The following is a 225,263-nucleotide window of genomic DNA, read 5'->3' as shown; positions in this document are numbered from 1 at the left end:
TCACCGTGGGGCTGCTCCTCGTGGCGCTCGCGGCCGGTGTCTTCCTGTTCGCGGACGCCCGCACCGCCACCGGCTACGAGATCCGCATGACGGGGCTCAATCCGCGCTTCGCCGTCTACGCGGGTGTCGACAAGCCGCGGCTCACGCTGCGGCTGATGGCGCTCTCCGGCGCCGTCGCGGGCCTGGTCGGCGCCATCGGCGTACTCAGCTTCCCGTACCGCTTCATCGACGGTTCGCTCACCGCGGCCGGGCACACCTGGACCGGCCTCACTGCCGCGCTCCTCGCCGCCGCCGCGCCCATCGGGACGGCCGTCGCCGCCCTGTTCTTCGCCGCGCTCGAGGTGGGCGGGCTCGCCATGGAGCGGACCACCGAGGTGCCGCGTGAGCTGACGCAGGTCTTGCAGGCCGTCGTCATCGTGTTCCTCGCGGCCCGGCTCAACCTGACGTGGCGGCGGGCCAGGAAGAAGCCCAGCGACGCGCGGGTGCCCGCTGACACCGACACGAAGGAAGTGAGCGTGCGATGAGCATCGACTCCGCGCTGTTCCACTCGGCGCTCCTCGCCCTCACCCCGATCCTCCTCGCCGCACTCGGCGGCGCGATCTGCGAGCGCGCGGGCGTCTTCAACATCGGCCTCGAAGGCATGATGCTGATCGGCTGCTTCAGCGGCGTCGCGGGCAGCTGGTTCACCGGGAGCGCCTGGCTCGGAGTGCTGTTCGCCGCCCTCGCTTCGGCGGCGTACTCGATGATCCTGGCCGTCGGGACGATCTCGCTGCGGGGCGACGCCGTCGTGCTCGGCGTCGCGCTCAATCTCCTCGCCGTCGGTCTGACCGGGTTCCTCCTCCGTACGGTCTTCGGCGTGCAGGGCACCTTCTCCGATCCGGAGTTGGCGGGGCTCGGCGGCATCGACATCCCGTTCGCCGGGGCGGTCCTCTCCGGGCACTCCGCTCTCGTGTACCTCTCGTGGGCCGCCGTCGCCGTGGCGGCGCTCTTCCTCGCCCGCCACCCCTGGGGCCTTCGCCTGCGCGGCGTGGGCGAGGCGCCGGACGCGGCGGCGACGCTGGGCGTGAGTCCGGCGAAGTACCAGTACGCCGCCGTCCTGACGTCAGGCGGCCTGTGCGGTCTCGCGGGGGCCCAACTCGCCCTCGGCAATGTCACGTTGTTCTCCGAGAACATGACGGCGGGGCGTGGTTGGATCGCCGTGGTGGCCGTGATGCTGGGCCGCGCCCTGCCGCTCGGCGTCCTGCTCGCCGGGCTGCTCTTCGGCATCGCGGAGGCCGTCGGATTCCGCCTCCAGGGGCTCGGTATGCCGCAGCAGGCGACCGACGCCGCCCCGTACGTGGTGACCCTGGCCGCACTCTTCCTGTCCACGGCGCGCAGACGCCGCCGCAAGACGACGCCTCTGGTAGGAGCACCTTCATGACGATCGACACGAACGACTCCCGTACGGCCACCGACGCGCTGCCCATCACTCGCGTCCCCCGCACCGGCCTGCCCACCCGCGCGATCGTCGTCGGGGACCCGGCGCGCGCCTCCGCCGTCGCCGACCTCCTGGACGACGCGAAGGAGGTGTCGTACCACCGCGAGTACCGCACCTTCACCGGCACCTGGCAGGGCACCCCCGTCGTCGTCGCCTCGCACGGCGTCGGCGCCCCCGGCGCCATCCTGCTCTTCCAGGAGCTGGCGGATGCGGGCGTCACCACCATCCTGCGGCTCGGCACGGCGGGCGCGATCCGCCCCGGCATCCGCGACGGCGACCTGGTCATCGCGGACGCGGCGGTGCGCGACGACGGCGTGACGCAGCAGCTGATCCCCGCCGAGTACCCGGCGTTCGCGACTCCGGAGGCGGTCATCGCGCTCCAGCGTGCGGCCCGCGCGGCCGACGCCCCCTACCACCGTGGCGTGGTGTGGACGCGGGCCGCGTTCCAGCCGGGCTTCCTGCCGCTGCCGGGCGAGGCGTACGCGGCCGCCGGGATCGCGGCCATCGAGATGGAGCTCTCGGCGTTGTACGTCTTCGCGTCCACGCACGGCCTCACGGCGGGCGGCGCGCTCGTCGTGGACGGCGCGAATGCCGATGAACTCGTCGACGAGGACGCACCTTTCTCGACAGGTGGCTACGACCCGCACCGGAACGTGGTGGCCGAAGGAGTCGACCGTGGCGCCCGGATAGCCTTGGACGCGCTCCGTCTCCTTGCCGCCACGGAGCGCTGAGCGGACACCGGCACGACCTTGTGGAGAACGGAACCGATGCACCCCATTGACCTGCCGGCCCAGGACCGGGGCGGCGCCATAGATCTCCTGGTCCACGGCGGCGACGTCCTCACTGTCGACGCGTCGGGCACGGTCGTGAAGGACGGCGCCGTCGCCGTGCGCGACGGCCGGATCGTGGACGTCGGCCCCGCCGAGCGGCTGCGCGCCGCCTACGAGGCGGCCGACGAGTTGGACGCCCGCGGCTGTCTCGTCCTGCCCGGCCTCATCAACACGCACACGCATCTGGCGATGACCCTGTTCCGCGGCATCGCCGACGACGTCACCCTTCAGGGCTTCCTGGCCCGCGTGATTCCGGCCGAGGCGGAGCTGCTCTCGCCTCAGACGGTGACGGCGGGCATCCAGGGCGCGATCGCCGAGTCCGTACGCGGCGGGGTCACCACCGCGCTCGACATGTACTGGTTCCACGAAGCCGCAGAGGCCGTGGCCCGCGACGCCGGGTGGCGCCTCCTGACGGGCCCCACGTTCATGGACGTACCGGGCCCGCCGGACGGCCGCGCCTACGCCGACCGGATCGGCTGGGCGGCGGCGGACCTGGCCGCCCGCACCCCGGCGCCGGGTACCCGCCCGGTGGTCTTCGCACACTCCGCGTACACCTTGGGACCCGAACAGCTGAGGGCGATCAGCGCGCTCGCCCGCGAACACGGTGCCCTGCTGCACATCCACGCTGCCGAGAACGCGGGTGAGGTGGAGATGGTCACCGAGCAGCACGGTATGCGTCCCGTGGAGCTGCTCGACTCACTGGGCGTGCTCGGCCCCGACACGCTGCTCGCGCACGCGGTCGACCTCACGGACACCGAAATCGAGACCATCGCCCGCACCGGCACGGCCGTGGCGCACTGCCCGGTGTCGAACCTGAAGCTGGGCTGCGGCATCGCCCGCGTCCCCGACCTGCTCGAAGCGGGCGTCACGGTGGGCCTCGGCACGGACGGCGCTGTGAGCTCCAACACCCTCGACCTGCTCGGCGCGGTGAAGGTCGCCGCGCTCGTGCACAAGGCGGGCGGCGACCCGACGGCGGTGGGCGCCGAGCAGGCGGTGCGGATGGCGACCATCGAGTCGGCGCGGGCACTCGGCCTCGGCGAGGATCTTGGCTCCCTCGAGCCCGGCAAGCGCGCGGACCTGATCGTCCTCGACCTCTCCCGGCCGCACCTCACTCCGCGGCATGACCCGTGGTCGATGCTGGCGTACGCGGCGGCGTCCGGTGACGTACGGGACACGATCGTCGACGGTCGTGTCCTGATGCGCGACCGTACGCTGGAGACACTGGACGAGCAGCGCGCGCTGCGAGCCCTGCGGGACGCGGCGGCCTCCGCCGCGCCCGGCCCCACGAGCACGACAAGCACCTCCGAAGTGGCAAGCACCGTATGACCATCGAACCCACCCGCGGCTTCACCGGCCGCGCCCGCGCCGCCGACCGCGATCCGCGGCTGCCTCCCGGGCAGTACGACGCGGCCGACGGCTGGCCCGTCCTGTCCGCCGAGGTGACGCCCACGCTCACCGCCACGGACTGGACGTTCCGCGTGGACGGTCTCGTCACGTCCCCGCACACCTGGACATGGGACGAGGCGCACACGCTGCCCGCGTCCGAGTACCGCGGGGACATCCACTGCGTGACCAGCTGGTCCAAGTTCGGGGTGCGCTTCGGCGGGGTGAGCCTGGACGCGTTCCTGGCCGCCGCGGGGCCGCGCCCGGAGGCCACGCACGTCGTCGCGTACTCGTACACGGGGTACACGACGAGCCTCCCCCTCTCCGATGTGACGGACGGGAAGGCGTGGATCGCCTGGGAGTACGGGGACGGCCTGCTGCCGTCCGAGCACGGCGGCCCCGCCCGCCTGATCGTCCCCCACCTCTACTTCTGGAAGAGCGCGAAGTGGGTCGCGGGGCTGCGGCTCCTGGACCACGACGAGCCGGGTTTCTGGGAGCAGAACGGCTATCACCACCGGGGCAATCCCTGGCGCGAGGAGCGGTACGCCGGTGACTGAGACTTTCGTGCCCCCGACCCGGTTCGCCGTGCCCGGACGGATCGCGGTGAGCAATCGCGCGGCGGCCGTCTGGCAGCGGGCGACGGTGGTGGACATCCGGCGCGAGACGCCCCTCGTCTCGACCTTCCGTCTGAAGGTGCCCGACTGGCAGGGGCATCTGCCGGGCCAGCATCTGATGCTGCGCCTTACGGCACGGGACGGCTACGTCGCCCAGCGGCACTACTCGATCGCCTCGGCGCCACAGGAGAATGCCTCCGGGGGCGCTGAGATCGAGCTGACCCTGGACCACGTGCCGGGGGGCGAGGTGTCCGGGCATCTGCACACGGTCGCCCGCGTCGGCGATGTGGTGGAGGTGCGGGGCCCTCTCTCCGGCTTCTTCGCATGGCCCGGTGACCGTCCCGCGCTGCTTCTGGGGGCCGGGTCCGGTGTGGTCCCCCTGATGTCGATGCTGCGGCATTGGCGGCAGGCCGGGTGTGCGGTGCCGCTGCGGCTCCTGGTGTCGGCGCGGACGTCCACGGATCTCATCTACGCGGATGAGTACGGGGACGAGACGAGGGTGATCCTCACGGGCACGGAGGGGCGCCTCAATGCGGGGCAGCTGGCTCCGCTGCTTTCGGAGGAGAGCTGGGAGGCGTACGTCTGCGGGTCGAACGGGTTCGCTGAGCATGCGTCGCGGCTGCTGGTGGCTGGGGGCCAGCCGGTGGATCGCATCCGCATCGAGCGGTTCGGGTAGGGGCGGTCCCTGCGGGGCTTTCCCCGATCCCGCCCCTTTCTGCCCCGTCCGGCGTTTGAGGACGCGCCGGCGCAGCCGCCCGCGGCGGAGCCGCACATGTCACAGCCGGGAAGGGGCGGGATGGGGGAAAAACCGCCGGAGGCAACCCCACCCCCACCTACGGCGAAACCTCCTCAAGACGCCGCCCCGCAGTCTCCTCCGCCCCCACCGCAGCCACCACACACCCGACCACAGCGACCGCCCCCAACATCACGAACACCGTCGACACATTCCCGCCCGCATACACAACCCCCACCACAATCGGCCCGAGGATGACACCGAGCCGATTCATGGCCCCGCCCACACTGCTCCCCAGCGCCCGCATCCTCGTCGGGAACAGCTCCGGCGTGTACAGGTACAGGCAGATGTTCGAGCCGAAGAAGAAGACGGCGGCGAGCGAGGTCCACACCAGGACCTGCAGCGGCGTCCCCGCGCCGACCGCCGCCAGCGCCACCAGCATCACCGCCGCACCACCCAGGCACCCGGTGATGACCTTCCTCCGCCCCACCCGGTCGACCGTCAGCGCGGCGACCAGACAGCCGATGAGGCCCGCACAGGACGTGACCGTCGAGTAGAGGAGCGCGTCCGAGAGCGAGAGGTCGTAGCGGTTCTGGTAGATCGTCGGGAGCCAGGACGTGATGCCGTAGTTGACGAAGTAGCCGGTGAACCAGAGCACACCGATCACCAGCGTCCGGCGCCGGTAGCGCCCGGTGAACAAGCCGCGCAGTCCGGAGGCCGCTTCCCCGGGAGCCACGACGGGGAGCGCCTCGGGGACGGGCGGCAGCGGTTTGCCCGTGATCCGCTCGACCTCCGCCTCGATACCGGACATCACATCGGCCGCCTCCTCGGTCCTGCCGTGATCCGCGAGCCACCGCGGCGACTCGGGGACCTTCCGCTGTACGAGGATGCAGAGCAGGCCGGGCACCGCCGCGAGGGCGTACATCCAGCGCCAGCCGAGGACCGGCACCACCCAGGCCGCGACCAGCGCGCCCAGCGTCAGGCCTGCCGGGAACACCAGCTCGTAGAGCAGGACGAAGCGGCCACGCTGATGGCTGCGGGTGATCTCGGCGATGAAGGTCGCCGCCACCGGCACCTCGCCCCCGATCGCCAGGCCCTGGACGAACCGCAGAGCCATGAAGGAGTCGGGGGACGTGGCCACGGACAGGGCCAGGTTGGCGACGCTGGACACCGCCACGCACAGCGCGATGACCTTCACGCGGCCGATCCGGTCCGCGAGGCGCCCGGAGAGGAGCGCTCCGATCAACATGCCGATGGAGCCCACGGTGAGCAGCAGCGTCGCGGCGGACGTGCTGAGGTCCCACTCGTGGCGCAGCTCCGGCAGGGCGTAGGCGATCAGGAGCTGGTCGAAGGCTTCGAAGAAGGTGACCGCGCCCACGATGAGCCGGACGGTGACGTGCCAGCGGCACAGGGGCAGCCGTTCGAAGCGGGCGGCTATGGCTGCCCGGACCGTATGGTCCGGGGAGGCGTCGATCGTCATGCGGGTACTCCGCTGCTGAGGGGGCGGGGACGGGAGGAGCGGGGGAACGCGCCGGACCACGGAGTCTGGGGGAAACCCGAGCCGAAGAGCACGTAAGCGCAAAGTTTCTAAGTGCTTAAGTTGTACCGCCCGTACACCGGAGCCCGTCAAGAGCTTCCACGAGGGAAATCATCGAAGACCACCCAGCCGCAGGGTCTTGCGCTTCAGATATTTAAGCCCTTAGATTTCTAGCACCTACTCAAGTTCGTGAGTCGACAAGCACCCGCAAGCCCCAATCCGCCAGGAGGCCCCCATGCCCCGCATCCCAGCCGACGAAGCACTCATCGCGGGCGAGTGGCGTCGTGGCGCGGGCGCTCCGGCGGACACCGTCGACCCGGCGACGGGCCGCGTGCTCGCCACCGTGCACGCGGTCTCCCTCGACGAGGTCGCCGAGGCCGCACAGGGCGCCGCGGCGGCCGCAGCCGACCCGCGCTGGCAGGGCCTCCTGCCCCACCAGCGCGCCCGACTCCTGTACCGCACCGCCGAGTTGATCGATGAAGCGGCCGACGACCTCGCCGCCCTACAGACCGCCGACACCGGCAAGGCGCTCACCGAGACCCGCGCCCTCGCGGGCAGCGCCGCGGCCACCTTCCGCTACACGGCCGCCGCCCTGGAGACCGCCGAGGAGGCCATCACGCCCCCGCGCGGCGACTACGTGACGATGAGCGTGTACGAGCCGATCGGCGTCGTCGGCGCGATCAACCCCTGGAACTCCCCCATCGCCAGCGACGCCCAGAAGCTCGCCCCGGCACTGGCGGGCGGCAACGCGGTCCTGCTCAAGCCCGCCGAATGGACGCCGCTCGTCTCCCTCGCACTCGGCCGCATCATCTGCCGCGCGCTCGACGAACTCGACCTGCCCGCTGGGCTGTTGTCCGTACTCACCGGCCGCGGCAGCCTCGTCGGCGACGCCATCGTCCGCGATCCGCGCGTCGGCAAGGTCACCTTCACCGGCGGCACGAGCACGGGCCGTACGCTCGCCCACGCGGCCGCCGAGAAGCTGATGCCACTCTCGCTCGAACTGGGCGGCAAGTCGCCGACGGTCGTCCTCGCCGACGCCGACGTCGAACAGGCCCTGGCCGGTGTGATGTTCGGGGTCTTCTCCTCCAGCGGACAGTCCTGCATCGCGGGGTCGCGGCTCTTCGTCGCCCGTGAGCTGTACGAGGAGTTCGTCGGCGAACTCGTCCAGCGCGTGGGCAAGTTGCGCGTCGGGCCCGGTACCGGACCCGACACCCAGGTCGCACCGCTCGTCCATCACAAGCACCGGGACTCCGTCGCCTCGTACGTCGATCTCGCACGTGCGGAGGGCGCGCGAGTGCTGTGCGGCGGGCGTGCACCGGAAGGGCCCGAGTTCCAGGACGGGGCGTACTACCGGCCCACCGTCATCGACGGGCTCCCCAACTCCTCGCGGACCTGCCAGGAAGAGATCTTCGGGCCCGTCCTCGTCGCGCTGCCCTTCGACGACGAGGACGACTTCGTCCGGCAGGCCAACTCCAGTGTCTATGGCCTCGCTTGCGGCATCTGGACCCGCGATCACCGGGCTGCCTGGCGCATCGCGCGGCGCGTCGAAGCGGGCACGGTCTGGATCAACACCTACAAGCAGTTCAGCATCGCCGCACCCTTCGGCGGCATGAAGGAGAGCGGACTCGGCCGGGAGAAGGGCCGCGACGGCATCCGCGCCTATCAGCGCCAGAAGTCCCTCTACTGGGGCGTCTCGGACGCGCCGCTCCCTTGGGCCGACTGACCCTGCTCATCCAACCGACCCTTCTGATCCTCGTACCTCTGGAGAAGGTCATGTCTCACCCCCCCATCGCACGCCTGCGCGCCCTGCGCTCCGTCGAACTGCTCACCCCCTCCTTCACCGAGGCAGCCGACTTCTACCAGGAGGTCTGGGGTCTGGAGACCGTCGAGTCCGAGCGCGGCGCCGCCGCCTGGCTGCGCGGCACCGGTGCCGAGCACCACGCCCTCCAGCTCACCCGCGCCGACCGCACAGGCCTCGGCCGCCTCTCCTTCGCCGTGGCCACGCCCGGCGAGGTCGACGAAGCGGCGCGGCGGCTGCGCGCCCGTGGCATCACACCGGTCGCTGGCCCCGGCCCCCTCGACCAGGTCGGCGGCGGCTACGGCCTGCGCTTCACCGACCCCGAGCACCGCCTGATCGAGATCAGCGCCGAGGTCCACGCGGTCGCGCCGCGCGGCCTGGACGGCGCGGTACCGGTCGGCGTCACGCACGCCGTGCTCAACACGGCGGACATCGACGCCTCCGTCGCCTTCTACCGCGAAGTCCTCGGTCTGCGCGTCTCCGACTGGTCCGAGCACCAGATGGCGTTCCTGCGCTGCAACGCCGATCACCACTGCATCGCCTTCAACCAGGCGGAATGGGCCTCGCTCAACCACGTGGCGTACGAAATGAGTTCGGTCGACCACTTCATGCGGGGCCTCGGCCGGCTCAGGCACCACGGCATCGACCCGCAGTGGGGCCCCGGACGCCACGGCCCCGGCAACAACACCTTCTCCTACTTCACCGATCCCTCCGGGCTCGTCTGCGAGTACACGTCCGAGGTCGCACAGATCGTCGAGGACGCGTGGATCGCGCGGGTCTGGCGGCGGGTGCCCGAGCTGTCCGACCTGTGGGGGACGGCGGGGCCGCCGTCGAAGAAGATCCGCTGCCACATGGCGGGGTCGCCCGACCCAGGGCCCCTGTCCCCCCAGAATCAGATGGAGGTAAAGGCATGAGGCCCGTACGCAAAGTCGGCATCGTCGGCTGGGGGGCAATCGGCCGAGTTGTCGGTACCGCGCTCGCCGAACAGTGCGTCACCGGCGCCGAGTTGACGTGCCTCGTCGACAACCGTCCGCTCGGCGAGAGCGCCCCCGCCCCGCAGGTCTCCTTCGACGAGGCCATGGAGCGTTGCGATCTCATCGTGGAGGCGGCGGGCCAAGGGGTCGTACGCGAATGGGGCGAGCGCGTCCTGGCCTCCGGGACCGATCTCCTTGTCGCGTCGACCGGCGCGCTCACCGACGAGGAGCTGTCCAAGCGGCTCCTGTCCGCGGGACCCGGCCGAGTGTACTTCACCGGAGGCGCCGTCGGCGGGCTCGATCTGCTCCAGGCCGTGCGTTCCCTCGGGCCGCTCGACGAGGTCAGGCTCACCACCACCAAGCTCCCCTCCACCCTCGAACAGCCTTGGATGGACGAGGAGTTGCTTGATCGGATGCGGACTGCGACCGGACCGGTCGAGGTGATGTCCGGGACCGCGCGCGACGTCCCGGTGAAGTTCCCCAAGTCGACGAACGTCGCGGCGTCGGTCGCCCTCGCCGTCGGCGACCTGGACGCTGTGCGGGTCCAGGTCGTCGCCGATCCCGGCGCCCACCACACGCGGCACGTCGTCGAGGCGTCCGGCGCGCACGGGACGTACCGCTTCGAGGTCGCGCATCTCCCGGACCCCGGCAACCCGGCGACCAGCCAGGTCGTGCCGTACGCGGTCCTGCGCAGCCTCGCCGCTCTCGCGGGACGGACGGGGCAGATCCTGTGACGGCCGTCCGTGCCATCCATGTGGCGGAGGCGGGCTCCGTGGGCCCGCTCCTGCTCTGCCTGCACGGCATCGGCTCCTCGTCGGCCGCCTTCGCGCCGCAGCTCGCCGAGCTGTCCCCGTACCTGAGGGTGGCGGCCTGGGACGCCCCGGGATGCGCCAAGTCGGCTGATCCGGAAGGGCCGTTGGACCTCGACGGATACGCGGACGCGGCGGCGGCCCTCATCCGGGAGCGTGGCGCGAGCGCCCATGTGCTCGGCGTCTCCTGGGGCGGGGTGATCGCACTGCGGCTCGCGTCCCGGCATCCCGGGCTCGTCGACTCGCTGATCATCGCGGACTCCAGTGCCGGGTCCGGTACCGATCCGGCGAAGGCCGACGCCATGCGGAAGCGGGCCGCCGAGCTCGCGGAACTCGGGCCGCGGGCGTTCGCCGAGCGGCGCGGGCCCCGGCTCGTATCGCCGGACGCGCTCCCTCAGCTCGTCCAGCGGGTCGTCGACACGATGGCCGCTTCCGTACGCCTGCCCGGCTACGCGTACGCCGCCGAGTCCATGGCCGCCGCCGATCTGCGCCCCGAACTCCCCGGCATCACCGCCGCCACCCTCGTCCTCTGCGGCGACCAGGACCGGGTCACCGGCGTCGGGGCCTCGCAGGCCATCGCCGGCGCCCTGCACAAAACCGCCTACGTGATCGTCAAGGACGCCGGTCACCTGGCCAACCAGGAGCGGCCCGAAGCCTTCAACGCCTGGGTCCTCTCCCACCTCCGCATCACCGCCCGTATCCCTGAACGTCCCTGAACGTCCCTGAACAGGAGCCTTCCTCATGCCTCTGACCACCACCGCGTACGACAACGGCGACGACCTCGGCAAGTACACCGACTCCCTGATCGCCACCAAGGAGTCCCGCGTCGCGGACTTCAGCACGCTGTCCTTCCAGGAGAAGGCGGGCCCGCAGTACCGGCGCGGTCAGATCCGCTACGTCGGTTCCGGCGCCACCGGCAACCACGAGAACGACAGCCGCATCCTGCCCTCCGGCGGCTTCACCTTCTCCAACATGCTGCTGCCGCCCGGCGCCGAGGGCCCCGAGCACACCCACCACGACGTCGAGGAGGCCTTCTTCGTCCTGGAGGGGCAGGTCAAGGTGGGTATCCACCGGGGCGCCGACGAGGTCGAGTACCGCACGCTCGGCTACCGCGACATGATCGTCGTCCCGGCGGGCGTGGCGCGCTCCCTGAAGAACGAGGGCGACACCGACGCACTCTTCTGCGTCGTCATCGGCACCCAGAAGCCGCAGGTCCCGACGTACCCCGAGCACTCGCCGATGCACGGCGTCACCCGTGACTGACGTCCATGCCGACGTCCGCACGGTCGTCATCACCGGCGCGGGCCGTGGCCTGGGACTCGCCATGGCCCGCCGGGTGGGCGAGGACGGCTTCCGGGTCGTCGTCGCCGAGGTGGACGCGGCGCGAGGCGCTGAAGCCGTCACGGAGCTGCGTACGGAGGGCTTGGACGCTCACTTCGTACGGTGCGATGTGGCGGACCCGGCGTCGGTCGCCGACCTTGCCGCCTCCGTACGGGACTTGGGACAGCTGTACGGCCTGGTCAACAATGCCGCTCTCGCCAACGGCGTCGGCGGCAAGCAGTTCCAGGACATCGACGTCGAGGCGTGGGACCGCCTGATGGCGGTCAACGCCCGCAGTCCGTGGCTGGTCGCCAAGGCTCTCCATCCGCTCTTCGACTCCCCCGGACGGATCGTCAACCTCGCATCGGACGCGGCCCTTTACGGGTCGCCCCGCCTCGCGCACTACATCGCCTCCAAGGGCGCGGTCATCGCGCTGACCCGCGCGATGGCGCGAGAGCTCGGCGACCAGGGGATCACCGTGAACGCGGTGGCGCCGGGGCTCACCGAGGTCGAGGCCACCGAGACGGTGCCGGCCGAGCGGCACGAGCTGTACCGCGCCGGGCGGGCGATCTCGCGCCCGCAGCAGCCGGACGATCTCGTCGGGCTCGTCTCCTTCCTCCTCTCCGAGGAGTCCCGCTATCTGACCGGACAGGTGATCGCCGTAAACGGCGGCTTCACCATGAACTGAAGTAACGGAGCCACCACTTATGGATCTGGGCCTCTCCGACCGGACCGTCCTGGTCACCGGCGGCAGCTCGGGCGTCGGCCTGGCCACGGTCCGCGCCCTGCTCGACGAGGGCGCGCGCGTCGCCACCTGTGGGCGTGACGCCGACCGCCTCGCGAAAGCTGCGGCCCGCGTCGGTGGCGGCGACCGCCTCTTCACCGGCGTGTGCGACGTACGCGACGCGGACGCCGTGGACCGGTTCACGCGGCGCGCGGCGGACACCTTCGGCTCGGTCGACGGTCTCGTCAACAACGCGGGGCAGTCCCGCATGAAGGGCCTCGACGACTCGACCGCCGATGACTGGCGCGACGAGCTGGAGCTGAAGTTCGCCGGTGTCCTGAATCCCCTGCACGCGGCCCGCCCGTACCTGGCGGCATCGGACGCGGCGAGCGTCGTCAACGTCAACGCGGTCCTCGCCAAGCAGCCCGAGCCGCGCCTCATCACCACCAGCGCGGCCCGCGCGGGCATCCTCAACCTCTCCAAGTCCCTCGCCACGGAGCTCGCCCCCGAAGGCATCCGCGTCAACTCGGTCTGCCTCGGCCTCATCGACACCGGCCAGTGGACCCGCCGCCACGCGGCAGCCGACTCCGGCCTCTCGTACGAGGACTGGCAGGCGGAACTCGCCGCGGACCGCGGCATCGCGCTCGGCCGGCTCGGCCGCGCCGATGAGGTCGCGTACGCGATCGTCGCGCTGCTCTCGCCCCGCGCCTCGTACACCACCGGTACCAGCATCGACGTCTGCGGCGGCGTCGGCCGCGGCATCCTCTGAGGAGCTCACCCCATGCCACCCATGCCCCCCATGCCATCCACGCACTACGCCACCGGAGGCGATCTCCTCGTCGCCGTCCTGCGTGAACTCGGCATCGACACGGTCTTCGGGATCGTGAGTGTGCACAATCTGCCGCTCGTGGAGGCGGTCGACCGCGAGCTCCGCTTCGTGCCTGTCCGCCACGAGGCGACCGCCGTGAACGCGGCCGACGCCTACGGCAGGGCTCGCGGCTCGCTCGGCTGTGCGCTCACCTCGACGGGCACGGGCGCGGGCAACGCGGCGGGTTCCCTGGTCGAGGCGCTGAGCGCGGGCACCTCCGTCCTGCACATCACCGGCCAGGTGGAGAGTGAGTTCCTGGGCAGTGGCAGGGGCTTCATCCACGAGACCAAGGACCAGCTCGGCATGTTGCGCGCGGTCTCCAAGTACGCCGCGACAGTTCCCTCGGCACACGAGGCGGGCCGGATCCTGCGCGAGGCGGCACGGTCGGCCCTGACCGATCCGGGCGGCCCGGCGAGCGTGGAGTGGCCGGTGGATCTGCAGTACGCGGCGCAGACGGACCCCGTCGCCGAGGTCACCGATGCGGTGCGCACCGCACCGGCAGGGGCCGAACTCCTGGCGGCCAAAGCCCTGCTGGCGTCCGCCGAGCGCCCCCTCGTCTGGGCGGGCGGCGGTGCCACCCGCGCCGGTGCCCAGCTGGCCGAGTTGCTGCACGCCACCGGCGCGGGGCTGCTCACCTCCAACTCCGGCCGGGGCTCCGTACCCGAGGACCACCCGCAGGTGATCGGCAACTTCGCCACCACCCCGGCGGCCCGCGCCCTCCTCGCCGATGCCGACGTACTACTGACCATCGGCACGCACTTCCGCTCCAACGAGACCGCCGACTACGGGCTCACCCTGCCCGACGCGCACATCCAGGTCGACATCGACGCCGACGCCCTCGGCCGCGTGTACCCGGCCAGGCACGCCCTGCACGGCCACGCACCCGACGTGCTCGCGGCCCTGCTGCCGCACACCCGCAGGGCCGAGGCCGGCTGGACGCGACGTATCGCCACCGTCCGCGAGGACGTCCGCGCCACCCTGCACGACAACATCGGCCCCCAGGCCGCCATCTGCGACGCCATCCGTGCCGCGCTGCCCCGCGAGGCGGTCGTCGCCCGCGATGTGACCATTCCGTCCAGCAGCTGGGGCAACCGGCTCCTGGAGATGTACGACCCCCGCGACAACGTCTTCCCGCGCGGCGGCGGCATCGGGCAGGGCCTCGGCATGGGCATCGGCGCGGCGCTCGCGCGCCCCGACGCGCCCACCGTCGTCCTCGCGGGGGACGGCGGGCTCGCCGTCCATCTGGGGGAAATCCTCACGCTCGCCCAGGAGCGCCCCCGGCTGACGCTCATCGTCTTCAACGACGGCGGGTACGGCGTACTGCGCAACATGCAGGACCGCTACAGCGAGCGCCGCTCCGGCGTCGACCTCGCCACGCCCGACTTCGAACTCCTCGCGCGGGCCTGCGGATTGCCGTACGCCAGGATCGCCGCCGAGGAGCACGCGCAGCCCGTGATCAGCCACGCCGTCGCCTCCGACGGGCCGACCCTCGTCGAGGTCGACCTGGCCCGCCTCGGACCGATGAAGAACCCGTTCACCCCGCCTGTCAAGATCCCCGGCCAGTGAGGAGGACCGACCCCACATGAGCGAGCACATGAGCGAGCACGAGAGTGAGCACGAGAGTGAGCACGAGGGTGAACTCACCCTGCTGGTGCGCCGCATGACCTGGGAGGCGGACGGAGTCCTCTCCGTCGAACTCGCCCACCCGGACGGCAAGCCACTGCCCGCCTGGAGCCCCGGGGCGCACCTCGACCTCCACACCGGTGGGCACGTACGCCAGTACAGCCTCTGCGGCGACCCGCGGAACGTATCGGCGTATCGCATCGGCGTACTCAACGAGCCGGCCTCACGCGGCGGTTCGCGCCACGTGCACACCGGTCTGCGACCCGGCCAGACGGTCACCGCGTCCGAGCCACGTAACCACTTCGCGCTCGAAGACGCGCTGGGCTACCTCTTCATCGCGGGCGGTATCGGCATCACACCGCTCCTCGCGATGGCCCGCGAGGCGGCACGGCGCGGGGCCGACTGGCGCATGGTGTACGGCGGGCGCAGCCGCGACTCGATGGCGTTCACCGATGAACTGGCGGCACTGGACGGGGATCTGACCGTCGTACCGCAGGACGAGCACGGTCACATCGATCTGGCGGCCGCACTCGAAGGACTACCCGACGGCACCCTCGTGTACTGCTGCGGCCCGGAGCCGCTGCTCGCCGCCGTGGAGACCAGCTGCCCGGCCGACCGGCTGCGGGTGGAGCGGTTCGCCGCGCCCGTCGTCGAGCGCACCGAGGACGACGACGCGTTCGAGGTGGAGTGCCGCCGCTCCGGAGTGACCCTCTCCGTCGGCGCTGACACCTCGGTCCTCGCCGCCGCGGAGGCGGCCGGAATCACCGTCAACAGCTCCTGCCAGGAAGGCATCTGCGGCAGCTGCGAGACCCGCGTGCTCGGCGGCACACCCGACCACCGCGACTTCCTGCTCAGCGACGCCGAGCACGCAACCGGCGCCTCGATGATGATCTGCGTCTCGCGGTGCGCGTCCGGCTCTCTCGTCCTCGACCTGTAATTCCTCACCGGAGGCAATAGTGACCACCACCTGGCCGTACCTGGACATCCACCAGTCCCGTGCCCATGAGCCGACCCCCTACGAATACAAGCTGGCCGCCACCCTCGAAGAGGTCTTCACCAGCGACGGCCATGAACTGCCCGATGTCGTACGTGGCTTGAACGCCCGTCAGGTCCACGCGCCGGACGGCGGTCAGTGGACCGAAGAGTCCTTCCGTGCCGAGATGAACCGACTGGGAGCGTGACCCCGATGACCACCCTGCCCCCCCGAGGCGGCCTCACCGCTTCCGCCGACCACATCTACGCCACAGGCCTCCGCAACCAGTGGCACCCCGTCGTCCCCTCGGACTTCGTCGCCCCCGGCGCCATGCGCAAGGTCACCGCGCTCGGCGAGCAGTGGCTCCTCTTCCGTCGCTCCGACGGCACCCTGTCGATGCTCGCCGACCGCTGCCCGCACCGCGGCGCACCCCTCTCCCTCGGGAAACACCTCGGTGACCGGGTGGCCTGCTGGTACCACGGTGTGGAGGTCGAGACCGACGGCACCGTCTCCTCCGTACCCGGCCTGCCCGGCTGCAATCTGGAGGGCAAGAAGCTCGTCACGTCGCTCCCCGTCCGGGAGATCGGCGGCGCGATCCTCGCGTACTTCGGCGACGATGCGCACCCGGAACCGGCCGAACTGACCCTGCCGGAGCCGCTCACCGACCCCGACGTCGACGCGATCCTCTGCTACGCGGAGTGGAACGGCCCGTGGCGGTACGCGGTGGAGAACCTCCTCGACCCGATGCACGGCGCGTTCCTGCACCACGAGTCGCACACGATGTACGACGGCGACACCACCGCCAAGTTCCGCATCCGGGAGACGGACCGCGGCTACTTCTTCGAGAAGACCGACCAGCGGGGCGTCAACTTCGACTGGGTCGAGCTGTGCCGCACCGGCGTGGACTGGGTGGACCTGACCATTCCGTATCCGCCGTCGGCAGGGCCCGGCGGCCCGTTCGGGATCGTCGGCATGGTCTGCCCGGTCGACGAGAACCGCACCGGGGTCTTCTTCTGGCGCTACCGCCGCGTACAGGGCTGGCAGCGCGACACCTGGCGCTTCCTCTACAAGACCCTCATCGAGGAGCGCCACTGGCAGGTTCTCGAACAGGACCGGGTGATGCTGGAGGCGATGCCCGCCGACGCCGACCAGCACGAGAACCTCTACCAGCACGACCTGGGCGTGGTCCGGCTCCGCCGGATGTACCGCGCGGAGGCTCAGGCTCAGGCTTCCGCGTCCTGAGGTTCGTCGGAATCGGTGATCGACTGTTCCAGCTTGGACATCAGGCGGGCCAGCTGGCGGCATTCGGCCGGGGTGAGTCCGTCAAGCATCCGGCGTTCGTTGTCGAGGTGCTCGACGAACACCTCGTCGATCTTGGCGAGTCCGGTCTCGGTGAGACGTGAGTAGACGACGCGGCGATCGTCCGCGTCGCGCTCGCGCACGATCAGACCGTCCTTCTCGAGACGGTCGATCCGCAGCGTCACCCCGGCCGACGAGACCAGTCCGGAATCGGCCAACTGGCCCGCCGTGAGCCGGTAGGGCGCCCCGGCCCTGCGCAGTGCGGTCAGTACGTCGAATCCGGCGACTGCGAGGCCGTGCCGCTCGATCGCCGTGGTGAGCCTGGTGTTGTACCGCAGGAAAGTGCGGTGCAGCCTGGCGAGGACCTCCAGGGGCGAGGTGTCGAGCTCCGGCCGTTCCCTCGCCCAGTCCTCGATGATCGATGCGACCGCGTCCCGATGAGCCCCCGTCGAATTCTTCCCGGCCATGTGCCGTAGCCTCCCTCTCGCCCGTACCGCGGTCAGTTTGGTCCGTACGGCCAGTACGGTCAGTACAGCCAGTGCGGAAATCTTAGCCCTGAGAGAAGTACGTATTCGCCGGACCCCCGTGCGCGACAGCCCAGGGACAGGACATAATCGTCCGATACATCGGATGTCTTTTGTCTTGTGAGGCGAGGTCCCCATGGCTGTCACCGACGAAGCCATCGAAAAGATCAAAGGCATGATCGTCTCCGGGGCACTGCGCCCCGGAGACCGCCTGCCCAAAGAGAGTGAACTCGCCGCCGACCTGGGGCTTTCACGCAACTCGCTGCGCGAGGCGGTGCGCGCGCTCTCGCTCATCCGCATCCTCGACGTACGACAGGGCGACGGCACGTACGTCACGAGCCTGGACCCGCAGCTGCTTCTCGAAGCCCTGAGCTTCGTCGTCGACTTCCACCGTGACGACACGGTCCTCGAGTTCCTCGCGGTGCGCCGCATCCTGGAACCGGCGGCCACGGCGATGGCGAGCACGCACATCACCGAGGCCGAACTGGACGTGCTCACCTCACAGTTGGACGCCCTGGGCGCCGCACCCTCGGTGGAGGAGCTGGTCGCCTGCGACCTGGAGTTCCACCGAGGCATCGTGCAGTCGTCGGGCAACTCGGTGCTCTGCTCACTCCTGGACGGCCTCTCCGGCCCCACCACGCGGGCCCGCATCTGGCGCGGCCTCACGCAGGAGGACGCCGTCAGCCGCACCCTGCACGAGCACCGCGCGATCCTCACGGCTCTGCGGGACCGTGACGCGGAGGCCGCCAGGTCCTGGGCGACGGTGCACATCGCGAGCGTGGAGCAGTGGCTGCGCTCGACGCTCTGACAGCACCCGGCGCGGCGGGAGTGCGCGGGCCCCCGGCGGGGCAGTGATCCGTCACTCCGACCACGCAAGGGGGCTGCGGAGGGCCCCGCCGGACGCCGTAAGGTTGGGGCGTACGTAAAGGACATCGGAAGGAGGCCTGGGTGATCGAGCTCGAGGGAGTTCCCGAGCTGGTCGACCCGGTCATGGTGGCCGCGTTCGAGGGCTGGAACGACGCCGGCGACGCCGCCTCCACCGCGGTCGCGCATCTCGACAAGGAGTGGAAGGGCGAGGTCTTCGCGGCGCTGGACGCCGAGGACTACTACGACTTCCAGGTCAACCGCCCCACGGTCTTCCTGGAAGGCGGCGTGCGCAAGATCACCTGGCCGACGACCCGGCTCTCGGTGATCCGCGTGGGCGGCGACAAGCCGCGTGACCTCGTCCTCGTCCGCGGGATCGAGCCGTCGATGCGCTGGCGCTCGTTCTGCAACGAGATCCTGGGCTTCGCGCACGAACTGGGCGTGGAGCTCGTGGTGATCCTGGGCGCGCTGCTCGGTGACACCCCGCACACCCGCCCCGTCCCGGTCAGCGGCGTCACGTCCGACGCGGATCTGGCCCGCACCATGGACCTGGAGGAGACGAAGTACGAGGGACCTACGGGCATCGTCGGCATCCTCCAGGAGGCGTGCACGCACGCGGGCGTTCCCGCGGTCAGCCTCTGGGCGGCAGTCCCGCACTACGTATCGCAGCCGCCGAACCCGAAGGCCACCCTGGCCCTCCTGAACCGCCTGGAGGACCTCATCGGCCTCCGGATCCCGCTGGGCGACCTCGCGGAGGACGCGCGCGCCTGGCAGGTGGGTGTGGACCAGCTCGCGGCCGAGGACAGCGAGGTCGCGGAGTACGTCCAGTCCCTCGAGGAGGCCCGGGACACGGCCGAGCTGCCGGAGGCGACCGGCGAAGCCATCGCCCGTGAGTTCGAGCGCTATCTGCGGCGGCGCGACGGCGGCGGCCCTCCGCAGCCCGGCGGCCATGCCACGGAGGGCGGCGACGCGTCCCCGTACCTGCGCGACAGCCCTGGCGAGCGCACGCGCCCGCCGAAGCCTCAGCCGCGGCCGGAGTCCCCCGAGGCCCCCGAGACCCCCGAGACCCCGGACGCCGACGACGAGAACAGCGGCGAGAACAGCGGCGAATCCGGACCGGCTGATTCCTCCGAGGACTGACCAGTACGTAGCTGAGCATGGGGCGGCATCCGAAAGGGTGCCGCCCCACTTCGTTGCCGTATAGGGCCTCGTTGCCGTAAAGGGCCTCAAGCCTGGCCGGAATGAGGCGTGACATCGCCTTCCAGACGAATTGCACGGGCTTCCCCGATCCCCTTGATTTCAAACGCAGTTGGGGCAAAGGGGGTGGACGACCGCGCCCGGCGGTAGCAGGGTGTGCCCCGGAATGCGCGGCCACAGCGCGCAGCACGGCACCCGAAGGAACGAACCGAAGGGAGCGGTGAAGCGATGACCGACCAGGTAGAGCCGGCGGGAGGCCCGGGAGCCAGTGGCCCCGGACCCGACGGGGCGGGATTCACTTACCGGGCGGCCGAGCAGGAGCTGATCGTCGTGGCACGGCCCGAGGCCCGGCTGCGTGCCGGGACGGCCGACGTCCGCTCGGCGGCGGGCTCCGACGTGTCGGCCCTGAACATGTTCCTCACCGATGAACAGCTCGCCCTTGAACCGCTGTTCGGCAACGAGGAGCGGTTGCGGTCCGCCGTCCACGAGAACGCCGGTGCCGACGGCTCCGTGCCGGACCTGGCGCTCTTCTACCGGGTACGCGGCGGCGAGAGCAGGGCCCAGGAGCTGCGCTCGCGGATGGCGGCGCTGCCGGGGATCGACACGGCGTACGTCAAGCCGGGCGCCGTACCGGCTTCGATCGGCGCTACGGGCCGCCCGCAGGCCCCCTCCCAGCGCGGACCCGACGCCCAGGCCACCCGGCCGGGGGCTCCCGACATCGGCGATTCCACGCGCCGCAAGGAAGGCGCCCCCGTCACCCCCGACTTCACCGGCCGCCAGGGCTATCTGCGCCCGGCGCCCGAGGGCGTCGACGCGCACTGGGCGTGGCAGCGGCTCGGCGGTTCGGGCGAGGGCGTCACGGTGATCGACATCGAGGGCGCCTGGCAGCTGGGGCACGAGGACCTGACCGGCAAGCTCGCCGGTGTGGTCATCGGCACCCCCATCCAGGACCTGGCCTGGCGCAACCACGGCACGGCGGTGATCGGCGTGATCGGCGGCGACCGCAACTACGTGGGCATCAACGGCATAGCGCCCGAGTCCATGACCGCGACCGCCTCCTTCCAGCCCCTCGGCACCGCGGCCACGATCCACGCGGCGGCGGAGCGGCTCGGCCCCGGCGACATCGTGCTGATCGAACTGCACCGGCCAGGACCGCGGTTCGACTTCGAGTCGCGCGACGACCAGAAGGGCTACATCGCCCTGGAGTGGTGGCCGGACGACTATGCGGCGATCCGGCACGCCACCGCGAAGGGCGTCATCGTCGTCGGCGCTGCGGGCAACGGAGCGGAGTCCCTGGACGACGCCGTGTACGAGCGCAGGCCCGATGAGTTCCCCGAGTCGTGGCGCAACCCCTTCAACCCCTCCAACCAGCCGTCGGGCGCCGTCCTGGTCGGCGCGGGCGCACCGCCGCCCGGCACGCACGGCCGCGACCACGGCCCTGACCGCTCGCGCCTGGCGTTCTCCAACTACGGCGCCCGCCTGGACGCGCAGGGCTGGGGCCGCGAGACCACCACGACCGGCGGCTCCTGGAACCAGCCAGGGGATCTGCAGGGCGGCTCCGACGAGATCGCCTGGTACACGGACACGTTCTCCGGCACCTCGTCCGCCTCACCGGTCGTCGTCGGCGCCCTGGCCTGTCTCCAGGGAATGCTGAAGGCCGCGGGCCAGCAGCCGATGACTCCGGAGCGCGCGCGGGCGATGCTGCGCTCGACGGGCTCGCCGCAGCAGGACGCGCCCGGCCGCCCCGCGACGCAGCGGATCGGCAACCGCCCCGACATCAAATCGGCGGTCACGAACCTGCTGCCGTCGGCGGTGGGCTCGGGCCGCGCCGAACGCTACTGGGACGAGCTGCTCCCGTATCCCCCCGAACTCCCGCCGCGGCTCCGCCTGTTCGTCGCCGGAGAGTGGCGCAACCTGAACAACCCGTCCCCCGACATCCGCCAGGCGGTGCACGCCGCCTTCGCGGGAGGGCACCCCGACGTACGCGTCTGGTTCTCGGACGACGAGGTCGTCGGCCTGGTCGTCACCGGCTGAAGCGACATGCGTAACAACCATTGACGGAAGGTGGCACCCGCATGAGCACCACCCCGCAAATGAGTCCGGTTCAGCAGCAAGGCCAGCAGTACGGGCCGCAGCAGTTCGGCCCCCAGCAAAGCCAGCAAGGACAGCAGGGACAGCAGGGACAGCAGGGACAGCAGCAGGGCCCGAGCACCTCGCCTCCGCAGCAGTTCGGCTCGCAGCAGTACGGGCAGCAGCAGTACGGTCCGCAGCAGCCGTTCCAGCAGCAGCCGTTCGGCCAGCAGTTCTCCGGCCAGCGTCCGTTCGGCCCGCAGGGCATGCGCGGCATACAGGGCACCCAGCAGCACGTCCCGCCGCACCTCCAGCAGCAACTCCAGCAGCTCGGCCAGCAGCAGCCGTACCAGCAGCTGCTCCAGCAGCTCGGCCAGGAAAGCGTTCCGCAGGCGCAGGCACCGGAGATCTCCACCCAGGCGGTCTCGTCGGGCATCGCCGCGTCGTTCTGGGACGTCATCCAGCCCCTGCCGGGCCAGTCGTCGGTCCTCTACCTGTTGATCGACAACGCCTGGAAGGCGTTCATCAACCCGAGTCAGCAGACCCACGACGCGGTGCAGGAAGCCTTCTTCTACGGCCAGCAGGTGATCGGCTACTTCGACACCACCAACCCGTCCTATCTCGTGGCCATCGTGATCACGACGAAGTGACACAGGTCTGGTGACGGACCGCGGCGCCGGGCGGAGTCCTTCCCGCCCGGCGCCGCTCCCTGCCTCAGAGACTCAGGCGCAGCTGAACTCAGCCGCCGCCCAGTCCCCGTGGTCCCCGCTCTTGGAGCCGTTGGTGTCGGTCACCTTCAGCTCCACGTGCCGGGCCCCGCTCACATCGACGTCCACCGGCACGGTCGCCGACGCGCCCGTCACCTTGGGCGAGGTCCACAGCACCTTGCCGTCGGCCTCGACCGAGAAGGCCACCTCTCCGTAGCCGTTGATCTCGTCGTCGATGCCCGCGTCCGCGGTGAACTTGGCGCACTGCCCACCCGTGTAGACCTCGATGACGGAGTCGGCGTGGGTGCCGATCCCCTTCTCGTACGTCTTGCCCGCGAGGGTCAGCGGGTGGCCGTCATCGGCTCCCGACTCGCCGTTGCTGCGGTCGCGTTCGGCGGGGCCGTAGCCGTTGGTGTTCTTCAGCCACACCAGATCGCTCGCCCAGGCGTCGGTCTTCGGGGCCGGTGGCATGACGGCGACCGCGATCCGCTGGGTCGCGGTGCGGTCCTGGCCCGCCGAGCGGTAGCGGGCCGTCGCGGTCAGCGGCTGCTCGCCGGGGTCCGCGTCCTTGGCCGGGGTGACCGCGACCTCGACGCGTCGCGTGGTGCCGGCGGGGACGCGGTCGGCATGGGCGGCCTCTGCCGTCCAGCCCTTCGGCACGTCCAGGGTGACGTCGACACCGGTGGCGTCCTTCGTGCCCGCCGTGATGTCGACGGCGACCTTGCCCGCCGCTCCCGCGCCGATCTCCTGGCCCGCGGGGGCGCCGACCGCGGCGGTCGCGCCGGGCACAGCGCCACCGACGGCGCTGGTGTCGTCGAGTTCGAGCTCGAAGGCCCGGTCGGCGCGGATCGCTGCCGTCTTCACCTTGACGACACCGCCCCGGTCGTCCCGGTCGTAGAACCAGCCCTGTGCCGCCTTCTCGTACGCGTCCTTGGAAGCGAGCCGCGGCAGCTTGTCGCCGCCGAGCTGTACGCGGCTCGGCGCGTCACCGGTGTGCACAGTGAAGGCGTAGGGCCGCTCGGTCTGCTTGCCGCTGAACTCCCCCTCGCTCGCGCCGATCCGTACTCGCACGTCGCCCGCGCCCGCCCGGGGCGCCTCGACCTCGGCGCGCTGGGTGGCGTACTTGCCGTCGCGGTGCTGCCTGCTCTCGCCGTCGTCCTCGTACAGCTCGAAGGAGGACTTGCCCTGCGGGTAGATGTCCCAGGCGAGCGGCGATCCGGCGGTGCGGTCCTTGTAGGACCTGATGCCGCCGGGCCACATCGGTACGGTGGCGCCGCCCTTGACGAAGAGCGGCAGGGTGTCGAGCGGCGCGCTGTAGCCGTCGACGGTCGTCGGCCCTTGATACGTACGTCCGCTCCAGTAGTCGGTCCACGTGCCCTTCGGCAGGTAGATGCCGTCGCGGACGGTCGTGTCCTTGTAGACGGGCGCTACAAGGAAGTCGTCGCCCGTCAGGAACTCGTACTTGGCGGCGTCGGTGGCGGCCTTCGGGTCGTCCGGATATTCGAGGGCCAGCGGCCGTACGGCGCCGACGCCCGTCTGGGTCGCCTCGTGGCCGTACGAGTAGAGGTAGGGCAGCAGCGATTCGTGCAGCTTGAGGTACTTGCGGTTGATGGAGGTGTAGGGCTCTCCGTAGCGGAAGGGCTGCTTGTCGTTGGCGGCCCAGCCGTCCATCGTCATCGTGACGGGCAGGAACGACTTCCACTGAAGGTCACGCGCGTACGTCTTGGCGCTGCCGCCGAAGATGCCGTCCACGTCACCGGTCGTGTAGGCCATGCCGGACATGGTCGCGCCCGCGTAGGTGGGGATCTGCCAGCGGATGTACTCCCAGCTGCCGCTCTGGTCGCCGGACCACTGCACTCCGCAGCGCTGCGCGCCCGACCAGCTCTCGGGGGCCCAGGTGAAGCCGCGGGCGTCGCTGTTGTCCTCGATGCCCTTGTAGGCGTCCTTACAGCCGTCGAGCGCCTTCTTGTAGCCGTCGCCGACCCAGGCGACATCGAGCTTGGCGACGCGCTGGCCCGCCTTGACCTGGTCGGCGATCTTGTCGATGCCGTCCTCGGTCCACAGGCCCATCTGCATGTCGCGGTCCTGGAGGCCCTTGGCGGTCTCGGCGAGGTCTTCGTAGCCGCAGCCGTAGCCGTCGTTGACGAGCATCCAGCCGTTGGGCATGTCGTGCTTCTTGTACTCGTCGGCGATCTTCAGGGAGTCCAGGGTGTGCCGTTCACCCTGGTTGGCGTTGTGGAGATAGCAGTCCGCGTCACCGATCTCCATCCCGTAGACGGGCGGCAGGAACGGCTTACCGGTGAGCTTCGTGTACTGCCCGATGACTCCCTTGACGTCCTTTTCGCCGCGTCCCGCGAAGTAGTAGGCGTCGAAGCGCTGTTCCTTGGCGGTGGCCGTCACCGGCTCGGCGAAGTCGTAGGTGTTGGGGGCGTACGTGTTCCGGAAGACTCCGTAGCCCTCCGACGACAGGTAGAAGGGCACGGAGTTGGGGTGGCCGCCGTCGTCCCAGTTGTAGTCGACGCTCACCTCGACCTTCTTGCCGCGGTGCGAGGTGTTGCCGCGCCCGTTCTGCATCCCGGCGCCGTAGTACTGCTCATCGGCGCCGCGGGCCAGGCTCTGTGTGGTGGCGTCCTTCGTCCAGCTGAGCCCCTTCGACTCGGCCCAGACCTGGCTGCCGTCGGCGCGGTACAGGGCGAAGCGGAGGGGGGACTTGTAGGCGCGCAGCGTCACCTCGGAGGTGCTCAGTTCGTAGCGGTCGCCCTTGTCGGCCCATGTGGTCCGGGGCGCCGCGCCCTGGGGCAGGACGATGTCCTTGCCCGTCGGATCGGTGAAGTCGCCATCGGGGGCGAGTTCGAGCCGGAATGTCTCGGTCGATACGAAGCTGACGCGGGCCACGGCCTTGCCCGCGGTGAGGCGGTACGCGGAGCCGTCGGCGGCGAAGTCCGTGACGTCCCCGACCGTGGTCGCGGGTTCGTCGGCGGCCTGTGCGGCGCCGCCGCCGGGCCCCGCGAACACCGCGAGCAGGCCGAGCAGGGCGGCGGCCAGGGCCGCCCGTCTGGAGCGGGTGGGAGATCTCATGGCCGGTGTCTAGCGCCTCAACGGGCTCCGGGGCCATGGACTTTGATGGGCCGCTCCTGGATTTCTGGAGCGGCCCATCGGATGAAACGTCGACTTCGGTGAACCGGTGGCTACAGGGCGACGCCGAGCAACGCGTCGACGGCACGCGATACGACGCCGGGGGCGCCCTCGTCCGTGCCGCCTTCGGCGTCCTGGCGTGCGGCCCAGGCATCGACCGCGGCGAGCGCGGCCGGTGCGTCCAGGTCGTTGGCCAGGGCTTCGCGGATCTCCTCCACGAGGACGTCGGCCGCGGGTCCGTCGGGACGCGAGACGGCGGCACGCCACCGTGCGAGACGCTCCACTGCCTCAGTCAGGACGGCGTCCGTCCACTCCCAGTCCGCACGGTAGTGGTGCGAGAGGAGCGCGAGGCGGATGGCGGCCGGGTCGGTCCCGTCCCGCCGCAGCTTCGAGACGAAGACGAGGTTGCCCTTGGACTTGGACATCTTCGCGCCGTCCAGGGCGACCATCCCGGCGTGTACGTACGCCTTGGCGAACGGGTGCTCGCCGGTGAGGGCCTGAGCGTGCGAGGCGCCCATCTCGTGGTGCGGGAAGGCGAGATCCGATCCGCCGCCCTGCACGTCGAAGCCCATCCCCAGGTGGTCCAGGGCGATGGCCACACACTCGATGTGCCAGCCGGGGCGGCCACGACCGAGAGAGGCCCCGTCCCAGCTCGGCTCGCCCTCGCGGGCGGCCATCCACAGCATCGGGTCGAGCGGGTTCTTCTTGCCCGGACGCTCCGGGTCGCCGCCGCGCTCGGCGGAGAGCAGCTTCATCGCGTCGGCGTCGAGACCGGACACCTCACCGAAGTGGGCGTCGGACTCGACGGAGAAGTACACATCGCCCTCGAGGTCATAGGCGGCGCCCATGTCCCGGAGGCGTTCGACGAGCGGCACGATGCCGGGTATCGCCTCGACGGCTCCGATGTAGTGCTGCGGCGGGAGCAGTCGCAGGGCGGTCATGTCCTCGCGGAACAGGGCGGTCTCGCCCTCGGCGAGCTCCACCCAGTCCTTGCCGTCGCGGATGGCACGTTCCAGGAGCGGGTCGTCCACGTCGGTCACGTTCTGGACGTAATGAACCTGCCGCTTGTTGTCGAGCCACACGCGCTGCACGAGGTCGAACGCGTTGTAGGTCGCCGCGTGACCGATGTGGGTCGCGTCGTACGGAGTGATACCGCAGACGTAGATACGGGCGACGGGACCGGGGTCAAGGGTCACTAGACCATCGGTCGCGGTGTCGTGGATCCGGAGGTCGCGGCCCTTGCCAGGAAGGGCGGGGACCTCAGAAGCGGGCCAGGCATGCATGACACGAGCCTAACCGGACGGAGCGTCCGTATACGAGCGGGGATCAAGGTTTATCCGGGCGGGGTCACCTTCTGCGGGCGTGGGCGCCTCCTGCCGGGAGCAGATACGCAAGGCGGCAAGCACCGCCAAGGCACAGGGCCCCCTAAACCGGCGGCCACGGAATGGCCGGCCAGTCCCCGCTGGGCACGGGATGCTTTCCGGAGGACAGCAAAGCCTCGACCCGCGCGCGCAGCGCATCGACCTCGGCCCCAGTAATCAGCTTCCCCAGCCGAAGGGCCAGCGGCGCCCCCCGCACAAGCCCGTCCCGCAGGGCTTCCAGAACCCCGACCGCCTCGGCGGTCAGCGACTCCCCCGCCCACCCCCACAACAGCGTCCGCAGCTTGTCCTCGGCGTTGAAGGTAACGCCGTGGTCGATTCCATACAGTCGACCGTCGTCGGTCAGCAGATGCCCACCCTTGCGGTCCGCGTTGTTGATCACCGCGTCAAGGACGGAGAGTCGTCGAAGCCGCTCATCGTCCGCGTGCACGAGGAGCGCGGTCCGCCCCTCCCCCACATCGGCGAACCCGATCGCCTTCCAGCCCTCGCCGGGCTCCGCGCCCTCGACCAGCGCGAGGAGCTCCTCGCCGCCCTCAGACCCCGACCCCGGCTCCGGCCCGCCCCCGATCCACAGCTGGCACATGCCCTCGCCATGCGGCCCGTCCCGCAGCACGGTCGGCGGGACCAGGCCCCACCCGAGCGCCTCGGAGACCTCGTACGCGGCCACCTCCCGCTGCGCCAGCGTCCCGTCGGGGAAATCCCACAGGGGCCGCTCCCCGGCGACGGGCTTGTAGACACAGGCCGCCGCACGCCCCTCGTAGGAGACGGAGCAGTAGAGCACCGCGTTCGAGGCCTCACGAATCCGCCCGCGCACGGTCAGCTCACCCCGGGTGAGCAGCTCCATGACATCGGAGACGGCGTCCACGCCGGTGGAACTCACGCGCCCCGCCTGTATCCGTTCTGCCGCGGGCATACATGTCCTTCCGGATCGAGCGGGAGGCTGCACAGCGGACACGGCGGGCGCCCCGCGTTCACGACGTCCAGAGCCCGCCTGGCGAAGGCCCGCGCCTGCGCCCCGGTGAGCAGGACCCGCAGCATCGGCGGACCGTTCTCCTCGTCCTGCAGAAGCCTTTCCTCGGCTTCGGCGAGATCCTCGTCGGACTCGGCGTCCAGCTCGACCAGAGCCTGCGCCTCGACGACCATCCGCTCCTCGTCGCCGTCCCAGGCGAGCGCCATCGTGCCGACGCGGAACTCCTCCTCGACGGGTGAGTCGAGGGGCGCGCTGTCACTGACGTCGGGGGCCGCGACGGCGGGCACGGGGGCGTTGCCGCCACTACGGCGTACGACCTCGTCGAGCAGCTCTTCCATACGTTCGGCGAGCGCGGCCACCTGGGTCTTCTCCAGGGCCACGCTGGTCACCCGGACACCGGCGGACGCCTGGAGGAAGAAGGTACGCCGTCCGGGGAGTCCGACCGTTCCGGCCACGAAGCGTTCCGGCGGGTCGTAGAGGAACACCTGACGCGACACGTCCTGTCTCCATTGGGATCGACTGCGATTGATCATTTGCGTCTGTCCGACGCGACGATTGCACCCTACTGCGGGCGACGATCACGGTGCTCCCGCGTCGCCGCCCACCGCCGCGTCGCCACCGGACGGCTCCTCACGGGGCGCGAGGGACCCGAAGTCGCCGGTGTCCCCGAGGCGTACGAGGAAGGGCCGCAGGCGCGTGAAGCGGATGGCGGTGACGGAACAGGGCTCTACGGAGATGCGCTGGAAGAGGTCCAGGTGCAGCCCGATGGCGTCCGCGACAAGGGACTTGATGATGTCGCCGTGCGAGCACATCAGGTACACGGCGTCCGGGCCGTGGTCGCGTTCCACTCGCGCGTTCCACTCGCGTACCGCCTCTGCCGCCCGTGTCTGCATCGCCCGCATGGACTCACCGCCGGGGAAGGCGGCTGCGGACGGATGCGCCTGTACGACCTCCATCAGCGGGTCTCCGGACAGCTCGGCGAGCTTGCGGCCCGACCAGTCTCCGTAGTCGCACTCCCCGATGCGGTCGTCGGTGTGCACGCGAAGGCCAGGCCGCGCGGCGAGCAGCGGCGCGAGGGTCTCCTGGCAGCGCTGGAGCGGGCTCGTGACGACTTCGGCGAGCGGCAGGTCCGCGAGGCGTCCGGGGAGCGCGGCGGCCTGTACGGCGCCGCGCTCGTCCAGGGCCACGCCGGGGGTCCACCCGGCGAGCAGGCCCGCGGTGTTGGCGGTGGATCGTCCGTGCCGGACGAGGATCAGCGTGGGCATACGGGCCAGCCTAAGCCGACGCGGGGGTGCGCCCCGAGCAGAGGTTCGGAAGAATGCGCTCCGTGATCGTGGACTGCGCGATGTACCGGGGCGGCCGCCGGACCGAGTGCCAGGCGGACTTCTCCGACGCCCTCGACGAGGCGCGTGCCGCGGGTGACGCGTTCGTCTGGGTGGGCCTCCACGAACCGACGGAGTCGGAGTTCGACGAGGTCAGTAGGGAGTTCGGGCTGCATCCGCTGGCGGTGGAGGACGCCTTGAAGGCGCATCAGCGGCCCAAGCTCGAGGTGTTCGACGACTCGCTGTTCGTGGTCCTGAAGCCGGTCGTGTACGAGCCGGACAGCGACGCCGTCTCGTCCGGCGAGGTCATGGTCTTCATCGGCGACGCCTTCGTGGTGACGGTCCGGCACGGCGAGGGCTCACCTCTCGGTGTCGTACGCCATCGGCTGGAGGCGGAGCCCGAGATGCTCAAGCACGGCCCGACATCCGTCCTGTACGCGATCGCCGACGCCACGGTCGACCACTACCTGGACGTCGCGGGCGAGCTGCAGACGGACCTGGAGGAGCTGGAGGCGGAGGTCTTCTCGCCCGACGGCGGGGGCTCACGCAACACGGCGTCCCGGATCTACACGTTCAAGCGCCAGATCGTCGAGTTCCGCCGGTCGACGGGACCGTTGGCGATGCCCCTGATGCGCCTCTCCGGAGCGGGCCCCTTCGCACCCGACGTGCCCTTCGTGAAGGACACGTCACAGCCGTTCTTCCGGGACGTCAGCGACCATCTGACGCGCGTGAACGACTGGGTGGACAGCCTCGACCGGCTGGTGTCCGACATCCTCTCCGCGCACCTGGCGCAGATGAGCGTGCGGCAGAACGACGACATGCGGAAGATCTCGGCGTGGGCCGCCATGGCCGCGGTCCCCACGATGATCGCGGGCGTCTACGGAATGAACTTCGACCACATGCCCGAGCTGCACTGGGTGTGGTCCTACCCGGCGGTGATCCTGCTGATGGCCGCGCTCGAGTTCTTCCTGTACCGGCAGTTCAAGCGCCGCGGCTGGCTCTAGGGGCCTTCTGACGGATCTGCGTGGGAGAAGGAGCGGCGTTCGGTGCGTGCGCTGGGGGTCCCCCCTGCTCGAAGAGCTTGGGGAAGTGCGGTGCGAAGGGTCATGTGGCGGAGCCACCTGTCCCTTCGCACCGTGCGTCATGGGGGCACCCCCTGCTCGAGCGAAGCCGAGAGCTTGGGGGAGTGCGTGCCGGGCGTCGCGACGCCACGGAGATCCATCAGAAGGCCCCTAGACCCAGCGCCGGACACGCGGAGGTCAGGCGAACTCCCGGAACGTCGTGGCGGGACCGCCGAGCGCGTCGTGGCGCTCGGGCGTCTTCAGGGACACCATCCGCCGCCAGCCGCCCAGCCGTTCGTACGCGTAGACACCGTGAATGCCCGCCGCGAGCACCGCTGCCTTGGCCATCGGCCACCCCAGGATGCGTCCCATGTGGTCCATCACGGCGAGGCTGACGTCGCGGTAGACGCGGATCTCCGCGAGCGCGCACTCGCGCAGGGTGCGCTGGATGAAACGGCCGTGCCCCGCGGCGGCGAACCGCAGCAACTCCTCGTGGCAGTACGCCAGATGATTGTCCTCGTCGTTCGAGATCATCTTGACCGCGCGGCCGATGTCGGGGTGGTCGGCGAAGTACTTGCGCAGCAGCCGCATCTGCTCCGACGCACGCTGTTCGGTGACCCTGCTGTGCGCGAGATACGTGACGATGTCCCGCACCGTGAGCGGTTCACTGGCTCTCAGCTGTTCGTGTGCGAGGCCGATGCCGTACTTCTCAAGAAGCATCGTGTAGTCGGTCTCGTGGGGGACCTCGACGGGCTCCAGGCCGCGCTTGCGCATCAGCGCGTCGAAGATCCGGCCGTGCTTGTCCTCGTCGGCGCCGTGCCGCACCACCTTTGGGGCGAGGGCACTCTCGCTCTCGGGGATGAGCTCCGCGATGCGCCCGTTCTCCCAGCCGCCCTGGGATTCCCCGCTGGCCGCGATGGAGCAGAGGAGCCTGAACGACTCGTCGTGGTCGAGGATCTCCTCGAAGACACTCCTGGCCGACAGCATCAGTGGCACCTCCATGCCCTTCGCGTGAACCTCCGCGAAGGGCGAGTCAAATGCCGTGCGGACCACCCGGCAACAGCTCCTACGGGCGGCTCCGCCAAACGAAGGACAGTTGCCCCCGAACGGGGCCGTAACCGAGGGGTGGCATGACGCGTTGTGCCCCGTGACGGCCGTGGCGGGGAGACCCCCCGAGCCCCCACCACGGCCGCAGAGCTTTCCCTCCTCCGGACTCCCGGGTTACGCGAGCCCAGCGCGCTCCAGCGCCTGCGTACCCGCGCGCAGGGCCGTGATCCGCTCCTCCAGAGTGAAGCCCGCGGGCGCCAGCGTGAGCGTGGTGACCCCGGCCGCCGCGTAGGCCTGCATCCTCTCGGCGATCCGGTCCACGGAACCGAGCAGCGTGGTCGAGTCGATCAGCTCGCGCGGCACCGCGGCCGCCGCACCCTCCTTGTCGCCGGACAGGTACTTGTCCTGAATCTCGGCGGCTTCCTTCTCGTAGCCCATGCGCTGGGCGAGCTGGTTGTAGAAGTTCTGCTTGCGGCTGCCCATGCCGCCCACGTAGAGGGCGGTGTAGGGGCGGAACATGTCCGCGAGAGCGCTGACATCGTCGCCCACCGCGAGCGGCAGCGTCGGGACGACGTCGAAGCCGTCCATCGTCTTGCCCGCCTTCTCGCGCCCGGCACGCAGGTGGCGGATCGCGGTCTCCTCCAGGTGCTCGGCCGAGGGGAAGATCAGCAGGGCACCGTCGGCGATCTCGCCGGTCTGCTCCAGGTTCTTGGGGCCGATCGCGGCGACGTAGAGCGGGATGTGCTCACGCTGCGGGTGGACGGTGAGCTTGATGGGCTTGCCAGGCCCGCCGGGCAGCGGGAGCGTCCAGTGCTCGCCCTCGTACGACAGGCGCTCGCGCGTCATCGCCTTGCGGACGATCTCGACGTACTCGCGGGTGCGGGCGAGCGGCTTGTCGAACTTGACGCCGTACCAGCCCTCGGAGACCTGCGGTCCCGAGACTCCGAGCCCCAGGCGGAAGCGGCCGCCGGAGAGCGAGTCGAGGGTGGCGGCCGTCATCGCGGTCATCGCGGGCTGCCTGGCCGGGATCTGGAAGATCGCGGATCCGATGTCGATACGTTCGGTCTGCGCGGCCACCCAGGACAGCACCGTCGCGGCGTCCGAGCCGTAGGCCTCCGCGGCCCAGCAGACCGCGTAGCCGAGCTTGTCGGCCTCCTTGGCGACGGCGAGGTTGTCCGCGTCCATCCCCGCGCCCCAGTAGCCGAGGTTGATCCCGAGCTGCATGGCCGAATCCCCTTACTGAGCAGTAACGTCCCTGTGCCGGGGACTGTAGCGCGTGACCGCCGGGCCCGTCAGCGACGGCCCGGAAGGGTGGCCGGGTTCTCCACAGACACAGGTTTGTCCACAGGCCCGCACGCCGCTGGGGCACGGCCAGTAATCTCAGCGCCCATGGAGCAGAGGCATCTCGGCCGTACCGGCCTTCGTGTGTCCCGGATCGGACTCGGCACTCTCACGTGGGGACACACCGACGAGAGCGACGCCGCCGATCTGTTGAAGGTGTTCTGGGAAGCGGGCGGCAGCCTCGTCGACACAGCCGATGTGTACGGCGACGGGGAGGCCGAGTACCTGCTCGGCAGGCTCATAGAACGGCTCGTGCCGCGGCGTGACCTGGTCATCGCCACCAAAGCGGGCAGCGTGCCCGACCCCGACCGGCGCTTCGACGGTTCGCGGGGCCACCTCCTGGCCGCGCTCGACGACTCCCTGTCCCGCCTGGGAACGGAGTACGTGGACCTGTGGCAGCTGCACGCCTTCGACCCGTACACACCGCTCGACGAGACGCTCCAGGCCCTGGACATCGCCGTCAGCAGCGGCCGCGCGCGCTATGCGGGCATATCCAACTTCTCCGGCTGGCAGCTCGCCAAGGCGGCGACGTGGCAGCTGTCCGCCCCCGGGACGCGGACGCGCCTGGCCAGTACGCAGATGGAGTACTCCCTGGTGCAACGCGGCATCGAGCGCGAGCTGCTGCCCGCGGCGATGGACCTGGGCGTGGGGCTGCTGCCCTCGTCGCCGCTCGGCCGCGGCGTGCTCACCGGGAAGTACCGCCACTCCACTCCGGCCGACTCGCGCGGCGGCTCCGAGCATCTCGCGCCGTTCGTCGCGCCCTATCTGGACGACGCCGCGAGCCGCATCGTCGACGCGGTCGCCACCGCGGCGGACGGCCTCGCGGCCACCCCGCTCCAAGTCGCCCTCGCCTGGGTCCGCGACCGGCCCGGAGTGACCGCTCCGATCGTCGGCGCGCGCAACGCGCAGCAGCTCACGGCCGCATTGTCAGTGGAGACCCTTAGTCTTCCTGACGAGATCTGCCAGGCGCTCGACGATGTGTCGGCGCCCCTGCACCGCTACCCCGATCAGGACTGGAGCACGCTGTGAGTACGGAGCCGGAGACCGCTGCCGCCGAGGAAGCGGAGGCCGCTGCCGCGGAGGAGGCGGACGGCTCCGCCGACGCCGCCACTACGACTACCGACGCCGCTACCGCCGACCCCGACGCTGCTGCCGCCGCCGAAAGCAAGGAACTCTCCGAGACCGAGGCGGAGATCGCGGCCCAGCGTGAGCTGCGGGAGCGGATCGCGGAGCGGAAGGCCGCCAAGCAGGGGCCCGTAGACGCCGGGGCCAAGCTCAGCGGCAAGGCCGCCGATCTGCTGGCCGCCGTGCGCGCGGTGGAGAGTGGCGAGCAGCCGGTGGCCAGCGCCTTCAGCGAGCCCGATCCCGCGCCGCGCAGGACCGCGCCCGAGCCCGCGCGCAGACCGCAGCCGGTCGTGGCGGCCGTCGCGGGGCCTGGCGAGGAGGCCGTCGACGCGGTCCGTGCCGTGCTCGCCGATGGCGGGGCGCCCGCCACCCTCGCCGCACGGACTGCGGCAGTGCTCGGCGAGGGCGCCGACGCTCAACTGCGTGACGATCCCTGGCAGTTGCTGCGTGTCAGCGGCGTGCGCACGGAACAGGCCGACGGGTTCGCGCGGGCGCTGCTCGGCGCGGAGTGCGGCCCGGATGACGAGCGCAGGGGGCGCGCGATCACCGTATGGCTCCTGGAGCAGGCAGCGGTCGCGGGGCACACGGCCCTGGACGCGGCAACGCTCACAGCGGCGCTCGGGCAGCGTGCCGTGCCGGACCCGGACGCGGCGGTGCAGGGCGCTATCGCGGAGGGCGAGATCCTGGTCTTCCAGGACGCGATCGAGACTCCGGGAGCCCCCGCCCCCACCCCCACCCCCGCACAAGACGACAACGACGAGGGCGAGGAGACAGAACAACCGGTCCGCATCCTGGTCGGCCTCGAGCGGTACGCCCTCGCCGAGGAGAGCCTCGCCGACGGCCTCGCCCGGGTGATCAACTCACTGCCCAAGGAAGAGGGTTCGGGCCCGCAGGCAGCCGACTGGGAGTCCGCCGCGGCCGAGGCCCCCGGTTCCACCGCCGAGCTGATCCGCGCCGCGGCAGGACACGGCCTCGTCCTGCACACCGGCGGCGAGGCGGCACGCGCCGAGCCTGCCGCCCTGGTCGCCACCGCGGCGGGCCTCGGCCTGCGGGCATGGGCGGCCACGCACAGCTCCGCGGGGCAGCAGCGCATCGCCGGGCTCACGGGCTCGGACGAGGGCGCCGTGACCCTGGCGGGGCTGCTCTCCGGGACGGAGGGCCCCGGGCGTGACAGGGACGGAGCGCTCGACCTCGACCTCCTGGTGGTCCTCGACGCACCACAGCTGGACGTGGAGACCGCCGCGATGCTGGCGGAGTCCCTGCCGGACGGCGCCCGCCTGATTCTGAGCGGCGACCCGGGAGTGCTGTGGTCGGCGGGCCCCGGACGGGTCTTCGCCGACCTGCTCTCGGCGCGCTGCTGCCCGCAGGTCGTCTCGCGCACCCCGGACCCCGGGCCCATCGGGGAGCTGGTCTCCGGCATCGGCATCGGCGAGCTGAATCAGGTCGAGGCGCCGGGCAAGGAGGTCGTGATCGTCCCCGTGCGCGACGCGGGCGAGGCGGTGCACCGCACGGTGCAGCTCGTGGCGGACTCGGTGCCGAGGGCGATCGGGGTAGCCACCCAGGACACGCAGGTCATCACACCAGGGCACGGTGGCGCGGCGGGCACGCGCGCGTTGAACGCGGCGCTCAAGGAGCGGCTGAATCCCGGCCCCGGCCGGTTCGGCGGTTTCGACCCGGGCGACCGAGTCGCCCATGTCCCGGCGCCGGGGCGCACGACACTCGGTCGGGTCCTGCGGGCCGACGCCGAGGGGCTGCACCTGGATTGTGACGGCACCCCCACCCTCGTACCGAAAGACGAGGTGGAACAGACCGTGCGGCACGCGTGGGCGCTGACCGCGCACCAGGCTGTGGGCCTGAGCTGGCCCGCGGTGGTAGCGGTCCTGCCGGGCGACGCGACCGCGGCGCTGACGAGGCCCTGGATCTACACCGCGTTCAGCCGCGCGGAGCGGCACCTGTCGGTGGTGCAGGGCGCGGAGCAGGCGCTGCCGAAGGCGGTGGCAGAAATCCAAGCGAAGCCGCGCACCACACGCCTCCAGACCCTCCTACGCCCCCAGGTCCCCACCACGACGTAACCACCCCGCACCCTCACCCGACGGAACAGGCCTGCCCGCCCCGCCCGTTCGCCCCGCAGGCGTCGGGTGGGGGCAGGGACACGCGATGCGCCCACCCCGCCGCGGTCAGCGATCCGCGGTCAGCGATCCGCGTCCAGCGCCCTCCGGTCCGCATCGACGACATCCACCTCGTCGACCTCCTCCAGCACCGCCACCCCATCGGCATCGACATCGGCTTCGACGTCGAGCCCATCCTCACCCCGCTCGTCATCGAAGACCGCACTGACGTCGAACCGGCACACGACCCGGTGCGGGTCCGCCTGGTCGAAGGGGGCGTCGAGCCACTCCCCCGGCTCGGCGGGCTCGTCCGCCGCGGTGACCCAGAGCGTGGAGTCGCCCTCCTCCAGGCCGAATTCCTTGTGCCGGGAGGCGATCTCGTCCGGTTCGAACTCGCCGAAGAGGACGCCGAGTGCGGCGTGCACACTGCTGCCGGCCGCGGCGGCGGAACTCTCGCCCGCCACAGAGTCCGCGTCGAGATCCGCGACCCGCTGAGCCTGGGCAAGCAGCCGCTGCGGCTCCGCCACGGCGTAGTCCCTGCGGATCAGCACGCTGAGTGCGTTCGCCTCCTCCGGGCCTTGGTACGGCGGCAGCACATCGCTGTCCGTGCCGGGGATCTCGAAGGGGGTGACCTCGTCATAGCGGTCGTAGAGGAGCTCGTCGTACTCCTCGGCCGCCGCGGCCAGCTCGTTGAACGCCTCGTAGACGGCCGGGTCGTCCTCCCCCGACCTGCGTTCGACCGCGGCAAGGTGACGGTCGAGCGCGGTCTTGACCGCCTCGGCGGCGGCGCGTACCTCGGCAGCGGTGGGCTGCGCAGCATCAGACATAGTGCAGACGCTATCCGTACCGGGCGTGTACTTGCACAATAGATGCGATGCCGGAATACGAATTTGTCGACGTGTATGTCCCACGCGGGGTCACCCGCAAGGAAGCGACACGCCTGCTGACCGACCACGCGGAGTACGGACACTGGGAGTTGGACCGCCTGAGCCTGCGCACAGACGGCAGCCGCAGAGTGCGGCTGAAGCGGAGGATCATCCGCCAGCTGCGGGCTACATGGTGACCTGAGAGAAGCGACAAAGAGGGACAAACGGAGCGGGCCCCGCTCACACGGGGCCCGCTCCGTTCACCACGCCGCATCAAGCGGCAGCACACACCTGAATCAAACAGCCTGATCAGGCAGCCGCCCGCGCCCTGCGATACAGCACCGTCCCCGCGAGCAGCGCACCCGCGCCCACCGGAAGCACGATGCCGATCGGCAGCTCGTTGCCCGTCTGAGCGAGCGTCTCCGAGCCCTTGGGCTGCGTGACAGTCTGCGTCCCCGGCTGGTTCGGCACACTGCGGTCGCCGGGCGACTTGTCACCCGGCGTACCCGGCTTGTCCGGATTCTCCGGAGTGCCCGGCTGGTGCGGCTCACCTGGCTGCTGCGGCTCACCCGGCTGGTGCGGCTCACCCGGCGGCTTCGGCTTCGTGGGCGGCTTCTCGCCGCCCGGCGGAGTCACACGGCCCGAGTCGTTCGCGCACTCGTTGCCGGTGGTCGCGTTGCCGAGACCGCCGATGGTGACGCTGTTGCCGCAGACGTTCACCGGCAAGTCGACCGGCATCTGTACGTCATTGCCCGAGGCGACACCCGGCGAGTCGCTGGCGTGCCCATCGGCCGACGCCCCGCCGCCCGAGGGCTTGTGCGAGCCGCTGCCACTCCCCTGGGAGGCGTTGGCGCAGCTGTTGCCCGCCGCGGGGTTGAGCACCCCGACGACGTTGACGCTGTTGCCGCACGCGTTGATCGGAACGTGCACCGGAAGCTGGACCGAATTGCCGGACGCCACGCCCGGCGAATTCGACGCGCTCCCCGCGGCACCCGAGTCGGCGTGCGCGTATCCACCGCTGATGGCGAGTACGCCCGTCGCGGCTGCCACCGTGATCAGGCCTTTTCGCGTGACCTGTCGCATAGTTTTTCCCTGCCTTATGGCGTTCAGGAATACGTACGCGCTTCTCTGCACGTACGTGGAATGCCCGAAGGCCCCGGAGCGCATGGCGCGCACTCCGGGGCCGTCGGACTCAGACCCTCATGGGGTGAGGCACAGCAACGTCTCAGGTGTTGACGCAGGTGTTGCCGAAGGCGGGGTTCAGCAGCCCGATCACGGAGACCGTGTTGCCACAGACGTTCACCGGCACGTGCACCGGCGCCTGAACGACGTTGCCCGAGAGCACACCGGGGGACTTCACGGCGGCACCCTGAGCACCGGCGTCAGCAGCAGCGATACCCGCACACGCGAGCACGAGACCACCAGTGGCAGCCGCAGCAGCGACGACCTTCTTGATCATTGTTCCTCCTCGTTGGCAATGCGATCCCAGCCGCGGACCGCACCACCTGTAACGAGGGGGAGCTAATGGAGCTACGAGCGTATGGTCCCTTTCACTCTTTTCAGTCAAGTACGTACGCGCTGACGATTATTGGAGTGTCAGACCGGCGTTCAGGACGCCTCGATGAACCGGTCGAGCACCCGCACACCGAACTTGAGACCGTCCACCGGCACCCGCTCGTCCACACCGTGGAACATGCCGGCGAAGTCCAGCTCCGGCGGGAGCTTCAGCGGTGCGAAGCCGAAGCCGCGGATGCCCAGGTCGTCGAAGGACTTGGCGTCGGTGCCCGCGGAGAGCATGTACGGCACGGCGCGGGCGATCGGGTCCTCGGCCTGGAGCGCCGTCTGCATGGCGTCGACGAGCGCACCGTCGAAGGTGGTCTCGAGGGCCTTGTCCGCGTGCACGTCCGTGCGCTTGACGTTCGGGCCGAGGATCCGGTCCAGGTCTGCGAGGAACTCGTCCTCGTACCCCGGCAGGAAACGGCCGTCGACGTGCGCGACCGCCTGGCCGGGGATGACGTTGACCTTGTAGCCCGACTGCAGCTGGGTCGGGTTGGCCGTGTTCTGCAGCGAGGCGCCGATGAGCTTGGCGATGCCGCCGAGCTTGGCGAGCGTGGCATCCATGTTCTCGGGGTCGAGTTCGGTGCCGAGGGCGTCACCGAGCTCGTCGAGGAAGTGCCGCAGCGTCTTGGTCACCCGCACCGGGAACTTGTGCCGGCCAAGGCGGCCGACGGCCTCGGACAGTTCGGTGATGGCGTTGTCCTTGTGGATCATCGAACCGTGCCCTGCGGTGCCGTCCACGGTCAGCTTCATCCAGTGCATGCCCTTCTGGGCCGTCTCGACGAGGTAGAGGCGCAGCTGCTCGTTGACGGTGAAGGAGAAGCCGCCGACCTCGCTGATGGCCTCCGTGACGCCTTCGAAGAGTTCCGGGTGGTTGTCGACGAGATAGCGCGCGCCGTACGTGCCGCCCGCCTCCTCGTCGGCCATGAAGGACAGCACGATGTCGCGCGGGGGCTTACGGCCGGTGCGCATCCGCTCGCGTACGACCGCGAGGGTCATCGCGTCCATGTCCTTCATGTCGACGGCGCCCCGGCCCCACACACAGCCGTCCGCGATCTCACCGGAGAAGGGGTGGTGCGTCCAGTCCTGGGCGTTCGCCGGTACGACATCGGTGTGGCCGTGGATGAGCAGCGCGGGCCGGGAGCGGTCCTCGCCCTCGATGCGCGCCACCGTGGAGGCCCGTCCGGGGTGCGATTCGAAGATCTGCGGCTCGAGCCCCACCTCGGCGAGCTTCTCCGCGACGTACTCGGCAGCCTTGCGCTCCCCCGGGCCCGAGTGATCGCCGTAGTTGCTGGTGTCGATGCGGATCAGATCGCGGCAGAGATCGACGACCTCGTCCTCGCCGGTGACACCGGTGCCGGGCCGCGACCGGTCCGTCCTGCCCGCCCTGTCGGCCCTGCTCGACTCGCTCACGATGGTTCCTCCCGCTATCGCTGCTGGTGGTCCCCTTCATCCTCCCGCGCCGACCCCCCGACGCCCAAGGCCGGGCGCCCGCCGTCACAGGCCGTTCACGCACGTGGCCCGTGTGATCGGAGGGCCCCGAATGTTTGCTATGGTTTTCCACGTCGCCGCGGGAAACCGCGACAGACCACCTGGTCCGGGTGGCGGAATGGCAGACGCGCTAGCTTGAGGTGCTAGTGCCCTTTAACGGGCGTGGGGGTTCAAGTCCCCCCTCGGACACCAGAGATTGACCACAAATGCGCTGGTCGGGAGCGATCCCGACCAGCGCTTTGCGTTGCCTGTCCGGGGGCGTCAGACCCGCTCAGCGACGCCTTGGGTCAGCTTCAGCTGAGCGTCCTGAAGGTTCCACCGACCTTTCTGGCAGGCGTGATTGCTCACCCAGAACACCATGATCCCGTCGCGGCGGAACTCCGCGACCGTCGCCAGCGACCAGTCGTTGCCCCCGTCGTGCCAGGCGACCCGGCCGTCATCGGAGTCGACGACGACCCAGTCGTAGCCATAGGCCCCGTCCAGCTCCGGCACCCGCACCCGCGGGGCGAACAGCTTCCGCTTCGCTGCCGCGGACAGGATGCTGTCGCCGGTGAGGGCGCGGTGCCAGCGGAACATGTCCCGGGCGGTGGAGAGCATCCCGCCGTTGCCGCGCAGATTCCAGTACGGCCCGTCGGGCGCCGACGGATGGTCCATCGGCCGCCCCTGCGGGCGCCCGTGCCGAACTCGCAATGGGCGCACGGCTACCCGCCACACCCGCCGCATCCGCCACGGAGCAGCCCGTACGGCGACGCGCGCTTGCGGCTCACGGTCGTCGGCGTGGCGACGGCCGTCGCGGTCCTCGTCGGCGCGGGCGCGGCAGCGGTCGGCACGACCACGACCGTGCAGGAGGAGCAGACGGAGATGAGCACACACCAGCCCCGAGAGATCCGCTTTCGATACTCGGATACTCGGATACTCGCCCTGGAGACTTCGAGGCCGGCCGCTACCGCACTATTCGGGGCTGCGCGGCGACAGCCGCTGTGTGATCCGGTCGAACAAGTCCGTCAGCGGTTCACCGACGTCCTGACCGAACTCGGTCAGCCCGTAGGTGACCTGGGGCGGCGTCGTCGGCTCCACCTCTCGCCAGATCAGGCCGTCCTTGACCAGCGCGCGCAGGGTCTGTGCGAGCATCTTCTCGCTGATGCCCTGGATGCTGTCGCGCAGCTCGTAGAACCGAAGGGTGTTGCTCCGCAAGGAGATCAGCACCCAGATACCCCACCTGCTGGTGACGTGGTCGACCACATCACGCGCGGGGCAGTCCGTGTGAAACACCTCATACCGAGTGCCCGTCCCACCCTGCGTCAGCTGCGCGCCTTCCCTCATGTCCGGAGCTTACCTCTGGGTATGTTCTTACGGAAAGTAAGCCCGCCTCCTAGCGTCAATTTCCGCAGTGCACAACGGACTAGGAGCTGAACATGATTGTGGTGACCGGAGCTACCGGCAACGTGGGCCGGCCTTTGACGCAGGCCCTGGCCGAAGCGGGCGAGCAGGTGACGGCGGTGTCGCGGCACGCGGTGGCGGTGCCTGACGGAGTCCGGCATGTGGCGGCCGACCTGGCCGAGACGGCAAGCCTCAGGCCCGCGCTGGAGGGGGCGAAGGCGCTGTTCCTCCTGCTCTCCGGCGACCTGCACACCCCCGAAGCCAGGCCGGCCGACATCATCGGCCTGGCCGCCGCCAGCGGGGTCCGCCGGGTCGTCCTGCTGTCTTCGCAGGGCGTGGCGACCAGACCGCTCGGCCCGTCGCGGGTCGCGATGCGCGCGGTGGAGGACACGTTGCGGGAGTCAGGCCTGGACTGGGCCGTCCTGCGACCGGGCGGCTTCGCCTCCAACGCCATGGCCTGGGCGGAATCCGTCCGCACGCAAGGGACGGTCGCCGCACCCTTCGGGGACGTGGGGGTGCCGGTCATCGACCCGGCGGACATCGCCGAGGTCGCGGCGGCCTGCCTGCTGGACGACCAGCACAACGGCGGGATGTACGAGTTGACCGGGCCGGAGGTGATCACGCCGCGTCAGCAGGCGGAGACGATCGCCGCCGCGCTCGGCTCACCCGTACGGTTCCACGAACTCACCCGCGACGAGGCCAGGGCCGGGATGACCCGGTTCGTACCGGCGGAACTCGCCGACGACACCCTGGACATCATCTCCGCCCCGATCCCGGCCGAACTGCGGATCAGCCCGGACGTGGAACAAGTCCTGGGCCGCGCCCCGCACCCCTTCAGCGGCTGGGTCGCCCGCAACCTCGGCGCTTTCCGCTGAGGCACTGACCATGCGCGGCGGCGAGCCGGACATCGAGGCACCGTCCGCCAGAAGCGGCGGTGGTGCTCCACGGCGCCGTCGACCGGCCGGCTGCCGCCGCGCCCCCTTCTCCCCACCGGAGGTGAACCGCTTCCTTGATCAGTTCGATTCGTCGGCCGTCAGTCCGCGCCGTAGCCGCTGCTCGTGAGCGAGGCGTCCCACCAGTGCTCCGCCGTAGACGACGAAGCCCACCCCCACCAGCCAGGACTGCAAGATCAGGACGGTCCCGAACGGGCCGTACGTCGCCGCGTTCGACGCGATCAGCGGCGAGAAGACGAACTGCGAGAAGATCCGCAGCCCGAGTAGCCCGAAGGCGGTCGCGGCGGCCCCGGGGGCCAGGGCCCGCCAGCGGAGCCGGCCGCAGAGGAGCAGGCGCTGCGACCACCAGAAGAAGAGGAACACTCCGATGGTGTCGCCCACGGCGACCAGGACGGTGCCGACGCCGGAAGGTTCCTTCGGCGCGAGCGTGGTGACGAAGAGCAGCAGGAAGAAGACGAGGACGGCCAGCCAGACGACGTGCCTCCACATCGTGTGCCAGCGCGCCGGAGGCAAGCCCCACACGCGTTCGTAGCCGGTCTGTACGGCGGATCCGAAGGTCACACCGAACGCGGCGAGCGCGGCGAGGCCCAGCGCCGTGGTCCGCTGCAACGCCTTCCCCGGCACGCCAAACAGCCGTTCGATGTCCGCCTCCGGCACCTCGGACACCCCGAGCCCCTGCACCAGCCATCGGGCGAAGCCCTCTCCCCTCGCGAGGTCGGCCGCGGCGACCACGACCAGGAGGGGCACGAGGGTGAGGAAGCTGAGCGCCGCGAAGCCCATGGCACGGTGCATCAGCTCCATCTCGCGCCCACGGTTCCAGGCAAGGCCGACAACCGAGGCCAGCGGGCCGCGATGGAGGCGCGGGAACCGCTGTCCGTGCCGCGCGGAGCCGCCGTCGTGCTCCGGTGTACGAGATGCTGGGGGCATGTCGGATCGCATACCCGCAATCCGTCCGGGACCAGTCCGGCGTACCGCCGAACGGGCTTGATTCCGTGGCCCGCCCTTCGCGTCAGGCCCGCGGCCCCGGCGTCATCATGAGCGTGCTCGGCCGGACCGTGGCCCGCGCCACGGGGCGTACCTTCTGGTCGGGGACCGGCGCCAGGCGCCAGGCTCCGGCCATCGTCGCGATCGCCGTCGTCAGCTCGGTCAGCGCGAAGTGGTCGCCGATGCACTTGTGTTTGCCCGCACCGAAGGGCAGGAACGCCCCGTCCGGCAGGGCCGCCTTCTGTTTCTCGTCCAGCCAGCGGTCGGGGTCGAAGCGCAAGGGGTCCGGGAAGAAGTCCGGATCGCGGTGCAACGCGTGCTGGCAGTACGCCAGTTCCGTGCCCGCGGGGATCTCGAACTCACCCAGCTGGATCGTGTCCAGGGTGCGGCGGGTGACCAGCCAGCCGGTGTGGTGCAGGCGGAGCGCCTCGGTGATGACGTTGCGCAGGTAGGTGAGCTTGGGGATGTCCTCGAAGGCCACGGGGCGGCCGTCGAGCACCTCGGCGAGCTCGGCCTGGAGGCGCTGGTCGACCTCGGGGTTGCGGGCGAGCTCGTACAGGACCCAGGACAGGACGGACGCCGTGGTCTCCGTGCCGGCGACGGCGAGGGTCAGGACCTCGGAGCAGATCTGGTGTCCGGTCATCGGCCGGCCGGTCTCCTCGTCCTGAGCGCTCAGGAGCATGGAGAGCATGTCTCCGGTGTCGTGCCCGGAGGCCCGCAGTTCGTCGACCGCGTTGCCGATGATGGCGCGCACGGCGGCCCGTGAGGCGTTGAAGCGCCGGTTGGCGGGCAGCGGCAGCTTCTCCACCCAGTCCGGGAGCATGACGCGCGTACCGACGCCGTTCATGACCACGGAGAGGTCGCGTCGCAGCCGCTGGAAGGCCTGCTCGTCGAGGCTGGAGGCGAAGACCGTCGCCGCGAGCATGTCGAGGGACAGCTTGACCATCGCCTCGCGTACGTCGAGGACCTGGCCGGACTTCCAGGTGGCGACCGTCCGGGTCACCTCGTCGCGCATGAGGTCGACATACCGGGCGATCTCCGTTTGCCGGAAGGCCGGCTGGAGCTGGCGCCTCTTGCGTACGTGGTCCGCACCCGCGGCGGTCACCACACTGTCGCCGCCGAGGACTTGGCCCATCTTCTCGAAGAAGCGTCCCTTGTCCAGGCCGGGCGCCAGGTCCACCAGCATCTGGCGGATCAGCGCCGGTTCGTTGACGACGATCGTCGGCTGTTGCGGCTGGAGGTGGATCCTGACCAGCGGCCCGTAGGCGCGCAGGGACGCGATGAAGGCGAGGTTGTCACGCAGGAGGGGGATCGCGTGGCCGAGCAGCGGGAGCGAACCCGCCGCGGTCGGTATGGGGGGCGGCGCAACGGTGGTCACGGTGGCTCAGTGGCTCCTTCGGGTGATCCAGGTGCCGCATCCATGCCCACCCCTCCCCCAGACGCAACCCCCGCCCCACAGAGCACTTCTGACACGCAGGATGATCTGCGTCACAGCATAGATCGTTTACGTCAGGGGCAGTCTGCTAGCGCAGTTGATCGATCAATCGAACACGCGCCCGCATGGGGAGTGCAGGGGGGGCTCCCTATGCGCATTTCTAGGAGACGTGAATGCCGCAGGACGTCCGGTTCGACCTCCCCTTCACCACCCCCGTCAGCGAGCACCTCGAGTACGCGCGCGAGCAGCACCTGCGCTGGGTGAGGGACATGGGCCTGGTCCGAAGTAAGGCCGGTTTCGAGGAGTACGAGAGTTGGGACCTGCCCCAAGCCGCGATACGCACGTATCCACACGCCTCTGCCGACGACATGGTCGTCCTGATGAACTGGTTCTCCCTGGCCTTCCTCTTCGACGACCAGTTCGACACCGGTCGCCCCGACCGCGCCGACCGCATCGCGGAGGTCGCCCGTGAGCTCATCGCCACGCCGCTGCGTCCCGCCGGCAGCGAGCCCCGCGTCATCTGCCCGATCACGGTGGCCTGGGCGCAGGTGTGGGCGCAGCTGGCCGACGGTATGTCGCTCGCCTGGCGGACGCGGTTCGCCGCGTCCTGGGGACGGTTCCTGGTCGCACACACCGAGGAGGTCGACCTGGCCGCGCGGGGTACCGCCCTCGGAGTCGACGCGTACACGGACTTCCGGCGGCGCACCGTGGGCATCCATCACAGCATCGACGCCGGTGAGCGCAGCCGCCGTTTCGAGGTGCCGGCCCAGGTGCAGGCGCATCCGGTCATGATCGGGCTGCGGGACGCCGCCGCGGACACCATCGGGTTCATGAACGACATCCACTCCTTCGAGCGCGAGAAACGCCGCGGAGACGGCCACAACCTCATCACCGTGCTGCACCACGAACGCGGCTGCTCCTGGGAGGAGGCCGCCGACGAGGCGATCAGGACGACTACGGAGCGGCTGCGGGACTATCTGCTGCTCGAGGCGCAGGTTCCCGCGATGTGCGACGAGCTCGGCCTCTCGGACGACGAGCGCGACCAGGTACGGATGGGCGTGGAGGCCACGCAGCACTGGATCAACGGCAACTACGAATGGGCCCTGGTCACAGGCCGGTACGCGGCGGTCAAGGACAGCCCCGCGGGCGTGGCCGAGGAGCAGGGGCGCGGGTCGCTCGACGACCTGCTGACCGTCTGACACGAGCCTGGGAACGTCCGGCACGAGCCTGAGTCGGCCGGACCGCACCGCGCGGTCCGGCCGACGGCGTCTCAGACCCCGACGGCCTGGGCGGCGAACTCGACCGGGAGCCGGTCGAGGCGCGCCTCCCACGTCGAGGCGGTGGTGGTCAGTTCCCCGGGCGCGACGGACACCTGCAGCCCGGAGAGCCGGTGCAGCAGGACGTCGACGGCCGTCTCGATGATGGCCTGGCCCACTCCCTGCCCCGGGCACTCGTGGGAGCCGCCGCTGAACGCGAGATGGGCCTGGTTGCCGTGCAGATCCGCCGAGGCGTCCGGCCGGACCTCCGGGTCCAGATTGCCCGCGGCGAGACCGAGGACGAGCAGGTCTCCCGCCTGGATCTGCCGGCCGCCGAGCTCCAGGTCGGCCGTGGCGAACCGCCCCGGGCAGACAGCGAGCGGCGGCGTGTTCCACATGACCTCCTCCACCACGGCGGAGATGTTCAGCTGTCCGCTCACCAGGCCCGCCATGTGCGAGGTGTGTGTGAGCACCGACTGCAGGACCCGGGCCAGGAGGTTGCTGGTGGTGGTGTGGGCGGTGATGAGGACCAGGCGCAGATGGCCGAGGATCTCGTCGTCGTCCAGATCGGCCTGGTGGCGCAGGAGCCCGGTGGTGAAGTCGGCGCCCGGCTCGGCACGCTTGCGCTCGGCCAGCGCGGCCAGGATCTGCATGATGCGGTCGTTGTGCGCGATGGCGTCCTCGCCGCCCTTGATGACCTGGGCGCAGGAGACGGCGAGTTGCCGCCCCTCGCGCTCGGCGAGACCGAAGAGGCGGGTCAGTACGAGCATCGGAAGGTACTCGGCGTACTGGGTGACGAGGTCGGCGTGCCCCTTGTCGGCGAACGCGTCGATCTGCTTGTTGGCGAAGTGCGTGACGTGCCGCTTGATGCCACGGTCCGCCAGGGCCTGCAGATTGTCCGTGACCGCCCCGCGCAGGCGCCGGTGTGCCTCGCCCTCCTGGGAGACGCAGTCGGGACGCCAGCCGACCATCTGCATCAGCGGGGATGTGTTCTCGACGCGGCCCTCCTTCCAGTCCCGCCAGATCCGCGAGTCACGGGTGAACTGGCGGGGGTTCTCCAGGACCCGCCGGTTCTCGCGGTAGCCGAGGACCAGCCAGGCGGGTACGTCCCCCTCGAGCAGGACGGGGGCCACCGTGCCGTGCTGCTTGCGCAGCCTTTCGTAGCTGCCCTGGTGGTCGTCGGCCACGGCCTCCCCGTACAGGCGGGCGACCCCGCCCGGTCCGCCGTGCTGGACCGGGCAGCCTCCGGAGGCCGGCGTCGGGGAGTTCATCGGGCGGCCTCCAGGGCGGCGGTGGAGCGTTCCTTGAGATGGCGGATCAGGGCGATGAGCACATCGCGGCTCGACTCCCGGTCCCTGGCGTCGCAGGCGACGACCGGTGTGTGCTCGGGGATGTCCAGGGCGTCCCGTATCTCTTCGACGGGGTGGTTCTGGGAGTCCGGGAAGACATTGAGGGCGATGACGAAGGGCACGCCCTGCCGCTCCATCTCCTCTATCGCCCGGAAGCTGGACGCCAGACGCCGGGTGTCGACCAGGACGACGGCCCCCAGGGCTCCCTTGAACAGGCCGTTCCACAGGAACCAGAAGCGTTCCTGGCCGGGCGTGCCGAACAGATAGAGCACGAGCTGTTCGTTGAGGCCGATCCGTCCGAAGTCGAGGCTGACCGTGGTCTCGTGCTTGTCGGCGACACCGATGAGGTTGTCGACGTCGATGCTGGCCTGGGTGAGAGTCTCCTCGGTGGTGAGCGGTCTGATGTCGCTCACGGAGCGGACCATGGTGGTCTTGCCGGTGCCGAAGCCTCCGGCGATCATCACTTTGACCGAGCGGCTTTCAGCGGGCAGTGAGCCCGCTTCTCTCGGCTGGTCCGGACGGTCAAAGCCTTTGAAGTCCACTGAGTACCTCCTCAAGGAGCGCGAGGTCCGCCCCATGGCCGGGTGTGGAAGCCGGGATGGGATCACGGGCGTCCACCTTGCCCGCTTCCAGCAGGTCGGCCACGAGCACCGCGAGAATGTTGAACGGCAGTCCGAGATGGGCGCCCAACTCGGCCACCGACAGCGGATCGCGGCACCAGCGCACGATTTCCTCGTGCTCGTGCTGCATACCGGGGGCGGGGGCGGAGCGGGAGACGATGAGGGTCGCCACGTCGAGGCCGGCGGCCGGCCCGCCGGGACCACTGCGTCCGCCGGTGAGTACGTAGTAGCGCTCGAGGCCGGACGGGTTCGTGGACCGTGGGGGGCCGGACCGGTGGGGGCCGCTCATCCAGACTGCTCCTCCTGGCGCGGAGTGGTGCCGAGGAGCTCACCCATCCTGCGGGACAGATCCCTCATCTGATGGCCGAGCAGCCCCTGGTCGAGCCCTTCCTTGGCGAGGACTCCGAGGTACGTCTCCACTCCGGCCCGCACCACGAAGAGGTGCCCGCCGTCGACCTCGATCATCGCCAGGCGCAACTGGCCGCCGTACTTGGGGAACTGGTCCGCCACGGGCTGTGCGAGCGCCTGCAGCCCCGCCACCACAGCGGCGAAGCGGTCCACGTCGTCCGGGTCGTCGGCTCCGTACGACGTGATGGCCTTGCCGTCGCTCGAGGCCACCAGCGCGAAGCGGATCTCCTGGATGCTCTCGGTCAGATCGCGGAGCGCCCAGCTCACGTCGGTTTCGTGTTGCGTCATGTGGCTAGTCGCTCTCTTCGGTGCGGGCCTCGTGGGTGCGAGCCTCGTCGGTCTCTCGTCCGGCGGTGGCGAAGGCCGCCATGCCGGTGAAGGACGCGTCCGGCGGCACTACGGGCGGCGCGGGAGTGGCCGTCATGGTGTCCGGCTTGTCGGCCCCCTTCGGGGAATCGGTGCGCTTGCTCCTGCGCCTGGGCAGGCCGCCCGGGGTGATGTCCCCGGTGGCCTCGAGGGCCGCGGAATCGGCCGGGCTCAGGTGCTCGGGCACGACGAGGGACTCGTCCATCGGGGCCGCTTCCGGGGCGGGTTCCTGCGGATGGGCCGGTGCCGTCACGGAGACGGCGGGCAGCGGGCTGAAGTACTTGTGCGGTACGACGACGACCACCGAGGTGCCGAGCCAGGGCGAGTCGGCGAAGGTGACCCTGATGCCGTACTTGCGGGCGAGGGTGCCCACGACGCGCAGGCCCAGGTGTGCGTCCTCCGAGAGGCCGCCGAGACCGGGGCCCGCGGCGACGCCTTCGAGCGCCTGAAGCGCCTGCTGCTTCTTCTCCTCGGTCAGGCCCTTGCCCGCGTCCTGGATCTCGATGCCGACGCCGTTGGGCACTTCCTTGCCGGACACGACGACCGGCTCGGTGGGCGGCGAGTAGCGTGCCGCGTTGTCCAGGAGGTGGGCGAAGACCAGCGTGAGGTGGTCCACCAGACCGCCGTCGACGCCGAGTTCGGGCAGCTGGCGCAGTTGCACGCGGTCGAAGTCCTTGATGCGGCCGATGCCGCCGCGTACGACACTGAGCAGGCGCTGCGGCTCCTGCCACTGGCGGCCCGGCCGGTCCGTGCCGCCGAGGACGCCGATGCTCGCGGCCAGGCAGTCGGCGGGGCCGATCGCCTGGTCGAGCTCCATCAGGCCCTGGGCGACGACCGGAGTCCTGCCGTGCTCTCCCTGCATCTCGTGCAGGCGGCCGCGGATCTTCCCGGTGAGTACGTGGATCCGGCTGCCGATGCTGATCACGGCCTGCTCGGCGGAGGTGCTGCGGTTGAACTCCTCCTCGACGGCGATCAGGCCGGTTCGCAGGACCTTGCGCAGTTCGAGCCTGAACTCCGGTGTGATCTCGGTCTCTTGATCCAGGGCGAGCGGCAGGACGTCGTCGATCGCCTCGCCGCCGCGCAGGCCGTCGATGGCCTCGGGCAGGAACTCTTCCGCGAGGCGGGCGACCAGGGCCTGCTGCTGGTCGAGACGCCACTGCCACACCTTGGCCTCGTCGGCCTGGTGGGCCTCATAGGCGGCGCGCCCGTCCTCGTACTGCCGCTCCAGGGTGGCGACGTGCTGCTGCCACTGCTGGGAGTGGTCGAGCTGGGCGGTGCGTGCGTCGTCGGCCGCGCGGCGCAGTCCCTGTCGCGTGCGCAGCAGCAGGCGTATGCACACGGCGGCGGCCGCGGTTGCCGCGAGGCCCGCGATCGCGGTGGGTATTCGAGCCGGGTCGGAGCCGACGGCCAGGGCGGCGACGCTGCCGACGCCGAGGCCGATCGGCAACAGCCACCAGCTGTACCAGGCTGCCGGCGCCCGAGCTGCCGCCGACGGCGGAGTGGCAAGTTCCATCTGCATCCTCAAACCAACGCGATCGAAGAGTGGACAACCCAACCAAGGGGTCGCACCCATCGCATCTCGGTACCCCCTGGGACGGCGGCACCCCCTCGATCACCTGCGTGATCCCCCGTGCGACAGCGCGACAGCGCCGTGCGGCGCGACAAACTGAGATCGCGTCAACTCACGGCGCCGCAACGGAGCTTATCTGGTTCGGCACGGCATTGATCAACCCGGTGGGTCACTGGCCGGGAGCAGTAGGTGATCTTCAGCCAGGCGCGTCGGCACCGACTGGATCATGGCTGATTCACGTCGCTGTCCCACAAGCCGCCGTGCCGCCGGTGCGGTCCCGTCAGACCGTTCGTGAAGAACCTCTCGTAGTAACGCGTCTCCACGTGGTGGGCCTGGAGCCAGACTCCGGGGACGTGGATCGCGTCCGTGTGCGCGGGGAAGCGGCGGTGCGTCCGGAGGATGTACGCGCAGATGTCGCGGGCGCACTCGACGACCCGCTCGTCGTACTCGCTCGCCTCCGCCAGGTACCGCTGTCCGTAGTCGTCCTTGTAGATGCGCGCGAACACGTCCTTGTCGCCGTACGTGCCCCCGGGGCCGAACTTGTCGCGGATCACCGCATCCACCGCGTCCGACATCGACGCGAACGCGGGCGGACAGGTGGCGGAGATCAGCTGCTCGCCGTCGGGCGCCCTGAGGCCCACCGGGTGCGAGCGGACCGTCGCGTACTTGGGGAGCGGGATGTGCCAGCGCCACACGTCGGCGAGGCGCCAGCGCGGCGTGACGAAGGTGAAGCCGAGCATCTTTCCGTAGACGCGGGAGAACTTGGGGTCGCCCAGGGCTATCTGGGGGTTGATGGAGGCGTGGATCCAGGCGCCGAGGCCCATCGCCTCCGCCACCAGCATCAGGTTCTGGAGGAGCAGGTCCGCTTCTATCTGGGTGCGGAGGGGGCCGAGCGCCCCCAGCGGCAGCTTCAGGTCCCCGTTCAGGAAGCCGTTCTTGATCCATTTCTTGACGCCCGCCGGGCGGTAGAAGTTGCGGTCGTCCACCAGGGTCGGCCGCGCCCCGTCCGGCTGGGTGAGCAGGTACATCAGGGCGTTGATGTACTGGTGGGACAGGTCCACCACCGGGAACAGGACCGTCGTACCCGGCAGGTTGGACAGGAAGCGGTTCGAGTCCAGGTAGGCGGGGAAGTCCCGCAGGCCCTCCGCCACGTCGAGGCGGTGGTCGAGGACCTTGACCTTGGCCTCCCCCGCACGGGCGGTCAGGGTCACGGCGTCGAAGGGTTCCCGCGGCGCCGGGGGCAGTTTCCGCAGGTAGTACGTCCCCGTGTCGTTGATCAGGAAGAAGTGCGTGCCCTGCGCGTTGTCGGGACTCCCTGCCGTACGCCCCGCCATCGTCAGGTTCGGCTTCGCCATGATCGGCTTGCCGTCGCGCGGGTCCTCGAAGGGGCGGTCCGGCATCGTGAGCCCGGTGCAGCCGGTGAGGGAGATCAGGACCGCTTCCTCCAGGTCGGTCAGCGGCTGTGGGGTGTCCTTGGAGACGTAACTCATCGAACCGGCCGGGACGTTGGCGCCGCGGCTCACCCGGTGGGTGCGGCGGCGCCAGACCGTCTCCAGGAGAGGGCGTACGAAGAGGTCGGCGAGGCCCGGGTGGTGGCCGTTCGCCCGGCTGTCGGGCCCTTCCTCACTCGGCGGCATCGCTGCCTCCGTCGCGCGTCGGCGGCACCTGCCGCCATGGCGCGAAGGCGCTCGCGTCGCGCGGCAGCAGGCCCGCGAGGTCCGGGGCGTGCCGCTGGATCACGGACTTCATGCCGCTCTTCTCCACCCACTCGATGCCCAGCGGCGTGTAGATCTCGGGGCGGTAGTCGACGGTCAGGAAGCGGTCGCTCTGCAGGCGTCGCGTGGCCATCAGGATGAAGATGCGGAAGGCGGTGTCGCTGAAGCCGAAGCCGGTCGGCGGATTCTCGGCGAACAGGCCGACCACCGTGTCGATCTCGTCGACCGAGTCGTAGACGTCCTTGAGGCGCGCGACGGTCTCGGGGTCCTGACTCAGGTCCTCGAAGCGCCTGATGCGCGGCTTGTGCAGGCCCGCGCGGAAGTCGTTGTAGCGCGGCACGCCCCGCCTGCGGGTGCGGACGAGGTCGACGACCGACAGGTCGATGATCTCGCCGTCGCGCTCGAAGCGCTGCAGCGCGCGCGGGAAGTTGTTCAGGGTGATCGCGCCGGGGTGGGCGATGCCGAACGAGTAGAGGGTGTCGGCAAGTCCCGTCTTGCGGATGGCGGCCTCCGCCGCGCCGCCCTGGATGTCGAGGAAGCCGAGGCTCTCCAGGCGCTGCCCGAAGCGGTGTTCGCGCATCTCGTAGTCGTCGGGGATCAGCGGGTGCATCCGGTAGACGGTGACGAAGTCCTCGGTGAGGGAGTAGGGCGCCGCGTGGTGGTCGGGGAGGGTCTTGGGGATGCCGGTCAGCGAGTGGGACTCCAGGAGCCACAGCCCCAGCTTGTTGAGCCAGTTGGCCGGCGGGCCCTCCCAGTTGGTGTGCAGGCCGATGTCGATCGCCTCGGTGGCGAGGATCGCCGGGGTCCACTCCACTGTGTGGATCTTGGCGATGAGGGCGGAGACGACCAGTCGTGCCGTGTGGTAGACGCTGTCCTCGCTCATGGCGGGGTACTCGGAGCGCAGTGCCGCGCAGACCGCGTTGTGCTCGCGGGCGAAGAGGGTGTGCATCGCACTGAGGCCGAGCCACCAGCTCTCGTTGAAGCCGGTGAGCGGGATGCCGTTCTGGCCGACGGGCAGGTAGCCCTCCTCCAGGCGGAGGTTGGCGCTGCCGTCGGGCTCGCGCAGGAACTTCGCGGTCCGCTCGTCAGCGCCGTACACCTCGGAGCCGTCCCACCAGTGGGAGGCGGAGTTGGCGAAGAGGATCGGGGGCTGGTCGGCCGGCAGCTGGATGCCCTCGTTCTCGGCGAAGCGCATCACGTTCTCGGGCGGCCCGCCGGGGGTGTTGTGCCAGCTGCTGCCGGGCGGCAGCGGGACCTCGACGGACTTGCCGCCGAGGGGGTGGCGGCGGTGGTTGACCCAGTCGTGGACCTGGAACTGGATCCAGGCGGCGGCCAGGATGTTGAGCGAGGTCGCCGGTACGAAGGTGTCGCGCTGGAGGAGCGTACGGCTGACGGTGACCGGGTTCGGGGTGTCGAAGAGGTCGGGCCGGTAGTCCGGCTTCAGGTTGCGGCCGAAGGCCGCGCCGACGGCTCCCATGGACGGCGCGGAGAGGTCGTTGTACGTGCCGTCGTACGACCGGGACGTGCGCAGCCGCTCGTCGGCCGGGGCCGGCACGGGGGCGGCCTTCGGCGGTGCCTCGTGGACATCGGTGTCGATGAGGTTGAGGCGCCGCAGGGCCTTGCGCAGGAAGACCAGGTTCAGCAGGCTCGCCTCCATCGGCAGCCTGTACCACGGCACATAGCGGTTGAGCGCGCGGAAGAACCCGCCCACGGGGATGCCGAGCACCCGGTTGCGCAGTGGCTCCTCGGTGGTGAAGCGCAGCCCCTGGCGGTGGGCGGCGCTCGCCTCGTACGCGGACTTGCGGGCGCGGTTGAGATTGCCGAGGGGGCGGAAGTCGTCGGTCGTGTACCAGGGGTTGAAGGCGAGCTCCTCGACCCGCCCGGCGGCTGCCTGCGCCTCTACGGTGGCCAGGTCCTGGCGTGGCACGGTGAGACGTGCGATGGGCACCGCGGGCGTGATGGCGTCCTTCCACTCCACGGAGCCGTCCTCGATGGGCGTGCGCTTCTCGTCCACGTACCGCTGGACGCACAGGTCGAAGGCGACGTCCGACGTCACGAGACGGTGCGCGAGTTCGCGGTGCAGGAAGCCGGGGTCGCGGCGCTCGGGCTTGGGCTCGGGGGCGCTGCCCACGACGGGGCGCAGAAGGTAGCGGACCGGGCCCGCCTCGCCCCACAGGATGGCGCCACGACTCCAATAGGTCTCCCTGGCAAGGCTGTTGACCGTGTGCCGGGTCGCCGCCTGGATGTTGCGCCGCATCCGGGTCGCGGTGGAGAGCCCGACGGCGAGCGGCAGCTTCACCAGGAGGCCGAAGGCCTTCTGTACCGGGCTGTTCGCGCCCGCCATGGCCTTGGCGAAGGCGACGAACTCACGGGCGTCACGGGCGTGCGACACCGGGAAGTTGGTGGCCAGCAGGTCGTGGCTCTCCTCGGCCGACACGGTCACGCGCACGGCCACGCCGCGCAGATCGGCCACGGCGTCGGGCTGCCGGGTGCCGCTCGCATTCGAGAGCCGCACGGTCGCCGGATACTCGGCGCCGGGCTGAGCGAACCCACTCCGCAGGGCCTCGGGAATGTCGTCGTGGAAGGCGAGGCGGGCGTTCTCCACCCCGAGCGCGGATTTCGCGTGCTGGGTGCGCGCGAGGGAACCGGCGCCGCTGCTGCGCCGGTTCTTGTCCTGGACCTTCATTATTTCGCGGGCCAGGCGCTCGAAGAGGCGCCGCTCAGCCTCGGGGCTGCCGCCCATGTATCGCTCGTAGGTCTGCTCGTCCTGTCCGGTGTCGGCCATCAGGCGCTTCCTTCGCACGCAGGCGTACGGGGCGGGGGGCTGGCCCCTGTGTGACGACAGGGCCTAGGGCCTGTCTGACGACAGGGCCTAGGACGCTACTGGCGGCACGGGACAGCCGCAGCGCGGGTTCCCGCCTATGTATGGGGCGCGGCCTGAGCATCGAACTGGCGGGCGGGCGGCGGCATTTGGGCCCGTCGGCGGCCTGAGGTGGCCGTGGGGCGCGGCGCGGGTGATCGTCCGGTCGTCCCTCTGGGGGTCTCCTCGCACAGCAACCCCAGGAGCGGGGCGTGCGGATGGCCGATCCCGGACCGCGGTCAGTCGATGAAGGCTCCGTCGACGTACACCCAGGCCCCGTCGAGCCGCTCGAAACGGCTCCGCTCGTGCAGGGCCTCCTTGCGGCCCCCATCGGTGTAGCGGGCCCGGAACTCGACCGTGCCGGTGGTGTGGAACGCGGTGCCGTCCGCCGTGTCGAGGATCTCCAGGCCGGTCCACCGCAGGCCCGGGTCGAACTCGACGCGGGGCGGCCGGGTCCCGGGGTGCCAGGTGCGCAGGAGGTAGGCCTCGTCCTTGACGGCGAAGGCGCAGTAGCGGGAGCGCATCAACTCCTCGGGCGCAACGGCCACGGCCTCACCCCGGTGCAGTCGGCCGCAGCACTTCTCGTACGGCTCGGGGTGCCCGCAGGGGCAGCTGGTCTGGGGGCGGGTGGCACGTCGGGACATGCGGACCATTGTCCCTGACGAGCGGACGCGGAAGGGAGCGCCCCGAAGGGGCGCGGGGAACGGCGCGACCAGCCACGACGCACCCGCGGACAGACACCGAAGCCCCGGAAGGGAGGAATCCGCTACGGGGCAAGAATGTCCAGCTCGTGCAGCGCCCCCACGGCGATCTCCCGCGTAAGCGCCTCCGCGCGGACAGCGTCCCCTTCGCGCACCGCCTCCGCAAGCCGCACGTGCAACGTGACCGCCGCCGGATCCGGGTCCTCGAACATCACCTGGTGATGGGTGCGGCCCGAGAGAACCTCGGCCACGACGTCGCCGAGGCGGGCGAACATCTCGTTGCCCGACGCGTTCAGGACGATGCGGTGGAAGTTGATGTCGTGGAAGAGGTAGCCCTCCAGCTGCTGCCCCCGCGAGGTGGCGACCATGCCGAGGGCGCACTCGGTGAGGGCCGCGCACTGCTCGGGCGTGGCGTGCTGGGCGGCGAGCCCCGCGGCGGCCGGTTCGATCGCCGAGCGCAGGACCGTGAGGGAGCGCAGCTGGCGCGGCCGGTCGGCGCCTGCGAGACGCCACCGGATGACCTGCGGATCGTAGACGTTCCACTGTTCGGTGGGCAGTACGGTCACGCCGACCCGGCGCCGGGACTCGACGAGGTGCATCGACTCGAGGACCCGCACCGCTTCCCGTACGACGGAGCGTGACACCTCGAAGCGCTGGGCCAGCTCGTCGGTGCGCAACACGCTGCCCGGCGGGTACTCGCCTCCGGTGATGGCGGGCCCGAGGCTTTCCAGTACGCGAGCGTGCAGCCCACGGGCCTGTGCGGTCATGACGTCAGGGTATGTGGGGACCCTCGGGAACAAAAAGTCAGACTTTTGTGTCACAGACTCTTGAATTTGTCTGACCTAATGGGTTTCAGTGACGTGAACGAGCCATGGGTCTCCCCCGGCCCGTGGCTCGTTTCGGACCGATGTCGATGAAGACAGCAAGGCAGGACAGCGATGAGCACCCCCCACGTCGTCGTAGTGATGGGCGTGGCAGGAACCGGCAAGACAACGATCGGTCCCCTGCTCGCGGCACAGCTCGGCGTTCCCTACGCCGAGGGCGACGACTTCCACCCCCCGGCGAACATCGCCAAGATGTCGGCCGGGACCCCGCTGACCGACGAAGACCGCTGGCCGTGGCTCGATGCCATCGGCTCCTGGGCCCACGGCAGGGCCGGGGTCGGCGGTGTGGTCAGCAGCTCGGCGCTGAAGCGCAGCTATCGCGACCGGCTGCGGGCCGAGGCCCCCGGCCTCGTCTTCGTACACCTCACCGGAGACCGGGCCCTCATCGAGGACCGGATGTCCCACCGGGAGGGCCACTTCATGCCGACGGCCCTGCTCGACTCGCAGTTCGCCACGCTTCAGCCGCTCGGCGCGGACGAGGCGGGCGTGGCGGTCGACGTCACCGGCGGTCCGGAAGAGATCAGCGAGCGGGCCTTCAAGGCATTGGGCGCGCTCGGCAAGTAGCACCGTTCACCCCGTCCCCCGCACCCCCCTCCCCTGACGTACAAGGAAGACACCGTGACCAGTCTCAGCGTTGAGATGCTGGCAGCGGACGCCGTCGAGCCGATCACCTCCGCTGGCCATGCCCAGCTGGGTATCGCCGTCCTCGCGGGCATCGCCGTCATCGTCCTGCTCATCACGAAGTTCAAGCTGCACGCGTTCCTGGCCCTGACCATCGGGTCACTCGCCCTCGGCGCCTTCGCGGGTGCTCCGCTCGACAAGGCGATCGCCAGCTTCACCATGGGCCTCGGCTCCACGGTCGCGGGCGTGGGTGTGCTGATCGCCCTCGGCGCGATCCTCGGCAAACTGCTCGCCGACTCCGGCGGCGCGGACCAGATCGTCGACACGATCCTGGCCAAGGCGGGCGGGCGCGGGATGCCCTGGGCGATGGTCCTCATCGCCTCGGTGATCGGGCTCCCGCTCTTCTTCGAGGTCGGCATCGTGCTGCTGATCCCGGTCGTCCTGATGGTCGCCAAGCGCGGCAACTACTCGCTGATGCGGATCGGCATCCCGGCGCTCGCCGGTCTGTCCGTGATGCACGGTCTGATTCCGCCGCACCCCGGTCCGCTGGTCGCGATCGACGCGGTGGACGCCAACCTGGGCATCACCCTCGCCCTCGGCGTGCTCGTCGCCATCCCGACGGTGATCATCGCCGGTCCCGTCTTCTCGAAGTACGCGGCGCGGTGGGTGGATGTCCCCGCCCCCGAGAAGATGATGCCGCAGCGTCCTTCGGAGGACCTGGAGAAGCGTCCCGGCTTCGGCGTGACGATCGCGACCGTGCTGCTTCCCGTGGTGATGATGCTGGCCAAGGCCCTGGTCGACATCATCGTCGACAACCCCGAGCACACGGTCCAGCGGGTCTTCGACGTCATCGGGTCGCCGCTGATCGCGCTGCTCGCGGCGGTCATCGTGGGCATGTTCACCCTTGGCCGTGCGGCCGGCTTCACCAAGGACCGTCTTTCGACCACCGTCGAGAAGTCGCTCGCGCCGATCGCCGGTGTGCTGATGATCGTCGGTGCGGGTGGCGGCTTCAAGCAGACCCTCATCGACTCGGGTGTCGGTCAGATGGTCCTGGACATTTCCAAGGACTGGTCGATCCCGGCGCTGCTTCTGGCGTGGCTGATCGCCGTGGTGATCCGCCTCGCCACGGGGTCCGCGACGGTGGCCACCATCTCGGCCGCGGGGCTTGTGGCTCCACTGGCCGCGGGGATGACCGACACGCACACCGCGCTGCTCGTGCTGGCCATCGGGGCGGGGTCGCTCTTCTTCTCGCATGTGAACGATGCGGGGTTCTGGCTGGTGAAGGAGTACTTCGGGCTGAGCGTGGGGCAGACGATCAAGACCTGGTCGGTCATGGAGACGATCATCTCTGTGGTCGCGGGTGGGCTTGTCCTGCTGCTCTCGCTGGTGATTTAGCCGGGGTCAGGGCGGGATCCATTTCCCCGATCCCGCCCCTTCCCCAACCTTCCGGCTCCGCCGGGCTCCTGGTTCGGCAGATCACCGGCTCCGCCGAGTTCGTCCTCAATCGCCGGACGGGCTGAAAGCCACAGCGGATGCTCCCGTTCCGCCCACCCCGGGTCCACCGACCCGGTCCGCATTCCCCGCCTCGCCTCTGGATCCGCCCACGCCATCCCCACGTGTCCGGCGAGCACCACGCCGAGTGCCAGGGCCAGCCAGTCGTGGACGAACGTGCTTCCCGTGCGCCATGCCAGTGGGGCCAGGTGCGTGAACCACATCAGCAGGCCCGTGCCCAGCATCACCAGGACCGCCCCGCCGATCCAGCCGGCGTACAGCTTCTGGCCCGCGTTGAACTTTCCCGCCCGCCGGGTGCGGCGCCGCAGCCAGGCCTTGTCGTACGGGCCGAAGCGGTTCAGGAGCCGCAGGTCGCCGCGGAACGCGCGGGAGGCGAGGCCCGCCAGGAAAGGGGCCGGGAGCAGCAGGCCCGACCACTCGTGAACCCTGACCACCAGCTCGCGGCGTCCGACCAGTTCGGCCAGGAACGGGAGGTACAGGCACCCCGCCGTCGCCACGCACACACCCATCAGAAGCGCCGTCAGGCGATGCACCCACCGCTGGGTGAGGGTGAAACGCGCGACCTCAGGTCGTGGGCTCGTCGTCCCTGCCATTCGAATCACCCACCCACGCGTCGACGTCGTATCCCCGCCGTTCCCAGTAGCCCGGCTCCACCTCGTCCGTGAGCGTGATCCCGGAGAGCCACTTCGCCGACTTGTAGAAGTACATCGGGGCGGCGTAGAGGCGGGCCGGGCCGCCGTGGCTGTGGCCCAGGTCCTTGTCCTGCATCCGCAGGGCCACGAGGACATCCGCCCGCCGCGCCTGACGCAGCGTCAGGCTCTCGCTGTACGTCCCGTCGAAGCACGTGAAGCGGACCGCGCGGGCGGTGGAGCGTACCCCTGACGCGTCCAGGATGCGGGAGAGACGCACGCCTTCGAAGGGTGTCTGAGGCACTCGCCAGCCCGTCACGCACTGGACGTCCCGCACCAGCCGCGTCTGCGGCAGGGCACGCAGTTCGGCCAGCGTGTAGGTGCTCGGGCGGTCCACCAGGCCGTCGATCTTCAGGCGGTACGTCGACTCGCTCCGATGCGGGACGGACGCGGCCACGGAGTAGTAGCGGAAGCCGCCGCCGTTGGGGAGCAGGTCCGTCAGGCCCGTGGGGTCCTTGTCGGACGCGGCGCCCAGGAATGATTCCAGGCCCCGCTGGAGCGGTGGCGCGGCGGCCACGCCCACGACGCCGAGGCCGATCATGCCGAGGACGAGGCGGCGGCCGACCGGCGCACCGCCGCCGTCCTCTTCTGACTGACGCGGAAGGGGAGTTGTCACCCTTCGATTCGAGCACCCGCGGCCCCCGGGGTACAGGGGCCGCGACTGTCCGTCAGCGTTTCGTCATACCTGACCGGCCGGCTCCTCGGCCGCCTTCTCCAGCTGGAACGCCTCGTTGCCCAGGCCGATCCGTGCGTGTGCCTCCGGCCTGGCCGAGCGCAGGACCACGCCGTAGACCACGCCGATCACGGCGGCGAGCAGGATGATCCCGGGAAGCACCCAGCTGAGCGCCGAGTCGGGGCCCGCGCCGACGAGGACGTCGAAGTCCTTGACGGTGTAGCCCGCGATGACGAGCAGGCCGACCGCGGCCAGGGCGGACGCGGCGATGCGCCAGGCCTGGGCACGCGCGGCACCGCGGCGTACGAAGAAGACGATGACCGCGACGGACGCCGTGGCCATCAGGAGGATGACGCCGAGGGCGCCGATGTTGCCGCCCCAGGTGAACAGGTGCAGGACCGGGGCGGTGGGGTCGCCGAACTTGCCGTCGTCGGTCACCGCGAAGGCCACCACGATCAGGACGGAGATCGCCGTCTGGAGCAGGGAGCCGGTGCCGGGGGCGCCCGTCGAGGTGTTGGTCCTGCCGAACGCGGCGGGCAGCAGGCTCTCGCGGCCCATGGCGAAGGCGTACCGCGCGACCACGTTGTGGAAGGACAGGATCGCCGCGAACATGCCCGTCACGAACAGGACATGGAGTACGTCGGTGAACGTGCCGCCGAGCCGGGACTCGGTGAGCCCGAAGAGCAGTCCCGCGCTCTGTTCCTGTGCCGCGGGGACGATCCCGGAGGGGCCCGCGGCGACCGTGAGCGCCCAGGAGCTGATCGCGAAGAAGATCGCGACGAAGCCGACCGCGAAGAACATCACGCGAGCGACGACGACCTGCGGGCGGCTGGTCTCCTCCGCGTACACGGGGGCCTGTTCGAAGCCGGTGAAGGCGGCGATGCAGAAGCAGAGCGAAGTGGCGACGCCCGCGCCCGTGAGGGTGTCCGGGTTGAACGCGTGCAGGGACAGGCCTTCCTTGGCCGGGTCCGCGATGGCCGCGATGTCGAAGATGACGACGAGCGCCACCTCGATGAGCAGCAGCACTCCGAGCACGCGCGCGTTCAGGTCGATCTTCAGCCAGGCGAGCACGGCGACGATCGCCACGGTGACGAGGGCCGGGATCCACCAGGCGACTTCGACGTCGAAGTAGGTGTTGAGCAGACCGGAGACCTCGAAGCCGAGGAGGCCGTAGAGGCCCGCCTGGAGGACGCTGTAGGCGACGAGCGCGACCAGCGAGGCGCCCGCGCCCGCGGTGCCGCCGAGGCCCCTCGATATGTAGGCGTAGAACGCGCCCGCGTTGTGGACGTGGCGGCTCATCTCGGCGTAGCCGAAGCTGAAGAGGCCGAGGACCACGCCGAGGATCAGGAAGAGGAGCGGCTGTCCGACCACGCCCATGACGCCGAACGTGGTGGGCATGACGCCCGCGACGACCATGAGGGGTCCGGTGGCCGCGAGCACGGAAAGAAGGAGTCCCGCCGTGCCGAGCCGGCCGGCGCGCAGTGCCGTCTCCTGACCCTTGTACGTACTGATCCCGCTGTCGTCGGCGGCGCCCTTGGCAGCGTTGCTCGCGGGTCTGGTGTCGCTCGTGCTGCTCGAACTGCCCGAAGCCATGGCGCGATTGTCCTTTCGATAGGGCCGATTGGTGCGGAAGGTCAGGCGGTGCCGAGCGCGGCGTCGCGCGCGGCGGTGAACGCCTGGTACGGGTCCCGGTCCGGGTACGACCAGGGTGCTCGGGTCGCGTGGCGCCCGATGCGGTGGAAGAGCGCGGCCGCCTCTGCGGCCCTGCCCTCGCAGAACTTGGCGTGGGCGAGGAAGTTGAGGTCGACCCGGCAGCGCGCGTAGGCCCTGCTTTCGGGCATCTCCCACTCCAGCCACCAGTCGAAGGCGGCCTTCATGACCTGGCGGGCCCGGCGCCCCGTCCAGTGTCCGGAGGCCGTCGGGTCGGCGGGTTCGCTGCCCGCGGTGGCGAGGACGCGGTAGCGCTCGGCGTGCGCGACGACGGGAAGGACCGCCAACGGCGAGTCCGCGGGCGCCTGTTCGGCCGCCCACGCGGCGAAGTCGTACACCTCGTGCAGCGGGTCCTGGCCCGCGGCGGGGCGCCGCTCGGCGAGCCTCGCCACCATCAGGTGGTGGGCGTGGTGGTGGCCGGGGTGCCGGTGGCGGACCTCGTCGAAGAGGCGTACGACGTCCTCCTCGTGGCCGAGCGAGCGCTCCAGGGTGAGCAGGGCTAGCCACGGCGTGGGGTCGGCCGGGCGGAGCGCCGCCACTTCGCGGCAGGCGTCGCGTGCCTTCTCCGAGCGCCCCTTGCCGCGCAGCGCGAGGTGCACCGCGGCATAGGCGAGCAGCACGGCGGCGTCGGTGCTCTCCGGCTCGGCGAGCCGCCAGTCACGGGCCCAGGCAGTGGTGGTGTGCTCCTGCGCGAGTACGTCGAACCGGTGGCCCCTGCGGTCCCAGTCGTCGCCGGTGTCGGCGAGCAGGGCGCGGACCTCGGTCCAGCGGCCCTGGGACAACGCGGTGCGCGCGGTGGCGAGTTCGGCGTCGTCGAGCGCGGAGTCGAAGGTGTGCGCCGCTCGCTTGCGGGAACGACCCAAGGGGGGTGGGGGTGGTGACACCGCGGGACTTCCTCCCCGGCGCGGCTCGCGTACGGATGATCACGCACAGCAAACCGGTAGGCAGCGCTCCAGTCAAGGTCCGCCTACGCCCAGAGCCTTCACCAACTCGTTTCAGAATCCGCAGACTTCACTCCCCACCTGCGGAGTTACCCGCCAGGACACGATTAGGACAAGTGAAACCGATTACATGGGACAAGCGGAACCGATCACACCACGAATCGTAGGACACACGCCCGCAACGGACTTATCAGCCCACCGATTTGGCCGCCGCCCGGCCCGCGGCGCGCCCCGAGAAGAGGCAGCCGCCGAGGAAGGTGCCTTCGAGCGAGCGGTAGCCGTGCACTCCCCCGCCGCCGAAACCGGCGGCCTCTCCGGCCGCGTACACACCGGGAAGTGGCTCGCCGCCCTCGGTGAGAACGCGTGACGACAGGTCGGTCTCCAGGCCGCCCAGGGTCTTGCGAGTGAGGATGTTGAGCCGCACCGCGACCAGCGGGCCCGCTTTGGGGTCGAGGATGCGGTGCGGGGCGACGGCCCGGATGAGCCGGTCGCCGAGGAACTTGCGGGCGCCGCGGATCGCCGTGATCTGGAGGTCCTTGGTGAAGGGGTTGCTGATCTCGCGGTCGCGCGCCTGGAGCGTGCGGCGCAGGGCCACCTCGTCGATGAGGGGCTCCTTGGTGAGGGCGTTCATGCCGCGCACGAGGGAGGACAGGTCCTTCTCGACGACGAAGTCGGCTCCGTTGTCCATGAACGCCTTCACCGGGGCGGGCACATCGGCGCGCGCCCTGTCGATGACGCCGCGCACGGACTTGCCGGTCAGGTCGGGGTTCTGCTCGGAGCCGCTGAGCGTGAACTCCTTGCCGATGATGCGCTGGTTGAGCACGAACCACGTGTACTCGTACCCGGACTTCATGATGTGTTCGAGCGTGCCGAGGGTGTCGAAGCCCGGGAAGAGCGGCACGGGCAGGCGGTCGCCGCGCGCGTCGAGCCAGAGCGAGGACGGGCCCGGCAGGATGCGGATGCCGTGGTTGTCCCAGATGGGGTTCCAGTTCTGGATGCCCTCGGTGTAGTGCCACATGCGGTCGCGGTTGATGAGGCGGGCGCCCGCGTCCTCGGTGATGCCGAGCATCCGCCCGTCGACGTGCGCGGGCACACCCGAGACCATCCGCTCGGGCGGAGTGCCGAGCCGCTGGGGCCAGTTGGCGCGTACGAGGTCGTGGTTGCCGCCGATGCCGCCGGAGGTGACGATCACGGCCTGCGCCCGGTACTCGAAGGACCCCGTGACCTCGCGGCTGCTGGCCGTGCCTCGCTCGGCGTCGGACGGTTCGAGCACTTCGCCGGTGACGGTGTCGACGCTGCCCGCGCTGCGGGAGAGGCCGGACACGCGGTGGCGGAACTTGAGCTGGACGAGGCCGCGTGCGACGCCTTCGCGGACGCGTCGCTCGAAGGGCTCGACGAGGCCGGGGCCCGTCCCCCAGGTGATGTGGAAGCGCGGCACGGAGTTGCCGTGCCCCTGCGCGTCATAGCCGCCACGCTCGGCCCACCCCACCACGGGGAAGAACCGCACCCCCTGCGCATGTAGCCAGGACCGCTTCTCGCCCGCTGCGAAGTCGACGTACGCCTCGGCCCATTTGCGCGGCCAGTGGTCCTCGGGGCGGTCGAAGGCTGCCGTGCCCATCCAGTCCTGGAGGGCGAGGGCGTGGGAGTCCTTGATGCGGAGCCTGCGCTGCTCGGGGGAGTCGACGAAGAAGAGGCCGCCGAAGGACCAGTGGGCCTGGCCTCCGATGGACTGCTCGGGTTCCTGGTCCAGGAGGATGACGCGGCGGCCCGCGTCCACGAGTTCGGCGGTTGCCGCGAGGCCTGCGAGGCCAGCGCCGATCACGATGACGTCTGCGTCGTAGGCCATCGGGGGTTCCTCCTAGACAGGGGGTTACTGGTGAGTCAGATCCTGGGCAGCGGAGTGGACGACGTCAACCGTCCGGCTGGGGAACAGCGCCTCGCTTTTAATAATGGCCAGCATTACTATGGCGTCATGGCCAGGACCTCAGGCCCGGAGACCCGGGAGAAACTGATCCGCGCCGCCGAGGAGATCTTCGCGGCGCAGGGCGTGCACGGCGCGCAGCTGCGGGACATCGTCCGGCTCGCGGGGCAGAGCAACCCGTCCGCCGTGCAGTACCACTTCGGCAGCCGCGCAGGCCTCCTGGACACGGTGATGGCCGAGCGCCAGACCCGCACGGAGAAGGTGCTCACCGCCGAGCTCGCGGAGGCCGCGGAGACCGCGGAGACCGCGGATCGGCTCCGCGGACTCCTCGCCGCCCTGCTGGCCGCCGAGGCCAGCGAACTGCGCACCGAGCGGGGCCGCCGCTGCCTGCGTATCTCCGCCCAGCTGAGCCACGAGAGCGGCGTCCGCACGCGCACCCCGCACCCCACCATCGACGGCACCGTCTACTGGGAGCTCATCGGCCGCGTGGAGGACTGCCTCGCCGCGCTTCCCGAACCGGTCAGGCTCGAACGCCTCGACCTGGCCCTCACCCTGGTCGGCGCCGCCATGGCCGACCGCGCCGGCCAGTACCTGGCGGGCACCACCCCCCTGACCGACGAGGTCCTCTTCCCCGCCGACCTGGTGGAGACCACCGCGGCCTTCCTGCACGCCCCTCTACCCGCACTTGGAGACACGTCATGACCGACACGAACCCGCACGACCTCACCGGCAAGACCGTGATCATCACCGGCGCCGCCCGCGGCCTGGGCGCCGAGGCCGCGCGCCAGGCGGTCGCCGCCGGTGCGAACGTCGTCCTCACCGACGTGCTCGACAAGGAGGGTGAGGCCACCGCCGCCGAGCTCGGCGAGCGTGCCCGCTTCGCGCACCACGACGTGACGTCGGAGGAGGACTGGCAGCGCGTCGTGGAGCTCGCGGTCACCGAATTCGGCGGGGTCCACGGCCTGGTCAACAACGCCGGTATCTCCACCGGACAGTTCCTGGAGTCGGAGTCGGTCGAGCACTTCCGCAAGGTGCTCGACATCAACCTCATCGGCGTCTTCATCGGCATCAAGACCGTCACCCCGGCGATGAAGGAGGTCGGCGGCGGGTCCATCGTGAACATCTCGTCCGCCGCCGGTCTCATGGGCCTCGCCCTCACCGCCGGTTACGGCGCGTCCAAGTGGGGCGTCCGCGGCCTCACCAAGATCGGCGCCGTGGAGCTCGGCACCGCCCGCATCCGCGTCAACTCCGTCCACCCGGGCATGACGTACACCCCGATGACCGCGCAGGTCGGCATCGAGAAGGGCGAGGGCAAGTACCCCAACACCCCGATGGGCCGGGTCGGCGAGCCGCACGAGATCGCGGGCGCCATGGTCTTCCTGCTCTCGGACGCCGCCTCGTACGTGACGGGCGCCGAGCTCGCCGTGGACGGCGGCTGGACCGCGGGACCCACCGTGAAGTACGTCATGGGGCAGTGAAGTACGTGAGGGGGCAGTGAGTTCGGCCGTGCGGTTGGATGGCCGGCATGACGACGAACAGCCGGCCCGTGCCCGACCCCAGCGAAGAGATCCTGGCCATCGTCGACGAGCACGACGAGGTCATCGGAGAAGCCCCGCGCGGTGAGGTGTACGCGCGGGGCCTGCGCCACCGCTGCGTGTTCATTCTGGCGCGGGACGCCGAGGGCCGCGTCTTCGTACACCGCCGCACCCCGGTCAAACTGGTCTTCCCCTCGCTGTACGACATGTTCGTCGGAGGTGTGGTGGGGGCCGGTGAGTCGTACGACGATGCCGCCCTGCGCGAGGCCCAGGAGGAGCTCGGGGTCGAGGAACTCCCGCGCCCCACACCGCTGTTCAAGTTCCTGTACGAGGACGGCGCGGGGCACAGCTGGTGGTCGTACCTCTACGAGGTGCGCTGCGACCTGCCCGTGAACCCGCAGGTCGAGGAGGTCGCCTGGCACACCTTCCTCACCGACGCCGAGCTGGACGACCGGCTCGGCGAGTGGGAGTGGGTGCCGGACGGGCTCGCCGCCTTCGAGCGGCTGCGGGAGTTCCGCGCGAGGTAGCGTGCGCCGAGTGAGCAATTTCGTACAGAGCCTGCGCCTGTGGTTCGCGCCCGAGCGGATCCGCGAGGAGGGCGACACCCCCGACTACCGTTTCTCGCTCGCCAATGAGCGCACCTTCCTCGCCTGGCTGCGCACCGCGCTCGCCCTCATCGGCGGCGGTTTCGCCGTGGACCAGTTCCTGCCGGACCTGCGCTGGGGGTGGCGCATCGGGCTCGCGCTCGCGCTGCTGGCCGCGGGAGTGCTGAGCTCGCTGCGGGCGGTGAACCACTGGGTGCGCTGCGAGCGGGCCATGCGGCGGGGTGAGGATCTTCCCGTGTCGCGCTTCCCGACGCTCCTGAGCGTGGCCGTCGCGGTCGTGGCGCTCGCCATGGTCGTCGTCGTGCTGTTCGGGTGGGAGGGGTGACGGACCGGGACCATGACCAGGGCGAGAGCCCGGCCCGCGATCCCGGGCTGCAACCGGAGCGTACGAGGCTCGCGTGGCGGCGTACGACCCTGTCCTGCACCGTCGCCGCGGTCCTCGCCGCACGCGCGGCCCTGCACGAGGGAACGAGCGCGCTGACCGTCGTCGCCTGCGCCCTCTGCCTGTTCCTGTGGCTCGGCTTCCTCGGCGTGGCGCACCGCAGGATGACCGCTCTCGCCGCCACCGGAAGGCCGCGCCCGCTTCCGGTGCGGGCGGCGGCGACGGCCGCGCTGTGCACGATGGCGCTCGCGGCGTGCGCGGCGGCCATGGTGTTCTGAGCGGCCTCCCTCGGAGCCCGGCGCGCGGAGGGCTCAGTCCGTCCAGTCCACCGTGACCGCGATCTTGCCCCGCGTGCGGCCCTCCGCGTTCAGGCGGTAGGCGTCAGCGGCCCGTTCCAGCGGGAACGTCTCGGAGACGTGGACCGTGACGACGTCCTGCTCCGCGAGCCGCGTCAGCTCCTTGAGGTCGTCGGCGTCGGGTCGTACGAAGCAGTAGTGGCCGCCCAGACCGATCACCGCGCCGTCCGCGATCGACGCGAGACGGCCGCCGGGCGCGAGGAGTTCGGCGGACACCTTGAGAGTGTCTCCGCCCACTGTGTCGAAGGCCGCGTCCACGCCCTCCGGGGCCAGCGCCCGTACGCGCTCGGCGAGACCGTCCCCGTAGGTGACCGGTTCCGCTCCCAGCTCGCGCAGGAAGTCGTGGTTGCGCTCGCTCGCCGTGCCGATGACACGGGCTCCCGCGTGCCGGGCCAGCTGGACGGCGATCGAGCCGACGCCGCCTGCCGCCGCGTGCACGAGGACGACATCGCCTTCCGTCACCGCGAGCGTCTTGTTGATCACCTGGTAGGCCGTGAGCCCGGCCAGCGGCAGGCCGGACGCCTCCGCGAAGGTGAGGTTGCGCGGCTTGCGGGCGAGGGTGCGCACGGGAGCCGCGACGTACTCGGCGAAGGTGCCGCGGGAGAGGAAGTCCTCGCGTACGTAGCCGATGACCTCGTCGCCCACCGCGAACTCGGGCACGGACGCGCCGGGCTGCACCACCACGCCGGCGACGTCCCAGCCGGGGATCACCGGGAAGACGGGGTCGAGGATGCCGTCGAGGTGGCCTCCCATGCACTTCCGGTCGACGGGGTTCACCGACGCGGCGCGGACCTTCACCAGGACGGAGTCGGGTCCGACCTTGGGGTCGCGCACATCGCCGAACTCTAGGACTTCGGGTCCGCCGTACTGGCGGTAGCTGATCGCCTTCATGGGGTCGACTTCATGGGAGCGCCTTCTTGGGATCGCCTTCGTGTGATCGCCCTTGTGGGGCCGTCGTACATGGTGGAAACATCAACAAGGCTTCCATATCCCCATCAAAGGGGCATCGAGTACTAGCCTGAGAGGGTCACCCCCCTCCCACAGAAGGTGCACGCGCCATGACCACGCTCCACCACGAACACCCCGTACACGAGCACGTCCACGGCCCGGCCTGCGGACACGCGGAGGTGCCGCACGGCGACCACGTCGACTACGCGCACGACGGGCACATGCACCGCCTGCACTCCGAGCACTACGACGAGTGCGAGCCCGGCAGCCACCAGGTCCACGAGGGGCACGACCACCGGCACGGCGACGGCTGCGGGCACTCCTCGGTCCTGCACGGCGACCACGTGGACTACGTGCACGACGGCCACCGGCACGCGGCGCACGACGGGCACTGGGACGATCACTGAGGGTGACAGAGGGCGACGGAGGCCCGCATAGGCCCACCGGCTCGGCCGACTTCCCCCGCGCGGGCGCCAACTGGCAGTCTGTGGCGGGGGATCGGTGTGTTCGGGGGCTTCCGCGCGGCAGCGATCCTGATCACGTTCGCGCCGCGCTCTGGACTACATACCGACTGGTCGGCATCATGAACGTCAGCGCGACGTACCGCGGCATTTCGACGACGACCGTCCGATCAGGAGCGAAGATGAGCTCAGACCACCCGCCAGGCCTCGATCTCGACCGGCTGCGCGGCCACCTGGACCGCGAGCGGCCCGGCCTCGTGGGCGGACCGCTCACCGCCCGGCTGATCGAGGGCGGCAGGTCGAACCTCACGTACGCCGTGACGGACGGCGCGACCCGCTGGGTCGTGCGGCGGCCCCCGCTCGGGCACGTGCTCGCGACCGCGCACGACATGAAGCGCGAGCACCGGGTGATCAGCGCGCTGCACGGGACCGCCGTGCCGGTACCGGCGCCACTGCTGCTCTGCGAGGACGACGCCGTGATCGGTGCGCCCTTCTACGTCATGGAATTCGTGGACGGCACGCCCTATCGCACCGCCGAGGAGCTTGCCCCGCTGGGCGCCGAGCGCACCCGTGCCGCCCTCCTCGGGCTCGTAGACACCCTCGTCGACCTGCACTCCGTGGACCCCGAAGCGGTCGGCCTCGGCGACTTCGGGCGGCCGGACGGCTTCCTCGACCGGCAGCTGCGCCGCTGGGGCAAGCAGCTGGACGCCTCGCGGAACCGCGACCTCGCGGGCATCGACGAGCTGCACGCGGCCCTGGGGCGGCAGCTGCCCGCCTCTCCCGCGGCCACCGTCGTCCACGGCGACTACCGCCTCGACAACGTCCTGATCGGCGCCGACGACCAGATCAAGGCGATCCTCGACTGGGAGATGTCCACGCTCGGCGATCCGCTCACCGACCTGGGGCTGCTCGCCATGTACAGCACGAAGCTCCAGCTGCCCGACTCCCCCATCAGCACCACGGCGGGCGCGGCCGGGCACCCGGATGCCGCCGAGCTGATCGAGCGGTACGCCGCGCGCTCGGGGCGCGACGTCTCCGCGGTCTCCTGGTACACGGCGTTCGCCTGGTTCAAGCTCGCCGTGATCCTGGAGGGCATCCACTACCGCTACACGCTCGGCCAGACGGTCGGCGCGGGCTTCGACCGGATCGGCGAGCTGGTCCCCGTCTTCATCGAGCACGGCCTCACCACCCTCCAAGGACGACAGGAAGGCTGAGACAGCCATGGACTTCGCATTCGACGCCCGCACCGAAGAGCTGCGCGCCAAGCTCCTCGCCTTCATGGACGAGCACGTCTACCCGGCGGAGAAGACCGCCGACGAGCAGCGCGAGCAGCTCGCGTCGCCGTGGGACACCCCGGCGATCGTCGGCGAGCTGAAGGCCGAGGCCCGCAAGCAGGGCCTGTGGAACCTCTTCCTTCCTGATGCCGAGCACGGCGCAGGGCTCACCAACCTCCAGTACGCCCCGCTCGCCGAGATCACCGGCCGCTCACCGCACTTGGCGCCCACGGCACTGAACTGCGCGGCCCCTGACACCGGCAACATGGAGGTGCTCGCCCAGTTCGGCAACGAGCAGCAGCAGAAGCAGTGGCTCAAGCCCCTGCTCGCCGGTGAGATCCGCTCGGCGTTCGCGATGACCGAGCCGGAAGTGGCCTCGTCCGACGCCACGAACATCACGACGCTCATCGAGCGCGACGGCGACGACTATGTCATCACCGGGCGCAAGTGGTACATCTCCGGGGCGATGAACCCGGACTGCCAGATCTTCATCGTGATGGGCAAGACGGACCCCGAAGGCGCCGACCCGCGCCGCCAGCAGTCCATGGTGCTCGTGCCGCGCGACACCCCCGGCCTCGAAGTACGGCGCGCGATGCAGGTGTACGGGTACGAGGACCACTCCCACGGGGGGCACGCGGAGGTCGTCTTCGACCGGGTCCGGGTCCCCGTGAGCAATCTGGTCGGTGAGGAGGGCGGCGGCTTCGCCATCGCCCAGGCGCGGCTCGGCCCCGGTCGCATCCACCACTGCATGAGGCTCATCGGCATGGCCGAGCGGGCCGTCGAGCTGATGTGTCAGCGGGCGGTGGCGCGTACGGCCTTCGGCAAGCCGCTCGCCCAGCAGGGCGTCGTCCAGGAGTGGATCGCGGACGCCAGGGTCGCGGTGGAGCAGCTGCGGCTGCTCGTCCTGAAGACGGCGTGGCTGATGGATACCGTGGGCAACAAGGGGGCGCACACGGAGATCCAGTCAATCAAGATCGCCACCCCGCGCACGGTCGTCGGCATCCTCGACCAGGCGGTCCAGTTGCACGGGGCGGGCGGTGTGAGTCAGGACTTCCCGCTGGCCGAGCTGTGGGCGGCTGCGCGGACGCTGCGCTTGGCCGATGGGCCCGATGAAGTCCACCAGCGGTCGCTGGCTCGGCGGGAGCTCAAGAAGTACCTGTAGCGCCCTTCCGGGGGACTGCGTGTCGCTGCGGGTTCGCTGTGGCTGATCGCGCAGTTCCCCGCGCCCCTTCGGGGCGCTCACCTTACGGTCGCAGCGCCCTCAGCAGCAGGTCCGCCAGGTGGTCCGCGACCTGCTGCGGGGTGAGCGGGCCGTTCGGGCGGTACCAGGTGGACAGGTGGTGGACCGAGCCGAAGTGGTAGTCCACCACCAGGTCCGCCGGGGTCTCCTTGGAGAAGACGCCTGCCTCCTGGCCCTCCTCGATCAGCGCGCGGAACCGCTCGTGGTAGCGGCGGCGCTCGGCCCTTACCTGCTTGTTCTTCTCCGGGCTGAGGTGGTGCATGGAGCGGAAGAAGATCGAGGCGTCGTCGAGATTGTCGATCGTCGTGACGACCACATCGGCCGCCGCGTCCCGCACCCGCTGCTCGACGGGAGCCTCGGCGTCCGCGAACGCGTCGAGACGCTCCTGCTGGACACGGAGCACACGCGCGTAGATCTCGTGCAGGAGATCGTCCTTGGAGCCGAAGTAGTGGTAGAGCGCACCCTTGGTGACGCCTGCCGACTCCACGATCTCCTGCACCGACGTGCGGTCGTAGCCGCGGTCGGCGAAGAGCCGTGTGGCGGCGGCGAGCAGCCGCTGCGGGACGGGTGTGCCGTCACCGTCCGTCGTCCTGGCCACTGCCGCCACCTGCCTTTCGGATATCGCTAGCTGTTGGTCGTACGGGAACTGGTCGTACGGGAACGCAGTTCCCGCCGGAGGATCTTCCCACTTGTCGTCTTCGGAAGTTCCGGCAGGATCTCGACCTCGCGCGGGTATTTGTACGCCGCGAGCCGTTCCTTGCAGTACGCGGCCAGCTCCTCCGGTGCCGATTCCGCCTCCGCCCCCGGTCGCAGGCTGACGTACGCCTTGACCGTCTCGCCCCGGTAGCTGTCCGGGACGCCGATCACGGCCGCCTCGCGGACCGCGGGGTGGGTGTAGAGGACGTCCTCCACCTCGCGCGGCCAGACCTTGAAGCCGGACGCGTTGATCATGTCCTTCTTGCGGTCGACCACATAGAGCCAGCCCTGGGCGTCCATGAACCCGATGTCGCCGGTGCGCAGCTCGCCGCCGGGGAAGGCCTCGTCCGTGGCGTCGGGGCGCTTCCAGTAGCCGGGGACGACCTGCGGGCCGCGCACGGTGATCTCGCCCTGCTCCCCGAAGGGGACGTCCGCTCCATGGTCGTCGACGATCCTGACGACCGTCTCCGGGCCGGGTACACCGACGGCGAGCGTGCCCGATACCGGGTCGACCGGAGCCTCCTCGCCGGGCGGCACGGAGGCGCACGGCGCGGTGCACTCGGTGAGGCCGTAGCCGTTGTGGAGGTAGGGGCCGAAGCCCGCGCGGAACTTCTCCACCAGGGCCGGCGGCAGCGGCGCACCGCCCGAGGAGATCATCGTGAAGGAGTCGAAGTGCTCCCGCGTGGCGGAGGGGTGGGCGGCCAGGGCCATGAAGGCCGTGGAAGGGCCCACGGTGTACGCGGGCCGGTGCTCGGCGAAGGCGTCAAGGACGACCCCGGCCTCGAAGCGGTACGCGAGAGCGAGGGTGCCCGCGTTGGTCAGCGCGCCCGCGACCTGCGCGACCATGCCGGTGATGTGGAAGAGCGGCGCCATCGCGAAGTAGCAGGAGCCTTCGGGGATGCCGGATCCTGTGCGCTGCCGCTCGGCGTTGTAGGTGATGTTGCCGTGGGTGTTCATGGCGCCCTTGGGGGTGCCGCTCGTACCCGACGTATAGCTGATCAGCGCGACGTCGGAGGGACCGAGCTGCCGGTCTCCGGGCGCCGGGAGCTCCTGCCGGGCGACCGTCACCAGGTCATCGGCGTCGGCGGCCTGCGGGACGCGTTCGAAGTCGAGGACGCGGGTGTCGTTCCGGGTCTGGAGATCCAGCTGACAGGCCGTGAGCACGATGCGTACGGGAGAGGCGGCTGCCGTCTCGCGCAGATACGTCTCCCATGCGCGGTCCGAGCAGATCAGCGCGGTCACGTCGGCGTCCGCGAGGACGTGCCCGACCTCCGCCGACTTGTACATGGGGTTCACCGGCACGACCGTGGCGCCCGCCTTCCACGCGCCGAGCAGCGCGATCACGAAGTGCGGGGTGTTCTGGAGGAGGATCGCGACCCGGTCGCCCTTGGCGAGCCCGCGCGCGGCCAGGTGTCCGGCGACGGAGTCGGTGAGGGCGTCCACCTCTCGGTAGCTCAGACGCCCGTCGAAGTAGGCGAGGGCCGTGTGCTCGGGGGCTCTGAGCACCGAGGCGCGGAAGGCGTGCACGACGGAGGCGGCGGGCTCGACCGGGCCGCGCTGGGCCTCGTTGAGCCGGGCGAGCCAGGGCTTGGCGGCATATATGGATGCCGTCGGCGTCGCGTCGCTCACCGCTCGGTCCCCTCCCACTTCTGCTGGATGTGGTTCATGCCGGTGAGCCATTTGTCGGGCTCGGCGGCGCGGATACGGTAGTACTCGGCGACCTCGGGGTGCGGCAGGATCAGGAAGCGGTTCTCCTCGATCCCGGCGAAGAGCGCCTCCGCGACGTCCTCGGGCTCGATCGCGGTGGGCGTGAGCACGAGGTCGCCCGCGGTGCCGGTGGCGGCGAGCATGTCGGTGCGCACGCCCTGGGGGCAGATCGCGTGGACATTGATCCCACGGTGGCGGTACGTGAGCGAGAGCCACTCGGCGAAGGCGTACGCGCCGTGCTTGGTGACGCTGTAGGGCGCGGCGCCGATCATGGTGAGCAGGCCTGCCGCCGAGACGGTGGAGACGAAACGGCCGCTGCCGCGCTCCAGCCAGTCGGGGAGCAGCGCGTGGGCCGCGCGGACGTGCGCCATGACGTTGACGTCCCAGGCCGTGGCCCAGACCTCTGCGGGAGCCGCCTCCGAGCCGCCGGAGCCGAGGCCCGCATTGGCGCAGTACACGTCGATGGTGCCGCTCAGGGCATCTCTCGCCGCCGGCACGACCGTGGACGCGTCCCCCGGCACGGCGACGGCGCCGATCTCCTCGGCGACCGCCTCGGCCTTGGCGGCGTCCAGGTCGTTGACCACGACGCGCGCCCCGGCGGCGGCGAACCGGCGGGCCAGCGCGGCCCCGATTCCGCCTCCGGCACCGGTGACGACAACTCCCTTGTCATGCAGGGTCTCCACGATCAGTCTCCTTCGACTGCGGCTCCTCTGTGATCGCAGACTAACCAGTCGGTATGTACGGACGGAAGGGGGTCGGGCCGCCGGGTTCGTTCCCCGGCGCGGGTCCGCGCGCTAGCGTGCGTGGCCATGACAGCCACCGCGCTCACGGAGGTCGATGCATGAATCTGTCCCGAGGCAGCCTGTCCAGACGGGGCCTGCTCGCCGTCACCAGCGCCACGGCCCTCACCTCGGCGGCCCCCGCTGCCGCCGCGGCAGGCGGCGGCGGATCCGGCGCGGGGCGGCGGCTGCGCACCGGCTTCGAGCGCCTCGCCGCCGACGGCTACACGCTCCTGGACGGTGAGCGGGTCGGCGTGGTCACCAACCCCACCGGCGTCACCAGGGACGTACGCCACATCGTCGACGTCATGCACACGGACGAGCGCGTGAACCTGGTCGCGGTCTTCGGGCCCGAGCACGGCTTCCGGGGGACGGCGCAGGCGGGCGGCTCCGAGGGGCGCTACGACGATCCGGCGACCGGGCTTCCCGTCTACGACACGTACCAGAAGAGCGGCAAGGCCCTTGCCGACATCTTCACGGCCGCCCGCGTCGACACGATCGTCTTCGACATCCAGGACGCCGGCGCCCGCTTCTACACGTACATCTGGACGCTCTTCGACTGCATGGAGTCGGCCGAGCTCGCGGGCAAGCGATTCGTCGTCCTCGACCGGCCGAACCCGGTGACGGGGCGCGGCGCGTACGGTCCCGTCCTGCACAAGGAGTTCGCGACGTTCGTCGGGCGGCAGCCGATCGCGCAGGCGCACGGGATGACGGTGACGGAGCTGGCGCTGCTGTTCAACGGCGAGTTCCTGGAGCGCCCCGTCGCCCTGGAGAACGTACGGATGACGGGGTGGAAGCGCTCGGACTTCTACGACGCCTCCGAACTGCCCTGGGTCCCGCCGAGCCCGAACATGCCGACCCCGGACACCGCCCTCGTCTACAGCGGCACCTGCCTCTTCGAGGGCACGAACCTCTCCGAGGGACGCGGCACGACCCGCCCGTTCGAACTGCTCGGCGCGGAGGGCATCGACCGGAAGTGGGCGTCGGCGGCGAACGAACTCGGCCTGCCCGGCGTGCACTTCAGGGAGGCCTACTTCGCGCCGACGTTCTCCAAGTTCCAGGGCAGGACGATCGGCGGCGTCCAGCTCCACGTGCACGACCGCGAGTCGTACGACCCGGTGCGCACGGGCATCGCACTCCTGGTGACCGCCAAGAAGGTCTGGAGCGGCTTCGCCTGGCGCTCCGACAACTGGATCGACAAGCTGACGGGCTCCACGCGGGTCCGCACCATGATCGACGCGGGCGCGAACACGGACGAGGTGGTGGCCGCCTGGCAGGACGATCTTGCGCGGTTCCGTGCGGTGCGGAGGCGGTACCTGCACTACCGGTAGGCGCCCCGAAGGGGCGCGGGGAACTGCGCGCCCAGCCACGACGCACGCGCGGGTAGGGAAGACCCCACCAGCGAACGGGGTGCCTCCCGGATGGCAGGCACCCCTGACGGACCGGGATCGTGATCTTCACCTCTGTACACCCGAGTTGAGGAGACCCCGCATGGCCCGCGCAGCACGCCGCACAGCGCCACTCGCACTGGTAGGCGCACTCACCCTGGGGGCACTCGCCCCCCACGCGGTCCAGGCCAGGACTGGCACCCCGGACCCGGTCCCAGCGATCGAGCGCGCCGCGCACCCCCTCCGCTCGACCGCCCCCGGCGGCGACACGAGGGACCTGCGCCCGATGGGCGAAATGGTGGGCGACGCCAAGGTCGTGGGCCTGGGCGAGGCCACACACGGTTCGCACGAGTTCTTCACCATGAAGGACCGGGTGTTCCGCTATCTCGTCGAGGAAAAGGGGTTCACCACCTTCGCCCAGGAGGTCAGCTGGACGACGGGCCTGCGTTTCGACGCGTACGTGCACGGGGGCGAGGGGGACGTGCGCGAGCTCGTCCACAAGGAGCTGGCGAAGACGCCCTGGGACACGCAGGAGTACGTAGAGCTCCTCACATGGATGCGCACATACAACGACAAGCACCCGGACCGCCAGGTGCGATTCCTGGGCGATGACCTGAACTACCCCGAACTCGGCCACGAGTTGTTCGACGGCGTGGAGGACTACGTCCGTGCGCACGACCCCGATCTGCTCCCCAGGATCACCGAGCTGTACGCGCCGATCCGCCGCCTCTCGGACGGGGACACGTACATGGGCAGACCCTTGGCGGAGCGGAAGAAGCTGGCCGGGCAGGCGCGGGAGGCGCTGGATCTGCTGAAGGAGCGCCAGCCCTCGGCGGGCGGCGGGAAGTTCACCTGGGCGTTGCAGCACGCCCGGTCCCTGTCGCAGACCGCCACGGTCTACGCCTTCCCCCTGGACACCGCCGATGGCCAGCGGGACGCCATGCTGCACCGCGACCGGCTCATGGCACAGAACACCGCCTGGTGGCAGCGGCACACCGGCGACAAGGTGCTCCTGTCGGCCCACAACGCCCATGTTTCGTACGAGAGTTACGACCCCCGCTATCCGAAGATGCAGGGCGCCTTCCTGCGGGACCGGCTCGGCAAGCGGTACGTCAGCATCGGGTTCACCTTCGACCAGGGCTCGTTCATGGCGCAGGGTCGCGACAACGGCAAGTGGAAGTCCGTCCGGGTGGGCCCGGCGGCGCGCGGCATGAACGAGAACACACTCGACAAGGTGCGCCTCGACGACTATTTCGTGGACATGCGCTCCCTGCCGGACCCGGCCCGCGCGTGGCTGAGCAAGGCCCGGGTGACCCGCAGCATCGGCTCCGGTTGGCCTGACGGACCGTACAAGATCCGGCTGGCTTCCTCTCACGACATCCTCATCCATCTGCACCGCGTCACCGCAGCTCAACGCCAGTCTCAATGACCGAGACAAGCCGCTCCAGGTATTGACTGGCCCCTACATCCAACGCGACAGTGCCGGTCGTGCGGAGCGAAACGACAGCAAGCGAAACGACAGCAGCAGAGAATCAACAGGCCCAGGCCGTGGACGGCAGCCCCGAGAGTATGCGCCGCGTAGCCGTGGCGTCGTTCATCGGGACGGCCATCGAGTTCTACGACTTCTACATCTACGGCACGGCGGCCGCCCTCGTCCTGAACCAGGCGTTCTTCCCGACCCTGGACCCGGTCAACGCCACCCTCGCGTCCTTCTCCACCTACGCGGTGGCGTTCGCGGCGCGGCCCATCGGGTCGGTGATCTTCGGGCACTTCGGTGACCGGGTCGGGCGCAAGTCCGTACTCGTGGCCTCGCTGCTGCTCATGGGCCTTTCGACAGCCCTCGTCGGACTCCTGCCCGGCTACGGCACATTGGGCATCTGGGCGCCGGTCCTGCTGATCCTGCTGCGCTTCCTCCAGGGCATCGGGCTCGGCGGCGAGTGGGGCGGCGCCGCGCTGCTCGCGGTCGAGCACGCGCCGAAGAAGAAGCGCGGACTGTATGCCGCCTTCCCTCAACTCGGCCCGTCTGTAGGGTTCTTCGCGGCGACCGGTGTCTTCTGGCTGCTGTCCTCCACCCTCTCCGACGACGCGTTCAGGGCCTGGGGCTGGCGCGTGCCGTTCCTGCTCTCCTTCCTCCTGGTGGGCGTCGGACTCTTCGTACGCCTGCGCATCAGCGAGACGCCGGTCTTCACGAAGGTCATGGACGCGCAGGAGGCCAGCAAGGTCCCCACGCTCGACGTGCTGCGCCGCTATCCGCGTGAACTGCTGCTCGGCGCGGGCGGAATGATCGTCGCGTACGGCCTCTTCTATACGGCGACGACGTACTGCCTGGCCTACTCCACCGGCTCCCTCGGCATCTCCCGCAACACCATGCTCGGCCTCTCGATGGTCGCCTGCCTCTTCCTCGCGGCCGGTACGTGGCTCGCCGCGACCCGCTCGGACGGTGCGGGACGCCGCAAGCTGATCCTCGTGGGCGCCGGGCTCGCGGCGGTGTGGGGTCTGGTGCTCTTCCCGCTCCTGGACACCGAGCAGCCGGTACTCATCGCCCTGGCGCTCGGCGGCGCGCTGTTCTGCATGGGGGTGGTGTACGGGCCGATGGGCGCGTATCTGCCGGAGTTGTTCGGTACGAACGTGCGCTATTCGGGCGCTTCGCTCGCCTACAACCTGGGCGGTGTGCTCGGCGGCGCGGTCTCCCCTCTGGTCGCGACCCGGTTGCAGTCCGCGTTCGGCTCGTCGTCGGTCGGCTGGTACGTGAGCGCGATGGCGATCGTGTCCCTGGTGTGTGTTCTCGCGCTGCCGGAAACTCGCGAGCGGGAACTGACGTGAACTCAATAAACGTAATGCGGTACGCGCGGGAAGTGAATTCTTCACACGTCTAGACCACATACTCCGGCCATATCCGGAACGGTCAATTCAGCGGCTGAGCCACCACCGTTCATTGTCCTTGGCCAACGCGTCCCAGAGCAGGTTCAATGGGTGCCCAGAATCACAGGAATCGCGGTCGCCCCGCCGTGTGAAGACCCCGACGAGCACCTCGGTCCGCGGTCCGACATCGCCGACGACATCGAGCCGCCGCAGCCCCCCGGCCTCCGGGAGGCTGCCGCTCTCGGCGGCCTCCGCGATGCCCCTGGTGACGAGCATCGCCCCGCTCACCACGCCCGAGCGCAGCAGCTCGAAGCCGTAGTGCGCGGCCTCTATCTCGGCGGCGATGGACAGCTGTTGGCGGTAGTCGGGGCCGTACCAGGAGGTCAGGAAGCGGCCGATGAGGCCGCCCGCCGACACCACGAGGGGCAGCTCGGGCAGCTCGCTCGCGCCCACGGAAGGCCCGGGGAGCCGGCCGTCGGAGAGGTTCGTGAGCAGGGAGAGTCCGCTGCGGCGCCACTCGATGACGTCGTACGGGTCGAGCTCCGCCTCCTCCCCCTCGGTGACCACGACACTGCCGCAGACCAGGTCGAGTTCCTTGGACCGGAGCTTGGTGAAGAGGTCACCGGTGCGGACGTGGGTGACCTTGAGATCGACCCCCCGGCGTTCGTAGGCATCGCTCACGCGCTCCACGGCGTCCAGGAGAAACCCCAGCGTGTAGCGGGTCGAGCCGACGGACAGGGTGCGCCCGAGGCGGCGGCGCGCGTCGTGCAGACCGTCCTTCCACTGGCCGAGCGTGCGACGGGCGAGGTCGACGATGGCCTCGCCCGTGGGGGTGAACAGGACGTCCTTGCCGCGCCCCCGCTTGAGGACGAGCGCTTCTCCGCACAGTGCGCCGAAGGTGCGGTTCATCGTGTCCAGCTGTTTCTGCACGCTGGACTGTTCGCGCCCGAGCTGGCGGGCAGCGGCGAGCGCCGTGCCCGTCTCGTGCACCGAGAGCAGCGTACGTAATTGATCCATCGTGGTGTCCAGCAGCTCCGTGGGGTACTGCTGCGGACCGGATAAGGCCATGTTCGGCTACTCGCTCTCCGACTCCCTTTGCTTTAACGGCAATGGAGCATAGCCGCCGCGGAAACTGCCGCAGAAACTGATCCGGAGTGCAGCGAAAATTATCTGGCGATTTCTTCCAGAAAAAGCTGGATGACTTCCCGGTACCCATGGAATGGTCGAGCCAATCCCGATCAACCCTCCATCTCTGCAAGGAGACTTACGCTCGTGAGCCAATACCAGGCCGCACCCCCGCACCCCGGCCCCCACCCCACGGGTCACACGCGGCGCGCGGCCAGGCGACCCGGCACCCTCGCCGCTCTGGTGTGGACCTCGGTCCTCTCCTCGGTCGCCGCGATCGTCGGCGCTGTCCTCGTCTTCGCCGGCGGCGACGGCATGGCGGAGGACAACATCAACGACGTCATCCAGGACCACCCGGACGTCGTCGGACTGCCGTCGGGGACGTCGGCGGCCGACCTCAAGGCCCTCTCGGGGCCCATGTGGGACGAGATGATCAGCGACCGTGCGGGCACGCTCTCCGCGCGGGCCGGGTTCGCCATCTTCACCGCGCTCTGCCTGCTGATATTCGCCCTCGCCGCCCGCAAGAGCGCCGCGGTGTGGGCCCGGGTGCTCATCACGATCTCGGCCGTCGTGGCGCTGTTCCCGCACTTCCTGATCCTCAGTGACTACGAACCGGACTCGGTCTTCGTCCTGAGCCTCGTGTCACTCTTCACGGCCATCGCGGCGATCGTGCTGTGCTGGCTGCCGCCCGTCAACCGCTTCGCGCGGGAGCGGAAGGCCGTCGGCTAGCCGACGGCGCACAGACCGCGTCGGGGCAGGTGCCGCCGGGGGTGGGCACTCGCCCCGACGTGTTGTGCGGGACATCTGGTCAGCCTCCACGGGCCGCAGGACGATGGCCGCGTGGAGCCCTACTGGGAACTGACCTTCGACGCCGACGGGGATGTCGACACCACGCAGCGCGACCGCCTCCTCGCCGGGGTGGCCCACGAGCGCGTCACCGATCTCCTCGTCCTCGCGCACGGCTGGAACAACGACCGAACCATGGCGACCAACCTCTACCAAAGGTTCTTCGCTCCCTGCCAGAGCCTCGCGGGCCCTCGTGTGCGCCTGGGGTACGTGGGCGTGATCTGGCCCGCCATCCGCTTCCCCGACGAACCGATCCCCGACTTCGAACCCGCGGCCACGGCCACCGGACCGGGGCCCGCACCGGGCGTCGGACCCCAGCTCGACGAGCCGACCCGGCTCCTCCTGTCCATGACCTTCCCCGGTCATGACGCCGAACTCCGCAGGATCGGCGCCCTGTTGGCCGAGCGCTCCGAGGTCCCCTCGCGCCTCTACGAGTACGGACGCCTCGTACGCAATCTGGTCTCCGTGCACCAGGACAGCGCCGCCCACCTCTTCGCCGACGACATCTGGACGGGCGAGCCCGCGATGCTGACCGACGACGCGGTCGAGGTCTGCCAGGTGTTCGCCGCGGTGATGCAGGAGACAGGGCAGCAGGAACTCTTCGGCAGCCTGCGCAAACGGCTCTGGAACGGGGCGCACGAACTCCTGCGCCAGGCCAGCTACTACGCCATGAAGCGCCGGGCGGGCTCGGTGGGCCAGCTGGGTCTCGGCCCGGCCATCGGACTGCTCGCCCGTGAGGCACGGGACGTACGCGTGCACCTCATCGGGCACAGCTTCGGCGCGCGGCTCGTGTCGTACGCGCTGCGCGGGATGCCCGAGTCGGTGCGGGGGGTGAAGTCCACGACGCTGCTCGAAGGGGCCTTCTCGCACTACGCGTTCTCCGAACGCCTGCCGCACGCCCCCTCGCGCGGCGGCGCCCTGCACGGGGTGCAGCGGCGCATCGACGGCCCCCTGGTGTCCTGCTACTCCCACCACGACGACGCCCTGGGCAAGATCTATCCCCTGGCGTCGAAGATCGCCGGGGACTCCTCGACCTTCCTCGGCCTCTGGGAGCGCTGGGGCGCCATCGGGTACAACGGGATCCGGGCGGTGAACGGCGCCAAGCGCGTCAAGCTGGGCCGGGCGATCCCCGCCGAGGGGTGCGTGAGCGTGGACGCGTCGGCGGTGGTGCGGCGAGGCGGTCCGCCCTCCGGCGCGCACAGTGACATCTGCCATGAGGAACTGGCGCGTGTCGTGTTCGCCGCAGGGCGGATCGCTACCTCGTGACTCTCAACCTCTAGCGGTGGGACGGGAATTCGACGACCTGCTGGTACGTGGGCCGGTTCTGCCACTGGATCGGCCCGTGCGTGATGCCGCCGAGCGCCCGGTGGATGACCGAGTCCGAGCACCACTGGTCGCCCGCCGCACAGCTCGCGTCGCCGGGGTAGACCTCGGTCGCGGGCTTGGCGACGGCCTGTGTGAGGGTGGCGAGGAGCGCGTCACGGCAGGCGTCCAGCTTTCCCGCGCCGCAGTACGCGTCGCCGAGCTTCCCCTCCACGGGCTGCCCGAGCACCGCCCGCAGATCCTTGTCCGCGAAGCCCCACCAGCCGTACTGGAAGGCCGACCCGGCGTGCGCCCCGGTGGGTCCGTGCCCGGCGGACGGTGATTCGTCCGTGCTGAGCTGCGCCGTCAGCGCGTCGTACAGGTCCTTGCCGAGACCCGGCTTGAACTCGGCCTCGACGAGCAGCGGCCACCAGGCGTCCATGATGCGTACGGCATCGGGATGGGCGTACGTCTTGGAGCCCGCCGCCGTCTGATTGCGCTGCGACCCGGCCTGCTGCCAGGCCTCCAACTGCTGTATGGCCTTGGCCTGTTGGGGATCGGTGACGGGCTTGCTCCGCACCACCTTGAGCAATTCGGGAAGGAGCTGTTCACCGCGCAGGTCGGTGACGGCCGCCTCGGACATGGCCTGGGTGAGCGCGGCGCGCGTGACGCCGCCCTTCTCGGTCAGCTTCTTCACCCGTCCGTCGAGCAGGTCCCCGCGGTGCACGGCGCTCACGCCGAAGCCCGCGGTGCTGAAGTCCTTGGCCTGCTTGTTGTTCCAGGAGATGTAGTAGTCCTGGTTGACGGACTGCGGGTGCTCGGCGGGCGGTGTCTGCGTCGATGTGTTGTCCGCCGGGTCGAAGTCCTGCCATTCATTGGCCTGTTCGGCCTTCACCGGCAGGGCGGGGTCGATGTCCTTCGCGCGCTCCGGGTTGGCGCCGCTGTTGTAGTACGCGGTGTCGCGGGAGTCGGCGTAGAACCAGTTGAAGGCGTAGCTGATGTGCTGGGCGGCCTTCTTGAAGGTCGACGCGTCCTTCACGTACGAGGGGTCGTTGAGCATCTGGAAGCCGATGATCGAGTCGGCCTCGTGGCGGTAGGTGGAGCGCAGCGAGACGTACGCGACGGGTTTGCCCTCGACGCTCGCCCGGTGCGTCACGACGCCGTACTTCGTGCGGAACACCTGCATCCGGTAGGAGCCCGCCGCCGTGGAGTCGGCGAGCGTCGGCTTCCAGGCGTTCTTGCGCTCCAGTTTCTCCATGGGGGTGCACGTGCCGTGGTGGACGTAGTGGGTGGACTGCTTGGTGGGCGTGCCGCCGCCCGGCTCGCACAGCTCGACGGCGTACGTGTCGGTGATGTCCTGCCCGGCGGAGGTCGCCGACCAGGCGTAGTCCTGGCCGCGCCCCAGCTGGACGTACATCCCGACGCCCGCGAAGGAGACGCCGCGCGCGCTGATGCCGGGGCCTTGCAGTTCCTGCTGCATCAGGAGCTGCGGGGCGAAGTAGCCGGTCTGCGGGCCGAAGACGGCTACGGGGTTGCCGCTGGCGGTGTGCTTCGCGGAGACGACCAGGGCGTTCGACATGCCCTTCTTGCTGCCGTCCTGCTTGAACAGATCGGCGGGCAGCACTCCCTTGTCGTACATGCCCTGGAGCGGCTTGAGCTTCTTGGGGGCCTTCACCGGGTCCTTCGCCGCTGTCCTGGCCCCGCCCTCCCTGTCGTACACGAGCTGTTCGCGTTCGACCGACCCCGGGTCGGGCATCGCGGTGCCGCGCGCCTTCTCGGGCTTGCCCGCGTACGGGAAGCTCGTGCCGTCGTGGATGGTCTGGACGGACTCGGGGTCGTTGCGGGCGCGGAAGGACTCCCAGACCTTCGTGCCCTTCTCGACGCCGTACTTCTGCTGGGACTTGAGGAGGGAGATGGCCGAGTCGACCTCTCCCCCGCCGCCGTTGCCGAAGAGCCCGCCGACGACGGACGCGAGCGCGATCATGTCGGTGACCTTGAAGGGCTGGATCTCACCGGCGTTGGTGATCGCGTCGATCTTGCCGGTGAGGACGTACTCGCCCGGGAAGTAGCGGCCGTCCTTGGACTTCACGCGGTAGGCGTTGAGCCCGTCGATATAGGCCTGGGCGTCCTCCATGGCCTGCCTGCCGCGCTCGCCCTGGGTCGACTTGATGTACTCGACCTGCTTCTCCAGGTCCTCTTCCTTGTACGGGGCCTGCGGCCAGAACTGCTGCTCAAGGCCCTGGTTGGCGAGCGCGCCGCCCGCGAACGAGGTCAGCTCGCCGCGGCCGATGTGCCGGAACAGGTCGATGAGCCAGAGCCGGTCCTGCCCGGCGGCGAAGCCCGCGCCGAACTCGGTGCCGTAGCGCGTGCTGCCCTTGATGTGCGGGATGCCGTACTTCTTGTCGCGGGTGATCGTCACATCGTCGCGCGGCTTGGTGACGGAGGCGGCCTGGCCGTCACGGACGCCGAAGGACGCGTCGTTGAAGAACTCCGTCAGCTTGTCGTCGGTGAGGGACGGATAGCCGGATGAGAGCTTGTCGTACGGGCCCAACTGGTCGTCCGCGTGTGCGGGTTGAGTGCCGAAGACGCGATGGCTGAGGATCTCGGCGAGGGTGGCGTTGCCGTTCGCGCCGGGCGGCAGGACGTCCGCGCACTGCCCTTCGCAGTAGTCCGCGGCCGGTGGTGGCTCGTCCGCGGCCGACCCCGGCTGTGGCGCGATGAGGGATGCGGCGAGCGCGAGTGCCGCGCTGGCGGTGAGGGTTCTGAGCCGGGCGATGCGTCGTCGCATGTGTGCTCCTCTGGGCTCCGCTTGTGCTCCTGTGGGCGGGAGTTGGATCGGAGGTTACTGGCGAGTTGCCGAACCCGGAAGATGAACATGCGTCGCCTTTTCAACAACACCACATAGCTCCAGCTCACCGCCGCCTTATGTCCGCCAACGAAAATCGGATGGAAGTCGAGGGAGCCGAATCGCGTGTCGATACGTCTACTCGGCAACGTCCGAGAACGTGCGACGGAGGTGCAGGGCGATGGCCGGATTCCGGAGTCTCGCGAGACAGGTGCGTGATCCGCTGAGTGATTTGGCGCTGCGGCGGTATTCACTGCGCAAGTGCCTGGAGCGGTTCGCTCCCTACGGCCACCGGGCGACCTGGGACCATTTGTGCTCCCGTGCGGGGTTCGGCCCCGAGGACCGGTCGCCCGACCCGGCGCGGCTCGTGGCCGCGCTCGATGAACTGGAAGCGGCGCGTGCGGTCTGGCTCGTGTACGAGGAGGGCTTCGCGGAGCGCCGCCGCAAGGAGAAGCACGACGGGCTCCGGCGGCCCGGCACCGTGGACGACTGGCACCGCTGCACTTGGGGCGGGTGCGGGGTTGCCTGGTGCGACGACCCCGGCGTCCACCCCGCAGAACCACTCGCCGAGGTGCTGCGCCGGCTGATCGCGGCACTCGAGCGGGAGCCGGGCGCGCTCTGCCCGGTGTGCGCGAGGTCCGACCTCATCTGGATGCACGGCCTGGCGCACGAGCCTTCTTCGGGCGCCGTCTGTACGGGCTGCGGAATCGTGGTGCCGGACCCGGTGCTCACGCCCGCGGCGATGGCACGGGCGCGCGCACGACGGGAACGGCCGCTGGTCTCGGCCTGACGTCCGGTCGCCGTGGCGGCCAGGGCCTGCCGTCAGGGCGTAGCGACGTCCCACTGGATGGCCAGCTTGAACTCGGCGAGCATGAGCGGCGCGGCGATCTTCACGTCGCCCGCGCCGCGTGCCGATATCTTCAGGCCGACCGGTGTCTGCGGGTGCACGAACATCTGCCAGGTGTGCGTCCGGTACTGCCCGCCCCTGGTGGGCACCCAGTCGGTGGTGGCCGTCGAGTCGTACCCCGTGGAGCCGCCGAGCGGATCGCGGACATAGCGCGCGCGGTACTCCGTAGGCCGGTCGTCCGGCTCCCAGAAGATCAACGCCGACAGGGTGCCCCAGCCGTCATGGCTCGGCCAGATGAGCCCGGAGCGGGCGTCGGGGAACTGGGACGGGGTGGTGTCCCCCTTGGCGGGGTCGTGCATGGCCCACGGGTCGTACGACTCCTCGGCGTCCACGTACGGAAACCGCACGAGGTGGTAGCCGTCGCTGTCGTACGTGATCTTCTGCGGCCCGGTGCGCGCCGCGTCCCACTTCAACGAACAGATGGCGATTCCCATCGGCCCTCCCCCTGTGTGATGTCGTGGTGCTGCGTGATGTCGCGATGCTGCGTGGTGTCGTGTCTCCGGCTCTCTGTGCTGTCCTGTGGTGATGCAGGTATGTGTGAACGGCGCCCGCGGCGCGGGCGATGGCGCGCTGATCCCGTTGTCGCCCGGGGCGATGGCCCATTCGGTGGCGGAGGCCGTCGCTGCCGGTGCTCAGAATGTTCATGTACACCCCAAGTCCCCTTGTGGGCAAGACACGTTGGCACCGCGTGCGGTTGCGGCCACGCTCGAAGCGATCCGTTCCGCGGTCTCCGTACCGGTCGGGGTGACCACGGGCGCGTGGGCCGAACCCGACCCCGCCGAGCGGGTCGCGCACATCCGCGCATGGACGGTGCTGCCCGACCACGCCTCCGTCAACTGGCACGAGCCGGGCGCGGATGCGGTGGCGGAGGCGCTCATCGACCGGGGAATCGGTGTCGAGGCGGGCATCTGGTCCGGCACGGACAGCGCCGAGCGGTTCGCGGCGTCCCCGCTCGGCCCGCGCGTCCTGCGGGTGCTCGCCGAAGTCACCGACCCCGACCCCGCCACGGCACGCGACTCCGCCCGCGCCCTCCTCACCATGATCGGCACGGCGCACGGCCGCCCCGTCCTGCTGCACGGCGAGGAGGGCGGCACCTGGCCGGTGCTGCGCCTGGCGGGGCGCCTGATGCTCGCGACCCGCATCGGCTTCGAGGACACGCTGGTCCTGCCGGACGGGGAACGGGCGGCTTCGAACGCTCAGTTGGTCTCGGCGGCGCGGGCCGCGCTCGCCACGCTGTCCCAGTAGGGGGCGGCCCACCGGTCGCCGAAGGCGATGTCAGCCCTAGCAGGCCCCGGGGCGGCGTTCCACCAACAGGCGGGAGCCGGTGAGGCGTTCGCCGAAGACGTCGTCCGGGTTGGAGAGCACGCACGTCTCCAGGGAGAGACAGCCGCAGCCGATGCAGTCCGTGAGGTGATCGCGAAGCCGGCCCAACTGCTTGATCCGCTCGTCCAGTTCCGAGCGCCAGGCCTCCGAGAGGCGCGCCCAGTCCTCGCGGTTGGGGGTGCGCTCCTCGGGGAGCGAGTCGAGCGCCTCACGGATCGTGGCGAGCGGAATGCCGACGCGCTGCGAGGCGCGGACGAAGGCGACGCGGCGCAGCGCGTCACGGTGGTAGCGGCGTTGGTTCCCCGACGTGCGGCGGCTGGTGATCAGACCCTTGGACTCGTAGAAGTGCAGGGCGGACACGGCGGCGCCACTACGGGCCGACAGCTGGCCGACCGTGAGCTCGTGGATCTTCTCTGGGATCTGGGGCACCCCTCCAACCCTAGCGGCTGGTCCGTTGACCCCAGTGGTGGGTCCGTTGACACACGTCGGCGCACGCCCCATGCTGAGCAAGCGCTTAGTTCTAATACTTTGAGGAGGCCAGGGACATGGCAGAGCCGAGGATCTTCGCGTCGGCCGACGACCTGCGTGCCGGAGTCGGCGAGCAGCTCGGACACAGCGAATGGCTTGAGGTCGACCAGAAGCGGATCGACCTGTTCGCGGACGCCACGGGCGACCACCAGTGGATCCACGTGGACGCGGAGAAGGCGGCTGCCGGGCCCTTCGGGACGACCATCGCGCACGGCTATCTGACGCTGTCGCTGCTCCCAAGCCTCGTACCGCAGATCATGCGCGTCGAGGGCATGAAGATGGGCATCAACTACGGCACCAACAAGGTCCGCTTCCCCTCGACCGTGCCGGTCGGCTCGCGCCTGCGGGCGACCGCCGTCCTCACGGACGTCACGGACACGAAGGACGGCGGCGTGCAGGTGACGGCCTCGGTCACGGTCGAGCGCGAGGGCGGCGACAAGCCCGCGTGCGTCGCGGAGTCGGTCTCCCGCTACTACTTCTGAGCCGGTCCTGAGCTCCGGTTGTGAGCTCCCACCATCCGCAGCACGAGGTCGGCGTACAATGCGCCGACCTCGTCGGGCGTCCGGTCGCCCGCGACGTTGAACCAGCGTGCGACGTCGATGCAGAGCGAGAGCACGGCGAGCGTGGTGCCCGGTACGTCGGGGACGTCGAACTCCCCCGCCCGCACCCCGTCGTTGATCATGTCCCGCACCGCGGCGTCCGACTGCCGGCGCAGCGCGACGATCTCCGTGCGGTGCTCGGGGCCGAGCGCGTCCAGCTCGTACTGGACCACGCGTGCGGTGGTGTGCTGGACGGCGTGCCAGCGCACGAAGGACCGTACGGCCGCGGAGAGCCGCTCCGCCGCGCTGCCGGGAGCGTCGGCCGCGGTGCGCAGGATGGCCAGCGCCTTGTCGTGGCCGATCCTGCTGATGCGGTGGAGCAGCTCTTCCTTGGTCTTGTAGTGGATGTAGAGCGCTGCCGGGCTCATGCCGGCGCGGCCCGCGATGTCCCGGGTCGTCGTCGCGTGGTAACCACGCTCGGCGAAGGCCTCGACAGCGGCGATCAGCAGCCGCCGTGCCGCATCAGGCGTGACCTCGCCCCATGGCTGGTCCCCGCCCTCGGTCTCCTGCGCCGCGCTCATCGCACACTCCTTCGCCGTTCGGAGGGACACCATACCCCTGACGGTGAGCAAGCGCTTAGGGCGCCGGTCAGGCCACCGGCTTGAACGGGTCGTGGTCGGCGAGGATCTTCTCCAGGCGGGCCTGGTCGACGCGGCTGACGATCTGGTCCGCCTCCTGCCGGTCCCGGATCACCTTGGCGAGGGTGAACGCGGACGTCGTCAGATACAGGACGGAAATGGCGAGGAAGGCGCGGATCCAGCCGCTGACCTCGAGGCTGTAGATGCCGACCGCCGTCGCGCCGAGCGCCACGGCGAACGACGCGACCGCCTGACCGTAGTAGGCCGTGGTGCTCTGCTGCTTGACCGGATTCTCACTCATGACCAGAGCCTCTCCCGGGAGCGGCCCCGCCACATCCGCTGCCGTACTCAGCTCCCGTACTCAGAACGCGCGTTCAGAAAGGGCGTTCAGAAAGGGCGTTCAGAACGCCGAGACCCCCGTCAGCGCCCGCCCGATGACCAGCTTCTGGATCTGGCTGGTGCCTTCGTAGAGCGTCATCACGCGCGCGTCACGCAGCAGCTTGCCCGCCGGGTACTCGTCGATGTAGCCGTATCCACCGAAGACCTGGAGTGCGTTGTTGGCGGCGCGCACCGCGGCCTCCGATGCGAACAGCTTGGCCTTGGACGACTCCGTGGTGAAGGGCTGCCCGCGGTCGATGAGGTCGGCGACCCGCCAGGTCAGCAGGCGTGCCGCGTCCACGTCCACCGCGATGTCGGTGATCAGCTCCTGCACCAGCTGGTGGTGGGCGATGGTCTTGCCGAACTGCTCGCGCTCGGTCGCGTACGTCACCGCCGCGTCGAGGGCGGCCTGGGCGATGCCCACACATCCGGCGGCGACCGACATCCGCCCCTTGGCGAGCGCCGACATGGCGACGGAGAAGCCCTTGCCCTCGGGCGCCATCATGGCCGAGGCCGGGACGCGGACGTCCTGAAGGGCCAGCTCGGCGGTGGCCTGGCCGCGCAGGCCGAGCTTGCCGTGGATGGTGCGGCGGCTCAGGCCCGGGGTGTCGGTCGGCACGAGGAAGGCGGAGACGCCCTTGTGGCCGGGGGTGTCGTTCGTGCGTGCGAAGAGGAGTACGACATCGGCCCAGGTGCCGTTCGTGATGAACGTCTTGGAGCCGTTGATGACGTAGTCGTCGCCGTCACGCACGGCCTTCGTCGAGAGGTTCCCCGCATCGGATCCCGTGCCCGGCTCGGTGAGCCCGAAGCACCCGACGAGTTCGCCGGACGTGAGCCCCGGCAGCCACTGCCGCTTCTGCTCCTCGCTCCCCCAGTACGCGATGGTCTTGGCGACGAGGCCGAGGGAGACCGAGACGATGCCGCGCACCGACGAGTCGCCGCGCCCCAGCTCCTCGGTCACCAGGCAGTACGCGAGGTGGTCGCCGCCGGAGCCGCCGTACTCCTCGTCGACGGTGAGCCCGAGGAAGCCGACATCGCCGAGCTTCTTCACGATCGAACGGTCCACGCTCTCGGCGCGGTCCCACTCGATGACATGCGGGGCGATCTCGCGGGCCACGAAGTCCTTGGCCAGCTCCCGGACGGCGGACTGCTCCTCGCTGAGCTCCAGGTTCATCGGGGGCACCTCTTCTTCGGATCTTCTTCGGATCTTCTTCGGAGCAGATTTAAATTAGCACTGCTAGTTTCTTACGGCAGCCCTACTATGTGCCGCATGGCCCGACCGCGCAAGCCCCTCCTCAGCAGAGACCGCATCGTCGAGACGGCGCGCGCGCTCGTGGACGCCGAGGGCCTCACCGCCGTCTCGACGCGGCGCCTCGCGGCCGAACTCGGGGTCAGCGGACCTTCGCTCTACAACCACTTCCGCACGAAGGACCAGATCCTGGAGGCGGTCGCGGACTCGGTGAGCGCGCAGGTCGACCTGTCGATGTTCGAGGCCGCCGACGGGCGCGACTGGCGTACGGCGCTGCACGACTGGGCGGTGTCGTATCGCGCGGCACTCACCCTGCACCCCAACATCGTCCCGGTACTCGCCTCGGGACCCGGCCGCCGCCCGGCCGGACTGCGGCTCGCGGACGCCATGTTCGGGGCGATGGTCGACGCGGGCTGGCCCGCCGCGCAGGCCACCTCGATCGGCGCGCTGATGCGGTACTTCATCATGGGCTCGGCGCTCGGCTCCTTCGCCGGCGGCTTCGTGGACGACGAGACCGCGTACGACCCGGCCGACTATCCGCACCTGGGCCAGGCCCACCTCCTGGCCGAGCGCCAGCAAGAGGTCGACGAGCGGGCTTTCGAGGCGGGACTGCGAGCACTGCTCGACGGCCTCACGCTCCAGTACGAGCAGGTGGCGGCGCCCACCGGGTGAGGGTGGTTCGGCGCCCACCGACTGAGGGCGGTTCGGCACACACCGCGGATGACAGTTCGGCGCACACCGAACGGTTCCCGGCGCATCCTGGACCCATGACGGATCCCGCCACCCCACGCCTGGCCGCCCTCGCCGGACTCATCGCCGACGAGACGCGCGCCGCCTGCCTGCTGGCCCTGCTCGACGGCAGGGCGTGGACCGCGGGCGAGCTGGCACGGCACGCGGGAGTCGCCGCGTCCACCCTGAGCGAGCACCTCGGGAAGCTGGTCGCGGGCGGGCTGCTCACCGAGGAGCGCCAGGGGCGGCACCGCTACGTCCGTCTCGCCGACGCGCGGGCGGCGCAGCTGGTCGAGGACCTGACCGCGTATGTGACGCCGGGCGGGACGGCGGCCGGGCCGCCGCGCACACTGCGGGAGTCGAGCGCGAGCGGGGCGATGGCGCGCGGACGGACCTGTTACGACCACCTGGCGGGGCACCTGGGGATCACGATCACCGAGGCGATGACGGAGCTTGGGCTCCTTCGGCAGGACGCGGGGTTCGCCCTGACCGACGAAGGGATCGGCTGGTTCGGGGAGTTGGGCATCGGCCTCGAACACACCGGAAGGCGACCGCTGGCCCGCGCCTGCCTCGACTGGACGGAGCGCAAGCCGCATCTTGCGGGGGTCGCTGGCGCGGCGCTGTGCCGTCACGCGCTCGACGCGGGGTGGTGTGTGCGGATCGGGACGGAGCGGGCGGTGAAGGTCACGCCGTCCGGGGCGCGGGCGCTCGAGTCCCACCTCGGCGTCGTGGACCTCCAGGCGTAGATGTAAGGTACATCCGTCTTGCCGGGCGAAACATGGACGTAACACGGGAGTGAGCCGTGCGGCACTCAACGGATGTCAGGGGGCGGCCACTTGGCGCCCTGCCCTTCGCTGCTCAAGTCCTGCGCGGCCAGGCGCAGGTCACCTTCCTGCCGAGCGCGGCGGCGGGCGCCGTCTTCTGCGTGGCGCTCTTCGCGGCGGGCTGGGACTACGGGCTCTACGGCTTGGTCGGTACCGCCGTCGGCACGGCCACGGCGAGGCTCCTCGGGGCGGCGCCCGATCGCGTGACGACGGGCCTCGAAGGCTTCAACGCCTGCCTCACCGCGCTGTGTTTCGCGGTGTTCCTCGGTGCCGGGCACCTGTCCACGGCAGTGCTCGCCCTCGCGGGCTGCGTGGTGGTCACGGTCGTGACGGCTGCCGCGGTCAACCTCCTGGCCGTCTGGGACCTTCCCTCACTCACCCTCCCGTACTGCGTTCTCGCGAGCGCGATGACGATCGCGGCCCCCGGCTTCGAACGGGTCTGGCACCACGGGGAGGCCCTTGCCTCACTGACGCACGCGGCGACCGGCCCGACCACGCTCCAACTCGCCGATCTGGCGCGGGCGTTCTTCGCCGACTTCGCCGAGATCTTCTTCATGCCGCAGTGGTACGTAGGTGCGGTGCTGCTCGTCGGCCTCTTCGTCGCAAGCCGTCGCGCGGGGTTCGTGGCGTGCCTGGGCAGCGCTGTCGGGATCGGTTCGGCGTGGGCACTCGGGGCGCCCGCCGCGCAGATCGCGGACGGCACGATGGGATACAACTCGGTGCTCGTCGCGCTCGCGTTGTGCGGCGTCTTCCTGCCCGTGCGCGCGGCGACACTCGCGTACGCAGTAGTGGGCGCGGCCAGCGCGACGGCCGTGAGCGCGGCGATGTCGGCGCTCCTCGCGCCGTCCGGCGGGCACACGTTCACGTGGCCGTTCGTGCTGACGACGCTGGCGTTCCTGGCGGCGGCGAAGTCCTTCTCGCGGCTGCGTACGCCGGAGCCGGATCCGGAGCCGGAGCCCGCGGGCGCAGTGGCCGGTAGCGTGAACCGCGCCTAGCTGGTCGATCACCGGTACTGCCGGGCGTCGAAGTGGGCCGTGGCCAGGACGGAGCCGTCCGCCGCCAGCAGGCGTGCGCCGGACACCGTGTCCGGGTCGACGTGCATGGGGGCTCCCCAGTAACCCCGGCCGGCGTCGAGGGAGAACTCCCCGATGCGGACCGACGTGCCGTCCGTACGATCCAGTCGGCAGCTGACTGGCCCGCCCCGGCCGAGGTCGACCGACATGTAGACCCAGCCCGGAGATCCGGTATAGGCGAAGATCCGGCCCACCGGGCGGTGGTGGCCGGGGGCCTGCAAAGACGCTTCGAGCAGGCCGTGCTCCGAGCCGGCGGGCTCCGAACTCCGCGAGGGCGGAGCCGGCGCTCCCTCGACGGCCGTACCGACGGCCCAGCCGCCGAAGCCGAACCCGAGGGCGACCGCGGCTGCCGCCGCGACCGCCACGCCGGCCCGTGGGCGTCGGCGCGTGGGCCGCTTCAGGCCCAGCCTGTCCGTCACTCGTGTCTCAAAGCCGGCAGGCGGCTCGCTGCCCGGCAGGAGGGAGAGCAGTCCGTCGCCGACCAGCGTCAGCCGCTCCACGTGCTCCCGGCAGGTGGAGCAGCGGTCCAGGTGAGCGATGGCCTCGGCGCGTTCCTGGCCGGGGAGGATACCCAGCGCCAGCTCCTCGGCGATGGACCTCAGCCACACGCAGTCCCTGTCAGTCATGATCGGCTCGCTCGGGTTCCAGAACCGTCCGCAGTTTCCCCATCGCCGCCCTGATCCGGGTCTTCGCCGTGCCCAGGGGTATCCCTTCGAACTCGGAGATCTGCCGTGCGGTCATCCCGTAGATCCCGGCCATGACCACGGCACGCCCCTGTTCACGGGGCAGGCCCGCCACCGCGGCCCGCATCCGGGACGCCGCCTCGTCGGCCAGCGCCCACTGCTCGGGCGTACGGGACACGACGCCGAGCAGGGCGTCGAGGTCCTCGGGGGCGACCGGGGTCGCCTTGCGGGCGCGGACCACGTCGATCGCCAGGTTGTGCGCGATGACCCCCAGCCAGGTCTTCACCGATCCGCGCCGCGAGTCGTAGACCTGCGCATGACGCCAGGCCCGTTCGAAGGTCTGCTGGGCGATGTCCTCGGCCAGCTGAGGGTCGTCGACGACAGCGACGGCGATGCCGAAGACCATGCGCTGGAACCGGCGGACGAACGCGAGAGCGACCTCCGGATCGCCCGTCGCCATTCCCGCCAGCAGCGCCTCGTCCGAGAGCCGCCCGATCGGTAGGCCCAATCTCCGCATACCACTGGATACGGAGAACCTCGCCGAACGGATTCCCCCGGTTCCACGCGGGATCACGCACCCATTCTCCCGCTTGCATCCGCTCGCCGGAAATCCCCTGGCCCGGAAATCCCCTGGCGCGGTCCGTCCGTATCTCTGGTCAGGAATGGTTTCTCACGATTTCTCGCGGAGGGCCGAGACATGACGACGACGCTCATGACGTTCGTGCACAGAACCGTAGGGCCGGGTCTGGCCGCCGGGGCACTTGCGGGCGCCCTCGTGGCGTGCGGCGGCGGAAACGGCGACGGTGGCGGCTCGTCATCGACACCCCCGGAAAAGAGTGGCAAGCCGGGAACCACCCAGGTCGACGTGAAGATGACCGACTTCAAGATGCAGCTGTCCCAGAAGACGTTGAAGGCGGGTTCTTACACCTTCGTCGCCAAGAACGACGGCCATCACGAGCACGCCCTGGAGATCGAGGGCTCCGGCACGGAGCAGAAGACACGGACGCTGGAACCCGGAGAGTCGGCGAACCTCACCATCAAGCTGAAGGACGGCACGTACAAGGTCTACTGCCCCGTCGACGGGCACAAGGACATGGGCATGAAGACCGAGCTCACCGTGGGTGGCAGCGCACCGACGGACAGCAACACCGACACGAACAACGGCAATGGCTACTGAGCGCACGGTCGCGCTCATCGCCCTCCGCGTCGCCGCGGCGGGAACGGCCGCGGCCATGGGCGCGATCCACCTTCACCTCTGGTACGACGGCTACCGGGATCTCGACACGATCGGCACGCTGTTCCTGCTCAACGCGATCGGAGCCGGGCTGCTCGCGTTGTCGCTGCTGATCACCCCCGCTCGCCTGCTGCCCGTCCTCGCGGCGCTGGGAACGCTCTTCGTGGCCGGCACGCTGGTGGCCCTGATCGTCAGCCTCACCTCCGGTCTCTTCGGGTTCACGGAGACTCTCGACGCGAATCTGGTCAAGCCGACCCTCGCCGTCGAAGCGGCGGGGTGCGTTCTGTTGGTGGCGCTGGCCCTGCTGAGCGGACACGGACGAATACGGCCGGGATCGCGCCGAGACTGACCGAAGCGCGCGGCTGCCGAAGCACGCGGCTGACCGAAGCATTCGTCTAGAACACCACCAGCGCCCGGCCCCCCTTGCCCGCGACCATGTTCTCGAAGGCCGCCGGGATCCCGTCGAGCGCGATCCGGTCCGTCACCAGGGCGCCCAGGTCGAAGCGCCCCGCCCGGATGTGATCGGCGAGGACCGGCAGGTCCACCGCAGGGTCGGAGTTCCCGTACACGCACCCCGAAAGTGTCCGGCCCCAGTGGAAGATCTCCAGGGCGTTGAACGTGACCTGCTGGTCCTTCCCGCCGATGCCGACCACCGTCGTACGACCGCCGCGCCTCGTGGACTCCCACGCCGTGCGGATCGTCACCGCGCGGCCCACGCACTCGACGGCCACGTCGACGCCCTGGCCGCCCGTCAGCTTGCGGATGTCCTTCGCTGTCTTCTCGGAGGCGACCACGTACTCCGTCGCTCCCGCCGACCGCGCCAGCTCCTCCTTCTCGGGGGATACGTCGACCGCGATGATCCGCGAGGCGCCCGCGATCCGCGCCGCCTGGAGCGTCGCGAGGCCCACTCCCCCGGCCCCGAACACCGCGACCGTCTCGCCCTCGCGGACCTTCGCCGAGTGGTGCACGGCGCCGTAGCCGGTCAGCACGGCGCAGCCGAGAAGTGCCGCGTCCGTCAGCGGGATGCCGTCCGGCGCCGGCAGGACGCAGTTGCCCGCGACCACCGTCTCCTCGGCGAACGCGGCGACGTTCAGACCGGGGTGGAGGTCGGCGCCGTCCGATGCACGGTGGGCGTAGACATCGGCCGCACCGGCAAGCGCGTTCACGCACAGCCACACCTCGCCGAGCGAGCAGGCGTGACAACTGCCGCAGGACGGAGCCCAGTTGAGGACAACGCCGTCGCCCGGCGCGACATGCGTGACGCCCTCACCCACGGACACCACCGTCCCCGCGCCCTCGTGCCCGAGCACGGCAGGCACCGGCACCCGCATCGTGCCGTTGGTCAGGGACAGGTCGGAGTGGCAGACCCCGGCGGCGGCCAGGCGCACCCGCACCTGGCCGGGGCCGGGCTCGGGCAGGTCGATCTCGGTGATCTCCAGGGGAGAGCCGACGGCGGGCAGAACAGCGGCGCGGACCACGGTGACGTACTCCTTCGGGGCGAACGGCGGGGGTTCAGAACTGCGGGGGTTCAGAACTGCGGGGGTTCAGAACTGCAGGGGTTCAGAACTGGAGCGACTTCGTCTGGAGGTACTCCGTGAGCCCGTGCGGGCCCAGCTCACGCCCCACCCCCGACTGCTTGTAACCGCCGAACGGGGCAAGGGGGTTGAAGCTGCCGCCGTTGATGTCGACCTGCCCCGTGTCCATGCGGCGGGCGAACGCGACCGCCTCCGCGTCGTCAGCCGCCCAGACCGCGCCCGCGAGTCCGTACACGGTGCCGTTGGCGATCCGCAGGGCGTCGTCCTCGTCCTCGTACCGGATGATCGAGACGACCGGGCCGAAGATCTCCTCCTGGGCGATCGTCATCTCGGGGGTGACGTCGGCGAAGACCGTCGGCTGGACGTAGTAGCCCTGCTCACGCGGCACTTCGGCGCCGCCGGACACCACTCGGGCGCCCTCCTCGATGCCCTTCTCGATGTAGCCACGCACACGTGCCTGCTGCTTGGCGTTGACGACGGGGCCGATGCGGGAGCCGTACTTGACCGCCGCGGCCGAGGCGAGCGAGACCGCCTCGTCGTACCGCGCGGAGTCCACCAGCATTCGGGTCCACGCGCTGCACGTCTGGCCCGAGTTGGACATGACGTTGGCGACGCCGACGTTGACCGCCTTGGCCAGGTCGGCGCTGGGCAGGATGACGTTGGCGGACTTGCCGCCGAGCTCCAGGGCGACGCGCTTGACCGCGGCGCCCGCGGCCCTGCCGATCTGCTTGCCCACCGCCGTGGAGCCGGTGAAGGAGACCAGGTCGACACCCTCGTGCTCGGCGAGCGCCTGCCCCGCGACGGGGCCGAGCCCGGTGACCAGGTTGAAGACGCCCGCGGGGATGCCCGCTTCGTGCGCGGCCTCGGCGAAGAGCTGGGCGGTGAGCGGGGTGTCCTCGGCGGGCTTCAGGACCACCGTGCAGCCCGCGGCGAGCGCGGGTGCCACCTTGTTGACGATCTGGTGGAGGGGGTAGTTCCAGGGGGTGATCGCGCCGACCACGCCGACCGGCTCCAGGTAGACGGTGGAGTTACCGATCTTCTCCTCGAAGGCGTACGTCGCGGCGAGCTCGGCGTACGAACCGGAGACCAGGATCGGCACGCCCGCGTGCACCATCTGGGAGAACGGCAGCGGGGAGCCGAGCTCCGCCGTCACCGTCTCGGCGATCTCGTCCTTACGGGCGACCAGTTGGTCACGGAGGGCCCCGATGAGCGCGCCACGCTCGGCGGGCGGCGTCGCGGCCCAGCCGGGGAAGGCCTCGCGGGCCGCGCGGACCGCCGCGTCGACGTCCTGTGCCGTACCCGCGGGGACCTGGCCGATGGGCTGCTCGTCGGCCGGGTTCAGGACCGTGATCGTGTCCGTGCCGACGGCGGGCCGCCAGGCGCCGCCAATGTACATGCCGTCGTGGGCCTTCATCGCACTCCTCGGTTAGTCGTCCGCACCTCGTGCGCACCCCAAACTAGCGCTGATAGTTTTTGGGCACCAGGGGCATCCGGGCCGAGGACTGCCGGAGGGCTGATCTTCAGCCTCTCCGGCGTTTGAGGAGCGGGGTCTCGGGCGGAGCCCCCGTGCCGGGAAGGGGCGGGATGGGGGAAGGCCCCACAGGGCTCCGCCTCAGTCCCAACCCGGCCGCCACCAGCAAGAGTCCCCCGAGCATGACGAAGGGGGCCGCCACCCCCGCCACCCCGGCGATAAGACCCGCCCCCGCAGGAGCAGCCACCTGCCCGAGCCGATTCCCCGTGAGCCGCAGCGCAAGAGCCGTGGACCGCGCCCCCTCCGGCGCCGCCTGCACAACCGTCGTCATCGACAACGGCTGCCCCACCCCGAGGCAGAACCCCAGCAGGACGAGAATCACCCCGAGTCCCCACACAGGCACCGGCAGCGCGATCCCCGCGCACAGCACGGCGGCCAGCAGACACGTGACGACGATGAGCACCGTACGGCCGAGAAGATTGATCAGCGGTGTCATCACCAGACGGCACGCGATCGTCGCGGCGGCCCGCAGGGAGAGCAGCACCCCGACCGTCGCGGGCGCGATACCCCGGTGCTCGCCGACCACCGGCAGGTAGGCCGTGAGGATGTCGGTCGCGGAGAGCACCGCGAGGCTGATGAAGATGCCCGCGGGGACACCGCGGGTGCGCAGGATGCCGATGACCGGCACCTTGTCGCCCCGCTTCGACGGTCCTGCGACCGACCGCACCTGCTCGATGCGCCACAGCGAGCTGAACGAGACCGCGGCGACCACCGCCGACACGATCAGGGCGAGCGCGGAGGTGCGGCCCAGCGCACCGTCCTGCTCCGAGATCACGTACCCGGCGGCGACAGGACCGATCAGCTGGCCGAGCGACGCGCCGATCGTGAAGTGCCCGAAATTACGGTCCTGTTCGGCGGGTGCGGACTGCCGCGCGACGATCGACTGCGCGCCGATCACGAAGCAGAGGTGCCCGAGCCCCATCACACCGCTCCAGGCGGCGAGCGCGCCGAGCGTCCCGGCCGTGCCGCTGAGCGCGCACCCACCCGAGATCAGGACGACGCCGACCGGCAGGAGCGGCGCGCACCGCCCATGGTCCGTCCGTCGCCCGAGCGGCACGGCGGCGAAGAGCGGAAGCAGGGCGTAGACGCCCGCGATGACGCCGATGGCCCGCTCGTCCGCGCCCAGCGAGAGGGCCCGGTAGGAGACGGCCGGACGCGCCATCGACACCGCCCCCTGCGCGAAGCTGAAGGCGATGACGAGGCGCAGCAACCAGGCACGGCCCGGTGTCGATGGCATCAGATGATGCCGAAGAGAATTCCGGAGCCGAGTACCACGAGCGAGGTGAGCACGGCCCATTTGACGGTGAACTTGGTGTGGTCGCCGAACTCGACCTTGGCCATGCCGACCAGGACGTACACGGCGGGCACCAGCGGGCTCGACATGTGCAGGGCCTGGCCCGCGATAGAGGCGCGGGCGATCTCGAGGGTGCTGACGCCGTGCGCCTGGCCCGCCTCGGCGAGGACCGGCAGGACGCCGAAGTAGAAGCCGTCGTTCGACATGAAGTAGGTGAGCGGCAGGGACAGGAGCCCGGTCACGAGGCCCATCTGCGGGCCCATGCCCTCCGGGATCGCGTCGACGAGCCACTTGGCCATGCTGTCGACCATGCCGGTGCCCTGGAGTACGCCGGTGAAGACCGCGGCGGCGAAGACCATGCCGGTGACGTTGAGTACGTTCTCCGCGTGGGCGCCGATGCGGGCCTTCTGGTCGGGCATGTGCGGGAAGTTGACCGTGAGGGCGAGCGCGGCGCCGAGCAGGAAGAGGACCGGGATCGGCAGCCACTCCATGATCATGGCGGTGAGCAGGACCACGGTGAGACCGGCGTTGAACCAGTAGAGCTTGGGGCGCAGGGTGGAGCGGTTCGGGTCGAGACCCTGGAAGCCGTCGTCCTCTTCCGGCTCCTCGGCATCCGTACCCGAGCCCGCTCCCCCGGTGGCCGTCTTCGTGAGCGACGTACGTCCGTCGTCGCCGGCACCACCACCCGCACCCACCAGCACCGTCTCGCCCGCCGTCTCCTTCTCCAGGACGTCGTCGAGGGAGAGCGTCCCGAGCCGCTTGCGCTCGCGCAGGCCCAGTGCGTAGGAGAGGAGGAAGACGGCGACGAGGCCCATGGCGAGCGCCGGGATCATCGGGACGAAGATGTCGGCCGCGTCGACCTTGAGCGCGGTGGCGGCGCGAGCCGTCGGGCCGCCCCAGGGCAGGGTGTTCATGACGCCGTTGGCGGTGGCCGCGACACCCGTCATCACGACGAGGCTCATCTTGAGGCGCTTGTACAGCGGATACATCGCCGAGACCGTGATCATGAAGGTGGTGGAGCCGTCGCCGTCGAGCGAGACGATCGCGGCGAGTACGGCGGTGCCGACCACGATGCGCACCGGGTCCGCCTTGCAGAAGCGCAGGATGCCCCGGACGATCGGGTCGAAGAGGCCGACGTCGATCATGACGCCGAAGTACACGATGGCGAACATGAGCATGGCCGCCGTGGGCGCCAGGTTCCCGACGCCTTCGATGACGTAGTCCCCTAGATGGGCCCCCTTCCCTACGAACACGCAGAAGAGTGCGGGGATCAGGACCAGCGCCGCGATCGGCGACATCTTCTTCATCATGATCAGCACCAGGAAGGTGGCGATCATGACGAATCCGAGGATTGTCAGCATGGGGGCTACCTAACGTTCACCATCGAACTCCCACCAGGTCTGGCGGTCCGGATGACGTTAGGACCGGTTCAGTTCCGTTAACAAGATGTTGACGTGCGAGCAATAAGCGCAAAACTCCAGGTCAACGAGTTGCTGCGGGAAGCAGGGGCGCGAGCGACACCGGGAAGCCGTTGAGGACGGCCGTCCCGGAGAGCGGGTCGAGGAGCGTGCCGTCCAGAAGCTGGTTCACATTGACTCCCGGATCCTCGGCCGCGACGGCAAGCCGGGTGCCGGGGCGGTCGTGGCCCCAGCCGTGCGGCAGGCTGACCACTCCGGGGCGCACGGCGTCCGTCACCTCCACGGGCACGGAGATCTGGCCTCCGGCGGCCTCCACGCGCGCGTGGCCGCCGTTCTCGAGGCCGACGCGGGCCGCGTCATCGGGGTGGACGTGCAGGGTGCAGCGGTTGGAGCCGCCGACGAGGGTGCGGACGTTGTGCATCCAGCTGTTGTTGGAGCGCAGATGACGGCGGCCTACGAGGACGAACTCGTCCGGGGTGGCACGCAGCGCGCGCGTGAGGCGCGGCAGGTCGTCCGCGATGGGCCCCGGAAGGAGCTCCACGCGGCCGCTGCGGGTCTTGAGGACCTGCGGGAGGCGTGAGCCGAGGGGGCCGAGGTCGATGCCGTGCGGGTGAGCGAGGATCCGGTCGAGAGTGAGGCCGTCCTCGCGTGCGCCGAAGCCGTCTCCGTAGGCGCCGAGCCGCAGCATCAGGTCGAGCCGCCGCTCGGGGCCGCTTTCGCCGGTCAGCTCGGCCGCGAGTTCCTTGGGATCACGGCCGTACGCCACCGAGTGCGGCTGGGTGACGGCCTTGCCCAGGGTCCGCTCGATGACCATGGTGTCGACGGCGGCCGGATCGGCGCCGTGCATACCTCCCCCAGACTCCGTCCGGGAGGTGCCCCCAGCCGCCAGGACCAGCCGGGAAAGGATCTCGGTCTCGGCCATCCTCCCCTCCTCCAGGGGAAGCGCGGCGCGGCTGTAGCGGACCTGGTTGCGTACGGCGAGCGCGTTGAAGGCGAAGTCGAAGTGGGTGCTCTGGGCGGGCGGGGGCGGCGGCAGGATCACGTGGGCGTGGCGCGAGGTCTCGTTCAGATACGGGTCGACGCTCACCATGAAGTCGAGTGATTCCAGGGCCTTGTCGAGACGGTCGCCATCGGGCGCCGAGAGGACCGGGTTGGCCCCGATGACGACGACCGCGCGGATCGCGCCGTCCCCCGGGGTGTCGATCTCCTCGGCGAGCACAGCGATCGGCAGTTCGCCCTTGGCCTCCGGGTGCCCGCTCACACGGCTGTGCCAGCGGCCGAGCGCGAAGCCCTTGCCGGGTCCTGCCGGGCGGGGTTCGCGGTCGGTGGCGGAGAGCGGGAACAGGGCGCCGCCCGGCCGGTCGAGGTTGCCGGTCAGGACGTTCAGGACGTCGACGAGCCAGTTCGTGAGCGTGCCGTACGCGACGGTGCTGGCGCCGACCCGGCCGTACACGGCTGCGGTGGGCGCCGCCGCCAGGTCGCGGGCGAGGGCGCGGATGGTGCCGGCGGGGATGTCGCAGGCCGCCGCCACGGCGTCGGGGGTGAAGTGACGTACGGCGTCGCGCACCTCATCGACGCCCTCCACCTGGCCTTCGAGCGCGCCCAGGTCGGTGAGCTTCTCCTCGAAGAGGACCTGGACCATCGCCGCGAGCAGCAGGGCGTCCGTGCCGGGCCGGATCGCGAGGTGCCGGTCGGCGAGCTTCGCGGTGCGGGTGCGGCGCGGGTCGACGACGGTGAGCGTGCCGCCCCGCGCGCGCAGCGCCTTCAGCTTGCCCGGGAAGTCGGGCGCGGTGCACAGGCTGCCGTTGGAGTCCAGGGGGTTGGCGCCGAGCAGGAGCAGATGGTCGGTGTGGTCCAGGTCGGGCACGGGAATGGCGAGGGCGTCGCCGAAGAGCAGCCCGCTGGACACGTGCTTGGGCATCTGGTCGACGGTGCTCGCGGTGAAGACGTTGCGGGTGCCGATGGAGCTCAGCAGGACGGGCGGATAGAGGCCGCCCGCCACGGTGTGCACGTTCGGGTTGCCGAGGACCACACCGACCGACTGCGGCCCCTGCTGCTCGATGAGCGGCCGCAGCCCGGCGGCGACGGCGTCGAACGCCTCTGCCCAGCTTGCCTCTTGGAGTATGCCGTCCTTGCGTACGAGGGGGCCCTTCAGGCGGTCGGGGTCGGAGTCGGCCTCGCCGAAGGAGGCACCTTTGGGGCAGATGAAGCCGTGGCTGAACACATCGTCCCGGTCTCCGCGCGCACCGGTCACGCGTGCGCCGTCGGCGGTCCCTTCGATGGTGAGCGTAAGTCCGCAGGTGGCTTCGCAGAGGGGGCAGATACGCAGGGCGATGCGGGCGGTGCTTGGCATGGAGGACCCTCCGGGGCGGCGGCGACGGCGCACGTGCGCTCTCACCATACCGACCGGTATGCATGGCGTCAGGCCCCTTGCGGGGGTGACGTCGCAAACCCGCGAGCCCCGCCCCGGCCCCCGGTTCAGTCCATCGAGCCCGCGAAGTAGGAGTGCAGCAGGGTCCGCGTCTCGTCGATCAGGTCCGGGTCACCCGACGGGTGTGCGCGGAAGGCGAGTTGGAGCACGGCGTCCACCGCCTCGACACCGACGAGCACGGTGCGGCGAAGCTTGGCGTCAAGCGGCCGGCCGAGGTGGGCGGCGAGCAGCCCCGCCACCCGGTCGGCGACGTCCGAGTTGGCGTCGGGCATCGCGTCCGGGGCCGAGGGGATGCCGAAGTCGACCAGGCCGAAGCCCGGGACGGTGCGCTTCATGCCGAGATACTCGTCGAAGGCCGCGTCGACGGCACCGCGCCAGTCGCCGGGCTCCACTCCGGTCATACGTGCCGCCACGCGCTCCCCGTACGCGTCGAGGTTGCGATGGGCGAGGGCGTCCGCCATGGCCCGTTTGTTGCCGAAGAAGCGATACACCGAGCCGATCGGGACGCCCGCGCGGGCAGCCACGGCACGGGTGCTGAGGTCTTCGTAGCCGACCTCGTCCAGGAGCTCGGCGCAGGCGTCGAGGATGCGGGCCAGGCGCTCGGCGCTGCGCTCCTGCACGGGCACGCGGCGCAGGGTTTTCGGGGGCGGCGGAGGCTTCGACTGATCACGGTGGGGCATCTCCGGGAGAGTAGAGCATTGTTCACATCCATGGATCCCCCTTGCGGAAGGAAAACCTGAATCCTACGGTGTCACATAGGAATCGTTGACGAGGGAGCGATGATGAGCGGGGAACACACGAGCGACGCCGGGCGTGGGGACACGGGCGACGCACGCAAGACGGCCGAGGCACTGACGTACCTCTCCGGTTTCGGTAACGAACACAGCTCCGAGGCAGTGCCCGGCGCCCTGCCGCACGGCCGCAACTCCCCCCAGCGCGCCCCGCTCGGGCTCTACGCCGAGCAGCTGAGCGGCACCGCCTTCACCGAGCCCCGCGCGCACAACCGGCGTTCGTGGCTGTACCGCATCCGCCCGTCGGCCGCGCACCCGGCGTTCACCCGGGTGGACAACGGCGCCATCCGGACGGCGCCGTTCGCCGAGACCGCCGACCCCAACCGCCTGCGCTGGAACCCGCTCCCCGAGCCGGCACCCGGCACGGACTTCCTCGCGGGCCTGTGGACGGTGGGCGGCAATGGGGACGCCACCCAGCGCACCGGCATGGCCGTGCACCTCTACCACGCCAACTCGTCCATGAGAGAGCGGGTGTTCAGCGACGCGGACGGCGAACTCCTCATCGTCCCCGAGCAGGGCGGCCTTCTGCTGCGCACCGAGTTCGGGCTCCTTCGCGCGGAGCCCGGCGAGGTGGCGCTGATCCCGCGCGGGGTGCGCTTCCGGGTGGAACTGCTCGACGCGAGCGCCCGCGGGTACGTGTGCGAGAACTACGGCGCCGTCTTCCAGCTCCCCGACCTGGGCCCGATCGGCGCCAACGGCCTGGCGAACGCACGGGACTTCAGGGCTCCTGTCGCCGCGTACGAGGACAGCGCCGCGGGCGAGCGGCCGGTGGAGGTGGTGAACAAGTTCTGCGGGAACCTGTGGCAGGCGACCTACGACCACTCGCCGCTCGATGTCGTCGCCTGGCACGGCAATCACGTCCCGTACGTCTACGACCTGCACCGTTTCAACGTCCTCGGCACCATCAGCTACGACCACCCGGACCCGTCGATCTTCACGGTGCTCACCTCGCCGTCCGATACGCCGGGCCTCGCGGGCGTCGACTTCGTCGTGTTCGCGCCGCGCTGGCTGGTCGGCGAGGACACCTTCCGGCCGCCGTACTTCCACCGGAACGTGATGAGCGAGTACATGGGCCTGATCGAGGGCGCGTACGACGCGAAAGCGGAGGGCTTCGTGCCCGGCGGCGGCTCCCTGCACAACATGATGTCGGCGCACGGCCCCGACCGCGACACCTTCGACAAGGCATCGGCCGCCGAGCTCAAGCCGCAGAAGATCGACGACGGGCTTGCGTTCATGTTCGAGACGCGCTGGCCCGTTACGGCGACCGAACAGGCAGCTCAGGCGTCCCACCTGCAGCGCGGGTACGACGATGTGTGGGAGGGTCTGGAGCGCCATTTTCGAATCTGATCCGGCTACGGAACGGCTTCGGACGCGGCACTGACCACTGACGAGGACTGCCCCGGACCGACACCGACCCGGACCGACCCGGACTGATTCGGAGAGACCGTGACCGCTTTCGCCCCGGACTCGATCGTCCTGAATCGCAAACTGCCGCTGTGGTATCAGGTGTCGCAGTCCCTGCGCGCCTCGATACTCGGCCGCTCCCCCGACGCCCCGCTCCGCCTCCCCACCGAGGAGCAGCTGGCGGGGCACTACGGAGTGAGCGTCCTGACCATGCGGCAGGCGCTCAAGGAGCTCGAGGACGAGGGCCTGATCACCCGGCACCGGCGGCGCGGCACGTTCATCGAGCCGAGCGTCCAGCGCGGCTCCCCTGTCCGGCTGCTCGGCTCCGTCGACGCGATCGTGGCCCAGCAGTCGGGCATGAGGAGCCAGCTCCTCGCGCACGGCACGGTTCCGGTACCCGGCGAACTCGTCGAGCACTTCCCGGATCTGGCCGAGGTGGCGACGTACCACCGCCTGCGCAGCGACGAGAAGACGGGCGAACCGACCAATCACGCCCACAATTTCATCCGCCCCGAGCTCGCGGAGCGCGTCGACCCCGACGATCTGGCGCGCTGGCCGATGACGAAGGTCCTGCGCGATGTCGTGGGCGTCCGCATCAGCCGCATCACCGACACCGTCGAGGCCACGCTCGCCGACCCGGAGACGGCCCGCCTGCTCGAAGTGCCGCTGCTCAGCCCGATACTCCACTACACGGGCATCACATACGACGAGGACGGGCAAGCCCTGGACGTCGCCCGCATCCACTACCGCGGCGACCGCTTCTCCTTCACGGTCACCCTCGACGCGACGTAAGGGTCTCGACGTACGATGCCGGGCGTGACGCACGACGAAGCGGCGCTGCTCGCCGACCTGATGCCGTGGTCCGTCGCACCGCTCCGGCCGGGCCGTGGGTGGCCGATGGGCCCGGACGCCGCATCCCTCAGAGCCCGTTGGGCCGCGTTCGTGCGCGCGGACACCGCGGGACGCGAGGAGCTCCTCTCCCCCTCGCGCTCGCGCACCCTGCACACCGCGGTCGCCCAACTCCCCGGCCACCAGGGCGAGACGGTCCCGCTGGCCGCCGCGTCGGGCCCCTGCCCCGATCCCGTACGCGTCCTGCACGGCCCCTTCGACGAGCAGTGGCTGATCCCCGACCACCGGCTCATCGACGCCGCACGGCCTGAGCTGTGGCGGGTCGCGGGAGCGGGGCAGCTGTTCCTCGTCGAGCAGGGTTACGTCACCGGCTCCTCGGGACCCGCGGTTCTCGCATCCGCCGTGCTGCCGGACGGCCGCTCCCCCGCCGGCCGGCCGGGGCGGATCCGCCCGCTGTTCCGCCGCCCCGGTGGCCTTGAGCCCAATGTGGCGCCGGGGCTTCTCGCCCATCTCTCCGGGGTGCTCGGTCAGGACGTCGGCGCTGTTGACCTGCTCGCGTGGACGCTGGCCGTCGCGAAGGGGTCGTCGGCGGGATGCCGGGTGCCGCTGACGTCCGACGCCGAGGTCTGGGCGCGGGGGACGGAGCTCGGGGGCCGCATCCTGGGGCTCCAGGCGCGCGGTGACGGTGCGCGGCCGAAGCTTCCCGGTGGGCGGCGGCCCTACGTACGGGCGCCGCTGCCCGCCCGTCCGGTCGAGCTCGCGTACGACGCCGACGAGGAGGCCCTGTGTGTGGACGAGGGGCGCATCTCGCCGGTGCCTCGGGAGGCGTGGGACTTCGAGGTGAGCGGGGTGCGGGTGCTTGAACTGTGGTTCGCGCGGCGCATGACGGTGGGCGACGCGGGGTCCCTCGAAGCGATACGTCCCGGAAAGTGGCCGCAGGCCTGGACCTCGGAGCTGCTCGAACTGATCACGGTGCTCACGCTGCTCGCGGAACTGGAGCCGCTCCAGGCCGAGTTGACGGAGGCGCTCGTCCCCGCCGGCACGGCGGCCGAGCTGCGCGGGGCGGGAGTGCTGCCGGTGGCCGCCACGGCCCGGCGCCCCGCGTCCGTCCTGGACCACCACGAGGAGGGGCCCGGCGGCCAGTTCGCCCTCATCTGAGGTGACTGTCCGAGGTGACTGTCCGAGGTCACTGCCTGAGGTCACTCAGGCGTATGAGTCCAGGAGCCTGTTCAGCATCCGCTCGAAGAGCTCCTCCGCGTCCCCCGGCGCAGGCGCCTGCGCGAGCGCCGCCGCGAGCCGCGGATACGCCCCACCGGCCACCTGCCCGGCGAGATACGCGAGCCGCACCTGCTGCTCCCGCTCCTCCGACCACGGCAGTGCCCGCGCACGCTCCGCCACGGCGAACTCGTTGGCGACGTACGTCATGACCGAGCCGTTGATCATCCCGATGAGTTCGATCTTGGTGCCGTAGGGCGCGTCGAGCCCTTCCAGGGCGCCGAGGCAGTGCTCCAGATACCGCAGGGCGTTCGGGCTGAAGCCGTGGAGCGACGACATGATCCGCGGGAGCCACGGGTGGCGCCGCATGATCTGGCGGATCTGGCGGCCGAGCGCCAGCATCTCCGCGCGCCAGTCGCCGCCCGGCGGCCCCGCGGGCAGTTCGTACTCACCGCTCACCGCGTCGACCATCAGCTCGTACAGGTCTTCTTTGCGCGGTACGTAGTTGTAGAGGGACATGGTGCCGCAGCCGAGCTCGCCCGCGACCCTCCGCATGGAGACCGCGTCGATGCCGTCCGCGTCGGCGATGCGGACGGCCGCCGCCGCGATGTCCGCCCTGCTGTACGCGGGCTTCGGGCCTCGGCCCGCCCGCTCGGGACGCGCCCAGATCACTTCCGGTTCGGCCGCTCGGCCCGCCATTGATCATCACCTCGCCACCCATGTTAGTTACGTACAGCGTACGTAGTGCGGTAGCGTATCGACATGACTTCTACGTACGCTGTACTTAGTGAAGGTCTGGAGAAGCGCTTCGGGGACGTCCACGCCCTGCGGGGGCTCGATCTCGCCGTCCCCGAAGGCACCGTCTGCGGGCTGCTCGGCCCCAACGGAGCGGGCAAGACGACGGCGGTGCGGCTGCTCACCACCCTTCAGACACCGGATGCCGGGACGGCTCTCGTCGCGGGGCACGACGTGGTGCGGGAGGCTGCCACCGTGCGGCGGCTCATCGGCGTGACCGGGCAGTACGCCTCCGTCGACGGGGATCTGACCGGGCGGGAGAATCTGCGGCTCTTCGCCCGGCTGCTGCGGGTGCCCGCGCCTCGGGTCCGGGGGGACGAGATGCTTGAACGGTTCGGCCTGGCAGAGGCCGCAGATCGGCCCGCTCGCACCTACTCCGGGGGGATGCGGCGGCGGCTCGACCTCGCGGCCAGCCTGCTCGTGCGGCCACGCGTCCTCTTCCTTGACGAGCCCACCACCGGGCTCGACCCGCACAGCCGTAACGGCATCTGGGGCGCCGTGCGGGAGTTGGCCGCCGAGGGGACGACCGTGCTGCTGACCACGCAGTATCTGGAGGAGGCTGACCAGCTTGCCGATGAGGTCGTCCTGATCGACGGGGGGCGTGCGGCGCATCGCGGGACGCCCGCCGCTCTGAAGGCGCAGATCGGGAGTTACGTCGAGGTCGTCCTTCCGCGGGATGCGGCGGAGCAGGTGTTGCACGCTGCGGCGGTCGTCCTGGATCAGCTGACCGGGGCCGAGCCGGTCCTGGACGCCGATCGGCGCACCGCCGGGGCCGTTGCCCTCGACACGGCTCTCACGCTGCCGCGCATTGTTCGTGAGCTGGATGCTGCCGGGGTGCCTGTCGTGGACGCGAGTCTGCGGGCGCCGACGCTGGATGAGGTCTTTCTGCGGCTCGTCTCCCGCGCTTCCTAGACCGCCGCTTCGCGACGGATTTTTCCCGCCCACCCACCCGATTGCCCCGCAGGAGGGGTGGGTGGGCAACTACCCACGGAGATCCCCCTTGAGCACCATCCTCTACGACGGCACCGCCGTCCTCGGCCGGCATCTGCAGCGCATCAAGCACGCGCCCGCCATCCTCGTCATGACACAGACGATGCCCATCGTCTTCCTGCTCTTCTTCGGTTATGTGTTCGGCAGCGCCCTCGCCATGCCCGGCGCCGACTACCGCGCCTTCCTCGTTCCGGGGATGCTCGTCGCGACCGCCGCGAACGGCATCATGACCGGCATGTTCACCGCCGCCCAGGATTCCCACCGGGGCGTCATGGACCGGTTCCGTACGATGCCCATGAGCCGCTCGGCGGTGCCGCTCGGGCAGGCCGTCGCCGATCTGCTGACCACCGCCGTGGGGCTCCTGCCGCTGATGCTCGTCGGGCTCGCGATGGGGTGGCGGATCGAGGGAGGGGTCCCCCAAGCCCTGGGCGCCTTCGGCCTGTTGCTGCTCTTCCGGTTCACGACGACCTGGATCGGCATCCTGCTCGGCCTCGCCTCACAGAGCGAGGAGGCGGCGGGGCAGCTGGGCGGTGCGACGTTCATGCTGCCGCTGCTCTCGAACGCGTACATCCCCGCCGACGGGCTCCCCGGCTGGCTGCGTACCGTCGCCGAGTGGAACCCGATCAGCGCGGTGGCGACGGCGGTGCGCGATCTGTTCGGCAACGCGCCCGTACCGACGGACGCCGCGTGGCCGGTGGCGCACCCTGTTGCCGGGTCGATCCTCTGGTCGCTCGTGCTGCTCGCCGTGTGCGTGCCGCTCGCCGTCCGCCGGTACGCACGCGGGGGACGGTGAGCGGGGTCAGCCGTACATCGCCACGCGGTACAGAGTCGCGATCGCGTCGTCGATGGGATGGGGCTGCGGCTTGCCCGAGGAGTCGAGCGTGTTCCACCTCTGCAGGTTCACCGCGACCGCCATCTGCCGCTTGCCGTCGGCACGGATCACGGCCAGCGCTCCACCGCCCCAGACCGTGCCGCCATGCCCCCAGAAGGTGTCCTGGCCGGGAGCCTTGGTCGGGTACAGGCCGAGGCCGTAGTCGACCACCTTTCCCTCCTGGGAGACGACCGGGACGGTGCGTTGCATCTGCGCCAGCGACGAGGGGCTGACGATGTCCCCGGCCAGCAGCATCCCGAAGAAGCGGTTGAGGTCCGCGACGGTCGATATCAGCGAGGCCGAAGGACCCACGAAGGACATGTCGTAGACGCTGTAGTCGCGCGGCGGGTCGACCTTGCCGAACCATGCCTCGTAGAGCCGCGAGTGCGGCCCGTCGATGTGCGGCCCGGCGGGGAGTTCGGTGTCCCGGAGCCCGGCGCGCTCGATGACGTTCCGGGTGATGTACCGCTCGGCCGTAGTGCCGGTCACCTGTTCCAGGAGTTGGACGAGGAGCAGGTAGTTGGTGTTGGAGTACACCCCCGGAGCGCCACCAGGGGCGCCGACGGCAGGTGCGGTGACGCCCATCTCGATCAGTTCAGTGGGGTCGAACCGCGTGAACCTGTGGTCGTCCAGGCTCTCGGGCCGGGTATCCGCGGGAGAGGGGAACGCCTTGAGGGAGGGGTAGGCGTACGGGAGGTACTCGGCGAGGCCGCTGGTGTGGTTGATCAGCATCCGGACCGTGATCGCAGCACCGCGCTCGCCGGGAACCAGCTTCGGGAGGTACCGGCTGATCGGTGTGTCGAGACCGATCTGACCGCTCTCTACCTGCTGCAGGACCGCGGCGGCGGTGAAGGTCTTGGTGATGCTGCCGACGCGGTGCCGCATGTCGGCGGTGACGGGACGGCCGGTGGCGACATCGGCGACCCCGGCGGCGCCGCGCCAGACCTGGTCACCGTCTCGCACCTCGGCGAACAGGCCCGGCATCCCCGCGCGGTGGACGTTTTCGATGGCGGCGTTCAGCGCCGCGGAATCCATACTCATGCCCTCATTGCTCATGTCCTCATTATGCACGCGGTGCGTGCAACACCAAGTGCACAGGTAGGATGAGATCCGGTGAGAGGAGCAAGATGGCAGGCCGAAGGCGTTGGTCGACCGAAGAGATCCTGGATGCGGCGGCGGAGCTGCTGCGCACGAGCGACGCGGATTCGTTCAGCGTGCGCAAGCTGGCCGCGGCCCTCGGGACCGATTCCTCCAGCCTCTACCGGCACTTCCGCAGCAAGACCGAACTGCTGCGCGCGGTCGCCGACCGGATTCTCCTGGCCGCGATGGAGGGCTATCGCCCCGAGGGCGACTGGAAGCAGCGCATCACGGCCCTGGCCCTGCGCGTGAGAGAGGCCTTCGGACAGCAGCCCCAGCTCGCCGCGGTCTGGGGGCGCTACGCATCGAGCGGCACCGGTTCCCGGCTGGTCATGGAAGAGGTACTGGGGGCGCTGCGCACATCGGGGCTGCCCGACGAGGAGATCCCGGCGCGCTACCACCGGATCGCGGTCCTCCTTGCCGCGCTGATCGCCTCCGAGGCCGGGGTCAGCGCGATCACCCCGGAAGAGCACGATCAGGGCATGGAGCTGTTTCGCGTGGCGGTTCTGGGCGCCGACCCCGAACGCTTCCCGGCTCTGGCCCACTTCGCCCGCGACGTCCGCCCCCTCGGGGTGGATCGCCGCGCCGCGTTCGAAGAGATCCTCGCCGCCCAGCTCGCCCACATCGAGGCCGCGATCTGACCGAGCCGGCCGATCAGCTGGGGAGTGCCTTCGTATGCTGGGGCTAGCGCGGCGCCCATCGAGCCACCGCCCATGAACACCGGGTTGGGTGGGGTCAGTTCACCGATCTTGCCGTACGTGCCCTTCTGGGGCAGACCGAGGGACACTCCTGGAGCTCCTTGGCCAACTCATGGGCATCGGAGGAGAATTGGGGCGGGCCTATCTCCCGCGTGTTCGCGTGCAGGAGTTCCACGAAGGCCTTCGCCGCGGTGGTACTGCCAGGGGACGTCAGGTGCGTACGGGAAGCGGAACGGGTGGGTGGATGGGAGCGATCCGCCGCGAACGGCGGCCCAACCCCCGACCACCCGTGGTCAGCGACGACCCCCGAAAAGCGTGCGCCGCAGCCTTCGCAGCGGCGCGAAAAGCGAAACTCGCCGCACACGCGCACCGCGCGCGCTGCGGTTGTGCGCGGCGCCACGTGACGTGAGCTCACGCATCAGCAGCGTCGCCTCCGCCGCCTCACGCTGCGGGACGGCGGGACCGCCCAGCACTGAGAGATGGCGGTCGAGACGCGAGCTGGTCGCGCTGCTCCCGCAGGTGATCGCAGGGACACGCGCCCTGCTGCGCACCGTTATCTGTTCCATGTCACTCCCCACCCGTACGAGGGCACCCGGCCCAGGGCAGGTTAACCCTATCGCTCCCCAGTGACACTCGTGTATCCCGGTCGCAGGATTCACCTTCCCCATAAGGAGGTTGACGATTACTCTCCGAATACAACTGATTCCAGGGCGAGTTGGACAAGAGGGGCAGAAGTGGGCCTCTTCGAGCCTCCACCGGGCTCCGTCGTCACGGCCAGTGAGCTCGCGGACGCGCTCAGACCTGCGACGATCACCGGCGTTTCACCCTTGAGCAGGCCCAGGGAGCGGGGCCCGGACGCGGGGCGCAGCAGCCACAGTTGGTGCACGCGACCCTGAGGCGGCCCGCCGAGCCCTGTGACGGTCACCACGGCGCGCCGCCTGGACTCGGAGGCGACGATGTTGATGCCGCGCCCCCTCGCGTCCCTGTCCCCGGTCGCGCGGGCGTCCGGGGCGGCCAGGACGTGGGTCATCTCACGTGCGTTCGCACGCTCCTGGTCGAGGCGGTCGTCGGTGCGGATGAGCTGGACAGCGAGGATCGCGGATGCGGCGAGCGCGAGGGCCGCGGCGGGAACAGTGACGGCGACAAGGAGCACGCGGGCGCGTGGGGGCGCACTCGACGTGACGGGCGCCTGCGGGAGCGGCTCCTGCTCCGTCGTGCGTACGGCGGTCAGGATCCGTTCCCGCAGGGCGGGCGGAGGAGCGGCCGCTGTGGCCGCTGCCAGGCGTACGGCGTCCTCGGCCAGGCCTCTCGTCTCCGCCCGACAGCGTGTGCAGCGGGCCAGATGCCGTTCGAAGCGGCGCAGTTCACGGCCGGTCGGCGCCGCCGCCCTCGGCAAGGCCTGGTTCGGGCTTCTGCTCGTGTGCGCGTACGGAGTGGGGCTCGCCCTCACGCTCACGGCGGCCGGGTTCCTCGTGGTGCGGGTCGGGGCCGCTGCCGGGCGACGGGTCCACAAGCCCCGGTGGCCGCACCGGGCCACGCACCGGTTCCTGCCGCTCGGTTCCGCCTGCGTCGTGTTCGCCCTTGGGTGTGGATTGGTGTTCAAGGGGGCGGCAACGGCGCTCGGTTGAGGTAGTTTTGTGGAGAATCGCACTGCGGATGGGGGACGCCCGTGAGCGACGACGAGCGCGTGATCGCGGGGCGCTACCGCCTGCTCGCCCCCTTGGGCGAGGGCGGTATGGGCACGGTCTGGCGGGCCCGCGACGAAGTCCTCGGCCGCGAGGTCGCGGTCAAGGAAGTGCGCGCCCCCGCCGGGCTCCCGGCGAGTGAGGTCGACCGGCTCTACGCCCGCCTGGAGCGCGAGGCCTGGGCCGCCGCCCGTATCCCGCACCGCAATGTGGTGACGGTCTATGACGTGGCGAGCCAGGACGGGCGCCCCTGGATCGTCATGGAGATCGTGCGCGGGCTCTCGCTCTCCGATGTCCTCGACGTGGAGGGGCCGTTGGCACCGCAGCGTGCCGCGCACATCGGTGCCGAGGTGCTCGGCGCCCTCCGTGCCGCCCACGAGGCGGGCGTCCTGCACCGTGACGTCAAGCCCGGCAACGTACTCGTCGCCAATGACGGGCGCATCGTGCTCACCGACTTCGGGATCGCCATGGTGGAGGGAAGTTCGGCCCTCACCATGACGGGTGAGGTGGTCGGGTCCCCTGAATTCCTCGCCCCTGAGCGGGCGTTGGGGCGGCGGCCGGGACCGGAGTCCGATCTGTGGTCCCTCGGGGTGCTGCTCTACGCGGCCGTCGAGGGCAGTTCGCCGTTCCGGCAGGACACGCCTCTCAGTACGTTGCGTGCCGTGGTCGACGAGGAGCTGCCGCCGCCCCGGAACGCGGGGCCGCTGGCCCCGGTCATCGACGGGCTGCTGCGGAAGGACCCCGCGGCGCGGATTTCCGCCGCCGATGCCGAGGACCAGCTGCGGCTCGTGGCCGCGGGCGGCACGCCTCGGACGGAGTCGCCGGGCGTTCCCTATATGCCGACGGTCACGTCACAGCAGCAACAACAGGTGTCTCCTCTGCCGCCGCCTGCCCCGATGCCGCAGCAGCCCCTCGTCACGACGACCACCACCGTCCCCCCGACGCGTTCGCGCCGCACGGTCCTCGTCCTCACCGCGGGCTTCGTCGCCCTCGCGTTGGCCCTCGCCGGACTCACGTACGCCCTGATCAATCGCGACAACGGCGGCGGCAGCGGCGGCACCTCCGGACAAGGCAGCGGCAGCGGCGGGAGCGGCGGCGGCTCCGGCGGGGGCAAGAGCGGCGGCAGCAATACCGGCGGCAGCGGAGGCAGCGGAGGAGGAGGCTCGAGCAGCAGCAGCGAAGAGGGTTCCACCGGTGGTGGTTCCACGACCGGCGGCGGGGGTGGCAACGGCGGCGGCAAGACCACTCCCCCGGTCCAGACCGTCAAGGTCTCGGTGTCCGGCACGAACACGGAGTACAGCGGCGTCTGCCCGCCGGCCGCCGGGCAAGCCCCCTCGTTCACCGCGACGTTCACCGTGGGGCGGGTTCCGGTCACCGTCGACTACCGCTGGGTGACCAAGTCGGGTGCGCCGAGCGACCCCGGCTGGAAGACGTTCAGCTTCGCCTCGGGAGGGGGCAGGACCAAGCAGGTGCAGCACACCGAGCCGGGCGGTACGGAGCCGGGCTCGACGTATCAGAACGCGATCAGTGTGGAGGTGCGCAGCCCGGTGAAGGCCACCTCCAACTCCGTTGCGTACACCTGGACATGTGAGAAGGAGACCCCGACGGACGGGGCCTCCTCCTACGCGCCGGACTAATGCCGGACTAGCGTCGAACCAGCGCCGAACTAGCGCCGGACTAGCGCCGGACAGAATCGGTCAGGATGCAGCGGCGCTGAACACGGGGAGGTAGCCGCCGGACTGGCCCGCGGCCGTGGGGTGGTAGGACTCGCCGATGTTGGTCCAGTTCACGCTGTGCAGCCACGGGCTGCCCGAGCAGATCTCGTGCCCGGTGAAGGTGGAGGTCACATCGCCGAAGGCGAAGCCGTGGTCGGCGGCGCGCTTGGCCGTCGTGGAGTTGAGGAAGTCGGCGGCGCTGTTGATCGCACCGCGCTCCTTCTCCGAGAGCCCTGCGACACAGCCGCCGCCGAGCTTGTAGAAGCGGGGGTAGCCGAGCACGACGACCTGGGCGGCCGGTGCCTTCGCGCTGATCGCCGTGTAGACCTTGTCGAGGTTGCCGGGCAGCGTCGTCTCGACGTAGGAGCGCGCCTGCGCGATCCGTGCGAGACAGCTGCTTTCGGACTGGAGCACGCAGGTCGTCATGACGTCGGAGAACCCGGCGTCATTGCCTCCCACAGAGAGGCTGACGAGGCCCGTGCCGGAGCCGAGCGGGCCCATCTGGTTGGCGAGAACGTCACCCGTACGGGCACCGGAGCAAGCCGTGAAGGAGAAGCTGGAGGGTGAATGGGCGGCCGCCCAGAGCGCGGGGTACGCGCGCGGGGTGCGCTTGCAGTTGCCGCTTCCGCTGTCGTAGGCACCGGCTCCGACGCCGGACGAATAGGAGTCGCCGAGCGCCACATAGCCGGTGGCCGCGGCCTGTTGGTCGGATTGCTGGTCCGCTTGAGCCGCTGTGGCCCCGGTGAGGGCGAAGGCGGTAGCGAGGAGGAGTGAGGAAGCGTATGCCGTGATTCGGGACAATCTCATGGAACCTCCCTTAGCAGGATTTCTGCCACGACTGTGGTACCACTCCCCTCAAGGCATCGATAGTGTTCATGTCAATTAGTTCGCCTCTAATTCCCTTGCCCACGGAGGGAGTTCCCTTCCGGTTCAAGGCCACGACGTCGAACATCTCCACACTCCCTCCGCATCTTGACGCGCCGCCGTGGACTGCGCGACATTGAAGCCCGGCATCCGGCGCTTCGGGGGGCAAAGTCGCCAATGCAGACCATCAGGATCAAGTCACCGTCATCAGACACCGGGATCGGCCCAAAAGACCGGCCGGACCGGCACGCGGACGCGCTGCCGCTGCTCGCGGGCGTGGCGGTGGCAGTCGGCGCGGCAGGCGCGGTGCTCGCGCTCACGGACATCGATTCGCCGCTGCGCGGACCCCTCACCCTCTTCTTCCTGCTGGCCGCTCCGGGCGGGGCAATCGCCGCCGCCCTGCGGGGACTTGAATCATGGGGCCGGATCGTGGCTTCCGTTTCCGGTGCCGTCGCGGTCAATCTGTTGGTGGCCCAGGCGATGCTTGCCCTGCACATGTGGTCGGTTCGCGGCGGGGTCGCCGCCGTCACCGTGATCGGTTTGCTCATCTATCTGCTGGTAATGGCGCGGCGCATACGACGCCGCACCCCGACGAGGCGGACCTCCTGACGTGGACATCACCGTGCACCGACCCGGGGAACTCACCGCAGCGGACCGGGTGGCCTGGACAGCACTCCAGTCCAAGGCCCATCTCAACGGCTCGCCCGAGCTCGCCAATCCGTTCCTCTCCCCGGAGTTCACGCTCTCGGTGGGCCACTGGCGGCGCGGGGTGCGGATCGCGGTCGTCCGCGAAGGCGGGGAGCCCGCGGCGTTCTTCCCGTTCCAGAGATCCATCACCGGCGTCGGCCGGGCCGTCGGCCTCGGCGTCTCCGACTGCCAGGGTCTGGTCCACCGGCCCGGCTTCACCTGGGACGCACGGGAGCTGCTGCGGGCCTGTGGGCTCGCGATGTACGAGTTCGACCATCTGGCGGGCGGCCAGCAGCCGTTCGAGGCGAGCGCCTCCGACTCCTTCGCGTCACCCGTCATGGACATCGACGAGGGGTACGAGGCCTATCTCGCCCACCTCCGCGCGCAATCACCGAAGTTCACCCGCACGACACTCGCGAAAGAGCGCAAACTCGGGCGCGAGCACGGCACCGTGCGCTATGTGCACGACGAGCGCGACCCCGAAGTCCTGCGCACCCTCATGGGGTGGAAGTCGGCCCAGTACCGCAGGACCGGCCGCAGCGACCGCTTCGCGCACGGCTGGATCGGCCAGCTCGTCCGGCAGCTCTTCCACACCAGGTCCGATCAGTTCGCCGGCTTGCTCTCCGTGCTCTACGCCGGTGACGTGCCGATCGCCGCACACTTCGGGCTGCGCTCCGAGCGGGTCTTCGCCTGCTGGTTCCCGGCGTACGACCCCGCGTTCGCGAAGTACTCGCCCGGCCTGATCCTGCATCTGCGCATGGCCGAGGCGGCCGCCGCCGACGGCATCGCGTATCTCGACCTGGGGCGCGGCCAGAAGGAGTACAAGGACTCCCTGAAGACACGCGAACTCACCGTGTCCGAGGGGTGGGTGGCGCTCCGCCACCCGGCAGCCATCGGCCACCGGGCGCGGATCGCCCCGGTCAGAGCGCTGCGCAACACCGTCCTGTCCAGGCCGGAATTCTTCGAACCGGCCGACAGGCTGCTCAAACGGATGGGGAAAGTCCGATCAAGAAACAAAGAATAGGAAGAAAGGAGTAGGGCACTCCACATGTGTCCGCCAAGACTGGCCAAATCATCAAAAACGTGAGGCCATGTCCCAGGTCTTGCCATACGGTCTCAATCATCAATACCGTCTTACATCCACCCGCATCGGTCCATCACGCAATGCGATCTGGGGGAGGGCTCAAGATCGCGGTGGCTCCGGCGCGGGGCGCGGTAGGGGGGTGCCGTGCTCGGCGACTGCATCTGTGCCGTGTCACGACCCGCGCAATGCCAGCTCACTCGGCATGCATGGAGATCCATTTCGTCATGCGCACATGCGCAAGTGAGAACCCCCCTTTCGAACCGGATACATATCCGGACTGCCCGGGGGCGGGCGGTCCACCGGACGAGAGGGACCAGACTCAATGAGTTCTTTTGTGCGCCCGGCAGAGCCGGGCCAAGATCCGTTAGAGAAGCCCGAGCCTACGCCGACCGGTAACTACCGGCCGATTTCGAATCACTTGGCGATCAGACCGCCGGTGAGCGTCGTGATTCCCGCGATGAACGAAGCGGAGAATCTTCCCTACGTCTTCAAGACGCTGCCCGACTGGATACACGAAGTCGTGCTCGTGGACGGAAATTCCACCGATGACACGGTGGCCGTGGCCCGGGAACTGTGGCCGGACGTGAAGGTCGTCCGGCAGCTCGGCAAGGGCAAGGGCGACGCCCTGATCACCGGATTCGCGGCGTGCTCCGGCGACATCATCGTGATGGTCGACGCGGACGGCTCGGCCGACGGGCACGAGATCGTCAGCTATGTCTCCGCCCTCGTCTCGGGCGCGGACTTCGCCAAGGGCTCACGGTTCGCCAACGGCGGTGCCACGGACGACATGACGCCGATCCGCAAGCTCGGCAACCACGTCCTGTGCTCCGTCGTGAACGCCAAGTTCGGCGCCCGCTACACCGACTTGTGCTACGGCTACAACGCCTTCTGGAAGCACTGCCTCGACAAGATCGAACTCGACTGCACGGGCTTCGAGGTGGAGACCCTGATGAACATCCGGGTCGTCAAGGCCGGGCTCAAGGTGCAGGAGATACCCAGCCACGAGTATCTGCGCATCCACGGCGCCAGCAACCTCAGAGCCGTACGCGACGGACTGCGCGTCCTGAAGGTGATCCTCACCGAGCGCTCGAACCGCCGTGGGCAGCAGCGCCGCCGCTCCCGCGCTGTCGATTTCCGCACCCGCCAGGGAGAGGTGTCTTGAGCGCTCCCCACCACCACGGGGGAGACACGGACGCGGGCATCTCCGTCGTCATCTGCGTCTACACCGAGGACCGCTGGGAGGACATCCTCGCGGCGGTCACCTCGGTGCGGACGCAGTCCCTGGCGGCACTGGAGACGCTTCTCGTGGTGGATCACAACGCCTCGCTCCTGGAGCGGCTCACCAAGGAGTACAAGGAGGCCGAAGGGGTGCGCGTGCTGGCGAACGCGGGCCCCCGCGGCCTCTCCGCCGGCCGCAACACCGGGATCGCCGCGTCCGGCGGCGAGATCATCGCGTTCCTCGACGACGACGCCGTCGCGGAGCGGCACTGGCTGCGCCACTTCGCCGAGGGGTACGCCGACCCGGCGGTCTTCGCGGTCGGCGGGCGCACCATGCCCATCTGGGAGTCCAGGCGCAGGCCCGCCTGGTTCCCCGAGGAGTTCGACTGGGTCGTCGGCTGTACGTACAAGGGGCTGCCCCAGGGACGCGTGCGGGTGCGCAACGTCCTGGGCGGGAACGCCTCGTTCCGTCGCAGCGCGTTCGAGGCGGCGGGCGGCTTCGCGACCGGCATCGGCCGCGACGGCGACAAGCGCCCCCTTGGCTGCGAGGAGACGGAGCTGTGTATCCGTCTCACCCGGGCAAGGCCGGACGCGATCCTGCTCATCGACGACCGCGCGGTGATCCATCACCGCGTCCCCGCAGCGCGGGAGCGCTTCCACTACTTCCGCACGCGGACGTACGCGGAAGGCCTCTCCAAGGCGCTCGTGGCCCGAAGTGTCGGCGCGGACAAGGGGCTCGAGTCCGAGCGGCGGTACGCCACCCGCGTACTGCCCGCAGGGGTCGGGCGCGGACTGCGTGACGCGCTGCTCGCACGGCCTGGCGGCGCGGGCCGTGCGGGCGCCATCGTGGCGGGAGTGCTCACCGCGGCCGGAGGGTATGTCCTCGGAAGCGTTCGCGCGCGCAGGGGAGGCGCCACTTTCTCGGTCGTGGAGATCGGCCCGAACGCGGACGGTGAGGGGGCTGCCGCATGAGCACGGCACCGAAAGGCCGAGGGGGGCCTCGATGAGCGCTCCCGTGCCCATACTCATGTACCACTCGATCGCCCATGAACCATCCCTGGCCACCCGGGAGTTGTCCGTGTCGCCGGGCGCGTTCGCCGAGCAGCTCGAGCTGCTCGGCGAACGCGGGTTCACGCCACTGAGCACGGCGGGGCTCGCCGCCATCTGGCGCACGCCCGGCCGGGCGCTGCCCGCGAGGCCCGTCCTGATCACCTTCGACGACGGCTATGAGGGTGTGCACCGGCACGCGCTGCCCGTGCTCGCCAAGCACGGCTTCGCGTCGACGCTGTTCGTCTCCACGGGCTGGCTGCGCGGGGAGCACGACACCGGAGGCGGCATCGACCTGATGCTCGACTGGGACCAGGTGCGCCAACTGGCCGCCGCGGGCACGGAGATCGGCGGGCACAGCCACACGCACCCGCAGCTCGACCAGCTGGACGACGACGACCTCGTCTTCGAACTCCTGCGGTGCAAGGAGATCGTCGCGGACGAACTCGGCACCCCGCCGGTCTCCTTCGCCTACCCGTACGGCTACTCCAGCCGCCGGGTGCGCCGCACCGTGCGTACGGCCGGATTCGCCCAGTCGCTCGCGGTCGGCAACGGCCTCGCGCGGCGCGGCCAGGGTCCTTACGCCCTGCAACGGGTGACCGTGCGCCGCTCCACCGGCATCGAGGAGTTCGAGCGGCTCGTCGATGGCCGCGCGATCGCCCTCAACTTCGCCAGGGACCGTGCCCTCACCAAGGGGTACGCCGTGGTCCGCAGAGCCCGACAGGCCCGCCGGAAGGCAACCCGTACCCGTGGCTGACACGACGACCGCCCAGGCAGACGTCCCTGGGTCTCCGAGCACCGAGCAGCGGCCGACGACCGGTAAGCCGGGCAGGCAGCGCAGAATCCGCCTGCCCGGCAGGGGCGGCGACGGTGGTGGGAGCCCCCTGTTCCGCAACGCCTACGCGCTGATGCTGAACACCGGCATCTCCGGCGTGCTCGGCGTCGGCTTCTGGCTGGCCGCCGCTCGGTACTACTCCGAGTCGGCGGTCGGCCAGGGCTCGGCGGCGATCGCCGCGATGAAGCTGCTCGCGGGGCTCACCGCCGTCACCCTGACGGGGGCACTCGCCCGCTTCATCCCCATCGCCGGGCGCGCCACGGGAAAGCTCATCTTCCGTACGTACGCGAGTAGTTCACTGGTCGTCGCGTTCGCCGCGCTGATCTTCCTGTTCACGCTCGACCTGTGGGGACCCTCGTACAGATTCCTGCACGGCCCGCTGAACGGCCTCGGCTTCATCGCCGCGGTCGTCGCCTGGTCGCTGCTCACCCTCCAGGACGGGGTGCTCACGGGTCTGCGCAGCGCGCTGTGGGTGCCGGTCGGCAACACCGTCTTCTCGATCGTCAAGCTGGGGCTGCTCATCGCGATAGCCGTGGCGATCCCGACGGCGGGCGTGTTCGTCTCGTGGGTCGCCGCGATCGCCGTGTCGGTCGTGCCGCTCGGCTTCCTGGTGTTCCGGCGGCTCGTGCCACGGCATATGAAGGCGACCGAGGACAAGGCGCAGCCGCCGACGCTGCGCGAGATGGGCCGCTTCCTCGCGGGCGACTACACCGGCTCGCTCTTCTCGCTCGCCGTGGTCTATCTCGTGCCGGTGATCGTCGCCTCGCAGGTCAGCTCGGTGAACAACGCGTACTTCTACATCACCACCACGATCGGCGGCACGGTCAATCTGCTCGCCATCAACATGGGCGCTTCGCTGACCGTCGAGGGCGCGCACGACCCGGCGCGGCTCGCGGCGAACACCCGGGCGGCGCTGCGCCGGATGGCGCGGATCATGCTGCCGGTGTGCGGGCTCCTGTTCATCGGGGCGCCCTACATCCTGGGCGTCTTCGGCCAGGGGTACGCGGATGCGGCGACGCCGTTGCTGCGCTGGTTCGCGGTGGGTGCCGCGCTGCGGGTCGTCATGGAGACGTACTTCGCGGTGCAGCGCGCGCAGAGCCGTACGTCAGGGATCGCCTGGATGCAGGGCCTGTTGTGCCTCCTGGTGCTCGGTCTGACGCTGATCCTGCTGCCGCGGATGGGTCTCATGGGGGCGGGTGTCGCGGAGATCTCCAGCCTCGCGGTGATCGTGGCCATCGCGGCGCCGAAGCTGTACCGAGTGGCGCGGGCGGCTCCCTCGTCCGCGCCGGCCGACAGCGCGGCGCCGGACGGCGATCTGGCCGATCTGGGGACGCCCGAGGCGCTGCCCCCACACGCCGTCAAGAGCGCGGGCGGGGAGAAGGAGCGGCGGGGGCCCGCCTGGTCGCTGCGCGACTCGTTCGACTCGGACACGCTGCATCTCGCGGTGCAGCTGGACTTCGACCATCAGGAGCGCAGGCCGGACGTGCGTCCTGGGCCGGGTACGCCGGCCGACGGAACACCGGCGTTCGGCAAGAAGGCCGACGGGGCCGGCTCGGGGCGGCCCCCGTCCGACAGGGCCGGAGCCAAGGACGACAGTGGAGCCAGGGGGGACGACATGGAGAACCGGCCCACCTGGGCACTGAGATCACCGGCGGCATCCCCCGAGCCGCCCGAACCGGCGCCGCCCTCCTCCGTCTCCTCGTCCGCCTCCTCCGCCGTCTCCTCCGCCGTCCCTTCGCCCGTCCCCTCGTCCGCCTCCTCCGCCGTCACGGCACCCGCCGAGGAGCCTGCCACCGCCGTACGCGCCCCCTCGCCGCCACCGACCGAGCCACTCGTCGGGCCCGCCGAACCACTCCCCCGGCGCCGATCCGTCATCATGGCGCTGCTCCTCGCCCTCGCGCTCGCCCTCTACTGGCTGCCCGTCATGGGCATCACCGAGGCGGACCTGGACACGATGGGCGGGCTCGGGCTCATCTCCGTCCTGCCCGCGCCGACCCTGCTGGGGGCCGCGCTGCTCATCGGCGTCTTCGGCTCGCTGCTCTGGATGGATCAGCCGCACAAGTGCCTGCTCCTGGTGACGCTGATCGCGACCGTGGTCTGCCTGCACGCGCTACCGGCCGTCCTTGAGGACGAGCCACGGTTCGCGACGGCCTGGCAGCACCTGGGTTTCATGGAGTACATCGACAGGACCGGCTCCGCGGTGCCCGACCTGGACGCGCGCTGGAGCTGGCCCGGGTTCTTCGCCGCGGCCACGTTCGTGGCGAAGGCGTGCGGCGTCTCGGACCTGACCGAGGTGATCCGCTGGTGGCCGTTGGCCATGCAACTGCTCTATCTGGCACCGATGTTGCTCCTTGTGCGCTCGATGCGGTCGTCCTGGCGCGCCAAGTGGGCGGGCCTGTGGATCTTCGTGCTCAGCGGCTGGGTCGGCCAGGACTACTTCTCCCCGCAGGGCTTCACGTATCTGCTCTATCTGGTGTTCGTGGCGGTGCTCCTCGTGTGGTTCCGCGCGCCGCGCATGTTGTGGGCCAAGCGGCGCCCCGGCGAGATGGAGGTCGAGCCCGCCGACCGGCGTCAGCGCGCGGTGCTGCTCATGGTCCTGATCGCCCTGTTCGCGGCGACGGTCCCCGCCCACCAGCTCACGCCGTTCGTGATGCTCGGCGTCCTCGCCGTGCTCGTCCTGGTGGGCCGCTCGGAGCTGCGCGGCCTGCCGATACTCTTCGCGGTCTTCGTCGCCGTCTGGGTCGGCTTCCTCGCGGAGCCGTACTGGTCGGGCCACTTCGACGAGCTGTTCGGCGGCGTCGGCGGCGTCGGCGGAAACGTGTCGTCGTCGGTGTCAGGGCGGATCGAAGGAGGCAGCTCGACCCATCAGCTCGTGCTGTACGCGCGCGTGGCGCTCGCCGGTTGCGTCATGGCGCTCGCCTGCTGGGGCTGGTGGCGGCGGCGCGACCACAAGTACACGGAGCGCTCGCTGCTCGTCCTGACCTTCGTGCCGTTCCTGGGCTTCGGTATGCAGTCGTACGGCGGCGAAATGGCCCTGCGCGTCTTCATGTTCGCGCTGCCCGGCGCCGCGCTCCTGGCCGGACTCGCGCTCTTCCCGAGGGCGGGCATCACAGCGAAGGAACGGGACCGCGACCGGGTGAGCATCGCGCCGCTCGCCGCGCTGATGGCGGGGCTCGTCCTGATGGGCGGCTTCCTGGTGGCGCGCTGGGGCAACGAACCCTTCGAGCGGACGCGGGCCGGCGAGGTCGCTGCGATGGATTACGTGTACGAGCACGACGATCCGACGGTCCGGCTGCTGTGGATGAGCAACGACATCATCGACAACGTGACGCCCGCCCTCCCGTGGGGCACACGTGACATGGAGAAGGTCCAGTACGTCCCGACGCTCGCCCCCGCCGATCCGGTCCTGGTCTCCAGCCTGGTGAAGGCGCTCAAGGACGCGGGCCCGAACTCGTATCTGTTGATCAACAAGAGTCAGACGGTCTATCTCCAGATGGACGTGGGCTACCCCAGGTCCTGGGACTCCCGGCTCATCAAGAACCTGGACAACCGCCAGGAGCTGAAGAAGGTCCTCGCGAACGGGGACGCGACCCTCTACACGCTGCGCAAACAGCCGACCGGCAAGGTCGAGAAGGCCGCGCCAGGACCGATCGGACCGCAGGTGACCTGGACTCCCTGGTCGGTGATCGGCGCGCTCGCGGCGATCGCCCTGGTCCTGCTGCTCGCCGCCCGTGAGATCGTGCGGGTGGCATTGGCGCCGAGCGTGCGGCAACTGCGCTGGCTTCAGTCGAGCTTCTGGTTCTCGCTGCCGCTGCTCGCGGTGCTGCTTGCCTCGCTGATCCAGCGGTTCCTGACGATGGCGTGATGCGTGGCCGAGGTCGGCTGAAGCGGCTTACCGCTTCAGCCACTTCACTTCATACCCCTTCATCGCGAACCGCTTCCCGTCGATCTTCGCGCTGATCGCCCTGTCGAGGGTGTTCACGACGAGCACCGTCTTGTCGTCGGCGAGCACGCGTACGTTCGGTACGTCATCGGGGGCGACGGACACCTTCTCGTACTCGGTGCCGGGCCCGAACGCGTCATTGAACCGGGCGAGCATCTTCAGCATCGGCAACTCACGGCCACCGTCGGAGAGTTGCGTGGACCGCCACAGACAGCCGGCGCAGCTCTCGCCCTTGTTCTGCGGGTTCCAGTAGAAGCCGCTGCTCGCGCCGCCACGGACCATCGCCATCAGGCCGGAGGCCTGGACGGCGACGCGGTGCGGCTCCGACCAGCCGTCACGGTCGTCGTTGCTGTCGCCCGGTTCCACGTAGTACTCGGCCCACCACAGCGGCAGGTCACCGGTGCGCTCCCGCAGCCACTTGCCGACCGCCGTGAGTTTGTCGGTGGCCTTGAACTCGTCGGGGAGCATCTCGTCGTCGGCGGTGTAGCTCGAGCCGTCCACGACGACGAAGTCGGCGCCCGACTTGTTCTTGTTCCAGTAGTCGAAGGCGTCGAGGACCCGCTGGTCCATGCGGCCCCAGGCCCCCTTGACCTTGGTCGACGCGTCTTCGGTCTGGCGCGGGTCGACGCTGTCCATGACGAGGTACGGACCGCCGACCATGATGTCCTTGTTGACCTTCTTGAGCTCGTTGTAGACCAGGTTGTAGAGCTCGGTGTAGCCCTCGTAGTCCCAGCGGCCCTTCTCGTTGCTCCAGAAGCCCTTGAACTCGTTCCAGACGATGAAGTGACGTACGTCCGGATAGCGCTTGGCCACGGTCGCGGCGAGCTTGGCGAAGTCCTTGTAGTGGGCGCGGTCCGGGGCGGTCTCCAGGGCGTCCTGGCTCCAATCGGTCTTGCCCGAGCCGGACTTGCCGCCCTTCATCCAGTCCGGGGAGCAGCACAGCGTGACGACCGGCGTGCCGTCGGTGGCGCGGATGAAGTCCATCCGCCGGTCCATCTCCGCGAAGTCGTAACGGCCCTTGACCGGTTCGGGGTTGCCCGCGCCCCAGCCCATGATGTGCTGGATCTGCGGCAGCGGGGTCGGCTGGTCCGCGAGCATCCGCTCGGCGCGCTCCGTGGCGGCCGCGCCGCCCTCGTCCGCGCTGTACTGGGTGTGAGTGAAGCCCCAGCCCACCGCGGGCTTCGCCTGACCGGGCGGTACGGCGGGGGTGCCGTGCACCTTGTCCCCGTCGCGCGTGGTGCCCTCGGTGCCCGCGCCGCCACCGGGGAACGTGTTGGTGAGGGAAAGGACCAGGGCCAGTGCGGCCACACCAACACCGAGCAGCGCGGTGAGCCGCCACCGCACCGCCGCCGAATTCCACCCATGACGTCCCATCAGGGGCAAGAGTAACGGGGCAAGTTGGCGGTCGGACAGGTTCCGCACCACAGGTTCGCTACAGCGCGGCACCGAACGGAGTACGCCGGAGTACCCCGGAGTACGTAAACAAGGATGCACGAGGGCAGTTGCGTGCCGGATCATGGTGGTCATGTCTGCGAACCCACAGGACACCCTGCCGATCCGGCTCAACGTCGACGACAGCGACTCCCCGTCGGATGTCGTGGACGCCCTCTTCCTCGGCCGCTTCGCCACCGGCGAGCAGCCCTTCTCGCACAGTTCCAACATCGACCGCGTCAAGTCCGGTTGCACGCTGCTCCCGCCGGGCGCGACGGTGCTGCGCGCGGCCCGCGACGACGACCGCAGCGCGACGCTCGCCGAGGGCGAGGGCTGGACGCTCCTGGTCTCCCGCTGGAACCGCGGCGCGGACGTCACGGTGACGGCGACGACCGCCGACCTCGCGGAGAAGGTCCTCAAGCAGGCGACGGACGGCGCACAGGATGAGCCCGAACCTCAGCCGGACAACGTGACTATGGGATTCTGGTATGTGTCCCCGAGGCGCGGCCCGCACCGCACGACACGGCAGATCGCGGCGGGTACGTGGGAAGACGTGCGGGGGAACTACACGGCGCCGGTCGCCGATGCCATGGACTCCCTGATGAAGACGGGCCCCGAGGACATCTCCGGCCGCCTCCTGCTGCTGCACGGACCGCCGGGAACCGGCAAGACGTCGGCGCTGCGGACCCTCGCCCGCTCCTGGCGCGACTGGTGCCAGGTGGACTGCGTCCTGGACCCGGAGCGTCTTTTCAGCGACGTCGGCTATCTGATGGACATCGCGATCGGCGAGGACGACGGCACGGCGAAGGGCCGCTGGCGGCTGCTGCTCCTGGAGGACTGCGACGAACTGATCCGGGGCGAGGCGAAGCACACCGCCGGGCAGGCGTTGTCGCGGCTCCTGAACCTGACGGACGGGCTCCTCGGCCAGGGCCGCAACGTCCTGGTCGGAGTGACGACGAACGAAGACCTGGAGCGCCTCCACCCGGCGGTGGTCCGCCCTGGCCGCTGCCTCGCCCGCATCGAGGTGGGCAACCTGACCCGCACCGAGTCGATCAACTGGCTCGGCACGGAGGAGGGGGTCGCGCGGGACGGCGCGACTCTGGCGGAGCTGTACGCGTTGCGGCGCGGCACGTCACCTACGTCGGTCCCGGACCCGAGAGAGGGGGCGGACGCGGGGCTTTACCTGTAACAGTCGCTGCCCGCGTTGTGGGCAGGCGTTCCCCCGGCAGGGGAGACTCACCCCGAGTCCCCATAAGCGGCCCGCAAAGCGTCCCGCACCGCGGCAAGTGCCCCTGCCTCGGAGAGGCCAAGCCGCTGAGCCCGCTCAGCGAAAGCCTGAGCAGCAGCCGAAGCCTCCCGCGCGGCAGCGTCCCCCGCCGCAGCAACGAACGTCCCATGACGCCCCCGCGTCTCAATAACCCCGTCAGCCTCAAGGGCCCGATACGCCTTGGCGACAGTATTCGCGGCAAGCCCAAGATCCTGGGCGAGCCCCCGCACGGTCGGCAACTTGTACCCCACCGGCAGCCCCCCGCCCCGCGCCTGCTCGGCGATCTGGGCCCGCACCTGCTCATAGGGCGCCCCGCTGCCATCACTACCGTCGATCTCGATCTTCAAAGTCACGCGGCGATTGTCCCGCACCCGCGGAAAATTAGGAGGCACCGCGACGCGCCCCGCGCGTAACGTGCGGCACCATGATCGTCGTAGCTCGCGCCCTGCGCCCCGGCAATACACCGGACTCCGAAGCCTTCGCGGCCGTCCGCCGCGCCTGCGTCCCGGCCATGCTCGCCACCGCCGACTCGGTCGCGTTCGACCTGGCGCATGCCCATCCCGACTCCCGCTACCGCCAGTTGGTCGCCGAGGCCGACGGGGAGATCATCGGCACGGCGCAGGTGGGCATCGCGTACGACAGCCCCGAACCTGGCCAGGGCTTCGCCAACGTCTACGTCCACCCGCAGCGGCGCGGGCTCGGCGCCGGTTCGCTGATCCTGCGGACGGCGGAGGAGTATCTGGCGGCCGAAGGTGCCACCACGGTCTTCTCCTGGGTTCTGGACGAGCCCGCCAACCGCGCCTTCGCCGCCGAGCGCGGCTACCGCGCGAGCCGCTCCGCCCACTTCCTCCGCCTGGACCTGGCGGGCGGCAAGCTGCCGCCACGCCAAGAACCGCCCGCCGGGGTGGAGTTGCGTACGGGAGCGGAGTACGGGGACGACCCGCGCGCCCTCTTCGACCTGGACGCGGAGACCGTAGCTGACGAACCGAGCGATGTGGCCTCGGAGTTCACGGACTACGAGCACTGGCTCGCCGAGACCTGGCACCACCCTTTGGTGAACCGGGAGCTCACCTCGGTGGCCGAGGTGGACGGCCGCCCCGCGGCTTTCACCCTGGCCCGCACGGACGACGAGTCGCGCTACAGCAGCGGCATGACCGGCACCGCACGTGCGTTCCGCGGGCGCGGACTTGCCAAGCTGGCCAAGAACGACTCCCTGCACCGGGCGCGAGCCGCCGGGTACACGGAGGCGTTCACCGGCAATGACGCGGGCAACGAGCCGATGCTGGCGATCAACAACTGGTTCGGCTACGAGATATGTGCGACGGAGGTACGTCATGTCCGCAGCTTCGGCTGATGTGGTGGACATCGTCCTGATGAAGGCGGGCCGCACGAAGATCCGCTATCCGGCGGAGGTCGTCGCGGACGACGGCACCCAGGTGACGGTCCGCGCGCCGTGGGCGGCCGAAGGAGTACGGGACTTCGGCTTCGTACGCTTCGAGCCGGGCGACGTCTTCACGGAGCACTACTGGCGCGACCGCTGGTACGCCGTGAAGGAGGTCCGCACTTCTTCGGGCACCCTGAAGGGCTGGTACTGCGATGTGACCCGCCCCGCGGTACGGGACGGCGCCACGGTGACGGTCGAGGACCTGGATCTCGACCTGTGGTGCTCGGCGGACTCCACGACGGTCATCCGCCTGGACGAGGACGAGTTCGCCGAGAGCGGGCTCGCGGGGCGCGACCCCGAGGCGGCCGCGGCTGCTCTGTCCGCCCTGGACGAGCTGGAGCGTCTGGCTCGCGGGCAGGGTTTCCTTCCCCCCGCCCCGCCCCTTCCCGAAACGGGCTCCGCCCTCCACGGCGCACCGTGAAATCACCGGCTTCGCCAAGTTCGTCCTCAATCGCCGGCCGGGGGCTGAACACCCCTTCAGCCCCCGGCCACCAACTCCACCTCATAACCCGCCCCATCCTCCAAATACGCCGCACCACGCCGCTCCGGGAACAGCAAGGTCCACCCGCGGCCCGGAGCCTCAGCGACCAGACGGTCCAGCTCCGCCCTGCTCGGCACATGGAACGCCAGGTGATTCAGGCCGGGCAGCAGCCGGTCATGTCCCCCGCCCCGCATGTCCGGCGACTGCTCGAGCACCACATACGTCGAGCCCCGCCGCCAACTGCCCCCGCCTTCCCACCGCTGCTCACGCACATGACCCAGCTCCCCCAGGAGCCAGCCCCATGACTTCTCCGCCGCGGCGAAGTCCGGTACCCAGAGCTCCACATGGTGCATACCCCGCGCCGGGGAGAGGCTGACCGCGCGGTCCGGTCCTGCCCTGTCGTACGCGATGCGATCGCCCTCCTCCTGCCAATGCACGACGAACCGCTCCCCCACCCGCCAGGCCTCGAGCCCCGCCCTGCAGTACGCCACCATGTCGTCCGGCAGCTCGGTCGCCGAGGTCCAGCGCAGCTCATCGCACTTGTGCGGCTCCGCGTTGAACGGTTCGCCGCCCGCTCCGTACGCCGCTTCGAAGAACCAGCCGATGCGGGAGTTCCCGCCCGGACCCCGGTGTTGCATGACCAGTTCGGCGCTCACCTCCTCGGGGGTGAGGGCCAGGCCGATCTCCTCCCTCGCCTCGCGGATCACGGCGTCGCGGACGTCCTCGCCGGGCTCTACGTGGCCGGAGGGGACGTTGAGCAGGCCGTCCCCGTAACCGGTGCCGGCGCGGCGGGCGAGGAGCACCTCGTCGCCGCGGCGCAGGATGAGGTGGACGTCCACCACCTCCGCATGGCGGCGGGGGGTCGGGAGGGCTCTCGGGAGAAATCCCACCACCGCGTACCGCTCGTCCTCCACCGGTCTGCCCCACAGCCGCGCGTCGCCCGACAGACGCTCGGTGTGGAGGCGGGCGACCATCGGGGTCAGCGCGCCGATCAGGCGGTCCGCCGGGATGCCGGAGGGGCTCGTCGTGCCCCAGACGCCCTCGACCAGGATCAGCCGCCCTCCAGGACGCAGCAGCCCGCACCAGCGCCGCAGCGCCGCCTCCGGGTCCGGCAGCATCCACAGCACGTGCCGGGCCAGGATCACGTCGAAGCGGCGCCCCTCCACCGGAGGCTCGTCCGCGTCGCCGACCAGCACCTCCGCCTCGTACCCCGAAAGCTTCTCGCGGGCCCGTTCCACCATTCTCGGGGAGAGGTCCACCGCCGTGACGCGGTGTCCCCGCTCGGCCACCAGGAGGGACAGGCTTCCGGTGCCGCAGCCCAGGTCCAGGACCTCACCCGTGGCCTCGGGCAACCAGTCCCGCAGCCGCCCCGCCCACGCGCCCCGCACCGCCGCGTCCCGCAGTCCGTGGTCCGGCTCGTCGTCAAAGGTGGCCGCCTCGGCGTCCCAATCGATCCTCATGCCCCGATCGTGACACCCGCCACTGACAATCCGTCCCGGATGAGAAACCCTCCCCGCAGAGGTCTACAGCCGTCCCACCTTGGACATCGGTAGTACAGGGAGGCAGCCATGCGCCGTGTGACCGTGCACAAGACCATCGCCAAGCCCACCACCCGGCGGGTCCGGGAGAAGTACGAGGCCGAGGACCGGCCCCGTGAACGACCCGAGGTCCGCAAGGACGTCCAGCGCACCTGGTGGCCGGACGGATGAGACCCGCCTGCCCGCGGCGGGAAGAGCGGCGGGGTCAGAGGCCCTTGCGGTAGTGGAGTCGGTCGTAGGGGCCGTCCACTCTGCGCTCCACAAGCTCGTATCCGTACCGCGGATAGATTTGTTGGTTCTCCCACATCATCGCGTTCGTATAGAGCCGGATCTCGGGCAGTCCCAGCGCACGCGCCCGCTCGTCCACGAACGCCAGCAGTCTGCGGCCCACCCCCTGGCCGGCCGCCTCGGGGTGGACCGCGACGCTGTCCAGGAAGAGATGGTCCTCGTGCGGGACGAGGACCAGGACACCCACGACCACCGGGTCCCCAGTGACATACACCCGCCCCGCCGCCACCTCCGCCGCGTGGTCCGCTTCCATGGGGACCGGCACGACACCGATGCGCTCGATGTAGGGGTGGTACGCCGCGTCCGTCACCGCTTTCACGGCGGGGACGTCGGCGGCGGTGGCGGGGCGGATGTCGTCGGTCATGCCTTTACGTCTACGTCAGCACCCCGCCCCCGCACCAGCAGTTTCTTCAGGAGGGGCCAGAGCACGATCAGCGCGATGATCGCGTAGACCGTGATCGAGAAGGGCGTGTCGACGAGTCCGCTGACGCTGCCGTCGCTGATCTGCAGGGCGCGGCGCAGCTGTTGCTCGGCGTTCGGGCCGAGGATGACGCCGATGACGGCGGGCAGGACGGGCAGTCCGTAGCGCCGCATACCGAAGCCGATCAGGCCGATGATCAGAAGGATCACCAGGTCCAGGGACTCGCCGCCGACCGCGTATGCGCCCACCGCCGCGAAGAAGAGAATTCCCGCATAGAGGTAGGGCCTCGGGATGCGGAGCAGCTTCGCCCAGACCGGGGCGAGGGGCAGGTTCAGGGCCAGGAGCAGGACCATTCCCACGAAGAGCGAGGCGATCAGGCCCCAGACCAGGTCCGGTTCGCGCTCGAAGAGGAGAGGGCCCGGCTGGATGCCGTACTGCTGGAAGGCGGCGAGCATCACCGCTGCCACCGCCGTCGTGGGCAGGCCCAGCGTCAGCATGGAGACGAGCGTTCCCGCCGCCGACGCCGATGACGCCGACTCGGGGCCCGCCACTCCCTCGATCGCGCCCTTGCCCCACTCGTCCTTGTGCTTGGACAGGCGCTTCTCGGTGACGTAGGAGAGGAAGGTGGGGATCTCCGCGCCGCCCGCGGGGATCGCGCCGAACGGGAAGCCGATGAGCGGGCCGCGCAGCCAGGACTTCCAGGTGCGCTTCAGGTCGGCCCTGCCCAGCCAGGGGCGGCCGACCGGGATCGCCTCGCCGCTCGTGCGCCGCAGATGGGCGGCGACCCACAGGGCCTCGCCGATCGCGAAGAGGCCCACCGCGACGATCACCACGTCGATGCCGTCGGCGAGTTGGAGCGAGCCGAAGGTCAGGCGCTGCTGGCCGGTCATCTGGTCGAGGCCGACCAGGCCGAGGGTGAGGCCGATGAGGAGCGAGGCGAGTCCTCGTACGCGCGAGGCACCGAGCACGGACGTCACGGCGATGAACGCGAGCACCATGATCGCGAAGTAGTCGGGCGCCCCGATGTCGACCGCGAGGTCGGCGACCGTCGGCGCGAGCGCCACCAGGAGGGTCGTGCCGATGATGCCGCCCGCGAAGTGCCCGATGGCGGCGGCCGCGAGCGCCTGTGCGCCCCGGCCGGACTTGGCCATCGGATTGCCTTCCATCGCCGCCACCACCGCGGCGCTCTCACCCGGTGTGTTGAGCAGGATCGAGGTGGTCGAGCCGCCGAACATCGCTCCGTAGTAGATGCCCGCGAACATGATGAACGCGCCGGTCGGCTCCAGGCCGTACGTCACGGGCAGCAGCAGCGCCACCGCCATCGCGGGGCCGATACCGGGCAGGACGCCGATGGCGGTGCCCAGGAGCACGCCGACGGCGGCCCAGAGCAGGTTCATCGGGGTGAGGGCCGTGCCGAAGCCGTCCATCAGGGAGTTGAAGGCGTTCATGTCACAGCACTCCCATCAGTGGTCCGCCGGGCAGCGGCACCCCGAGCAGGTTGTTGAAGACGACGTACGTGATGAGGGAGAGTCCTGCCGCGATGAGCGGGTCGCGGTCCGGGTGACGGCTGCCGAGCGCGTACGCGGCGCCCCAGAAGAGCAGGGCGCCCGCGATGGGGAAGCCGAGCGGTTCGATGAGGACGGCGGCGCCGAGGAAGACTCCGGCGAGGAGCAGCACGGTGCGCCAGTCGGCGGGTTCGGACAGGTCGATGTCCTCGCCGCCCTCGGCCTCGCCGCGTCCGCCGCGCAGGACGTCGACCGCGAGGAGGACGGCGACGACCAGGAGTCCGATGCCGACGACGATCGGGACCGTCTTGGGGCCGATCGGGCCGCGCTGGGTGATCTCGACGTCCATGGTGAGCGCGTCGGTGAGGACGAGTGCGCCGAGGGCCAGCAGCATGACGCACACGCCGAGTTCGGAGTGCTCGCGCAGCCAGCGGCGGCGGCTGCTGTTGCTTCTGCTGTCCTCGGGCGGGGTTTCGGTGGTGGTCGTCGTCATCACAGTCCCAGCTCCTTCAGCACGGACACGACGCTCTTGTCCTGGGCGGCCAGGAAGTCACCGAACTTGTCGCCGGTGAGGAAGGCGTCGTCCCAGCGGTTGGTCTTCAGGGACTTGCGCCACTCCGGGGAGTCGTGCAGCTTCCTGACCAGGCCGGTGAGCTTCTTGCGTTGTGCTTCGGAGAGGCCGGGCGGGGCGACGATGCCGCGCCAGTTGGTGAAGTCGACGTCGTAGCCGGACTCCTTGAGGGTCGGGCCCTTCAGTCCTTCGACGCGCTCGGGCCCGGTGACCGCGAGCAGCCGCAGCTCGCCGGACTTGATCTGGTCCAGGTATTCACCGACGCCCGAGACGCCGAACGCGACCTTCTTACCGAGGATCGAGGCGAGGAGTTCGCCGCCGCCGTCGAAGGGAACGTAGTTGACCTTCTTCGGAGCGATTCCCGCGGCGCGCGCCATCAACATGGGGGCGAGGTGGTCGGGGCCGCCGGGGGAAGAGCCGCCGCCGACCGGGAGCTTGCCCGGGTTCTTCTTCCAGGCGGCGACCAGTTGCTTGATGTCCTTGTACGGCGAGTCCTTGGCGACCACGACGACGTCCGGCTCTTCGGTGAGGCGGGCGATCGGGGTGGTGTCGGCGAGGGTCTTGGGCGAGTCGTTGGACCGTGCGGCGCCCACGACGCCGAGCCCCATGGACATCGCGAGCTTGCCGTTGCCGTGCTCGCCGACGAGGCGGCTGAGACCGACGGTGCCGCCGGCTCCGGGGAGGTTGAACACCTCGATGTTGTGGGTGAGTCCGGCGTCCTCGGCGTTCTTCGCCGCGGTGCGGGCGGTGATGTCGTAGCCGCCGCCCGGCGTGTTGGGGACCATGAGGCGCAGGCCGGGGATCTGTGTGCCGGTCTCGGCGCCGCTGCCTGTCGAGAGCAGCGGCGGCCCTGCGAGCACGAGCAGCGCGGCCCCGAGCAGGGCAAGGGGTGTGCGCAGACGCACGTGTGCCACCACCTGTCGGTACGTAGGAGTTGTGGGGCCGGGCTCCCCGTGGGGGCGGGAGCCCGGCCTTTCCCTGGGGACGGGGATTCCTGTGAGGTGGCCCACATGTTGCCTGCGCGTTAAGAAGCTGTCTCTCTTCCGGAATCAACGGACGTTGTGGTCGTTGTGGTCGCGCCCTTAGCCTGCGGCGATGACAAGGGTGCTGGTCGTGGACGACGACTTCATGGTCGCCAAACTGCACAGCCGATACGTGTCCGCGGTGGACGGATTCTCGGTGGTGGGAGTGGCGCACAGCGGTGCCGAGGCGCTGGCGGCGGTGGAGCGGCTGCGCCCCGATCTCGTACTCCTTGATGTGTATCTGCCCGATATGGACGGCATCGCGGTGCTACGGGAACTGCGGGCCGCGGAGGAGCGCGAGCGGGACCGGCAGCCGCTGGACGCGCTGTTCATCACGGCGGCGCGGGACGCGGAGATCGTGCGGGCGGCGCTGCGGGCCGGTGCGCTGCACTATCTGATCAAGCCGTTCAACCAGGCGGCGCTGCGCGAGCAGTTGCTGCACGTGGCGGCGGTACGGGCCCGGCTCGACGGCCTGGACGAGGCGCGCCAGGAGGACGTGGACCAGATCTTCGGCCCTCGCCCACCCGGCTCCCGCGAACTCCCGAAGGGCCTGGCGGCCCACACCGCCGACCTGGTCGAGCAGACCCTGCGGGGACATCCGGGCGGCCTCTCCGCCTCGGAGTGCGCCCAGGAGGGAACGCTCTCGCGGGTCAGCGCGCGCCGCTACCTGGAGTTCTTCGCGGACACGGGGCGGGTTGAGGTGACGCTTCGGTATGGGGGGACGGGGCGGCCGGAGCGGCGGTATCGGTGGGTGCGGTGAGCCGTCTCGGCGGGCGGGGGGGCAGGGGCGGGCCGCGCCGGGCCGGTAGCCCAGGCAGCCACCTCTGCCAGGGGGAGGTCAATGCCAGAACTGAGCGAGCACGCCTTCCTTGAAGGGAGCAGGCGAAACGGCGAGCTCGCCCGCGAACGGATGGTCCAACGTCAAACACAGCAGCAGACTCACGCCGATCAGTGCGGCGACCGACATGACGAACATCAAATTCGCGCGCAGGCTCCTGATGCCGTAGAGCAAGGTCAGGGGAAGCATGACGAGCGCGCCGCCGTAGACGAGGACGTTGAGGAGTGATGGCAGGGACTGCTGGGCATCGGCGAGCCGAGTGCGGCGTGCGCCTGCGATCTCTCCCAGCGTCGAGACGGACTGCTCGTAGTACGTCTTCTCGGCCTCGGTCTGAGGCTCGTACTCCTGGAACACCTGGTACAGCGCGGTCACTTCGGGGTTGGTGATGCCGGGGTCGGGCTCCCCGGCGCGCATCAGCGGCCATTGCTCGTCGACGACGACACGGACGTACGCCGCGACAGCGTTCGTCACCCGGCGCTCCTGTTCGGGCGGAAACGCAGAGGCATCACGCAGTACCTCGGCGGTCTGGCTGGCCTCGAGCGCGACGTTGGTCTCCGCCTCGTTGAGGCCCTCCCACTCGGCCACGACGACGAAGGCCAGGATGATGCCGTAGATCGCGGCGTACATGCCGAGCACAACGCCGATCATCTCGTTGTGCGCGCCGTTCGCGTGGTGAGGAAAACTGCGCCTCAGCACGAGCGTGCCGACCACGGCAGCGAGTACGGCGCCGCCACCGAGCAGCCCGGCAAGCGTGAGAGTGGTGAAATTGTTCAGCAGCCAGATACCCACAGCCTCATAACGCAGGGCCCCCGTCCGAGTTACCCCTTGGCTGCAGCGAGTCGGACCGAGACCGCCGATGCGAGCCCGAACGTCGCTACGAGGCTCGGGTGTTGAACGCGGCGAGCGAGACTTCAACGACCGTATCGTGTCCTATCGTCGCGATGCCGGGGGGCAGTTGACCACACGTGCGAACGGTGCTGGCCAACCCAAGTCGTAGGTGCACCTGTTGGAGGTGGAGACGGGCTTACCGCAGCGGGTCTTTCATGATCGCTCGGCCTCACCCTCACCGCACACGCGCAACGCGTTTGGCTGCGCTGAGGGAGCGCGCCGTGGTGAAAGCCAGCGGCTCGTTGAGGCGCAGGGGGCTGATCGCACCGCCAGGTGCGTGTGGGTTGTACTCACCACTTTCCGGACCCCCACAGACTCCCCCTGACCGGTCCGTAGTCCCCGTACTGGTCAAACCGGGCCTCGCGCAGGCCCAGCCTGAGCCCCCGGTTAGCCCTCCCTTAACCCCACCATAAAGATCGCCATCACCCCCTCCCAGCAGGCCAATTCGGGGATTTCAGCGGCTAGCTTTCTCGTCGCCGGGCCGGTTACGAACCGTCGGCGCCGCACGCATTCGGGGGGCGGCACCGGCCGTTCGCAACCGTCTCGTGTCCCCCACCACCCCCCAGAACCGCCGCTGAGGAGAACCACTCATGACCGCACGCCGCAAGCTCGCCGCGATCGCCGCCGTCGGCATCGCCCCGCTCGCCCTGACGGCCCTTTCGGCCGCCCCCGCCGCCGCGCACGGTTCGATGACGGACCCGGTGAGCCGTGTCTCCGCGTGCTTCCAGGAGGGCCCGGAGTCCCCGAAGTCGGCTGCCTGCAAGGCGGCTGTCGCGGCCAGTGGTGCGCAGGCCTTCTACGACTGGAACGGCGTGAACATCGCCAACGCCGCGGGCAAGTCGAAGGAGATCATCCCCGACGGCAAGCTGTGCAGCGCGGGTAACGACAAGTACAAGGGACTCGACCTGCCGCGCGCCGACTGGCCGTCCAGCAAGCTCGCCGGTGGCAACCACACCTTCCACTACAAGGGCACCGCCCCGCACAAGGGTTCCTTCGAGCTGTACATCACGAAGGACTCGTACGACCCCACCAAGCCGCTCAAGTGGTCGGACCTGGAGGCGAAGCCCTTCGTCGACGTCACCGACCCGAAGATGGAGAACGGTGACTACGTCTTCGACGGGAAGGTGCCTGCCAAGACGGGCCGCCACCTGATCTACTCGATCTGGCAGCGCTCGGACTCCCCCGAGGCCTTCTACACCTGCTCCGATGTCGTCTTCGGCAAGGACAGCGGCGGTGGCACGGCTGCGGCTCCGGCCCCCGCCGCATCCGCGCCCTCCGAGAAGGACATTGCCGCCGGTGCGGACAAGTCCACGGTCGAGCACCACGGCCACGGTGACAGCGACGCCAAGACGGGGCCCGAGGCAGCTGCGGGTGACGATGCCGCCGCCAACCAGCCCGAGGTGAACGGCGGCGCCGAGAAGCCCGTCGCGGCAGCGAACGAGAACCTCGCCGAGACCGGTGGCGACAGCAACACCCCGTACATCGCGATCGGCGGCGCCGCCGCCCTCGCCGTGGGTGCCGCTGCCATGTTCGGCACGGCCCGCCGCCGGACGGCGCACCACGGCCGCTGACCCCCTGAGAACGCCGGGAGCCGCCGCTGAGCCCAGTCAGCGGCGGCTCTCGGTTCAGTGCCTCCCGGTTCAGTGGCTCCCGGTTCAGGACAGGCAAGTGCTCGGCGTCGCGTGCGCCGGGTCAAGGGCGTTCGCGACCTCGTGGTGCGCGACCCGGTCGAGGATCCCTATCGCCACGTGTTCGGAGAGGTCTACGGGGCACAGGTCCTGGAGTGTGACGTTGTGTACGTCGGGGCCGTTCAGGAATTGCGTGCGGTACGGGGTGACCACCTCGTCGTACTTGGTGGCGATGACCGTGTAGCGCACGCCGGGGACCGTGTCGCCGCCCTCGTTGAGCTTGGTGAGGAACGGCGATCCGGCCATCTGGTCGGCGAGACCCGGGGTCTTGGTGGTGAGCAGGTCCTCGATGCCAGGGAAGTAGGGCAGCAGCTTGGTGAAGCCGAGCAGGGTGGTGCCGTGGTTGTCGGGCGCGAGGCCGACCAAGGCGTTCACCTTCTGCGCGCCGCCGAGGAACTTCAGGTAGTAGCGGGGCATCATGCCGCCCTGCGAATGGCCGACGAGGTCCGCCTTCGCGGCACCCGTCGATGCGAGCACCTTGTCGACGAAGCCGTCCAGCTGCTCGGCCGACTTGTCGATCGGGCCGAGCCCGTTGAAGAGCGGCACACCGGGCAGTTGGCCGTAGTCGAGGGAGTAGACGCAGTAGCCGCGCTTCACCAAGTAGGGCGCGAGTACGAGCCAGTTGTCGATGGAGTTGCCGAACGTGCCGTGGACGAGGACCACGGGGCGGGGGTGGGCGGCGGACGGCTTGCAGCTGTAGTCGTTCCAGCCACTCGACGAGACGGCGGCAGCAGGTGCCGCGGACGCCGTGGCTGCGGGAGTGAGGGTGAGCGCGCCCGTTATGAGAAGGGCGGCGGCGAACGCTCTGAGCGATCGTCTCCAGGGCAGCATCGTGTGATCTCCTTGCGGCTCAAGGGAGTTGCGATGAGTGAGCCCTGTGATCCGGATCACGAGGATGCCGTGCACACGCCAAATTACGGGCCAGTAGTAAAAGTGTGAAGTTACGCGTCAGTAAAAACTTCCAGTAATCACTGGCGCGATGCGCCCCGCCATGACCCCGATGTATCTGCCGGGCGCCTAGGGCCCTGGCGACACGAGTCCCAACTCGTACGCGATGATGACCAGTTGGACCCGGTCGCGAGAGTCAAGCTTGGTGAAAAGCCGCGCCACATGCGCCTTGACCGTGGCCATAGTGATGACGAGCTCGGCCGCGATCTCCGCGTTGGACAGACCGCGGCCGACCAGCGTGAGCACCTCGCACTCGCGGGCGGTGATGCCGTCGACCGTCCGCGTGACCTGCGGCGCGGGCTCGGGCTCGGGACGTGCGGCGAACTCCTCGATCAGGCGCCGGGTGACGCTCGGCGCGATGAGACCTTCCCCCGCTGCCACCACGTGGATCGCCGCGAGGATCTGCTCAAGTGCCATGTCCTTGACGAGGAATCCGCTCGCGCCCGCGCGGAGCGCACCGTATACGTAGTCGTCATCGTCGAAGGTGGTGAGGACGAGGACGCGTGTCGTCGCGTCGGGCTCGGCCGTGATGCGGCGGGTGGCCTCGATGCCGTCCATGCCGGGCATTCGGATGTCCATCACGACGACATCGGGGCGTACGTCCTGGACCAGTCGGACCGCCTCCGCGCCGGTCCCGGCCTCCCCCACGACCTCGATGTCAGGGGTGTCGGCCATCAGGACGCGCAGGCCCGCGCGGACGAGGGGCTGGTCGTCGGCGAGGACGACACGAATGGTGGAGCCGGTGGGGCCGGTCATCGGGCCTCCTCGGCAGGCAGGGGCAGCAGCGCCGTCACCCGGAAGCCGCCTTCCGGGCGCGGCCCCGCGGCGAACCGGCCGTGCAGCAGGGCGACTCGCTCCCGCATACCGACGAGACCGAATCCGGTGCCCTCGGGCAGTCCACCGCGACCGTCGTCCTCGACCTCCAGGGAGAGCTCGTCCTTCCGCTGCTCGACGGTCACCCGGCAGGTGTCCGTACCCGCGTGCCGTACGACATTGGTGAGGGCCTCTTGCAGGATGCGGAACGCGGCCAGGTCGATGTCGGCGGGCAGTGGGGGAGGCCTGCGCTCTCCCCGTCGGGTGATCTCGGCGCGGACCCCGGCGTCCAGCGCGGAAGCGGCCAGGCGGTCGATGTCGGCGAGGCCGGGGGCGGGCTCCCGGGGTGCGGGCTCCCGGGGCGGCGCGGACCTGTCGAGGCGGTCGCCGGGGTCTCGCCCGTTCGCAACCCCCGGCTCCGAATCCGGCCGCCGTAGCGCGACCAGCGTCCGGCGCAGCCCCGCCAGGGTATCCCTGCTGGTGGCCTCGATCGTGGTGAGCGCGTTGCGTGCCTCGGCGGGCTGGGTGTCGATGACCCGGCTGCCGACGCCCGCCTGGATGGCGATGACTCCGATGCTGTGCGCGATCATGTCGTGCAACTCCCGTGCCATATACAGCCGTTCGGCGGTGACGGCACGAGCCGTGGCCTGGTCGCGCAGTGCATCGGCGTGCGTGCGGCGTTCGCGGGCCGAACTGCCGGCCAGCCAGGCGGCGATGAGGGCGACGGCGACGAACGCGATGGTCTCGCCGCTGTTGCCCGCCCACCTGGAGGGTTCGCAGCCGCGCGCCCTGAACTCGGCGGGAGCACAGTCGCCTTCGGGCGGGAAGGCGAAGAGTGCGACCACCTGCGTCGTGAACGTCATGACGGCGGCGACGACCGAGGTCCGGCGGGGGCGGGTGGCCGCGAGATAGCCGACGGCGCAGACCCCGGCCAGGGTCTGCAGATAGCTGACCTCCACCTTCCGCATCTCCATCATCGCCGCCACGGCGCCCAGGAGCAGGAGGGCCAGGGCGGGCAGCGGCCTGCGCCTGAGGAGCGAGGCGACGACGGCCGTGAGCGTGATCGACGCGATGACCATCAGGATGTCGAAGCCATGATGCCCGTAGTCGAACGTGACGAACGTGACCCAGGGGTAGATGATGGCCCCGCTCCAGGCCAGGCCCGTGCGCACAGATGGCCACAGGCGCCTGGGCGCGATGCGGCTCCGAGCCTCCCCGGGCGGCGCTTGACCTGGCTTGATGTCCATGCGCCGATCGTATGTGACCGTTCCCCGCAGGGGTATTGGTCCACGGTCGTACGCCTGTGGACCACCGGAGCCGTCACGGTTGTGGCCGAAGGACCGATGCCGGGCGGCCGTGCCCCACGACACCGTGGTCCGGGTGATCGAAGTCAACGAACTGACCAAGCGCTACGGCGCCAAGAACGCCGTACACAACCTGAGTTTCACTGTGCGCCCGAGCAAGGTCACCGGATTCCTCGGCCCCAACGGCGCGGGCAAGACCACCACCCTGCGGATGCTCCTCGGCCTGATCGACCCCAGCGGCGGGACCGCGACCATCGACGGCCGCCCCTTCCGCGACCGGCCGCGCGGCCTGCGGCACGTCGGCGCACTGCTGGACGCGGGCGACGTGCACGAGGGACGCACGGCGGTGGCCCACCTGGCCGCGCTCGCCCGCAGCAACCGCATCGCACGCACCCGGGTCGACGAGGTGCTCGGCGAGGTGGGCCTCGCCGATGCGGCACGGCGGCGCACCGGCGGCTTCTCCCTCGGCATGAGGCAACGCCTGGGCATCGCCACCGCGCTCCTCGGCGACCCGCCGGTGCTGCTGTTCGACGAGCCGCTCAACGGCCTCGATCCGGAAGGGGTGTTGTGGGTACGCGGGCTCTTCCGCCGCCTGGCCGCCGAGGGCCGCACCGTCTTCGTCTCCAGCCACCTCATGTCCGAGATGGAGAACACCGCCGACGAGCTCATCGTCATCGGCCGGGGCGAGCTGATCGCGGCGGAGAGCCTCGCCGACTTCGCGGCGCGGGGCACGCGGCTGAGCGTGACGGTGCGTACGCCGGATACCGCGAGGCTGACACACGCGCTGAGCGCCGAGGGCGCGGTGGTCCTGCCGGACGGCGACACACTCGCGGTCACCGGGCTTCCCGCGCCCCGCATCGGCGAACTCGCCTTTCAGCACCGGGTGTTGCTGCACGAACTCACCACCCGTACCGCCTCTCTGGAGGAGGCCTTCATGGAACTCACGGCGGACAGCGTCGAATACCTGGCAGGAGACTCCCGGTGATGACGACGCTCACGACTCCCCTGGTCGCGGAACCCCGCGCCCGCTTCCGCGATCTCATCGCCGCCGAGTGGATCAAACTCTGGTCGCTGCGCTCCACGTACTGGGTCCTCGGGGTCGGCGCGCTGGTCGTCATCGGGATCAACATGAACTCCGCCTGGTCCAACGCCGACCGCCTCGCGCACCTGCCGCCACCCCCGGACGGCCTGGAACCGCACATGCGGTTCGACCCCCTGCACACCGCCTTCGTGGATCCCGCCTGGCAGATCTTCATGGTCATCGCGGGCAGTGCCGGCGCGATCTCGGTCTTCGGCGAGTACACGAGCGGTCTTGCCCGTACGACGTTCGCGGCCGTCCCCGACCGGCGCGCGGTGGTGGCGGCGAAAGTGGCCGTCGTGGCGTCGGTCATGCTCGTGCTCGGCACGGTCGTCTCGGGGGTCTCGTTCGGCGCGACCCAGGCGATCCTGCGGGAGTACGGGGGCCTGTCGTTGGGCGATCCGGGCGCGCTGCGCGCCGTCGCGGCGGCGGCGCTGCTCGCGCCGGTGTGCGCGCTGGTCGGCATGGCGGTCGGCGCCCTCGTGCGGCACGCCACGGGCACCATCGTCACGACCCTGGTGACGCTGCTTCTGCTGCCCGCGCTCTTCCAGGGCGAGACGTATCGGTGGGTCAAGGAGATCGGCAACGCGATGCCTCTCACCGCGTGGCAGGCGCTGGTCGAGAACCCCTCGATGGGCTTCCCGCAGAGCAAGTACCCGGTGTCGATCACCGAGGCGTGGATCGTGCTCGCGGTGTGGCCGCTGGTGGCGGCGGTGGTCACGGCCGTGACCGTGCGCCGCCGAGACCTCTGACGCGGGGGTACGGGCGTACGGGGGTACGGGGGTACGGGCGTACGGGCCCACGGGGGCTACGCCGCCAACGTCCCCGGCATCACCGCGCCGGGGCCGAAGCGGGCGCGGGCCCGGTCGGCGGCGGCCTCCAGCCTGCGGGCCTTGTCGTCCGCCGGGTCGAACATCAGCTGGTGGGCGGCGTGTTCGGCGGGACCGAGCCCTTCGGCACGCAGGGAGATGCCGCGCACCCGGGCCCGTTGCAGGCCGAGCGCCTCGTACATCCGGTACGCGGAATCGGTCAGCGCGGAGGAGTGCGCGGTCGGCTCGGACAGCGTGCGGGTGCGCGTCGTCGTGGAGCGGTCCGCGTACCGCATGGTGAGGATGAGGGAGCGGCACACCTGATCCTCGCCACGCATCCGCGCGCCGAGTTCCTCGGTGAGCGAGAGCAGGGCGCGGCGGTGGCGTGTGGGGTCCAGCTCATCGCGGGGGAAGGGGCGTTCGGAGGCGATGGAACGCGCGGCCGCGTTGGGCACGACGTGCGTACGGTCGATGCCGTGCGCCTTCTCGTACAGCTCGCGGCCGGCGCGGGCACCGATGAGGCGTTGCAGCGTGGGCAGCGGTGCGGCGGCGACCTTGCCGACGGAGTCGAGCCCGTACGCGCAGAGGGTGCGGGCGGTGGCACGCCCCACCCCCGGCAACTCGACGACGGGCTTCGCCCCGAGAAACTCCGCGACGTCCCCGGCCTCTTCCCCGACGACCCCGGTCACCCCCGGCACGGCCCCCCGCGCGGCCATCCTCGCCAGCATCGGTCCAGGCCCGGCCCCGATCACACAGTCCACCCCGTACAGGGCAAGCGCGCGCACCCGTATCACCGAGGCCAGCTCGACCGCGTCCCGCCCGAAGTAGCGCATCGCTCCCCGCACACCGACGAGCGCGGCGTCGGGCGGCAGGGCTTCGACCCGTGGGGTGAACTCGGTGAGCAGTGTGAGCAGTTGGGGCAGGGCGGCTTCGTACATGGGCGGGAGGAGGAAGCGGACGTAGAGGACGTCTGCCCCCGCCCGCTCCCGCCGCGCCCCGTTCATCCCGCGCTCCCCGGACTCTGGTGCCACAGCTTCCGTCCCGTGGCCGCCCGTTCCCCCGGTGGCTGGAGGTCGGCCCAAGGGTGCATCTCGTACCCCGTGGTCATCCTGATCCGGCGCCCGTTGTCCACCGTGGCACCTTCAGCCCCCTCCTCGGAACCGGATGAGCCGGATGAGCCGGATGAGCCGGACGGCTGCCCCTCCGCCAACCGCGCCCCCACCGCGTCAAGCCCGCCCTCCTGCCGCAGCTCCACCAGTTCCGCCAGGTTCCACGCCGCCGCGCCGACCACGCTGAGGCTGCGCGGTCCGCGCCTCTGGACCACGCCACGGACAAGGAGCAGCCAGGAGTGGAAGACGGTGTGCGCGCACCGTTCGTGGGCGTCGTCGAAGAAGGCCAGGTCCACCAGGCCCGTGCCGTCGTCCAGGGTCGTGAAGATGACTCGCTTCCCGGAGCGGATCGGCGGGGTCTGGGTCGCCGCCTTGGCACCCGCGACCAGCACGGTCGCCCCGTGCTCGGCCTCCCGGAGTCGGCGGGACGTCAGCACGCCGAGCTCCTGGAGGAACTCCGCGTAATCGCCCATGAGATGGCGCGACGAGTCCATGCCGAGCACGCCGAGCTCGGCGCTGAGCCGTTCCGCGTCGTCCAGGTCGGGCAGCCCGGCGGGCGCCGTGTTACGGCCGCCGGACAAGGGGAGTTGGGCCCCGGAGGGACCCCGCGAGCTCCGCGAACCCCGCGAGCCCCGCCGCAACTCCGTCAGGTGCAGCTGCAGATCGCGGCGGTTGGCGCCGAACGCGTCGAGCGCGCCGACCTGTGCGAGCCGCTGCGCGAGCGGCTTGCTCGGCCTGGCCCGCTCCCAGAAGTCCAGGAGCGAGGCATAGGGCTGCGCGTCGGCGATCCGCGCCGCCTCCGTCTCGCTGATGCCGTGGACGTCGGAGAGGGCGAGGCGCAGACCCCAAGCCCCCCTAGACTCGGACACCAGTTCGATACGATGAGCGACCGCCGACCGGTTCACGTCCAGCGGAAGGATCGGCACCCCCCGCCGCCGCGCATCCGCGAGCAGCAGCCGCTTCGGGTACATGCCGGGGTCGTGTGTGAGCAGCCCCGCGTAGAACGCGGCCGGATGGTGCGCCTTCAGCCACGCCGACTGATACGTCGGTACGGCGAAGGCCACCGCGTGCGCCTTGCAGAAGCCGTACGAGCCGAAGGCCTCGATGATCTCCCACGTCCTGCCGATCGTCTCGGCGTCGTACCCCTTCGCCGCCGCCTGCTGCGCGAACCAGAAACGGATCCGCCCCTGCGAATCGGGGTCGGAGAGCCCGCGCCGCACCCGGTCCGCCTCGTCGCGCCCGCAGCCGGTCATGATGTCCACGATCTCGATGATCTGCTCGTGGAAGACGACGACGCCGTACGTCTCCCGGAGCGGTCCCGCCAGATCCGGGTGCGGGTAGCGGATGGGCGCGCGGCCGTGCCTCGCCTCGATGAAGGGCCGCACCATGTCGGCGGCGACAGGACCTGGACGGAACAGGGAGATGTCGACGACCAGGTCGTGGAAGGTCGCGGGCTGAAGGCGTCCCACCAGGTCCCGCTGTCCCGGCGACTCGATCTGGAAGCAGCCCAACGTCTCGGCGGACTTGATGAGTTGATACGTCGCCGGGTCGTCCGGCGGCACCGCGTCCACGTCGACCCGCTCACCCGTGGCCCGCTCGACCTCCCCCACCGCGTGCGCCATCGCCGACTGCATCCGCACGCCGAGCACATCGAGCTTGAGCAGCCCGAGGTCCTCCACGTCCTCCTTGTCGAACTGGGACATGGGGATGGGGGCACCTCCCGTGCCCTTAAGGCTGTGGGGGACCTCGCCGCTGGTGGGCATGACAGGCGTACGCGCGAGCAGCGAGGCGTCGGAGAGCAGCACCCCGCACGGATGCATGGCGACCCCGCGCGGCAGCGCGTCCAGGGCCTCGACAAGGTCCCACAGGCGGTCGCGGTCGCCCCACTCCTTCACAACCGCCTGGAGTTCGGGCAGTTCCTCCATCGCCGAGCGGGCGTCCCGCGCGCGGATGTGCGGGAAGGACTTGGCGATCTTGTCGATCTCGGCCGGGTCCATGGAGAGCGCGGCGCCCACATCGCGGATGGCGTGCCGAACGCGGTAGGTCTCGGGCATGGCGACGGTCGCGACCCGCTCGGTGCCGAAGCGGCCGATGATCGCGCGGTAGACCTCAAGACGGCGCGCCGACTCCACGTCGATGTCGATGTCGGGGAGGACCGCCCGCCGTGTGGACAGGAAGCGCTCCATGAGCAGCCCGTGCTCGACGGGGTCGGCGTGCGCGATGCCGATGAGGTGGTTGACCAGGGACCCGGCACCGGAGCCGCGCGCCGCGACCCGGATGCCCAAGTCGCGTACGTCGTCAACCACTTGGGCAACGGTGAGAAAGTAGGAGGCGAAGTCGTGGTACGCGATGATGTCCAGCTCGTGGTGCAGCCGCTCCCAGTACTCCCGGCGGGAGCGGCGGGAGTCATAGCCGCGCAGCACCATCCCCGCCGCCGCCCGCGAGGCGAGGACGCGCTGCGCGGTGCGGCGCCCGGCGCCGACGAGGTGCGGTTCGGGGAAGCGGACGGAGCCGATGCCGATGTCGTCCTCGGGGTCGACGAGGCACTCGGCGGCGGCCGTCTGGGTCTGCTCGACGAGGCGGTGCGCGGTGTCGCGGCGGAAACCGGCCGCCTCCACGATCCGCTCGGCGGCGCCCAGCATGGCGTCCGCGCCCTTCAACCACCGCTCGCCACTGTCGAGTTCCTTGGTCGGGTCGACGGGTACGAGACGGCGGGCCGCGTCGAGGACATCCGCGACCGGGCCCATGCCCGCGTCGGCGTAGCGGACCGCGTTGCTCAGGACCGGGCGCACACCCTGCTCGGCGGCGAAGCCGACGGTGCGGGCGGCGAGGCGGAGCGAGCCGGGACCCGTGCCCTCGCGGCCGTGCCAGACGGACTCCAGGCGCAGCGCGTCTCCGTAGCGCTCACGCCAGGGGGCGATGAGGCGGGCGGCCCGGTCGGGGCGCCCGGCGGCGAGCGCGCGCCCCACGTCGGACGCGGGGCCGAGCAGCACGGTCATGCCGTCGCCGTGGTTCTCCTCCCACGGAAGCACGGGCTGCCCTTCGCCGCTCCGGTGCGCGGCGGTGACCAGGCGGCACAGGGTCGCCCAGCCCGTGGCTCCGTCCCGGGCGAGGAAGGTCACGCGCGGGGTCGACTCATCGATGAAGGCGCCTCCGCGCACCGGGGTCCGCCGCCGCTCACCCCGCGCCGGGGTGGGCTCCCTCACCGCGAGCTCGGTCCCGAACAGCGGCCGCACCCCCGCCTTCGCGCAGGCCTTGGCGAACCGGACGGCTCCCGCGAGGGTGTCCCGGTCGGTGAGCGCGAGGGCGTCCATGCCCCGCTCGGAGGCGCGCTCGGCGAGCCGCTCCGGGTGCGAGGCCCCGTATCGCAGGGAGAACCCGGATGCGGTGTGCAGATGCGTGAACCCTGGCACACGCACCTCCTGTAACCCCTGAAACCCTGAACTGATCCGACCTCGCATCCCCCGCCTCCACCATAGACCAAGTTTCGAACGTACGTACGACACGTATGTTCGACGCGCGTGGCGACCCCACCCCACTTCGCCCATTCGGCCCCGCCCACCTGCGGGAACAGCAGGGGCCACGGAGCGTGGGGGCATGAGTTTCACCGATGAGTTGAAGAGCGCCGTCACCCCGCGAGCAGCCCTGCTGGTCATCGGCGTACTGGCCCTACAGCTGCTGTTCATCGCCTCCTACGTAGGAGCCCTGCACGACCCGAAGCCGAAAGACGTGCCCTTCGGAGTCGTCGCGCCGGGCCCCGCGGCACAGGAGACCTCGGACAAGCTCGGGAAACTCCCTGGTCAGCCGCTCGACTCCCGCGTGGTCAAGGACGAGGCGACGGCCCGGCAGCAGATCATGGACCGCGACATCGACGGCGCCCTGATCGTCGACCCCCGGGGCACCACCGACACCCTGCTGGTCGCATCGGGCGGCGGCACCGTCCTCGCCACCGGCCTCGAGAAGATCGCCACGCAGGTGGACGGAGCCCAGAAGCGGACGGTCAGGACCGTGGACGTGGCCCCGGCGTCCACCAAGGACTTCGACGGGCTCTCGTCCTTCTACCTGGTCGTCGGCTGGTGCGTCGGCGGCTATCTGTGCGCATCGATCCTGGCGATCAGCGCGGGCTCCCGGGCCACGAACGCCCCGCGCGCGCTGATCAGGACCGGCGTCATGGCGCTCTACTCGATCGCGGGCGGCCTGGGCGGCGCGCTCATCATCGGGCCGGTCCTCGGCGCCCTGCCCGGCAGCATCATGGGCCTGTGGGGCCTGGGCTCACTCGTCGTCTTCGGGGTCGGCATGATCACGCTCGCCCTGCAGTCGCTGACCGGCATCGTGGGTATCGGCCTGGCCGTCCTGATCATCGTGATCGCGGGCAACCCGAGCGCGGGCGGCGCCTTCCCGCTGCCGATGCTGCCGCCGTTCTGGAAGGAGATCGGGCCGTGGCTGCCGCCGGGCGCGGGCACGTGGGTGGCGCGCTCGATCGCGTATTTCAAGGGCAACGCGATCACCGGGCCCATGCTGGTGCTTGCCGCGTGGGCGGTCGTGGGGACCGCCGTCACCCTGCTGATGTCCTCACTGCGGGGAGATCGCCAGCCGGGCCAGAAGCCCCCGGCGGAGGACACCGTCTGAAGCGCCGAGTTCGAACCTGCGGGTCGTCAGTGGCTGGTCGCGCAGTTCCCCGTGCCCCCTTCGGGGCACACCCCGGATGCCACAGCGCGGAAAGGGCCGGTCCACCCTTGGTGGACCGGCCCTCAATCCTGCTGCCCCCCGCCGGGGGCACTCCTACCTCAGCCGATCTCCGCGCCGAAGGCGCTCAGCGCCTCGGGAACGGGCTGGAAGAACGTCTCCCCGCCGGCCGAGCAGTCACCGCTGCCACCCGAGGTGAGACCGAGCGCGGTGTCACCCGCGAAGAGCGCGCCGCCACTGTCGCCGGGCTCGGCGCAGACGTCGGTCTGGATGAGACCGTTGACGACATCGCCGTTGCCGTAGTTCACGGTGGCGTCGAGGCCCTTGACCGTGCCGTCGTGCACCTGCGTGGTCGAGCCACTGCGCTGCACCTTCTGGCCGACGGTCGCGTCGCCCGCCTTGGCGATGGCCTGGGTCGAGCCGTTGTAGAGGTCCACCTCGCTGGGGTGCGCGGTGTCGCCCGTGTACTTGACCAGGCCGTAGTCGTTGTCGGGGAAGCTGGAGTCGGCGTTCTCACCGATGACAGGTCCGCCCTGCTCCTCGGACCAGCTCTTGACGGCCTCGGTGCAGTGCCCGGCCGTGATGAAGTACGGAGCGCCGTCCTTGACCACGTTGAAGCCGAGCGAGCAGCGGCTGCCGTCGCCCCAGATGGCGTCGCCGCCCGCGATCAGGGGCTTGAACTCTCCCTTGCTGTGCTTGAGTTCGGCCTTGGAGCCGAGCCCCTTCACGACCGTGTCGAGCTTGTCCATCGAGGCGCCCTTGACCGTGCGGTCCGCCGTGACGACGACCTTGTTGGTGGCCGGGTCGACCGCCCACGAGGTGCCGGGGATGGACGCCTTGTCGCTGAGCGTCGAGCGGGCGCTCTTCAGCTCGGCGAGCGAGTTCTCGACGACTCTCGCCTTGGCGCCCGCCGACTCGACGGCGTCCGCCGCGCTCTTGTCGAGGACGTTCACGACGAGGTTCTTTGCCTTGGCGTCGTAGTACGTGCCGGCCGCGTCGAGGCCGAGATCCTTACCGAGGGACGAGGCGAGCTTTCCGGCCTTCGCGACCGAGAGGGTGTCCGGCGTGGGGGTCGGGGCACTCTCACTCGCGTTCGCAGTCTGGAAGGTGATTCCGGCGGCGATCAGTGCGGTGATGCCCGCACCTGCCACGGCGGCACGTCGCTTGGATATGCGTCGGTGCTTCAACTCACGTCCTCCTGTGGGGGGTCGGCCCGTTCGGTGTGGGGACCTGGGGACCGGAAGGCGTACCGGCACGGAGTCGCACACGCTACGAAAGCCGCGTCCATGCCAAAGGGTGCGGCCCACTATCCCGATACCGCCTGGTAGCACACAAGGTCTACTTCAGGACGCGCACGCGACAATCACCGTGCGCCCGCTGCCTCTTCACCTGCGCCGGTCTCACCACGTCGGTTTCCGCTGCAAACACCGCGTGCAAGCGGGTGGTAGGCAGCGGGTAAGGACTAGTCCTGTCCTGTTTTCGACGCTCCGGGCGCGTCCGGGGCTCCGCCTTCCGAATTCGCCGCACCGGATTCCGGCAGAACGGCGGCAGCCGGCGCGGGCTGAGCCCGTTCCAGGAAGCGCAGTAGTTCCACGGGGAAGGGCAGGACGAGGGTGGAGTTCTTCTCGGCGGCGACCGCCACCACGGTCTGGAGCAGCCGGAGTTGGAGGGCGGCCGGTTCGTCCGCCATCTCGTGTGCCGCCTGGGCGAGCTTCTTGGAAGCCTGCAGCTCGGCGTCCGCGTTGATCACGCGGGCCCGCCGCTCTCGGTCGGCCTCGGCCTGCCGGGCCATCGACCGTTTCATCGTCTCCGGCAGCGATACGTCCTTGATCTCGACGCGGTCGATCTGTACGCCCCAGCCGATGGCCGGGGAGTCGATCATCAGCTCAAGGCCCTGGTTGAGCTTCTCGCGGTTGGAGAGCAGGTCGTCGAGATCGCTCTTGCCGATGATCGAGCGCAGCGACGTCTGGGCCATCTGCGAGACCGCGAAACGGTAGTCCTCCACCTGCACGACGGCCTCGGACGCGTCGACCACCTTGAAGTAGATGACCGCGTCGACCCGGACCGTGACGTTGTCCCGGGTGATGCCGTCCTGCGCAGGGACCGGCATCGTCACGATCTGCATGTTCACCTTACGGAGCCGGTCCACGCCCGGCACGATCATCGTGAGCCCCGGCCCGCGCACCGCACTCTGCAGACGGCCGAGCCGGAGCACCACACCCCGTTCGTACTGTTTGACCACACGCGCCGCGGCCATCGCATAGACCGCTCCAGCACATCCGACGGCCACTCCCGCAGTCACGAGCTCCTCGACCATGCCGGCCCCCAGGGTCCGAATTGGGCGTGTTGGGCGTGCACTTCGAAGGTAACCCCGCACAGCGCACAAAGGGAGACGGGAGACAGGGGAGAGCCCCCGCCCGTGTCCCCGGCGGGGGCTCCCCTGCTGCTGGCTGCAGACTGATTGCGCGTGGATCAGCCGTGCTTGGATCAGTGGATCAGTCGTACATGGATCGGTGGATCAGTAGACGCTCACGCCGTACGCGCTCAGCGCCTCGGTGACCGGCTGGAAGAAGGTCGTGCCGCCCGATGAGCAGTTGCCGCTGCCGCCCGAGGTGAGGCCGAGTGCCTTCGTCCCCGCGTAGAGCGGGCCGCCGCTGTCGCCGGGTTCGGCGCAGACCGTCGTCTTGATCATGCCGTAGACGATGTCACCGCCGCCGTAGTTGACGGTCGCGTTCAGGCCGGTGACCTTGCCGCTGTGGATGCCGGTGGTCGAGCCGCGCCGGGTGACGGTCTGATTCACGGTCGGGTTGCCCGCGCTCGTGATGTCCTGGCTGCCGACCGTGCCGGGGTGGGCGATCGAACCGGAGTACTTGACGAGGCCGTAGTCGTTCGTCGGGAAGCTGGACCCCGCCGTGGACCCGATCGTCGTGCTGTGCCCCGAGTTGGACCACCAGGTACCCGCACCGTCGGTGCAGTGACCGGCGGTCACGAAGTAGTAGGTGCTGCCGCTGCGGACGTTGAAGCCGAGCGAGCAGCGCCAGCTGGACGCGTAGATCGCGTCGCCGCCCGAGATCAGCTTGTTGAACTTGCCGGGAGTGCGCTCGACCTTGAGGGCGCCCGCGTTGCTGCCCGCCGCCTCCTTGATCTTGGCGAGCTCCGCCTTGGAGACGGTGCTGTCCGCGGTGACGACAAGGCGGTTGGTCGCCTTGTCGACGCTCCACGCGGTGCCCGCGACATTCGCGTCGAGCACCGCGTCGCCCGCCTTGGTGAGCTGCGCCGAACTGAAGGTGGTGACGTCATTGGCGTTCGCAGCGGGGACGGCGAGCGCGCCGGCAGCCACGAGTCCGGTGGCCACGGCGAGCAGACGAGTACGTCTCGCTATGCCGCTGCGGGGGGTGGTGCGCTTGTTCCTCACTTGTTGTTCCTCCCGGGGGGAAGTCAGTGGGCCCGCGTGGATTGGGGCCCGTGAGGCGCAGCCAATGAGCAAAAGGCAAGCCGGATTCCGGATACGCCGTGCCCCTGACAAGCGCTGCTCGGGAGTATTCGGGCCAGGGGCAGCCCGCACAAGGGCGCCTTTCGGCCGTCAGCCGGATACACGTCAGCCTGCCCCGGTGGCTGTCGTACGTCTCGTACGCCACCGGGGCTCGGGTCATCGGCTCTGTTCTGACGTGTCAACGACGAAGGAGGTTCCGCTCTCCGGCGGCGATCTCGGTGTCGAGGGTGTTGCCCGGGGGTGGGAAGGGGCAGAGGAAGTGGTCGGCGAAGGCGCACGGCGGAAGCAGCGCGCGGTTGAAGTCGACGGTCGTGCGCCCCTCGGCGTCCGGCGCGGCGGGCCGCAGGAACCGGAACCGGTAGCTGGACACCCCGCTGCTCGCGTCGGCGAACACCGCCCACAACATTGGGGCCTCCCCTGCTCGAGCGGAGCCGAGAGCTTGGGGAACGTCGCCCTCCACCGACACCTGGAGCGTGTGGTCCTTTCCGGCCAGCTTGAAGGCCAGCTCACCGCCGAGGCCGAGCCCCCGCTCCACCCCGTCCGCGTTGCCGACCCGGACGGTGCGTACGCCGCTGCCGACACTGTCCGTGCTGTCGGCCGCGTACGGCGTGAAGCGCCCCGGCACCGCCCAGCGCGTGTCGTACTCGGTGGCGTCGATGCCCTGGAAGGCACGGCGCGTGACGGATTCGGGGTCGAAATCGCGTACCGCCCAGAGCCCTTCGCGCCGCAGCACGACGAAGCGGCGCTCACCGAGCCCGACGCGGGCCGCGCCGACAGGACCGGGGTCGGCGACAAGGCGGGCCTCACCGCTGAAGGGCTGCCCGTCGAGGGTGAGCCCGTCATCGGCACCGGCGGTCAGGACGATCTCGTCGCCCGCCTCGGCCCAGTGCCCGGGGATGTCCGGAAGCGATCCGTCCGGATGGTCCGCGAGCCAGTGCGTGCCGGTGAGGGAGAGCGGGCCGTAGGTCGCCGACACCGTCTCCGTCCGCTGCTCGTGCCAGTGCTTCCAGTCGCGTACCGCGTCCGTCGATGCGTCCGTCGATGCGTCCGTCGTCATGTGATCAACCCTTCCATGCAGATATATGGGCATCCTCTTACGGCTTCCTGCACAGCTCCCTACTGCTTGGGCAGGCCCTTGGGGTTGATCTGCGACGACTTCACGGCCTCGCTCGAAAGCCCCCACCGCTTGAGGACCTTCGCGTAACTGCCGTCCTTGATCACGTGGTTGAGCGCCGCGGCATACGCGTCGACGAGTCCGCTGTCCTTCTTCGTCGTAGCGGCGATCTCGCCCTGAATGCTCGGACCGCCGCCCGACAACGTACCGATGATCTTCGTCTGTCCCGACGACGCGACGTGGTAGGCGGCGGACGGGTTCGGGCCGAGATACGCGTCGATGCGCCCCGACTGGAGGGCCAGGTAGTAGTCGGAGTCCTTCTGGAAGTACTTGATGGCGACCGGCTTGCGCCCGGCCTTCTCGTTCGCCTTGCTCCAGTCGACGAGGATCTTCTCCTGGTTGGTGCCCGATGAGACCGCGATCGTTCTGCCCGCCACGTCCGCCGGCTTCTTCGCCGTCCAGCCGGCGTCCTTGCGCGCCTCGAAGGCGATGTTGTCGTTGCGGTAGGTCGCGAAGTCGTACTTCTCCTTGCGCTCCTCGGTCACCGTGACGTTGGAGAAGACGCCGTCGAACTTCCCGCTGTCCAGGCCGACGAAGAGGTTCTCCCAGGAGACCTGCTCGAACTTCGGCTTCAGGCCGAGTGTCTCGGCGACCAGGATCGCGATGTCGACCTCGGAACCGATCCGCGTCTTGTCGTCGGTGGCGTAGAAGCCGAGCGGCGCGGTCGATTCGGCGCCGCCGCCGAGCCGCAGCGTGCCGCGCTCGCGCACCGCTTTCGGCACGAGTTTCGCGATGGCGTCGGCCTTCTTGCCGCGTACACGGTTCTGGTCGGGCCCGATGTTGATGCCACCGACCTTCTTGGTGCCGGGCGCTCCTCCACCGGTCGCGGCGTCGCTGTCCCCGCCGCAGGCGCTGAGCAGGGGCGCGATGGCCAGGACGGCGACGGAGGCGGTGAGGGTACGTCGGGAAAACATCGGGAGCTCCTGGAGAATCTTGGTCTTGCGGACCTGGGCTAGAGAACCTTGGAGAGAAACGCGCGGGTGCGCTCGTGCTGCGGCCGGTCCAGTACGTCTCCGGGGGCGCCCTGCTCGACGATGAGCCCTTCGTCCATGAAGACGACCGTGTCGGCGACCTCACGCGCGAAGCCGATCTCGTGGGTGACGACGATCATCGTGGTGCCCTGGCCCGCCAAGTCCTTGATGACGTCGAGCACTTCACCGACAAGCTCGGGGTCGAGGGCCGACGTCGGCTCGTCGAAGAGCAGCAGCTTCGGCTCGACGGCGAGCGCGCGGGCGATGGCGACGCGCTGCTGCTGGCCGCCGGACAGCTGCTTGGGGTACGCGTCCGCCTTGTCGGCGAGGCCGACCCGGTCGAGCAGGGTCCCGGCGTCCGCCACGGCTTCCTTGCGGGGCCGCTTCAGTGCCGAGACCGGCGCCTCGACGATGTTCTCCAGGACCGTCAGATGCGGGAAGAGATTGAAGTTCTGGAAGACGAAGCCGATCTGGGTGCGCTGCTTGAGCACCTCACGTTCGCGCAGCTCGTACAGCTTGTCGCCGGAGCGCCGGTAGCCGACGAGCGCGCCGTCGACGCTGATCCAGCCCTTGTCCACCTTCTCCAGGTGGTTGATGGCCCGCAGGAGTGTGGACTTGCCGGATCCGGAGGGGCCGAGGATGACGGTGACCTCGCCCTTGTGCACCTCCAGATCGAGACCTCGCAGAACTTCCAGGGTCCCGAAGGACTTGTGCACGGACCGGAGTTCGACCATCGCGCTCATCGCGATGCCCCCTTTGAGAAGTGGCGTTCGACGTAGTGCTGGAGGACGGAGAGGGCCGTGGTGAGCAGGACGTACCAGGCGGTGGCGACCATCAGGAGCGGTACGACGCGGCCGTTGCGGCCGTAGATGACCTGCACCTGGTAGAAGAGCTCGCCGATCGCCATCACGGAGACGATCGATGTGCCCTTGAAGAGGGAGATGATCTCGTTGGCCGCGTTAGGCAGGATCGAGCGCATCGCCTGTGGCAGGACGATGCGGCGGATCTGCCGGATCCGGGGAATGCCGAGAGCGGCCGCCGCCTCCAACTGGCCGCTGTCGACGGCCAGTACACCTGCCCGCACGATCTCGGCGGCGTACGCGGCCTGATGCAGTGCGAGGCCGAGGACGGCCGCGCTCATCGCGCCGACGAGCCCCATCGTGTCGAAGGAGAAGAAGCCGGGACCGAAGGGGATCCCGAACTGCAACTCCTTGTACAGATAGGCCAGGTTGAACCAGAACAGCAGCTGCACGATGAGTGGGATCGACCGGAACGCCCAGATGTAGGCGAAGGCCACCGCCTTCAGGAACGGGCTCGCCGAGAGCCGCATGAAGGCGATCACGATGCCGAGCGCGAAGCCGAGAGCCGTGCCGTAGAAGGTGAGCTGGAGGGTGACCCAGACCGCGTCGAGGATCACGTCGGCGGTGAAGAACTCGGCGAAAACCTCCCATTCCCAGCCGGAGTTGGTGGCGAGCCCGTGCGCGAACTGCGCCACGAGGACGGCCGTCACGACGACGGCCACCCAGCGCCAGGGATGGCGCACGGGGATCACCTTCAGGGCGCCGAAGTCGTCGTCCTTCGCGACATCCCCGACTGGCTCGCGCTCCGTCACGCTCATCGGGTGCGTCATCGGGTGCGCTCCGAACCGCGCGCGTAGTGCCGCTCCACGTAGTACTGGCCGACGCTCAGGAGCGAGGTGATCACGACGTACCAGATGGTGGCGACCAGGAGCAGCGGGATGACCTGATAGGTGCGGTGATAGACGAGCTGCACGGAGTACAGGAGGTCCTGCACCGCGATCACGCTGACGATCGACGTGCCCTTGAGCGTGCCGATCAGCATGTTCCCCGCCGGCGGCACGATGGAGCGCATGGCCTGCGGAAGCACGATCCGCCGCCACCGGCGCCACTGGCTGAGCCCGAGCGCCTGCGCGGCCTCGATCTGCCCCCGGTCGACGGAGAGGATGCCGCCGCGCACCACCTCGGCGGCGTACGCGGCCTCGTGCAGGGTGAGGCCGATGACGGCGATGGTGATCGGCCCGAGCAGGTTCACCGTCTTCACGCCGAAGAGGTACGGGTACAGCGCCCCGATGTTGAACCAGAACAGCAGCTGCACCAGGATCGGCATCGACCTGAAGAGCCAGACGTAGCCCCAACTGACGCCCCGCAGCACGGGGTTGGACGAGAGGCGTCCCAGGGCGAGCACCGAGCCGAGCGCGAAGCCGAGGACCATGACGACAGCGGTCAGCCAGAGCGTGAGCCAGAGGCCGCGCAGTACGGACGCCGAGGTGAAGTAGTCGCCGACGGTGTCCCACTGGAACGCTTCATTGCGTACGACCGAGTTGACGACGACCCCGAGAAGCACGAGGACGACGGCGGCGGCCACCCACTGCCCGGCGCGCCGCTGCGGCACGATGCGCGGGACATCGGGTGGAGGATCTTGAGGAGGGGCCGGTGCGGCTTTGGCGAGCGTGTCGGAAGACATGGCGAAGGCTCCGTGGATATCGGAGATCTCCGGCGCGCCGCGGAATGCTGAGCAGTACTCAGACCAGTAGTCAGAGCAGTACTCGGCACGAAACGCAGGGCGGGAGATCGCACACGGGTGGTGCCTTCACACGGACCGAGCCCCTCAGCACGATCCGCCTTGAGAGTACGGGGCTGTTTCGGCCCGCTGTCAAGGCCGTCCAGGATGTGAGCCGTACGTCTCATGACAGTTGACGCGGAAACGGATGCCTGCTCCACTTGCCCCATGCATTCGCAGCAGTGGCTGGTCACGCGCTCCCACATCGACTTCGGTCGAGTGTGGTCGGCGTCGTGTTCGACGACTCTCTGAGCCGACCCCCTGCGCGCTGAGCCCTTCCGTTCCCGGGTCTCTTCAGCCTCGCATCTCCCGTGCGCCCATGCGCCGTTGACCTCGCCTTCACACGCGTACACCGCCGCCGCCGCATCTCGCTGAGCGACGGCACCCCTCCCTCGCATCCCTCGCACCTCTTCGTACGTCCGTTTCGCCCTGCCCTGCTGCCTGATGGAGAACGTCACGCCATGAGCACGTATCCACATGCCCGTCGCATCCCGGCGGCCTTCGCCCTGATCACCGCCGCCACTCTCACACTCACCGCCTGCGGCTCCGGCGACTCCGCCGACACCACGGGCGGCGCGGCACCCGCGGGCAAGAGCGACAAGATCCCCACACAGGACGTGGTCGCCCCGGTCAAGAAGAACGAGGCGGCGGCGGAGCTGCTCCCCTCGGACGTACGTGAGCGCGGCACCCTCAATCTCGCGAACTCCGTCGGCGGCAGCCCGCCCGGCAACACCTACCTGGAGGACGGCAAGACGATCGTCGGCCAGGACGCCGACTTCGCGGAGGCGGTCGCCAAGGCGCTCGGCCTGAAGCTGAAGCGCGAGGCCGCGAGCTTCGAGGCGATCCTGCCCGCCCTGGACAGCGGAAAGTACGACCTCGGCACCGGCAACTTCGGCGTGACCGAGGAGCGGCGCAAGACGATCGACTTCGTCACGTACATCAACGACGGCCAGGGCTTCGCCGTCCGCAAGGACAGCAAACTGAAGAAGGTCACCGACTTCAAGCAGCTGTGCGGCCTGAACGTGGCGACCGGGGCCGGCACCACCTTCGAGGTCTCCCTCGAGGACAACAAGCACGTCTGCGATGACGCGGGCAAGAAGCCGTACAGCGTGAAGACGTACGCCGAGCAGGGCGCGATCTGGGGCTCGCTCCAGCAGGGCCGCAGCGATGTGGTGATGTCCACCATCAACGGCCTGCGCTACGCGGTCGCCCACCAGGAGGGTCTGAAGTTCCTGGGCGAGTACCACCGCCTCGACGTCGGCTTCGCCTTCAAGAAGGGAACGAAGCTTGCGCCTGCCTTCCAGGCAGCGGTGAATCAGCTGATCGCGGACGGCACGTATCAACGCATCCTGAAGAAGTGGGGCACCCAAGGGTCGGCGATCGAGCGGTCCCGGATCTCCCCGCCGGAGATCGAGGACTGATCTGTTCCCTGCCGGTGCATCGTGGCTGGTCGCGCCCACGCGGCGGAGCCGCACATCGACACGGCCCCGCGCCCCTTACGGGGCGCTGCTACAACCCGCAGTCACAACACTGACAGCACTCGCAGATCCCGCAGCAGCCACAGTCATCGCAGTTGTTGCAGCACCCCTCCCGCTTCTTGCGGGACCAGGGGCCGTCGTATGAATCCGCACAGCACACCTTGCAGGTACAGCACAGCCCGATGGCGACGGCGCACCCCGCCCAGAACCCACGTTTGCCCGGCTTCGGCGGCTGCGGCTCGAATGCGGGGCCGCCGCCGAAGCCACCGGGACCGCCGGGGGCTCCGGGCGCCCCGCCGCCGTACGGATTGCCGCCGCCGTACGGATTCTGCGAGTCGCTGTACGGGCCGCCCTGCTGACCGTAGGGATTGCCTCCCTGCGGCGGCCCGAACGAACCCCCCTGATGAGCCGTCACCTCATGGGCGTGCCCGCAGGCGTCGGTACCGAAGGCGCGGTCCACCGAACGCCCCAGCTCGTGCGCGAGCAGCACATGCGCCAGCTTGCCGTCCGTGAATTCGGCGTCGCGCAGTGCGAGGCGGATGCCGTGCAGTGCGTCGTCGGCGAGGCGCCGGGCTTCGACGAGGCCGGTGCCCGTGGCCGTCAGGGGGTTCCACGAACCCGACGCGGCGTCAGCTTCCTTGTCCTCCACGGCATCCAGGAGATGCGCGAGCCTGCCGAAGAGGCGCCCCGCCTCGGCGAGCGGCTCGGCGTTGCCCGGCCTGCCCGCGATGAGCGCGGTGTGCGCGAAGGCCGCCGCGGTGGCGGTCTCGGTCGGTTCGGTGACCGTGAGCAGGGAGGTTCCCGGGCCCGCCAAGGTCTCGATGCCGATCTGCCGTTCCACGGCGTCGACCAGGACCGCCGTGTCGAAGCCCACGTCAGCGCCGGTGCGCGCGCCCGCCCGGTCCCAGCTCTTCGCGACCCTGCGCGCGGCGGCGGCCACCGGCCTGCGCGCCAAGAGGCCGTCCCCGTCCACGACGTGGTCGCGCACCTTCGCCGACGCGAGGACCAGCGAGACCGCGGCCGCGAGCCGCGCTCCCTCGCCCTGGGCGACGGACGCGGTCCGCATTCCGCGCAGCGGGCAGGGGCCCGCGGTGCGCCGCCAGCCGGTCGCCTTCGCGGCCTGAGCCTCCGTCAGAACCGAGACGATCAGGCCGTCATAGTTGGTCACGACGCGGGCCAGCTGCCCGTGATCGCCGCGCAGCGCGAGGCAGAGCCCGCACAAATGCGCCATCCATTGCGTCTTGAGGCCTTCACCGAGACGATGACTGCACGGCCTGACGATTCCGAACATACGACTCCCCCGTGAGCCTGTCGCCGATCAACTCGGGCATCGTATCGAGGGGTCCGTTCACCCAGACGCACCGGTCGTCACCCAAACGCCGTGAAGAATCATATTTCACTCACTGTCAGCAGCCGTACACAGCAAGACCCTTGAGGAATCACGTGAGTCAGCGTGTTGACTCTGCACCAGTACCGTCACGAAAACCCCGCGCGGCGACTATTCACTTGGCGCACCATCCGCATCATGGACGAACATGGGGATGCGGAACGCAGAAAGCCCGCTGTGAGAGGAGGCGTCCATGGGATCGGTGCGCAAGGCGAGTGCCTGGCTTGGCCTCGTCGACGACAACAACAACGACGAGCGTTACTACGAAGGCTATGACGACGACGGGGCCGAAGGGCCCGGCGAAGCCTGGGTCACCGACCCGCGGGTCCGGGTGGCGACCGAGGCGGCCGAGGAGGAGGGGCGCCGGATCGGGACCGTGACCCCGGACAGCTTCCGGGACGCGCGCGGCATCGGCGAGCTCTTCCGGGACGGCGTCCCGGTCATCATCAACCTCACGTCGATGGAGCCCGGCGACGCCAAGCGCGTCGTGGACTTCGCGGCGGGCCTGACGTTCGGTCTGCGTGGCTCCATCGAGCGCGTGGCGACGCGGGTCTTCCTGCTCACCCCCGCTGACACGCAGATCGTCAACGGGGAAGCCACGAGCCGTCCGGCGGACGGTTTCTTCAACCAGAGTTAGCGGGCGAGGCCGCTCACCGGAAAGCGTCAAGGCCGGTGAGCGCCTTGCCCAGCACGAGTTGATGCATCTCGACGGTGCCCTCATAGGTGAGCACCGATTCGAGGTTCGTCGCATGTCGCATCACGGGGTACTCGAGCGAGATCCCGTTCGCGCCCAGGATCGTCCGGGACGTGCGGCAGATCTCGATCGCTTCTCGTACGTTGTTGAGCTTGCCGAAGCTGACCTGCTCGGGGCGGAGCCTGCCCGCGTCCAGACGCCGGCCGAGGTGGTGGGCGAGCAGGATGCCCTTGTGCAGCTCGACCGCCATGTCGGCGAGCTTGGCCTGGGTGAGCTGGAAGCCGCCGATGGGCCTGCCGAACTGCTCGCGGGTCTTGGAGTAGTCGACGGCGGTCTCGAAGGAGGAGCGGGCGGCGCCCATGGCTCCCCAGACGATGCCGTAGCGCGCGTGGGAGAGACAGCTCAGCGGACCCTTGAGCCCGGTGACCTCGGGAAGCACCGCGTCGGCGGGCAGCCTGACCTCGTCCATCACCAGCTCACTGGTGACGCTGGCACGCAGCGACCACTTGTGCTTGATCTCGGGGGCCGAGAATCCTGGGCTGTCCGTGGGGACGACGAAGCCGCGGATGCCCTCGTCCGTCTGCGCCCAGACGACGGCGACACCGGCCACCGATCCGTTGGTGATCCACATCTTGCGTCCGGTGAGCACCCAGTCGGTGCCGTCCTTCTTGGCGTGCGTACGCATGGCCGCCGGGTCGGAGCCGTGGTCGGGCTCGGTGAGCCCGAAGCAGCCGATGATCTCCCCGGCCGCCATCCCCGGCAGCCAGCGCTGCTTCTGCTCCTCGGAGCCGAAGCGGTGGATGGCGTACATGGCGAGGGAGCCCTGCACGGAGACGAGTGAGCGGATGCCGGAGTCGGCGGCCTCGAGCTCCAGGCAGGCGATCCCGTACTGGACGGCGCTCGAGCCGGCACAGCCGTAGCCCTGGAGCGACATCCCCAGGGCGCCGATGGAGCCGAGCTCGCGGGCCAGGTCACGGATGCCGGGCAGCTCGCCCTTCTCGTACCAGTCGGCGATGTGCGGCAGAACGCGGTCGGCCGCCCAGGTCCTGACGGTCTCGCGGATCGCGAGGTCCTCGGGGTCGAGCAGGTCGTCGATGCCGAGGGGGTCGGTGGGGTCGAAGGGCGGCAGAGGGGTGCGGGCGCTTGCTGACATGCGGGCCTCCGGCGACACGAAAACTAGCGGTGATAGTTAGCTACGGTTCGCGCTGACGTTACGACGGAGTGTCCCGCAGGAACAAGGGCGTGCTGGGCGCCACCCCGGCCGGAGGCCAGGACGCGCGTCAGCGGACGGACTCCGCGGGGACTCCTGCCCCGTCGCGGGGGGCCGGTACGCCCTGCTCGGACCGCTCGGCCATTGCAGGCCGCTCAGGCTTCGCCGCGCAATCCATGGTGCGCGGCAGCTTCAGCGCCATGAGCGCGCCGAGCAGCAAAAGCCCCGCGCTGACGAGCAGCGTCACATGCAGCCCGTGCACGAAGGCCTCGCGGGCCGCGTCCCGAAGGGCGCTCCCCGCTCCGCCGCCGAGCCGCCCCGCGACCTCGTACGCCTCGCCGAGCGAGTGGCTCGCGGCGGCACTGTCCTTGGCCGGCACGCCCCGCACGGACGAGAGGCCCGGCGCGTACGCCGCGTTCATGACGCTGCCGAGCAGCGCGATGCCGATGCCCGCGCCCAGCTGGTACGAGGTCTCGCCGATCGCGGCGGCACCGCCCGCCTGCGACGGAGGCGCCTCGCTGAGCATCGACTCGTACGAACCGAAGAGCGTGAGCTGCAGGCCGAGGCCGAGGAGCACGAAGCTGGTCACCATCAGCGGGTCGTTCAGCTTGTCGCCCATCCCGGTGAGGATCACCACGGCCACCGCGGTCAGGCTGAAGCCGAAGGCGACCATCGTGCGCGGGCCGAAGCGGTGAAGCAGCTTCGATCCGGCGAGGCCCGCGGCCATCGCGGCGACGGTGAGCGGCACGAGCCGCATCCCGGTCTCCAGCGGGGAGAGCCCGAGCACCAGCTGCAGATACTGCGCGGCGACCAGCTCGAGGCCCACCAGGGCGAGCATCGCGAGGACGATGCAGCCGAGCGAGGTGCTGAACGCGGGCCGCGCGAACATCGACAGGTCTATGAGCGGATGCTTGCGCCGCCGCTGCCTGCGGACGAAGCCGATCAGGAGGGCCCCGCCCACGAAGAAGGAGAGGAGGGTCGTCATGCCGAACGGTGACTCTCCGCCGCCCGCCCGCTTCACCGCGAACACGAGGCCGAAGAGACCGCCCGCGGCCATCAGCGCGCCGACCACGTCCCACGGCCCGTTGCGGTCGCCCGTCGACTCGGGGAGGAGCAGACGCCCGATGGGCAGGCTGACCAGCATCAACGGGATGTTTATGAGAAAGACCGAACCCCACCAGAAGTGCTCGAGCAGGAAACCGCCGAGCAAGGGTCCGCCCGCGGCGCCGATCCCGGCCACCGCGCTCCACACACCGATGGCGACGGCTCGCTCACGCCGGTCGGGGAAGACCTGGCGGAGGATCGAGAGGGTCGCGGGCATGATCATCGCGCCGCCGACGCCGAGCAGGGCGCGGGCCGCGATCAGGATCTGAGCGTTGTCCGCCATGGCCGCCACGGCCGAGGCGACGCCGAAGAGGGCGTATCCGAGAAGGAGCACCCTCCTGCGGCCCACCCGGTCACCGAGCGTGCCGAAGAGGATGAGCAGCGAGGCGCAGACCAGTGGATAGACGTCCACGATCCACAGCAGCTCGATGCCGCCGGGCTTCAGGTCCTCCGTGACGGCGGGCACCGCCACGTGCAGGACTGTGGCGTCGACGGCGACGAGCAGCAGGCTGACGCAGAGAACGACGAGCACCAGCCAGCGGTTGGCGCCACCCTGAGACCCGGGTACCCGACGGCCGGAAGGAGCGGTGGCCGTGGTCGAACCCGACATGTGCGATACCTCCCAGTGATCCCTCGCATCGGCGGCCCCGCGGGACGTGATCTCCCAGCTGGCGGCGGCTATAGGCGAGTGAGCCGTCAGAGTACGCGAGTTCACGGCTGTGGCGCGTGGCGGACCTCTCATGGTTGTGCCGAGACGGTGTGGCATACGCCACGCCGCCCACGCATGGACCACGCCCCCGGCCGGGCACTCGGTTCCCGTCTGCGCCGATAATCGACCCCGTGACCGACCTTGATCAACCCCTGCCGCCGCTCTCGCACGGCACCCGCGCGAGCGCTCTGCTGCGCCGTGCCGCGCCCGCGCTCCTCGCCTACGCCGGGGTGCGCGCCCTGGGTGTGGCGGTGCTCGCGGTGTGGAGCGCGGCGGCGGGAAAGAGCCCGCACACGCTGCTCACCGCCCGCTGGGACTCGCTCTGGTACACCCGTGTCGCCGAGTTCGGCTACGGCTGGGAGGTGAAGCTCCCGGACGGCAGCGTGCACTCGAACCTCGCGTTCTTCCCGCTGCTGCCCTGGCTGGAGCGCCTCGTCTCGGCGATCAGCCCCTTGTCGTACGCCGATGCGGGACTGGTGGTGAGCTGGCTCGCGTCACTCTGCGCGGCCGGGGGGATCTTCGCGATCGCCGATCACCTCTATGGGCGACGCGCGGGAATCTGTGCGGTCGCGCTGTGGGCGGTGCTCCCTGTCGGGATCGTGCAGTCGATGGCGTACAGCGAGTCCCTGTTCACCGCGCTCGCGGCCTGGTCGCTCTACGCGGTGCTCACCGGCCGCTGGGTGTGGGCGGGCGTGCTCGCCTCCTTCGCGGGGCTCACCCGGCCCGTGGGCGCCGCGGTCGTCGCGGCACTCTGGGTGACGGCGGCAGTCCACATCCACCGGGAGCGGAACGCCACCTCGCGCATGATCCTCGGGGTGGTTCTCGCCCCGCTCGGCGCCGCGGGCTATGTCCTGTGGGTCGGCCACCGCACCGGCAACGGCCTCCTCGGCTATCTCGACGTCCAGGCGGGCTGGGGCAACGGCTTCGACTTCGGCTATGCCTTCGCCCGTTTCGTCGCCGACAAGTTCACCGGCCTCCCTGCCGCCCTGGCCGGGGTCGGCCTGATCGTCGGGGTCGCCCTGGTGATCTGGCTGTACGTCATCGGCGTACGGAAGAAGCAGCCGCTGCCGCTGCTCGTCTACTGCGGAATCGTCGTGGCGCTGGCACTCTGCGCCGCGGGCTACTTCGGCTCGAAGCCGCGCCTCCTGCTGCCCGCCTTCCCGCTGCTCCTGCCGATCGCGGTGGCGCTCGCCCGGCTGCGTACGTCCAGGTCGGCGCTGGTGCTCGGGAGCGTGGCCGCGGCGAGCGCGGCGTACGGGGCGCTCTGGCTGAACGGCTCGGGTCCGCCATGATCACTTCCGGAGCCCCCGGTGAGCGGAGGGGAAATTCCGCGCCAGGTCCCGGTGAACGAATTCATAAGCGCTATAAAACGTCCACACTAATGATCAACGAATTAAGTAGGGAACGAGTAAGGGGCGAGTAAGGGCCTGATCGCCGAATAAGGAAACGCGGGGAATAAACCCCCGTCTGAGATCAATGCCACATCACATCGTCATCACAAAGCCACTGATTCGGCCTAGTCACGCACTCACTCGCTGTAACGTCGATTGAGTGCGTACCGAACGAAACCTCACCCGTCTGGACCGGGTCTTCGCCCGGCTAGACCGTGAGCCGGAACGACCCGCCGACCTCGATGTGCCGAGGATGAGCAGGCACAGGATCGTGCTCTTCAGCGCGACCCTGGCCTTCTACCTCGCCATCGTGGTCGCTGTGCTCGCCACTTCGTGGCTCGTGCGGTTCGACTGGCAGGTCATGTTCTTCCGGCCCTACCAGCAGTGGCCCGAGATCCACGCCTTCCTCGACTACTGGGTGGTCCTCGGCCAGCGCGGCCCGACCGCCGTGATGGTCGCGGCCTGGCTGGGCTGGCGCTCCTGGCGTCAGCACACGATCCGCCCGCTCCTCACGTTCGGCGCCGCCCTGCTCCTGCTCAACGTCACGGTCGGTGCCGCCAAAATCGGCATGGGCCGCCTCGGCCCGCACTACGCCACCACGATCGGCGCCCACGAGATGGGGCTCGGCGGCGATATATTCCCTTCGGGCCACACCGCGAACGCCGTCGTGACCTGGGGAATCCTGGCCTACATGGCCTCCACCCCGCGCACCCGCCGCTATCTCTCGGCGCTCTCGGCCGTGGTCTCCCTCAGCGTCGGCCTGACCACCGTCTATCTCGGTACGCACTGGCTGAGCGATGTCCTCCTCGGCTGGGCCGCCGGACTGCTCGTCCTGCTCGCGCTGCCCTGGGTGGAGCCGCTGCTCACCCGCGTCGAAGGCTGGATCTTCGCCCTGCGGGACCTCTGGCGCACCCGCCGCGCCGGTCTGGCCTCCCCGGTCATCCCGGCCCCGGCTCCCGCGACGGCTCCGCAGCCCGCCGCACCGGCCGACGAGCCCCCGGTCCGCGAGCCGGTCGGCGCCGCACGCCCCGCCCGCGCCCCGGCCTACCTCGCGCCGGGCCCGCACACACCGCGCTCCGAGCGCAGCCCGGTCACCCCGGCGGGCAGCCGCCGCCCGCCGCACTCCGAGCGCGCCTCACGCGCCGCCGCACCGGCCCGCCCGGTGGCGGGGGGCTGACCCCGCCGACAGTGAGACCCGCGGGGGTCGGTACGCACAGCCCATCCCCCGCATCGCGAAGGCCCCGGTTCCGTCTCGGAACCGGGGCCTTCGCGATGCGCTGGGTCAGCCCTTCCAGCAGCGGGCCACGACGCCTTCCTTGACCTCGAAGTTGAGCCGCCCCGCGAGGTACTCCATGGTGATGATCGCGCCGGGCTGCAGCGACCTGACAGTGGACCAGCCGCGCTCGCGGGCCTGCCGCTCGGCGCCTTCGGCGGCGAGGCCGACGTAGGTGTCAGGGGTGTCCTTGGGCTCGGCGGGAGGGGTCGGTATAGGTGCCATGACCGCCACGTTAGGCGGCGCGGCCCGGCCGGGGGAAGGCCATAGCCGGACACCATGGGTCACCGGTCCCTCTCCGGTCACGCTTTTGTCACAGGATCACGACGCGCGTTTCGCCTTAACTCCGTCACACGATCGGGCGGTTCCGAAGATGTCCCGGCGCGATTCCTGAATTTCCCGTGAGCCCCGCGCGAGCATCCTGATACAACCGGTACAGCACAGTGGAAAGGCCACCGGGGCACCTTTTCAAACTCTCCGCATTTTCGAATCCTGCCGAATCCCGGGCGCTCCACGCCATGTGACGCCGCATAGGGAATTCACCGTTCCAGCACAGTAGGCGCGTACGCCCTCTGTCGGAGTCGGGTGGGACGCGAGCATCATGGCGGGTGCTTCGAGCAGGCCCAGGGCGCGACAGCGAAGGGGCGAGTGATGGGGACTGAGACGGCACAGGCGGCGGCTCCACCGGTCCGGCAGAAGAGCCCCGGCCGGATCCTCGTGGACTGGCTGACCACCACCGACCACAAGAAGATCGGTCACCTGTACCTGATCACATCGTTCGTGTTCTTCCTCGCCGCGGGGCTGATGGCCCTGATGATGCGGGCCGAACTCGCCCGCCCCGGGCTGCAGCTGATGACGAACAACGAGTTCAACCAGCTGTTCACCCTGCACGGCACGATCATGCTGCTGCTCTTCGCGACGCCGACCTTCGCGGGCTTCGCCAACGAGATCATGCCGCTGCAGATCGGCGCGCCCGACGTGGCCTTCCCGCGGCTCAACATGCTGTCGTACTGGCTGTTCCTGTTCGGCGCCCTGATGGTGTTCGGCTCGCTCCTGGTGCCCAGCGGTCCCGCCGCGTTCGGCTGGTTCGCCTACGCGCCGCTCAACAGCATGGAGCGGTCACCGGGGATCGGCGCCGATCTGTGGATCATGGGGCTCGCGCTCTCCGGGTTCGGCACGATCCTCGGCTCGGTGAACTTCCTGACGACGATCATCGGGATGCGGGCGCCGGGGATGACGATGTTCCGGATGCCCGTCTTCACCTGGAATGTGCTGTTCACTTCGATCCTGGTCCTGCTCGCGTTCCCCGTGCTTGCCGCCGCACTGCTCGTCCTTGAGGCGGACCGGCGCTTCGGCTCCATGGTGTTCGCCCCGGAGAACGGAGGCGCGCTGCTGTGGCAGCACCTCTTCTGGTTCTTCGGGCATCCGGAGGTCTACATCATCGCGCTGCCGTTCTTCGGGATCATCTCCGAGATCATCCCGGTGTTCAGCAGGAAGCCGATCTTCGGCTATATGCCCCTGATCGGCGCCACGATGGCCATCACCGGGCTCTCGGTCGTCGTGTGGGCGCACCACATGTTCGCGACGGGCGCCGTCCTGCTGCCCTTCTTCTCCTTCATGTCCTTCCTGATCGCGGTCCCCACGGGTGTGAAGTTCTTCAACTGGACCGGGACGATGCTCAAGGGCTCCCTGTCGTTCGAGACACCGATGCTGTGGGCGATCGGCTTCCTGGTGAGCTTCCTCTTCGGCGGGCTCACCGGCGTCATCCTGGCCTCGCCGCCCCTCGACTTCCACGTCACCGACTCGTACTTCGTCGTGGCGCACTTCCACTACGTCGTGTTCGGCACCGTCGTCTTCGCGACCTTCGGCGGCTTCTACTTCTGGTGGCCGAAGCTCACCGGGAAGATGCTCGACGAGCGGCTCGGCAAGATCCACTTCTGGACGCTCTTCGTCGGCTTCCACACGACGTTCCTCGTCCAGCACTGGCTGGGCGCCGAGGGTATGCCACGGCGTTACGCGGACTATCTGGCGGCGGACGGCTTCACGGTGCTCAACACCATCTCGTCCATCGGGGCGTTCCTGCTCGGCATGTCGACACTGCCGTTCCTCTACAACGTCTGGAAGACCGCCAAGTACGGCAAGAAGGTCGACGTCGACGACCCCTGGGGCTTCGGCCGCTCCCTGGAGTGGGCCACCGCCTGCCCCGCGCCGCGCCACAACTTCGTCACGCTGCCCCGGATCCGCTCCGAGTCCCCGGCGTTCGATCTGCACCATCCGCGGTACGCGGCGATCCAGCCGCCGGATCCGCAGACCGAACACCCCGATCCAGAGCCCGGCTCAGCAGATCCCGGGCCGAGCCGATCCGCTCGGTGAAGTCGGCGGGCTCGACGACCTGGAACTCGAAGCCCATGACGAGTACGTGGATCACCATGACGTCCATGCTCAGGGCGCCCGTACGCAGCAGGCAGGTGTCCTCGGTCTCGGCCTCCAGCGTGCCGTCCGACGGGGAGACCCGCTGGGCCGCCACCTCCAGGGGCACCAGGAGCCGGAACACGGCGTGTGCGGCGTACGCACGCGTGGAGACGCCCTTGGAGACGTACGCGGCGAGATCCTCGGCGGGCGGGGTGCGCGGCGCGAAGCGCGGTCCGTGCGGCGGCGTCGGCACGATGCGGTCCGCGCGGAACGTACGCCAGTCGTCGCGGTCGACGTCCCAGGCGACCAGGTACCAGCGGCGCTCGGTGCAGACGAGGCGGTGCGGTTCGACGGTGCGGCGGGTCGAACTGCCACCGTGGTCGCGGTAGTCGAAGCGCAGGCGCTCCGAGTCCCGGCAGAGGTGGGCGAGTTCGGTCAGGACGGAGGGGTCGACGGTCTGCGGCTGCGGCGTCCTGAGCATCGGCACGGTGAAGGCCGTCAGGGCGCCGACCCTGCGGCGCAGCCTGCTCGGCAGGACCTGTTCCAGCTTGGTCAGAGCGCGTACGGAGGTCTCGCCGATGCCCTCGATGCCCTGCCCGGCCGCGGTGCGCAGGCCGACGGCGACGGCGACCGCCTCGTCGTCGTCCAGGAGCAGCGGCGGCAGCTCGGCGCCCGCGCCCAGTTGGTAGCCGCCGCCCGTACCGGGGCTGGCATTGACCGGGTAGCCGAGCTCCCGGAGCCGGTCCACGTCACGGCGAACGGTGCGCGGGGTGACGCCGAGCCGGTCGGCCAGGTCCGCGCCCGACCAGTCGCGGTGGGCCTGCAAGAGCGAGAGCAGGCGGAGCAGTCGTGCGGAGGTCTCCAACATGGGGCCGATTGTGCCCGGCGTCGCGGACAGCCACGGTCCGCGATGACGTCAGTCTTCGCGCCAGTCTTTGACAGTCTTCGGTGGGCGTCAGTCCTCGATGACGTCAGCCTCGCGGATCCGCACTGAGAGATCGTTGTCGTTCGTGTAGTAGGGCCCCGCGTCGAGCGCCCCGTGCGCCGCTGTCTCCAGCCGCACGGACGGGTAGGTGAAGATCGGCTTCTTGTCCGGCACGTCGTCCAGGAGCCGGGCGAGGCGGATCCGCGGGCCGCTCTCCCCCACCGGGCGCAGCCAGAGGTCCCAGGGTCCCGGGCCGTCGTCGGCGAGTGCTCCGCAGTGCAGGACGAAGCTGAACTCCACGCCGTCGGCGGTCAGTTCGGACCGCACGATCCGGTCGGGCTCGGCACGGCGGGACGCCTCGGCGTATCCGGCGCCGGTCACCGCGGTGCCGTACACACGGCCTTGCACGGTCACCGATGTGCCCGCTATCCGGAGCTCGCCGATCTCCGCGTGCGGGGCGCGCAGCCAGCTGCGTACGGAGAGGTTGCCCTGCTTGGTCGCGTACGGGATGCGTACGGCGATGTGGCCGCGGGCGCCGCTCGGCGCGCGGTCGACCAGCGAGCGCAGGTCGTTCACGCCGGGGGCGAGGCGGCGCGGCGGGCCGCCGTCGACCAGCGCGTAGGCGTTCCAGCGGCCCTCGGCGAGCTCGACGCTGCTGGGCAGCGCGGCCCGCAGCCTGCCGTCGACGGCCGGGGAAAGCGGCAGGCGCACGTCCTCGTCGGCGGATGCGGCGTCGCGGCGGCGCAGCAGGAGGTGGGCCGTGCCCGTGCCGCCCGGGTCCGTGACGTCGAAGGTGAGCCCGCCCGCGGAGTCGGCTATGCAGTCGGCGCGTGGTGCCGCCGCGACATCCTGCTCGGCACCGGCGGCACCGGTGTCACAGGGCAGCGAGGCGTCCGAGGTGGCCAAGGCCGTCATGCGGGGGTTCCTTTCGTCGATATGCCGCTGGTCGGTACCCCATGTCCGATGTCCCGCAGGGCGTAGGCGCCGCCGAGGAGCGCGCCGCGGGTGCGGTGCAGCGAGCCGCGCATCCGGCCGCCGAAGGAGCTGCCGCGGGTGAGCATCCCGGTGAACATCTCGTCGTAGCGCTCGGCGATGCGGGTCGGGTCAAAGCGCTCGGAGTCCTCGAGCGCGGCGCCCGCCATCTTGTGCCGCAGCGAGTCGTTGTTGATCAGTTCGAGCAGTCCGCCCGCTATCGCGTCGGGGTTGCCGACCTCGACGAGGCGTCCGTCGACTCCGTTGTCGATGATCTCGCCGGGCCCGTGCGGGCAGTCGGTGGCGACGACGGGCAGGCCGCAGCGCATCGCTTCGACGATCGTCATGCCGAAGGATTCGAGGCTGGAGGTGACGGCCGCTATGGACCCCTTGGCCCACTCGGACTCGATGGGGTGGGCGGGCCCCATCAGGAAGACGTGGTTGTAGAGGCCGAGCTCGTCGATCAGGGCGCGCAGCTTGTCCTTCTGCTTGCCGCCGCCGTAGATCCGCAGCCGCCAGTCGGGGCGCTCGGCGCGCACCTTGTCGAAGGCCCTGATCAGCAGGTCGTAGCGCTTGACGGGGGCGAGCCTGCCGGCCGCGACGACCCACTTCTGGGAGCCGTCGGCGGGCTCGACGCCCGGCGCGGGCACGGAGTTGGGCACGGCCTGGACATGGACACCGGGCAACCGCATCATCCGGCGGTAGTCGCGTGCGTCGGCCTCGGTGGTCGTGGTCAGGACGTCGAGGCGGGGGTACACGCTGCGCAGCTGGCGGCGCAGTTCCTTGGAGTGGCTGTCGAGCGTGAGGTGCTCCTGGCCGACGCGCAGCGGCCCGCGCGCGGCCTCGCGGGCGATGTGCACGTTCAGTCCTGGCCGCGTCCCGACGACCACATCGGCGCTGACCGATGAGAGGTGCTCGGCGATGCGCCGGTCAGTGAGGACGCTGTACTGGTCGTAGCGCCCTTCCGCACTGGGGAACGTACGTGCGGGCAGCAGGGCGTCGGCCCTGTCGCCCTCGTACTCCGGGCTGTCCTTGCGCATGTCGACGAGGTGGCTGAGCCTGACGCGGGAATCAGGGGTGAAAACGGGGTGCTCACGGTGCCGGAAGACGGACACGATCTCGACGTCGTGCTGCTCGGCGAGTGTGTTCGCCAAGTTGTACGTCGTCCGGATCGTCCCGCCGATTCCGTACGCGTTATGAATCAGGAAAGAGATGTGCATGCGTCCCCGTATCCCACGCTTCCCCGCGGACAGTCCCTTGCGTCCGCCTACCGCAGGGTTAGACGGGGATTCCGGGCAGAGGGTTGGGTTTCATCATCATCTTGTTCCCCAACAGTTGCGCCATCGATAGGCGGTTTCGGGAACTTTCCTGGCAACTACACGCATCATGGCTGGTAGGAGAGCTGAGGCACTTTGAAGCAGTTGTCGCTCATGTCTCCTTGTGTGACCCAGCCCTCACTGTCCTTCCAGCGGGCCACGGACACACAGGTCCGGCGGGTCCGTGGCGGCTCGGCCCGCTGTTCGTACGTCACAGGGAGCAGCAGTCCGCGGGCGCTGTACGGCGTACCGCGGTGCATGAAGGCGTCCACGCACGCGCGCGTGACGTCGCCCCGGTCTCCCCGGTTTCCCTGGTCTCCCCGGCAGGACTTCGCCGCGTCCGTGAACCACATGGCGGCGGCCCAGCCTTCGAGCTCCCACTGGGAGAGGGCCTTGTCGCCCTTCACCGCGTCGCGGAACTCCCGTACGGCCGGATGGTCCGTGTCTTCGTAGTTGCGGCTCGATCCGGTGGCCCACAGGGCGTTGCGGCAGTGCGGCGCGTCCTTGTAGTCGTCGGCCACCGAGGAGGTCCAGTTCTGGACGTTGGTGACCTTGGCGGTGACCTTCGCGCCGACGTCGTCCATCGCCTCGCACAGCTGGGCATTGCCATGGGTGTCCATCGCGTCGAAGACGAGGTCGGCGCCCTGTTCCTTCAGGTCGGCCGCGGCGGCCCGGAAGTTCGGCAGCGCGAAGTCGACCTGCTCCGTGACCACCTTGTAGCCCTCGGCCTTCAGACCCCGGGTGACGAGACGGGCGTACGCGGCCGACGCGGCCTGGTTGTAGGAGACGACGGCGGCGGTCCGTGCCCCCTGCTCCCGCTTGAAGTAGCGGTAGACCTCGGTCCCGCCGATCAGCTTGCCGTCCCAGCCCGGCTTTCCTTCGCGCGGGGCGAGGCTGCCGTAGATCCCGTACAGATGCGGATAGGTGTCGTACGCGGCCCCGATCGGCTGCCCTCCTACGTCGGGCACGCGCGCGTGGGAGACGCGGGAGGCCCCCGCGTAGTCCAGCGAGCTGGTGGCGACGAGCGCGACCACCTCGTCCTCCTCGACGAGCTTGTCCACGCATTCGTTGTTGCCGACGCCGCTGCCGCCGTCGTCACACGTACGCACATCGACCTTGCGCCCGTCGATCCCGCCCCGCGCGTTCAGCCGTTCGAAGTACGCCTTGGCGCCGTCCCGCGGCCCGGTGAACGCGGAGCCGCCGACCGGGCTCGTCGCGCTGGTGATGATGCCGACCCGGATCGGCGCCCCCGACGGGGCGGGCGCCGTGTTCCTGCCCTCGAAGTCGCTCTCGGGGAGCCGGCTGCCGCAGCCCGCCACCGCCATGAGCAGCGCGGCGACGGCAAGGGCTTCAGCAGCCAGGACCGGGCGACGCATTGCCGCTCAGCTTCACCAGTGCGCAGAGAGTCTTGACGGACACCTTCCAGGTGTCGTCCTGATGGACGGAGGTCCCCGATGCGCTGGGCAGCGCGGTGGCACCCTTCAGAGTCAGCGCGTACGTCACGTCGGCCTCGGTCGCGGAGGTGAACTCGACCTTGTTGACCTCGGCGCTGACCTGCTTGCCGCGTTTGTCGCCGCTGAAGCTCTTCAGGACGGCGCGCATCTTCGGCCCGTCCTCGAGCACGGCCTCCTTGTGCTTCATGGAGACGGCGGGATCGAAGAACTTCTCCCAGTTCTCCTTGACCTGCTTCTCGGCCGCGGCCGGATCCGCCGGTGCGCTCGCGTCGTCCGACGGGGCTTGTTGTGTCGACTTCTCCGCGGACGGCTTGGGCGGATCGCTCTCGCCGCCACCGCCGCTGTCATCACCGCACGCCACGGCGGCCGGAGCGACAAGCAGGACCGCGGCTGCCGCCATGGCCACGCTCCGCACCCTTCCCCGCTCGAGATCGCTCCCCCGTCTGGGGCTGGTCCAGAGAACCAATCGGCTCACCACCGGGTGTCGGTCCGGGCCATCAGGGCCCGGTGCTTTCAGGGTCAGCTTCCAGAAGGCATAGTGCAAGCCATTGACTGACATGGACAGCCCATTGACGTTACTGACGTGTTCCAGGGGGCCTGGATGCGGGCGGACCGACCGGCACGACCGGCTCAGCGAGATCATGCGGCTCGGGCGGCTCGGCTGCGCGCCGTGCGCCCCGTCCTCTGGGCGGCGTTCGCGGCCCTCGCCGCCGGTGCGGTGCTCTGTGTGATCGGCTGGTACGGCATCTCCGGCGAGCGCTTCGCCGAGCGGCAGCTCCCCTATCTGGCGTCGTGCACGGTGCCGGGCGCGGCGCTGATCATCGCCGGGGCCGTGCTCTTCGCCCACGGCAGGAGCGTCTTGGCCACGGCCCGCGTGGAGGAGCTGTACGGCCTCCTGGTGACGGCGGGCGCGACTCCCCCCGCGACCGCCGAGCGGCCGGTTCCCTCGACGGTCGGCGGCGCCTTGCTGATGGTCCCCGGCGGAACTCTCTGGCACCGGGCCGACTGCCCGCTGGTGGCGGGGAAACCGGAAGCGGTCCCCGCGGACGCCCACATCCTCGCCACGGGCGACCTGAGCCCCTGCCCCATCTGCGAACCGCGGACCACTCCCGCCACCCCCGGCCCTTCCACCACCCCGTCCCCGGAGCGATGACCCGGTGGCCTCCCTGAGCTACGACCTGACACTGGCCGGGCTCGCGATCGGCAGCGCGGCGGCGCTCACCGGCATCGGCCTGATCGTCACGTACCGCGCCACCGGCGTCCTCAACTTCGCGCACGGCGCGATCGCCATGGTCTGCGCCTACGTCCTGCGCCAGCTGACGGTCGAGTGGCACTGGCCCCTGCCCCTCGCCACGGCGGTCACGCTCATCCTCATCGCCCCGGCCATCGGCCTCCTCCTGGAGAAGGCGGTCTTCCGCCCCTTGTCGGTCCTCGGCAGCGACCCGGCCCGGACCCTGGTGGCGTCCATCGGGGTCTTCGTCCTCCTCGTCGGCGGCGCGGCACTGATCTGGGGTCCCGGAGCGAAGGCGGACGCCCCCACCGTCGTATCGGCGGACCCCTGGGCCCAGTTGACGGTGACGGTCGCGCTCGCCGCGGCGGTCTGGGCGGTCACCCGGTGGACCCGCTTCGGCAGCGAACTGCGGGCCGTGGTCGACAACCGGCCCCTCGCCGTACTCGGCGGAATCGACGCGGACCGGGTGGCGTCGGCGGGCTGGGCATTCGGCGCCTTCACGGCGGGCCTCACCGGGGTGCTCCTTGCCCCCTTCGTACGTCTCGATCCGTACGGTATGCCGCTCCTGGTCATGGAGGTGGTGGCGGTCGCGGTGGCGGCCCGGATGCGGAGCCTGTTCATCGCGGTCGTGGTGGCCGTCGGACTCGGCGTGGCCCAGAGCCAGCTGACCCGCCTTCACCCATCAGGGTGGGCGGAGCCGCTGCTCCAGGCCCTGGCGTCGAACCTCTTCGTGGTGGCGCTGCTCGTCGCCGCCCTCGCGCTGCCCGGTATCGGCTCACAGAACACGCTTCCGCGTACGGCGACGGCGCGGGTCCCCACGCCGCCGGGTGCGTGGATAGTGGCGGCGGTCCTCTTCCTCATCCCGCTGGGCTTCGCGGGCTCGGACCTGACGACCTCGGTCCAGGTCCCTGCCCTGGCCGTCATCCTGCTTTCGCTCGTGATCGTCACTGGCAGGGGCGGCCAGATCTCGCTCGGCCAGGCGGCGTACGCGGGCCTGGGGGCGCTCTTCACCGCGCTCCTGACGGCGGGCCGCTTCCCGGGTCTGCCCGAACTCCCCTCCCTCCCCGCCCTGGCCGTCGCCGTCCTCCTGGTGGCCCCGCTCGGCCTCCTCACCGGCTGGCCCGCGATAAGCCGCCACGGGCTCGCGCTCGCCCTCGCGACGTTCGCGGTCGGTGTCGGTGTCAGCCGCTTCGTCTTCGCGCAGCCGTACGCGACGTCGGGGCTCGCCCTCGACCGCCCCGGGGGCTTCTCCGGTGACCGGGCGTATTACGTACTGGAACTGATCCTGCTGGCCGCGGCGCTCCTGTTCGCCGTCACGCTCCGCCGGGGCCGCGTGGGGCGTGCCCTTGCCGCGATGCGGGATCACGAGGCGGGGGCGGCGGCTTCCGGGGTGCCTGTGCGCACCCTGAAGCTCACGGCCTTCGTCGCCGGTGCGGCGCTGGCCGCCCTTGGCGGCGGGATGCTGGGGATGGGGTTACGGGCCTTCGATCCCGCCGCGTACGACCCCGTGCGCGGGCTTCTCTGGTTCGCGGCGGTGGTGGTCCTCGGCGCGGACAGCCTGCTGGGCGCGCTGGTCGCTGCGGCGCTCCTGGTGGGCCTTGACGCGGGCACGCGGGGTGGGGTCGCTGCGGCGCTGATCGGCGTCCTCGCGGTGCTGGTGGGCCGCTTTCCCGGTGGCCCCTACGAGGCCCTGCGTGCAGCTACCGCCGGGTGGAGCCGCAGCCCGTCCTTGACGCCGCTGGGCGGGCGGGCCCGCATCGCCTTGACCCCCACTTCCCACCCACCCACCCGATTGCCCCGCAGTGACCGATCGGACAGCGAAAGCACGGCAGAAGGCGACACCGGCCCGCAGCCGCCACTCCGACGCGAGGGGACGCGTCGGTCTGTCCGCCCGGAGCACGGTTCGCAACACTCCGGCGCCGAAGCACCGAAGCAGCCACCGGACGACAGCGAGGACGGACGCACCGGCGCGGCCCCGCCCCCACCCGAAACCCGGCGCGAAGACCTGCACCTCCCCACCACCACCCACCACACCCACGACGAGCACGAACACACCGACGCGCCCCTGCCCCCGCAACAGCCCCCACCCGAAGCCCCGCACCCACCCACCGCTGCCCACCCCATCGACGGCACCCAGGCCAGACGCACCCCCGCACCCCAACCCACCCTCACCGCCCACCACATCACCGCCACCTACGACCGCTTCACCGCCCTGGACCGCGTCACCCTCTCCGTGCCCCCCGGCCACATCACCGCCGTAGTCGGCCCGAACGGCGCGGGTAAAAGCACCCTCTTTCACTGTCTGGCCGGCACCCTGCGCCCCGCCACCGGCACCGTCACGCTCGACGGTCAGGACATCACCGGCACCCCCGCCCACGCCCGGACCCGCCTGGGCGTAGCCCGCACCTTTCAGCAGTTGGCGGTCTTTCCGTCCCTGACCATCGCGGAGAACGTCCGGGTCGGCGCGGAACAGGGAGGGGCGCACCACCCCAAAGCCGCCGCCAAAGCCGCCGCCAACGCCGCCGCCCTGGCCACCACCCAAGCCCTCCGCCTCCTCTCTCTCGACGGAGACGACACCCGCCACCGCCCCGCCGCAGACCTCCCCACCGGCACCCTCAGGCGCGTAGAACTGGCCCGAGCCCTGGCAGGCGGCCCCCACACCCTCCTCCTGGACGAACCGGCGGCGGGCCTCGACACCGGCGAGGTGGCCGCGTTGGCCCGCATCCTGCGTGCCCTTGCCGCCGACGGCATGGCGCTCCTGGTGGTGGAGCACGACATCGACCTGGTGGCGAACCTGGCCGACACCGTGCACGTCATGACGGCGGGCCGCATCATCGCGTCGGGCCCGCCGGCCGAAGTGCTCCACAGGGCGACCCCATGAGAAGCGGCAGGAGCGGCATCTCACTTCGCCGGGCCCGCGTCCGCTACGGCCCCCTGGAGGCCCTGCACGGCGTGACGTTCGACGCCCCGTCGCCCGGCCTCACCGTCCTCCTGGGCCGCAACGGTTCAGGCCGCACCACGGCCCTGCGCGCCCTAGCCGGCACGGCTCCCCTCTCCGGAGGCGCCGTCATCTGGGACGGACGGGACGTCAGCCGGCTCACCGCGCACGAACGGGCAAGACGTGGCCTCTGCTTCGTACCGGACAGGCAGGCGATCTACAGCAACCTGACTGTCCGCGAGAACCTCGAACTATCGGCCTCGGCCCGCGGAGCCGACATCGCTCCTGCCCTGACCGCGTACCCCGAACTGCACCCCCACCTCCTCCGCCGGGCGGGCACCCTCTCCGGCGGGGAACAACGCATGGTGGCCGTCTCCCGCGCCCTGCTCGCCCACGCCGAGGTGATCCTCGTCGACGAGCCCACCCAGGGCATGTCCCCAGCGGTCGCGGCCCGCACGTACGACCTGCTCACGGCCCTGGCCCTGGCCCCGCATTCCTGCGTCGTCACCGCCGAACAGCGCCTGCCGCCCGGCCTGCGCGAACACGCGGGCCGGACGGCAGTGGTGGTGCACGAACTGCGCCGCGGCTCGGTCGTGTTCAGCGGCGAGGCGGCCGAACTCAGGAACGGACCGCCGCCTTCGGGATGACCAGCTCCGCGCCGATGTCAAGGCGGTCGGGACGGCTCCCGATCGTCTTCCGGTTGTCCCGGTACAGCGCTTGCCAGCCGTCCCGGATCTTGTAGCGGCGAGCGATCGAGCTCAGCGTCTCCCCCTTCTTGACGACATGCACCAGGCTCGTGCCGTCCCGGATGTCCTTGGGGATCTTCTTCGAGCACACGGGCCAGGCCTTCCACCCCTGCGTACGCAGGACCTTCTCGGCGACCTTGATCTGCTCCTTCTTAGTGGCGAGGTCCGCACGCGGCGCGTACTTGAGGCCGCCGAACTCCTCCCAGGTGGGCTGCCAGAACTGCAGTCCTCCGTAGAAGCCGTTTCCGGTGTTCACATGCCATCGGCCGCCGCTCTCACACTGCGCGAGGCAGGCCCACGGCCCTTCCGTACGGGAACAGTCGTACGCCGCGGCAGCGGACCCCGGGCCCGGCAGCGGCGGAGGGGCGGGGGCCGCGGACGCCGATACCGGCAGCATCAGCGAGGACAGAGCCGCGACGACCAGACCAGCGGGCCACAGCGACCGGAGACTCTTGACCTTTGCCTTTACCTTGACCTTGGCCTTGACCGACGGATACATCCGGCCACGCTAGGCAGCTCCGCCGCATCACCCGGCCGTGCCGCGCCGCCACCGGCGCGGCCCCACCCGGTCGGACGACCGAGCGGGACCGCGATCCTGGCAGAGTGCCCCTCGCAGAGCGCCCCTCGCAGCGGGGCTCAGAGATCGAGCCGCTGCCCCGGCATGATCACGTTCGGATCACCACCGATGACCGCCTTGTTCGCGGCGTAGACCTTGTGCCAGCTGACGCCGTGCGCCGCCGCGATCCGGCTGAGAGTGTCTCCCTGCCGGACGGTGTAGTCGGCGCGCCCGGAACCCCGGTCGGCCTGACTCGGCGCACGGCGAGGCTCCTTCGCAGGCTGCTTCTTGACGGCCTTGGGAGCCGCTGGAGCGGCCGGAACGGCAGGAGCCGCCGCCCCCGGCGCCCCGCCGGCCGCACCTGCCCGCGCCGAGCAACTCGGCCACGCGCCCCACCCCTGAGCGCGCTGGACCTTGGTGGCGACAGCGATCTGCTGTGCCTTGGACGCCCTGTCGGCGGTCGCCGCATAGGCTCCTCCGCCGTACGCACGCCAGGTACCGGCGGAGAACTGCAACCCTCCGTAGTAGCCGTTACCGGTGTTGATCTGCCAGTTTCCGCCGCTCTCGCACTGGGCGATGCGATCCCACACTCCGCTGTCCGCCGCTCCGGCCTGGCCGGTGGCGGTGAGCAGTCCCAGCGGGGCGAGCAACGCCGCTCCGCCGATCACTGCTGTCCTGCGAACGCACTTGGGACGTGCGGACATGAATTTCCCTCTCGAAGGACCCGGGCTCCCCCAGGCGTCCCGGACCTCCCCGCGCATCTGACGCCGGAGGCCCGCTCACCCCGTCCGCCGGAGTCGGCACTGTCGTGCCGTGGTGCTTGAGCTTGCTGGCCTGCTTGCTGACTTGCTTGCTGGCTGGTGCGGCCGGCGGACGTACCCGAGCGGTGCTCGCTGCACACGGCGGTGGAATCTAGGCGCCAACTCGCCCCGATAACAACCACCTCCTTGTCATTCCAGGCCAGTTGGCCGTTACCCGGAGTATCGGCGAATTTGAGCCAACCACTTAATTCACTGATTTCAGGATTTGTCGACCTGTCGCCACGGCGATCTGTGACCCACCTCACCGACCCAACTTCCCTGTACCCACCAGGCGTTGGCACGGAGTGACACCTTCCGCCGGACAACTCACGCTCCGCTGCGGATGGTTCGATTCCGTTCGCTTTCGCGCGTGACTTGCGCCACTGATCGCCCGTTGTCTCCTTATGAGCCGGGGACCCCCCGGCTCCCACGCATCGATCCCGAGGAGCCACCCGTGCCGCGCATGCTCGACGTCGGCGACGACGTACGCGCCGAGATCGGCGACGAAGAAGCCGACCGGCTGCTCGCCGGAGAGAACGCCCCGGGCAGTTACGACTGCACCTCCTGCCGCACCCCGGGCGACTCGGAGCAGGAACGCACCAGCACGGTCCTGTTCATCGGCGACGAGACCGCCGTACTCGCCTTCGCACACGCCACCTGCCTGCCCTCCCAGATCGTCCAGGTCTCCGAGGAGCAGCTCCAGGGCGCCGTGCGCTCGATCACCGGAGAGGAAGGCACCGGCCTAGCCGGAGTCCCCGGCCCCGGTCCCTCCGAAGCAGCGCCCGACCAGGCGGTCCTCGGCGTGACCAGCGGCCTGGTCCTCATCGAGGGCGAGCTGCGGCCCGCGCTCGTCGTCGAGCCGACCGGCACCATCGCGCGCCCCGGCTCCCAGCCGGGAGGCGGCGACGACTTCCTGACGCTCCTGGTGGAGCAGGGCTTCACGCCGGTGGCCTCGCTGGACGGCGTACCTCCCGTGCTGCACGGCTGGTCGATCCTGCTCGCCGCGGGCCAGCTGCACGCCGTGCTCCAGCCCGGGGCCGGCGGCGGCTCGCCCGTCGCCTGGTGGCAGGCCCACCACCCGCTCCAGGTGACCGACGCCTGGCGGGCCGCTGCCAACAAGCTGCAGACGGTGCTGCTGTTCGCGGCGCCGGTCGGCTCCATCGGCCGCCAGCCCCGTGAAGACCTGCTGCGCGGCGCCCTGGACAAGGCGGCGACACACGGCCGCCTCGTCGCGGCCGCGATGCCGCTGGCCGGTACCTGAGCCGAGCAGGCCGCGCCGCCGCCACGCATCCTGAATACGCCGGTCACACCCCCGACGCCTCGTGAAAGCGGCGCGGCCCCCGCATCCGTACGCGATGGGGGTCGTTGGCACATACGTGCACACATACGACCCCTCCCGCCATCGGCCGACGTATCAGACCTCCACCCCCATTCCGTCCATGCGCTCCGCGCAGGACACCGGGGGCGAACATTCGGCCACGCCGATCTACGACGCGCTCTACTCGGAGTACCGCAGGTCGTTCAAGGCCCTTCCGGGAGACCGGTCCGGCGAAGAGGATCTGGGGTTCACCTCCTTCAGCGGCAGGCCGTACGGCCTGCACCGCGTCGGCGACCGGCTGGATGCGCGGCACAACACCTTCGGTCAGCTGCACGTCACCCGCTACGGCCAGGAGCAGTACGGCACGGGGCACAAGGAGTTCCCCGCCGCGCTGCCGCCGGGCCCGCGCAGGGAGGGCTGAGGCTCCGCCGGGAATGGGTCGGGCCCCGTCTTCATAAAGAAGACGGGGCCCGACCCATGAGTGCTTACTTCTGTGTGCTCACTTCTTGCGGCCGCGCTTCTCACGCACCCGCACCGAGATGTGGATCGGCGTGCCCTCGAAGTTGAACTCCTCACGGAGCCTGCGCTCCACGAAGCGGCGGTAGCCGTGCTCGATGAAGCCGGAGGAGAAGAGCACGAACCGCGGCGGCTTCGTGCCCGCCTGCGTGCCGAAGAGGATGCGGGGCTGCTTGCCGCCCCGGATCGGGTGCGGGTGGGAGGCCACGAGCTCGCCGAGGAAGGCGTTGAGCCGCCCGGTGGGAACGCGCGTCTCCCAGCCCGCGAGGGCCGTCTCGATCGCCGGGACGAGCTTCTCCATGTGGCGGCCGGTCTCGGCGGAGACGTTGACCCGCGGGGCCCACGCGACCTGGAGGAGCTCGGTCTCGATCTCCCGCTCCAGGTAGTAGCGGCGCTCCTCGTCGAGGGTGTCCCACTTGTTGAACGCGACGACGATGGCGCGGCCCGCCTCGACGGCCATCGTGACGATGCGCTGGTCCTGGACGCTGATCGACTCGCTCGCGTCGATCAGGATGACCGCGACCTCCGCCTTCTCGACGGCGGCAGCGGTGCGCAGCGATGCGTAGTAGTCAGCACCCTGCTGGAGGTGGACGCGCTTGCGGATGCCCGCGGTGTCCACGAACTTCCAGACGATGCCGCCCAGCTCGATGAGCTCGTCGACCGGGTCACGGGTGGTGCCCGCGACCTCGTTGACGACCACGCGGTTCTCGTTCGCCACCTTGTTGAGCAGGGACGACTTGCCGACGTTCGGACGGCCGATGAGCGCGATGCGGCGCGGGCCGCCGAGCGCGGTGCCGAACGTCTGCGCCGGCAGCTCGGGCAGCGCGTCGAGGACGGCGTCCAGCATGTCGCCGGTGCCGCGGCCGTGCAGCGCGGACACGGGGTGCGGCTCGCCGAGGCCGAGGGACCAGAGGGCGGTGGCGTCGGCCTCGCCGGACTGGCCGTCGACCTTGTTGGCGCACAGGACGACGGGCTTGCCCGACTTGCGGAGCAGCCGTACGACGGCTTCGTCCGTGTCGGTGGCGCCGACGGTGGCGTCCACGACGAAGACGACCGCGTCGGCCGCCTCGATCGCGTACTCGGCCTGGGCGGCCACGGACGCGTCGATGCCGAGGACGTCCTGCTCCCAGCCGCCGGTGTCGACGAGCCTGAAGCGGCGGCCCGCCCACTCGGCCTCGTACGTCACGCGGTCGCGGGTCACGCCGGGGCGGTCCTCGACGACGGCCTCGCGGCGGCCGATGATGCGGTTGACGAGAGTCGACTTGCCGACGTTGGGTCGTCCGATGACGGCGAGGGCGGGCAGCGGGCCGTGACCGGCCTCGCCGATCGCGCCTTCGACGTCCTCCGCGTCGAAGCCCTCCTCCGCGGCGAGCTCCATGAACTCCGCGTACTCGGCATCGCCAAGCGCCCCGTGCTCGTGTTCAGCCGAGCCTTCGGGCTGGATCTGGTCGTTCATGAAGTCCGTACCTCTGTCGTATTCGTGATCGGTGGACCGCCTCGCGACGGGCCACTACTGAAAGTCTCGCTCAGCGCCCGGTCTGGCGCCTGGCGTCCGCCAGGTGGGCGGTGAGCCGATGCTGGATGCGCGCGGTCGCCTCGTCGAGCACCTTGCGCGTACGCCGTCCGTTGCCGTCGCCCGCTTCGAAGGGCTCGCCGAAGACGACATCGACCCTGCTGCGCAGCGGGGGCAGCCCCTTCATCAACCGTCCGCGCCTCTCCGTGCTTCCCAGGACCGCGACGGGCACGATCGGCGCTCCGCTGCGTACGGCGAAGTAGGCGAGGCCCGCGCGCAGCGAGGCGAAGTCGCCCTCGCCCCGGGTGCCCTCGGGGAAGATCCCGAGGACGCCGCCGTCGTCGAGCACGCCGAGGGCCCGGGTGATCGCCGTGCGGTCGGCGATCTCACGGTCCACCTTCACCTGCCCTATGCGGCGCAGGAAAGGGTCGAGCGGCCCGATGAAGGCTTCCTTCTTGATGAGGAAGTGGGTCGGCCTCGGCGCCGTCCCCATCACCATCGGGCCGTCCACGTTGTGCGAGTGGTTCACCGCGAGGATCACCGGACCGCTCGCGGGGACCTGCCAGGCGCCGAGGACGCGGGGCTTCCACAGCCCGTACATGAGGCCTACGCCGATGCGGCGGCCGACCTCCGCACCCCGTTCCGACGGCGCCACCTTCACTTCGCTGCCCGCTTCTCCTCGACGAGGGTGACGACGCACTCGATGACCTGCTGCAGCGTGAGCTCGGTGGTGTCCACCTCGACGGCGTCTTCGGCCTTGGCGAGCGGGGACGTCTTGCGGCTCGAGTCGGCCGTGTCCCGCTTGATGAGCGCCTCGCGCGTGGCTGCGACGTCGGCGCCCTTCAGCTCGCCGCTGCGGCGGGCGGCGCGGGCCTCGGGAGAGGCGGTGAGGAAGATCTTCAGGTCGGCGTCGGGCAGGACGGTCGTACCGATGTCACGCCCCTCGACGACGATGCCCTTCTCGGCGGACGCGGCGATGGAGCGCTGAAGCTCCGTGATGCGGGCGCGCACCTCGGGCACCGCGCTGACGGCGCTGACCTTGGAGGTGACCTCGGTGGTGCGGATCGGCGCCGCGACGTCCGTGCCGTCGACCGTGATGGTCGGGGCGAGCGGGTCGGTGCCGGAGATGATCTCGGGCTTCCCGGCGACCGCGGCGATGGCGCTCGGGTCGGCCAGCTCTATGCCGTTGCTCACCATCCACCAGGTGATGGCGCGGTACTGGGCACCGGTGTCCAGGTAGCTCAGGCCGAGCTGGGCGGCGACGGCCTTCGATGTGCTCGACTTGCCCGTGCCGGAGGGTCCGTCGATGGCGACGATCACTGCTGCGGGCGCCGGGCCGGCGGTTTCCACGGTTTCCACGGGGTGCGGACACCTTTCTCAGGACGCGGGGCAAGGTAGCGGGGCGCAGACACGCCCCGCACAAGGTTACTGGCTCCCGCGAGCACCTCTTACTGCCGGCTGCCCCAGCCCTTCACTGCCGGATCGCCCAGCCTCGCTCCCGCAGTGCCGCGGCGAGCACCGGAACCGCCTTCGGCTCGACCATCAGCTGGACGAGGCCGGCCTGCTGTCCCGTCGCGTGCTCGATGCGTACGTCCTCGATGTTCGCCCCGGCCCGGTCCGCGTCGGCGAAGATCCTGGCCAGCTGGCCAGGCTGGTCGTCGATGAGCACCGCGACGACCTCGTACGTCGCGGGCGCCGCCCCGTGCTTGCCGGGCACCCGCACCTGGCCCGCGTTCCCCCGCCGCAGCACGCTCTCGACTCCCGCCGCGCCCTCGCGCCGCTTCGAGTCGTCCGCCGACTGCAGTGCCCGCAGCGCCGTCACCGTCTCGTCGAGGTCGGTGGCGACCGCGGCGAGCAGATCGGCGACGGGGCCGGGGTTGGCGGACAGGATGTCCATCCACATCCGGGGGTCGGAAGCGGCGATGCGCGTGACGTCACGGATGCCCTGCCCGCAGAGGCGGACCGCGGTCTCCTCGGCGTTCTCCAGGCGTGCCGCGACCATGCTGGAGACCAGGTGCGGCATGTGCGAGACGAGCGCGACCGCACGGTCGTGCGCGTCGGCGTCCATGACGACCGGCACGGCACGGCAGAGGGCGACCAGCTCCAGGGCGAGGTTGAGGACCTCGGTGTCGGTGTCGCGGGTGGGCGTGAGGACCCAGGGCCGTCCCTCGAAGAGGTCGGCGGTGGCGGCGAGGGGACCGCTGCGTTCGCGGCCCGACATGGGGTGCGTACCGATGTACGGGGTGAGGTCGACGCCGAGCGCCTCGAGCTCCCGGCGCGGGCCGCCCTTGACGCTCGCCACGTCGAGGTAGCCGCGGGCCACCTCGCGCCGCATGACGTCGGCGAGGGTCGCCGCGACGTGCGCGGGCGGCACGGCGACGACGCACAGGTCGACGCGTCCCTCGGGAGCTTCGTCGGTGCCCGCGCCGAGCGCGGCCGCCGTGCGGGCCTGCCCGGGGTCGTGGTCGGCGAGGTGCACGATCACACCGCGCGACGCGAGGGCCAGGGCGGCGGAAGTGCCGATCAGGCCGGTGCCGATGACGAGGGCGGTTCTCACTGGGCGATGTCCTTGCGCAGGGTGGCAGCGGCGCCGAGGTAGACGTGCGCGATGTCGGCGCGGGCCTTGTCGGACTCGATGTGCGCGAGGACACGGACGACCCTCGGCATGGCTCCCTCGATCTGTAGCTCCTGAGCACAGATCAGGGGGACGTCCACGATGCCCAGCTTGCGCGCCGCCGCCGCGGGGAAGTCGCTGTGCAGGTCGGGCGTCGCCGTGAACCAGATGCTGATCAGGGCGTCCTGGGTCAGCTCGTTCCGCTCCAGGATGGCGGTGAGCAGCTCGCTGACCTGCTCGTCCATGTGGTCGGCCGCGTCCCGCTCCAATTGGACGGCGCCCCGGACCGCTCGTACCGCCACTGTGCTGCTCCTCGCTCGCGCTTGTCCGACTGCTCTACGGGCCAAGGGTAGTCAGCGCCCCGGGGACGAGTGCGCGGCGCCCGCCTGCCGAGACGGACGCCGCGTGCCTCACCGTGCCTCACCGTGGTGGACTCAGAGCTTCTGCTCCTTGATGAGGTCCTCCAGCGTGCCCGACGGGACCTGCCCTTCCGGGGTCAGCTTGTCCAGGGTCTCGTCGGGGACGGGCTGCCCTGACCGCCGCCGAGGAGACCGCCGCCGAGGAGACCGCCGAGAAGGCTTCCCAGATCGTTACCCGCCATGGTCGCGCCTTTCGATTTTCGAGTCGCGTTTCGAGTCGCGTTTCGAGTCGCGTTTCGAGTGAGTGGCCGGGTCGGCGCCTCGAAGGGGCGCGGACCTCAGACCATGCCAATGTCGCCTGAATCGCCCCCTGTCGCCACTTGGGCTGATTGGTGGCTGTTCACCTATGGACGCCGGGGCACGGGTCCGCTTGCATGGAGGGGCCGGCAAGGCCCACGCCTCGGGGGAGGCCGCATGAAGCGCTCCGGACCGCTCTACACGCTTCTCGGGGGACTGCTGCTCGCCCTGTTCATGCTGTCGCTCAACGCGACGACAGGGGAGGGCAGTTCGTCGTACGGAGAGGACTCACCCGGCGCCGCGTCGCCCGCGCCCACGTCCGCGAAACCCACCGTGGACAGCCCGTCTCCCACGCCCACCGAGAGCCCGTCGAAGAAGCCACCCGCCAAGGCCGAGTACGCGGGCCGCACCGACGACGACACCTCCGCGGTCTCCATCTCCATCCGTGACGACAAGGCCATCGCGTACTTCTGCGACGGGCACAACACGGAGTCCTGGCTCAAGGGCGACGTCAAGGACGACGGTTCGATGCACCTGACCGGCAAGCACGGCGCGAAGCTGGACGGCAAGCTCGCGGACAAGAAGGTCCGCGGCACGGTCGACATCGACAAAAAGACATGGGGCTTCACAGCCGACAAAGCGACGAAGCCGTCCGGCCTCTACCGCGCGACCACCGAGGTCCGCGGCGCCAAGATCGACGGCGGCTGGATCGTCCTGCCCGACGGGAAGCAGGTCGGGATCCTCAAGGAGGACGGCACTGCGCGGAAGGCCCCGCGCCTCGACCCGGAGACCGGCACCGTCATGGTCGACGGCGACCGCCTCACCGCCCGCCCCGTCGTGCCCTGACCCCCGCTCCGCCCCGACCAGGGAGCCGCCATGAGCGTCGATCCGAACGCCGCAACGCAGGGCGGCTTCGGCCCGCCCCCCGCGATGGGCGACCACCGCCGCCCGCACCCCGCCCGCTATCTCGTCCCCGCCCTGGTCGCCGCGGCCGTCGCGATCGGCCTCGGCGTGTACGGCAAGACGCACGACCCGGAGGGCACGGCCTTCAACCTCGCCGGGTTCAGCAGCACGAGCGCGGTCAAGGCCTGGCTGGGCACGACGGCGTTCGCCTTCGCCCTGGTCCAGGTCGTCTCGGCGTTCATGGTCTACGGCCGCCTTCCAGGCCCCTCCTGGTCATCGGCGCTGCACCGCTGGTCGGGCCGGATCGCGTTCCTGGTGGCGGTGCCGGTCGCGGTCCACTGCCTCTACGCCCTCGGCTACCAGACGTACTCGACCCGCGTGATGTGGCACTCGCTCCTCGGCTGCTTCTTCTTCGGCGCGTTCAGCGCCAAGATGCTGCTGCTCCGCTCGGAGAAGCTGCCGGGCTGGCTGCTCCCGCTGATCGGCGGCCTCGTCTTCGTGGTCCTCACGGTGGTCTGGCTGACGTCGGCGCTGTGGTTCTTCCGTACGGTCGGAGTCACGACATGAGCGGCGGATCCCCCGTGCGGCGCACGGTCCTCGCCGCGGGTGGCGCGATCGCGCTGACTGCGGGGTGCAGCAAGTACGGAGACGAGGGCGCGGAACCGGCACCGCCGCCGAAGTCGGAGCCGACGGACGGATCGCCCTCGCCGTCGAAGTCGGGCGAGAAGGGCCAGAAGCCCCCCAAGGCCGAGGAGTTGGCCAAGACATCCGACATCCCGGTCGGCGGCGGAAAGATCTTCAAGGACAAGAAGATCGTCGTGACCCAGCCCGAGGAGGGCGGCTTCAAGGCCTTCTCCGCGGTCTGCACCCACTCGGGCTGCACGGTCAGCGAGGTCTCGGGCGGCACGATCAACTGCCCCTGCCACGGCAGCAAGTACCGCGTGGCGGACGCATCGGTGGCGGACGGCCCCGCGCCGCGCCCGCTCCCCCCGCAGAACATCACGGTCACCGGGAATTCGATCACCCTCGGCTAGCCGACCGCCGGGGCCAGGACCCTGTTCCGCGTCGGCAGCGGCAGCGGCAGCGAACTAGACGCCCTGGTCCCAGAGCGCCCCGAGCTCAAGGAGCTCCCCCCGGTACTCGATCCGCTCGGCCCACTCGGCGGGCCACGCGTCCGCGCCCAGGTAGGCGCCCGCGAACGCGCCGGTCAGGCAGGCGATCGAGTCGGAGTCGCCCGAGGTGCAGGCTGCTCGGCGCAGGGCGGTGAGGGGTTCGTCGGGGAACATCAGGAAGCAGAGCAGACCGGTGGCGAGCGCCTCTTCGGCTATCCAGCCCGCGCCGGTGGCGAGGCAGGGGTCCGTCTCCGGGTTGGCGTCGCGGAGTGCGGACGCCAGGCGTTCCAGGATCGCGAGGCAGTCGTCCCAGCCGCGCGCGATGAAGTGCTCGGGGGTCGGGTCCTGGGAGCGGGTCCACAGATCGCCGAGCCAGTCCTGGCGGTACCGGGTGCGGTTCTCGATGGCGTACGAGCGGAGCAGGCCGACCAGGCCCATCGGTTCCGCGCCCTCGGCGAGCAACTTGACCGCGTACGCGGTGAGATCGCTCGCCGCGAGCGCCGTGGGGTGGCCGTGGGTGAGCGCCGACTGCGTCTGCGCGGCACCGGCCCGCATCTCCTCACCGAGCCGCGGCATGAGACCGAGCGGCGCGACCCGCATATTGGCCCCGCACCCCTTGGAGTGCAGCTGGCTGGCATCGCGCCAGGGGCGGTCCGGGTCGGCCAGGAGGTCACAGGCCTGGAGACAGGTGTTGCCGGGGGCCCGGTTGTTCTCCGGGTCGTGGTACCAGGCGACGTACTCCCTGCGCGTCAGGAACGCGAACCGCTCGGGCCCGCAGAGCCCCCGCCCCGAGGCCGCTCTGAGCGCCCGGCCCAGGGCCAGCGTCATCTGCGTGTCGTCCGTGACGATCGCGGGCCTCGGCAGCTCCATCTCCCGCCAGGGCCCGCACTTGGCGAGGATCGACGGTACGTCGTTGAACTCGGTCGGGAAACCGAGCGCGTCCCCGAGGGCGAGTCCGATGAGGGATCCGGTGGCGGCACGCTTCATGAGGTCTTTCCTTCCGAGGAAATGATCGAAGGCCGGAGCAGGGGCGGGTGCAGGGCGGTGGCGAATCCCGCCCGGTAGAGGGCCGCCGGTTTGCCACGGCCGCCTGTCAGCCGCGCGGCTCCGGGGATGGCATCGACGAGCCCGGACGTGCCGAGCACCTTGCGCCGGAAGTTCGCCGGGTCGAGGTCGGCGCCCCACACCGTCTCGTAGACCTGCCGCAGCTCGCCGAGCGTGAACTCGGGCGGGCAGAAGGCGGTGGCGAGGCCGGTGTACTCGAACTTGGCGCAGACCCGGTCGTGGGCGTCGGCGAGGATCCGGTCGTGGTCGAAGGCGAGCGGCCCCTGGGTGCCGTACGGCACCCACTCGGCGCGGGCCGCGTCGCTGCCGCCGCGCACCTCGGGAGGGTCGGGGACGAGCGCGGCGAAGGCTACCGAGACGACTCGCATCCGTGGGTCGCGGTCCGGTTCGCTGTAGGTGCGCAGCTGCTCCAGGTGGAGCCCGGCGCTGTCCGAAAGGCCGGTCTCCTCGGCGAGCTCGCGCCCCGCCGCGGTCTCGGCCGACTCCTCGGGGAGCACGAATCCGCCGGGCAGCGCCCAGCTTCCCGCGTACGGCTCCTGGCCGCGCTCGACGAGCAGCACGTGCAGTCGGCCCGCGCGGACGGTGAGGACGGCGAGGTCGACGGTGACGGCGAACGGCTCGAAGGCGTACTTGTCGTAGCCCTGCACGACTCCCCACCCCCCCTTGTTTTCTTTATGGTCAGGTCGACTATAAAGCGAGAAGAGGTGTCCTCGCAAGACGCGAAAAGGCGGCCGGCCCCCGCGTGTACAGGGACCGGCCGCCTTCGCTGATCTCGGGGCGTCGATACGACCTAGAGGTCGACCTCCTGCATCAACATGCCGACCTCGGTGTTCGACATCCTGCGCAGCCAGCCCGACTTCTGGTCGCCGAGCGCGATCGGCCCGAAGGACGTCCGCACCAACTTGTCGACCGGGAATCCCGCCTCGGCGAGCATTCGCCGCACGATGTGCTTGCGGCCCTCGTGCAGGGTCACCTCGACCAGGTAGTTCTTGCCGGTCTGCTCGACGACACGGAAGTGGTCCGCGCGTGCGTACCCGTCCTCGAGCTGGATCCCGTCCTTGAGCTGCTTGCCCAGGTCACGCGGGATCGGGCCGACGATGTGCGCGAGGTAGACCTTCTTCACGCCGTACTTCGGGTGCGTGAGGCGGTGCGCGAGCTCACCGTGGTTGGTGAGCAGGATGACGCCCTCGGTCTCCGTGTCGAGACGGCCGACGTGGAAGAGCCGCGTCTCGCGGTTCGTCACGTAGTCGCCCAGGCACTGGCGCCCCTCGGTGTCCTCCATGGTGGAGACGACACCGGCGGGCTTGTTCAGCGCGAAGAACTGGTACGACTGCGTGGCCACCGTCAGGCCGTCGACCTTGATCTCGTCCCGCTCCGGCTGGACCCTCATGCCCTGCTCGATCACGATCTCGCCGTTGACCTCGACACGGGACTGCTCGACCAGTTCCTCGCAGGCACGGCGCGAGCCGTAGCCCGCACGGGCCAGGACCTTCTGCAGCCGCTCGCCCTCCTGCTCGGCGCCCGGGAAGGTCTTGGGCGGGCTCACCTTCGGCTTGCCCGCGTACCGCTCGCGGTTGCGCTCTTCCTGCCGTGCGTCGTACTCACGGGACGTCGCGGGAGCTCCCGCGCCACGCCGGGTACCCCGGTCCGAGCCCTGAGGCGCCCTGGGGCCACCCTTGGCGCCACCGCGTGCGGCCGCGCCACGGCCCTTCTTCGAGGCGTCGCCGCCCACGTCGTAGCGGCGCTCCTCGGGGCGGGGCCTGCTCTCGCGCTTCGGCTGATCGTCGCGCGCTCCGGAGCTCCCGGCACCGCCGGTGCCGCGCCCCTGGTTGTCGCGGCTGTCACCGGCACTCCGGTAATTGCCGCGGCCGCCACCACCGGCGCCGCCGCTGGGACGACCACCGCCACTGGGACGGCCACCGCTGCTGGGACGGCCACCGCTGCTGGGACGACCACCGCCGCCGGCGCGACCACCGCTGCTGCCACGGCTGCCGCTGTTGCCACCACGGCTCCCGCCGTTGTTTCCGCTGCTGTTCCTGCCGTTGCTGCTTCGCATCAAAATTTCCGTTAGTCGGCTGTGTCCTGGGTGTACTCGTAACCCGGCGCATCGGGTGCGTCCGGGTCGAACGACGGAACGCCTTCCAGCGTCTCGGCCTCGATCGCCTCCGCCTCGGGGAGGAAGGGCGCGAGTTCCGGGAGCTCGTCAAGGCCACGCAGGCCCATCCGCTCCAGAAAGTAGTTCGTCGTCCTGTACAGGATCGCACCTGTTTCGGGTTCCGCGCCCGCCTCCTCCACCAGACCCCTCTGAAGAAGCGTCCGCATCACGCCGTCACAGTTCACTCCGCGCACCGCGGAGACCCGGGAACGGCTGACCGGCCGGCGGTACGCGACGACGGCGAGGGTCTCCAGGGCCGCCTGGGTGAGCCGGGCCTGCTGCCCGTCGAGCACGAACCGCTCGACGGCCGCGGCGTACTCCGGCCGCGTGTAGAAACGCCAGCCGCCCGCCACGAGCCGCAGCTCAAAGCCCCGCCGCTGCACGGTGTACTCGTCGGCGAGCTCCCGCAGCGCGTCGGCGACCTGCCGCCGGGGCCGGTCGAGGATCTTGGCGAGGTGCTCCTCGGTGGCCGGTTCGTCGACGACCATGAGCACGGCTTCCAGGGCGGGCCGCAGCTCCAGATCGGCGACGGCGCCCGCCAGATCTCCGGCAGGACTCTCCACACTCATGTGACCGTCTCCTCACTCGTCGCCTCGGGGGCGCGGTCGAACTCGTCCGTCACCGTCGGCTGTCCGTCGCCGTCCCCGCCGGTCCACCGCACCATCAGCTCCCCCAGGGCGTCCTCCTGGTCGAGCGACACGGCTTTCTCGCGGTACAGCTCGAGCAGCGCCAGGAACCGGGCGACGACGGTGAGGGTGTCCCCCGCGTCCTCGACGAGCACCTGGAAGCTCACTTCGCCCCGCTCCCTGAGCCGGGCCACGACAAGACCGGCCTGCTCCTGTACGGAGACCAGCGGGGCATGGATGTGATCGACGTACACCTGAGGCTTCGCCCTCGGCTGCATCGCCTTCACTGCGAGCCCGGCGAATCCGGCGGCGCCGATGCTGATGACGACCTCGGGCAGCAGCTCCGCGTGGTGCGGCTCCAGGCCGACGGTCCGCGGATAGCGCCGCGCCTCGTCGTCGAGCCGCCCGCTGAAGATGTCGGCGATCTCTTTGTACGCCCGGTACTGCAACAGCCGGGCGAAGAGCAGGTCCCGCGCTTCGAGGAGCGCCAGGTCCGCCTCGTCCTCGACCTCGGCGGACGGCAGCAGCCTGGCGGCCTTGAGGTCGAGCAGGGTGGCGGCGACCACGAGGAACTCGGTGGTCTGGTCGAGGTCCCAGTCGGGCCCCATGGCGCGGATGTGCACCATGAACTCGTCGGTCACCTTGGACAGGGCGACTTCGGTGACGTCCATCTTGTGCTTCGAGATGAGCTGAAGCAGCAGATCGAAGGGACCTTCGAAGTTCGCGAGCCGAACTTTGAACCTGCCGTCGTCAGGCTCGGCCGCTGGCTGCTCCTGGTGGTGCCCACCACGGTCCGCGGCTTCAGAACCGGCCTCGCCCGCGGAAGGCTCCGCGCCGGGACCACGTCCCAGCGCGCGCCGACGGGCGACCGGTGCGGAATCGTCGTTCAGGGGCATCGGCGGAAACGCTACCGCTACCGCCCGCGAAGCCGTCGTACGAGAATGCTCGCGTCCCCACGTGACTCCAGGTCGGCGAGAACGACAGCGACCGCCTCGCGGACGATCCGCCCTCGGTCCACCGCGAGCCCATGCTCACCCCGCAGGACGAGCCGCGCGTGTTCGAGGTCCATCAACTCCTCGGCGGAGACGTACACGGTGATCTTCTCGTCGTGCCTCTCGCGCCCGCTGGGCCGCCGGTTGGCCGCTCGGGCGCGTCGCCGCGCCTGCGCCGTCGATGAGGAGTTCGCGGACCGGCCGCCGCCCTGTGCGGCGGCGCCATCCTGAGTGGCGGGACGGCGCCCGCCCTTCTCGCTGTCGGCCGGAGCCGAGCGGCTGCGGGATTCGCCCGCCCCCGACTCCGCGTCGGCGGCGCCGTGTTCGGCGGCGTCACCGCCGTCTCCCGTCGCGGCACCGCCGCGCGACTCACCGGCAGCGGTCTCGTCGCTCTCGCCCGCGGGCGGGGGCACCCGTGTCTCGCCGTTCGCCTGGCGCCGCGGGGACGACGACGTCAGCGCCATTCCACCGGTCGTGCGGAACAGTTCGTCGGCCCCCGGCAGACTCACTCGGCGTGACACCGGGCGAGCACCTCCCTGGCGAGCTGGCGATAAGCGGCCGCGCCGACCGAGTTCGATGCGTACGTCGTGATCGGCTCACCGGCGACCGTGGTCTCCGGGAAGCGGACCGTGCGTCCGATCACCGTGTGGTACACGTGATCGTCGAAGGCCTCGACCACCCGCGCGAGCACCTCACGGCTGTGCACCGTGCGGGAGTCGTACATCGTGGCGAGAATTCCGTCGAGCTCCAGGTCGGGGTTGAGCCGCTCCTGGACCTTCTCGATGGTCTCCGTCAGCAGGGCCACACCGCGCAGCGCGAAGAACTCGCACTCGAGCGGCACGATCACCTTGTGAGCCGCCGTCAGGGCGTTCACGGTGAGCAGGCCGAGCGAGGGCTGACAGTCGATCACGATGTAGTCGTAGTCCTGCATCAGCGGCTTCAACGCCCGCTGCAGCGTGGACTCGCGCGCGACCTCGCTCACCAACTGCACTTCGGCGGCCGACAAGTCGATGTTGCTGGGCAGCAGGTCCATGTTCGGGACCGCCGTCTTCAGCAGCACCTCGTCCGCGGACATGCCGCGTTCCATGAGGAGGTTGTAGACCGTCAGGTCCAGCTCCATCGGGTTCACCCCGAGGCCCACGGAGAGTGCGCCCTGCGGGTCGAAGTCGACGAGCAGGACCCGGCGTCCGTACTCCGCGAGCGCGGCACCCAGGTTGATGGTCGACGTCGTCTTGCCCACGCCGCCCTTCTGGTTGCACATCGCGATGATCTTCGCGGGGCCGTGATCGGTCAGCGGGCCCGGAATCGGGAAGTACGGCAGCGGGCGCCCGGTGGGACCGACGCGCTCACGGCGCTGACGGGCCGCGTCCGGGGCCAGTGTGGCCGCGTACTCGGGATCGGGCTCGTACTCGGCGTCGGGGTCGTAGAAGTGCCCCTTGGGCAGTTCCTCGTAGTCGGCGAGTTGGGTGTGGGTGGTGTTCTCGCCACTCCGGTCGCCGGCCATGGCGTTCACGTGATGGCCATCCATGATCTGGGGTGCAGACGATGCCGACTGGGTCGCTTGCGTCGGCTGTGTCTGCTGGGGGTTCTGGCGGGCTGCGAAGGTGCGGACAGCGACGGAGCCGACAGCCTCGAGTCCCCCGGGCCCTTGGCCCCGCGCAGAGATTCCTGGTTGACCACCCCCGGGAGCAAATGTCGACTCATTCACAAGTCGTCTTACCTCCTTGGTGACCAGGAAATTTCTCGATAGGTCAGCGTGGCACCATGCCGACGGTTGGCGACTCTATGGCGTGTCACCGGTCCGCAGCAACACAATCCGCCGGACCCGACCCGATGTGTCGGCAATCGAACGCCTCCATGTCAAGGGCGTGCGGTCCGCCATCGACATGATTTCGGGGTGGGCGAATCGGTTAAAGGGTTACGTTCAAGGCGAGTTGACCATGTCCACGGACATACGCATACGGCCGGACCCCTCTCAAGGTCCGGCCGTTGGCGTGAGATTGACGACTTTCGTTGACGAAAGTCGTCAGGTTCAGCCGAGGAGCGTCTCGAGCTCGACGTGCTCGAGGCCGTGCGACTCCGCGACCTCCTTGTAAACGACCTTGCCGTCATGGGTGTTGAGACCCAGGGCGAGCGCCTTGTCGCGGCGGAGCGCCTCGGCCCAGCCGCGGTTCGCCAGCTCGACGATGTACGGCATCGTCGCGTTGGTCAGCGCGTACGTCGAGGTGTTGGGCACCGCGCCGGGCATGTTGGCGACGCAGTAGAACACCGAGTTGTGGACCGGGAAGGTCGGCTCGGCGTGCGTCGTCGGGTGCGAGTCCTCGAAGCAGCCGCCCTGGTCGATCGCGATGTCGACAAGGACACTTCCCGGCTTCATGCGCGAGACGAGCTCGTTGGTGACGAGCTTCGGCGCCTTGGCACCCGGGATGAGGACGGCGCCGATGACGAGGTCGGCCTCGACGCAGGCCTTCTCGAGCTCGAAGGCGTTGGAGACGACGGTCTGGATCTTCGTACCGAAGATCTTGTCCGCCTCCTTGAGCTTGTTGATGTCCTTGTCGAGCAGGGTCACGTGGAAGCCCATGCCGATGGCGATCTGCGCGGCGTTCCAGCCGGAGACGCCGCCGCCGATGACGACGGCCTTGCCCGCGGCCACACCCGGGACACCGCCGGGCAGGACACCGCGGCCACCCTGGGCGGCCATCAGGTGGTACGCGCCGACCTGCGGGGCCAGCCGGCCCGCGACCTCGGACATCGGGGCGAGCAGCGGGAGCGCGCGGTTCGCGGTCTCGACCGTCTCGTACGCGATGGCGGTGGTGCCGGACTCCAGGAGCGCGTCCGTGCACTCCTTGGAGGCGGCCAGGTGCAGGTAGGTGAAGAGGGTCTGGTCCTTGCGGAGGCGGTGGTACTCCTCCGCGACCGGCTCCTTGACCTTCAGGAGGAGGTCGGCGGTGGCCCAGACCTCGTCGGCGGTGTCCAGGATCCGGGCACCGGCGGAGACGTACTCCTCGTCCGTGATCGAGGAGCCGACACCGGCGTTCCGCTCGATGACGACCTGGTGGCCGTGGCGCACCAGCTCGTGCACACCGGCGGGGGTGATGGCCACCCGGAACTCGTTGTTCTTGACCTCGCGGGGGATGCCGACCTTCACGTCGATCACGGTCCTCTTGGCTCAGGGATCTTTCGGGCAACTGACTACATACCGATACACAAGAGGGCGCATCGGAGACACCACGGAAGTACGCGGCGGAGCCAGTCTAATGAAGGACTTCTCGCTGTCTAGCCTTTCAATGCATCAATCTTCTGCGGAAGCGCTGCGGATTTCGTAGGCGGAAGCCTCCGCTCCAGTGTTCGATGCAAGCCCTGTGACCTCCTCAAGCTCCATTCCCAGCATGCGCTCGGCGGCACTGCGGTGCAGCCGGGCGGCCGCCGGGTCGCCGAGCCGGTCCAGGGTGTCGGCCAGCCTGAGCTGCAAAGCCGCCTGGAGTCGCACGTCGTCCGCCTGCCGCGCCCATTCGACGGCCTCCTGGCAGGTGCGGAGCGACTCCTCGGGCCGTCCCGCGTACTCCTGCACCCGCGCCAGCTCGCTCAACGCCCTTGCCTGGCCCGGTACATCGCCGGTCTTACGGTGTCCTGTGACGGCCGAGCTCCAGTTGCGCAGCGCCTCTCCGTAGTGGCCCGCGTAGGTGTGCACCGATCCGATACGGCCGTAGAGGCGGGCCGCGTCCGTGCGCTCGCCCCGCGCGAGCCGCTGGGCGAGTGCGCGCCCGAACCAGTCCGATGCCCGCGACCAGTCCCCCAGCTCCTGGTAGGCGCCGCCTACGGATTCCATCGCCCGGCCGGTCGCGTACGGATCATTTGCTTCCCGTCCGGCGTCCAAAGCAGCCCGATAGCGCACCAGCGCCCCCCGCGTGCGGCCGGTCTGCGCGTCCAGATCCGCGAGGTTCAGGAGGGCAGCCGCCTTCTCGCGGGGCAGATTCCGGCGCTCGGCGACACCGAGGACGAGCTGATGGATGCCGTACAGCTCGGGAGCCGCATCCTCCGTGCCCCGGTGGGCGACCAGGGCCCGCGTCAGGGCCGACATCAGGCGTCGCGCGAGGGTGTCGAGCTCCCCGTCGGCCACCGCGAGGCGGGCGGCGGCGAGCAGCGCGGGCTGCCGGATGCGCAGCCACTCGGCGGCGGCGCCGGGGGTGGGGAAGCGCAGGGCGCGCGGCATACCGGCCAGCTTCTTGCGGGCCGTGGAACCGTCCGGTTCCGTGATCGCCCGGCAGGACTGGAGGAGGCGTACGGTCCGCTCCAGCATCCTGGCCCGTGCGAGCTGTAGCTCGGCGGTCCTGTCCTGGGTCTCGGTGAGCGCGCGCAGCAGTGGCACCAGGCAGCCGGGCACCTCGTACTGCGGCAGCGGTGACTCCACGGCCCTGACCAGGCCGAGCTTCACGTAGTCGTCCAGGGTCGTGCGGGCGGCGGAGACCGAGCAGCCCGCGAGCGCGGACGCGGTGTGCGGGTCCACGTGGCCCGCGGGGGCGAGGGAGAGGAAGCGCAGTATCCGCGCGGCCGCCCCCGGCAGCGACGCGTACGAGAGGTGGAAGACGCGAGAGAGCGCGGACTCCTCCTCCGGGCGGTCGTGCACCTGCTTGGCCAGGTCGGCGACGGCCGCCTTGGGCCGCCCGGAGAGCCAGCCGCCTGCCAGTACGAGGGCCGCCGGATGGGCCTCGCACGCCTCGACGAGGGATTCCGCCGAGCGCGGGTCCACGGTGATGCGCACGGGCCCCGCGGCGCGGCCGAGCAGTTCCACCGCGGCCGCCTTGTCCAGGCCTCCGAGGGTGCACGGGCGCACGTCGGGGATGCCGGTGAGCGGTCCATCGGACACGGCGACGACCAGGCAGTCGGGGGTGTCGGGGAGCAGCGGGTCGACCTGTTCGGCGTCCGCCGCGCCGTCGAGGAGCAGCAGGGCCCGGCGTCCGGAGAGCGCCTCCCTGAGGACCTCGGCGAGCTCGTCCTCGTCGGCTCCCGGGGGTGCGGGGGCGTCGATGGCGCCCAGGAGTTCCCGGGCGGTGCGTTCCGTGGGCACGCGGGTGCCGTCGGGTTCGGTGAGGTGGGCGCGGAGCACTCCGTCGGGGTAGGCGTCGGCGACCTGCCGCGCCAGTTCCTCGGCGAGTGCGGTGCGGCCCGATCCCGAGCGGCCCGCGACAAGCAGTACGCGCGCCCGTGGCGCCTTGCGCCCCGCGATGGTGTCGAGCCCCGCGCGGTCGATGTCGGCGCGGAGCTCTTTCAACTCCCGGCGTCGGCCGACGAATTGACCGCCGCCGGAAATCTGGGCCGGAGCGGGCCGCGGCACCGCGCCGCCCGCTGCCGAACCGTCCGTGTCGACCGCCTGATCCGTCACGGGCCATGCTCCGTCCGCCTGCGCGCGAACCCGCCGGGACTCCGGTCGGGACGCTTCCAGAGCCTAGTTCAGGCCCTGCCGCCTCCCCCGCGGAGCGGCGCGCACAAGTCCCCCGATCGGATCAGTAGATCGTCACACCAGTGAACTCCAATGGCCCCTCAGGACTTCCTCAGGGCTTCCTCAGGGCTTCCTCAGGCTTCGAAGGGGCGCGCGGGCCAGGGCGCGTCGGCCGGGCGCAACGAGTCGACGCCGTCACCTGCCAGCACGGCGGTCAGCGAAAGGGCGCCCACGACGAGGCAGTTGTTGTGCAGTTCACCGGCGAGCACCCCTCGTACGAGCTCTTCGAGCGGTACGCGCGCCAGCTCCATGTCGGCCTCCTCCTCGGAGACCTCGAAGCGCTCGCCGTCGGCCTCGGACAGATCGCGCGCGAGGAAGATGCGCACGGCCTCGTCGCAGCCGCCGGGCGTGGTGTAGACGTCGGTCAGGACACGCCAGTCCTCGGCCTTGACGTGCGCCTCTTCGTAGAGCTCGCGCTGGGCGGCGTGCAGGGGATTCTCGCCGGGGATGTCGAGGAGCCCGGCCGGGATCTCCCAGAGCTTGTGGCGGACGGGGTGGCGGTACTGACTCAGGATCAGCACCCGGCCGACGTCGTCGAGCGCGAGTACGGCGACCGAGCCGGGGTGCACCTGGTAGTCACGGCGTACGACGGTCCCGTCGGGCATGACCACGTCGTCCGTACGGACCGAGGTCTTGTTGCCGACAAAGGGAGTCTCGGTCGCCGTGACCTGCCACTCCTCGGCGGTGTCCTTGAACGTCATGTCGCCCTGTCCTCCCACACGTGCAAACAGAAACCGGGGCACGCGCCCCATAAGGCTCGTACCCCGGCAACCGTATCGCTCTTGTGTTACTTACCCGTCTGGCGCTCCACCGCGGCCTTCACCAGGCCCGCGAAGAGCGGGTGCGGCCGGGTCGGGCGCGAGCGCAGCTCCGGGTGCGCCTGGGTGGCGACCAGGTAGGGGTGGATCTCACGGGGGTACTCGACGTACTCGACGAGCTTGCCGTCCGGGGACGTGCCGGAGAAGAGGATGCCGGCCTTCTTCTCGAGCTCGGCGCGGTAGGAGTTGTTCACCTCGTAGCGGTGACGGTGGCGCTCCTCGACGTACTCCTTGCCGTCGTACACCTCACGCGCGATGGAGCCCTCGGCGAGCTTCGCCGGGTACATGCCCAGGCGCATCGTGCCGCCCATGTCGCCCTCGCCCGCGACGATGTCCAGCTGCTCCGCCATGGTCGAGATGACCGGGTGGGAGGTGGCGGAGTCGAACTCGGTGGAGTTGGCGTCGGGGATGTCCGCGAGGTTGCGGGCGGCCTCGATCACGATGCACTGCAGGCCGAGGCAGAGGCCGAGCAGCGGGATCTTGTTCTCGCGGGCGAACGTGATGGCGCCGACCTTGCCGGTCACACCGCGGTCGCCGAAGCCGCCGGGGATGCAGACCGCGTCGACGTCACCGAGCTGCTTGGCGGCGCCCGCCGCTGTCTTGCAGTCGTCGGACGTGACCCACTTGACCTTGACGCGGGCACGGTTGGCGAAGCCGCCCGCGCGCAGGGCCTCGGTCACCGAGAGGTAGGCGTCGGGCAGGTCGATGTACTTGCCGACCAGCGCGATGGTGACCTCGTGGTCCGGGTTGTGCACCCGGTCGAGGAGGTCCTCCCACTGGGTCCAGTTCACATCGCGGAACGGCAGGTCCAGCTTGCGGACCACGTACGCGTCGAGGCCCTCGGTGTGCAGGACCTTCGGGATGTCGTAGATCGACTTGGCGTCGACACACGCGACGACCGCGTCCTCGTCGACGTCGCACATCAGCGAGATCTTGCGCTTGATGGCGGTCGGTACGTCGCGGTCGGCGCGCAGCACGATGGCGTCGGGCTGGATGCCGATGTTGCGCAGGGCCGCGACGGAGTGCTGGGTCGGCTTGGTCTTCAGCTCACCGGACGGGCCGATGTAGGGCAGCAGCGAGATGTGCACGACGAAGACGTTGTCGCGGCCGACCTCGTGGCGGACCTGGCGGACGGTCTCCAGGAAGGGGAGCGACTCGATGTCGCCCACGGTGCCGCCGACCTCGGTGATCACGACATCCACGTCGTCCGTCGCCATGCGGCGGATGCGGTGCTTGATCTCGTTCGTGATGTGCGGGATGACCTGGACCGTGTCGCCCAGGTACTCGCCACGCCGCTCCTTGGCGATGACCTGCGAGTAGACCTGGCCGGTGGTGACGTTGGCCGTGCCGTCGAGGTCGACGTCCAGGAAGCGCTCGTAGTGGCCGATGTCCAGGTCGGTCTCGGCGCCGTCGTTCGTGACGAACACCTCGCCGTGCTGGAAGGGGTTCATCGTGCCGGGGTCGACGTTCAGGTACGGGTCGAGCTTCTGCATGGTGACCCGGAGGCCCCGCGCCTTGAGGAGCGCGCCGAGGCTGGAGGCAGTCAGACCCTTGCCGAGGGAGGAGGCGACACCCCCGGTGACGAAGATGTGCTTGGTCGTCGTGGATTTAGGCTGCATAGCCAAAGGGGGGCTCCCGTGGTCGCGATCTGGAGGGTGCGTACCGGCGTCGTCCAAAGGGTTCTGGAGGAGGTGCCGTCGCTGCGGTTCGGGGGTTCAATGACCACCGGCTCACGGGCTACCAGGGTATCAGCGACGGGAGGAGGCTGCTTCCGGCCACGCTCGGGCACTTCCGTCACACGTCCCTCACCTGGCACTCACCCGTTCGGCGCAGCTCTGTTGCCGGGAGCGGCGCGCAGATCACCGAGGTGCGTCGTATCCTGCTCGGACACTCGCTGCCGAGCCGGACCGACTAACGGCACCACCCCCGACCGTTCTCCCGGAACACAAGGCTCGCGCAGTTCGTTTTACAGCGAACCCTTGACCGTAGAGCGAGCGCCCCGAGAGGGCGACGTGGCCGTTTGACTGGAGATGCACGTGGCCGGGCGCATCGAGGATTACGCACTCATCGGAGACATGCAGACCGCTGCCCTGGTCTGCCGGGACGGCACAGTCGACTGGCTGTGCCTGCCCCGCTTCGACTCGCACGCCATCTTCGCCGGATTGCTCGGCACGGAGGAGCACGGATTCTGGCGCATCGGGCCCGCTCACAGCCCCGACGCGCCGCCGCCGACAGCCGCGCGGCGCACCTACCGCGGCGACTCGCTGATCCTGGAATCCGAGTGGGACACCCCGCGCGGCACGGTCCGCGTGACCGATTTCATGCCGCCGCGCGACACGGACGCCCCGCAGCTGGTGCGGATCGTCGAGGGCGTCAGCGGTCGGGTGCCGATGCGCTCCGCACTGCGGATGCGTTTCAGTTACGGCCGTGTGGTGCCCTGGGTGCACAAGGTCGACGGGCGCACGGTGGCCGTCGCGGGGCCCGACTCGGTGTGGCTCGACACGTCGGCCGAAACCTTCGGCAAGGACCTCACGACGTACTCGGACTTCACGGTGTCGCCCGGCGAACGGATCGCGTTCACCATCTCGTGGCAGCCGTCGCACAAGCAGCCGCCCGCCCCCGCCGAGCCGGAGAACGCCCTGACGGCGACGCAGGACTTCTGGCAGGAGTGGGTCGAGCACTGTACGTACCACGGCCCGTACCGCGAGGCCGTGATCCGCTCGCTGATCACGCTGAAGGCCCTGACGTACGCCCCGACGGGCGGCATCGTCGCGGCGCCCACCACATCGCTGCCCGAGGACATCGGCGGCTCCCGCAACTGGGACTACCGCTACACCTGGCTGCGCGACGCCGCCATCACGCTCTCCTCGCTCCTGCGCACCGGATACCGCGAGGAGGCCCGCGCCTGGCGCGAGTGGCTCCTTCGCGCGGTGGCGGGCGACCCCGAGAACCTACAGATCATGTACGGCATCGCGGGCGAGCGTGAGCTGGGCGAGGCAGAGCTCGACTGGCTGCCGGGGTACGAGGGCTCGACCCCCGTCCGAGCCGGGAACGGCGCCGCGCACCAGCTCCAGCTCGATGTGTACGGCGAGGTCACCGAGGCCCTGCACCTGGCGCACATGACGGGCCTGGCCCGCAGTGACTACGCCTCGCTGCTCCAGCTCAAGCTCATCCGCTACCTGGAGACGAACTGGGACCAGCCTGACGAGGGCATCTGGGAGGTGCGGGGACCGCGCCGCCACTTCGTGCACTCCAAGGTCATGGTCTGGGTCGCCGTCGACCGCACGATCAAGCTCATCGAGTCCGGCGACGCGGACGGCCCCCTGGAGAAGTGGCGCGAGCTGCGCGACGACATCCACCGGGACGTGTGCGAGAAGGGCTACGACAAGGAGCGGAACACGTTCACGCAGTCGTACGGTTCCAAGGAGCTGGACGCCTCACTGCTGCTCATCCCGCAGATGGGCTTCCTGCCGCCCGACGACAAGCGCGTGATCGGCACGATCGAGGCGATCCAGCGGGAACTCTCGACGTCGGACGGCTTCATCCTGCGCTACCCCACCACGGGCGACGACGCGGGCGTGGACGGGCTCGAAGGTGACGAAGGTGCCTTCCTGGCCTGTTCGTTCTGGATGGCGGACGACCTGGCGATGATCGGCCGCGTCGACGAGGCCCGCAAGCTCTTCGAGAAGCTGCTCGCCTTGCGCAACGACCTGGGGCTGCTCGCCGAGGAGTGGGATCCGCGGTTGCAGCGCCAGGTCGGCAACTTCCCGCAGGCGTTCAGCCACGTGCCGCTGATCGACACGGCACTGCGGCTGACCGCGAGTGGGGCGTACGGAGGCTAGCTACAAAGGCCGGGCCAGCTTTCCGATCACCTCCCGGGCGGCGCGTTCCCCTTCGGTCGCGCCGCCCTCCATGAAGCCCTGGAAGTCGTAGCTGCAGTGCTCGCCGCCGATGTGGAGGTTGCCCTGCGGGGTGCCTTCGTAGCCCGCGTAGCGGTGCAGGTAGCCGACGGGCCAGTAGGAGTAGGCGCCGAGGGCGTAGGGGTTCTTGTGCCAGGCGGAGAGCTGGGCCCGGCCGGTCCAGGCGGCCCCGGTGCCGGGGAAGACCTTGTCGATCTGGCCCAGGTAGCGGGTGGAGAGGTCCTTCACGTAGGGGTCCGTCTCGAAGTTGAACGGGCCCGCCGGTGACAGGGACTTGGCGAGGGTGCCGCCGCCGTACTGGATGAGGATGCCGCCAGTGCCGGGCTGGACCTTGGTGGTGTCCCAGGTCTGCTGGAAGTCGGCGTCGGTGAAGCAGTCGCCCGCGCTCACTCCTGGCCAGGTGCCGGTGCCACGCCAGGGGCGGCTGCTGAACTGCATGTTGAGCTTGGTGCAGTGGCCCATGCGGGCGTCGCGCAGGAGGTTCGTCATGCGGGCGTCCAACCCCGCCTTGCTGAGGTCGAGTTGCTTGAGCACCGGCAGCGGTACGCACAGGATCGTGTGGTCGGCGGTGGCGGTGCGGGTGGCGCCCGCTTCGGTGTAGGTGAGGGTCTGGGTGCCGTCGGCGTTGGCGCGTACGGCGGTCAGGGAGCAGCCGGGGCGCAGGGTGCCGTCGGGCAGGAAGTCGGCTATGGCGTGCGGGAGTTGGTCGTTGCCGCCGGTGACGTGGTAACGCTCGTTGGACAGGCCCCAGATGTTGAAGTGCCCCGGATTGGTCTGGTAGCCCATCAGCAGGACGAGGGCGAGCGCGGACTGGTCGGTGGTGTCGGCGCCGTACTCGACGTTGTAGGCGACGTCGAACCAGCGGCCGAGCGGGGAGGTGTGCCCGCCCGGCACACGCGACTCGATCCATTCATAAATCGACATGTTGTCGAGCGCGGTGCCGGTCGGGGTCGTCTGGTTCCAGAGGACCTCGCCCGCCTCCGACAGGTCGCGGCGCAGGAGTTGATAGACCGCCTTGAAGTCTTCGTCGGCCTGGGTGCGCGGGTAGTAGGCGCCGTTGAACCAGAGGGTCTCCTCGGCGCCGCTCGGGCCGCCGCCGAGGAAGTCCTCGACGGGGAGACCGAAGCGGCGGCACAGCTCCAGGATCTTCTTGTGGCTGGTGTCGATCAGCTCGCCGCCGATCTCGGAGGTCTGGCCGTACGCCCAGTGGTCGCGCTGGGTGTACATGCGGCCGCCGACCCGGTCCGGGTTGGCTTCGTAGAGCGTGCAGTTCAGGCCCGCGTCGTGGAGGGTGAGCGCGGCGGTGAGACCCGAGATCCCGGCTCCTACGACCGCTATACGGGGTGCGCCCCTGCCGGTCGCGGCTTCGGCACGGGGAGCGGCCACCAGACCGGCGCCGACCGCGAGGCCCGCCGCCCCCTTGAGGACCGTTCTTCGGCTCGGCGGCCCGGCCGCGCCGCGGACTTCGGCGACGGGGACTCCGCGGCGCCCGGCCTCGCTGTGCTCTGCGGCCAGTCGTTGTAAGGCGTGCATGGGATGCGTACGAGACATGGGAGATCCCCTCAGACGGTCGCGGACGATGGCTCGGTGTCGGTCGTGTCGGTCGTGCGCTCGGCCGCGTCCTCCAGAACGATCCGGCCGATGATCGCGTAGCGGTCGGGCCGCCTGGCCTTCAGATACCAGCCGAGGCCAAGGCCCCCGAAGAAGACGAGGCCGACGATCCAGGGGATGGCCTTGAAGAAGAGGGAGTCGGCTGCCGTGCCCGCCGCGGTGTCCATGTTGATCACGAGCAGGACGACGACGGCGATCATGCCGATGCCGCCGAGCAGCGGCGCGAGGAAGGTCGTGAACCAGTGCCGGTCCTCGGGATGGTTCTTGCGGAAGTAGCCGATGACGGCGAACGAGCAGAGGGTCTGCACGATGAGGATCGCCATCGTGCCGAGGATCGCGAGCAGCGTGTAGAGGTGGATGTACGGGTCCTGACCGGTGAGCCAGAAGGCGGCGACCAGCGTGACGGCGATCGCGGACTGGACGTAGGAGGCGATGTACGGGGAGCCGTGCCTGGGGTGCGTGCGGCCCAGGCCCCGGTGCAGGAATCCCTCGCGCCCGATCGCGTACAGATAGCGCGAGGCGCACTGGTGGAAAGCCATGCCGCAGGCGAACGAGCCGGTGATCAGGAGCCACTGGAAGGTGTCGACCGCCCAGGCCCCGATGAAGGTGTGGGCCGGGTCGAAGAACAGGTCGAGCGGACTCGTGGACTGCGAGACCTTGACCGAACCGGCCAGGCCGTTGCCTGCGATGGTCATCCAGGAGACGTAGATGTAGAACAGGCCGACGCCGACGACCGAGATGAGGGTCGCGCGCGGGATGACCTTCTTCGGGTTGCGGGATTCCTCCCCGTACATCGCGGTGGACTCGAAGCCGACCCAGGACCAGAAGGCGAAGAAGAGGCCAAGACCGGCCGATGTGCCGGTGAAGGCGTTCTTCGGGTTGATCGGCTCGACGGGGATGCCGTCGGGTCCGCCGCCGTGGATCAGTACGGCGGTGGCGACGGCGAAGAGGACCGCGATCTCGGCGATCAGCATCACGCCGAGTGCCTTCGCGGTGAGGTTGATGTCGAAGTACGACAGGACGACGGTGACGGCGAGCATCGCGGCCGCATAGAGGATCCACGGCAGGTCGGCGCCGAGCTGATCATGGACGGTGGTCTTCGCGAAGTACGAGAAGACGCCGACGATGGACGCCTCGAAGACGACGTACGCGAGGACGGCGAGCATTCCCGACGCCATGCCCGCGATACGGCCGAGGCCGTGCGAGATGTAGCCGTAGAAGGCGCCCGCGGCAGTGATCCGCTTGGCCATGGCGACGTACCCGACCGAGAACACGGTCAGGACGAGCGTGGCGAAGAGATAGCCCGCGGGCGCTCCGGTGCCGTTGCCCGCGCCGACGGCGATGGGGAGGTTGCCGGTCATCGCCGTGATGGGCGCCGCGGTGGCGACCGCCATGAAGACGACGCCGACGAGGCCGACGGAGTTCGCCTTGAGGCGGTGGACCTCGGGTGTGGTTGATTGCTCTGGCATGGCGGGCACCTTGCCGTGGAGTGACGTACGCCACAACCGACAGGAGGTCGCGCAATTGGTGCGCAGGCACGACGAGTTGTCGGGCCACGGGCCGACGAGATCGTTCCCGTAACGGGTCGGAGATGTTCCCGGAACGTATGCGCAGGTAGGTTCCGCCCCATGGACAGTCAGGGCACGCAGAGCACTCAGGGCGGCATCACCGTGCAGCGGGCCCTGGAACTTCCGGGGCTTCGCGGCGGGCTCCCGGAAGTGGTCGCGGGAGCGGAACGGCTGCAGCGCACGGTGCGCTGGGTGCACGCGGGCGAAGTGCCGAACATCGCCTCGCTCCTCAAGGGCGGCGAACTCCTCCTGACCACGGGCCTCGGCCTGGGCGCACGCCCCGCCGAACAGCGCGTCTTCGTACGGAAGCTCGCCGAACGCGGTATCGCGGCACTCGTCGTCGAGCTCGGCCCGCGCTTCACGCGGCTCCCCGCGGCGATAGTGGAGACGGCGCGCGCGGCGGGGCTCCCGCTGGTGCAGCTGCACCGCGAGGTGCCGTTCGTGACGGTCACCGAAGAGGTCCACACCGAGATCGTCAACGGCCACTACGCCCTGCTCCAGCGGGCCGAGGAGGTCCACAGGCGCTGCACGGAGGCGCTGCTCGGCGGGGGCGGCGTACCCCAGGTCCTGAACGTCCTCGCGGACTTCAGCGGCAACCCGGTGTTCCTGGAGACGGCGGACGGACAGCTTCTGTACGCCGCCGGGGCGGGCACCGAGTGTGCCGATCCGCTCCAGGTGTGGGAGGGGCTGCGGGGTCACCACAAGGAGGGGCCGCCCGCGAGCGCGGTGCTGGTGGATGTGCCTGGCGGTGGGCCCGGCTCGGGCTCGGTGCGCGCCCGGCTCGTGCTGCTAGCCGTGGAGTCCGCACTGCTTCCGGTGCACCGGATCGCCGCGGAACGGGCCGCGGGCTCACTCGCGGTGGTCCTGATGCAGGCCCGGCAGGAGGAGGAGCTCGCCGCGCGCGGCCGGGGCGACTTCCTGACCGACCTGGCGGAGGGGCGGATCCAGGCCGACGACGCGCCCGCCCAGGCGCGGGTGCTCGGCTTCAAGCCCGGCGAGAGTCCGCTGCTCCCGGTGGTGATGCGCCTCGCGGACGGTCTGCCGCCCGGGGGTGGCTGGGCGGTCCTCGCGCGGGCGGTGGCGGAGGAGCTCACCGCGGTGGGGGTGCCGGTGCTGCTCGGCGTACGTCCGGTCGAGGGGCGCGTCCCGCTACTCCTCGGACTCCGCTCGGAATCCGAACGCACGGCGGTGGCCGACCGGGTCGCCGCGGCGCTGCGGGCCGGCGTGGAGCGGGCGGGGATGCAGCGGGCGGGGGCGCTGCCACCGGTCGTGGTGGTGGGGGTCGCCGGCGGCTGGGCGGCGGCTTCGGCGGGGCTTCGGCACGCGGCGGAGACGGCGACGGCCGCGCAGGGGCTCTCGGACCGCCCCTGGTACGACGCGCGGCGCCTGGACATCGACCTGCTTCTCTGGCGCCTGCACAACTACGACGATTCCGCGCTCGCCGCGTTCGTGGACCGCGCGATCGGCCCGCTGCGCACCCATGACCTGCGCTCGAAGCCACCGCTCCTGCCGACCCTGCAGACGTACCTGGCACATGCGGGGCGCAAGGCGGAGACGGCGCGCGAACTGCACCTGAACCGCCAGACGCTGTACAACCGCCTCGCCAGGATCAGCGAGCTGCTCGGCACGGACCTGGACGACCCGCATACGGTGCTCGCGCTGAGCCTGGCGCTGCGGGCGCGGAGGCATGTGACATAGGAGCGGCGACCTGGGGACGGGCCCTACGTGCTCCGCATCTGCGTCAACTCGTCGTAGACGCCGAGGACTTGGGTCACCGTCTCGTCCTCTGTCGGCCAGGTCGCCGCCTGGGCCGCGCCCTTGTCCTGGAGCTGCTCCCTGCGCTCGGGGTCGGCGAGGAGGCGGGCGACGGCGGTGGCGAGGGCCTCCGCATCTCCGTAGGGGACGAGTTCGGCTCCGTCGCCCACGAGTTCGGGGACACCGCCCACCGCGGTCGCGACGAGCGCCACGCGCGCGTGCAGGGCCTCCTGGGCGAGCACGGAGCGGGACTCCCAGCTGCTGGGAAGGACCACGACATCGGCCGCCGCGAGCAGTTCGGGCACGTCGTCGCGCCGCCCGACGAGCCGGGCCGGCAGCCCCTCGTCCGCGATACGACGCTGCAGGGCGCCGCGCTCGGGCCCCTCACCCGCGATGACCAGGAGCGGCAGGGGGTCGAGGTGCCGCCACCCACGCGCGGCGTCGAGCAGGACGTCATAGCCCCGGTGCCGCTCGAGCATCCCGACCGTGACGATCAACGGCTGGTCAACGGCTCCCAGTTCGGCACGGGCCTTGTGCCGGAAACCGTCGGGCTCTTCGAGAGCGCCTGCCACCGCCTGCGGCGCGGGGAGTGTGACGGGCACGAGCCGGGCATCCCGCGCGCCCCTGCTGCGGGCCCGGTCGACGAGGTCGGACGACGTGCCGAGCACGACGGCGGCGGCCTTGGCGACGCGCCGCTCCAAGAGGTGCAGGACGCGGGCGCGGGCCCCTTCCGCGTGCGCGCGGGTGTGCCAGGTGACGACGAGGGGGATGCGGCGGCCCGCGAGCGCGACGACCGTGCGGAGTGCGGCGTGCAGTCCGTGCGCGTGTACGAGATCGGCGTCGGCACAGGCAAGACGGAGGGAGGCGACGGACGCGGGGTCGCTGCGGCGGGGCACGTGGACGTGCCGGGCGCCGGTGCCCCCCACATCGAAGGTGCCGGCCGCCTCGGAGGGGGCACACACCGTGACCCGCACGCCCCGAGCCGCGAGGCCCGCGGCGAGCGACCTGACGTGGGCGCTGCTGCCCGCGCTGCCACCGCCAAGCACTTGTACGGTGTGCAGCGGGGTCTGGCCGTGCGGTGAGTGGCTGCTCACGTGGCTCACGTAGCCGGGGCTCCTGGGTGGGCGTCGGGGGGCTGCGCCAAGGATGCCAGTCCGTACGGACGTTCCGGCACCGCCGAAAGGTCTCTTCCGCGCCGGGGCGGGCAACTCCCTGACGCGGATCACCCACACGGGTGAGGACAACGGCGTTCGATGACCGCGGGTGGCCTGCGGCCCAAGGCATCTTCGCAGCGGGGGTGCACCGGGCGAAAGGCTTTCGGGCGGCGCGGCGTGGCCTGGCCCCCTAGCCTCGTGCCCCCGCGGCGGCGCTGACCTTCTCTCCGTACGCCGCCGCGGCGATCAGACCGGCCGCATGGGCGGCGAGCCCCACGCGGCCGTTGCCCGCGACGACGGCGCAGCCGAGGGCCGCTCCCAGGGCGTGCGCTCCCGCGTCGCCGATCATGGCGCGCTCCCCGACGTCCTCCGGGAGCACGGCCGCCGCGGCCCCGACGGAGGCGGCGGCGAGGACTCGGGCATCACCTCTGCGCAGCAGCCCAGGCACCCCCAGCGCGAGCACCGCTCCGGCGGCCCTTCCCGGGCGTACGTCCACGAGGTTGACGAAGTGGGCGGCACCCGCGATCACCACTCCCGCAAGGAGCTTGTCCACCGGCCGCTCCTTGAGCAGCGCACCGGCGGCGAGACCCGCCGCCGAGACCCCGAACAACTTCACGGCCCCGCTGGTCACTTCACCACCCCGCAGCGCGCCCAGGTGCGCACGGAACCCCCGGCGCGGATCACCTTCCCCCGCCATGTCGTCGTACGCCCCACAGGCACCTGCGGAGAGCACCGCAAGCGCGGCGGCGGCACGGGCCCGCGCGGGCAGCGCCACGGCTCCGGCCGCCACGCCAAGGGCGGCGGCGGGCCCGGCGTACAACTCCACTGTCCGCCCTACGTAGTTCTGCCGCTGCCAGCGGCCGGGACCGCCGGGGGCGCGTGAACGCAAGGCGGCGGTGGCGGCGCGGGTGACAGCAGCGGCAGCCAGGAGGGCGGCGATACGTCCTTTTTCAGCCCGTCCGGCGTTTGAGGACGAACTCGCCGAAGCCGGTGATGACGGCGCCCAACGGCCACCACCCCCCACCTAGCCGTCCCCCCGAGCCGTGGCCAGCAACTCCTCCGCGTGCGCCCGAGCAGTCTCCGAGTCCTCCTGACCGGCCAGCATCCGGGACAACTCCCGCACCCGGTCCTCCCCTTCGAGCACGAGAACCCCGGACCGCGTCACGGAACCGTCACTCGTCTTCTCCACCAGCAACTGCCGATCGGCGAACGCCGCCACCTGCGGCAGGTGCGTCACGACCACGACCTGCGCGGACTTGGCGAGCCTCGCGAGCCTGCGGCCGATCTCGACCGCGGCCTTGCCGCCGACGCCCGCGTCGACCTCGTCGAAGAGATACGTCGGCACCGGATCGGTCCCCGCGAAGACGACCTCGACCGCGAGCATCACGCGTGAAAGCTCACCACCGGACGCGCCCTTGGCGATCGGCCGCGGCGGGGCGCCCGGATGCGGGGCGAGGAGGAGTTCGACCTCGTCGACACCAGCCGGGCCGTACGCGACGAGGCGTCCGTCGACCGGCACACCGTCCGCGCCCTCCGGCACCTCCGTACTGGTGATGTCGATCGTCACGCGCGCGTGCGGCATCGCGAGGGAGGCAAGCTCCGCGGTGACGGCCGCCCCGAACCGGGACGCCGCCTCCTGGCGCGCCTCGGTCAACGCCTGTGCGAGCCCCGCGAGTTCACCCCGCAGGGCGTCCCGCTCAGCGATCAGCTCGCCCAGCCTGTCGTCGTCGCCCTCGAGCTCGGTGAGCCGGGCGGCCCCCTCCTCGGCCCAGGCGAGCACGGTGTCGATGTCGGAGCCGTACTTCCGGGTCAGCTGGGTGAGGGCGGCCCGCCGCTCCTCCACCGCCGCGAGGCGCAGGGGATCGGCGTCGAGGTCGTCGGCGTACCCCGCCAGCTCCCCCGCCACATCGCCGAGCAGAATCCCGATCTCACCGATCCGCTCGGCGAGTGCCGCCAGGGCGGGGTCATGGGAGCGCACCGCCTCCAGGGCCCGGTGGGCGCCCGCGACCAGCGTCGTGGCGTCGACGCCCTCCGGGTCCTCGGGGTTGCCCGCGAGGGCGGCGTGCGCGGACGTGGCGGCGGACGCGAGCGCCTCCGCGTGGCCGAGCCGCTCGGCCTCGGCGGCCAGTTCGGTGTCCTCGCCCGCGCGCGGCTCGACACCGGCGACCTCGTCGAGGCCGAAGCGCAGCAGGTCGGCCTCCTGGGCACGCTCACGCGCGCGCGTGGTGATCTCGTCCACCTCGGTCGTCACGGCCCGCAGCCTGCGGTACGCCGCCGTGTACTTGGCCAGCGGCACGGTGACCGCGTCGCCCGCGTACCGGTCGAGCGCGCCACGCTGCCTGGCCGGTTTGAGCAGCCCCTGCTGGTCCGTCTGTCCGTGCACCGCTACGAGGTCGTCGGCGAGTTCGGCGAGCAGGCCCACCGGGACCGAACGCCCGCCGAGATGCGCACGGGATCTCCCCTCCGCCGAGACGGTACGGCTGATCAGCAGCGCCCCGTCGTCGAGCTCGGCCCCCGCTTCCTCCGCGCGCACGGCGGCCGAGGCACCGGCGGGCACGGTGATCCTTCCCTCCACCACCGCCGCCTTGGCGCCGATCCGCACCAAGGCGGGATCCGCGCGTCCGCCGAGCAGCAGGCCGAGGCTGGTGACCACCATCGTCTTGCCCGCACCGGTCTCGCCCGTCACGGCGGTGAACCCCGGCGACAGCTCGACCACCGCGTCGTCGATGACTCCGAGCGACCGTATCCGCATCTCCTCCAACACGGACACGACCTTACGAGGTCATGGGCCAGGTGTGCGACGGGCCCTGGGTTCCTTCCGCCTTCGTTCAGCGAAGGCGCAGGTGGCAAAGCGGTACCGAACGGACGCTGTCACCCACAGGAGGTGGGGATTACCCCACCATGATCTTCCGGCTTACCACCTGGTGCGCGGGGGCCCTGCCGCCCCACCATGATCGGTATGGGAACTGGACTGGCACGGGCGGCGCTGCGCGCGCATCGCCCGGCATTCGTGGGCACGGCGGTGGCCGCGCTCTTCGCGGCGACGGTGGTGAGCGCGTCGACGATGATGCTCGGCTCGACAGGCACCGACGGCCTCTCCGCGCGGGCCCGCGCACAGGTCACCGAGAGCGGCGTCGGCGACATGGCCGTCGTCCTCCTGATCGGTTCCATCTACATGTCGATATTCGTGGTCGCGTCGACGATGGGGACGGCCGTCACGCAACAACACCGCGAACTGGCGATGGTGCGCTCCATCGGCGCCAAGCCCCGCCAGGTCCGCCGCGCGGTCGCCGGTCAGGCCCTCGCCGCGTCGATCCCGGCGGCGCTCGCCGGGTTCGCCGTCGGCGGCGTCGTCGCCCGGTGGTGGCACGCGGGCATGATCGAGCACGGACTGCTCCCCGCCGAGGCCACGTTCCGCTTCAGCTGGGTCGCCCTGCCGGTGTGCCTCGGCGTGGCCGTGGTGACGACGACGCTCGCCGCCCTCCTCTCGGCACTGCGCTTCTCGCTGCTGCGCCCTGCCCTCGCCCTGAGCGAGGCCGCGACCGGGCGGCGAGGGCTCGGCCTGCTGCGGGCGCCGCTGGGGCTGATAGCGGTCGCGGGGGCGTGCGTCGTCTCGGTGCTCCTGTCGCGGCAGCCCGCGGACGAGGCGAGCGAGGGCGCCTTCCTCGTCCTGATCCTCTTCTGCGTCGGCGCGGGGCTGCTCGGCCCGCGCATCATCGGGCCCGCGGCCTGGCTGGTCTCCGCGCTGGTGGGCCGGTTCGGCAGCAGCGCGCGCCTGGCCATGCTCAACGTCCGCTCACAGCCCCGCCGCTTCTCCGCCGCGGTCGTGCCGCTCGTCCTGGTCGTGGGCTTCGGCCTCACCAAGATCGGCGTGCGCACCACGACACAGCACCACACGGGCTCCGCGGGCAGCGCGGGTGAGGTCTGGCTCGACTATGTGGGCACGGGTCTGTACGCGGGCTTCGCCGCGATCGCCGCGGCGAACACCCTCGCCATGATCTCCTTCGAGCGCCGCCGCGACGTCGCCCTGCTGCGCGTAGTGGGCAGCCAGCGCGCCCAGGTGCGGGCCATGGCGGCCTGGGAGGCCGTGGTCGTCGCGGGGACGGCGCTGCTGCTCGGCGCCGCGATAGCGCTGGGCACCCTGGCCCCGATCCTCAACCCGGCCTTCGGCTCACCCGTCCCCCACCTGCCGTGGGGCGTGCCGACAGGGATAGCGGCGGGCACCTTGCTGCTCACGCTGCTCGCGACAGGCCTCCCGGTGGCGAGTGTGATGCGGCGCCGAGCGATCACTGTGGTGCAGGCAGCGTGAGCGCCCCGGAGGGGCGCGAGGAACGGCGCGCTCAGCCACAACAAACCCGCAGCCGAATCCGCCCCGAGCACCACGCTAGTGCGGCGCCCCGCGCCACCCGGACACCGGCAGCGCGAACTTGGCCACGAGCCGGTCGGTGAAGGACGCATGGTGCAGCCGCGCAAGCCGCACCGGCACCCCACCCCTGCGCACCTCGACCCGCGCCCCCGGCGGCAGTTCCACGGTCCGCCGCCCATCGCACCACAGCACACCGTGCGGCGTATGCGGCTGGACCTCGACGGCGAGCACCGAGTCCGGCGAGGTCACCAGGGGCTTGGCGAACAGGGCGTGGGCGCTGATCGGCACCATGAGCAGCGCCTCCACCTCCGGCCACACCACGGGCCCGCCCGCGGAGAAGGCGTACGCGGTGGAGCCGGTCGGCGTCGCGCACACGATGCCGTCGCAGCCGAAGCCGGTGACCGGACGCCCGTCGATCTCCAGGACGACCTCGAGCATCCGCTCGGCCGACATCTTCTGCACGGCGGCTTCGTTGAGCGCCCAGTCGCGGTGCACGACATCGCCGTTGCTGTGCACGACGACGTCGATGGTCATCCGCTCCTCGACCTCGTACGCCTTCGTGACCACCCGGTCGACGACCTTGTCGAGGTCGTCGCGCTCGGCCTCGGCGAGGAAGCCGACGCGCCCCAGGTTCACGCCGAGCATGGGCACCCCGGAGGCGCGGGCGAACTCGGCGCCGCGCAGCAGCGTGCCGTCGCCGCCGAGCACGACGAGCAGCTCACAGCCGTCGAGGCACTGCGGCGTCGCCTCCTTCACCGTGCCCACCTCGGGCGGCAGCGGCAGATCGACCGCCTCCGCCTCGAGGACCCGTACGCCGATGCCGCTGCGCAGCAGCCCCTGGACGACGAGTTCGGCACTGCGGATGGCGGCAGGCCGTCCGGTGTGCGCGAGCAGAAAAACAGTACGAGCTCGGGTATCGGTCAACGGGGCCCCTCCGCCACGGCACGGTCAACGTCCGCCGGGTCGAGTTCGGGCGCCCCGGCACGCAGCCACAGAAAGTACTCGACATTTCCGGAAGGTCCGGGCAGCGGGCTCGCAGTCACGCCACGCACGCCGAGCCCGAGTCCCCACGCCTTCCCCGCCACTGTGCGCACGGCATCGGCCCGCAGTTCGGTGCTGCGCACCACACCGCCGCTGCCCAGGCGTTCCTTGCCGACCTCGAACTGTGGCTTGACCATCAGGACCAGGTCCGCGTCGGGCGCGGCGCACCGCACGAGGGCAGGCAGCACAAGGCCGAGCGGGATGAAGGAGAGATCGCCGACGATCAGGTCGACGGGCGTGCCGTCGATGGCGTCCAGCGTCAACTCCCGTACGTTCGTACGGTCCTTCACGGTGACCCGGTCGTCGCTCTGCAGCGACCAGGCGAGCTGTCCGTACCCGACGTCCACGGCGACGACGCCCGAGGCTCCCGCTCGCAGCAGCACATCGGTGAAGCCGCCGGTGGACGCGCCCGCGTCAAGCGCGCGCCGCCCCTCGACGACCAGGCCCTGCGGCATGAACGCGGCAAGCGCGCCCGCCAGCTTGTGGCCGCCGCGCGAGACGTAGTCGGGGTCGCTCTCGTCGGTCGCGACCACGATGGCGGCTGCGGTCTCCACCTGCGTCGCGGGCTTGGTCGCGGTGTTCTTGTCGACGGTCACCCGCCCCGCGGCGATCAGCTGGCTCGCGTGCTCGCGCGAGCGCGCCAGCTTGCGGCGGACCAGTTCGGCGTCGAGGCGGCGGCGTGCCACTCCTGCCACGTTCTGTTCAGCTCCTGTTGTACGAGGGTGAGTGCTGGTGCGAAGCCGACGGCGTCCCCATGGGTGAGGGCGCCGGCGGCCCGGGGTGCGCGTCGAGCGCGGTCAGCGCGTCGCGCAGTCCCCGGTGTACATCCTCGTACACCTCGATGTGGCCGTCAGTGGCGAGGTGGTCGGCGTCGGCGAGACGCGTGAGCAGGGCGTCCACCTCCGCGTCGCCGGTCGGGGCGCGCTCCACCCCGAGGGGCGCGGGCCCCACAGGGTCGTACGTCTCCGCCGCGGCCTCGGCGGCCTCGGGCTCCACCGGCTCGGGCTCGGGGCCCGGCAACGAGTCGCTCATGCTCAGACGCTACCTCGAAGGGCTGGGGTACCGTCGATCACGATGGCGACGATCGAAGAGTGCCGCGCGGCTCTCGACCAACTCTCGGACAATCTGGCGGGCGCCGAAGGCGGCGTACGCAGCGCCGCCGCGCTCAATCGTTCGCTCAGCTGCCGCATCACCGATCTTGATGTGACGTTCACGGGCCGCCTCGAGAACGGCCGGATCACGGTGCTCGACACGCACCCCGGCGCTCCTCGCGAGAAGGCCGAGATCCGCCTCGCCATGTCCGGCGACGACCTCGTGGCGATGGTGGACGGCGAGCTGAACTTCGCGAGGGCCTGGGCCTCCGGCCGGGTCAAGCTGGAGGCCGGCCTGCGCGATCTGCTCCGCCTCAGGTCGCTGCTTTAGCTCCGGCAGCCGTTCCAACCCCGGCGGCCGTCGCCTTCGTACGCCCCCGCCGTGCCGCGGGCACCACGAGCGGCGTCCCCGATTCCGGGTCCTCGATGATCTGGCAGTCCATCCCGAAGGTCTCCCGTACGAGCTTCGCCGTGACGATCTCGGACGGCGGGCCCTCGGCGACGACCTCGCCCTCGCGCAGGGCGATGAGGTGGGTGGCGTACCGGGCCGCGTGGTTGAGGTCGTGCAGGACGGCGACGAGCGTGCGGCCCTGCTCCTCGTGCAGCTCGGCGCACAGGTCGAGCACGTCGATCTGGTGCTGGATGTCGAGGAACGTGGTCGGCTCGTCGAGGAGCAGGAGCGGGGTCTGCTGGGCGAGCGCCATCGCGATCCAGACGCGCTGGCGCTGCCCGCCCGACAGTTCGTCGACATAGCGATCGGTCAGTTCGGCGACACCGGTCGACGCCATCGACTCGCCCACGATGCGTTCATCGTCGGCCGACCACTGGCGAAGGAGCCCCTGGTGCGGGTAGCGCCCCCGCGCCACCAGGTCGCCCACCGTGATCCCCTCGGGCGCGATGGACGACTGCGGGAGCAGGCCGAGCGTCCGGGCCACCTTCTTCGCCGACATCGACTGGATGACGTTCCCGTCGAGCAGGACACGGCCGGACGACGGCTTGAGCATCCGTGACAGAGCGCGCAGCAGCGTGGACTTGCCACAGGCGTTCGGCCCCACGATGACCGTGAAGGAGTTGTCGGGTATCTCGACGGACAACTTCTCAGCGATGACGCGCTGGTCGTAGCCGAGGGTCACGTTGTCCGCGATGAGCCGGTTCACAGCGGCACGCTCCTGCCTGTCGGTGCTCTCAGAGGTATTCGTGTTCATGGGCGTCTCTGGTGTCCTGGGCGTCCTGCGCGTCTTCATATCCGCCCCGCCTTGCGCTCGATGACGAGGAGCCACAGCAGGTAGATGCCGCCGAGCACGCCCGTGACCACGCCGACGGGCAGCTGATCGGCGCCGAACGCCCGCTGCGATGCCCAGTCCGCGACGACAAGGAGGGTGGCGCCCATGAACATCGCGGGCATCAGGTTCGGCCCCGGCGAGCGGGTGAGCCGCCTGGACAGCTGCGGCGCGGTGAGCGCGACGAAGCTGACGGGTCCCGCGGCGGCGGTGGCGGCCGCGGTGAGCAGCACGGCCGAGGCCATCAGCACGATACGGGTGCGCTCGACGGGCACGCCGAGCGCGTACCCGACGTCGTCGCCCATCTCCAGCATCCGCAGTGGACGCGCGTACGTCATGACGATCGGTACGAGGATCGCGCACAGGACGAGCAGCGGCCAGACCTGCTCCCAGTCCCGGCCGCTGAGGGAGCCGGTCATCCAGACAACGGCGCGCGCGGCGTCGACGAGGTCCGCCTTGGTGAGCAGATAGCCGTTGACGGCGGTGACGAAGGCGGAGACGCCGATGCCCACCAGGACGAACCGGAAGCCATGCACCCCCCGCTTCCAGGCGAGCACGTAGATCGCGAGCCCCGTCACCAGGCCGCCCACGAGCGCACCCCCCGCGACCTGCACCGCGCTGCCCTGGAAGAGGACGATCATGATGAGCGCGCCCGCTGTGGACCCCTGGCCGAGGCCGAGGATGTCCGGACTGCCCAGCGGATTGCGCGAGATGGACTGGAAGATCGCGCCGCCGAGCCCGAGCGCGGCGCCCACCAGGAGGCCGACGAGGACCCGCGGAAGGCGCAGGTCGTTGATGATGAACTCCTGCCCGGCGTCTCCGTTGCCGAGCAGGGTGCGGATGACGTCGGCGGTGGGGATGTAGAAGTCGCCGGTGCCGATCAGGACGACGCTCGCAGCGAGCGCGGCCACGATGAGCACGGCGACGACCACGGCCGTGCGGACGTCGAGACGGAAGCTGAGCCCGCCCCGGGTGCGTATCGCCTTCACAGCTGAGCCAGCCTCCGCCGTCGTACGAGAAAGATGAAGACCGGGGCGCCGATCAGCGCGGTGATGATGCCGACCTGCAATTCCGCGGGCCGCGCGACGATGCGCCCGATGACGTCCGCGCCGAGCAGCAGGACCGGCGAGAGGATCGCCGCGTACGGCAGGATCCAGCGCATGTCGGGCCCGGTGAAGGAGCGCACGACGTGCGGCACCATCAGGCCGACGAACATGATGGGCCCGCAGGCCGCGGTCGCGGCTCCGCAGAGCAGGGTCGCGGCTGCCATGGACAGGGCGCGGGTGCGGTTGAGATGGGCGCCGAGCGCGCGGGCGGTGTCGTCGCCCATGGCCATCGCGTTCAGCGGCCGGGCGAGGCCGAGTGCGAGCACGATGCCGATCACGAGGAAGGGCAGGACCTGGAGGATGGTCTCGTTCTTGGCCGACGCCAGGGAACCGACCGTCCAGAAGCGCATCTTGTTGAGCGCGGCGTTGTCCATGATCATCACGGCCTGCAGATAGCCGTAGAGCGCGGCGCTCAGCGCGGTTCCGGCGAGCGCGAGGCGCACCGGGGTCGCGTTGCGTGTGCCGCCGAGGGCGTAGACGGCGGCACCGACAACTGCCGCTCCGAAGAAGGCGAACCACACGTAGCCGCTCAGTGAGGTGACGCCGAAGAAGCTGATGGCGGTGACGACGGCGGCCGATGCGCCGAGGTTGATGCCGAGCAGTCCCGGATCGGCGAGCGGGTTGCGGGTCAGCGCTTGCAGGACGGCTCCGGCGAGGCCGAGGGCCACACCGACGAGCACTCCGAGCAGCGTCCGCGAGAGCCGCTCCGCGACGACGACATCGCCGTACGTCCCGGTGTCCTGGAAAAGACCGTGCCAGACCTGGTCGAGGGACATCGGTTTGGCACCGACCGCGATGCTCGCCACGACGACGAGCAGCAGCACACAGACCGAGACGAGGAGCCCGGCGCTGCGTATCGCGCGGCGGCGGTTGGGTGGCGCGGGGGCGGTGTCCGCGCTGGCTTCTGGGGGACTGTCAACCAACACCAGGTTAGGTTAGCCTACCCTCGCACTCGACTTCGACGAGAGAAGCACCACCTACGCATACCCGCCGCCCGATACCTCCCGCCTTGCCCCGCCATGGCATTTTCGGCGCGGCCGGGGCGCTCGGACTCGAGAAGCCGAAGAGGCTCACCTGATGACTGCATCCCCCTACCACTTCTTCGACGTCCAGGTCCTGCGCACCGAGTACGTCACCCCCGCCATGATCCGCGTGGCCCTCGGCGGCGAAGGCCTCGCGGAGATGGCCTCGGCCGGCCGCGACCAGCGCATCAAGATCTTCCTGCCGCATCCGGGGCAGGACGCCCCCGTCATGCCGGACACGACAGGCGGGGACGCGGCCAATTGGTACGCCGACTGGTGCGCCCTCGACCCCGAGGTGCGCGGCATCATGCGCACGTACACCACGCGTGAACTGCGCCGTGACCCCGACGAGTTGATCGTCGACTTCGCGGTGCACGGCCCGGCCCCGTCCCCCGCCGACGGCCCGGCCACCAGCTGGGCGCGGACTGCCCGCCCCGGCGACCGGATCGGCGTACTCGCCCCGATCGAGGAGGAGAACGGCGCGTACGACTTCAGGCCGCCGCAGGACACCGACTGGATCCTCCTGACCGCCGACGAGTCGGCGCTCCCGGCGGTGGCGGCCATCCTCGAAACGCTCCCGCCCGCCGTCCCGACCCGCGTCTGGATCGAGATCCACGACCCGGCGGACCGGCAGGAGTTGACCACCAAGGCAGACGCCGAGATCACCTGGCTCACGGAGGAGGGCGCGACGCCGTCGGCGGTCCGTGCCGCAGAGCTGCCGCCGGGCACTCCGTACGCCTGGGTCACGGGCGAGTCCGCCACAGTCAAGACGGTCCGCCGCCACCTGGTCACCGACCGCGGCATCGACCGCAAGCGCGTGTCGTTCTCGGGCTATTGGCGCAAGGGCACCACCACGGACGAACTGATCGACCGCGAGGAAACAGCCTGAAGCCGACACCATGCCCAAGGCCACCACCCGAAGGCCGCCACCCCTCAGTCGGTCATCCAAAGGGGTGTTACCCCACAGCCCGCCACCGCGAGGCCCGTCACCGCGCTTACCCCGTGGCCCCTCACCCCGCGCCCCGCACCGCGCTCACCCTGAGGCTCGCCACCCCCCCGGCCCATCCCCCCGGCGCAGGACCTCAAAGCCCCAGCCGCGACAACGCCTTCCCCCCGTCCAGCGCGGACGCCCCGTCCCCCGCATCCGTCCACGCCGCCGCGCACAGCGCCCGCAGCCCGTCCAGCACATCGCCATCCCCGTCGAGTACCAGCTCGGACCCTCGCGCCGAAGCGGTCCACCCGCCGCAGCCGAAGCCGCCGTCCGCCGAGGTCACTTCGGGCTGGCCTGTCAACATGCCGCGCAGATCCGCGTCCACGTACGTCGGCCGGTGCTCTGGCGGGGCCGCGAGGAGCTGGGCGCCGTCCGTGACCCCGGTCAGGACCAGCAGCGAGTCCACCTCGCCGTTGAACGCGCCCTCGATGTCCGTGTCGAGCCGGTCCCCCACGACCAACGGCCGCTCGGCGCCCGTCCGCAGGATCGTCTCGCGGTGCATCGGAGGCAACGGCTTGCCCGCCACCTGCGGCTCCGCGCCCGTCGCGATGCGGACGACCTCGACCGCCGCGCCATTGCCGGGCGCGATGCCCCGCGCACTCGGAATCGTCAGGTCGGTGTTGGACGCGAACCACGGCACCCCGCGCGCGATCGCGTAACAGGCCTCCGCGAACCGCCCCCACGCCATATCGGGCCCGCCGTACCCCTGCACGACCGCCACAGGATCGTCATCCGCGGACTCCACCGGCTCGAGCCCCCGCTCCCGCAGCGCGACCCGCAGCCCCTCCCCGCCGATCACGAGCACCCGCGCCCCCGCGGGGACTTGCTCACTCACCAGCCGCGCCGCGGCCTGCGCGGACGTGATGACGTCCGACGCCCCGGTCGGAATCCCCAGCTCCGTCAGATGCTCGGCCACCGCGTCCGGCGTACGCAGCGCGTTGTTCGTCACATACGCGAGATGCATCCCACCCGCGCTGGCCACCCCCAGCGAATCGGCGGCGTGCGCGATCGCATGACCTCCCGCATACACCACCCCGTCCAGGTCGAGCAGCGCCGTGTCATACGCCTCACTCAGCACATTCCGGCTGCCTTCGGGCCGTGTCCTGACGGTCTGGCTCATTACGCATCGCTCCTCGATCGATCCCACTCCCCCGATCATCGCTTATGCCACTGACACACATACGATGCAGCAATGAACACAGCGGGTCATACCGACGACCAAGGCCTCGATCTGATCCCGTTCCGAGGCGTGCGCTACGTCCCCGAACGGGTCGGCAGCCTTGCCGCCGTGACGTCCCCGCCGTACGACGTGGTCGTACGGCCCGACGGCCTGCTCCACCTGGAGTCCGCCGACCCGCACAACATCGTCCGCCTGATCCTCCCCCAGGCCACCACCCCGGCGGCCCGGAACGAACAGGCGGCACAGACCCTGCACGACTGGCTCTCCCAGGGCATCCTCGCGCCCGACCCGGAGCCCCGCCTCTACATCTACGAGCAGCGCGACGCCGACATCCTGCAGCGCGGCGTCATAGGCGCCCTGCGCCTCTCCGAGGCGGAGGAGGGCATCGTCCTCCCCCACGAAGGCGTCATGCCGCACGTCGTGGAGGACCGCGCGGGCCTGATGCAAGCGACGAGCGCCAACCTCGAGCCGCTGCTCCTGACGTACCGCTCCAACGGCGACGCCACAGGCGCGACATCCGTCATCGAACGCACCGTACTGAACAAGCCCCTCTTGTCGACGACCACGGAGGACGGCTTCAGCCACCGCCTGTGGGCGGTCTCCGACCCCGCCGACCTCGCCGAGATCCAGTCAGATCTCGCCCACCACCAGGCCCTGATCGCCGACGGACACCACCGCTGGGCGACCAACCTCCGGCTGCGCTCGGAGCACCCGTCCCCCAGCCCGTGGGACTTCGGCCTCGTCCTCCTGGTCGACACAGCGCGCTACCCGCTCCGGGTCCGCTCCATCCACCGCTACCTGCACCAGCTCCCGGTCACCGACGCCCTCGCCGCCCTCGCGGACTCCTTCCGCGTACGCACCGTCGAAGGCCCTCTGCCGCACGCCCTCGACGCCCTGGCCGACGCCGCTGCCGAGAGCAACGCCTTCCTCCTCGTGGGCGACGGCGCCTTCCACCTCGTCGACCGCCCTTCCCCGGACCTCCTCGCCCGTACGATCCCCGCCGACCCCCCAGAGGCCTGGCGCACCCTCGACGCGACGGTCCTCCACTCCACGCTCCTCGACCACATCTGGCAGATCCCGGACGCCCCGGAGCACATCGCGTACATCCACTCCACCGAGGCGACCGTGGAGAAGGCGGAACGCGACGGCGGTACGGCCGTCCTGATGCACCCGGTCCGCGAAGAAGTCGTACGCGAACTGGCCCAACAGGGGGTCACGATGCCCCGCAAGTCCACGTCCTTCGGCCCCAAGCCCGCATCGGGCCTGGTCCTGCGCAGCCTCGACTTCTGACTCCCGCGCATCGCGCACAAACGACAACGGGCGGGACCCCTGGTGGGGTCCCGCCCGTTGTCGGCGACTAGCTCAGCACTCAGACCTTGCCGTCCGCGTCATCTTCCTCATCGTCATCGTCATCGTCTTCGTCGTCCTCAGCGTCTTCGTCATCCTCTTGGACGACTGCGATGTCGCCGAGCGAGGACTCCGAGACCAGCGCCGTCACGTCGACGCCACCCTCTTCGTCGCCCTGAAGAGCGTCGACGAACTCGACACCGTCCAGCTCGGCAAGGCGGTCGGACGCGTCGGTGCTGCCGTCCTTGTCGGACTCGACGACCTTCGCGAACCACTCGCGCGACTCGTCCTCACGTCCCGCCGCCAGCAGCGCGTCGGCGTACGCGTACCGCAGTCGCGCGGTCCACGGCTGTACGGAGTTCGACCCGAGCTCAGGGCCCTGCAGCGTCACGATGGCGGCATCGATCTGCCCCAGGTCACGCCGCGCACCGGCGGCGACGAGCCGCATCTCGACCTGCCCCGGCTTGTCCAGCTTCTGCACCTCGGGCGCACCGGCCATGTCCAGCGCCTTCTCGGGCCGGCCGAGACCGCGCTCGCAGTCCGCCATCACGGGCCAGAGCTCGACAGTGCCGGTCATCCGCCGTGCCGCACGGAACTCGGCAAGCGCCTCGCTGTAATTCTGCGTCGCGTACGCGGCGAAGCCCGCCGCCTCTCGTACGGCAGCGACCCGCGAGGCGAGGCGCAGGGCGATCCGCGCGTAGGCGTACGCCTGCTCGGGGTCCTCGTCGATGAGGTTGGCGACCATCACCAGGTTCCTGGCGACGTCCTCGGCGAGACCCTTGGGAAGGCTCTGCAGCTCCTGCTTCACGTCCTTGTCGATCTCGTGCCCCGTGACGTCATCGGGGATCGGCAGCCGCTTGATGGGCTCGCGGTCACGCTCGTCACGCCCGCGGTAGCCACCACGGTCGCCATCGCGCCGGTCATCGCGCCCACGGCCACCGCCGCCGGGCCGCCCGCCACCACGGCTGTCCTCACGCCGCGGCCCACGGTCCTCACGACCACGGAAGCCACCGCCACCGCTGCCGCCGCCACGGTTGTCGTCACGGCGGAAGCCACCACGGTCACCACCGCGGTCGCCGCCCCGATCGGCACCGCGGTCATCCCTGCGGAACCCACCGCGCTCGCCACCGCGATCATCGCGACGGTCATCGCGCTGGAAAGCGGGACGGTCACCACCACGGGGCCGGTCATCGCGACGGTCATCACGCCGGTCGTCACGACGGAACCCGCCACGGTCACCACCGCGGTCGCCGCCCCGATCGGCACCGCGGTCATCCCTGCGGAACCCACCGCGCTCGCCACCGCGGTCATCCCGACGGTCATCGCGCTTGAACTGCGGACGGTCCCCGTCACGACGGAACCCGGGACGGTCGCCACCACCACGGTTGTCGTCACGGCGGAACCCACCGCGGTCACCGCCGCGGTCATCCCGACGGTCGTCGCGCTTGAACTGCGGACGGTCCCCGTCACGACGGTCGTCACGACGCGGGGCGCCAGAGGTCGAACGGTCATCACGACGGAACGGGAGACGGTCGCCGCCACCACGGTTGTCGTCACGGCGCGGCCCGCCGGAGGTCGAGCGATCGTCGCGACGGAACGGGGGACGCCCACCGCCCTCACGGTCATCACGCCCGCGGTACCCACCGCCACCACTGCTGCTACCGCTACCGCCGCCGCGGTTTTCATCACGACGGAAGCCACCGCGGTCACCGCCGCGGTCGTCGCGCTTGAACTGCGGACGGTCCCCGTCACGACGGAACCCGGGGCGGTCGCCACCACCACGGTTGTCGTCACGGCGCGGCCCGCCGGAGGTCGAACGGTCATCACGACGGAACCCGCCACGGTCGCCGCCGGCGCCACCACGGTTGTCGTCACGCCGGAAGCCACCGCGCTCGCCACCGCGGTCGTTGTCCCTGCGCGGCGCGCCCCGGTCACGGTCATCGCGGCGCGGCCCGCCAGAGGTGGGACGCTCGTCGCGACGGAACGGAGGACGCCCACCGCCGCTGCGGTCGTTGTCTCGACGCGGTGCGCCACCGCGGTATCCGCCCCGGTCGCCACCGTCCCGGCCGCGCTGCTCGCGCTCCGGTCGCTCGTCAGGAGAGTTGGTGGACATCGGTGACTCCTAGTCTTCGGTACCGCAGTCATTCTGACGCAGCCGGGTAGCCGGCGCGCTTCGACAAAACAAAAAGGACCCCTGGTCCCAGCGTGTGTGCTGGGACCAGGGGTCCTCTAAAGATTGTTCGGCGGCGTCCTACTCTCCCACAGGGTCCCCCCTGCAGTACCATCGGCGCTATGAGGCTTAGCTTCCGGGTTCGGAATGTAACCGGGCGTTT

At 70.3% G+C, this 225,263-nt stretch carries 206 protein-coding genes, 1 tRNA gene, 1 rRNA gene and 2 pseudogenes (1 of these 210 running past the window's edge); 93 read left to right on the top strand and 117 right to left on the bottom strand.

Annotated elements, in window-relative coordinates; genetic code table 11:
* The 6 genes in view from ACGFSB_RS12160 to ACGFSB_RS12135 are tightly spaced (at most 36 nt apart) and all read left to right on the top strand, a layout consistent with a single transcriptional unit that may run on beyond the window.
* A protein-coding gene (locus ACGFSB_RS12160; RefSeq protein WP_393397516.1) for an ABC transporter permease crosses the window boundary here: on the top strand, positions 1-524 show its final stretch. The gene continues 571 nt to the left of window position 1, outside the view; the window shows 524 of its 1,095 coding nt (coding positions 572-1,095); its start codon lies beyond the left edge, outside the window; it ends in the stop codon at positions 522-524.
* Entirely contained in the window at positions 521-1,420 is a 900-nt protein-coding gene (locus ACGFSB_RS12155; RefSeq protein ID WP_393397514.1) for an ABC transporter permease, read from the top strand. The genes ACGFSB_RS12160 and ACGFSB_RS12155 overlap by 4 nt, the downstream gene beginning before the upstream one ends.
* Positions 1,417-2,208: a nucleoside phosphorylase gene (locus ACGFSB_RS12150; RefSeq protein WP_393397512.1), complete on the top strand. Its 792-nt coding sequence runs from the start codon at positions 1,417-1,419 to the stop codon at positions 2,206-2,208. Before ACGFSB_RS12155 ends, ACGFSB_RS12150 begins: the two co-directional genes overlap by 4 nt.
* 36 nt (positions 2,209-2,244) lie before the next feature.
* Entirely contained in the window at positions 2,245-3,633 is a 1,389-nt protein-coding gene (locus ACGFSB_RS12145) for an amidohydrolase (RefSeq protein ID WP_393397510.1), read from the top strand.
* A gap of 2 nt (positions 3,634-3,635) precedes the next feature.
* Positions 3,636-4,247, top strand: coding sequence for a sulfite oxidase-like oxidoreductase (locus ACGFSB_RS12140; protein ID WP_393398060.1), 612 nt, complete (start codon positions 3,636-3,638; stop codon positions 4,245-4,247).
* On the top strand, positions 4,240-4,980 hold the full coding sequence (locus ACGFSB_RS12135) for a ferredoxin reductase (protein WP_393397508.1): 741 nt from the start codon (positions 4,240-4,242) through the stop codon (positions 4,978-4,980). Before ACGFSB_RS12140 ends, ACGFSB_RS12135 begins: the two co-directional genes overlap by 8 nt.
* Positions 4,981-5,137: 157 nt before the next feature.
* Here the strand turns inward: ACGFSB_RS12135 and ACGFSB_RS12130 are convergent, their stop codons facing one another.
* The gene (locus ACGFSB_RS12130) at positions 5,138-6,517 is read right to left on the bottom strand and encodes an MFS transporter (RefSeq protein WP_393397506.1); all 1,380 of its coding nucleotides are present in this window, start codon (positions 6,515-6,517) and stop codon (positions 5,138-5,140) included.
* Positions 6,518-6,809: 292 nt separating this feature from the next.
* On the opposite strand from ACGFSB_RS12130, the gene ACGFSB_RS12125 reads away from it, so the two are divergent.
* From ACGFSB_RS12125 to ACGFSB_RS12075, 11 genes are read left to right on the top strand one after another with little or no spacing between them, the layout of a single operon-like run.
* A complete protein-coding gene (locus ACGFSB_RS12125; protein ID WP_393397504.1) occupies positions 6,810-8,297 on the top strand; it encodes an aldehyde dehydrogenase family protein in 1,488 nt (495 codons plus the stop codon).
* A gap of 50 nt (positions 8,298-8,347) precedes the next feature.
* Entirely contained in the window at positions 8,348-9,286 is a 939-nt protein-coding gene (locus ACGFSB_RS12120) for a VOC family protein (RefSeq protein WP_393397502.1), read from the top strand.
* Positions 9,283-10,080 carry an aspartate dehydrogenase domain-containing protein gene (locus ACGFSB_RS12115; protein ID WP_393397499.1) on the top strand — a complete coding sequence of 266 codons (798 nt, stop codon included), beginning with the start codon at positions 9,283-9,285 and terminating at the stop codon, positions 10,078-10,080. The genes ACGFSB_RS12120 and ACGFSB_RS12115 overlap by 4 nt, the downstream gene beginning before the upstream one ends.
* On the top strand, positions 10,077-10,871 hold the full coding sequence (locus ACGFSB_RS12110) for an alpha/beta fold hydrolase (protein WP_393397496.1): 795 nt from the start codon (positions 10,077-10,079) through the stop codon (positions 10,869-10,871). The genes ACGFSB_RS12115 and ACGFSB_RS12110 overlap by 4 nt, the downstream gene beginning before the upstream one ends.
* A 25-nt stretch (positions 10,872-10,896) precedes the next feature.
* Positions 10,897-11,418 (top strand): cupin domain-containing protein, encoded by a 522-nt coding sequence (locus tag ACGFSB_RS12105; RefSeq protein ID WP_393397493.1) that lies wholly within the window; start codon positions 10,897-10,899, stop codon positions 11,416-11,418.
* The gene (locus ACGFSB_RS12100; RefSeq protein ID WP_393397490.1) at positions 11,411-12,163 is read left to right on the top strand and encodes an SDR family oxidoreductase; all 753 of its coding nucleotides are present in this window, start codon (positions 11,411-11,413) and stop codon (positions 12,161-12,163) included. The genes ACGFSB_RS12105 and ACGFSB_RS12100 overlap by 8 nt, the downstream gene beginning before the upstream one ends.
* Before the next feature lie 19 nt (positions 12,164-12,182).
* Positions 12,183-12,968 (top strand): SDR family oxidoreductase, encoded by a 786-nt coding sequence (locus tag ACGFSB_RS12095; protein WP_393397487.1) that lies wholly within the window; start codon positions 12,183-12,185, stop codon positions 12,966-12,968.
* Between the two features lie 12 nt (positions 12,969-12,980).
* The gene (locus ACGFSB_RS12090; RefSeq protein ID WP_393397484.1) at positions 12,981-14,633 is read left to right on the top strand and encodes a thiamine pyrophosphate-binding protein; all 1,653 of its coding nucleotides are present in this window, start codon (positions 12,981-12,983) and stop codon (positions 14,631-14,633) included.
* A 16-nt stretch (positions 14,634-14,649) separates the two neighbouring features.
* The gene (locus ACGFSB_RS12085) at positions 14,650-15,627 is read left to right on the top strand and encodes a PDR/VanB family oxidoreductase (RefSeq protein WP_393397481.1); all 978 of its coding nucleotides are present in this window, start codon (positions 14,650-14,652) and stop codon (positions 15,625-15,627) included.
* Positions 15,628-15,646: 19 nt separating this feature from the next.
* A complete protein-coding gene (locus ACGFSB_RS12080) occupies positions 15,647-15,871 on the top strand; it encodes a recombinase-like helix-turn-helix domain-containing protein (protein ID WP_393397478.1) in 225 nt (74 codons plus the stop codon).
* 5 nt (positions 15,872-15,876) lie between these two features.
* Entirely contained in the window at positions 15,877-16,905 is a 1,029-nt protein-coding gene (locus ACGFSB_RS12075; protein WP_393397475.1) for a Rieske 2Fe-2S domain-containing protein, read from the top strand.
* Here ACGFSB_RS12075 and ACGFSB_RS12070 read toward each other — a convergent pair.
* Positions 16,887-17,429, bottom strand: a complete 543-nt coding sequence (locus tag ACGFSB_RS12070; RefSeq protein ID WP_393397472.1) for a MarR family winged helix-turn-helix transcriptional regulator — start codon at positions 17,427-17,429, stop codon at positions 16,887-16,889. The genes ACGFSB_RS12075 and ACGFSB_RS12070 overlap by 19 nt on opposite strands.
* Before the next feature lie 193 nt (positions 17,430-17,622).
* Between ACGFSB_RS12070 and ACGFSB_RS12065 the strand changes: the two genes are divergently transcribed.
* The 4 genes from ACGFSB_RS12065 (at position 17,623) to ACGFSB_RS12050 (ending at position 22,267) form a co-directional block, all read left to right on the top strand.
* On the top strand, positions 17,623-18,294 hold the full coding sequence (locus ACGFSB_RS12065) for a FadR/GntR family transcriptional regulator (RefSeq protein WP_393397469.1): 672 nt from the start codon (positions 17,623-17,625) through the stop codon (positions 18,292-18,294).
* Positions 18,295-18,434: 140 nt separating this feature from the next.
* Positions 18,435-19,490 (top strand): PAC2 family protein, encoded by a 1,056-nt coding sequence (locus ACGFSB_RS12060; RefSeq protein WP_393397466.1) that lies wholly within the window; start codon positions 18,435-18,437, stop codon positions 19,488-19,490.
* 285 nt (positions 19,491-19,775) lie between these two features.
* Positions 19,776-21,581, top strand: coding sequence for a S8 family peptidase (locus ACGFSB_RS12055; RefSeq protein WP_393397463.1), 1,806 nt, complete (start codon positions 19,776-19,778; stop codon positions 21,579-21,581).
* Between the two features lie 41 nt (positions 21,582-21,622).
* Complete coding sequence (locus tag ACGFSB_RS12050) at positions 21,623-22,267, top strand: hypothetical protein (protein ID WP_393397460.1); 645 nt, start codon at positions 21,623-21,625, stop codon at positions 22,265-22,267.
* 72 nt (positions 22,268-22,339) lie between these two features.
* Here ACGFSB_RS12050 and ACGFSB_RS12045 read toward each other — a convergent pair whose 3' ends face one another.
* The 5 genes from ACGFSB_RS12045 to ACGFSB_RS12025 all read right to left on the bottom strand — a co-directional run bounded on the left by ACGFSB_RS12045 (position 22,340) and on the right by ACGFSB_RS12025 (position 29,073).
* Positions 22,340-25,402 carry an NPCBM/NEW2 domain-containing protein gene (locus tag ACGFSB_RS12045; protein WP_393397457.1) on the bottom strand — a complete coding sequence of 1,021 codons (3,063 nt, stop codon included), beginning with the start codon at positions 25,400-25,402 and terminating at the stop codon, positions 22,340-22,342.
* A 110-nt stretch (positions 25,403-25,512) separates the two neighbouring features.
* Positions 25,513-26,742: a cysteine--1-D-myo-inosityl 2-amino-2-deoxy-alpha-D-glucopyranoside ligase gene (mshC, locus tag ACGFSB_RS12040; RefSeq protein ID WP_393397454.1), complete on the bottom strand. Its 1,230-nt coding sequence runs from the start codon at positions 26,740-26,742 to the stop codon at positions 25,513-25,515.
* A 142-nt stretch (positions 26,743-26,884) separates the two neighbouring features.
* Positions 26,885-27,751 carry an SCO1664 family protein gene (locus ACGFSB_RS12035; protein ID WP_393397451.1) on the bottom strand — a complete coding sequence of 289 codons (867 nt, stop codon included), beginning with the start codon at positions 27,749-27,751 and terminating at the stop codon, positions 26,885-26,887.
* On the bottom strand, positions 27,715-28,305 hold the full coding sequence (locus ACGFSB_RS12030) for a DUF3090 domain-containing protein (protein WP_393397448.1): 591 nt from the start codon (positions 28,303-28,305) through the stop codon (positions 27,715-27,717). Before ACGFSB_RS12030 ends, ACGFSB_RS12035 begins: the two co-directional genes overlap by 37 nt.
* 81 nt (positions 28,306-28,386) lie before the next feature.
* Positions 28,387-29,073, bottom strand: a complete 687-nt coding sequence (locus ACGFSB_RS12025) for a histidine phosphatase family protein (protein ID WP_393397445.1) — start codon at positions 29,071-29,073, stop codon at positions 28,387-28,389.
* Between the two features lie 53 nt (positions 29,074-29,126).
* Between ACGFSB_RS12025 and corA the strand changes: the two genes are divergently transcribed.
* Positions 29,127-30,134 carry a magnesium/cobalt transporter CorA gene (corA, locus tag ACGFSB_RS12020; RefSeq protein ID WP_393397442.1) on the top strand — a complete coding sequence of 336 codons (1,008 nt, stop codon included), beginning with the start codon at positions 29,127-29,129 and terminating at the stop codon, positions 30,132-30,134.
* A gap of 255 nt (positions 30,135-30,389) precedes the next feature.
* On the opposite strand, the gene ACGFSB_RS12015 is transcribed toward corA, so the two are convergent.
* Entirely contained in the window at positions 30,390-31,178 is a 789-nt protein-coding gene (locus ACGFSB_RS12015) for a ferritin-like domain-containing protein (RefSeq protein WP_393397439.1), read from the bottom strand.
* A gap of 234 nt (positions 31,179-31,412) precedes the next feature.
* Positions 31,413-32,462 (bottom strand): LLM class F420-dependent oxidoreductase, encoded by a 1,050-nt coding sequence (locus ACGFSB_RS12010; RefSeq protein ID WP_393397436.1) that lies wholly within the window; start codon positions 32,460-32,462, stop codon positions 31,413-31,415.
* Between the two features lie 165 nt (positions 32,463-32,627).
* Between ACGFSB_RS12010 and ACGFSB_RS12005 the strand changes: the two genes are divergently transcribed.
* Together ACGFSB_RS12005 and ACGFSB_RS12000 are read left to right on the top strand one after the other, a co-directional pair.
* Positions 32,628-33,608, top strand: a complete 981-nt coding sequence (locus tag ACGFSB_RS12005) for an aldo/keto reductase (protein ID WP_393397433.1) — start codon at positions 32,628-32,630, stop codon at positions 33,606-33,608.
* The gene (locus ACGFSB_RS12000; protein ID WP_393397430.1) at positions 33,605-35,776 is read left to right on the top strand and encodes an ATP-binding domain-containing protein; all 2,172 of its coding nucleotides are present in this window, start codon (positions 33,605-33,607) and stop codon (positions 35,774-35,776) included. Before ACGFSB_RS12005 ends, ACGFSB_RS12000 begins: the two co-directional genes overlap by 4 nt.
* Positions 35,777-35,895: 119 nt before the next feature.
* On the opposite strand, the gene ACGFSB_RS11995 is transcribed toward ACGFSB_RS12000, so the two are convergent.
* The gene (locus ACGFSB_RS11995) at positions 35,896-36,639 is read right to left on the bottom strand and encodes a hypothetical protein (RefSeq protein WP_393397427.1); all 744 of its coding nucleotides are present in this window, start codon (positions 36,637-36,639) and stop codon (positions 35,896-35,898) included.
* A 47-nt stretch (positions 36,640-36,686) separates the two neighbouring features.
* Between ACGFSB_RS11995 and ACGFSB_RS11990 the strand changes: the two genes are divergently transcribed.
* Entirely contained in the window at positions 36,687-36,875 is a 189-nt protein-coding gene (locus ACGFSB_RS11990; RefSeq protein WP_363210842.1) for a DUF5703 family protein, read from the top strand.
* 112 nt (positions 36,876-36,987) lie between these two features.
* On the opposite strand, the gene ACGFSB_RS11985 is transcribed toward ACGFSB_RS11990, so the two are convergent.
* The 3 genes from ACGFSB_RS11985 to ACGFSB_RS11975 all read right to left on the bottom strand — a co-directional run bounded on the left by ACGFSB_RS11985 (position 36,988) and on the right by ACGFSB_RS11975 (position 39,648).
* Positions 36,988-37,761, bottom strand: a complete 774-nt coding sequence (locus ACGFSB_RS11985; protein WP_393397424.1) for a chaplin — start codon at positions 37,759-37,761, stop codon at positions 36,988-36,990.
* A gap of 142 nt (positions 37,762-37,903) precedes the next feature.
* A complete protein-coding gene (gene chpH, locus ACGFSB_RS11980) occupies positions 37,904-38,137 on the bottom strand; it encodes a chaplin ChpH (protein ID WP_393397421.1) in 234 nt (77 codons plus the stop codon).
* Between the two features lie 149 nt (positions 38,138-38,286).
* Entirely contained in the window at positions 38,287-39,648 is a 1,362-nt protein-coding gene (locus tag ACGFSB_RS11975) for a M20/M25/M40 family metallo-hydrolase (RefSeq protein ID WP_393397418.1), read from the bottom strand.
* Positions 39,649-39,830: 182 nt separating this feature from the next.
* On the opposite strand from ACGFSB_RS11975, the gene ACGFSB_RS11970 reads away from it, so the two are divergent.
* Positions 39,831-39,918: transfer RNA gene (locus ACGFSB_RS11970), tRNA-Leu, on the top strand.
* A gap of 69 nt (positions 39,919-39,987) precedes the next feature.
* Here ACGFSB_RS11970 and ACGFSB_RS11965 read toward each other — a convergent pair.
* Entirely contained in the window at positions 39,988-40,599 is a 612-nt protein-coding gene (locus ACGFSB_RS11965) for a serine hydrolase (RefSeq protein WP_393397415.1), read from the bottom strand.
* Between the two features lie 78 nt (positions 40,600-40,677).
* A complete protein-coding gene (locus ACGFSB_RS11960) occupies positions 40,678-41,049 on the bottom strand; it encodes a winged helix-turn-helix transcriptional regulator (RefSeq protein ID WP_393397412.1) in 372 nt (123 codons plus the stop codon).
* A 92-nt stretch (positions 41,050-41,141) separates the two neighbouring features.
* Here ACGFSB_RS11960 and ACGFSB_RS11955 point away from each other — a divergent pair, with 92 nt between their 5' ends.
* Complete coding sequence (locus tag ACGFSB_RS11955) at positions 41,142-41,981, top strand: SDR family oxidoreductase (protein WP_393397409.1); 840 nt, start codon at positions 41,142-41,144, stop codon at positions 41,979-41,981.
* A gap of 138 nt (positions 41,982-42,119) precedes the next feature.
* Here the strand turns inward: ACGFSB_RS11955 and ACGFSB_RS11950 are convergent, their stop codons facing one another.
* Both ACGFSB_RS11950 and ACGFSB_RS11945 read right to left on the bottom strand, forming a co-directional pair.
* Positions 42,120-42,986, bottom strand: a complete 867-nt coding sequence (locus ACGFSB_RS11950) for a YhjD/YihY/BrkB family envelope integrity protein (protein WP_393397406.1) — start codon at positions 42,984-42,986, stop codon at positions 42,120-42,122.
* Positions 42,987-43,068: 82 nt separating this feature from the next.
* Positions 43,069-44,421: a cytochrome P450 gene (locus ACGFSB_RS11945; RefSeq protein WP_393397403.1), complete on the bottom strand. Its 1,353-nt coding sequence runs from the start codon at positions 44,419-44,421 to the stop codon at positions 43,069-43,071.
* A 230-nt stretch (positions 44,422-44,651) separates the two neighbouring features.
* Here ACGFSB_RS11945 and ACGFSB_RS11940 point away from each other — a divergent pair, with 230 nt between their 5' ends.
* Positions 44,652-45,677 carry a 7-epi-alpha-eudesmol synthase gene (locus tag ACGFSB_RS11940; RefSeq protein ID WP_393397400.1) on the top strand — a complete coding sequence of 342 codons (1,026 nt, stop codon included), beginning with the start codon at positions 44,652-44,654 and terminating at the stop codon, positions 45,675-45,677.
* Positions 45,678-45,748: 71 nt separating this feature from the next.
* Here ACGFSB_RS11940 and ACGFSB_RS11935 read toward each other — a convergent pair whose 3' ends face one another.
* The 9 genes from ACGFSB_RS11935 to ACGFSB_RS11895 form a co-directional block, all read right to left on the bottom strand.
* The gene (locus ACGFSB_RS11935) at positions 45,749-47,005 is read right to left on the bottom strand and encodes a cytochrome P450 (protein ID WP_393397397.1); all 1,257 of its coding nucleotides are present in this window, start codon (positions 47,003-47,005) and stop codon (positions 45,749-45,751) included.
* Positions 47,002-47,625, bottom strand: coding sequence for an ATP/GTP-binding protein (locus ACGFSB_RS11930; protein ID WP_393397394.1), 624 nt, complete (start codon positions 47,623-47,625; stop codon positions 47,002-47,004). Before ACGFSB_RS11930 ends, ACGFSB_RS11935 begins: the two co-directional genes overlap by 4 nt.
* On the bottom strand, positions 47,606-47,992 hold the full coding sequence (locus ACGFSB_RS11925; RefSeq protein ID WP_393397391.1) for a DUF742 domain-containing protein: 387 nt from the start codon (positions 47,990-47,992) through the stop codon (positions 47,606-47,608). Before ACGFSB_RS11925 ends, ACGFSB_RS11930 begins: the two co-directional genes overlap by 20 nt.
* The gene (locus ACGFSB_RS11920) at positions 47,989-48,399 is read right to left on the bottom strand and encodes a roadblock/LC7 domain-containing protein (protein ID WP_393397388.1); all 411 of its coding nucleotides are present in this window, start codon (positions 48,397-48,399) and stop codon (positions 47,989-47,991) included. Before ACGFSB_RS11920 ends, ACGFSB_RS11925 begins: the two co-directional genes overlap by 4 nt.
* 4 nt (positions 48,400-48,403) lie before the next feature.
* Positions 48,404-49,990 carry an ATP-binding protein gene (locus ACGFSB_RS11915; RefSeq protein ID WP_393397385.1) on the bottom strand — a complete coding sequence of 529 codons (1,587 nt, stop codon included), beginning with the start codon at positions 49,988-49,990 and terminating at the stop codon, positions 48,404-48,406.
* Between the two features lie 281 nt (positions 49,991-50,271).
* On the bottom strand, positions 50,272-51,684 hold the full coding sequence (locus ACGFSB_RS11910; RefSeq protein ID WP_393397382.1) for a hypothetical protein: 1,413 nt from the start codon (positions 51,682-51,684) through the stop codon (positions 50,272-50,274).
* Positions 51,671-54,547 carry a peroxidase family protein gene (locus ACGFSB_RS11905; protein WP_393397379.1) on the bottom strand — a complete coding sequence of 959 codons (2,877 nt, stop codon included), beginning with the start codon at positions 54,545-54,547 and terminating at the stop codon, positions 51,671-51,673. Before ACGFSB_RS11905 ends, ACGFSB_RS11910 begins: the two co-directional genes overlap by 14 nt.
* Positions 54,548-54,861: 314 nt before the next feature.
* Positions 54,862-55,266, bottom strand: coding sequence for a YchJ family protein (locus ACGFSB_RS11900; protein WP_393397376.1), 405 nt, complete (start codon positions 55,264-55,266; stop codon positions 54,862-54,864).
* A 122-nt stretch (positions 55,267-55,388) separates the two neighbouring features.
* The gene (locus ACGFSB_RS11895) at positions 55,389-56,090 is read right to left on the bottom strand and encodes a FadR/GntR family transcriptional regulator (RefSeq protein ID WP_393397373.1); all 702 of its coding nucleotides are present in this window, start codon (positions 56,088-56,090) and stop codon (positions 55,389-55,391) included.
* Between the two features lie 171 nt (positions 56,091-56,261).
* Here ACGFSB_RS11895 and ACGFSB_RS11890 point away from each other — a divergent pair, with 171 nt between their 5' ends.
* Positions 56,262-56,771, top strand: a complete 510-nt coding sequence (locus ACGFSB_RS11890) for a gluconokinase (RefSeq protein WP_393397370.1) — start codon at positions 56,262-56,264, stop codon at positions 56,769-56,771.
* A gap of 54 nt (positions 56,772-56,825) precedes the next feature.
* Entirely contained in the window at positions 56,826-58,223 is a 1,398-nt protein-coding gene (locus ACGFSB_RS11885) for a gluconate:H+ symporter (protein ID WP_393397367.1), read from the top strand.
* Between the two features lie 128 nt (positions 58,224-58,351).
* On the opposite strand, the pseudogene ACGFSB_RS11880 reads toward ACGFSB_RS11885, so the two are convergent.
* From ACGFSB_RS11880 to ACGFSB_RS11860, 5 genes and pseudogenes are all read right to left on the bottom strand, one after another.
* Positions 58,352-58,933: pseudogene (locus ACGFSB_RS11880) on the bottom strand (cytochrome b/b6 domain-containing protein); the annotation flags it as partial.
* Entirely contained in the window at positions 58,905-59,570 is a 666-nt protein-coding gene (locus ACGFSB_RS11875) for a molybdopterin-dependent oxidoreductase (RefSeq protein WP_393398058.1), read from the bottom strand. The gene ACGFSB_RS11875 and the pseudogene ACGFSB_RS11880, both read right to left, overlap by 29 nt.
* A gap of 138 nt (positions 59,571-59,708) precedes the next feature.
* Complete coding sequence (locus tag ACGFSB_RS11870; RefSeq protein ID WP_393397364.1) at positions 59,709-61,295, bottom strand: APC family permease; 1,587 nt, start codon at positions 61,293-61,295, stop codon at positions 59,709-59,711.
* Between the two features lie 41 nt (positions 61,296-61,336).
* On the bottom strand, positions 61,337-62,296 hold the full coding sequence (locus ACGFSB_RS11865; protein ID WP_393397361.1) for a hypothetical protein: 960 nt from the start codon (positions 62,294-62,296) through the stop codon (positions 61,337-61,339).
* 247 nt (positions 62,297-62,543) lie between these two features.
* The gene (locus ACGFSB_RS11860) at positions 62,544-64,199 is read right to left on the bottom strand and encodes an FAD-binding dehydrogenase (RefSeq protein ID WP_393397358.1); all 1,656 of its coding nucleotides are present in this window, start codon (positions 64,197-64,199) and stop codon (positions 62,544-62,546) included.
* 126 nt (positions 64,200-64,325) lie between these two features.
* Here ACGFSB_RS11860 and ACGFSB_RS11855 point away from each other — a divergent pair, with 126 nt between their 5' ends.
* From ACGFSB_RS11855 to ACGFSB_RS11835, 5 genes are read left to right on the top strand one after another with little or no spacing between them, the layout of a single operon-like run.
* Entirely contained in the window at positions 64,326-64,976 is a 651-nt protein-coding gene (locus ACGFSB_RS11855) for a TetR family transcriptional regulator (RefSeq protein WP_393397350.1), read from the top strand.
* Complete coding sequence (locus ACGFSB_RS11850; protein WP_393397347.1) at positions 64,973-65,752, top strand: glucose 1-dehydrogenase; 780 nt, start codon at positions 64,973-64,975, stop codon at positions 65,750-65,752. The genes ACGFSB_RS11855 and ACGFSB_RS11850 overlap by 4 nt, the downstream gene beginning before the upstream one ends.
* 47 nt (positions 65,753-65,799) lie before the next feature.
* A complete protein-coding gene (locus ACGFSB_RS11845) occupies positions 65,800-66,336 on the top strand; it encodes an NUDIX hydrolase (protein WP_393397344.1) in 537 nt (178 codons plus the stop codon).
* Between the two features lie 10 nt (positions 66,337-66,346).
* Positions 66,347-66,739 carry a YidH family protein gene (locus ACGFSB_RS11840; protein ID WP_393397341.1) on the top strand — a complete coding sequence of 131 codons (393 nt, stop codon included), beginning with the start codon at positions 66,347-66,349 and terminating at the stop codon, positions 66,737-66,739.
* Positions 66,727-67,074: a DUF202 domain-containing protein gene (locus tag ACGFSB_RS11835; protein ID WP_393397338.1), complete on the top strand. Its 348-nt coding sequence runs from the start codon at positions 66,727-66,729 to the stop codon at positions 67,072-67,074. The genes ACGFSB_RS11840 and ACGFSB_RS11835 overlap by 13 nt, the downstream gene beginning before the upstream one ends.
* A 33-nt stretch (positions 67,075-67,107) precedes the next feature.
* On the opposite strand, the gene ACGFSB_RS11830 is transcribed toward ACGFSB_RS11835, so the two are convergent.
* Entirely contained in the window at positions 67,108-68,043 is a 936-nt protein-coding gene (locus tag ACGFSB_RS11830; protein WP_393397335.1) for an NADP-dependent oxidoreductase, read from the bottom strand.
* Positions 68,044-68,210: 167 nt separating this feature from the next.
* On the opposite strand from ACGFSB_RS11830, the gene ACGFSB_RS11825 reads away from it, so the two are divergent.
* The 3 genes from ACGFSB_RS11825 to ACGFSB_RS11815 all read left to right on the top strand — a co-directional run bounded on the left by ACGFSB_RS11825 (position 68,211) and on the right by ACGFSB_RS11815 (position 70,997).
* Complete coding sequence (locus ACGFSB_RS11825; RefSeq protein WP_393397332.1) at positions 68,211-68,507, top strand: hypothetical protein; 297 nt, start codon at positions 68,211-68,213, stop codon at positions 68,505-68,507.
* 236 nt (positions 68,508-68,743) lie between these two features.
* On the top strand, positions 68,744-69,775 hold the full coding sequence (locus ACGFSB_RS11820) for a phosphotransferase family protein (RefSeq protein ID WP_393397329.1): 1,032 nt from the start codon (positions 68,744-68,746) through the stop codon (positions 69,773-69,775).
* 7 nt (positions 69,776-69,782) lie between these two features.
* Positions 69,783-70,997, top strand: coding sequence for an acyl-CoA dehydrogenase family protein (locus ACGFSB_RS11815; protein WP_393397326.1), 1,215 nt, complete (start codon positions 69,783-69,785; stop codon positions 70,995-70,997).
* 82 nt (positions 70,998-71,079) lie between these two features.
* Here the strand turns inward: ACGFSB_RS11815 and ACGFSB_RS11810 are convergent, their stop codons facing one another.
* The 3 genes from ACGFSB_RS11810 to ACGFSB_RS11800 are packed head-to-tail and all read right to left on the bottom strand — an operon-like array spanning position 71,080 to position 74,164.
* The gene (locus ACGFSB_RS11810) at positions 71,080-71,673 is read right to left on the bottom strand and encodes a TetR/AcrR family transcriptional regulator (protein WP_393397323.1); all 594 of its coding nucleotides are present in this window, start codon (positions 71,671-71,673) and stop codon (positions 71,080-71,082) included.
* Positions 71,674-71,699: 26 nt separating this feature from the next.
* Positions 71,700-73,400, bottom strand: coding sequence for a class I adenylate-forming enzyme family protein (locus tag ACGFSB_RS11805; protein ID WP_393397320.1), 1,701 nt, complete (start codon positions 73,398-73,400; stop codon positions 71,700-71,702).
* Complete coding sequence (locus ACGFSB_RS11800) at positions 73,397-74,164, bottom strand: SDR family NAD(P)-dependent oxidoreductase (RefSeq protein ID WP_393398056.1); 768 nt, start codon at positions 74,162-74,164, stop codon at positions 73,397-73,399. The genes ACGFSB_RS11805 and ACGFSB_RS11800 overlap by 4 nt, the downstream gene beginning before the upstream one ends.
* Before the next feature lie 155 nt (positions 74,165-74,319).
* Here ACGFSB_RS11800 and ACGFSB_RS11795 point away from each other — a divergent pair, with 155 nt between their 5' ends.
* The 3 genes from ACGFSB_RS11795 (at position 74,320) to ACGFSB_RS11785 (ending at position 78,468) form a co-directional block, all read left to right on the top strand.
* Positions 74,320-75,588, top strand: a complete 1,269-nt coding sequence (locus ACGFSB_RS11795) for an exo-beta-N-acetylmuramidase NamZ domain-containing protein (protein ID WP_393397317.1) — start codon at positions 74,320-74,322, stop codon at positions 75,586-75,588.
* Positions 75,589-75,748: 160 nt separating this feature from the next.
* On the top strand, positions 75,749-77,074 hold the full coding sequence (locus ACGFSB_RS11790; protein ID WP_393397314.1) for an erythromycin esterase family protein: 1,326 nt from the start codon (positions 75,749-75,751) through the stop codon (positions 77,072-77,074).
* 140 nt (positions 77,075-77,214) lie between these two features.
* On the top strand, positions 77,215-78,468 hold the full coding sequence (locus ACGFSB_RS11785; protein ID WP_393397311.1) for an MFS transporter: 1,254 nt from the start codon (positions 77,215-77,217) through the stop codon (positions 78,466-78,468).
* An 87-nt stretch (positions 78,469-78,555) separates the two neighbouring features.
* On the opposite strand, the gene ACGFSB_RS11780 is transcribed toward ACGFSB_RS11785, so the two are convergent.
* Positions 78,556-79,575 carry a LysR family transcriptional regulator gene (locus tag ACGFSB_RS11780; protein WP_393397308.1) on the bottom strand — a complete coding sequence of 340 codons (1,020 nt, stop codon included), beginning with the start codon at positions 79,573-79,575 and terminating at the stop codon, positions 78,556-78,558.
* Between the two features lie 204 nt (positions 79,576-79,779).
* Here ACGFSB_RS11780 and ACGFSB_RS11775 point away from each other — a divergent pair, with 204 nt between their 5' ends.
* The gene (locus ACGFSB_RS11775; protein WP_393397305.1) at positions 79,780-80,361 is read left to right on the top strand and encodes a hypothetical protein; all 582 of its coding nucleotides are present in this window, start codon (positions 79,780-79,782) and stop codon (positions 80,359-80,361) included.
* Between the two features lie 111 nt (positions 80,362-80,472).
* Positions 80,473-81,744: a serine-threonine protein kinase gene (locus ACGFSB_RS11770; RefSeq protein ID WP_393397302.1), complete on the top strand. Its 1,272-nt coding sequence runs from the start codon at positions 80,473-80,475 to the stop codon at positions 81,742-81,744.
* A gap of 10 nt (positions 81,745-81,754) precedes the next feature.
* Here the strand turns inward: ACGFSB_RS11770 and ACGFSB_RS11765 are convergent, their stop codons facing one another.
* Positions 81,755-84,568: a penicillin acylase family protein gene (locus ACGFSB_RS11765; protein ID WP_393397299.1), complete on the bottom strand. Its 2,814-nt coding sequence runs from the start codon at positions 84,566-84,568 to the stop codon at positions 81,755-81,757.
* A 238-nt stretch (positions 84,569-84,806) separates the two neighbouring features.
* Here ACGFSB_RS11765 and ACGFSB_RS11760 point away from each other — a divergent pair, with 238 nt between their 5' ends.
* The gene (locus ACGFSB_RS11760; RefSeq protein WP_393397296.1) at positions 84,807-85,415 is read left to right on the top strand and encodes a hypothetical protein; all 609 of its coding nucleotides are present in this window, start codon (positions 84,807-84,809) and stop codon (positions 85,413-85,415) included.
* Positions 85,416-85,447: 32 nt separating this feature from the next.
* Here ACGFSB_RS11760 and ACGFSB_RS11755 read toward each other — a convergent pair whose 3' ends face one another.
* The gene (locus ACGFSB_RS11755; RefSeq protein ID WP_393397293.1) at positions 85,448-85,966 is read right to left on the bottom strand and encodes a hypothetical protein; all 519 of its coding nucleotides are present in this window, start codon (positions 85,964-85,966) and stop codon (positions 85,448-85,450) included.
* Positions 85,967-86,054: 88 nt separating this feature from the next.
* Here ACGFSB_RS11755 and ACGFSB_RS11750 point away from each other — a divergent pair, with 88 nt between their 5' ends.
* Positions 86,055-86,777 (top strand): 3-keto-5-aminohexanoate cleavage protein, encoded by a 723-nt coding sequence (locus ACGFSB_RS11750; RefSeq protein WP_393397290.1) that lies wholly within the window; start codon positions 86,055-86,057, stop codon positions 86,775-86,777.
* Between the two features lie 36 nt (positions 86,778-86,813).
* On the opposite strand, the gene soxR is transcribed toward ACGFSB_RS11750, so the two are convergent.
* Positions 86,814-87,284: a redox-sensitive transcriptional activator SoxR gene (soxR, locus tag ACGFSB_RS11745; RefSeq protein ID WP_393397287.1), complete on the bottom strand. Its 471-nt coding sequence runs from the start codon at positions 87,282-87,284 to the stop codon at positions 86,814-86,816.
* A 116-nt stretch (positions 87,285-87,400) separates the two neighbouring features.
* Between soxR and ACGFSB_RS11740 the strand changes: the two genes are divergently transcribed.
* Positions 87,401-87,865 carry a MaoC family dehydratase gene (locus tag ACGFSB_RS11740; protein ID WP_393397284.1) on the top strand — a complete coding sequence of 155 codons (465 nt, stop codon included), beginning with the start codon at positions 87,401-87,403 and terminating at the stop codon, positions 87,863-87,865.
* On the opposite strand, the gene ACGFSB_RS11735 is transcribed toward ACGFSB_RS11740, so the two are convergent.
* The 3 genes from ACGFSB_RS11735 to ACGFSB_RS11725 form a co-directional block, all read right to left on the bottom strand.
* Positions 87,856-88,503 (bottom strand): TetR/AcrR family transcriptional regulator, encoded by a 648-nt coding sequence (locus tag ACGFSB_RS11735; RefSeq protein WP_393397281.1) that lies wholly within the window; start codon positions 88,501-88,503, stop codon positions 87,856-87,858. The two genes, ACGFSB_RS11740 and ACGFSB_RS11735, sit on opposite strands and share 10 nt — an antisense overlap.
* 67 nt (positions 88,504-88,570) lie before the next feature.
* Entirely contained in the window at positions 88,571-88,861 is a 291-nt protein-coding gene (locus tag ACGFSB_RS11730; protein WP_393397279.1) for a YiaA/YiaB family inner membrane protein, read from the bottom strand.
* Positions 88,862-88,960: 99 nt separating this feature from the next.
* The gene (locus ACGFSB_RS11725; RefSeq protein ID WP_393397276.1) at positions 88,961-90,112 is read right to left on the bottom strand and encodes an acyl-CoA dehydrogenase family protein; all 1,152 of its coding nucleotides are present in this window, start codon (positions 90,110-90,112) and stop codon (positions 88,961-88,963) included.
* 96 nt (positions 90,113-90,208) lie between these two features.
* Between ACGFSB_RS11725 and ACGFSB_RS11720 the strand changes: the two genes are divergently transcribed.
* From ACGFSB_RS11720 to ACGFSB_RS11710, 3 genes are all read left to right on the top strand, one after another.
* Positions 90,209-90,859, top strand: coding sequence for a TetR/AcrR family transcriptional regulator (locus tag ACGFSB_RS11720; RefSeq protein ID WP_393397273.1), 651 nt, complete (start codon positions 90,209-90,211; stop codon positions 90,857-90,859).
* Between the two features lie 95 nt (positions 90,860-90,954).
* The gene (locus ACGFSB_RS11715) at positions 90,955-91,662 is read left to right on the top strand and encodes an ArsR/SmtB family transcription factor (protein ID WP_393397270.1); all 708 of its coding nucleotides are present in this window, start codon (positions 90,955-90,957) and stop codon (positions 91,660-91,662) included.
* A 56-nt stretch (positions 91,663-91,718) separates the two neighbouring features.
* A complete protein-coding gene (locus ACGFSB_RS11710) occupies positions 91,719-92,735 on the top strand; it encodes an urea transporter (protein WP_393397267.1) in 1,017 nt (338 codons plus the stop codon).
* 8 nt (positions 92,736-92,743) lie between these two features.
* Here the strand turns inward: ACGFSB_RS11710 and ACGFSB_RS11705 are convergent, their stop codons facing one another.
* Positions 92,744-93,439 carry a hypothetical protein gene (locus ACGFSB_RS11705; protein ID WP_393397264.1) on the bottom strand — a complete coding sequence of 232 codons (696 nt, stop codon included), beginning with the start codon at positions 93,437-93,439 and terminating at the stop codon, positions 92,744-92,746.
* Positions 93,432-94,013: an RNA polymerase sigma factor gene (locus ACGFSB_RS11700; protein WP_393397261.1), complete on the bottom strand. Its 582-nt coding sequence runs from the start codon at positions 94,011-94,013 to the stop codon at positions 93,432-93,434. The genes ACGFSB_RS11705 and ACGFSB_RS11700 overlap by 8 nt, the downstream gene beginning before the upstream one ends.
* Before the next feature lie 180 nt (positions 94,014-94,193).
* On the opposite strand from ACGFSB_RS11700, the gene ACGFSB_RS11695 reads away from it, so the two are divergent.
* Both ACGFSB_RS11695 and ACGFSB_RS11690 read left to right on the top strand, forming a co-directional pair.
* Positions 94,194-94,673 (top strand): cupredoxin domain-containing protein, encoded by a 480-nt coding sequence (locus tag ACGFSB_RS11695; protein ID WP_393397258.1) that lies wholly within the window; start codon positions 94,194-94,196, stop codon positions 94,671-94,673.
* Complete coding sequence (locus tag ACGFSB_RS11690; RefSeq protein ID WP_393397255.1) at positions 94,663-95,079, top strand: hypothetical protein; 417 nt, start codon at positions 94,663-94,665, stop codon at positions 95,077-95,079. The genes ACGFSB_RS11695 and ACGFSB_RS11690 overlap by 11 nt, the downstream gene beginning before the upstream one ends.
* A 46-nt stretch (positions 95,080-95,125) precedes the next feature.
* Here ACGFSB_RS11690 and ACGFSB_RS11685 read toward each other — a convergent pair whose 3' ends face one another.
* The 6 genes from ACGFSB_RS11685 to ACGFSB_RS11660 all read right to left on the bottom strand — a co-directional run bounded on the left by ACGFSB_RS11685 (position 95,126) and on the right by ACGFSB_RS11660 (position 103,619).
* A complete protein-coding gene (locus ACGFSB_RS11685; protein WP_393397252.1) occupies positions 95,126-96,208 on the bottom strand; it encodes a Zn-dependent alcohol dehydrogenase in 1,083 nt (360 codons plus the stop codon).
* Between the two features lie 82 nt (positions 96,209-96,290).
* Positions 96,291-97,679: an aldehyde dehydrogenase family protein gene (locus tag ACGFSB_RS11680; RefSeq protein ID WP_393397249.1), complete on the bottom strand. Its 1,389-nt coding sequence runs from the start codon at positions 97,677-97,679 to the stop codon at positions 96,291-96,293.
* 106 nt (positions 97,680-97,785) lie between these two features.
* Positions 97,786-99,033 carry an MFS transporter gene (locus ACGFSB_RS11675; RefSeq protein ID WP_393397247.1) on the bottom strand — a complete coding sequence of 416 codons (1,248 nt, stop codon included), beginning with the start codon at positions 99,031-99,033 and terminating at the stop codon, positions 97,786-97,788.
* The gene (locus tag ACGFSB_RS11670) at positions 99,033-100,451 is read right to left on the bottom strand and encodes a CitMHS family transporter (protein ID WP_393397245.1); all 1,419 of its coding nucleotides are present in this window, start codon (positions 100,449-100,451) and stop codon (positions 99,033-99,035) included. Before ACGFSB_RS11670 ends, ACGFSB_RS11675 begins: the two co-directional genes overlap by 1 nt.
* A 121-nt stretch (positions 100,452-100,572) precedes the next feature.
* Positions 100,573-102,861: a molybdopterin oxidoreductase family protein gene (locus ACGFSB_RS11665; RefSeq protein WP_393397243.1), complete on the bottom strand. Its 2,289-nt coding sequence runs from the start codon at positions 102,859-102,861 to the stop codon at positions 100,573-100,575.
* A 125-nt stretch (positions 102,862-102,986) separates the two neighbouring features.
* Entirely contained in the window at positions 102,987-103,619 is a 633-nt protein-coding gene (locus ACGFSB_RS11660) for a TetR/AcrR family transcriptional regulator (RefSeq protein ID WP_393397241.1), read from the bottom strand.
* A 102-nt stretch (positions 103,620-103,721) separates the two neighbouring features.
* On the opposite strand from ACGFSB_RS11660, the gene hmgA reads away from it, so the two are divergent.
* From hmgA to ACGFSB_RS11645, 3 genes are all read left to right on the top strand, one after another.
* Positions 103,722-105,077, top strand: coding sequence for a homogentisate 1,2-dioxygenase (gene hmgA, locus ACGFSB_RS11655; protein ID WP_393397239.1), 1,356 nt, complete (start codon positions 103,722-103,724; stop codon positions 105,075-105,077).
* Positions 105,078-105,176: 99 nt separating this feature from the next.
* Positions 105,177-105,926 (top strand): GntR family transcriptional regulator, encoded by a 750-nt coding sequence (locus tag ACGFSB_RS11650; protein WP_393397237.1) that lies wholly within the window; start codon positions 105,177-105,179, stop codon positions 105,924-105,926.
* 15 nt (positions 105,927-105,941) lie between these two features.
* On the top strand, positions 105,942-107,141 hold the full coding sequence (locus ACGFSB_RS11645; RefSeq protein WP_393397235.1) for a type ISP restriction/modification enzyme: 1,200 nt from the start codon (positions 105,942-105,944) through the stop codon (positions 107,139-107,141).
* Between the two features lie 45 nt (positions 107,142-107,186).
* On the opposite strand, the gene ACGFSB_RS11640 is transcribed toward ACGFSB_RS11645, so the two are convergent.
* A complete protein-coding gene (locus tag ACGFSB_RS11640; RefSeq protein WP_393397233.1) occupies positions 107,187-107,897 on the bottom strand; it encodes a TetR/AcrR family transcriptional regulator in 711 nt (236 codons plus the stop codon).
* 63 nt (positions 107,898-107,960) lie between these two features.
* On the opposite strand from ACGFSB_RS11640, the gene ACGFSB_RS11635 reads away from it, so the two are divergent.
* Together ACGFSB_RS11635 and ACGFSB_RS11630 are read left to right on the top strand one after the other, a co-directional pair.
* The gene (locus tag ACGFSB_RS11635; RefSeq protein ID WP_393397231.1) at positions 107,961-108,905 is read left to right on the top strand and encodes an ATP-binding cassette domain-containing protein; all 945 of its coding nucleotides are present in this window, start codon (positions 107,961-107,963) and stop codon (positions 108,903-108,905) included.
* 88 nt (positions 108,906-108,993) lie between these two features.
* Entirely contained in the window at positions 108,994-109,776 is a 783-nt protein-coding gene (locus ACGFSB_RS11630) for an ABC transporter permease (protein WP_393397229.1), read from the top strand.
* Positions 109,777-109,782: 6 nt separating this feature from the next.
* Here ACGFSB_RS11630 and ACGFSB_RS11625 read toward each other — a convergent pair whose 3' ends face one another.
* Complete coding sequence (locus tag ACGFSB_RS11625; protein ID WP_393397227.1) at positions 109,783-110,910, bottom strand: serine hydrolase domain-containing protein; 1,128 nt, start codon at positions 110,908-110,910, stop codon at positions 109,783-109,785.
* Between the two features lie 71 nt (positions 110,911-110,981).
* Between ACGFSB_RS11625 and ACGFSB_RS11620 the strand changes: the two genes are divergently transcribed.
* The gene (locus ACGFSB_RS11620) at positions 110,982-111,632 is read left to right on the top strand and encodes a TetR/AcrR family transcriptional regulator (protein ID WP_393397225.1); all 651 of its coding nucleotides are present in this window, start codon (positions 110,982-110,984) and stop codon (positions 111,630-111,632) included.
* A 350-nt stretch (positions 111,633-111,982) separates the two neighbouring features.
* Here the strand turns inward: ACGFSB_RS11620 and ACGFSB_RS11615 are convergent, their stop codons facing one another.
* Entirely contained in the window at positions 111,983-112,255 is a 273-nt protein-coding gene (locus tag ACGFSB_RS11615) for a hypothetical protein (protein ID WP_393397223.1), read from the bottom strand.
* Positions 112,256-112,371: 116 nt separating this feature from the next.
* The gene (locus tag ACGFSB_RS11610; RefSeq protein ID WP_393398054.1) at positions 112,372-113,085 is read right to left on the bottom strand and encodes an anti-sigma factor; all 714 of its coding nucleotides are present in this window, start codon (positions 113,083-113,085) and stop codon (positions 112,372-112,374) included.
* Between the two features lie 339 nt (positions 113,086-113,424).
* Here ACGFSB_RS11610 and ACGFSB_RS11605 point away from each other — a divergent pair, with 339 nt between their 5' ends.
* Positions 113,425-115,011 (top strand): serine/threonine-protein kinase, encoded by a 1,587-nt coding sequence (locus ACGFSB_RS11605; protein ID WP_393398052.1) that lies wholly within the window; start codon positions 113,425-113,427, stop codon positions 115,009-115,011.
* A gap of 60 nt (positions 115,012-115,071) precedes the next feature.
* On the opposite strand, the gene ACGFSB_RS11600 is transcribed toward ACGFSB_RS11605, so the two are convergent.
* Positions 115,072-115,896: an SGNH/GDSL hydrolase family protein gene (locus ACGFSB_RS11600; RefSeq protein ID WP_393397222.1), complete on the bottom strand. Its 825-nt coding sequence runs from the start codon at positions 115,894-115,896 to the stop codon at positions 115,072-115,074.
* Positions 115,897-116,130: 234 nt separating this feature from the next.
* Between ACGFSB_RS11600 and ACGFSB_RS11595 the strand changes: the two genes are divergently transcribed.
* The 6 genes from ACGFSB_RS11595 (at position 116,131) to ACGFSB_RS11570 (ending at position 124,689) form a co-directional block, all read left to right on the top strand.
* Positions 116,131-116,562: a hypothetical protein gene (locus ACGFSB_RS11595; RefSeq protein WP_393397221.1), complete on the top strand. Its 432-nt coding sequence runs from the start codon at positions 116,131-116,133 to the stop codon at positions 116,560-116,562.
* A 1-nt stretch (position 116,563) separates the two neighbouring features.
* Positions 116,564-117,664 (top strand): GNAT family N-acetyltransferase, encoded by a 1,101-nt coding sequence (locus ACGFSB_RS11590; RefSeq protein ID WP_393397219.1) that lies wholly within the window; start codon positions 116,564-116,566, stop codon positions 117,662-117,664.
* A gap of 382 nt (positions 117,665-118,046) precedes the next feature.
* Positions 118,047-118,886 carry a glycosyltransferase family 2 protein gene (locus tag ACGFSB_RS11585; protein WP_393397217.1) on the top strand — a complete coding sequence of 280 codons (840 nt, stop codon included), beginning with the start codon at positions 118,047-118,049 and terminating at the stop codon, positions 118,884-118,886.
* Positions 118,883-119,914 (top strand): glycosyltransferase family 2 protein, encoded by a 1,032-nt coding sequence (locus ACGFSB_RS11580; RefSeq protein WP_393397215.1) that lies wholly within the window; start codon positions 118,883-118,885, stop codon positions 119,912-119,914. Before ACGFSB_RS11585 ends, ACGFSB_RS11580 begins: the two co-directional genes overlap by 4 nt.
* A 31-nt stretch (positions 119,915-119,945) precedes the next feature.
* On the top strand, positions 119,946-120,746 hold the full coding sequence (locus ACGFSB_RS11575; protein ID WP_393397213.1) for a polysaccharide deacetylase family protein: 801 nt from the start codon (positions 119,946-119,948) through the stop codon (positions 120,744-120,746).
* Entirely contained in the window at positions 120,739-124,689 is a 3,951-nt protein-coding gene (locus tag ACGFSB_RS11570) for a lipopolysaccharide biosynthesis protein (RefSeq protein WP_393397212.1), read from the top strand. The genes ACGFSB_RS11575 and ACGFSB_RS11570 overlap by 8 nt, the downstream gene beginning before the upstream one ends.
* Before the next feature lie 27 nt (positions 124,690-124,716).
* On the opposite strand, the gene ACGFSB_RS11565 is transcribed toward ACGFSB_RS11570, so the two are convergent.
* Complete coding sequence (locus tag ACGFSB_RS11565) at positions 124,717-126,141, bottom strand: xylan 1,4-beta-xylosidase (protein ID WP_393397210.1); 1,425 nt, start codon at positions 126,139-126,141, stop codon at positions 124,717-124,719.
* 151 nt (positions 126,142-126,292) lie between these two features.
* Between ACGFSB_RS11565 and ACGFSB_RS11560 the strand changes: the two genes are divergently transcribed.
* Positions 126,293-127,387 (top strand): DUF5925 domain-containing protein, encoded by a 1,095-nt coding sequence (locus ACGFSB_RS11560; protein ID WP_393397208.1) that lies wholly within the window; start codon positions 126,293-126,295, stop codon positions 127,385-127,387.
* A 47-nt stretch (positions 127,388-127,434) separates the two neighbouring features.
* Here the strand turns inward: ACGFSB_RS11560 and ACGFSB_RS11555 are convergent, their stop codons facing one another.
* Entirely contained in the window at positions 127,435-127,818 is a 384-nt protein-coding gene (locus ACGFSB_RS11555) for a GntR family transcriptional regulator (protein ID WP_393397206.1), read from the bottom strand.
* 71 nt (positions 127,819-127,889) lie between these two features.
* Here ACGFSB_RS11555 and ACGFSB_RS11550 point away from each other — a divergent pair, with 71 nt between their 5' ends.
* Complete coding sequence (locus tag ACGFSB_RS11550; protein WP_393397204.1) at positions 127,890-128,819, top strand: GNAT family N-acetyltransferase; 930 nt, start codon at positions 127,890-127,892, stop codon at positions 128,817-128,819.
* Positions 128,800-129,330 (top strand): DUF402 domain-containing protein, encoded by a 531-nt coding sequence (locus ACGFSB_RS11545; RefSeq protein WP_393397202.1) that lies wholly within the window; start codon positions 128,800-128,802, stop codon positions 129,328-129,330. Before ACGFSB_RS11550 ends, ACGFSB_RS11545 begins: the two co-directional genes overlap by 20 nt.
* A gap of 56 nt (positions 129,331-129,386) precedes the next feature.
* On the opposite strand, the gene ACGFSB_RS11540 is transcribed toward ACGFSB_RS11545, so the two are convergent.
* Entirely contained in the window at positions 129,387-130,850 is a 1,464-nt protein-coding gene (locus ACGFSB_RS11540; protein WP_393397200.1) for a trifunctional class I SAM-dependent methyltransferase/NUDIX hydrolase/VOC family protein, read from the bottom strand.
* A 108-nt stretch (positions 130,851-130,958) separates the two neighbouring features.
* Here ACGFSB_RS11540 and ACGFSB_RS11535 point away from each other — a divergent pair, with 108 nt between their 5' ends.
* Positions 130,959-131,099, top strand: coding sequence for a hypothetical protein (locus ACGFSB_RS11535; RefSeq protein ID WP_393397199.1), 141 nt, complete (start codon positions 130,959-130,961; stop codon positions 131,097-131,099).
* A gap of 34 nt (positions 131,100-131,133) precedes the next feature.
* Here the strand turns inward: ACGFSB_RS11535 and ACGFSB_RS11530 are convergent, their stop codons facing one another.
* From ACGFSB_RS11530 to ACGFSB_RS11515, 4 genes are read right to left on the bottom strand one after another with little or no spacing between them, the layout of a single operon-like run.
* Positions 131,134-131,580 (bottom strand): GNAT family N-acetyltransferase, encoded by a 447-nt coding sequence (locus tag ACGFSB_RS11530; RefSeq protein ID WP_393397197.1) that lies wholly within the window; start codon positions 131,578-131,580, stop codon positions 131,134-131,136.
* The gene (locus ACGFSB_RS11525) at positions 131,577-133,085 is read right to left on the bottom strand and encodes a tripartite tricarboxylate transporter permease (protein WP_393397195.1); all 1,509 of its coding nucleotides are present in this window, start codon (positions 133,083-133,085) and stop codon (positions 131,577-131,579) included. Before ACGFSB_RS11525 ends, ACGFSB_RS11530 begins: the two co-directional genes overlap by 4 nt.
* A 1-nt stretch (position 133,086) precedes the next feature.
* Positions 133,087-133,635: a tripartite tricarboxylate transporter TctB family protein gene (locus tag ACGFSB_RS11520; RefSeq protein WP_393397193.1), complete on the bottom strand. Its 549-nt coding sequence runs from the start codon at positions 133,633-133,635 to the stop codon at positions 133,087-133,089.
* Positions 133,635-134,618: a Bug family tripartite tricarboxylate transporter substrate binding protein gene (locus ACGFSB_RS11515; protein ID WP_393398050.1), complete on the bottom strand. Its 984-nt coding sequence runs from the start codon at positions 134,616-134,618 to the stop codon at positions 133,635-133,637. The genes ACGFSB_RS11520 and ACGFSB_RS11515 overlap by 1 nt, the downstream gene beginning before the upstream one ends.
* A gap of 190 nt (positions 134,619-134,808) precedes the next feature.
* Here ACGFSB_RS11515 and ACGFSB_RS11510 point away from each other — a divergent pair, with 190 nt between their 5' ends.
* Positions 134,809-135,495, top strand: coding sequence for a response regulator (locus ACGFSB_RS11510; protein WP_393397191.1), 687 nt, complete (start codon positions 134,809-134,811; stop codon positions 135,493-135,495).
* Positions 135,496-135,573: 78 nt separating this feature from the next.
* On the opposite strand, the gene ACGFSB_RS11505 is transcribed toward ACGFSB_RS11510, so the two are convergent.
* The gene (locus ACGFSB_RS11505) at positions 135,574-136,284 is read right to left on the bottom strand and encodes a DUF4239 domain-containing protein (RefSeq protein ID WP_393397190.1); all 711 of its coding nucleotides are present in this window, start codon (positions 136,282-136,284) and stop codon (positions 135,574-135,576) included.
* A 767-nt stretch (positions 136,285-137,051) separates the two neighbouring features.
* On the opposite strand from ACGFSB_RS11505, the gene ACGFSB_RS11500 reads away from it, so the two are divergent.
* Complete coding sequence (locus tag ACGFSB_RS11500) at positions 137,052-138,032, top strand: lytic polysaccharide monooxygenase (protein ID WP_393397188.1); 981 nt, start codon at positions 137,052-137,054, stop codon at positions 138,030-138,032.
* 84 nt (positions 138,033-138,116) lie between these two features.
* On the opposite strand, the gene ACGFSB_RS11495 is transcribed toward ACGFSB_RS11500, so the two are convergent.
* The 3 genes from ACGFSB_RS11495 to ACGFSB_RS11485 all read right to left on the bottom strand — a co-directional run bounded on the left by ACGFSB_RS11495 (position 138,117) and on the right by ACGFSB_RS11485 (position 141,157).
* Entirely contained in the window at positions 138,117-138,980 is an 864-nt protein-coding gene (locus tag ACGFSB_RS11495) for an esterase/lipase family protein (protein WP_393397186.1), read from the bottom strand.
* A 186-nt stretch (positions 138,981-139,166) separates the two neighbouring features.
* Entirely contained in the window at positions 139,167-139,853 is a 687-nt protein-coding gene (locus tag ACGFSB_RS11490; RefSeq protein WP_393397184.1) for a response regulator, read from the bottom strand.
* Entirely contained in the window at positions 139,850-141,157 is a 1,308-nt protein-coding gene (locus tag ACGFSB_RS11485) for a sensor histidine kinase (protein WP_393397182.1), read from the bottom strand. The genes ACGFSB_RS11490 and ACGFSB_RS11485 overlap by 4 nt, the downstream gene beginning before the upstream one ends.
* A 133-nt stretch (positions 141,158-141,290) precedes the next feature.
* Between ACGFSB_RS11485 and ACGFSB_RS11480 the strand changes: the two genes are divergently transcribed.
* Both ACGFSB_RS11480 and ACGFSB_RS11475 read left to right on the top strand, forming a co-directional pair.
* Positions 141,291-142,199: an ATP-binding cassette domain-containing protein gene (locus ACGFSB_RS11480; protein WP_393397180.1), complete on the top strand. Its 909-nt coding sequence runs from the start codon at positions 141,291-141,293 to the stop codon at positions 142,197-142,199.
* Entirely contained in the window at positions 142,199-143,044 is an 846-nt protein-coding gene (locus tag ACGFSB_RS11475) for an ABC transporter permease (RefSeq protein WP_393397178.1), read from the top strand. Before ACGFSB_RS11480 ends, ACGFSB_RS11475 begins: the two co-directional genes overlap by 1 nt.
* Before the next feature lie 56 nt (positions 143,045-143,100).
* Here ACGFSB_RS11475 and ACGFSB_RS11470 read toward each other — a convergent pair whose 3' ends face one another.
* Both ACGFSB_RS11470 and ACGFSB_RS11465 read right to left on the bottom strand, forming a co-directional pair.
* Positions 143,101-144,105, bottom strand: a complete 1,005-nt coding sequence (locus tag ACGFSB_RS11470) for a hypothetical protein (protein ID WP_393397176.1) — start codon at positions 144,103-144,105, stop codon at positions 143,101-143,103.
* Positions 144,102-147,623, bottom strand: a complete 3,522-nt coding sequence (locus tag ACGFSB_RS11465; RefSeq protein ID WP_393397174.1) for a DNA polymerase III subunit alpha — start codon at positions 147,621-147,623, stop codon at positions 144,102-144,104. Before ACGFSB_RS11465 ends, ACGFSB_RS11470 begins: the two co-directional genes overlap by 4 nt.
* 184 nt (positions 147,624-147,807) lie before the next feature.
* On the opposite strand from ACGFSB_RS11465, the gene ACGFSB_RS11460 reads away from it, so the two are divergent.
* Complete coding sequence (locus tag ACGFSB_RS11460) at positions 147,808-148,839, top strand: DUF3533 domain-containing protein (RefSeq protein WP_393397172.1); 1,032 nt, start codon at positions 147,808-147,810, stop codon at positions 148,837-148,839.
* A gap of 158 nt (positions 148,840-148,997) precedes the next feature.
* Here ACGFSB_RS11460 and ACGFSB_RS11455 read toward each other — a convergent pair whose 3' ends face one another.
* The 8 genes from ACGFSB_RS11455 to ACGFSB_RS11420 form a co-directional block, all read right to left on the bottom strand.
* Positions 148,998-150,083, bottom strand: coding sequence for a S1 family peptidase (locus ACGFSB_RS11455; protein ID WP_393397171.1), 1,086 nt, complete (start codon positions 150,081-150,083; stop codon positions 148,998-149,000).
* Between the two features lie 275 nt (positions 150,084-150,358).
* Positions 150,359-151,213 (bottom strand): slipin family protein, encoded by an 855-nt coding sequence (locus tag ACGFSB_RS11450; RefSeq protein ID WP_393397169.1) that lies wholly within the window; start codon positions 151,211-151,213, stop codon positions 150,359-150,361.
* 201 nt (positions 151,214-151,414) lie between these two features.
* Positions 151,415-152,311, bottom strand: coding sequence for a S1 family peptidase (locus tag ACGFSB_RS11445; protein WP_393397167.1), 897 nt, complete (start codon positions 152,309-152,311; stop codon positions 151,415-151,417).
* Positions 152,312-152,567: 256 nt separating this feature from the next.
* Positions 152,568-153,446 carry a DUF1684 domain-containing protein gene (locus ACGFSB_RS11440; RefSeq protein ID WP_393397165.1) on the bottom strand — a complete coding sequence of 293 codons (879 nt, stop codon included), beginning with the start codon at positions 153,444-153,446 and terminating at the stop codon, positions 152,568-152,570.
* A 59-nt stretch (positions 153,447-153,505) separates the two neighbouring features.
* Positions 153,506-154,477 carry an ABC transporter substrate-binding protein gene (locus ACGFSB_RS11435; RefSeq protein ID WP_393397164.1) on the bottom strand — a complete coding sequence of 324 codons (972 nt, stop codon included), beginning with the start codon at positions 154,475-154,477 and terminating at the stop codon, positions 153,506-153,508.
* Between the two features lie 38 nt (positions 154,478-154,515).
* Entirely contained in the window at positions 154,516-155,277 is a 762-nt protein-coding gene (locus ACGFSB_RS11430) for an amino acid ABC transporter ATP-binding protein (protein ID WP_393397162.1), read from the bottom strand.
* Entirely contained in the window at positions 155,274-156,152 is an 879-nt protein-coding gene (locus ACGFSB_RS11425) for an amino acid ABC transporter permease (protein WP_393398048.1), read from the bottom strand. Before ACGFSB_RS11425 ends, ACGFSB_RS11430 begins: the two co-directional genes overlap by 4 nt.
* An 8-nt stretch (positions 156,153-156,160) precedes the next feature.
* Positions 156,161-157,018 (bottom strand): amino acid ABC transporter permease, encoded by an 858-nt coding sequence (locus ACGFSB_RS11420; protein WP_393397160.1) that lies wholly within the window; start codon positions 157,016-157,018, stop codon positions 156,161-156,163.
* A 557-nt stretch (positions 157,019-157,575) separates the two neighbouring features.
* Here ACGFSB_RS11420 and ACGFSB_RS11415 point away from each other — a divergent pair.
* Positions 157,576-158,535 carry a transporter substrate-binding domain-containing protein gene (locus tag ACGFSB_RS11415; protein WP_393397158.1) on the top strand — a complete coding sequence of 320 codons (960 nt, stop codon included), beginning with the start codon at positions 157,576-157,578 and terminating at the stop codon, positions 158,533-158,535.
* An 88-nt stretch (positions 158,536-158,623) separates the two neighbouring features.
* Here ACGFSB_RS11415 and ACGFSB_RS11410 read toward each other — a convergent pair whose 3' ends face one another.
* Positions 158,624-159,883 (bottom strand): DUF5685 family protein, encoded by a 1,260-nt coding sequence (locus ACGFSB_RS11410; protein WP_393397156.1) that lies wholly within the window; start codon positions 159,881-159,883, stop codon positions 158,624-158,626.
* Between the two features lie 289 nt (positions 159,884-160,172).
* Between ACGFSB_RS11410 and ACGFSB_RS11405 the strand changes: the two genes are divergently transcribed.
* Positions 160,173-160,616 (top strand): cell division protein SepF, encoded by a 444-nt coding sequence (locus tag ACGFSB_RS11405; RefSeq protein ID WP_393397154.1) that lies wholly within the window; start codon positions 160,173-160,175, stop codon positions 160,614-160,616.
* Between the two features lie 13 nt (positions 160,617-160,629).
* On the opposite strand, the gene ACGFSB_RS11400 is transcribed toward ACGFSB_RS11405, so the two are convergent.
* Positions 160,630-161,826: an acyl-CoA dehydrogenase family protein gene (locus ACGFSB_RS11400; RefSeq protein ID WP_393397152.1), complete on the bottom strand. Its 1,197-nt coding sequence runs from the start codon at positions 161,824-161,826 to the stop codon at positions 160,630-160,632.
* A gap of 127 nt (positions 161,827-161,953) precedes the next feature.
* Positions 161,954-163,597, bottom strand: a complete 1,644-nt coding sequence (locus ACGFSB_RS11395; protein WP_393397150.1) for an MFS transporter — start codon at positions 163,595-163,597, stop codon at positions 161,954-161,956.
* A gap of 230 nt (positions 163,598-163,827) precedes the next feature.
* On the opposite strand from ACGFSB_RS11395, the gene ACGFSB_RS11390 reads away from it, so the two are divergent.
* Positions 163,828-164,988 carry a glycosyltransferase family 39 protein gene (locus ACGFSB_RS11390; RefSeq protein ID WP_393397148.1) on the top strand — a complete coding sequence of 387 codons (1,161 nt, stop codon included), beginning with the start codon at positions 163,828-163,830 and terminating at the stop codon, positions 164,986-164,988.
* 259 nt (positions 164,989-165,247) lie between these two features.
* Positions 165,248-166,264 (top strand): phosphatase PAP2 family protein, encoded by a 1,017-nt coding sequence (locus ACGFSB_RS11385; RefSeq protein WP_393397146.1) that lies wholly within the window; start codon positions 165,248-165,250, stop codon positions 166,262-166,264.
* Between the two features lie 105 nt (positions 166,265-166,369).
* Here ACGFSB_RS11385 and ACGFSB_RS11380 read toward each other — a convergent pair whose 3' ends face one another.
* Entirely contained in the window at positions 166,370-166,585 is a 216-nt protein-coding gene (locus ACGFSB_RS11380; protein ID WP_393397145.1) for an I78 family peptidase inhibitor, read from the bottom strand.
* A 426-nt stretch (positions 166,586-167,011) separates the two neighbouring features.
* On the opposite strand from ACGFSB_RS11380, the pseudogene ctaD reads away from it, so the two are divergent.
* Positions 167,012-168,538 (top strand): annotated as a pseudogene (gene ctaD / locus ACGFSB_RS11375) (cytochrome c oxidase subunit I); the annotation flags it as partial.
* 46 nt (positions 168,539-168,584) lie between these two features.
* Here the strand turns inward: ctaD and ACGFSB_RS11370 are convergent.
* The 5 genes from ACGFSB_RS11370 to ACGFSB_RS11350 all read right to left on the bottom strand — a co-directional run bounded on the left by ACGFSB_RS11370 (position 168,585) and on the right by ACGFSB_RS11350 (position 173,839).
* Positions 168,585-169,640: a helix-turn-helix transcriptional regulator gene (locus ACGFSB_RS11370; RefSeq protein ID WP_393397143.1), complete on the bottom strand. Its 1,056-nt coding sequence runs from the start codon at positions 169,638-169,640 to the stop codon at positions 168,585-168,587.
* A gap of 87 nt (positions 169,641-169,727) precedes the next feature.
* Positions 169,728-170,612, bottom strand: coding sequence for a hypothetical protein (locus tag ACGFSB_RS11365; protein ID WP_393397141.1), 885 nt, complete (start codon positions 170,610-170,612; stop codon positions 169,728-169,730).
* Positions 170,609-171,889, bottom strand: a complete 1,281-nt coding sequence (locus tag ACGFSB_RS11360) for a glycosyltransferase family 4 protein (protein ID WP_393397139.1) — start codon at positions 171,887-171,889, stop codon at positions 170,609-170,611. Before ACGFSB_RS11360 ends, ACGFSB_RS11365 begins: the two co-directional genes overlap by 4 nt.
* Positions 171,890-172,053: 164 nt before the next feature.
* Positions 172,054-173,361 carry an ABC transporter substrate-binding protein gene (locus ACGFSB_RS11355; protein ID WP_393397137.1) on the bottom strand — a complete coding sequence of 436 codons (1,308 nt, stop codon included), beginning with the start codon at positions 173,359-173,361 and terminating at the stop codon, positions 172,054-172,056.
* Positions 173,336-173,839: a hypothetical protein gene (locus ACGFSB_RS11350; protein WP_393397135.1), complete on the bottom strand. Its 504-nt coding sequence runs from the start codon at positions 173,837-173,839 to the stop codon at positions 173,336-173,338. Before ACGFSB_RS11350 ends, ACGFSB_RS11355 begins: the two co-directional genes overlap by 26 nt.
* Positions 173,840-174,040: 201 nt before the next feature.
* Between ACGFSB_RS11350 and ACGFSB_RS11345 the strand changes: the two genes are divergently transcribed.
* Genes ACGFSB_RS11345 through ACGFSB_RS11335 form a run of 3 tightly spaced genes read left to right on the top strand, consistent with a single transcriptional unit; the run spans position 174,041 to position 178,255 of the window.
* Entirely contained in the window at positions 174,041-174,592 is a 552-nt protein-coding gene (locus ACGFSB_RS11345; protein ID WP_393397134.1) for a hypothetical protein, read from the top strand.
* 4 nt (positions 174,593-174,596) lie between these two features.
* Entirely contained in the window at positions 174,597-177,551 is a 2,955-nt protein-coding gene (locus ACGFSB_RS11340) for an ATP-binding cassette domain-containing protein (protein WP_393397132.1), read from the top strand.
* Entirely contained in the window at positions 177,548-178,255 is a 708-nt protein-coding gene (locus tag ACGFSB_RS11335) for an ATP-binding cassette domain-containing protein (RefSeq protein WP_393397130.1), read from the top strand. The genes ACGFSB_RS11340 and ACGFSB_RS11335 overlap by 4 nt, the downstream gene beginning before the upstream one ends.
* On the opposite strand, the gene ACGFSB_RS11330 is transcribed toward ACGFSB_RS11335, so the two are convergent.
* Together ACGFSB_RS11330 and ACGFSB_RS11325 are read right to left on the bottom strand one after the other, a co-directional pair.
* Positions 178,227-178,853 carry a transglycosylase family protein gene (locus ACGFSB_RS11330; RefSeq protein WP_393397128.1) on the bottom strand — a complete coding sequence of 209 codons (627 nt, stop codon included), beginning with the start codon at positions 178,851-178,853 and terminating at the stop codon, positions 178,227-178,229. The genes ACGFSB_RS11335 and ACGFSB_RS11330 overlap by 29 nt on opposite strands.
* A gap of 137 nt (positions 178,854-178,990) precedes the next feature.
* Positions 178,991-179,614 carry a transglycosylase family protein gene (locus ACGFSB_RS11325; RefSeq protein WP_393397126.1) on the bottom strand — a complete coding sequence of 208 codons (624 nt, stop codon included), beginning with the start codon at positions 179,612-179,614 and terminating at the stop codon, positions 178,991-178,993.
* A 550-nt stretch (positions 179,615-180,164) separates the two neighbouring features.
* On the opposite strand from ACGFSB_RS11325, the gene ACGFSB_RS11320 reads away from it, so the two are divergent.
* Positions 180,165-180,971, top strand: a complete 807-nt coding sequence (locus tag ACGFSB_RS11320; protein ID WP_393397124.1) for a hypothetical protein — start codon at positions 180,165-180,167, stop codon at positions 180,969-180,971.
* Between the two features lie 178 nt (positions 180,972-181,149).
* Entirely contained in the window at positions 181,150-181,449 is a 300-nt protein-coding gene (locus ACGFSB_RS11315) for a hypothetical protein (protein WP_393397122.1), read from the top strand.
* A gap of 78 nt (positions 181,450-181,527) precedes the next feature.
* Here ACGFSB_RS11315 and der read toward each other — a convergent pair whose 3' ends face one another.
* From der to aroH, 5 genes are all read right to left on the bottom strand, one after another.
* Positions 181,528-183,000, bottom strand: coding sequence for a ribosome biogenesis GTPase Der (der, locus tag ACGFSB_RS11310; RefSeq protein WP_393397120.1), 1,473 nt, complete (start codon positions 182,998-183,000; stop codon positions 181,528-181,530).
* 70 nt (positions 183,001-183,070) lie between these two features.
* Entirely contained in the window at positions 183,071-183,757 is a 687-nt protein-coding gene (locus ACGFSB_RS11305; RefSeq protein WP_393397119.1) for a lysophospholipid acyltransferase family protein, read from the bottom strand.
* Positions 183,715-184,416: a (d)CMP kinase gene (gene cmk / locus ACGFSB_RS11300; RefSeq protein WP_393397117.1), complete on the bottom strand. Its 702-nt coding sequence runs from the start codon at positions 184,414-184,416 to the stop codon at positions 183,715-183,717. The genes ACGFSB_RS11305 and cmk overlap by 43 nt, the downstream gene beginning before the upstream one ends.
* A 112-nt stretch (positions 184,417-184,528) precedes the next feature.
* Positions 184,529-185,614, bottom strand: a complete 1,086-nt coding sequence (locus tag ACGFSB_RS11295; RefSeq protein ID WP_393397115.1) for a prephenate dehydrogenase — start codon at positions 185,612-185,614, stop codon at positions 184,529-184,531.
* Complete coding sequence (gene aroH / locus ACGFSB_RS11290) at positions 185,611-185,973, bottom strand: chorismate mutase (RefSeq protein WP_393397113.1); 363 nt, start codon at positions 185,971-185,973, stop codon at positions 185,611-185,613. Before aroH ends, ACGFSB_RS11295 begins: the two co-directional genes overlap by 4 nt.
* 531 nt (positions 185,974-186,504) lie before the next feature.
* On the opposite strand from aroH, the gene ACGFSB_RS11285 reads away from it, so the two are divergent.
* The 3 genes from ACGFSB_RS11285 to ACGFSB_RS11275 are packed head-to-tail and all read left to right on the top strand — an operon-like array spanning position 186,505 to position 188,264.
* On the top strand, positions 186,505-187,173 hold the full coding sequence (locus ACGFSB_RS11285) for a hypothetical protein (RefSeq protein ID WP_393397111.1): 669 nt from the start codon (positions 186,505-186,507) through the stop codon (positions 187,171-187,173).
* Positions 187,174-187,203: 30 nt separating this feature from the next.
* Positions 187,204-187,797 (top strand): DUF6529 family protein, encoded by a 594-nt coding sequence (locus ACGFSB_RS11280; protein ID WP_393397109.1) that lies wholly within the window; start codon positions 187,204-187,206, stop codon positions 187,795-187,797.
* Entirely contained in the window at positions 187,794-188,264 is a 471-nt protein-coding gene (locus ACGFSB_RS11275) for a Rieske 2Fe-2S domain-containing protein (RefSeq protein ID WP_393397107.1), read from the top strand. Before ACGFSB_RS11280 ends, ACGFSB_RS11275 begins: the two co-directional genes overlap by 4 nt.
* A gap of 54 nt (positions 188,265-188,318) precedes the next feature.
* On the opposite strand, the gene ACGFSB_RS11270 is transcribed toward ACGFSB_RS11275, so the two are convergent.
* The 11 genes from ACGFSB_RS11270 to ACGFSB_RS11220 form a co-directional block, all read right to left on the bottom strand.
* Complete coding sequence (locus ACGFSB_RS11270; protein ID WP_393397105.1) at positions 188,319-189,329, bottom strand: ADP-ribosylglycohydrolase family protein; 1,011 nt, start codon at positions 189,327-189,329, stop codon at positions 188,319-188,321.
* On the bottom strand, positions 189,326-190,054 hold the full coding sequence (locus tag ACGFSB_RS11265; protein WP_393397103.1) for an NUDIX domain-containing protein: 729 nt from the start codon (positions 190,052-190,054) through the stop codon (positions 189,326-189,328). Before ACGFSB_RS11265 ends, ACGFSB_RS11270 begins: the two co-directional genes overlap by 4 nt.
* 143 nt (positions 190,055-190,197) lie before the next feature.
* Positions 190,198-191,463 (bottom strand): pseudouridine synthase, encoded by a 1,266-nt coding sequence (locus ACGFSB_RS11260; protein ID WP_393397101.1) that lies wholly within the window; start codon positions 191,461-191,463, stop codon positions 190,198-190,200.
* Between the two features lie 11 nt (positions 191,464-191,474).
* Positions 191,475-192,131 (bottom strand): SMC-Scp complex subunit ScpB, encoded by a 657-nt coding sequence (gene scpB, locus ACGFSB_RS11255; protein WP_393397099.1) that lies wholly within the window; start codon positions 192,129-192,131, stop codon positions 191,475-191,477.
* Positions 192,128-193,084, bottom strand: coding sequence for a segregation and condensation protein A (locus ACGFSB_RS11250; protein ID WP_393397097.1), 957 nt, complete (start codon positions 193,082-193,084; stop codon positions 192,128-192,130). The genes scpB and ACGFSB_RS11250 overlap by 4 nt, the downstream gene beginning before the upstream one ends.
* 17 nt (positions 193,085-193,101) lie before the next feature.
* Positions 193,102-193,701: a hypothetical protein gene (locus ACGFSB_RS11245; RefSeq protein ID WP_393397095.1), complete on the bottom strand. Its 600-nt coding sequence runs from the start codon at positions 193,699-193,701 to the stop codon at positions 193,102-193,104.
* Positions 193,686-194,846 carry a ParA family protein gene (locus ACGFSB_RS11240; protein WP_393398046.1) on the bottom strand — a complete coding sequence of 387 codons (1,161 nt, stop codon included), beginning with the start codon at positions 194,844-194,846 and terminating at the stop codon, positions 193,686-193,688. The genes ACGFSB_RS11245 and ACGFSB_RS11240 overlap by 16 nt, the downstream gene beginning before the upstream one ends.
* A 366-nt stretch (positions 194,847-195,212) precedes the next feature.
* Positions 195,213-196,328 (bottom strand): alanine dehydrogenase, encoded by a 1,116-nt coding sequence (gene ald / locus ACGFSB_RS11235; protein ID WP_393398044.1) that lies wholly within the window; start codon positions 196,326-196,328, stop codon positions 195,213-195,215.
* A gap of 144 nt (positions 196,329-196,472) precedes the next feature.
* Positions 196,473-198,563, bottom strand: a complete 2,091-nt coding sequence (locus tag ACGFSB_RS11230) for a tetratricopeptide repeat protein (protein WP_393397093.1) — start codon at positions 198,561-198,563, stop codon at positions 196,473-196,475.
* Positions 198,564-198,754: 191 nt separating this feature from the next.
* Positions 198,755-199,381 (bottom strand): NUDIX domain-containing protein, encoded by a 627-nt coding sequence (locus tag ACGFSB_RS11225; protein WP_393397091.1) that lies wholly within the window; start codon positions 199,379-199,381, stop codon positions 198,755-198,757.
* A gap of 86 nt (positions 199,382-199,467) precedes the next feature.
* Positions 199,468-201,117: a CTP synthase gene (locus ACGFSB_RS11220; RefSeq protein ID WP_393397089.1), complete on the bottom strand. Its 1,650-nt coding sequence runs from the start codon at positions 201,115-201,117 to the stop codon at positions 199,468-199,470.
* Between the two features lie 411 nt (positions 201,118-201,528).
* Between ACGFSB_RS11220 and ACGFSB_RS11215 the strand changes: the two genes are divergently transcribed.
* A complete protein-coding gene (locus tag ACGFSB_RS11215; protein WP_393397087.1) occupies positions 201,529-203,340 on the top strand; it encodes a glycoside hydrolase family 15 protein in 1,812 nt (603 codons plus the stop codon).
* Here the strand turns inward: ACGFSB_RS11215 and ACGFSB_RS11210 are convergent, their stop codons facing one another.
* Both ACGFSB_RS11210 and ACGFSB_RS11205 read right to left on the bottom strand, forming a co-directional pair.
* The gene (locus ACGFSB_RS11210; protein WP_393397085.1) at positions 203,341-204,969 is read right to left on the bottom strand and encodes an FAD-dependent oxidoreductase; all 1,629 of its coding nucleotides are present in this window, start codon (positions 204,967-204,969) and stop codon (positions 203,341-203,343) included. It abuts the gene before it with no gap.
* Positions 204,970-204,980: 11 nt separating this feature from the next.
* Positions 204,981-206,498, bottom strand: a complete 1,518-nt coding sequence (locus ACGFSB_RS11205) for an APC family permease (RefSeq protein WP_393397083.1) — start codon at positions 206,496-206,498, stop codon at positions 204,981-204,983.
* A 159-nt stretch (positions 206,499-206,657) separates the two neighbouring features.
* Between ACGFSB_RS11205 and ACGFSB_RS11200 the strand changes: the two genes are divergently transcribed.
* Positions 206,658-208,295: a PucR family transcriptional regulator gene (locus tag ACGFSB_RS11200; protein ID WP_393397081.1), complete on the top strand. Its 1,638-nt coding sequence runs from the start codon at positions 206,658-206,660 to the stop codon at positions 208,293-208,295.
* Positions 208,296-208,318: 23 nt separating this feature from the next.
* On the opposite strand, the gene ACGFSB_RS11195 is transcribed toward ACGFSB_RS11200, so the two are convergent.
* The 3 genes from ACGFSB_RS11195 to recN form a co-directional block, all read right to left on the bottom strand.
* The gene (locus tag ACGFSB_RS11195; RefSeq protein WP_393397079.1) at positions 208,319-209,455 is read right to left on the bottom strand and encodes a glycosyltransferase family 4 protein; all 1,137 of its coding nucleotides are present in this window, start codon (positions 209,453-209,455) and stop codon (positions 208,319-208,321) included.
* 241 nt (positions 209,456-209,696) lie between these two features.
* The gene (locus ACGFSB_RS11190; RefSeq protein ID WP_393397077.1) at positions 209,697-210,395 is read right to left on the bottom strand and encodes a hypothetical protein; all 699 of its coding nucleotides are present in this window, start codon (positions 210,393-210,395) and stop codon (positions 209,697-209,699) included.
* A gap of 135 nt (positions 210,396-210,530) precedes the next feature.
* Positions 210,531-212,258, bottom strand: a complete 1,728-nt coding sequence (gene recN / locus ACGFSB_RS11185; RefSeq protein WP_393398042.1) for a DNA repair protein RecN — start codon at positions 212,256-212,258, stop codon at positions 210,531-210,533.
* A gap of 207 nt (positions 212,259-212,465) precedes the next feature.
* On the opposite strand from recN, the gene ACGFSB_RS11180 reads away from it, so the two are divergent.
* The gene (locus ACGFSB_RS11180) at positions 212,466-213,815 is read left to right on the top strand and encodes an FtsX-like permease family protein (RefSeq protein ID WP_393397075.1); all 1,350 of its coding nucleotides are present in this window, start codon (positions 212,466-212,468) and stop codon (positions 213,813-213,815) included.
* Between the two features lie 75 nt (positions 213,816-213,890).
* Here ACGFSB_RS11180 and ACGFSB_RS11175 read toward each other — a convergent pair whose 3' ends face one another.
* The 3 genes from ACGFSB_RS11175 to ACGFSB_RS11165 are packed head-to-tail and all read right to left on the bottom strand — an operon-like array spanning position 213,891 to position 215,945.
* On the bottom strand, positions 213,891-214,796 hold the full coding sequence (locus ACGFSB_RS11175; protein ID WP_393397074.1) for an NAD kinase: 906 nt from the start codon (positions 214,794-214,796) through the stop codon (positions 213,891-213,893).
* Positions 214,793-215,608, bottom strand: a complete 816-nt coding sequence (locus tag ACGFSB_RS11170; RefSeq protein ID WP_393397072.1) for a TlyA family RNA methyltransferase — start codon at positions 215,606-215,608, stop codon at positions 214,793-214,795. The genes ACGFSB_RS11175 and ACGFSB_RS11170 overlap by 4 nt, the downstream gene beginning before the upstream one ends.
* Positions 215,609-215,615: 7 nt before the next feature.
* On the bottom strand, positions 215,616-215,945 hold the full coding sequence (locus tag ACGFSB_RS11165) for a hypothetical protein (protein ID WP_393397070.1): 330 nt from the start codon (positions 215,943-215,945) through the stop codon (positions 215,616-215,618).
* A 42-nt stretch (positions 215,946-215,987) separates the two neighbouring features.
* On the opposite strand from ACGFSB_RS11165, the gene ACGFSB_RS11160 reads away from it, so the two are divergent.
* Positions 215,988-216,335 (top strand): alkyl sulfatase C-terminal domain-containing protein, encoded by a 348-nt coding sequence (locus ACGFSB_RS11160; protein ID WP_393397068.1) that lies wholly within the window; start codon positions 215,988-215,990, stop codon positions 216,333-216,335.
* Here the strand turns inward: ACGFSB_RS11160 and ACGFSB_RS11155 are convergent.
* Genes ACGFSB_RS11155 through ACGFSB_RS11145 form a run of 3 tightly spaced genes read right to left on the bottom strand, consistent with a single transcriptional unit; the run spans position 216,319 to position 219,316 of the window.
* A complete protein-coding gene (locus ACGFSB_RS11155; protein WP_393397066.1) occupies positions 216,319-217,209 on the bottom strand; it encodes an ABC transporter ATP-binding protein in 891 nt (296 codons plus the stop codon). The genes ACGFSB_RS11160 and ACGFSB_RS11155 overlap by 17 nt on opposite strands.
* 35 nt (positions 217,210-217,244) lie before the next feature.
* Positions 217,245-218,273 carry a FecCD family ABC transporter permease gene (locus ACGFSB_RS11150; protein ID WP_393397064.1) on the bottom strand — a complete coding sequence of 343 codons (1,029 nt, stop codon included), beginning with the start codon at positions 218,271-218,273 and terminating at the stop codon, positions 217,245-217,247.
* On the bottom strand, positions 218,270-219,316 hold the full coding sequence (locus tag ACGFSB_RS11145; RefSeq protein WP_393397063.1) for a FecCD family ABC transporter permease: 1,047 nt from the start codon (positions 219,314-219,316) through the stop codon (positions 218,270-218,272). The genes ACGFSB_RS11150 and ACGFSB_RS11145 overlap by 4 nt, the downstream gene beginning before the upstream one ends.
* A 151-nt stretch (positions 219,317-219,467) precedes the next feature.
* On the opposite strand from ACGFSB_RS11145, the gene ACGFSB_RS11140 reads away from it, so the two are divergent.
* Entirely contained in the window at positions 219,468-220,301 is an 834-nt protein-coding gene (locus ACGFSB_RS11140) for a siderophore-interacting protein (RefSeq protein ID WP_393397061.1), read from the top strand.
* A 193-nt stretch (positions 220,302-220,494) separates the two neighbouring features.
* Here the strand turns inward: ACGFSB_RS11140 and ACGFSB_RS11135 are convergent, their stop codons facing one another.
* Positions 220,495-221,523: an HAD hydrolase-like protein gene (locus ACGFSB_RS11135; protein ID WP_393397059.1), complete on the bottom strand. Its 1,029-nt coding sequence runs from the start codon at positions 221,521-221,523 to the stop codon at positions 220,495-220,497.
* A gap of 72 nt (positions 221,524-221,595) precedes the next feature.
* Between ACGFSB_RS11135 and ACGFSB_RS11130 the strand changes: the two genes are divergently transcribed.
* Entirely contained in the window at positions 221,596-222,873 is a 1,278-nt protein-coding gene (locus tag ACGFSB_RS11130) for a DUF1015 family protein (RefSeq protein ID WP_393397057.1), read from the top strand.
* Between the two features lie 79 nt (positions 222,874-222,952).
* Here ACGFSB_RS11130 and ACGFSB_RS11125 read toward each other — a convergent pair whose 3' ends face one another.
* Positions 222,953-223,783, bottom strand: a complete 831-nt coding sequence (locus tag ACGFSB_RS11125) for a hypothetical protein (protein ID WP_393398040.1) — start codon at positions 223,781-223,783, stop codon at positions 222,953-222,955.
* Here ACGFSB_RS11125 and ACGFSB_RS11120 point away from each other — a divergent pair.
* The gene (locus ACGFSB_RS11120) at positions 223,754-225,049 is read left to right on the top strand and encodes a hypothetical protein (RefSeq protein ID WP_393398091.1); all 1,296 of its coding nucleotides are present in this window, start codon (positions 223,754-223,756) and stop codon (positions 225,047-225,049) included. The two genes, ACGFSB_RS11125 and ACGFSB_RS11120, sit on opposite strands and share 30 nt — an antisense overlap.
* Positions 225,050-225,168: 119 nt before the next feature.
* Here the strand turns inward: ACGFSB_RS11120 and rrf are convergent.
* Positions 225,169-225,263: ribosomal RNA gene (gene rrf, locus ACGFSB_RS11115) — 5S ribosomal RNA — on the bottom strand; the annotation flags it as partial.

This window comes from Streptomyces sp. NPDC048441 (genome assembly GCF_043200235.1).
Lineage (GTDB): Bacteria > Actinomycetota > Actinomycetes > Streptomycetales > Streptomycetaceae > Streptomyces.
Note: the sequence above shows the minus strand (reverse complement) of the source record. Positions and strands in the feature narration are given on the sequence as shown.

Coding starts and splice junctions, on each gene's coding strand:
- ACGFSB_RS11330 (WP_393397128.1), bottom strand. CDS start 178,853: ATGTATCCGTCGGTCAAGGCCAAGGTCAAGGTAAAGGCAAAGGTCAAG.
- ACGFSB_RS11220 (WP_393397089.1), bottom strand. CDS start 201,117: ATGCAGCCTAAATCCACGACGACCAAGCACATCTTCGTCACCGGGGGT.
- ACGFSB_RS11565 (WP_393397210.1), bottom strand. CDS start 126,141: ATGGGACGTCATGGGTGGAATTCGGCGGCGGTGCGGTGGCGGCTCACC.
- ACGFSB_RS11165 (WP_393397070.1), bottom strand. CDS start 215,945: ATGAGCGACTCGTTGCCGGGCCCCGAGCCCGAGCCGGTGGAGCCCGAG.
- ACGFSB_RS11935 (WP_393397397.1), bottom strand. CDS start 47,005: ATGAACTCCCCGACGCCGGCCTCCGGAGGCTGCCCGGTCCAGCACGGC.
- ACGFSB_RS11680 (WP_393397249.1), bottom strand. CDS start 97,679: ATGAAGGCCCACGACGGCATGTACATTGGCGGCGCCTGGCGGCCCGCC.
- ACGFSB_RS11160 (WP_393397068.1), top strand. CDS start 215,988: ATGGCGACGATCGAAGAGTGCCGCGCGGCTCTCGACCAACTCTCGGAC.
- ACGFSB_RS11215 (WP_393397087.1), top strand. CDS start 201,529: ATGCACGTGGCCGGGCGCATCGAGGATTACGCACTCATCGGAGACATG.
- ACGFSB_RS11795 (WP_393397317.1), top strand. CDS start 74,320: ATGAATCTGTCCCGAGGCAGCCTGTCCAGACGGGGCCTGCTCGCCGTC.
- ACGFSB_RS12070 (WP_393397472.1), bottom strand. CDS start 17,429: ATGGCCGGGAAGAATTCGACGGGGGCTCATCGGGACGCGGTCGCATCG.
- ACGFSB_RS11280 (WP_393397109.1), top strand. CDS start 187,204: ATGAGCGTCGATCCGAACGCCGCAACGCAGGGCGGCTTCGGCCCGCCC.
- ACGFSB_RS11615 (WP_393397223.1), bottom strand. CDS start 112,255: ATGGAACAGATAACGGTGCGCAGCAGGGCGCGTGTCCCTGCGATCACC.
- ACGFSB_RS11890 (WP_393397370.1), top strand. CDS start 56,262: ATGAGCACCCCCCACGTCGTCGTAGTGATGGGCGTGGCAGGAACCGGC.
- ACGFSB_RS12120 (WP_393397502.1), top strand. CDS start 8,348: ATGTCTCACCCCCCCATCGCACGCCTGCGCGCCCTGCGCTCCGTCGAA.
- ACGFSB_RS11850 (WP_393397347.1), top strand. CDS start 64,973: ATGACCGACACGAACCCGCACGACCTCACCGGCAAGACCGTGATCATC.
- ACGFSB_RS12145 (WP_393397510.1), top strand. CDS start 2,245: ATGCACCCCATTGACCTGCCGGCCCAGGACCGGGGCGGCGCCATAGAT.
- ACGFSB_RS11955 (WP_393397409.1), top strand. CDS start 41,142: ATGATTGTGGTGACCGGAGCTACCGGCAACGTGGGCCGGCCTTTGACG.
- ACGFSB_RS11950 (WP_393397406.1), bottom strand. CDS start 42,986: ATGCCCCCAGCATCTCGTACACCGGAGCACGACGGCGGCTCCGCGCGG.
- ACGFSB_RS11830 (WP_393397335.1), bottom strand. CDS start 68,043: ATGAAGGCGATCAGCTACCGCCAGTACGGCGGACCCGAAGTCCTAGAG.
- ACGFSB_RS11225 (WP_393397091.1), bottom strand. CDS start 199,381: ATGACGTTCAAGGACACCGCCGAGGAGTGGCAGGTCACGGCGACCGAG.
- ACGFSB_RS11940 (WP_393397400.1), top strand. CDS start 44,652: ATGCCGCAGGACGTCCGGTTCGACCTCCCCTTCACCACCCCCGTCAGC.
- ACGFSB_RS11325 (WP_393397126.1), bottom strand. CDS start 179,614: ATGTCCGCACGTCCCAAGTGCGTTCGCAGGACAGCAGTGATCGGCGGA.
- scpB (WP_393397099.1), bottom strand. CDS start 192,131: ATGAGTGTGGAGAGTCCTGCCGGAGATCTGGCGGGCGCCGTCGCCGAT.
- ACGFSB_RS11960 (WP_393397412.1), bottom strand. CDS start 41,049: ATGAGGGAAGGCGCGCAGCTGACGCAGGGTGGGACGGGCACTCGGTAT.
- ACGFSB_RS11430 (WP_393397162.1), bottom strand. CDS start 155,277: ATGAGCGCGATGGTCGAACTCCGGTCCGTGCACAAGTCCTTCGGGACC.
- ACGFSB_RS11460 (WP_393397172.1), top strand. CDS start 147,808: ATGAGTTTCACCGATGAGTTGAAGAGCGCCGTCACCCCGCGAGCAGCC.
- ACGFSB_RS11675 (WP_393397247.1), bottom strand. CDS start 99,033: ATGCCATCGACACCGGGCCGTGCCTGGTTGCTGCGCCTCGTCATCGCC.
- ACGFSB_RS11420 (WP_393397160.1), bottom strand. CDS start 157,018: ATGTCTTCCGACACGCTCGCCAAAGCCGCACCGGCCCCTCCTCAAGAT.
- ACGFSB_RS11550 (WP_393397204.1), top strand. CDS start 127,890: ATGATCGTCGTAGCTCGCGCCCTGCGCCCCGGCAATACACCGGACTCC.
- ACGFSB_RS11415 (WP_393397158.1), top strand. CDS start 157,576: ATGAGCACGTATCCACATGCCCGTCGCATCCCGGCGGCCTTCGCCCTG.
- ACGFSB_RS11790 (WP_393397314.1), top strand. CDS start 75,749: ATGGCCCGCGCAGCACGCCGCACAGCGCCACTCGCACTGGTAGGCGCA.
- ACGFSB_RS11585 (WP_393397217.1), top strand. CDS start 118,047: ATGAGTTCTTTTGTGCGCCCGGCAGAGCCGGGCCAAGATCCGTTAGAG.
- ACGFSB_RS11700 (WP_393397261.1), bottom strand. CDS start 94,013: ATGCGGAGATTGGGCCTACCGATCGGGCGGCTCTCGGACGAGGCGCTG.
- ACGFSB_RS12095 (WP_393397487.1), top strand. CDS start 12,183: ATGGATCTGGGCCTCTCCGACCGGACCGTCCTGGTCACCGGCGGCAGC.
- ACGFSB_RS11620 (WP_393397225.1), top strand. CDS start 110,982: ATGGCAGGCCGAAGGCGTTGGTCGACCGAAGAGATCCTGGATGCGGCG.
- ACGFSB_RS11520 (WP_393397193.1), bottom strand. CDS start 133,635: ATGACGACGACCACCACCGAAACCCCGCCCGAGGACAGCAGAAGCAAC.
- ACGFSB_RS11130 (WP_393397057.1), top strand. CDS start 221,596: ATGAACACAGCGGGTCATACCGACGACCAAGGCCTCGATCTGATCCCG.
- ACGFSB_RS11735 (WP_393397281.1), bottom strand. CDS start 88,503: ATGAGCGCGGCGCAGGAGACCGAGGGCGGGGACCAGCCATGGGGCGAG.
- ACGFSB_RS12055 (WP_393397463.1), top strand. CDS start 19,776: ATGACCGACCAGGTAGAGCCGGCGGGAGGCCCGGGAGCCAGTGGCCCC.
- ACGFSB_RS11820 (WP_393397329.1), top strand. CDS start 68,744: ATGAGCTCAGACCACCCGCCAGGCCTCGATCTCGACCGGCTGCGCGGC.
- ACGFSB_RS11715 (WP_393397270.1), top strand. CDS start 90,955: ATGACGGATCCCGCCACCCCACGCCTGGCCGCCCTCGCCGGACTCATC.
- ACGFSB_RS12065 (WP_393397469.1), top strand. CDS start 17,623: ATGGCTGTCACCGACGAAGCCATCGAAAAGATCAAAGGCATGATCGTC.
- ACGFSB_RS11435 (WP_393397164.1), bottom strand. CDS start 154,477: ATGTTTTCCCGACGTACCCTCACCGCCTCCGTCGCCGTCCTGGCCATC.
- ACGFSB_RS11785 (WP_393397311.1), top strand. CDS start 77,215: ATGCGCCGCGTAGCCGTGGCGTCGTTCATCGGGACGGCCATCGAGTTC.
- ACGFSB_RS11540 (WP_393397200.1), bottom strand. CDS start 130,850: ATGAGGATCGATTGGGACGCCGAGGCGGCCACCTTTGACGACGAGCCG.
- ACGFSB_RS11250 (WP_393397097.1), bottom strand. CDS start 193,084: ATGCCCCTGAACGACGATTCCGCACCGGTCGCCCGTCGGCGCGCGCTG.
- ACGFSB_RS11285 (WP_393397111.1), top strand. CDS start 186,505: ATGAAGCGCTCCGGACCGCTCTACACGCTTCTCGGGGGACTGCTGCTC.
- ACGFSB_RS11605 (WP_393398052.1), top strand. CDS start 113,425: ATGGGCACGGTCTGGCGGGCCCGCGACGAAGTCCTCGGCCGCGAGGTC.
- ACGFSB_RS12050 (WP_393397460.1), top strand. CDS start 21,623: ATGAGCACCACCCCGCAAATGAGTCCGGTTCAGCAGCAAGGCCAGCAG.
- ACGFSB_RS11470 (WP_393397176.1), bottom strand. CDS start 144,105: ATGAACGGGGCGCGGCGGGAGCGGGCGGGGGCAGACGTCCTCTACGTC.
- ACGFSB_RS11370 (WP_393397143.1), bottom strand. CDS start 169,640: ATGTTGGAGACCTCCGCACGACTGCTCCGCCTGCTCTCGCTCTTGCAG.
- ACGFSB_RS11670 (WP_393397245.1), bottom strand. CDS start 100,451: ATGCTGACAATCCTCGGATTCGTCATGATCGCCACCTTCCTGGTGCTG.
- ACGFSB_RS11625 (WP_393397227.1), bottom strand. CDS start 110,910: ATGAGCAATGAGGGCATGAGTATGGATTCCGCGGCGCTGAACGCCGCC.
- ACGFSB_RS11600 (WP_393397222.1), bottom strand. CDS start 115,896: ATGAGATTGTCCCGAATCACGGCATACGCTTCCTCACTCCTCCTCGCT.
- ACGFSB_RS12015 (WP_393397439.1), bottom strand. CDS start 31,178: ATGCTGTCGGCCAGGAGTGTCTTCGAGGAGATCCTCGACCACGACGAG.
- ACGFSB_RS11895 (WP_393397373.1), bottom strand. CDS start 56,090: ATGACCGCACAGGCCCGTGGGCTGCACGCTCGCGTACTGGAAAGCCTC.
- ACGFSB_RS11180 (WP_393397075.1), top strand. CDS start 212,466: ATGGGAACTGGACTGGCACGGGCGGCGCTGCGCGCGCATCGCCCGGCA.
- ACGFSB_RS11545 (WP_393397202.1), top strand. CDS start 128,800: ATGTCCGCAGCTTCGGCTGATGTGGTGGACATCGTCCTGATGAAGGCG.
- chpH (WP_393397421.1), bottom strand. CDS start 38,137: ATGATCAAGAAGGTCGTCGCTGCTGCGGCTGCCACTGGTGGTCTCGTG.
- ACGFSB_RS11510 (WP_393397191.1), top strand. CDS start 134,809: ATGACAAGGGTGCTGGTCGTGGACGACGACTTCATGGTCGCCAAACTG.
- ACGFSB_RS11345 (WP_393397134.1), top strand. CDS start 174,041: ATGCGGGCGGACCGACCGGCACGACCGGCTCAGCGAGATCATGCGGCT.
- mshC (WP_393397454.1), bottom strand. CDS start 26,742: ATGCATGCCTGGCCCGCTTCTGAGGTCCCCGCCCTTCCTGGCAAGGGC.
- ACGFSB_RS12045 (WP_393397457.1), bottom strand. CDS start 25,402: ATGAGATCTCCCACCCGCTCCAGACGGGCGGCCCTGGCCGCCGCCCTG.
- der (WP_393397120.1), bottom strand. CDS start 183,000: ATGAACGACCAGATCCAGCCCGAAGGCTCGGCTGAACACGAGCACGGG.
- ACGFSB_RS12010 (WP_393397436.1), bottom strand. CDS start 32,462: ATGCAGCTCGGGATCAACCTCGGCTACTGGGGCGCGGGGATGGACGCG.
- ACGFSB_RS11560 (WP_393397208.1), top strand. CDS start 126,293: ATGTCTGCGAACCCACAGGACACCCTGCCGATCCGGCTCAACGTCGAC.
- ACGFSB_RS11985 (WP_393397424.1), bottom strand. CDS start 37,761: ATGCGACAGGTCACGCGAAAAGGCCTGATCACGGTGGCAGCCGCGACG.
- ACGFSB_RS11530 (WP_393397197.1), bottom strand. CDS start 131,580: ATGACCGACGACATCCGCCCCGCCACCGCCGCCGACGTCCCCGCCGTG.
- ACGFSB_RS11475 (WP_393397178.1), top strand. CDS start 142,199: ATGACGACGCTCACGACTCCCCTGGTCGCGGAACCCCGCGCCCGCTTC.
- ACGFSB_RS11705 (WP_393397264.1), bottom strand. CDS start 93,439: ATGACTGACAGGGACTGCGTGTGGCTGAGGTCCATCGCCGAGGAGCTG.
- ACGFSB_RS11495 (WP_393397186.1), bottom strand. CDS start 138,980: ATGCTGCCCTGGAGACGATCGCTCAGAGCGTTCGCCGCCGCCCTTCTC.
- ACGFSB_RS11380 (WP_393397145.1), bottom strand. CDS start 166,585: ATGGCACCTATACCGACCCCTCCCGCCGAGCCCAAGGACACCCCTGAC.
- ACGFSB_RS11490 (WP_393397184.1), bottom strand. CDS start 139,853: ATGACCGGCCCCACCGGCTCCACCATTCGTGTCGTCCTCGCCGACGAC.
- ACGFSB_RS12090 (WP_393397484.1), top strand. CDS start 12,981: ATGCCACCCATGCCCCCCATGCCATCCACGCACTACGCCACCGGAGGC.
- ACGFSB_RS11365 (WP_393397141.1), bottom strand. CDS start 170,612: ATGACGGCCTTGGCCACCTCGGACGCCTCGCTGCCCTGTGACACCGGT.
- ACGFSB_RS11425 (WP_393398048.1), bottom strand. CDS start 156,152: ATGAGCGTGACGGAGCGCGAGCCAGTCGGGGATGTCGCGAAGGACGAC.
- ACGFSB_RS12115 (WP_393397499.1), top strand. CDS start 9,283: ATGAGGCCCGTACGCAAAGTCGGCATCGTCGGCTGGGGGGCAATCGGC.
- ACGFSB_RS11740 (WP_393397284.1), top strand. CDS start 87,401: ATGGCAGAGCCGAGGATCTTCGCGTCGGCCGACGACCTGCGTGCCGGA.
- ACGFSB_RS11760 (WP_393397296.1), top strand. CDS start 84,807: ATGGCCGGATTCCGGAGTCTCGCGAGACAGGTGCGTGATCCGCTGAGT.
- ACGFSB_RS12125 (WP_393397504.1), top strand. CDS start 6,810: ATGCCCCGCATCCCAGCCGACGAAGCACTCATCGCGGGCGAGTGGCGT.
- ACGFSB_RS11995 (WP_393397427.1), bottom strand. CDS start 36,639: ATGTCTGATGCTGCGCAGCCCACCGCTGCCGAGGTACGCGCCGCCGCC.
- recN (WP_393398042.1), bottom strand. CDS start 212,258: ATGCGGATACGGTCGCTCGGAGTCATCGACGACGCGGTGGTCGAGCTG.
- ACGFSB_RS11595 (WP_393397221.1), top strand. CDS start 116,131: ATGCAGACCATCAGGATCAAGTCACCGTCATCAGACACCGGGATCGGC.
- ACGFSB_RS11355 (WP_393397137.1), bottom strand. CDS start 173,361: ATGCGTCGCCCGGTCCTGGCTGCTGAAGCCCTTGCCGTCGCCGCGCTG.
- ACGFSB_RS11350 (WP_393397135.1), bottom strand. CDS start 173,839: ATGGCGGCAGCCGCGGTCCTGCTTGTCGCTCCGGCCGCCGTGGCGTGC.
- ACGFSB_RS11200 (WP_393397081.1), top strand. CDS start 206,658: ATGGACAGTCAGGGCACGCAGAGCACTCAGGGCGGCATCACCGTGCAG.
- ACGFSB_RS11360 (WP_393397139.1), bottom strand. CDS start 171,889: ATGCACATCTCTTTCCTGATTCATAACGCGTACGGAATCGGCGGGACG.
- ACGFSB_RS11660 (WP_393397241.1), bottom strand. CDS start 103,619: ATGCCCCACCGTGATCAGTCGAAGCCTCCGCCGCCCCCGAAAACCCTG.
- ACGFSB_RS11755 (WP_393397293.1), bottom strand. CDS start 85,966: ATGGGAATCGCCATCTGTTCGTTGAAGTGGGACGCGGCGCGCACCGGG.
- ACGFSB_RS11575 (WP_393397213.1), top strand. CDS start 119,946: ATGAGCGCTCCCGTGCCCATACTCATGTACCACTCGATCGCCCATGAA.
- ACGFSB_RS11400 (WP_393397152.1), bottom strand. CDS start 161,826: ATGTCAGCAAGCGCCCGCACCCCTCTGCCGCCCTTCGACCCCACCGAC.
- ACGFSB_RS12025 (WP_393397445.1), bottom strand. CDS start 29,073: ATGCCCACGCTGATCCTCGTCCGGCACGGACGATCCACCGCCAACACC.
- ACGFSB_RS12150 (WP_393397512.1), top strand. CDS start 1,417: ATGACGATCGACACGAACGACTCCCGTACGGCCACCGACGCGCTGCCC.
- ACGFSB_RS11875 (WP_393398058.1), bottom strand. CDS start 59,570: ATGATCGGCCTCGGCGTCGTGGGCGTGGCCGCCGCGCCACCGCTCCAG.
- ACGFSB_RS11645 (WP_393397235.1), top strand. CDS start 105,942: ATGCCGGGCGTGACGCACGACGAAGCGGCGCTGCTCGCCGACCTGATG.
- ACGFSB_RS11270 (WP_393397105.1), bottom strand. CDS start 189,329: ATGAAGCGTGCCGCCACCGGATCCCTCATCGGACTCGCCCTCGGGGAC.
- ACGFSB_RS11485 (WP_393397182.1), bottom strand. CDS start 141,157: ATGGACATCAAGCCAGGTCAAGCGCCGCCCGGGGAGGCTCGGAGCCGC.
- ACGFSB_RS11870 (WP_393397364.1), bottom strand. CDS start 61,295: ATGGCTTCGGGCAGTTCGAGCAGCACGAGCGACACCAGACCCGCGAGC.
- ACGFSB_RS12005 (WP_393397433.1), top strand. CDS start 32,628: ATGGAGCAGAGGCATCTCGGCCGTACCGGCCTTCGTGTGTCCCGGATC.
- ACGFSB_RS12085 (WP_393397481.1), top strand. CDS start 14,650: ATGAGCGAGCACATGAGCGAGCACGAGAGTGAGCACGAGAGTGAGCAC.
- ACGFSB_RS11275 (WP_393397107.1), top strand. CDS start 187,794: ATGAGCGGCGGATCCCCCGTGCGGCGCACGGTCCTCGCCGCGGGTGGC.
- ACGFSB_RS11720 (WP_393397273.1), top strand. CDS start 90,209: ATGGCCCGACCGCGCAAGCCCCTCCTCAGCAGAGACCGCATCGTCGAG.
- ACGFSB_RS11905 (WP_393397379.1), bottom strand. CDS start 54,547: ATGGCCGACACCGGACAGGACGAGCAGACCTACGAGCGATACATGGGC.
- ACGFSB_RS11410 (WP_393397156.1), bottom strand. CDS start 159,883: ATGTTCGGAATCGTCAGGCCGTGCAGTCATCGTCTCGGTGAAGGCCTC.
- ACGFSB_RS11135 (WP_393397059.1), bottom strand. CDS start 221,523: ATGAGCCAGACCGTCAGGACACGGCCCGAAGGCAGCCGGAATGTGCTG.
- ACGFSB_RS11500 (WP_393397188.1), top strand. CDS start 137,052: ATGACCGCACGCCGCAAGCTCGCCGCGATCGCCGCCGTCGGCATCGCC.
- ACGFSB_RS11210 (WP_393397085.1), bottom strand. CDS start 204,969: ATGTCTCGTACGCATCCCATGCACGCCTTACAACGACTGGCCGCAGAG.
- ACGFSB_RS11825 (WP_393397332.1), top strand. CDS start 68,211: ATGACCACGCTCCACCACGAACACCCCGTACACGAGCACGTCCACGGC.
- ACGFSB_RS12075 (WP_393397475.1), top strand. CDS start 15,877: ATGACCACCCTGCCCCCCCGAGGCGGCCTCACCGCTTCCGCCGACCAC.
- ACGFSB_RS11695 (WP_393397258.1), top strand. CDS start 94,194: ATGACGACGACGCTCATGACGTTCGTGCACAGAACCGTAGGGCCGGGT.
- ACGFSB_RS12105 (WP_393397493.1), top strand. CDS start 10,897: ATGCCTCTGACCACCACCGCGTACGACAACGGCGACGACCTCGGCAAG.
- ACGFSB_RS11260 (WP_393397101.1), bottom strand. CDS start 191,463: ATGCGAAGCAGCAACGGCAGGAACAGCAGCGGAAACAACGGCGGGAGC.
- ACGFSB_RS11855 (WP_393397350.1), top strand. CDS start 64,326: ATGGCCAGGACCTCAGGCCCGGAGACCCGGGAGAAACTGATCCGCGCC.
- ACGFSB_RS12155 (WP_393397514.1), top strand. CDS start 521: ATGAGCATCGACTCCGCGCTGTTCCACTCGGCGCTCCTCGCCCTCACC.
- ACGFSB_RS11725 (WP_393397276.1), bottom strand. CDS start 90,112: ATGAACCTGGAGCTCAGCGAGGAGCAGTCCGCCGTCCGGGAGCTGGCC.
- corA (WP_393397442.1), top strand. CDS start 29,127: ATGCGCTCCGTGATCGTGGACTGCGCGATGTACCGGGGCGGCCGCCGG.
- ACGFSB_RS12035 (WP_393397451.1), bottom strand. CDS start 27,751: ATGCCCGCGGCAGAACGGATACAGGCGGGGCGCGTGAGTTCCACCGGC.
- ACGFSB_RS11535 (WP_393397199.1), top strand. CDS start 130,959: ATGCGCCGTGTGACCGTGCACAAGACCATCGCCAAGCCCACCACCCGG.
- ACGFSB_RS11900 (WP_393397376.1), bottom strand. CDS start 55,266: ATGTCCCGACGTGCCACCCGCCCCCAGACCAGCTGCCCCTGCGGGCAC.
- ACGFSB_RS11335 (WP_393397130.1), top strand. CDS start 177,548: ATGAGAAGCGGCAGGAGCGGCATCTCACTTCGCCGGGCCCGCGTCCGC.
- ACGFSB_RS11440 (WP_393397165.1), bottom strand. CDS start 153,446: ATGACGACGGACGCATCGACGGACGCATCGACGGACGCGGTACGCGAC.
- ACGFSB_RS11640 (WP_393397233.1), bottom strand. CDS start 107,897: ATGGCGGGCCGAGCGGCCGAACCGGAAGTGATCTGGGCGCGTCCCGAG.
- ACGFSB_RS11405 (WP_393397154.1), top strand. CDS start 160,173: ATGGGATCGGTGCGCAAGGCGAGTGCCTGGCTTGGCCTCGTCGACGAC.
- ACGFSB_RS11155 (WP_393397066.1), bottom strand. CDS start 217,209: ATGAACACGAATACCTCTGAGAGCACCGACAGGCAGGAGCGTGCCGCT.
- ACGFSB_RS11910 (WP_393397382.1), bottom strand. CDS start 51,684: ATGCCGCCGAGTGAGGAAGGGCCCGACAGCCGGGCGAACGGCCACCAC.
- hmgA (WP_393397239.1), top strand. CDS start 103,722: ATGAGCGGGGAACACACGAGCGACGCCGGGCGTGGGGACACGGGCGAC.
- ACGFSB_RS11845 (WP_393397344.1), top strand. CDS start 65,800: ATGACGACGAACAGCCGGCCCGTGCCCGACCCCAGCGAAGAGATCCTG.
- ACGFSB_RS11205 (WP_393397083.1), bottom strand. CDS start 206,498: ATGCCAGAGCAATCAACCACACCCGAGGTCCACCGCCTCAAGGCGAAC.
- ACGFSB_RS11925 (WP_393397391.1), bottom strand. CDS start 47,992: ATGAGCGGCCCCCACCGGTCCGGCCCCCCACGGTCCACGAACCCGTCC.
- ACGFSB_RS11765 (WP_393397299.1), bottom strand. CDS start 84,568: ATGCGACGACGCATCGCCCGGCTCAGAACCCTCACCGCCAGCGCGGCA.
- ACGFSB_RS11525 (WP_393397195.1), bottom strand. CDS start 133,085: ATGAACGCCTTCAACTCCCTGATGGACGGCTTCGGCACGGCCCTCACC.
- ACGFSB_RS11140 (WP_393397061.1), top strand. CDS start 219,468: ATGACTGCATCCCCCTACCACTTCTTCGACGTCCAGGTCCTGCGCACC.
- ACGFSB_RS11815 (WP_393397326.1), top strand. CDS start 69,783: ATGGACTTCGCATTCGACGCCCGCACCGAAGAGCTGCGCGCCAAGCTC.
- ACGFSB_RS11780 (WP_393397308.1), bottom strand. CDS start 79,575: ATGGCCTTATCCGGTCCGCAGCAGTACCCCACGGAGCTGCTGGACACC.
- ACGFSB_RS12130 (WP_393397506.1), bottom strand. CDS start 6,517: ATGACGATCGACGCCTCCCCGGACCATACGGTCCGGGCAGCCATAGCC.
- ACGFSB_RS11990 (WP_363210842.1), top strand. CDS start 36,687: ATGCCGGAATACGAATTTGTCGACGTGTATGTCCCACGCGGGGTCACC.
- ACGFSB_RS11860 (WP_393397358.1), bottom strand. CDS start 64,199: ATGGCCTACGACGCAGACGTCATCGTGATCGGCGCTGGCCTCGCAGGC.
- ACGFSB_RS11730 (WP_393397279.1), bottom strand. CDS start 88,861: ATGAGTGAGAATCCGGTCAAGCAGCAGAGCACCACGGCCTACTACGGT.
- ACGFSB_RS11450 (WP_393397169.1), bottom strand. CDS start 151,213: ATGGTCGAGGAGCTCGTGACTGCGGGAGTGGCCGTCGGATGTGCTGGA.
- ACGFSB_RS11395 (WP_393397150.1), bottom strand. CDS start 163,597: ATGTCGGGTTCGACCACGGCCACCGCTCCTTCCGGCCGTCGGGTACCC.
- ACGFSB_RS11920 (WP_393397388.1), bottom strand. CDS start 48,399: ATGACGCAACACGAAACCGACGTGAGCTGGGCGCTCCGCGATCTGACC.
- ACGFSB_RS11315 (WP_393397122.1), top strand. CDS start 181,150: ATGCGCTCCGCGCAGGACACCGGGGGCGAACATTCGGCCACGCCGATC.
- ACGFSB_RS11665 (WP_393397243.1), bottom strand. CDS start 102,861: ATGCCAAGCACCGCCCGCATCGCCCTGCGTATCTGCCCCCTCTGCGAA.
- ACGFSB_RS11690 (WP_393397255.1), top strand. CDS start 94,663: ATGGCTACTGAGCGCACGGTCGCGCTCATCGCCCTCCGCGTCGCCGCG.
- ACGFSB_RS11915 (WP_393397385.1), bottom strand. CDS start 49,990: ATGGAACTTGCCACTCCGCCGTCGGCGGCAGCTCGGGCGCCGGCAGCC.
- ACGFSB_RS11635 (WP_393397231.1), top strand. CDS start 107,961: ATGACTTCTACGTACGCTGTACTTAGTGAAGGTCTGGAGAAGCGCTTC.